The sequence below is a fragment of the Peribacillus sp. NPDC101481 genome, from assembly GCF_044767165.1.
In the GTDB taxonomy this organism is placed as follows: Bacteria; Bacillota; Bacilli; order Bacillales; family DSM-1321; genus Peribacillus.
The window spans coordinates 346,029-576,714 of record NZ_JBIWNJ010000001.1; the positions used below are offsets into that span (position 1 = coordinate 346,029).

Annotated in this window: 198 protein-coding genes, 19 pseudogenes and 3 riboswitches (1 of these 220 running past the window's edge); of the genes and pseudogenes, 52 read left to right on the forward strand and 165 right to left on the reverse strand. The window is 39.1% G+C overall.

The features are described from left to right. Positions 1–1,995, reverse strand: partial view of a PAS domain S-box protein gene (locus ACIROD_RS01585; protein ID WP_402937349.1) — the 5' portion only. The gene continues 138 nt to the left of window position 1, outside the view; 1,995 of the gene's 2,133 nt are visible here — the first part of the coding sequence; the start codon lies at positions 1,993–1,995; its stop codon lies beyond the left edge, outside the window. Between the two features lie 416 nt (positions 1,996–2,411). On the opposite strand from ACIROD_RS01585, the gene ACIROD_RS01590 reads away from it, so the two are divergent. Then, positions 2,412–3,284: a YitT family protein gene (locus ACIROD_RS01590; RefSeq protein WP_397315077.1), complete on the forward strand. Its 873-nt coding sequence runs from the start codon at positions 2,412–2,414 to the stop codon at positions 3,282–3,284. An 85-nt stretch (positions 3,285–3,369) separates the two neighbouring features. On the opposite strand, the gene ACIROD_RS01595 is transcribed toward ACIROD_RS01590, so the two are convergent. From ACIROD_RS01595 to ACIROD_RS01610, 4 genes are all read right to left on the reverse strand, one after another. Continuing rightward, positions 3,370–3,564, reverse strand: a complete 195-nt coding sequence (locus tag ACIROD_RS01595; protein WP_034307294.1) for a cold-shock protein — start codon at positions 3,562–3,564, stop codon at positions 3,370–3,372. Positions 3,565–4,407: 843 nt separating this feature from the next. Beyond that, on the reverse strand, positions 4,408–4,614 hold the full coding sequence (locus ACIROD_RS01600) for a cold-inducible protein YdjO-related protein (protein ID WP_061463486.1): 207 nt from the start codon (positions 4,612–4,614) through the stop codon (positions 4,408–4,410). Between the two features lie 126 nt (positions 4,615–4,740). Continuing rightward, positions 4,741–6,867, reverse strand: a complete 2,127-nt coding sequence (gene recQ, locus ACIROD_RS01605; RefSeq protein WP_402940061.1) for a DNA helicase RecQ — start codon at positions 6,865–6,867, stop codon at positions 4,741–4,743. 156 nt (positions 6,868–7,023) lie between these two features. After that, on the reverse strand, positions 7,024–7,857 hold the full coding sequence (locus ACIROD_RS01610; protein WP_402937351.1) for a LysM peptidoglycan-binding domain-containing protein: 834 nt from the start codon (positions 7,855–7,857) through the stop codon (positions 7,024–7,026). 257 nt (positions 7,858–8,114) lie between these two features. Here ACIROD_RS01610 and ACIROD_RS01615 point away from each other — a divergent pair, with 257 nt between their 5' ends. Genes ACIROD_RS01615 through cotJC form a run of 3 tightly spaced genes read left to right on the forward strand, consistent with a single transcriptional unit; the run spans position 8,115 to position 9,197 of the window. After that, positions 8,115–8,348 (forward strand): spore coat associated protein CotJA, encoded by a 234-nt coding sequence (locus ACIROD_RS01615; protein ID WP_063234475.1) that lies wholly within the window; start codon positions 8,115–8,117, stop codon positions 8,346–8,348. Further along, positions 8,349–8,615 (forward strand): spore coat protein CotJB, encoded by a 267-nt coding sequence (locus ACIROD_RS01620; protein WP_063234474.1) that lies wholly within the window; start codon positions 8,349–8,351, stop codon positions 8,613–8,615. Between the two features lie 12 nt (positions 8,616–8,627). After that, positions 8,628–9,197: a spore coat protein CotJC gene (cotJC, locus tag ACIROD_RS01625; RefSeq protein ID WP_101225121.1), complete on the forward strand. Its 570-nt coding sequence runs from the start codon at positions 8,628–8,630 to the stop codon at positions 9,195–9,197. A 45-nt stretch (positions 9,198–9,242) separates the two neighbouring features. On the opposite strand, the gene ACIROD_RS01630 is transcribed toward cotJC, so the two are convergent. The 4 genes and pseudogenes from ACIROD_RS01630 to ACIROD_RS01645 all read right to left on the reverse strand — a co-directional run bounded on the left by ACIROD_RS01630 (position 9,243) and on the right by ACIROD_RS01645 (position 11,091). Next, the gene (locus ACIROD_RS01630; RefSeq protein ID WP_402937353.1) at positions 9,243–10,115 is read right to left on the reverse strand and encodes a CvfB family protein; all 873 of its coding nucleotides are present in this window, start codon (positions 10,113–10,115) and stop codon (positions 9,243–9,245) included. A 121-nt stretch (positions 10,116–10,236) separates the two neighbouring features. Next, a pseudogene (locus ACIROD_RS01635) lies at positions 10,237–10,527 on the reverse strand (response regulator); the annotation flags it as partial. A 5-nt stretch (positions 10,528–10,532) separates the two neighbouring features. Continuing rightward, a pseudogene (locus tag ACIROD_RS01640) lies at positions 10,533–10,742 on the reverse strand (GGDEF domain-containing protein); the annotation flags it as partial. 145 nt (positions 10,743–10,887) lie between these two features. Further along, positions 10,888–11,091 carry a response regulator gene (locus ACIROD_RS01645; protein WP_101225124.1) on the reverse strand — a complete coding sequence of 68 codons (204 nt, stop codon included), beginning with the start codon at positions 11,089–11,091 and terminating at the stop codon, positions 10,888–10,890. A 146-nt stretch (positions 11,092–11,237) separates the two neighbouring features. Here ACIROD_RS01645 and ACIROD_RS01650 point away from each other — a divergent pair, with 146 nt between their 5' ends. After that, positions 11,238–12,428, forward strand: coding sequence for an alanyl-tRNA editing protein (locus ACIROD_RS01650; protein WP_402937355.1), 1,191 nt, complete (start codon positions 11,238–11,240; stop codon positions 12,426–12,428). Positions 12,429–12,784: 356 nt separating this feature from the next. Here the strand turns inward: ACIROD_RS01650 and ACIROD_RS01655 are convergent, their stop codons facing one another. Further along, positions 12,785–13,201 carry a hypothetical protein gene (locus tag ACIROD_RS01655; protein WP_402937357.1) on the reverse strand — a complete coding sequence of 139 codons (417 nt, stop codon included), beginning with the start codon at positions 13,199–13,201 and terminating at the stop codon, positions 12,785–12,787. A gap of 77 nt (positions 13,202–13,278) precedes the next feature. Further along, positions 13,279–13,470 (reverse strand): hypothetical protein, encoded by a 192-nt coding sequence (locus ACIROD_RS01660; RefSeq protein WP_034307314.1) that lies wholly within the window; start codon positions 13,468–13,470, stop codon positions 13,279–13,281. Positions 13,471–13,611: 141 nt separating this feature from the next. Between ACIROD_RS01660 and ACIROD_RS01665 the strand changes: the two genes are divergently transcribed. Beyond that, complete coding sequence (locus ACIROD_RS01665) at positions 13,612–14,133, forward strand: GNAT family N-acetyltransferase (protein ID WP_402937359.1); 522 nt, start codon at positions 13,612–13,614, stop codon at positions 14,131–14,133. Positions 14,134–14,173: 40 nt separating this feature from the next. Here ACIROD_RS01665 and ACIROD_RS01670 read toward each other — a convergent pair whose 3' ends face one another. Beyond that, positions 14,174–16,432, reverse strand: coding sequence for a HelD family protein (locus ACIROD_RS01670; RefSeq protein WP_402937361.1), 2,259 nt, complete (start codon positions 16,430–16,432; stop codon positions 14,174–14,176). 321 nt (positions 16,433–16,753) lie between these two features. Between ACIROD_RS01670 and ACIROD_RS01675 the strand changes: the two genes are divergently transcribed. Further along, positions 16,754–16,993: a hypothetical protein gene (locus tag ACIROD_RS01675; RefSeq protein ID WP_101225129.1), complete on the forward strand. Its 240-nt coding sequence runs from the start codon at positions 16,754–16,756 to the stop codon at positions 16,991–16,993. 184 nt (positions 16,994–17,177) lie between these two features. On the opposite strand, the gene ACIROD_RS01680 is transcribed toward ACIROD_RS01675, so the two are convergent. Beyond that, on the reverse strand, positions 17,178–17,579 hold the full coding sequence (locus ACIROD_RS01680; protein WP_402937363.1) for an RDD family protein: 402 nt from the start codon (positions 17,577–17,579) through the stop codon (positions 17,178–17,180). 343 nt (positions 17,580–17,922) lie between these two features. On the opposite strand from ACIROD_RS01680, the gene ACIROD_RS01685 reads away from it, so the two are divergent. Continuing rightward, positions 17,923–19,542 carry an ABC-F family ATP-binding cassette domain-containing protein gene (locus ACIROD_RS01685; protein WP_101225131.1) on the forward strand — a complete coding sequence of 540 codons (1,620 nt, stop codon included), beginning with the start codon at positions 17,923–17,925 and terminating at the stop codon, positions 19,540–19,542. Between the two features lie 198 nt (positions 19,543–19,740). After that, a complete protein-coding gene (locus tag ACIROD_RS01690; protein WP_034307327.1) occupies positions 19,741–20,013 on the forward strand; it encodes a hypothetical protein in 273 nt (90 codons plus the stop codon). A 428-nt stretch (positions 20,014–20,441) separates the two neighbouring features. Here ACIROD_RS01690 and ACIROD_RS01695 read toward each other — a convergent pair. The 5 genes and pseudogenes from ACIROD_RS01695 to ACIROD_RS01715 form a co-directional block, all read right to left on the reverse strand. Then, positions 20,442–20,660, reverse strand: a pseudogene (locus tag ACIROD_RS01695) (flotillin domain-containing protein); the annotation flags it as partial. A 133-nt stretch (positions 20,661–20,793) separates the two neighbouring features. Continuing rightward, entirely contained in the window at positions 20,794–21,927 is a 1,134-nt protein-coding gene (locus ACIROD_RS01700) for an NADH-dependent flavin oxidoreductase (RefSeq protein ID WP_402937366.1), read from the reverse strand. Positions 21,928–22,154: 227 nt separating this feature from the next. After that, entirely contained in the window at positions 22,155–22,523 is a 369-nt protein-coding gene (locus ACIROD_RS01705) for a MerR family transcriptional regulator (protein ID WP_402937367.1), read from the reverse strand. A gap of 426 nt (positions 22,524–22,949) precedes the next feature. Then, positions 22,950–23,588, reverse strand: a complete 639-nt coding sequence (locus ACIROD_RS01710) for a LysE family translocator (protein WP_402937369.1) — start codon at positions 23,586–23,588, stop codon at positions 22,950–22,952. 266 nt (positions 23,589–23,854) lie between these two features. After that, positions 23,855–24,487, reverse strand: coding sequence for an FMN-binding negative transcriptional regulator (locus tag ACIROD_RS01715; protein WP_232783009.1), 633 nt, complete (start codon positions 24,485–24,487; stop codon positions 23,855–23,857). 112 nt (positions 24,488–24,599) lie between these two features. Here ACIROD_RS01715 and pdxR point away from each other — a divergent pair, with 112 nt between their 5' ends. Next, a complete protein-coding gene (gene pdxR, locus ACIROD_RS01720; protein ID WP_402937372.1) occupies positions 24,600–25,985 on the forward strand; it encodes a MocR-like pyridoxine biosynthesis transcription factor PdxR in 1,386 nt (461 codons plus the stop codon). A gap of 43 nt (positions 25,986–26,028) precedes the next feature. Further along, positions 26,029–26,199: an SMR family transporter gene (locus ACIROD_RS01725; protein WP_402937373.1), complete on the forward strand. Its 171-nt coding sequence runs from the start codon at positions 26,029–26,031 to the stop codon at positions 26,197–26,199. 192 nt (positions 26,200–26,391) lie between these two features. Here ACIROD_RS01725 and ACIROD_RS01730 read toward each other — a convergent pair whose 3' ends face one another. After that, positions 26,392–27,003: an FMN-binding negative transcriptional regulator gene (locus ACIROD_RS01730; RefSeq protein ID WP_402937375.1), complete on the reverse strand. Its 612-nt coding sequence runs from the start codon at positions 27,001–27,003 to the stop codon at positions 26,392–26,394. A gap of 393 nt (positions 27,004–27,396) precedes the next feature. Here ACIROD_RS01730 and ACIROD_RS01735 point away from each other — a divergent pair, with 393 nt between their 5' ends. Both ACIROD_RS01735 and ACIROD_RS01740 read left to right on the forward strand, forming a co-directional pair. After that, positions 27,397–28,320, forward strand: a complete 924-nt coding sequence (locus ACIROD_RS01735) for a LysR family transcriptional regulator (protein WP_286141456.1) — start codon at positions 27,397–27,399, stop codon at positions 28,318–28,320. A 116-nt stretch (positions 28,321–28,436) separates the two neighbouring features. After that, entirely contained in the window at positions 28,437–29,075 is a 639-nt protein-coding gene (locus ACIROD_RS01740) for an HD domain-containing protein (protein WP_402937377.1), read from the forward strand. A 460-nt stretch (positions 29,076–29,535) separates the two neighbouring features. On the opposite strand, the gene ACIROD_RS01745 is transcribed toward ACIROD_RS01740, so the two are convergent. The 5 genes from ACIROD_RS01745 to ACIROD_RS01765 all read right to left on the reverse strand — a co-directional run bounded on the left by ACIROD_RS01745 (position 29,536) and on the right by ACIROD_RS01765 (position 36,380). Beyond that, positions 29,536–30,579 carry an aldose epimerase family protein gene (locus ACIROD_RS01745; protein WP_402937379.1) on the reverse strand — a complete coding sequence of 348 codons (1,044 nt, stop codon included), beginning with the start codon at positions 30,577–30,579 and terminating at the stop codon, positions 29,536–29,538. 284 nt (positions 30,580–30,863) lie between these two features. After that, positions 30,864–32,258, reverse strand: a complete 1,395-nt coding sequence (locus ACIROD_RS01750; protein WP_230175785.1) for a sugar porter family MFS transporter — start codon at positions 32,256–32,258, stop codon at positions 30,864–30,866. Positions 32,259–32,574: 316 nt separating this feature from the next. Next, positions 32,575–33,999 carry an L-arabinose isomerase gene (gene araA, locus ACIROD_RS01755; RefSeq protein ID WP_260357834.1) on the reverse strand — a complete coding sequence of 475 codons (1,425 nt, stop codon included), beginning with the start codon at positions 33,997–33,999 and terminating at the stop codon, positions 32,575–32,577. A 52-nt stretch (positions 34,000–34,051) separates the two neighbouring features. Then, positions 34,052–34,747 carry an L-ribulose-5-phosphate 4-epimerase gene (locus ACIROD_RS01760; RefSeq protein ID WP_054395601.1) on the reverse strand — a complete coding sequence of 232 codons (696 nt, stop codon included), beginning with the start codon at positions 34,745–34,747 and terminating at the stop codon, positions 34,052–34,054. A 22-nt stretch (positions 34,748–34,769) separates the two neighbouring features. Then, positions 34,770–36,380 (reverse strand): xylulokinase, encoded by a 1,611-nt coding sequence (locus tag ACIROD_RS01765; RefSeq protein WP_402937383.1) that lies wholly within the window; start codon positions 36,378–36,380, stop codon positions 34,770–34,772. Between the two features lie 336 nt (positions 36,381–36,716). Here ACIROD_RS01765 and ACIROD_RS01770 point away from each other — a divergent pair, with 336 nt between their 5' ends. Then, on the forward strand, positions 36,717–37,805 hold the full coding sequence (locus ACIROD_RS01770; RefSeq protein ID WP_402937385.1) for a GntR family transcriptional regulator: 1,089 nt from the start codon (positions 36,717–36,719) through the stop codon (positions 37,803–37,805). A gap of 14 nt (positions 37,806–37,819) precedes the next feature. On the opposite strand, the pseudogene ACIROD_RS01775 reads toward ACIROD_RS01770, so the two are convergent. After that, positions 37,820–38,029 (reverse strand): annotated as a pseudogene (locus ACIROD_RS01775) (IS110 family RNA-guided transposase); the annotation flags it as partial. A 269-nt stretch (positions 38,030–38,298) separates the two neighbouring features. Between ACIROD_RS01775 and ACIROD_RS01780 the strand changes: the two are divergent. After that, complete coding sequence (locus ACIROD_RS01780) at positions 38,299–38,484, forward strand: H-type small acid-soluble spore protein (protein ID WP_402937387.1); 186 nt, start codon at positions 38,299–38,301, stop codon at positions 38,482–38,484. Positions 38,485–38,603: 119 nt separating this feature from the next. On the opposite strand, the gene ACIROD_RS01785 is transcribed toward ACIROD_RS01780, so the two are convergent. Further along, the gene (locus ACIROD_RS01785; RefSeq protein WP_402937389.1) at positions 38,604–38,864 is read right to left on the reverse strand and encodes a hypothetical protein; all 261 of its coding nucleotides are present in this window, start codon (positions 38,862–38,864) and stop codon (positions 38,604–38,606) included. Positions 38,865–38,942: 78 nt separating this feature from the next. Beyond that, entirely contained in the window at positions 38,943–39,386 is a 444-nt protein-coding gene (locus ACIROD_RS01790; RefSeq protein ID WP_101225146.1) for an Lrp/AsnC family transcriptional regulator, read from the reverse strand. A gap of 119 nt (positions 39,387–39,505) precedes the next feature. Between ACIROD_RS01790 and ACIROD_RS01795 the strand changes: the two genes are divergently transcribed. Further along, positions 39,506–40,069 carry a cysteine hydrolase family protein gene (locus ACIROD_RS01795; protein ID WP_402937392.1) on the forward strand — a complete coding sequence of 188 codons (564 nt, stop codon included), beginning with the start codon at positions 39,506–39,508 and terminating at the stop codon, positions 40,067–40,069. 225 nt (positions 40,070–40,294) lie between these two features. Here ACIROD_RS01795 and ACIROD_RS01800 read toward each other — a convergent pair. The 11 genes and pseudogenes from ACIROD_RS01800 to ACIROD_RS01850 form a co-directional block, all read right to left on the reverse strand. Continuing rightward, positions 40,295–40,607 (reverse strand): annotated as a pseudogene (locus ACIROD_RS01800) (flotillin family protein); the annotation flags it as partial. A gap of 352 nt (positions 40,608–40,959) precedes the next feature. Beyond that, entirely contained in the window at positions 40,960–42,498 is a 1,539-nt protein-coding gene (locus ACIROD_RS01805; RefSeq protein ID WP_402940065.1) for a glycoside hydrolase family 32 protein, read from the reverse strand. 106 nt (positions 42,499–42,604) lie between these two features. Continuing rightward, entirely contained in the window at positions 42,605–44,068 is a 1,464-nt protein-coding gene (locus ACIROD_RS01810; protein WP_402937394.1) for a glycoside hydrolase family 68 protein, read from the reverse strand. A gap of 140 nt (positions 44,069–44,208) precedes the next feature. Next, a complete protein-coding gene (locus tag ACIROD_RS01815; RefSeq protein WP_402937396.1) occupies positions 44,209–45,483 on the reverse strand; it encodes an ABC transporter substrate-binding protein in 1,275 nt (424 codons plus the stop codon). Then, a complete protein-coding gene (locus tag ACIROD_RS01820; protein ID WP_402937398.1) occupies positions 45,483–46,649 on the reverse strand; it encodes a response regulator in 1,167 nt (388 codons plus the stop codon). The genes ACIROD_RS01815 and ACIROD_RS01820 overlap by 1 nt, the downstream gene beginning before the upstream one ends. 5 nt (positions 46,650–46,654) lie before the next feature. Beyond that, entirely contained in the window at positions 46,655–48,457 is a 1,803-nt protein-coding gene (locus ACIROD_RS01825) for a cache domain-containing sensor histidine kinase (protein WP_402937400.1), read from the reverse strand. 395 nt (positions 48,458–48,852) lie between these two features. Continuing rightward, positions 48,853–49,032, reverse strand: a pseudogene (locus tag ACIROD_RS01830) (SPFH domain-containing protein); the annotation flags it as partial. A gap of 624 nt (positions 49,033–49,656) precedes the next feature. Beyond that, positions 49,657–50,009 (reverse strand): annotated as a pseudogene (locus ACIROD_RS01835) (VOC family protein). 253 nt (positions 50,010–50,262) lie between these two features. Next, positions 50,263–51,360 carry an L-dopachrome tautomerase-related protein gene (locus ACIROD_RS01840; RefSeq protein WP_402937401.1) on the reverse strand — a complete coding sequence of 366 codons (1,098 nt, stop codon included), beginning with the start codon at positions 51,358–51,360 and terminating at the stop codon, positions 50,263–50,265. A gap of 409 nt (positions 51,361–51,769) precedes the next feature. Beyond that, a complete protein-coding gene (locus tag ACIROD_RS01845) occupies positions 51,770–52,153 on the reverse strand; it encodes a VOC family protein (RefSeq protein ID WP_402937403.1) in 384 nt (127 codons plus the stop codon). Positions 52,154–52,568: 415 nt separating this feature from the next. Further along, on the reverse strand, positions 52,569–55,028 hold the full coding sequence (locus ACIROD_RS01850; protein ID WP_402937405.1) for a SpoIID/LytB domain-containing protein: 2,460 nt from the start codon (positions 55,026–55,028) through the stop codon (positions 52,569–52,571). A 189-nt stretch (positions 55,029–55,217) separates the two neighbouring features. Between ACIROD_RS01850 and ACIROD_RS01855 the strand changes: the two are divergent. Further along, positions 55,218–56,643 (forward strand): annotated as a pseudogene (locus tag ACIROD_RS01855) (IS4 family transposase). Positions 56,644–56,807: 164 nt separating this feature from the next. Here the strand turns inward: ACIROD_RS01855 and ACIROD_RS01860 are convergent. From ACIROD_RS01860 to ACIROD_RS01870, 3 genes are all read right to left on the reverse strand, one after another. Continuing rightward, on the reverse strand, positions 56,808–57,380 hold the full coding sequence (locus ACIROD_RS01860) for a DJ-1/PfpI family protein (protein ID WP_048689580.1): 573 nt from the start codon (positions 57,378–57,380) through the stop codon (positions 56,808–56,810). A gap of 54 nt (positions 57,381–57,434) precedes the next feature. Then, positions 57,435–58,148, reverse strand: a complete 714-nt coding sequence (locus tag ACIROD_RS01865; protein WP_402937407.1) for an iron-sulfur cluster assembly protein — start codon at positions 58,146–58,148, stop codon at positions 57,435–57,437. Positions 58,149–58,223: 75 nt separating this feature from the next. Next, positions 58,224–59,249, reverse strand: coding sequence for an amidohydrolase family protein (locus tag ACIROD_RS01870; protein ID WP_048689574.1), 1,026 nt, complete (start codon positions 59,247–59,249; stop codon positions 58,224–58,226). A gap of 517 nt (positions 59,250–59,766) precedes the next feature. On the opposite strand from ACIROD_RS01870, the gene ACIROD_RS01875 reads away from it, so the two are divergent. Both ACIROD_RS01875 and ACIROD_RS01880 read left to right on the forward strand, forming a co-directional pair. After that, the gene (locus ACIROD_RS01875; RefSeq protein ID WP_402937410.1) at positions 59,767–61,782 is read left to right on the forward strand and encodes a sigma-54-dependent Fis family transcriptional regulator; all 2,016 of its coding nucleotides are present in this window, start codon (positions 59,767–59,769) and stop codon (positions 61,780–61,782) included. Between the two features lie 288 nt (positions 61,783–62,070). Continuing rightward, positions 62,071–62,559, forward strand: a pseudogene (locus ACIROD_RS01880) (IS3 family transposase); the annotation flags it as partial. 59 nt (positions 62,560–62,618) lie between these two features. Here ACIROD_RS01880 and ACIROD_RS01885 read toward each other — a convergent pair. The 7 genes and pseudogenes from ACIROD_RS01885 to ACIROD_RS01915 form a co-directional block, all read right to left on the reverse strand. Next, the gene (locus ACIROD_RS01885; RefSeq protein WP_402937412.1) at positions 62,619–62,744 is read right to left on the reverse strand and encodes an SDR family NAD(P)-dependent oxidoreductase; all 126 of its coding nucleotides are present in this window, start codon (positions 62,742–62,744) and stop codon (positions 62,619–62,621) included. A gap of 138 nt (positions 62,745–62,882) precedes the next feature. Then, positions 62,883–63,170, reverse strand: coding sequence for a beta/alpha barrel domain-containing protein (locus ACIROD_RS01890; protein WP_402937414.1), 288 nt, complete (start codon positions 63,168–63,170; stop codon positions 62,883–62,885). Positions 63,171–63,209: 39 nt separating this feature from the next. Further along, entirely contained in the window at positions 63,210–64,235 is a 1,026-nt protein-coding gene (locus ACIROD_RS01895) for an LLM class flavin-dependent oxidoreductase (RefSeq protein WP_402937416.1), read from the reverse strand. Between the two features lie 159 nt (positions 64,236–64,394). Beyond that, positions 64,395–65,398, reverse strand: a pseudogene (locus tag ACIROD_RS01900) (LLM class flavin-dependent oxidoreductase). Between the two features lie 31 nt (positions 65,399–65,429). Beyond that, positions 65,430–66,395 carry a TIGR03571 family LLM class oxidoreductase gene (locus ACIROD_RS01905; RefSeq protein WP_230175770.1) on the reverse strand — a complete coding sequence of 322 codons (966 nt, stop codon included), beginning with the start codon at positions 66,393–66,395 and terminating at the stop codon, positions 65,430–65,432. Positions 66,396–66,415: 20 nt separating this feature from the next. Continuing rightward, positions 66,416–66,739: an ArsR/SmtB family transcription factor gene (locus ACIROD_RS01910; protein ID WP_402940068.1), complete on the reverse strand. Its 324-nt coding sequence runs from the start codon at positions 66,737–66,739 to the stop codon at positions 66,416–66,418. A 1,358-nt stretch (positions 66,740–68,097) separates the two neighbouring features. Then, complete coding sequence (locus tag ACIROD_RS01915) at positions 68,098–68,463, reverse strand: winged helix-turn-helix transcriptional regulator (protein ID WP_057219136.1); 366 nt, start codon at positions 68,461–68,463, stop codon at positions 68,098–68,100. A 206-nt stretch (positions 68,464–68,669) separates the two neighbouring features. Between ACIROD_RS01915 and hxlA (ACIROD_RS01920) the strand changes: the two genes are divergently transcribed. Together hxlA (ACIROD_RS01920) and ACIROD_RS01925 are read left to right on the forward strand one after the other, a co-directional pair. Next, entirely contained in the window at positions 68,670–69,302 is a 633-nt protein-coding gene (gene hxlA, locus ACIROD_RS01920) for a 3-hexulose-6-phosphate synthase (RefSeq protein ID WP_098371994.1), read from the forward strand. A gap of 8 nt (positions 69,303–69,310) precedes the next feature. Then, positions 69,311–69,508 (forward strand): annotated as a pseudogene (locus ACIROD_RS01925) (6-phospho-3-hexuloisomerase); the annotation flags it as partial. Between the two features lie 254 nt (positions 69,509–69,762). Here ACIROD_RS01925 and ACIROD_RS01930 read toward each other — a convergent pair. Further along, entirely contained in the window at positions 69,763–70,197 is a 435-nt protein-coding gene (locus ACIROD_RS01930) for an OsmC family protein (RefSeq protein WP_402937418.1), read from the reverse strand. Between the two features lie 158 nt (positions 70,198–70,355). Here ACIROD_RS01930 and ACIROD_RS01935 point away from each other — a divergent pair. Beyond that, positions 70,356–70,588, forward strand: a pseudogene (locus tag ACIROD_RS01935) (recombinase family protein); the annotation flags it as partial. A 331-nt stretch (positions 70,589–70,919) separates the two neighbouring features. On the opposite strand, the gene ACIROD_RS01940 reads toward ACIROD_RS01935, so the two are convergent. The 5 genes and pseudogenes from ACIROD_RS01940 to ACIROD_RS01960 form a co-directional block, all read right to left on the reverse strand. Beyond that, positions 70,920–71,810, reverse strand: coding sequence for an aldo/keto reductase (locus tag ACIROD_RS01940; RefSeq protein WP_402937420.1), 891 nt, complete (start codon positions 71,808–71,810; stop codon positions 70,920–70,922). Positions 71,811–72,060: 250 nt separating this feature from the next. Further along, positions 72,061–72,777, reverse strand: a complete 717-nt coding sequence (locus tag ACIROD_RS01945; RefSeq protein WP_402937422.1) for an SDR family oxidoreductase — start codon at positions 72,775–72,777, stop codon at positions 72,061–72,063. 96 nt (positions 72,778–72,873) lie between these two features. After that, positions 72,874–73,372: pseudogene (locus ACIROD_RS01950) on the reverse strand (type 1 glutamine amidotransferase domain-containing protein). Positions 73,373–73,531: 159 nt separating this feature from the next. Then, positions 73,532–73,762 (reverse strand): annotated as a pseudogene (locus ACIROD_RS01955) (YitT family protein); the annotation flags it as partial. Between the two features lie 212 nt (positions 73,763–73,974). Further along, entirely contained in the window at positions 73,975–74,340 is a 366-nt protein-coding gene (locus tag ACIROD_RS01960) for a winged helix-turn-helix transcriptional regulator (RefSeq protein ID WP_056519732.1), read from the reverse strand. A 222-nt stretch (positions 74,341–74,562) separates the two neighbouring features. Here ACIROD_RS01960 and hxlA (ACIROD_RS01965) point away from each other — a divergent pair, with 222 nt between their 5' ends. The 3 genes from hxlA (ACIROD_RS01965) to ACIROD_RS01975 all read left to right on the forward strand — a co-directional run bounded on the left by hxlA (ACIROD_RS01965) (position 74,563) and on the right by ACIROD_RS01975 (position 76,629). After that, a complete protein-coding gene (hxlA, locus tag ACIROD_RS01965) occupies positions 74,563–75,210 on the forward strand; it encodes a 3-hexulose-6-phosphate synthase (RefSeq protein WP_048883203.1) in 648 nt (215 codons plus the stop codon). 7 nt (positions 75,211–75,217) lie between these two features. Further along, on the forward strand, positions 75,218–75,775 hold the full coding sequence (gene hxlB, locus ACIROD_RS01970) for a 6-phospho-3-hexuloisomerase (protein ID WP_402937425.1): 558 nt from the start codon (positions 75,218–75,220) through the stop codon (positions 75,773–75,775). A gap of 137 nt (positions 75,776–75,912) precedes the next feature. Further along, entirely contained in the window at positions 75,913–76,629 is a 717-nt protein-coding gene (locus ACIROD_RS01975; RefSeq protein WP_402937427.1) for a 3-ketoacyl-ACP reductase, read from the forward strand. A 207-nt stretch (positions 76,630–76,836) separates the two neighbouring features. Here ACIROD_RS01975 and ACIROD_RS01980 read toward each other — a convergent pair whose 3' ends face one another. The 5 genes and pseudogenes from ACIROD_RS01980 to fdhF form a co-directional block, all read right to left on the reverse strand. Then, on the reverse strand, positions 76,837–77,100 hold the full coding sequence (locus ACIROD_RS01980; protein ID WP_402937429.1) for an integrase core domain-containing protein: 264 nt from the start codon (positions 77,098–77,100) through the stop codon (positions 76,837–76,839). 263 nt (positions 77,101–77,363) lie between these two features. Further along, positions 77,364–77,426, reverse strand: a pseudogene (locus tag ACIROD_RS01985) (IS3 family transposase); the annotation flags it as partial. A gap of 922 nt (positions 77,427–78,348) precedes the next feature. After that, complete coding sequence (locus ACIROD_RS01990) at positions 78,349–78,609, reverse strand: heavy-metal-associated domain-containing protein (protein WP_402937431.1); 261 nt, start codon at positions 78,607–78,609, stop codon at positions 78,349–78,351. Further along, complete coding sequence (locus ACIROD_RS01995) at positions 78,609–79,127, reverse strand: helical membrane plugin domain-containing protein (RefSeq protein WP_063575957.1); 519 nt, start codon at positions 79,125–79,127, stop codon at positions 78,609–78,611. Before ACIROD_RS01995 ends, ACIROD_RS01990 begins: the two co-directional genes overlap by 1 nt. Beyond that, positions 79,102–82,083, reverse strand: coding sequence for a formate dehydrogenase subunit alpha (fdhF, locus tag ACIROD_RS02000; protein ID WP_402937433.1), 2,982 nt, complete (start codon positions 82,081–82,083; stop codon positions 79,102–79,104). Before fdhF ends, ACIROD_RS01995 begins: the two co-directional genes overlap by 26 nt. A gap of 260 nt (positions 82,084–82,343) precedes the next feature. Between fdhF and ACIROD_RS02005 the strand changes: the two genes are divergently transcribed. Both ACIROD_RS02005 and moaA read left to right on the forward strand, forming a co-directional pair. Beyond that, positions 82,344–82,562: a hypothetical protein gene (locus tag ACIROD_RS02005; RefSeq protein ID WP_048683094.1), complete on the forward strand. Its 219-nt coding sequence runs from the start codon at positions 82,344–82,346 to the stop codon at positions 82,560–82,562. A 411-nt stretch (positions 82,563–82,973) separates the two neighbouring features. Further along, positions 82,974–83,987, forward strand: coding sequence for a GTP 3',8-cyclase MoaA (gene moaA / locus ACIROD_RS02010; protein ID WP_402937436.1), 1,014 nt, complete (start codon positions 82,974–82,976; stop codon positions 83,985–83,987). A 184-nt stretch (positions 83,988–84,171) separates the two neighbouring features. On the opposite strand, the pseudogene ACIROD_RS02015 reads toward moaA, so the two are convergent. From ACIROD_RS02015 to ACIROD_RS02040, 6 genes and pseudogenes are all read right to left on the reverse strand, one after another. Next, positions 84,172–84,884 (reverse strand): annotated as a pseudogene (locus ACIROD_RS02015) (GntP family permease); the annotation flags it as partial. 524 nt (positions 84,885–85,408) lie between these two features. Beyond that, on the reverse strand, positions 85,409–86,872 hold the full coding sequence (locus tag ACIROD_RS02020; RefSeq protein ID WP_402937438.1) for an NAD-dependent succinate-semialdehyde dehydrogenase: 1,464 nt from the start codon (positions 86,870–86,872) through the stop codon (positions 85,409–85,411). Between the two features lie 57 nt (positions 86,873–86,929). Beyond that, the gene (locus ACIROD_RS02025; protein ID WP_402937441.1) at positions 86,930–88,225 is read right to left on the reverse strand and encodes an MFS transporter; all 1,296 of its coding nucleotides are present in this window, start codon (positions 88,223–88,225) and stop codon (positions 86,930–86,932) included. Positions 88,226–88,343: 118 nt separating this feature from the next. Further along, positions 88,344–89,588: an iron-containing alcohol dehydrogenase gene (locus ACIROD_RS02030; RefSeq protein WP_402937442.1), complete on the reverse strand. Its 1,245-nt coding sequence runs from the start codon at positions 89,586–89,588 to the stop codon at positions 88,344–88,346. Between the two features lie 117 nt (positions 89,589–89,705). Continuing rightward, positions 89,706–90,911, reverse strand: a complete 1,206-nt coding sequence (locus tag ACIROD_RS02035) for a hydroxyacid-oxoacid transhydrogenase (protein ID WP_402937445.1) — start codon at positions 90,909–90,911, stop codon at positions 89,706–89,708. Positions 90,912–90,929: 18 nt separating this feature from the next. Then, positions 90,930–92,372 carry an aldehyde dehydrogenase family protein gene (locus tag ACIROD_RS02040; RefSeq protein ID WP_402937448.1) on the reverse strand — a complete coding sequence of 481 codons (1,443 nt, stop codon included), beginning with the start codon at positions 92,370–92,372 and terminating at the stop codon, positions 90,930–90,932. Between the two features lie 588 nt (positions 92,373–92,960). Between ACIROD_RS02040 and ACIROD_RS02045 the strand changes: the two genes are divergently transcribed. Next, on the forward strand, positions 92,961–93,626 hold the full coding sequence (locus ACIROD_RS02045; RefSeq protein ID WP_057215460.1) for a GntR family transcriptional regulator: 666 nt from the start codon (positions 92,961–92,963) through the stop codon (positions 93,624–93,626). A gap of 79 nt (positions 93,627–93,705) precedes the next feature. After that, complete coding sequence (locus ACIROD_RS02050; RefSeq protein ID WP_402937451.1) at positions 93,706–93,906, forward strand: topoisomerase C-terminal repeat-containing protein; 201 nt, start codon at positions 93,706–93,708, stop codon at positions 93,904–93,906. A gap of 489 nt (positions 93,907–94,395) precedes the next feature. On the opposite strand, the gene ACIROD_RS02055 is transcribed toward ACIROD_RS02050, so the two are convergent. From ACIROD_RS02055 to ACIROD_RS02065, 3 genes are read right to left on the reverse strand one after another with little or no spacing between them, the layout of a single operon-like run. Then, complete coding sequence (locus tag ACIROD_RS02055; protein ID WP_402937454.1) at positions 94,396–95,532, reverse strand: zinc-dependent alcohol dehydrogenase; 1,137 nt, start codon at positions 95,530–95,532, stop codon at positions 94,396–94,398. Between the two features lie 15 nt (positions 95,533–95,547). Then, positions 95,548–95,910 carry a spore coat protein gene (locus tag ACIROD_RS02060; protein WP_048682441.1) on the reverse strand — a complete coding sequence of 121 codons (363 nt, stop codon included), beginning with the start codon at positions 95,908–95,910 and terminating at the stop codon, positions 95,548–95,550. Positions 95,911–95,922: 12 nt separating this feature from the next. Further along, a complete protein-coding gene (locus tag ACIROD_RS02065) occupies positions 95,923–96,138 on the reverse strand; it encodes a spore coat protein (RefSeq protein ID WP_402937458.1) in 216 nt (71 codons plus the stop codon). Between the two features lie 187 nt (positions 96,139–96,325). Here ACIROD_RS02065 and ACIROD_RS02070 point away from each other — a divergent pair, with 187 nt between their 5' ends. Both ACIROD_RS02070 and ACIROD_RS02075 read left to right on the forward strand, forming a co-directional pair. Next, a complete protein-coding gene (locus ACIROD_RS02070) occupies positions 96,326–96,532 on the forward strand; it encodes a hypothetical protein (protein ID WP_402937461.1) in 207 nt (68 codons plus the stop codon). Further along, positions 96,529–96,828, forward strand: coding sequence for a spore coat protein (locus tag ACIROD_RS02075; RefSeq protein ID WP_048682429.1), 300 nt, complete (start codon positions 96,529–96,531; stop codon positions 96,826–96,828). The genes ACIROD_RS02070 and ACIROD_RS02075 overlap by 4 nt, the downstream gene beginning before the upstream one ends. Positions 96,829–97,096: 268 nt before the next feature. On the opposite strand, the gene ACIROD_RS26195 is transcribed toward ACIROD_RS02075, so the two are convergent. From ACIROD_RS26195 to ACIROD_RS02180, 22 genes are all read right to left on the reverse strand, one after another. Further along, positions 97,097–97,252, reverse strand: a complete 156-nt coding sequence (locus ACIROD_RS26195) for a DUF8096 family protein (RefSeq protein WP_483878371.1) — start codon at positions 97,250–97,252, stop codon at positions 97,097–97,099. A 99-nt stretch (positions 97,253–97,351) separates the two neighbouring features. Next, on the reverse strand, positions 97,352–98,734 hold the full coding sequence (locus ACIROD_RS02080; protein ID WP_402937465.1) for a sigma-54 interaction domain-containing protein: 1,383 nt from the start codon (positions 98,732–98,734) through the stop codon (positions 97,352–97,354). Between the two features lie 195 nt (positions 98,735–98,929). Then, the gene (locus tag ACIROD_RS02085) at positions 98,930–100,705 is read right to left on the reverse strand and encodes a sigma 54-interacting transcriptional regulator (RefSeq protein ID WP_402937468.1); all 1,776 of its coding nucleotides are present in this window, start codon (positions 100,703–100,705) and stop codon (positions 98,930–98,932) included. Between the two features lie 408 nt (positions 100,706–101,113). Next, a complete protein-coding gene (locus ACIROD_RS02090) occupies positions 101,114–101,905 on the reverse strand; it encodes an enoyl-CoA hydratase/isomerase family protein (protein WP_101225175.1) in 792 nt (263 codons plus the stop codon). Between the two features lie 21 nt (positions 101,906–101,926). After that, positions 101,927–102,412: a (2Fe-2S)-binding protein gene (locus tag ACIROD_RS02095; protein WP_101225176.1), complete on the reverse strand. Its 486-nt coding sequence runs from the start codon at positions 102,410–102,412 to the stop codon at positions 101,927–101,929. A gap of 4 nt (positions 102,413–102,416) precedes the next feature. Continuing rightward, a complete protein-coding gene (locus tag ACIROD_RS02100) occupies positions 102,417–103,292 on the reverse strand; it encodes an FAD binding domain-containing protein (protein WP_101225177.1) in 876 nt (291 codons plus the stop codon). Between the two features lie 51 nt (positions 103,293–103,343). Then, entirely contained in the window at positions 103,344–105,764 is a 2,421-nt protein-coding gene (locus tag ACIROD_RS02105) for a xanthine dehydrogenase family protein molybdopterin-binding subunit (RefSeq protein ID WP_402937474.1), read from the reverse strand. Beyond that, the gene (locus ACIROD_RS02110) at positions 105,745–106,386 is read right to left on the reverse strand and encodes a nucleotidyltransferase family protein (RefSeq protein WP_260357853.1); all 642 of its coding nucleotides are present in this window, start codon (positions 106,384–106,386) and stop codon (positions 105,745–105,747) included. Before ACIROD_RS02110 ends, ACIROD_RS02105 begins: the two co-directional genes overlap by 20 nt. After that, a complete protein-coding gene (locus ACIROD_RS02115; RefSeq protein ID WP_402937478.1) occupies positions 106,373–107,431 on the reverse strand; it encodes an XdhC family protein in 1,059 nt (352 codons plus the stop codon). The genes ACIROD_RS02110 and ACIROD_RS02115 overlap by 14 nt, the downstream gene beginning before the upstream one ends. A gap of 33 nt (positions 107,432–107,464) precedes the next feature. Next, positions 107,465–108,232, reverse strand: a complete 768-nt coding sequence (locus ACIROD_RS02120; RefSeq protein ID WP_095395893.1) for a response regulator transcription factor — start codon at positions 108,230–108,232, stop codon at positions 107,465–107,467. A gap of 156 nt (positions 108,233–108,388) precedes the next feature. Continuing rightward, complete coding sequence (locus tag ACIROD_RS02125) at positions 108,389–110,092, reverse strand: AMP-binding protein (RefSeq protein WP_402937481.1); 1,704 nt, start codon at positions 110,090–110,092, stop codon at positions 108,389–108,391. Between the two features lie 817 nt (positions 110,093–110,909). Further along, a complete protein-coding gene (locus ACIROD_RS02130) occupies positions 110,910–112,307 on the reverse strand; it encodes a UbiD family decarboxylase (RefSeq protein ID WP_402937484.1) in 1,398 nt (465 codons plus the stop codon). Positions 112,308–112,324: 17 nt separating this feature from the next. Further along, the gene (locus ACIROD_RS02135; RefSeq protein WP_402937486.1) at positions 112,325–113,173 is read right to left on the reverse strand and encodes a R2-like ligand-binding oxidase; all 849 of its coding nucleotides are present in this window, start codon (positions 113,171–113,173) and stop codon (positions 112,325–112,327) included. 57 nt (positions 113,174–113,230) lie between these two features. After that, a complete protein-coding gene (locus ACIROD_RS02140; RefSeq protein ID WP_101225184.1) occupies positions 113,231–114,382 on the reverse strand; it encodes an iron-containing alcohol dehydrogenase in 1,152 nt (383 codons plus the stop codon). Between the two features lie 17 nt (positions 114,383–114,399). Continuing rightward, positions 114,400–115,857, reverse strand: a complete 1,458-nt coding sequence (locus tag ACIROD_RS02145) for an aldehyde dehydrogenase family protein (RefSeq protein WP_402937490.1) — start codon at positions 115,855–115,857, stop codon at positions 114,400–114,402. Between the two features lie 18 nt (positions 115,858–115,875). Beyond that, the gene (locus tag ACIROD_RS02150) at positions 115,876–117,210 is read right to left on the reverse strand and encodes an MFS transporter (RefSeq protein WP_402937493.1); all 1,335 of its coding nucleotides are present in this window, start codon (positions 117,208–117,210) and stop codon (positions 115,876–115,878) included. An 81-nt stretch (positions 117,211–117,291) separates the two neighbouring features. Further along, a complete protein-coding gene (locus ACIROD_RS02155) occupies positions 117,292–117,879 on the reverse strand; it encodes a UbiX family flavin prenyltransferase (RefSeq protein ID WP_144553671.1) in 588 nt (195 codons plus the stop codon). Between the two features lie 519 nt (positions 117,880–118,398). Further along, on the reverse strand, positions 118,399–119,655 hold the full coding sequence (locus ACIROD_RS02160) for a benzoate/H(+) symporter BenE family transporter (protein ID WP_402937498.1): 1,257 nt from the start codon (positions 119,653–119,655) through the stop codon (positions 118,399–118,401). 118 nt (positions 119,656–119,773) lie between these two features. Further along, positions 119,774–120,565 carry an enoyl-CoA hydratase/isomerase family protein gene (locus tag ACIROD_RS02165; RefSeq protein ID WP_336060116.1) on the reverse strand — a complete coding sequence of 264 codons (792 nt, stop codon included), beginning with the start codon at positions 120,563–120,565 and terminating at the stop codon, positions 119,774–119,776. A gap of 31 nt (positions 120,566–120,596) precedes the next feature. Beyond that, the gene (locus tag ACIROD_RS02170; protein WP_402937502.1) at positions 120,597–122,165 is read right to left on the reverse strand and encodes an AMP-binding protein; all 1,569 of its coding nucleotides are present in this window, start codon (positions 122,163–122,165) and stop codon (positions 120,597–120,599) included. Between the two features lie 41 nt (positions 122,166–122,206). Beyond that, on the reverse strand, positions 122,207–122,665 hold the full coding sequence (locus ACIROD_RS02175; protein ID WP_222619864.1) for an SRPBCC family protein: 459 nt from the start codon (positions 122,663–122,665) through the stop codon (positions 122,207–122,209). Between the two features lie 761 nt (positions 122,666–123,426). Then, on the reverse strand, positions 123,427–124,692 hold the full coding sequence (locus ACIROD_RS02180; RefSeq protein WP_402937505.1) for a benzoate/H(+) symporter BenE family transporter: 1,266 nt from the start codon (positions 124,690–124,692) through the stop codon (positions 123,427–123,429). A gap of 523 nt (positions 124,693–125,215) precedes the next feature. Here ACIROD_RS02180 and ACIROD_RS02185 point away from each other — a divergent pair. After that, entirely contained in the window at positions 125,216–126,037 is an 822-nt protein-coding gene (locus tag ACIROD_RS02185) for an STAS domain-containing protein (RefSeq protein WP_402937508.1), read from the forward strand. A 1,100-nt stretch (positions 126,038–127,137) separates the two neighbouring features. Here ACIROD_RS02185 and ACIROD_RS02190 read toward each other — a convergent pair. The 27 genes from ACIROD_RS02190 to ACIROD_RS02320 form a co-directional block, all read right to left on the reverse strand. Next, entirely contained in the window at positions 127,138–128,226 is a 1,089-nt protein-coding gene (locus tag ACIROD_RS02190; protein ID WP_402937511.1) for a GerAB/ArcD/ProY family transporter, read from the reverse strand. 26 nt (positions 128,227–128,252) lie between these two features. Next, positions 128,253–129,332: a Ger(x)C family spore germination protein gene (locus ACIROD_RS02195; protein WP_402937514.1), complete on the reverse strand. Its 1,080-nt coding sequence runs from the start codon at positions 129,330–129,332 to the stop codon at positions 128,253–128,255. A 28-nt stretch (positions 129,333–129,360) separates the two neighbouring features. After that, entirely contained in the window at positions 129,361–130,896 is a 1,536-nt protein-coding gene (locus ACIROD_RS02200) for a spore germination protein (RefSeq protein ID WP_402937517.1), read from the reverse strand. A 394-nt stretch (positions 130,897–131,290) separates the two neighbouring features. Further along, positions 131,291–131,455: a LacI family DNA-binding transcriptional regulator gene (locus tag ACIROD_RS02205; RefSeq protein ID WP_402937519.1), complete on the reverse strand. Its 165-nt coding sequence runs from the start codon at positions 131,453–131,455 to the stop codon at positions 131,291–131,293. A gap of 355 nt (positions 131,456–131,810) precedes the next feature. Continuing rightward, positions 131,811–132,656: a sugar phosphate isomerase/epimerase family protein gene (locus tag ACIROD_RS02210; protein ID WP_230175736.1), complete on the reverse strand. Its 846-nt coding sequence runs from the start codon at positions 132,654–132,656 to the stop codon at positions 131,811–131,813. Positions 132,657–132,758: 102 nt separating this feature from the next. After that, on the reverse strand, positions 132,759–133,784 hold the full coding sequence (locus tag ACIROD_RS02215; protein ID WP_230175735.1) for a zinc-dependent alcohol dehydrogenase family protein: 1,026 nt from the start codon (positions 133,782–133,784) through the stop codon (positions 132,759–132,761). Positions 133,785–133,853: 69 nt separating this feature from the next. Further along, on the reverse strand, positions 133,854–135,134 hold the full coding sequence (locus ACIROD_RS02220) for an MFS transporter (RefSeq protein WP_230175734.1): 1,281 nt from the start codon (positions 135,132–135,134) through the stop codon (positions 133,854–133,856). 41 nt (positions 135,135–135,175) lie between these two features. Next, entirely contained in the window at positions 135,176–136,147 is a 972-nt protein-coding gene (locus ACIROD_RS02225) for a sugar phosphate isomerase/epimerase family protein (protein ID WP_230175733.1), read from the reverse strand. Continuing rightward, positions 136,144–137,319 (reverse strand): Gfo/Idh/MocA family protein, encoded by a 1,176-nt coding sequence (locus ACIROD_RS02230; protein ID WP_201183707.1) that lies wholly within the window; start codon positions 137,317–137,319, stop codon positions 136,144–136,146. The genes ACIROD_RS02225 and ACIROD_RS02230 overlap by 4 nt, the downstream gene beginning before the upstream one ends. A gap of 561 nt (positions 137,320–137,880) precedes the next feature. Next, a complete protein-coding gene (locus ACIROD_RS02235; protein WP_098866254.1) occupies positions 137,881–139,065 on the reverse strand; it encodes a levoglucosan dehydrogenase in 1,185 nt (394 codons plus the stop codon). A gap of 41 nt (positions 139,066–139,106) precedes the next feature. Continuing rightward, positions 139,107–140,267: a substrate-binding domain-containing protein gene (locus tag ACIROD_RS02240; protein WP_402937527.1), complete on the reverse strand. Its 1,161-nt coding sequence runs from the start codon at positions 140,265–140,267 to the stop codon at positions 139,107–139,109. Positions 140,268–140,294: 27 nt separating this feature from the next. Beyond that, positions 140,295–141,116 (reverse strand): sugar phosphate isomerase/epimerase family protein, encoded by an 822-nt coding sequence (locus ACIROD_RS02245; RefSeq protein WP_402937530.1) that lies wholly within the window; start codon positions 141,114–141,116, stop codon positions 140,295–140,297. 539 nt (positions 141,117–141,655) lie between these two features. Further along, entirely contained in the window at positions 141,656–142,651 is a 996-nt protein-coding gene (locus tag ACIROD_RS02250) for an ABC transporter permease (RefSeq protein ID WP_201225245.1), read from the reverse strand. Beyond that, complete coding sequence (locus tag ACIROD_RS02255; RefSeq protein ID WP_402937534.1) at positions 142,632–144,131, reverse strand: sugar ABC transporter ATP-binding protein; 1,500 nt, start codon at positions 144,129–144,131, stop codon at positions 142,632–142,634. The genes ACIROD_RS02250 and ACIROD_RS02255 overlap by 20 nt, the downstream gene beginning before the upstream one ends. An 83-nt stretch (positions 144,132–144,214) precedes the next feature. Beyond that, entirely contained in the window at positions 144,215–145,381 is a 1,167-nt protein-coding gene (locus tag ACIROD_RS02260) for a substrate-binding domain-containing protein (RefSeq protein WP_402937537.1), read from the reverse strand. A gap of 262 nt (positions 145,382–145,643) precedes the next feature. Beyond that, positions 145,644–146,642 carry a LacI family DNA-binding transcriptional regulator gene (locus ACIROD_RS02265; RefSeq protein WP_230175727.1) on the reverse strand — a complete coding sequence of 333 codons (999 nt, stop codon included), beginning with the start codon at positions 146,640–146,642 and terminating at the stop codon, positions 145,644–145,646. A gap of 215 nt (positions 146,643–146,857) precedes the next feature. Further along, the gene (locus ACIROD_RS02270) at positions 146,858–147,838 is read right to left on the reverse strand and encodes an ROK family glucokinase (protein WP_402937541.1); all 981 of its coding nucleotides are present in this window, start codon (positions 147,836–147,838) and stop codon (positions 146,858–146,860) included. Between the two features lie 312 nt (positions 147,839–148,150). Then, entirely contained in the window at positions 148,151–149,329 is a 1,179-nt protein-coding gene (locus tag ACIROD_RS02275) for a glycerate kinase family protein (protein ID WP_402937544.1), read from the reverse strand. A gap of 96 nt (positions 149,330–149,425) precedes the next feature. Then, positions 149,426–150,286 carry an NAD(P)-dependent oxidoreductase gene (locus ACIROD_RS02280; protein ID WP_402937546.1) on the reverse strand — a complete coding sequence of 287 codons (861 nt, stop codon included), beginning with the start codon at positions 150,284–150,286 and terminating at the stop codon, positions 149,426–149,428. 211 nt (positions 150,287–150,497) lie between these two features. Next, the gene (locus ACIROD_RS02285) at positions 150,498–151,478 is read right to left on the reverse strand and encodes a 2-hydroxyacid dehydrogenase (protein ID WP_402937549.1); all 981 of its coding nucleotides are present in this window, start codon (positions 151,476–151,478) and stop codon (positions 150,498–150,500) included. Beyond that, a complete protein-coding gene (locus ACIROD_RS02290) occupies positions 151,479–152,189 on the reverse strand; it encodes an RraA family protein (RefSeq protein ID WP_098866264.1) in 711 nt (236 codons plus the stop codon). A gap of 116 nt (positions 152,190–152,305) precedes the next feature. Then, positions 152,306–154,048: an FAD-binding protein gene (locus ACIROD_RS02295; RefSeq protein ID WP_402937553.1), complete on the reverse strand. Its 1,743-nt coding sequence runs from the start codon at positions 154,046–154,048 to the stop codon at positions 152,306–152,308. A gap of 4 nt (positions 154,049–154,052) precedes the next feature. Next, positions 154,053–155,648 (reverse strand): acyl CoA:acetate/3-ketoacid CoA transferase, encoded by a 1,596-nt coding sequence (locus ACIROD_RS02300; RefSeq protein WP_402937556.1) that lies wholly within the window; start codon positions 155,646–155,648, stop codon positions 154,053–154,055. 69 nt (positions 155,649–155,717) lie between these two features. Beyond that, a complete protein-coding gene (locus ACIROD_RS02305; RefSeq protein WP_098866267.1) occupies positions 155,718–156,857 on the reverse strand; it encodes an acyl-CoA dehydrogenase family protein in 1,140 nt (379 codons plus the stop codon). A gap of 333 nt (positions 156,858–157,190) precedes the next feature. After that, positions 157,191–158,531, reverse strand: a complete 1,341-nt coding sequence (locus ACIROD_RS02310; RefSeq protein WP_402937560.1) for an MFS transporter — start codon at positions 158,529–158,531, stop codon at positions 157,191–157,193. 220 nt (positions 158,532–158,751) lie between these two features. Continuing rightward, positions 158,752–160,212, reverse strand: coding sequence for an aldehyde dehydrogenase family protein (locus ACIROD_RS02315; RefSeq protein ID WP_402937563.1), 1,461 nt, complete (start codon positions 160,210–160,212; stop codon positions 158,752–158,754). A gap of 11 nt (positions 160,213–160,223) precedes the next feature. Further along, positions 160,224–161,393: an iron-containing alcohol dehydrogenase gene (locus ACIROD_RS02320; RefSeq protein WP_402937566.1), complete on the reverse strand. Its 1,170-nt coding sequence runs from the start codon at positions 161,391–161,393 to the stop codon at positions 160,224–160,226. Positions 161,394–161,923: 530 nt separating this feature from the next. On the opposite strand from ACIROD_RS02320, the gene ACIROD_RS02325 reads away from it, so the two are divergent. The 3 genes from ACIROD_RS02325 to ACIROD_RS02335 all read left to right on the forward strand — a co-directional run bounded on the left by ACIROD_RS02325 (position 161,924) and on the right by ACIROD_RS02335 (position 164,453). Next, on the forward strand, positions 161,924–162,571 hold the full coding sequence (locus tag ACIROD_RS02325) for a GntR family transcriptional regulator (RefSeq protein ID WP_230163210.1): 648 nt from the start codon (positions 161,924–161,926) through the stop codon (positions 162,569–162,571). A 1,287-nt stretch (positions 162,572–163,858) separates the two neighbouring features. After that, complete coding sequence (locus tag ACIROD_RS02330; RefSeq protein ID WP_402937570.1) at positions 163,859–164,143, forward strand: hypothetical protein; 285 nt, start codon at positions 163,859–163,861, stop codon at positions 164,141–164,143. Next, positions 164,112–164,453 (forward strand): hypothetical protein, encoded by a 342-nt coding sequence (locus ACIROD_RS02335; RefSeq protein ID WP_402937573.1) that lies wholly within the window; start codon positions 164,112–164,114, stop codon positions 164,451–164,453. Before ACIROD_RS02330 ends, ACIROD_RS02335 begins: the two co-directional genes overlap by 32 nt. A gap of 279 nt (positions 164,454–164,732) precedes the next feature. Here the strand turns inward: ACIROD_RS02335 and ACIROD_RS02340 are convergent, their stop codons facing one another. The 3 genes from ACIROD_RS02340 to ACIROD_RS02350 form a co-directional block, all read right to left on the reverse strand. Beyond that, the gene (locus ACIROD_RS02340; RefSeq protein ID WP_402940071.1) at positions 164,733–164,852 is read right to left on the reverse strand and encodes a GmrSD restriction endonuclease domain-containing protein; all 120 of its coding nucleotides are present in this window, start codon (positions 164,850–164,852) and stop codon (positions 164,733–164,735) included. 658 nt (positions 164,853–165,510) lie between these two features. Beyond that, a complete protein-coding gene (locus ACIROD_RS02345) occupies positions 165,511–167,043 on the reverse strand; it encodes a flotillin lipid rafts scaffold protein FloT (RefSeq protein ID WP_402937576.1) in 1,533 nt (510 codons plus the stop codon). Between the two features lie 20 nt (positions 167,044–167,063). Continuing rightward, on the reverse strand, positions 167,064–167,582 hold the full coding sequence (locus ACIROD_RS02350; protein ID WP_101225196.1) for an NfeD family membrane protein: 519 nt from the start codon (positions 167,580–167,582) through the stop codon (positions 167,064–167,066). A gap of 275 nt (positions 167,583–167,857) precedes the next feature. Between ACIROD_RS02350 and ACIROD_RS02355 the strand changes: the two genes are divergently transcribed. Further along, positions 167,858–168,430: a biotin transporter BioY gene (locus ACIROD_RS02355; protein ID WP_230175713.1), complete on the forward strand. Its 573-nt coding sequence runs from the start codon at positions 167,858–167,860 to the stop codon at positions 168,428–168,430. Between the two features lie 282 nt (positions 168,431–168,712). Here ACIROD_RS02355 and ACIROD_RS02360 read toward each other — a convergent pair whose 3' ends face one another. After that, on the reverse strand, positions 168,713–169,198 hold the full coding sequence (locus ACIROD_RS02360; RefSeq protein WP_101225197.1) for a YusW family protein: 486 nt from the start codon (positions 169,196–169,198) through the stop codon (positions 168,713–168,715). Between the two features lie 99 nt (positions 169,199–169,297). Next, complete coding sequence (trhA, locus tag ACIROD_RS02365) at positions 169,298–169,942, reverse strand: PAQR family membrane homeostasis protein TrhA (RefSeq protein ID WP_402937580.1); 645 nt, start codon at positions 169,940–169,942, stop codon at positions 169,298–169,300. Between the two features lie 160 nt (positions 169,943–170,102). On the opposite strand from trhA, the gene ACIROD_RS02370 reads away from it, so the two are divergent. After that, the gene (locus ACIROD_RS02370; RefSeq protein WP_402937583.1) at positions 170,103–170,690 is read left to right on the forward strand and encodes a DUF2087 domain-containing protein; all 588 of its coding nucleotides are present in this window, start codon (positions 170,103–170,105) and stop codon (positions 170,688–170,690) included. A gap of 61 nt (positions 170,691–170,751) precedes the next feature. Here ACIROD_RS02370 and ACIROD_RS02375 read toward each other — a convergent pair whose 3' ends face one another. The 4 genes from ACIROD_RS02375 to ACIROD_RS02390 all read right to left on the reverse strand — a co-directional run bounded on the left by ACIROD_RS02375 (position 170,752) and on the right by ACIROD_RS02390 (position 173,249). Next, positions 170,752–171,351, reverse strand: a complete 600-nt coding sequence (locus tag ACIROD_RS02375) for a cell wall hydrolase (protein ID WP_402937586.1) — start codon at positions 171,349–171,351, stop codon at positions 170,752–170,754. A gap of 105 nt (positions 171,352–171,456) precedes the next feature. Continuing rightward, entirely contained in the window at positions 171,457–172,032 is a 576-nt protein-coding gene (locus ACIROD_RS02380; protein WP_402937589.1) for a GNAT family N-acetyltransferase, read from the reverse strand. A gap of 39 nt (positions 172,033–172,071) precedes the next feature. Then, positions 172,072–172,476, reverse strand: coding sequence for a secondary thiamine-phosphate synthase enzyme YjbQ (locus tag ACIROD_RS02385; protein WP_402937592.1), 405 nt, complete (start codon positions 172,474–172,476; stop codon positions 172,072–172,074). A gap of 536 nt (positions 172,477–173,012) precedes the next feature. Beyond that, the gene (locus ACIROD_RS02390) at positions 173,013–173,249 is read right to left on the reverse strand and encodes a hypothetical protein (protein WP_402937595.1); all 237 of its coding nucleotides are present in this window, start codon (positions 173,247–173,249) and stop codon (positions 173,013–173,015) included. A 128-nt stretch (positions 173,250–173,377) separates the two neighbouring features. Here ACIROD_RS02390 and ACIROD_RS02395 point away from each other — a divergent pair. Together ACIROD_RS02395 and ACIROD_RS02400 are read left to right on the forward strand one after the other, a co-directional pair. After that, positions 173,378–173,629 (forward strand): annotated as a pseudogene (locus ACIROD_RS02395) (IS1595 family transposase); the annotation flags it as partial. A gap of 57 nt (positions 173,630–173,686) precedes the next feature. Beyond that, positions 173,687–173,894: pseudogene (locus tag ACIROD_RS02400) on the forward strand (IS5/IS1182 family transposase); the annotation flags it as partial. 132 nt (positions 173,895–174,026) lie between these two features. Here the strand turns inward: ACIROD_RS02400 and ACIROD_RS02405 are convergent. The 11 genes from ACIROD_RS02405 to ku all read right to left on the reverse strand — a co-directional run bounded on the left by ACIROD_RS02405 (position 174,027) and on the right by ku (position 191,652). After that, positions 174,027–175,919, reverse strand: coding sequence for a PTS fructose transporter subunit IIABC (locus ACIROD_RS02405; RefSeq protein ID WP_402937598.1), 1,893 nt, complete (start codon positions 175,917–175,919; stop codon positions 174,027–174,029). Between the two features lie 4 nt (positions 175,920–175,923). Next, positions 175,924–176,844, reverse strand: a complete 921-nt coding sequence (gene pfkB, locus ACIROD_RS02410) for a 1-phosphofructokinase (RefSeq protein WP_230175707.1) — start codon at positions 176,842–176,844, stop codon at positions 175,924–175,926. Then, positions 176,844–177,596: a DeoR/GlpR family DNA-binding transcription regulator gene (locus ACIROD_RS02415; RefSeq protein ID WP_402937601.1), complete on the reverse strand. Its 753-nt coding sequence runs from the start codon at positions 177,594–177,596 to the stop codon at positions 176,844–176,846. The genes pfkB and ACIROD_RS02415 overlap by 1 nt, the downstream gene beginning before the upstream one ends. 230 nt (positions 177,597–177,826) lie before the next feature. Continuing rightward, positions 177,827–179,104, reverse strand: coding sequence for a 2-oxoglutarate dehydrogenase complex dihydrolipoyllysine-residue succinyltransferase (odhB, locus tag ACIROD_RS02420; RefSeq protein ID WP_402937603.1), 1,278 nt, complete (start codon positions 179,102–179,104; stop codon positions 177,827–177,829). Position 179,105: 1 nt separating this feature from the next. Further along, a complete protein-coding gene (locus tag ACIROD_RS02425) occupies positions 179,106–181,958 on the reverse strand; it encodes a 2-oxoglutarate dehydrogenase E1 component (protein WP_402937606.1) in 2,853 nt (950 codons plus the stop codon). Positions 181,959–182,334: 376 nt separating this feature from the next. Continuing rightward, positions 182,335–183,105: a dioxygenase family protein gene (locus ACIROD_RS02430; RefSeq protein ID WP_402937609.1), complete on the reverse strand. Its 771-nt coding sequence runs from the start codon at positions 183,103–183,105 to the stop codon at positions 182,335–182,337. Positions 183,106–183,180: 75 nt separating this feature from the next. Further along, positions 183,181–183,948 carry a polysaccharide deacetylase family protein gene (locus ACIROD_RS02435; protein ID WP_101225210.1) on the reverse strand — a complete coding sequence of 256 codons (768 nt, stop codon included), beginning with the start codon at positions 183,946–183,948 and terminating at the stop codon, positions 183,181–183,183. Positions 183,949–184,050: 102 nt separating this feature from the next. Continuing rightward, complete coding sequence (gene metH / locus ACIROD_RS02440; RefSeq protein ID WP_402937612.1) at positions 184,051–187,500, reverse strand: methionine synthase; 3,450 nt, start codon at positions 187,498–187,500, stop codon at positions 184,051–184,053. After that, positions 187,493–189,340, reverse strand: a complete 1,848-nt coding sequence (locus ACIROD_RS02445; protein ID WP_402937615.1) for a bifunctional homocysteine S-methyltransferase/methylenetetrahydrofolate reductase — start codon at positions 189,338–189,340, stop codon at positions 187,493–187,495. Before ACIROD_RS02445 ends, metH begins: the two co-directional genes overlap by 8 nt. Before the next feature lie 104 nt (positions 189,341–189,444). Further along, positions 189,445–189,543, reverse strand: a riboswitch (SAM riboswitch). 111 nt (positions 189,544–189,654) lie between these two features. After that, positions 189,655–190,305: an MOSC domain-containing protein gene (locus ACIROD_RS02450; protein ID WP_402937618.1), complete on the reverse strand. Its 651-nt coding sequence runs from the start codon at positions 190,303–190,305 to the stop codon at positions 189,655–189,657. 504 nt (positions 190,306–190,809) lie between these two features. Then, positions 190,810–191,652, reverse strand: a complete 843-nt coding sequence (gene ku / locus ACIROD_RS02455; protein WP_101225214.1) for a non-homologous end joining protein Ku — start codon at positions 191,650–191,652, stop codon at positions 190,810–190,812. Between the two features lie 150 nt (positions 191,653–191,802). Here ku and ligD point away from each other — a divergent pair, with 150 nt between their 5' ends. Next, positions 191,803–193,650, forward strand: a complete 1,848-nt coding sequence (ligD, locus tag ACIROD_RS02460) for a DNA ligase D (protein ID WP_402937621.1) — start codon at positions 191,803–191,805, stop codon at positions 193,648–193,650. A 414-nt stretch (positions 193,651–194,064) separates the two neighbouring features. Here ligD and dapF read toward each other — a convergent pair whose 3' ends face one another. The 4 genes from dapF to ACIROD_RS02480 all read right to left on the reverse strand — a co-directional run bounded on the left by dapF (position 194,065) and on the right by ACIROD_RS02480 (position 198,151). Then, positions 194,065–195,051, reverse strand: coding sequence for a diaminopimelate epimerase (gene dapF / locus ACIROD_RS02465; RefSeq protein ID WP_101225216.1), 987 nt, complete (start codon positions 195,049–195,051; stop codon positions 194,065–194,067). Between the two features lie 183 nt (positions 195,052–195,234). Further along, positions 195,235–196,536, reverse strand: a complete 1,302-nt coding sequence (locus ACIROD_RS02470; RefSeq protein WP_402937624.1) for an NCS2 family permease — start codon at positions 196,534–196,536, stop codon at positions 195,235–195,237. Between the two features lie 158 nt (positions 196,537–196,694). Further along, positions 196,695–197,267, reverse strand: a complete 573-nt coding sequence (locus ACIROD_RS02475) for a beta-class carbonic anhydrase (protein ID WP_101225218.1) — start codon at positions 197,265–197,267, stop codon at positions 196,695–196,697. An 89-nt stretch (positions 197,268–197,356) separates the two neighbouring features. After that, positions 197,357–198,151, reverse strand: coding sequence for a hypothetical protein (locus tag ACIROD_RS02480; protein WP_101225219.1), 795 nt, complete (start codon positions 198,149–198,151; stop codon positions 197,357–197,359). Positions 198,152–198,438: 287 nt separating this feature from the next. Here ACIROD_RS02480 and ACIROD_RS02485 point away from each other — a divergent pair, with 287 nt between their 5' ends. Further along, the gene (locus ACIROD_RS02485; RefSeq protein ID WP_402937629.1) at positions 198,439–198,567 is read left to right on the forward strand and encodes a hypothetical protein; all 129 of its coding nucleotides are present in this window, start codon (positions 198,439–198,441) and stop codon (positions 198,565–198,567) included. 48 nt (positions 198,568–198,615) lie between these two features. Here the strand turns inward: ACIROD_RS02485 and ACIROD_RS02490 are convergent, their stop codons facing one another. Continuing rightward, positions 198,616–198,936: a DUF4870 domain-containing protein gene (locus ACIROD_RS02490; protein WP_034311189.1), complete on the reverse strand. Its 321-nt coding sequence runs from the start codon at positions 198,934–198,936 to the stop codon at positions 198,616–198,618. A gap of 207 nt (positions 198,937–199,143) precedes the next feature. On the opposite strand from ACIROD_RS02490, the gene ACIROD_RS02495 reads away from it, so the two are divergent. The 4 genes from ACIROD_RS02495 (at position 199,144) to ACIROD_RS02510 (ending at position 202,066) form a co-directional block, all read left to right on the forward strand. After that, a complete protein-coding gene (locus ACIROD_RS02495; RefSeq protein ID WP_101225332.1) occupies positions 199,144–199,923 on the forward strand; it encodes an undecaprenyl-diphosphate phosphatase in 780 nt (259 codons plus the stop codon). Between the two features lie 332 nt (positions 199,924–200,255). Next, positions 200,256–200,810 carry a GNAT family N-acetyltransferase gene (locus ACIROD_RS02500; protein WP_101225221.1) on the forward strand — a complete coding sequence of 185 codons (555 nt, stop codon included), beginning with the start codon at positions 200,256–200,258 and terminating at the stop codon, positions 200,808–200,810. A 205-nt stretch (positions 200,811–201,015) separates the two neighbouring features. After that, complete coding sequence (locus tag ACIROD_RS02505; protein ID WP_402937634.1) at positions 201,016–201,408, forward strand: CidA/LrgA family protein; 393 nt, start codon at positions 201,016–201,018, stop codon at positions 201,406–201,408. Then, entirely contained in the window at positions 201,383–202,066 is a 684-nt protein-coding gene (locus ACIROD_RS02510; protein WP_101225223.1) for an LrgB family protein, read from the forward strand. Before ACIROD_RS02505 ends, ACIROD_RS02510 begins: the two co-directional genes overlap by 26 nt. A 43-nt stretch (positions 202,067–202,109) precedes the next feature. On the opposite strand, the gene ACIROD_RS02515 is transcribed toward ACIROD_RS02510, so the two are convergent. After that, the gene (locus ACIROD_RS02515) at positions 202,110–202,253 is read right to left on the reverse strand and encodes a DUF2639 domain-containing protein (protein WP_101225224.1); all 144 of its coding nucleotides are present in this window, start codon (positions 202,251–202,253) and stop codon (positions 202,110–202,112) included. A 52-nt stretch (positions 202,254–202,305) separates the two neighbouring features. Next, positions 202,306–203,394, reverse strand: a complete 1,089-nt coding sequence (locus ACIROD_RS02520) for an undecaprenyldiphospho-muramoylpentapeptide beta-N-acetylglucosaminyltransferase (RefSeq protein WP_232783016.1) — start codon at positions 203,392–203,394, stop codon at positions 202,306–202,308. Between the two features lie 193 nt (positions 203,395–203,587). On the opposite strand from ACIROD_RS02520, the gene ACIROD_RS02525 reads away from it, so the two are divergent. Both ACIROD_RS02525 and ACIROD_RS02530 read left to right on the forward strand, forming a co-directional pair. Then, the gene (locus tag ACIROD_RS02525; protein ID WP_230175694.1) at positions 203,588–204,700 is read left to right on the forward strand and encodes a mechanosensitive ion channel family protein; all 1,113 of its coding nucleotides are present in this window, start codon (positions 203,588–203,590) and stop codon (positions 204,698–204,700) included. A gap of 680 nt (positions 204,701–205,380) precedes the next feature. Further along, entirely contained in the window at positions 205,381–206,736 is a 1,356-nt protein-coding gene (locus tag ACIROD_RS02530) for an MATE family efflux transporter (protein ID WP_402937640.1), read from the forward strand. Positions 206,737–206,784: 48 nt separating this feature from the next. On the opposite strand, the gene ACIROD_RS02535 is transcribed toward ACIROD_RS02530, so the two are convergent. Then, on the reverse strand, positions 206,785–207,558 hold the full coding sequence (locus ACIROD_RS02535) for an SDR family oxidoreductase (RefSeq protein WP_260357879.1): 774 nt from the start codon (positions 207,556–207,558) through the stop codon (positions 206,785–206,787). A 158-nt stretch (positions 207,559–207,716) separates the two neighbouring features. On the opposite strand from ACIROD_RS02535, the gene ACIROD_RS02540 reads away from it, so the two are divergent. After that, the gene (locus ACIROD_RS02540) at positions 207,717–208,184 is read left to right on the forward strand and encodes an Hsp20/alpha crystallin family protein (protein ID WP_230175692.1); all 468 of its coding nucleotides are present in this window, start codon (positions 207,717–207,719) and stop codon (positions 208,182–208,184) included. A 192-nt stretch (positions 208,185–208,376) separates the two neighbouring features. On the opposite strand, the gene ACIROD_RS02545 is transcribed toward ACIROD_RS02540, so the two are convergent. The 6 genes from ACIROD_RS02545 to ACIROD_RS02570 form a co-directional block, all read right to left on the reverse strand. Continuing rightward, positions 208,377–209,120 (reverse strand): CAP domain-containing protein, encoded by a 744-nt coding sequence (locus ACIROD_RS02545; protein WP_402937645.1) that lies wholly within the window; start codon positions 209,118–209,120, stop codon positions 208,377–208,379. Positions 209,121–209,582: 462 nt separating this feature from the next. Then, positions 209,583–210,020 carry a FixH family protein gene (locus ACIROD_RS02550; protein WP_402937648.1) on the reverse strand — a complete coding sequence of 146 codons (438 nt, stop codon included), beginning with the start codon at positions 210,018–210,020 and terminating at the stop codon, positions 209,583–209,585. A 19-nt stretch (positions 210,021–210,039) separates the two neighbouring features. Then, positions 210,040–211,455 (reverse strand): sensor histidine kinase, encoded by a 1,416-nt coding sequence (locus tag ACIROD_RS02555; RefSeq protein WP_402937651.1) that lies wholly within the window; start codon positions 211,453–211,455, stop codon positions 210,040–210,042. After that, a complete protein-coding gene (locus ACIROD_RS02560; RefSeq protein ID WP_402937654.1) occupies positions 211,452–212,138 on the reverse strand; it encodes a response regulator transcription factor in 687 nt (228 codons plus the stop codon). The genes ACIROD_RS02555 and ACIROD_RS02560 overlap by 4 nt, the downstream gene beginning before the upstream one ends. 5 nt (positions 212,139–212,143) lie before the next feature. Then, complete coding sequence (locus ACIROD_RS02565) at positions 212,144–213,106, reverse strand: YncE family protein (RefSeq protein ID WP_402937657.1); 963 nt, start codon at positions 213,104–213,106, stop codon at positions 212,144–212,146. Between the two features lie 118 nt (positions 213,107–213,224). Next, positions 213,225–213,491, reverse strand: coding sequence for a hypothetical protein (locus tag ACIROD_RS02570; protein WP_402937660.1), 267 nt, complete (start codon positions 213,489–213,491; stop codon positions 213,225–213,227). Between the two features lie 109 nt (positions 213,492–213,600). On the opposite strand from ACIROD_RS02570, the gene ACIROD_RS02575 reads away from it, so the two are divergent. Continuing rightward, complete coding sequence (locus ACIROD_RS02575; protein WP_101225235.1) at positions 213,601–213,843, forward strand: DNA alkylation repair protein; 243 nt, start codon at positions 213,601–213,603, stop codon at positions 213,841–213,843. A gap of 57 nt (positions 213,844–213,900) precedes the next feature. Here ACIROD_RS02575 and ACIROD_RS02580 read toward each other — a convergent pair. The 7 genes and pseudogenes from ACIROD_RS02580 to ACIROD_RS02610 all read right to left on the reverse strand — a co-directional run. Next, a pseudogene (locus tag ACIROD_RS02580) lies at positions 213,901–214,047 on the reverse strand (DUF2188 domain-containing protein); the annotation flags it as partial. Positions 214,048–214,112: 65 nt separating this feature from the next. Further along, positions 214,113–215,039, reverse strand: coding sequence for a CobW family GTP-binding protein (locus ACIROD_RS02585; protein ID WP_402937663.1), 927 nt, complete (start codon positions 215,037–215,039; stop codon positions 214,113–214,115). A gap of 437 nt (positions 215,040–215,476) precedes the next feature. Further along, on the reverse strand, positions 215,477–216,010 hold the full coding sequence (locus ACIROD_RS02590; RefSeq protein WP_402937665.1) for a cupin domain-containing protein: 534 nt from the start codon (positions 216,008–216,010) through the stop codon (positions 215,477–215,479). A gap of 24 nt (positions 216,011–216,034) precedes the next feature. Further along, positions 216,035–216,664, reverse strand: a complete 630-nt coding sequence (locus tag ACIROD_RS02595) for a methylthioribulose 1-phosphate dehydratase (RefSeq protein WP_402937668.1) — start codon at positions 216,662–216,664, stop codon at positions 216,035–216,037. Between the two features lie 3 nt (positions 216,665–216,667). Next, positions 216,668–217,321: a 2-hydroxy-3-keto-5-methylthiopentenyl-1-phosphate phosphatase gene (locus ACIROD_RS02600; protein ID WP_402937671.1), complete on the reverse strand. Its 654-nt coding sequence runs from the start codon at positions 217,319–217,321 to the stop codon at positions 216,668–216,670. Between the two features lie 6 nt (positions 217,322–217,327). Next, complete coding sequence (mtnW, locus tag ACIROD_RS02605; protein WP_402937674.1) at positions 217,328–218,560, reverse strand: 2,3-diketo-5-methylthiopentyl-1-phosphate enolase; 1,233 nt, start codon at positions 218,558–218,560, stop codon at positions 217,328–217,330. A 105-nt stretch (positions 218,561–218,665) separates the two neighbouring features. Continuing rightward, a riboswitch (SAM riboswitch) is annotated at positions 218,666–218,819 on the reverse strand. 131 nt (positions 218,820–218,950) lie between these two features. After that, the gene (locus ACIROD_RS02610) at positions 218,951–220,123 is read right to left on the reverse strand and encodes a pyridoxal phosphate-dependent aminotransferase (protein WP_402937677.1); all 1,173 of its coding nucleotides are present in this window, start codon (positions 220,121–220,123) and stop codon (positions 218,951–218,953) included. A gap of 100 nt (positions 220,124–220,223) precedes the next feature. On the opposite strand from ACIROD_RS02610, the gene ACIROD_RS02615 reads away from it, so the two are divergent. The 3 genes from ACIROD_RS02615 to mtnA all read left to right on the forward strand — a co-directional run bounded on the left by ACIROD_RS02615 (position 220,224) and on the right by mtnA (position 223,573). Then, a complete protein-coding gene (locus ACIROD_RS02615) occupies positions 220,224–221,006 on the forward strand; it encodes a carbon-nitrogen family hydrolase (protein WP_402937680.1) in 783 nt (260 codons plus the stop codon). A 71-nt stretch (positions 221,007–221,077) separates the two neighbouring features. Then, positions 221,078–221,231, forward strand: a riboswitch (SAM riboswitch). A gap of 78 nt (positions 221,232–221,309) precedes the next feature. Further along, on the forward strand, positions 221,310–222,512 hold the full coding sequence (gene mtnK, locus ACIROD_RS02620; RefSeq protein WP_402937683.1) for an S-methyl-5-thioribose kinase: 1,203 nt from the start codon (positions 221,310–221,312) through the stop codon (positions 222,510–222,512). 14 nt (positions 222,513–222,526) lie between these two features. Next, positions 222,527–223,573 (forward strand): S-methyl-5-thioribose-1-phosphate isomerase, encoded by a 1,047-nt coding sequence (gene mtnA, locus ACIROD_RS02625; protein ID WP_402937686.1) that lies wholly within the window; start codon positions 222,527–222,529, stop codon positions 223,571–223,573. 91 nt (positions 223,574–223,664) lie between these two features. Here mtnA and ACIROD_RS02630 read toward each other — a convergent pair whose 3' ends face one another. The 7 genes from ACIROD_RS02630 to ACIROD_RS02660 form a co-directional block, all read right to left on the reverse strand. Continuing rightward, positions 223,665–224,555 carry an LCP family protein gene (locus ACIROD_RS02630; RefSeq protein ID WP_101225245.1) on the reverse strand — a complete coding sequence of 297 codons (891 nt, stop codon included), beginning with the start codon at positions 224,553–224,555 and terminating at the stop codon, positions 223,665–223,667. A 112-nt stretch (positions 224,556–224,667) separates the two neighbouring features. Further along, positions 224,668–226,158 carry a lmo1851 family serine protease gene (locus tag ACIROD_RS02635; RefSeq protein WP_402937689.1) on the reverse strand — a complete coding sequence of 497 codons (1,491 nt, stop codon included), beginning with the start codon at positions 226,156–226,158 and terminating at the stop codon, positions 224,668–224,670. A 260-nt stretch (positions 226,159–226,418) separates the two neighbouring features. After that, positions 226,419–227,123: a purine-nucleoside phosphorylase gene (gene deoD, locus ACIROD_RS02640; protein WP_402937692.1), complete on the reverse strand. Its 705-nt coding sequence runs from the start codon at positions 227,121–227,123 to the stop codon at positions 226,419–226,421. Between the two features lie 240 nt (positions 227,124–227,363). Then, the gene (locus ACIROD_RS02645; protein ID WP_064505166.1) at positions 227,364–227,534 is read right to left on the reverse strand and encodes a YozD family protein; all 171 of its coding nucleotides are present in this window, start codon (positions 227,532–227,534) and stop codon (positions 227,364–227,366) included. A gap of 179 nt (positions 227,535–227,713) precedes the next feature. Then, positions 227,714–228,421 (reverse strand): hypothetical protein, encoded by a 708-nt coding sequence (locus ACIROD_RS02650; RefSeq protein ID WP_137017690.1) that lies wholly within the window; start codon positions 228,419–228,421, stop codon positions 227,714–227,716. Between the two features lie 150 nt (positions 228,422–228,571). Next, positions 228,572–230,338 carry an ATP-binding protein gene (locus ACIROD_RS02655; protein ID WP_402937695.1) on the reverse strand — a complete coding sequence of 589 codons (1,767 nt, stop codon included), beginning with the start codon at positions 230,336–230,338 and terminating at the stop codon, positions 228,572–228,574. Between the two features lie 15 nt (positions 230,339–230,353). Then, positions 230,354–230,596 (reverse strand): YozE family protein, encoded by a 243-nt coding sequence (locus ACIROD_RS02660; protein WP_101225334.1) that lies wholly within the window; start codon positions 230,594–230,596, stop codon positions 230,354–230,356. Positions 230,597–230,686 lie beyond the last annotated feature (90 nt).

Consider the following 230,686-nt stretch of genomic DNA (forward strand, 5'->3'; position numbering starts at 1 on the left):
TGGTTCTCCCAGTCTCTTAAGCTGCTCTGGCGGCATCCCAATTCCTGTGTCGGTAATGGATATATGCACTTTATCCTCTTTAAGTTCAGTCATGACTTTTATGAACCCACCGTCAGGCATAGCCTCCATACCATTTTTAATGAAGTTCAAAATGACTTGTTTTAATCGATTCTCATCACAACGAACGAGGATCTCTTCTTCATTGAAATCCGAAATTAGCGTGATGTTCTTCTTCCTGGCTTCAAAATCCGTCAAAGATACGACGTTTTGAATGACCGGCACAAGATTCTTCGATTCTAATATCAAGGCCTGTGGTTTGGCCAATTGCAAGAACTCTTCAACTATCTCATTCACACGATTGATTTCGTCCATGATTATTTCCAGATATTCCAGTTTATTTTCGTCCGTTTCATCTAATTGCAAAAATTCCGTATACCCTTTCATGGAGGTCAGCGGATTTCGTATTTCATGTGCCACTCCAGCAGCAAGCTGACCGACAGCGGCTAATTTATCCTGCCGATGGAGCATCTCTTCCGATTGTTTACGCTCAGTTATATCATATCTAAGTGCCAGAAACTGAAATGGCTTTCCTTCTTCGCTGAAAAATGGAACAATTGTTGTATCGACCCAATAAAAACTGCCGTCTTTCGCCTTGTTTCTAATTTCACCATGCCAAACTTTCCGTTCATGGACGGTTTTCCACATATGTTCAAAGAATTCCTTTGAATGGTATCCAGAATTAACTATCTTATGTGTATGGCCTAGCAGTTCATCTCTTCCATAACCGGAAACCTCGGAGAACTTATCATTCACTTCGATAATGACTCCTTTATCATCGGTAATCGCCACAATCAAGGATTGGTTGATTGCATATTGCATATCCTCCAGTTCCTTGATTGACCCCTTTAGTGCATTTTCTGCTTTTTTACGACTGGAAATATCTGAACGGATCGAAATATATTGATATGGCTTACCTTTTTTCATAAAGGGAACGATAGTTGTATCCACCCAATAAACATTACCGTCTTTAGCCCGGTTGCATATTTCACCATGCCATGTTTTCCCTTGGCTGATCGTTAGCCATAGGTCAGCGAAAAATTCTTTTGTATGATAACCAGAATTGATGATGGAATGATTTTTCCCTACTAGTTCATGTTTTTCATATTGTGATATTTCCAGGAATTTTTCGTTAACATATGTAATGATTCCTTTTGCATCCGTGATGGCGACTATCGCCGATTGATCTAAAGCAGAACGGATATCGCTCACAGTATTGTCGCTTTTTGCCAACCGCCTGCCAACTATCGTACTTGAAGCGATCAAGCTGGCAAGGATGAATAATGAAACGAAGCATGTAAGATAAAGCATAAATGGGGTGAGTGGAACAAATTCACCCGTTTCATTTTTCGTGTTCATCGGTAACACTCTTAAAAAAAGATAATAGCCTTCAATGATTGCCCCGCTCATCAAGAGAGTACTGATTGGCTTTAGCGAGGATTGACTTAATTTATTAAAATAAAATAATATTGCAAGTGCTGCTACAAATAAACTAAAGATACTTAAAAGCGTACTGAAGACCGACAATGGGCTAAAGTGCAAAGAATGGTTTAAAGAAGATGTTCCCATTATATAATTGGATAAAATGGCCATCGTAAACATGAAGCCGCAAAAAACGATTTGCAACACTTGTGTCTTATACGATATGGCCAATAACCCAACTCCTGCGAGAGCTATCGCCAATGCTAACGAAAAAATTATTGTAGCAATGTTGTATGCTGCCATTCCTGAATTATCAAGGGTGAATATGACCACAAAATTAAGCGTCCAAATAGCCACTCCCATAGAGCAGCTGCTCCCAATATACACCAGGCGTTTATATTTCTCTATCGTCAGTAATGTTGTCAGTAAATCCAACGCCGTATAGCACGCCATTATTATCAAAAGTACTGCAATCATAAAGAGGACAGGATTTGATGCCACAATTGATTGTTCCATTTTTTTACTTGACCACCTCAAACGTTCTATTCTCCTATATTGTAATGGAAATCCATAGTACCTCAAAGGTTTTTTATTTCCTTACTCCTATATATTTACACACTGACTATTTCGGCGCTCCTTATATCTCAAGAAAATGCTGGATTCCATCATAAAATCATAAAAATTAGAAATACTATTGTTTTGTAAGGAGTAGAATAGGATTACATGGTATTGACAAGCATTTTCAACCCTGCTTCATCATTGCAGGACATTATCAATAACAAAAATAATTATTCGAGAATATATTAATCAAGAATGTTAATTTCTTTATTTAATTATACCTATAGGTTTATAATTAAATAGAACCTATATAGAGAGAAGGAGTGGGGGGCATGATTATGTCAGACCTGGCAGGTGCAAGTACAACAGAAATTATGCATAAGAAGACCCAGCATAAAAAATTAACACTGAGACAAGTTTTACAAAGAGGTCTACTAATTACAATTGGTGCAGTTTTAATGGCTGTCGGCCTCGAGATTTTTTTAGTGCCGAATAACGTAATCGACGGGGGCATAACGGGTATATCGATTATGTTATCTTACATTACTGGATGGAAGCTCGGAATCTTTCTATTCATTTTGAATCTTCCTTTCTTTTTTATCGGTTATAAACAAATCGGCAAAACCTTCGCATTATCTACCCTTTATGGAATTTTAGTCCTTTCCATTACCACTACATTGCTTCATCATGTACCAGCTTTCACTCAAGATATCCTCCTAGCGTCCGCTTTCGGCGGAATGATTCTTGGCATTGGTGTTGGAATGGTCATTCGATATGGCGGCTCATTGGATGGTACAGAAATACTTGCCATACTCGCTAGCAAGAAGCTCCCTTTTTCCGTTGGGGAGATCGTCATGTTTTTTAATTTATTCATCCTTGGCAGTGCGGGCTTCGTATTCTCGTGGGATCGTGCCATGTATTCGATCATTGCTTACTTCGTGGCATATAAAACGATGGATATCGTCATCGCAGGTTTGGACGAATCCAAATTTGTTTGGATTATCAGTGATGAATTTAATGATATCGGTGATGCCATAATGAATCGCCTTGGACGGGGCGTAACCTTTTTAGCTGGTGAAGGTGCATATTCTGGTGATGATAAAAAAGTCATCTTTTGTGTAATAAACAGGCTTGAGGAAGCTAAACTTAAAGAGATAGTCAAAAGTTTCGATCCATCTGCATTTCTTGCCGTTGGGGATATCGCGGAAGTTCGAGGCGGTCGATTCAAGAAAAAAGATATCCACTAATCATTCACCTGCTTTTTGCTTGATCCAATTGGCAAAAAGATAAAAAAAGCTGAAGGGAGAATCCCCTTCAGCTTTTTTTATGACCTTAATAGTTTCTTGGATTGTTGATTGCTTGAAGCATTCTGGTGCCGGGTTTCATCTCGCTGCTACATAACGGACAAACGTGTTCATCATTACTTGTAAAGTTATCGCGAATCCAACCTTTGCAATCTTCTGATGTACATTCCCACACCTTTGTTTCTTCAGGAATGATTTCTTCCGTATTATTTCTTCTATACATATATCTCACTCCTTAGAATTGAATTGACTCCGTCCTGCTTAACAGATCACAAGCCATAAAGATAAAAGAAGAATAGATGGCGTTTAATCTAAATTGTGAGTAAATACCCATTCGCAAATCTAAGTATGATCATTGTTCTTTCAACCAAACTTTTTGAATGGTAAGAACTTGAGATTACGACATGAATTTTTCATATCTCATATCCATTATAACATATATATGCTTTATATATTTGAGGAAAGATTCTAAAAAAGAAAGTAGTCCCCAAAATGAAACACAGTCCCTGACTTACCCTTCAAGATAATCGAGACTGCGCTGTTTAAGAATCCATTTCATATGGTTCTTCCTGCTCGTTCGATGGAACATCGAGCATGAGAGTAATTTTTAATGCCAAAACCTAAAACAATGAAAGCCCTGCCTCTCTCCCATCCATACGGTTCCTAGACCGTGCCTGCGAGAATCAGATAAAAGCTTGTAAGTACATGTTTATTAATTAAAACCGTCCGTAATTCCAATTGGGTAGATTAAATTCCAAAAGACAAATGGTACATAGAAGTAAGTTAATGAAGAACAGAAATGGATCGAGGAAAATACTTGGTGATTACATGTATTTCTTTTTTCTAGATATGTTTAACTTGATTCTACTTCATCATGAAAATGATGAAAAATTATTTTATTAATAAAAATGTTACTTTAAATTACCCTCCAGTGCTTCCTTTTCATAACACTGAAATTTAATGATACCACACATATTTTTATATGTAAAGCATTAATCCAGAATAAAACCACTCCGCCCTACTTCATTTTTAAAATAAAAAATAAAGAGGCTAAGATTCACCTCTTTTATTTAAACGCATTATATTCATTTTCAATTTTAGGAAGTTCCCTGACTTCCTCAACTAATTGACTTCCACACATTGGGCAATCATAGTTTTCCGAGGCAAAATCTTTTCTCATCCAACCATTACAATCTGCTGATCCGCACGCATATACTATCGTATCTTCCATAACGATTTCTGGTTCCTCTGAATTCTTTTTACCAAAATACATGAGCAACCTCCTCTTTTTTATATAAAGAATCTGATTAAAGGCGCGAAATTTCACCTTTTTATCATTCCTAGTATACGCATTAAACCATATTCTTATTTATTCAATGAAAAAATTATCCAAAAAACCTTAACACATTTCGTTTTCCAGTCCTGCTTTAACCAAGATTGCCTTAATCATAAAGTAGGAAATATGCTCAGGCAGCGCTTCTTTTAATGGTTTCAATTTGTCAGAATCCAATTGTTTCGCAGTTTCCAAAACAAGATTAAAATCTTTCTCCAAGAAAATCTCATCCCAATTGATATCCAAGTGTTCTTCTGCACACTTTAATAAATGATTTTCAATTGAAATGGCAGACAATCCTCTCAATGTCCCTATTTCCTTGATTGATTTACCTTCCTGATATAAGCGATAGCTTTCTAAGTGAGATGGTTTAGTTGCTCTTTTTACCGTTTCCTTTGTAACCATAGTATTCGTTTCTAATTCAGGATGTGCCTGTACATACTGGGAAATCACTTGTAAAAACGCAGCTCCGAAGCGTTCGAATTTCTGCACCCCCACCCCTTTCACTTCTAGGAATTCCTCTTCCGTCTTCGGCAGTTTGACGGCCATATCTTTCAGGGATGCATCGGAAAAAATAATGAATGGAGGTACATTTTCCGTACTTGCCAATTCTTTTCTTAACTGCCTCAACTCTTCAAACAGCCCATGATCAGCACTGATGCTGCTTACTTTTTTTATTTCTTTACGCAGTACTTTTTTCTGTCCCAAAAGCACTTCCCTGCCAGCATTGGTAACTTTAAGAACCGGAAACTGTCCGCCCGTCATTTCGATATACTGTTTTGCTGTCAGGAAATCAATGAAATCACCAACATCCTTCGCTGATTGATCATTGATGATTCCATAGGTTGAGAGCTTCTGGAATCCGAACTCTTCAATTTTCTTATTGCGTGATCCCGTAAGAACTTGGGAAATCATCGTTTTACCGAATCGCTCACCCATTCTCAACATGCATGAAAGGACCATCTGTGCCTGTATAGTTACTTCAACAGAGTCACGTTTATCTGTACAATTTTCGCAATGACCGCAATCTTCCGGGTTTTCTTCTCCAAAGTATCGCAGAATGAAGGCTTGCAAACACCCTTCGGTAAAACAATAATCCTTCATTCTGTTCAATTTCTTCAATTCCTGGGCTTGCCACTCCTGCGAGGGATTTGATTGATCAATCAAGAAACGCTGTATCTGCATATCTTGAGGGGAATATAAAAGGATACATTCACTATCCAAACCATCCCTCCCTGCACGGCCCGCTTCCTGGTAATAACTCTCCATGTTCTTTGGAGTCTGGTAATGGATGACGTATCTAACATTCGATTTATCGATCCCCATACCAAAGGCAGATGTCGCTACCATCAAGGGTATGTCATCACGAATGAATTGATCTTGCTGTTCCGAACGGTCTTTTTCATTCATTCCAGCATGGTATCGACCTGTTTTGAATCCCGCTTTGATAAGCTTCGCATACAAGGAATCGACTTCTTTCCTAGTGGCTGCATAGATGATACCCGATTCATTTTTGTTTTTCTCTAAATAGCGCATTAAAAACCGGCCGCGATTTTCTTCTTTCACTACGGAAAAGAACAGGTTATCTCTGGAAAATCCAGTTGATATTGTATGCTCCTCTGTTATTCCGAGCGACTGACATATATCTTCCGTCACATGCGGCGTGGCTGTTGCGGTTAATGCCAGTACTGTCGGAGCTGATGGCATGTTTTTCAATAAGGTTTTGATTTTTAAATAGCTTGGTCTGAAGTCATGACCCCATTGAGATATACAGTGGGCCTCATCGATGGCTACCAATGAAATATCCACATTAAATAAATCCTGTTGGAATGCAGGATTTTCCAATCGTTCCGGCGCCAAATAAACCAACTTATATCTTCCGTGTTTAATATCGTTCATTCTATTGGATGATTCCAACCCAGAAATGGAGCTATTAAGAAACGTGGCATCAATCCCAGTTTGTTCGAGGGCATCTACTTGATCCTTCATCAAGGAAATTAGTGGGGATATAACGAGTGTTACACCTGGTAACAGAAGGGCTGGAATTTGGTAACATATTGATTTACCTCCGCCGGTAGGCATGATTCCCGCCGTGTTTATTCCTCCCAATACCTGTTCGATAATCTGTTCCTGACCTTTTCGGAATGACTCATAACCAAAGTACTCTTGTAAATATTCACGTGCTTTTTCCATCAATTCACTATTCCTCCTATTTACCTTCTAAGGATTTATAAGGATCTACTTCTTCCATTGTACCTGCTTTTCCCGACAACCTAAAGGACAAAAAAAGCAGACACATTATGCCTGTGTCTGCTTTTTAAATATATAAACATGTTTTGCATGGTTAAATTAATTCAGGATTTGCACTTTAACGTTTTTAACGCCCCAATTCACTGCATCCTGTTGGTTTGGAACAAATATGTCCACTCTATTCCCTTTGATGGCACTGCCTGTATCGGCTGCCGTTGCATAGCCATAACCTTCAACATAAACCTTTGATCCTAGTGGAATGACTGAAGGGTCCACGGCAATTACCTTTGCATCAGGATTAGCTTTCAAGTCCACTCCTGTGGCTGTTGTTCCGCTGCAGCCTTGACAATCAGCCGTATAGGCTGTTGCACTAACAGTAATCTCTTTTCCAGCTTCTGCTTGATCTTGGGATTCATTGTTTGTGTCTGCTGGTTCCGATTGTTCAACTGGTTCCGATTGTTCAACCGGCTTCGTTTGTTCTGCTGGCTTGGATTGTTCTGCTGGTGCAGCTTGCTCTGATTGTGGAGCTTGCTCTGATTTCTGTGCAGGCTCTACACTTGCAGCTTCGACTTTGTTAGCTGCTGGTTTAATGACCAGCTCTTGATCAGGATGGATTGTATCTGAATTTAAACCGTTCCAAGATTTAATATCATTTACTGCTACATCATATTTGTGTGCAATTCCCGATAATGTGTCCCCTGACTTTACTTTATAATGCTTTTCTTGAGAAATATGTATGGTTTCTCCGGCATAAATAGCGTCAGAAGACAAATCGTTCCAAGACTTAATATCTTCTATTGATACTTTATATGTTTGAGATATCCCCCATAATGTGTCTCCATCTTTCACTTTGACATCCTCTGCTTGTACCGGAATTGTAAATGCACCGGATATTGCAGCGGCTGCCGCTAACGATAAGATTGATTTTTTCATATGTTGTTACCTCCTTGTGAGCTGCTTTATAAGCTACGAGTTAAATCTTAACATAGTTTTTTTCTATACAAAGAACAAACAGATAAAGAATAGATGACAAACATCACAGTAAGATAACGGGACCATAACAAGATTTTATAATATTCTGAAAAAACATCATTTTCCAGATAATTTCCTTTCCAGACCAGGGAAGTCATATTATGCATTACCCAGGCATAAAAATTTAAAGGCTATATCTTTACAAAGGAGGTATTTTTTTGACTCGCGAAAAGACTTTTACCTTAGTTAAATCATATAAACCTTTCCATAGTAAATTCGATCCGTGCCCGCCTATTGGGAGAAAGTACTACAGGACACCTCCTAATTTGTATATTAATTTCCAACCGCCGAATTTGGAGCAGTTCACACCGGAAGAAGCTTTGAAATACGGTACACTTTGGAAATTCTTTTATGATTTTTATGATAATCCATATCGGGAAAGGGAGACATAAATGAATAAGAAACTGGATGATGAATATTATCAGTTGCTTGAACAAATACAGGCTGCGGATTTCGTACTTGTCGAGTTGACTCTTTATTTGGATACACATCCTAATGATCAGCAAGCATTACAGCAATTCAATCAATTTCATGAATACTCCAAACAATTGAAATCGGTTTTTGAGCCTAAATATGGTCCATTATTGGGTTTTGGAAACAGTCCAGGCGGTGAAAATAAATGGGAATGGGGCCAAGGCCCTTGGCCATGGCAGGTATAAGGAGAGATATCTATGTGGGTTTATGAAAAGAAGCTGCAATATCCAGTTAAAGTAAGAGACTGTAATCCTCAATTGGCAAAATATTTAATAGAACAATACGGGGGTGCTGATGGCGAGTTGGCTGCAGCACTCCGATACTTAAATCAACGATATACAATTCCTGATAAAGTGATTGGCCTGCTTACGGATATCGGAACGGAAGAATTTGCCCATCTCGAAATGATCGCCACGATGATTTATAAGCTTACAAAAGACGCCACCCCTCAGCAGATGGCTGCAGCTGGCCTAGGTGACCATTATGCCAATCATGATAGTGCCCTTTTTTATCATGACGCAGCAGGAAATCCATTTACTGCCACATATATCCAAGCCAAAGGCGACCCCATTGCAGATTTATATGAAGACATCGCCGCTGAAGAGAAGGCCAGAGCAACCTACCAATGGTTGATCGATATCTCGGATGATCCTGATATCAATGATTCACTCAGGTTTTTGCGTGAGAGGGAAATTATCCATTCGATGAGGTTCAGAGAAGCTGTGGAGATTTTAAAAGAAGAAAAAGGTAAAAAGAAGTTTTTTTAATGAAATTCACATAAAAAAAGCAGCGGAGAAAATCCGCTGCCTTTTTCATTTACGATCTGAAGAATATGTCCAACCATCTTCCTGATAAATCTTTTCTTCTTTCATCAGTTTACCGAGAGCACGCTTGAACGCTCCCTTGCTTAAACCGAAGTGAAACTTGATATCATCAGGTGGCGTTTTGTCACCATAAGGCATTGCACCGCCGCGATTCATTAAATATTTGAAAATGACATCGGCATCTTCCCCCATTAAATCTTGTTTAAAGGGGATTAAAGAAACGTTAAGCGTTCCATCTTCTTTACTATCAATGACGCGCCCTTCAACTAATTCACCAAGACGGGGCTCTTCATTGCGTTCACTTTCGTGAATGAAACAGCGGTACCCTTCTTGTGAAATAAAGAAAGACCCAACCATAAGCAAACGATAGACATTTCCCTTAATACTGGTGTTTCGTACTCCTTTTAAAGGAGCTGGCACTGCAATCTCCTGAATTACATCTTCCGTTGCAAGTTTACCAAACAGGCGGTCATTACGATCTGTCTTCAGGGATACATATAGACGATCACCAACCTCGGGCCATAATCGATCTATATTCGGAAGGTCGTCCAGTGATACAAGAATATCTTTGGAAAGACCGATGTCAACAAAAACACCCAGTTTCCTTTTCACATTGACAACTTCCGCCCAGCCATACTGATCAATCTGGATTTCGGGTATCTTCATTGTCGCTGTTAGCCTTGCTTGTTTGTCATGGTAGATGAACACAGTTACTTCATCGCCAATCTCAAGTTCCGTTCCTTCATTCATTTCATTATGATGAAGTAAGACATCTTCTGAACCATCTGTTAAAAACCATCCGAAATCAGCCTTACGTTCCACTTCTAACTCTACAGCCATACCGGCCTGAATTTTTTGCATGTATAAAAATCCTCCTGTAACTTACCTTTACCTACAATTGTACCCAATTATTTATATTTCCAACATATTTGAATTTATCATTTTTTTGTTGTTCTGTATACCTATTACGGTTTTTTATTTTTTAACACTTGCTTTCTTCATGGAATGCCTGCGGAACCAGAATATGCCCTTGTTTACCGTTACTTAATAAAGTATGCATGATCACTTTGGATAATTGGCTCGGTTTATACGGTTTAACTAAATAATCCTTTGCTCCCAATGAAATTCCCTTCTCCCTTTCGTCAAGTGCGGTCGATACAAAAACGGGAATCTCATTCAAGTCAGCGGAACCTTTTAATTCCCTCAAGTTCGTCCAGCCGTCCATCTCTCCCTCTTCAAGAAGGATATCCAGTACAATGGCATCAGGAGGTGAGCTTTTTAGCTGATTACGTCAGAACTGCTGATATTGCTTTTATTGAATTGTGCAAACTCAACAAGTACAAGATCCCCCACCGAGTGTCCGTATTGATCATTCACCCTTTTAAAGTGTTCAAGATCAATGATGCTTATCGTAAAATGACGCCCTGACCGCTTCAGTGTATCTTCAAGAAATCTTCTATTATATACCTGTGTCAACTCATCAATAAGGACCGATTTATCAAGATTTTCTTCCGCTGTATATGCCTTACTATCTTTACAATAAACTCATCGATATCAATCGGCTTACCAATAAAATCATCCGCACCCATCCTGAATGCTTTTATCCGTTTATGTTTATCGTTCTGAATACTGTTCATGATCTTCGGTATGACATATTTTTCGTTATTAAGATGAATCTCCTGAAGATTTGAAAACCATCCTTTGCAGGCAACTGAATATCAAGAATAAGGCAATCCGGCTGCATTTCAGAATATTGATTTGACGCTTTGACGGGGTCGGCATTCATTATGACCATCCACCCCTTATCCTCCAATAAATCTTTCAATAAAATCAACATGGATAATTGCCATCTTGCACAATTTATTTAGGATTTGTCATAAAGTTTACTTATTTACTTAACTAATCTTCTAAACCCGCGATTTCAAACTCTGGTATTTCGGTGATATAATTTAAGGATCAACTGAAAGGAAAATGAAATCATACATGACAAAAAAATTGTATTACACGTCCACCAAGACTTCCCAATGGGATACCAAAATTCGGGAGACCATTGAAGAAAATGGCTTTTACTATATCACTCTTGAAGAAACCGCTTTTTATCCCGAAGGGGGCGGTCAGCCTGCAGATACTGGTAAAATAGAAGGAATCACCGTTCTTGACGTTATAAAAGACAATGATGGAAAGATTCTTCATAAGGTGGAGAGACGGCCAGAATCAGAGATCGTTCACTGTGAACTTGATTGGTCCCGCCGCTTTGATCATATGCAACAGCATAGCGGCCAGCATTTACTCTCTGCCGTCTGCAGGGAACTGTTCGACTCTAATACAGTCAGCTTTCACCTTGGGAAGGAATATATAACGATCGATATAATGACAGGATTTCAATGGACTGAAGTACATACGGCTGCTGCTGAAAAGCTAGTTAATCAATATATTATCGAGAATCGCGAAATACTTATCTATTACGTGACAAACGAGCAATTACAGACACTTCCTGTCGTCAAAATGCCTAAAGTTTCAGAGAATATCCGTATAGTTGAGATAGAAGGGATTGAATATAACCCTTGCGGCGGAACCCATGTAGGGCGTACTGGTGAGATTGGCTTAATAAAAATTTTCAAAGCTGAGAGGCAGAAAGAACATACCCGTCTCTATTTTAAGTGCGGCAACAGGGCATTGAACGATTATTCCGAAAGCCTAGGAATTCTTTCAGCATTATCGAATAAGTTCAATACCGGACGTACAGAGATACTGAATAGGGTGGAAAAATTGGAAAATGACTATAAGCAGCTGCTATTGGCAAACGAAAACTTAAAACTTGAAAATGCAAATTTTCTTGCTGACTCCCTGCTTGCAGAAAATGGAGGGGGATTCATCTCTCATATTTTCGAAGATAGCTCAATGAAAGAACTGCTTTACCTTGCAAGTACGATTGTAAAAAAGGAAAAGGTTACCGTATTATTAGCATCACGTAAGGAGCAAAAGGTCATCCTTTCACACAGTGGGGACATCCCCTTTCATTGCGGACAATATTTTAAAGCTGAACTCAGTTCGTATAATGGGAAAGGCGGAGGGAACGAACAGACTGCACAAGCAGGTTTTACATCACAAAATGACTTAATCGCATTTTTCCAATACACAGTTAAAAATTTAGGCCATAATCCTGGTGTATAAAACCGTTCCGTAATGATGGCATACGTGGTGAACACGGAAATCATGACTTCTCGGATTGAGAATAGAGAGGACAAATTAATTCCTCTCTCTTGTAGACAAAAGGGCTTCCATCTGAATTATTAAACAAAGTTGATTAGAACGGAAGGTACGAGACTCCTGCGGGAAAAGCGCGTCCAAGGGAGACCCCACAGGCGCCAAGAGCGCCGAGGAGGCTCCCGGACCGCCCGCGGAAAGCGAGTGCCTGGAGTGGAAATCAACGTTCATATTCTGACACTCCCTCAAAAAAATGTAGGCAATCATAATAATTATCCAATTTGTCTACAGTCTGAAGAGGGGACAAATAAAGTCCTCTCTTTTTATTCTTCCATTTTCAATTTCCCTAACCCGCGTTCTTCAATATGTAGATGGTATTTTTCCTCGAGCTCCATGATACGGATAAACGCTTCCTCCTGATTATATTCTTGGTTTTCCGACTCCTCGGCAAACTCTTTTCTAGCCAAATGATAGGCAAGCTTATCCCTGAACACTCCTTCTTCATACTCATTGATGACTGTTTGAAGTTGATCCTCCAATTCCCGAGTCAAATCATAAATTTCATATTCCTTCACAAACTGTACTCCTTCCACGCCGAAATCTTTGGCAAAGGAATTAATATACTGTTCCATCTCACTAAATTCTTCTTTATTATCTTCAATATCGGAAGCAACCCAATATCCGTACTGAACCATTTTGAATAATGTTTCATACTGTTTCTTGGTAAAATTGATTTTCATTATCGATACTCCTTTTCCTGTTTCCTTACAACAAAAAGAATAAACCGCAATGGAACAAAAGTCCAATGCGGTTTATCTCAATCCAATATTTCCGTTACAGAAAAATAAGCTGCTTTTTCCGTATCTACTACATAATGGCAATCGCCTTTAACTAGATTATAATAACGGTGCTTTTGAATGTTTGAAATCATTTGAGTTGAGTCATCGCCTTCTACCTCATGCTCTAGTTCTTTGCCTCCCGGAAAATAAAAGCCAACTTTCAATTTCATCTTTCTCATCCTTCCCTTCGTCTGGTTGAATCACTCTTTTATTTCATATCCTTTCTCATGCATTTATAAACATAAATAAAATGCTTATTCGCTTTTTCCATGATATTCTAGGGGAAAATACGAAATTCAGAAGGTGTTTTTATGAAGATAAGGAAAGCCATGGAACAAGATGTACGTGGAATAGCAAATGTACATATAAACAGCTGGAAAACGACTTATAAAGGAATCCTCCCGGATCAATATTTGTCTTCCATGAATCTGGAAGCCAAAAAGAAAAACTGGCTTAGAAATTTAAAGATGCTGCATAATGCCACCTTTGTAGCGGAAAACGCCAATGGGGAAATCATCGGTTTCGCTGCTGGCGGCCCTGAACAAACGAATGATCCGCATATTCAAGGTGAAGTATATGCCATTTATTTTTTACAAGAATATCAACGACAGGGACTCGGCCGAAAAATGATAAAAGCGGTCATACATGAGCTTATGAAAATGGAACATCAGAATTTAATAATATGGGCATTAAAGGATAATCCTTCTTGCGGTTTTTACAGAGCACTTGGCGGTCAAGTGATAGCTGAAAAAACCGTTAAAATGGCAGGCATCGAGCTTATCGAAGTCGGTTTCGGGTGGGAAGATATTCATGGTATCCTTATGCATTTGTAAGCATTCCCGAGGAGCGTGGTTACTCTCCACCCTCCCCCTCTCATGTCTCGATAAGGAAGGCTTTTTTCTCATTACCTAAAAAATAAAGCCGGTGCAATGGCCTTGTCATTGTTACGTACAGCAATTTGATATCAAGTTCATTTCCATGGCAATACATTTCTTCGAGGGATATTGCAAATACGACATCGAATTCGAGACCTTTGGCTTGATAGGATGGAACAATCAACGTTTTATCTTTTGGGATGTTTCCCGCTTCATCTATTAAATGAAAGCCTTGATGAAATCCACTTAGTTTCTCGTTTGCCAGTTTGCAATCTTTCATCGTTTTGGCAATAACGGCAAACGTTTTAAAACCTTCTCCTTTAAGGCTTGCGATAAGATCGATCAGATCTTCTTCCCAACCTTCCTTTTCAATGGAAATGAATTCTGGTTCCTTGCCATGACGAACTACAGGTTCAACTTCCGGGAAATCGTATGTTAACATCTGAAGTATTCCATTAGCTCTTTTCATTATTTCAACAGTTGTTCTGTAGCTTTTTTGTAATTCAGTATAAGTCGCCCGAGGGAAAATACGACTGTGAACCTCGTCCCACGTTTGAAGTCCGCGATACGAATGGATGCCTTGCGCAAGATCTCCTACTAGTGTGAACATATCGGTATCCACTGCCGTCTTTAATGCCTGTAACTGCATGAAGCTATAATCCTGTGCCTCATCAATGACGACATTTTTTGCTTTGTTTTCTTTATCGACACCAAAAAGCCGCTCATGAAGATATAATAATGCTCCTAAGTCCTCCATCTCATAACTTTTAGCAGAGAATAATTTATGATTATACTCACATAAAACACTGGCATCTTCAACAGTAAGTTTACCGTTACTGTACGAGGCGAGACGCTCGGGATCTTGGTATAATTCCTGATAGTAATCCAGGAGATCTTTACTTTTGAATTGCTTAAAATACCCTCTTACCGACGTACGTATCGCCTTTTGGACCTGCCCCATCCTTTCCTCTTTCTTATCGAGGCATTTTGTAACAAAGTCCTTGCGAATGACTGGATCGATATTCTTATAAAGAGCTTTCTCAATTTTGGCATCATAAAAATCAACTACACGTTCAAGGATTGTTTTCTTTTTCAATTTCACTTCATTTTGTAGTATGGCCTTCAGTTTGTCCAGCCTGCTGTATAACGGTAAATACCAATAATCCTCTTCCAATAATCTAATGAACTTCTTAGCGGAATAGAGGCGATATTTATCACAATAAAAATCAGCATCTGGATGAAAGCCCCTGAAAATATCCTTTACATATTCGTCCAATATATATTTAAAGGCAGGGGAACCCTTCAGTCCTGATATCCAGACGGCTGAATTAATTTCTTCATCATCATTTTCCAGCAATCGAGTTAATTTATCATCCGCGATAAGCTTCACTTGCTTTCCTATCGCTGCCTGAACATATTCCGAAAATGTAAATTGTTTTACCTTTTCGACTCCCAATTCAGGTAAAGCTTCAGATATGTAATCAATGAAAACCCGGCTCGGAGCAAGAATCATCAATTGACGCGGATCGAACAAGTCTTTATAGTGATAAATGAAATAGGAGATCCTATGTAAAGCAATTGTGGTTTTACCACTGCCCGCTGCGCCTTGAACAATGATAGGTTTATTCAAATCTGCCCGAATGATTTTATTTTGTTCTTCCTGGATCGTGGTAATGATATCTGTCAATCGATTGCTGGAACTTTTGGAAAGGGATTCCTGCAACAATTCATCGGTTGTTGTCAAATCAATGTCCCTAATCTCCTCCAGGATACCTTCTTCTATCATTAGCTGTCTTTTTAAAGTAATGTTCCCGCTGAATGTCTCCCCTTCCGCTTCATATTCTATTTCACCAATCCGTCCCTCATAATACAGGTTTGCAATCGGTGAACGCCAATCGACAATAATCTGTTCCTGGCTTTCCCTCTGATAAAGCGATGCTTTTCCGAAATAAAGGACTTCGCCTCTATCACCGTCATTCCTTTCAAAATCCACTCTAGCAAAGTAGGGTTTTTTACTTGCTTTGCGTAAACTTTCAAGTTCGGTTTTGGACATCTCAAAAAAGTTGGCCGTCGTCAGCAGCTGTGAATATAAGGCTGATTCAGACCAATCGGCATCGCCAAAAGCTTCTTGCATATTCCTCTGAAATTGATCTTTGCTTGTTTCTGATGTTTTGATGACTACATCGATATAACGTTTCGTAAAATCCAGCCGCTGTCGTTCCTTTTCAAAATCAGGGTGATTTCCCAATAAAATCATTCCCCTTCCTTGTGTATTTATCAAACTTAAAATGCCGATGCTAATACGAAATGGACATTTATACTATCAGAAAAGCCAATGGTTGACAAATCTGGAGACATAGAATTATATAGTTGAAATTTACCCCTTCCCTTATATTTCATATAATTCGAAGAATACACTATATATTACATTGATTTAGAAATAATACGTTGACTTATGAACTGCTGCTATTGTCATCAATTCTTAACATAAATAATGCTAATTTAATGTTTTATCCGAAACTCACATTATATACTTAAATTACAATTACATAATTTGCTTAAGAAAGTGGGTACTGTCATGGAAATAAATGAAAAACAACCAATGCTATCCCCTAAATTAATCCATGAACTTGAAATTTTATCATCCAAAACAAATATGCCTGTTTCTGAATTATTGGAAATATCTGTAGTATCATTGCTGGAAAAAGTGAATAATACCAAAGAACTCAATGTTGGACTTAATAATAAGGAAATGATCTTAAGAAATAAAATCATCATTAATCAAAATAAAGAGGTTCTGAATAACAAAAGCACTTGACCATAGAGGTTAAGTGCTTTTTGGTTCCTAACTGCCACTGTATTAATGGAATAGATATTCTAACGTGGTTTCCAATGTAATATTTGTATCTTAATTTGTAATTTCCCCGCCGAAAAATCATTTCTTATTCGGAATTGTAGATTTTCATAAAAAAAAAGCAGCTATTAAACTGCTTAACAATTAATCATGGTTTATTAGATGTCACGTACGTACCTGCTATGAAATCATGTATCGCTCTATGATCTTTCCTTATGCCAACCATGAACGCACTGACAATAAACCCTATCCCAAATGTAATGGCATAAACCAAAGCAGCAACTAAATACCTTAATAGCATTGTGCCTATGCCTAATTTCCTTCCGTCCACCCGTACAATGCGTATTCCCATAATCCTTTTACCCACTGTATAGCCATACCATAATATCGGGACAATCAGCATGTAAAGAAAGTTGAAAAACGTTGAAAAGTTTTCATTTTCCCAATCACCGGTAATCAACCCGAAAATAATCGCTAATGGAAAAGACACTATTATGCCATCCAAAAATGCTGCAAAAAGACGTTTCCAAAAACCTACTGAATCGCTCATTTAAAATCCTCCTGTTGTGTTAGTTACAGTTACCTATATTACCAATAATAAGGATGGTGCGTAATGAGTCTTTGTACCCGCCGAATTCTTTAACAAAAAAATAAAACTTACATAATTGGTGACAAATTATAAGCAAAATTAAATCTCTGTGTAATTTTTGCTTATAAACGTTTGTTTTTGCTAATCTGCCTTTAATTTTCCTAAGAAATAAGATACAATTTAAATGATGCACAGTTTAAAACATACAAGATTGTAAACTGCTGTTTGTATGAATCAGCGTAAAACTAATGAAACAAAGTGTTGGACACGTTGAAACAAAAGTATTTTGGAGGAATGTAAATAAATGATTACAGTAAATAATGTTGGTTTACGTTATGGCGATCGTAAACTGTTTGAAGATGTTAATATAAAATTCACTCCTGGTAACTGCTATGGCCTGATTGGTGCGAATGGTGCGGGTAAATCCACTTTCTTAAAAATCCTTTCAGGTGAAATTGAAGCGCAATCCGGTGATGTCCATATGGGTCCTGGCGAACGCCTTGCCGTTCTAAAGCAAGATCACTTCGCTTATGAAGAGGAAGAAGTCCTTAAAGTTGTCATTATGGGACATGAAAGATTATATGAAGTCATGCAAGAAAAAGATGCCATCTATATGAAGGAAAACTTCACCGACGAGGACGGAATGAAAGCGGCCGAACTTGAAGGAGAATTTGCCGAATTAAACGGCTGGGAAGCTGAACCTGAAGCTTCAATCCTCTTAAAAGGCCTTGGCATCACGGAAGACCTGCATACAAAGAAAATGGCTGAATTAAACGGTGGCGACAAAGTTAAAGTATTGCTTGCCCAGGCATTATTCGGTAAACCGGATGTTCTTTTATTGGATGAGCCTACCAACCACTTGGACTTAAAAGCGATCAAATGGCTGGAAGAATTCCTAATCAACTTTGAAAACACTGTTATCGTAGTTTCCCATGACCGTTACTTCCTTAACAAAGTTTGTACACATATCGCGGATCTTGATTTCGGTAAAATCAAAGTTTATATCGGTAACTATGACTTCTGGTATGAATCAAGCCAGCTTGCCCTTAAACTGACTCAAGATGCCAATAAGAAAAAAGAAGAAAAAATCAAAGAGCTTCAAAATTTCATCGCGCGTTTCAGTGCCAATGCATCCAAATCGAGCCAGGCGACATCCCGTAAGAAATTATTGGACAAAATCAGCTTGGATGACATCGAGCCTTCTTCACGCCGCTATCCATATGTCGGCTTTACCCCTGAACGTGAAATCGGGAACGACCTGCTTCGTGTAGATGGAATCTCGAAAACGGTCGATGGCGTAAAAATATTGGATAATGTCAGCTTCACGATGAATAAAGGCGACAAAATTGCATTTGTCGGTAAAGATGAGATTGCTAAAACAACAATGTTCAAAATCTTGGCAGGTGAAATTGAACCGGATAGCGGCTCATTCAAATGGGGCGTTACGACCTCTCAGGCATACTTCCCTAAGGATAATGCTGAATTCTTTGAAGGTGTCGATTTAAATCTTGTCGATTGGCTCCGTCAATATTCTCCTAATGACCAGAGCGAAAGCTTCCTGCGCGGTTTCTTGGGCAGAATGTTATTCTCTGGCGATGAAGTCACGAAAAAGGCAAGTGTACTTTCAGGGGGCGAAAAAGTCCGCTGTATGCTTTCCAAAATGATGTTAAGCGGTTCGAACGTCCTGATGCTTGATGAACCTACTAACCATCTGGACTTAGAGTCGATTACGGCATTAAACAACGGTTTAATCAGCTTTAAAGGATCTATGATCTTCTCTTCACATGATCATCAGTTCATCCAAACTATAGCGAACCGAATCATTGAACTTACTCCAAAAGGTACAGTCGATAAGCAAATGAGTTATGATGAGTACCTTGAAAATGGCGAATTGCAAAAACAAGTGGCTGAAATGTACAAATAATACCTTTATGAAAGCACATCCTTATTGGATGTGCTTTTTTCGTTCCCGATTCTTGCTGCCTGCATTTATTTCATACCTTTAATGTATTGAAGGTATAAAAAACACGCTGCAATAAATATAATAATATTCCCTGAAAGATGAGCACTGAATAATTTCATCGATAAAAAGGTATATTGGTAAGGAAGGAGTGAGTTAGAATTGGATGGTCATACTGTGAAAAATATTTTTGATGATACAGGATACCTTTTTTTATATGATAAATTCAGTTATCATTTTTATATATCCGGATTGTTCGATGTAGTGGAACAAGAAAAAGTAATCTCGGATTTTTTAAATTCTTATGGCTTCGATGATAAAAACCCTCTCTTTTTTGACGACTTTTCCTATTACTTTAATTGCTTTCATTATTCCCACCAAAAACAAAGGATGATGAATTACTTGAAAACCGAGTATGACGAACATATTTGTTAAGTATAAAAGTCCAGATAAACTGATCCTGCCTCTTATTAGCGAAAACCATTCAAAAAAGGTAAGAGCATACAAGTAGCTCTTACCTCGGACTGTAGGCAAACTCGATGAAAATCGAGTTTGCCTACAGTTTTTTTTGAGTTATAATTTAGACGTTGATTTCCGCTCCAGAAACTCGCTTTCCACGGGCTGCCCGCCCTCGGCGCCTATACGCCTGCGGGGTCACACACACCCGCTCCAATCAATTGGTTTAACTACTAGATAGAACCTTTTGACTAAAGTCTTTATTGTTTTAAAATAGAATTATTAAAACTTGTGTAATGAGGATGCTTTCTAAACATGATTCTATTCAGCGAGATCAACTTAAAATGATTACTTTAGATCAACTTGTGCCTGCGAACCAGTTGGTTCGTAAAATTGGGGCCATTAAAATCCGTTGCATACTCAGTCACTTTATTAGCCTCGCCATTCACACCTCTTCTGCCTGTATCCACTATAGTGATCTTGTCAATAATACTAAGCGGGCTTGCCACTTGTTTTGCATATTTTGGCAGCATTTTCAAAGTCTTATCCATTACAGCCGCATGCCCAAACTATTCAAAAGCTTCAGCAATCTTCTACTTGGCTTCTGCCTCTGCTATCCCTTTTAACAAGTCCGTCCATACGTGTAAGCCTTTGTCAAGTTGGGCCAAGGCTGCTTTTTTGACGAGAGATGCTGCAACTGAAGACATCTCCCTTGCAAACCTCCCTTGCCCCTTTAGTTAATCCACCGTTTGTTCTAGATTATTCCTCAATCTTAAACCATGTGCCTGAAGCTTGAATGACGCCCCAAAGTTTTTCTGGAAGGCCAAGCTCATTAACCTTTGAAGCCTTTAACACTGTTTGGATCTCAGACTCTTGTCCATTTTGAACCTTTTCAAGCCAGTCTGGATTCATGATTAACGCGTGGCCAATTGCAGCTAGGGTAAGTCCCTTATCTAATGCTTTAGCAACATCATCCGGAGTTACCATAGAACCAGCAGCCAGTACAGGAACTCGTCCGTTTACATGGTCAACAACCAACTCAAGATATGTCTTTTCATCTTGACTGTCGACTGGCTTTGAAGAAAGAGTATCAGCCAATGAAGCATGCACATAATCAACATCATCTTCAATCAGGCGTTCAATCAATACATAGGTATCCTTCATTCTCAAACCGCCTTCTTGGTGTTCGTCAGGAGATATCCTGTATCCTAAAATAAAAGGTTTTGTTGCATGCTTTTCAATCACCTTTTTCACTTCTTGAACGATTGCCAGTGGGAAACGCATGCGATTTTCCAATGATCCTCCCCATTGATCTTCTCGTCTGTTGAAGAAAGGTGAAAAGAAGTTTTGCATTAAAAAACCATGTGCACCATGAAGTTCCACGCCGTCAAAACCTGCTTCAATTGCTCTTCTAGTTGTTTCTCCAAATGCATGAATCACTTCCATTATTTCGACACGAGAAAGCTCTTTAGGTAGTACTGAAGGTGCAAATCCAGTAGCTTCAGTCACTAAAGCGCTGGAACTAACAACCTCTCCATTTGGTGTCAAATCCGGTAGTGCTTTGTTACCTGCATGGAAAATTTGAAGGATAGCAGCAGCTCCGCCACTTTTCGCGGTTTCAGCTAATTTACGTAAGCCCGGCGTAAATTTATCGTCATAAGCTGCAAATTCATTTGTAAAACCTATCCCGTTTCGAGTCACATGTGTACAACCTGTAATCACAAGTCCTACTCCGTTTACTCTTTTTTTGTAATAGGTTAATTCCTCATCTGAAACCGTGTAATCATCATTACTGGACCAAGTTGTCATTGGTGCCATAACCACTCTATTATTAAGGGTAATCCCGTTTTTAAATGTAAAAGATTTAAAAAAGTTGCTATATTTTTCGTTCATTCTTTAACCTCTTTCTCCAATAATATTAATCAAACATTGTTAGTTTGTCGTATTTTGTAGAGGGTTGATTAACCCTTCTTTTATTAAATGGTGCAAGAATAGGTTACTCCCTAGAGAGCACTCTAACGCAAGTGTTTTTTATTTTCGAGAAAAACACGATGTAGAAAGCTGTCTGTACGAGGGTTACCCAAAAGATGTAAAAGAAAAACCAACCAGATGCTTGATTTCTAAGAGAAACAGTCTCCTACTTCATTTTCATAAAAATGTATTTTATTATCCAAATGCTCTAAACTTTGATGGATTTTCTCCAATTCTTCCACTACTTTTTTTCGATGCTTTTTAAGCAGAGCTAATCTTTCTTCTATGGTTTTATCCCCCATATGCCCCCACATGGCAAATCGTTTCATGTCTTTTAGTGACATCCCTGTATTTTTTAGGTGGAGCAATGATTCAATCCATAATTTATTTTCATCCGAGTAAATTCTGACATTGTTATCGTCTCTATTTACTTTTATTAACCCTTCTTTTTCATAAAACCTCAATGTATGTTCGCTTAGCCCAACTATTTTAGAAAATTCTCCAATAGTATATGTCAATATAACCCCTCCATTAAAACTGATATGTCTATTTCTTCTTTTTTAACTTGTGTTATAAAGAAAGGATAATACTTAGAGTTTACTCTAAGTCAAGAAATTGTAATTCTTCTACATATAAAGATTAAAGATCTTTTAGATTTATTTCCTTAGAAAAATTTTAAAAAAGGAGACTTAATGAGTAGAATAAAAAAAGTCACTTATTTATAAAGGGTGCATTTTTGATGTGTTTTTTTGAAATTACGAACCCATATGAAAGATCGTTTTCAAATAAAAAAGCAAACTCGCTCAGTTTTGGCAAGTTTGCTTTTTTATAGCTATCTGGTTCCTTATGCAAATAAAACTCCCTCAATAAACTAAAAACTATCTCACGAATGCTCTAGAAGTCATAGGAGTTCATAGTCATATCATTAACCGTTATCTATACTCTTATGTTTTGGAGGGGCTCGCAAAGGCGGAGAATACCCCTAGAACAATATATAAATAACCAGTTATCCGATTCTGCAACTTAGAATTCACTTCACTACCCAGAATCCGCTTTCTAATACTTGCTGCAAGAACTGCATACAGACCATCACTAATAAAAGCTAGGATAATAAATATAATTCCTAAATGCAAAAATTGAATTGTGACTGATCCAGCAGAAGGTGATATGAATTGCGGAAAGAAGGCTAAAAAAAAGAGTGCTGTCTTAGGATTCATTACTTCTACGAGCGCTGATTCGTAAAATATCTTTAATAACCTTTTGCGAGGGGCTTTTAGAATTTCTGATGTCGTTCGATCGGATGTAGAAAGTAAAGTCTTACACCCCAGATAGATAAGATATGCAGCACCTAAGTATTTAACGATATTAAAGGCTGTTGCTGATGTCATAAGGATTGCCGAAACTCCTATTGCTCCAGCTAAAACGTGAACAGAACCACCAAGAGATACACCCAGAACTGATACTATGCCCGCTTTCTTCCCTTGATCAATGCTTCTTGCCATAATATACAACACAGCCGGTCCAGGTATTATTAACAATGTAGCAGCAGTAATTACAAATAGCCAAATATTTGAAAGCTCCATAAAAAGCAACTCCTTGTTGTATTTTTGCACACGCTTTATTGGGCTCCTCCTTGATTGGTGAAAGCTAGTTTACACTTTTTTTAAGGTTCGCTTTCATCAAGGAGGCAATTTGTTGCTCATTTAGAAAAGGAATCTGTTCAAACTGTTTTAAAATGAGCTCTTGTCTGTAAGGAATGGCTTTGACTTACCTTTGCTTTCCCTTAAAAAGTGATAAACACCATTTTTGCTTTTAGGGGTGCCACCAGCAAACCCTAGTAATATGCCAATCATTCAATTAACCCTTTCCGTTGCTCACGCATCCATTGCGCAACCTGAATTTCCCCTTGTTCATTTGATTTTTCAAGCTCTGTAATAATCGCTTTGTAATCAGTGTCATTACGATTTTGACTCATTTTGGCTGCAGCTTGAATAGATGTGATTTCAATTTCAAAGCCAACTATTCCTTTCATTTCACTCTTAAGCAATTCTGGATCAAACGTTTCCCAGGTCCGACCATTTTCTCGATGCGACTCATAGTGATTAAGCATAGTATCCAAGGAGGAAATCAGCTCGTCTTCAGTGATTACACGAGCTGATCCATACGCATGTACAGCTAGATAGTCCCATGTAGGAACCTCTTCGCACTTATACCAACTTGATGAAATGTAAGCGTGCTGCCCTTGAAAAATCAGTAACACATCACTATTATTGTCTAAAGTTTTTTTCTGCATGTTTCCGTATGCAATGTGGCCAGTCGCATAGATTTTCCCTCCATCTTCCCGAATTTCCAAAGGAATATGCGTAGCCATGGGACGATGTTCATCAACAGTAATCAATAAGGCAAACGGGTTAGACTTCATAATTTGAACAGCCTCTTCATTTTTCATACGATATTGCTTAGGAATGTACACATTAATCATCCTTTCAACTTGAGTTTTTAAAAATGAATATCCGATAAAAAAATAGTATTATACAAATTGACATGAAAAAAGGTACAATAATAAACAAATATACATGTCAGAGGGAATGCAAATGAATAATACCATTTTTACTTTTAATGATAACTCCCCAAAATACAAACAAATCTACGATAAATTCAAATCATATATTGAACAAGGAGACATTTTGGCGAATGAGCAATTACCCTCCATTCGTCAACTTGCAGATTCCTTACATGTAAGCCGTAATACAACTTTACTGGCATATGAACAACTTGTTGCTGAAGGGTATATTCGTGGAGAGGGCAGAAAAGGTTATTTTGCAAATGAGTTAGAACCCCTAATATTTCAGGAGCCATTAATCTCTTATAATAATAAGCAGTCTGAGTCCAAGAAACCTCCGGTAGTTAGTTTCAGGGCAGATGCCGTTGATCAAACACATTTCCCACTGAAAATTTGGAGGAGAATTGCTAACCAAGTATTAACATTACAGGATAGCTTTCGATACGGGGAACCATTTGGGGAAGAATGCCTGCGCGAACAAATCTCCACATATTTATTCCAATCACGCGGAGTGAAAACAAATGCAAATGCAATTATTATCGGAAGCAGTACCCAACAAATGCTTGTATACCTTGGGCATATACTGAAGGATGAATTCCAGAGTATTATAGTTGAAGACCCTGGTTACGACGGTGCTAGGGAAGCTTTTCAATTCCATCGATTTATGCTTGAAACTTTGCCGGTTTATGAAACAGGTGCTGAACTTTCCCAATTAGAACAAATGAAATCACGATTAATCTATGTAACCCCTTCCCATCAAAGTCCAATTGGAGTAAGCATGTCTATTCAACAACGGCAAATGCTTATTCATTGGGTTAACAAGATTCGTGGATATATTATTGAAGACGATTATGATAGTGAATTTCGCTATACACAAAAACCATTTCCTGCTCTTGCCTCAATTGATTTAGCAAGAGTCATTTATTTAGGGAATTTCTCGAAGTCCTTTCTTCCAGGAATTCGTTTAAGTTATATGGTCTTGCCACAGCCATTATTAAATCGTTTTAAAAATCAGTTTCTTCATTTTGAAGCTACCACCTCCCTGCTTAGCCAGCTTACAATGGCTAAACTTATGGAAGAGGGAGAATGGAGTCGACATATTAAACGAATGCGCCTTGTTTATAAAAGAAAAATGCAGCACTTAGTATCCGCATTAAAAGAGCAATTCGCTCAAAATATATCAATTATTGGTGAACAATCCGGTTTGTATGTATTAGTCAAGGTACATCTGAAGCATTCAGAAGAATGGTTAATTCAACAAGCTTCCTTTCATGGCGTTACTGTGTATCCTACGTCTCTCTACTTCATTAAAAATAACACCGACGGACCAATGGTTAAACTAGGTTTCAGTAATCTTTCTGACGATGAAATTGATGTGGGTGTGAAACTCTTAAAGAAGGCATGGATAAAAGAATAACTCGATAATTCTTTGAATAAACAATTGTAGCTATTTTATTTGAATGTTTGGTGTTGCAAAAATAATCTTCATAGGAACCTTTCTAGCATTATTAGTTATTGGATTTGAAGCGAGCTTCACATTTTTATCCTATGCAATGGACAAACTTCCTATGGGGACAGCTTATGAATATGGACGGGAATTGGTGCGGCAGGTAGAGCATCATTTGAAATGATTTTATACGGATAATCCGAATATTGGAATAGTTAGTTTTTATTAGGAAGACATTAAATGCTACTTTAGGTCTAAAACTTGTTTCTTAATAGATAAATTGAAGGATAATTTTAAGCCTAATTTCCATCTGAAATTAGGCTTAATTTTTTAACAAATCTACCACAGTATTTTATAAGACAAAGTCGGATATCTTTTAATTTTGTAGATTTTTCTTCATAAGAGATGCTACTTGTATATTATCTTGTTGAGAAGTGTTTTCTAGATGCTTAATAATTAATTCTTGGCGTTCCAAAGGGTGATTTTGACTTAATTTAGCTTTCGCTTCAATTTTTGTGATTTTTATTTTAAATGCTACAATCCCTTTACTCATTCCTTCGATAAATCTGGAATCTACATCGTTTAAATTGTATGGGCTATCTGGACTTTCATATTTGTTTACCATATCATTTAGAGAATCGAATATGACTTTTTGATCTTCGACAATCTCCATATTTCCATATAAATGGATAGACACATAATTCCAAGTAGGAACTGCCATCGTTGTTTCATACCAAGACGGAGATATATAACAGTGAGGACCTTGGAAAACCGCAATAACTTGTTGGTATTCCATATCCTTCCATTGTTCGTTTGGAAGGGCAAAATGACCATATAAAGCACTTTCACCTTTATTTAATATGAGTGGAAGATGGGTAGCGTACGGTTCTCCATTGTGTTGAGAAAATAAAGTCGCAAAGCTGTACTTTTCGATAAAATCATAAATTATTTCTTCATCCTTGAGGTGAAAATGTTTAGGTATATACATGATTTACCTCCTCCTTGATAAGGCCTTTGTAATTTGCGGCTATCTCCAATTTTTAAAAATCTTAGTATTATATGAGATATTTTATTATGTAAACTGACATCTTAAAAGGTACAATTATTAATAATTGTACATGTCATAGCTGAGGACCCTTTTGGACCTTCTCCGCGGATATAGCCTGTATAAGATACCGGGCCCGACAGGTTATCCAACATCATAGTGAGTTAATTATGAACCAAAATAACAGATAGCTAATGGTGTTTTTTAATTTTATCCAGCAATCAGTCCAAATTATGGAATAATCCCTTAAAATAAAGTAACTTAATAACTAGATTATAAAAATTGCAAGCATACAGATAACCAATAATTATTTTCATTAGAAAGGATTGAAATAGTATCGAATTAAGACATTTAGAATATTTTTTAATGGTCAGTAAAGAACTTCATTTTACAAAAGCAGCTGAAAAATTAGGAATTTCGCAACCAACTTTAAGCCATCAAATTAAAATGCTTGAACAAGATATAGGCTATGCACTTTTTAACCGTATTGGTAAAAAGATTGAACTTACTAAGGTGGGAGAAATTGTACAACAAGAAGCATTGAATATTCAAAATTCCTTACAAAGTATTTCTTCTCAAATTAAAGCACTTACAAAAGTAGAAATCGGGGAATTGAAAATTGCTGTGTTACCAGGAGAAATAACGGATTTGGTATCTACTTTATGTATTAAATTTAACCAATTGTATCCGAACATAAAAGTGTTTGTTCAAAGTACGGATGAAGTGGAAAAGGCTGTTTTAGAGAATCAAGCTGATTTTGGTATTGGTTTTGAATTCAATCGGAATGATATGTTGATGGTGACGAAGTTATATGATGAAGAATTTTACCTGATTAGTAATCAAAGTAATGGAGAGCAGAAGGTTTCATTTTCCGATGTTTTAGACAGTTCTCTTATTTTATTTCCAAATATCCATCAATGCAGAAAAATACTTGATAAAACGAGTCTTGAGGTTGGCAGGCAGATAGAACCTATTGTCGAAACGTCTAGCATTGAATCTATCTTGAAGCTTGTTCGAAATGGGGTTGGACGCAGTTTTGTTTCGCGTACATTATATGAATTTTATGATACAGAGGATTTATTTTTCCAGCGTATTGAAAAACCAACTTTGACTAGATCTGTTTATCTCGTGATGAAAAAGAATCGTTTTATCAATTATGCAGCACGTAAGTATATTAAGTTATTACTATGTGAAATCGAAAGGCTGCGTTTTCATACAGAAAAAGATGAGATAGCTTCTTTGAAAAGTTCTATATTATAGTTTTTATCTATTATTATCATAGAAATGAATGAATAGATAAATGATAAATTCCACTTTACAATGAATACAAGTTCATGAGAATGAGAACTATCAAATTGTAAAGGGGATTTTCAATTATGTTTCAAGAAGTAGCAGGTATTAAAATTCCAGATTCCCGATTGGCTAAAGAAGCAGCAGATCTTTTACGCGAGCATGGGGACGACTTGTTGTGGAATCATTCAAATCGTGTATTTTTATTTGGTGCAGTCAACGGAAAAAAAACGAATCATAATTATGATTTAGAGTTGCTATATGTTAGTGCATTATTCCATGATTTAGGCTTAACAAAAAAATTCAGCAGTCCAGATTTACGATTTGAAGTAGACGGTGCAAATGCAGCGAGAAGCTTTTTACAGCAGTATCAAATTCCAGATGAGTCGATTCGTCTTGTATGGGATGCTATTGCGTTACATACGACACCTGGCGTTGCAGAACATAAAGAGTCCGAAGTGGCACTACTCTTTTCAGGTGTTGGTTTAGATGTGATGGGAGATGGATTTGAACAATTCCCTGACGACTTGCGTGAAGAAATTATAAAAGCCTTCCCACGTAACAATTTCAAGAAGGTCATTATTCCAGCGTTTTATGAGGGCTTTAAGCATAAGCCAGAAACTACTTTTGGCAATATGAAGGAAGATATTATTGAATATTTTAGACCTGAATTTAAAAATAAAAATTTCTGTGATTGTATTTTGCATTCACCATGGAAAGAATAGGGTACAAAAACGCACAACGTAACAGCGAATCGTGGTAGGAAGTTAGTAGCAACAGGAGATTCAACGGTTATTAAATTCCTTCATATAATGTAACGGGGACAATCGTTAATTTTTGTTGCGGCATAGGATAAGCACCTCCTTTTATTGATACAAGTATCGTACCAGGAGGTGCTACGTATTTAATAGGCGCTGTTTAAATGGTGGCTTTCCTTTAACCATAGTTTGCGACCCACCATCCAAGTGTTTACGCTTAGATATAAGTTATCCTCTCTCCTCCAAAACTCAGTTCGAGTGAGTGGTTAACTCTTATTCGGCGGGAATCCCACCCTATATATGTAACAACCTATGCTCGAACGCTCTGACAGGCACCGGATGCCGACCCTAACTAGCAGCCGAATCGATGTGAAAATATCGAAACCAAATCCACCTATCCGACACTTTAACACACTAACTGGAAACTTCAGCTGAGTCGGGTCCTGACCTCAATTTTGTATTTTGTTTGGGAAGTATAATTTTCGCCTGCTAAAAGAAGAATATCTCCAAAATCCTCAAATTCAATTGCTCCTGGTGCAGCTTGGGTTTCAAACGTTATCCCGCCGTGTTGAATTAATTTTTCTCCGTGCATGAGTGGCACACCTTCCACAAAGTTTGCAGTGTAAATTACAACCGCAGGCTCTTCTGTGTATACCTCGACTGATATTTTCTGGTCAGGACTAATTAATTTTGCTGCAGTTTGATGAAGTCCTGAGCACGTTAGGAAAAATGGATGATCGATTCCTTGAACCTTTTTAACTTCTGCGTCAATTGCTTCAAAGGTTGATTTTAATTTCTTTGGGGTTCGAAAATCATAAGGCGTGCCAATTGTGCTTCGCTTTTCCCCAGTAACCGTGGTATCGTCATTTACTGGTGCAAATTCTTCAGAAAACATTTGTAAGAAATGATCATCGATTGGATTGCTGGGATGCCCTGTTAAGTTAAAATAGACGTGATTGGTCGGATTAAAAATTGTGTCTTTATCACTAGTTGCTTGATAGCTGACTGACCAAATATTTAAGTTGTCTAATGTGTAAGTCACACTTACTTTCAAATTCCCCGGAAAACCATTCTCGCCATCAGGTGAGTGGGTTGAAAAGATGATTGATGCACTTTCATCGTTCTCCTTCACTTCATAATCCCAGATTTTTTCATCGAATCCAGGGCTGCCACCGTGTAAGGTATTCCCTAATTGATTTACAGATGTTTGGTAACGTGATTCACCAATCGAAAATTGGCCATTTTTTATTCTTCCAGCGACTCTTCCTATTGTTGCTCCATAATATGTTTCTTTTTTGTAATCCTCAATCGAGTCAAATCCCAATACGATATTATTACGACCCGTTTCCGTTAGGACGAACAGATTGACGATTCTTGCACCAAAGTTTGTAACTTCCATTCTTACTCCATGTTCATTTTCTATTGTAAACAGCAAGACTTCATTTCCAAACGAGCTTTGTGATGTTTTCATTTTTCCGGCTCCTTCCCTATTAAATTCCTTCATATAAATAAAAGCTAAAACACCATGAATTGCACAAAAAGTTCAGCAAACATTTTAATGGTGAAAAGCCGAAGTAGCAACTTCGGCCTTAAGATAAGGGAATCATATGAGTAAATCAACATGTTCATGATGTGTGTGTAGATCATAATAACAGAAGTATTTTCCCTTATGACCCCCTGATTTAAAATGCATGCTTAACTATCCTATTTGCGAATAGCTTCTTTGAATTCTGCTCCAAATCTCATAGGTCTAATTTAAGCACTTTTTCCCTTAGCTTGTTTGCTTTCTCCAATTTTTTCAATTTCCTCCAAAGTATGACCTCGAGTTTCAGGAACGCATGTCCGGATAAATAAAACACCAAGTAAACAAATAGCACCAAAGATTGCAAAAACAGCTTCTTGAGACATCGAAGCGGTCATGATTGGAAATAGCAATCCAACCAAGAAAGAACCAATCCAGTTAAATGATGAAGCTATTCCTGATGCACGCCCGCGAATTACCAGCGGGAAAATTTCTCCAACTATGACCCAGGTTAAAGGAGCCCACGTGAATGAATAAAGTGCTACATAGATACTTAAAAAAACAACCATCATCATCGGATTTGCATTAGGAATTAATATATTCAATATTGCCGGCAAAATAAAGGATAGTCCCATAATAGTTCCGCCTATTGTTAATAAAGTACGGCGATTAAATTTATCAGCAATCATAAGGAATATTAATGAACCTAGTACGAGAATAACCCCTTGAATAATTGGCCACATCAATACTGAGCTGGCTTCATGCCCTGTTGCTTTTTCCACAATCATAGGTATATAATAAAAAATTGCGTTTGCGCCCTGGAATTGTTGAAACGCAGCAACACCCACACCAGCAATTACTAAATAACGGTATTTATTACTTAAAAGTGTACCCCAAGATGCTTTTTGATTTACCTTTGCTTCCTCTTTAACAGTTTCTTGAATTTGTATTATTTCAGAGTCAATTTGTTCTTTGTTAGAGCGAATAAAGCCCAACACCTTACGAGCTTCATCAATTTTATTGTTCTTAATTAAAAAACGTGGTGATTCGGGTAACCTTGACACTCCAATAAATAAGATCAAAGCAGGTACGGCAGCCAAACTAAGCATCAACCGCCATGCCATAGTTCCTGGTAAGTCTTTCAATAAATAAGCGACAATGTACGAAAGTAACATTCCAGAGACAATCATTGTTTGATTAATTCCTGACAGACGTCCACGTAAACGTGCCGGCGCCATTTCCGACATATAGGCTGGGACCAACGCAGAAGCAGCACCTACAGCCAACCCTAATAAAATCCGGGCAACAATCATAAAAAGGAGCCCTTTATGAGGGGATATTCCTGCCAAAATGGAGCCAACAGCAAAAATGATAGAAGATATTAAAATCATTTTGCGCCGTCCTAAACGATCGGAAAGTTGTCCGGCCAGGGCACCTCCAAAAATAGCTCCAAACATCAACGAAGAGGTAATCCAGCCAATGGCACCAGGGTTGTTTTGAAGGTTCCAATCATGTTGCAGAAAAGGTAAAGCACCCGTCATAACGCCGATATCATAACCGAAGAGAATGCCTCCAAAAGCCCCAAAAAAATAAATGAATCCACTTGAGATTTTCTTTTCATTAACCATTAAAATTCCCTCCTCAAGGTTTTAAAATTTTTTTTTAAAAATCCCACTACTAAAAATATTGATTGCTTTAAAGAAAATAATAATAGTGTTTTCAATCTACAAATATATGCTAGTAGAATCATCTTAAAAATTATTGATTAGGATGAATTCTGTGTCGTTATTGTGCTATTAAAACGCTTTCATCTTTTTCCGGAAAACTACGAACACGCTTACAAAAAAAGTGATCATACTAATGGTTACTATTTCCAGACTACAACCTCTGGAGTACCTATTTCTTCCCTCCAAGGAAGCAGAGCCTCCTTGGAGGGAAGAAACATTACTTAATAACTACGTATTCCAAGCCAACAAGTTTTGCATAGGTTATGATTTGGTCTGTTGTTAAGTTCAATGAAACAACTGTATGGTGACCGCCACCATTCTCAAGCCAAGCTTTCACTCCATCTTGGAAGTTTGGCTTCACTTCCCAAAGTACACGGGCCACTGGAAGGTTTGGTGCTGGAACAGTTGGCTCAAATGCAGAAACTTCATTAATCAAAAGTTTATAGTTTGTACCAAAGTCAGCCATGGAAACAACGACACCGTCTCCTGCTTTGCCGTCGAATACTAAACGTGCTGGATCTTCACGATCACCTATACCTAATGGAGATACGACAATTTTTGGTTTGTTACTTGCTAAAGATGGGTCGACTTCAAGCATATGTGATTGAAGGATTGATTCTTGTCCAGCAGCTAATTCATATGTGTAATCTTCCATAAAGCCAGTTGATTGGTTATGGCTCATCACTTTCAGTAAGCGATCGAGTGCTGCAGTCTTCCAATCTCCTTCACCCGCAAAGCCATATCCTTGTGCCATCAAACGTTGGACGGCAAGACCAGGAAGTTGTTTCATCCCATATAAATCTTCGAAGTTCGTTGTGAAGGCCGTGTAACCACCATCATCAAGGAAACGTTTAATCGCAATTTCATAGCTTACCTGTACCTTTACGCTTTTCTCCCAATCTTCCCTACTGTTTGTACCATAATCAAATTCATAAAGGCCTTCGTATTCTGAAAATAAAGCATCAATTTCTTCATCAGTAACCGCATTTACATATTGAACAAGGTCTCCGATTCCAAAATAGTCAACTGTCCACCCAAATTGGATTTGCGCTTCAACCTTATCCCCTTCGGTTACTCCAACGTTACGCATGTTGTCTCCAAAGCGAGCCACCTTAATGTTGAAGCTTTCGTTATAAGCAACCGCTACGTCCATCCATTGTGCAATTTGCTTTTGCACTTCAGGGCGCTCCCAATAACCTACAACAACTTTATTTTGTTTTTTCAAACGGGCATTGATAAAACCATATTCACGGTCACCATGAGCGGATTGGTTCAGGTTCATAAAGTCCATATCAATCGTTGCCCAAGGAATGCTTTCATTGAATTGTGTAGCTAAATGAAGCAATGGTTTTTGTAATAGTTTTGTTCCACGAATCCACATTTTTGCAGGTGAGAAAGTATGCATCCAAGTGATGACACCGGCAACTTCGTCACGATAATTGACTTCTTTCATGATGCTTGTGATTCTATCTGCACTAACAGCTAAATCTTGCAATACAAGTGGATAAGGTAAAATACCGCTTTCATTTAATGCGTCGGTTATCGTTTGTGCATGCGCCTTGACCTCTGCTAACGCTTCTTCCCCATATAGATGTTGTGATCCTACGACGAACCAAAATTCCTTTTTTTCTGTTGTTAACATAATAATCCTCTTTTCTTAATTCTAATGGTTTGATAATTTAATAGAGTTGATCTTACTTTTGACCGTAATAAGCATATTTTCCATGTTTTCGTAAATAGTGTTTATCCAAAATATTTTGTGGTAATTCTTTTGCAAAATGATTTAAATCCCGTGTAAATAAATTCATTTTCGAAACTTCATCCAACACCACACTATTCATTACGGCGGATTTTGCATCTTTGCCCCAAGTAAACGGACCATGACCATGAAGTAAGACACCAGGAACGGCTAAAATGTCTAACCCACGCTCTTCAAATGTTTCGATGATTAACTTCCCAGTCTCCACTTCGTACCCACGATCAATCTCCTCTTGTGTTAGGTAGCGGGCACATGGGACGGATCCGTAAAATGTGTCTGCATGAGTGGTCCCCATCGCTGGAACATCAAGGCCTGCTTGAGCCCAGATTGTCGCCCAAGTTGAATGAGTATGTACAATGCCCCCGATTTCTTGGTAATACTTATAAAGTACTGCGTGAGTCGCTGTATCTGATGAAGGCCTCAACTCTCCTTCAACAACATTGCCATCTAAATCAACAACGACCATATCACTGGCTTTCATCGTTTCGTAATCAACACCACTAGGTTTGATAACAAATAAACCGCTTTCACGATCAATGGCACTTGCATTTCCCCATGTATATTTCACAAGTCCATATTTAGGCAAGTCCAAATTTGCTTGAAATACCTCTTCTTTCAGTTGTTCTAACACGTCAATCCCTCCAGTTTTCCACTCATAACATCAAATTGTCTACAGCGGCCTGCTCAATCACTAAACCCTTCCTGTATCTTTCAATAAATGCTTCAAATCCTTTAACATCTACTTGATCAGGATAAATTTCTTGTCCATCAACCTCTTCGAATACTTTTTTGTCGAGGAAGTCTTCTAAACTTTCTTTTTGATCTTTATTCATCATGTAAGATGCAAGAATCGCCATTCCCCACGCGCCGCCTTCTCCTGCTGTTGACATAACTGATACTGGAGTATTCATTGCAGCCGCAACAATTTTTTGTCCAACAAGAGGGGTTTTAAATAAACCACCGTGAGCCAAAATACGATCAATTGCAACATTTTCTTCTTTTGTCAAAATACCCATTCCGATTTTCAAAGCACCGAAAGCAGTAAAAAGGTGAGTCCGCATAAAGTTTGCTAAATTGAATTGACTCTCAGGCGAGCGAACAAATAATGGTCGCCCTTTTTCTAATCCTGTGATATTTTCACCTGAGAAATAACCGTAGCTAAGCAAACCGCCACCATCTGGATCCGCTTCCAAAGCTTTATTCAACATTACTTCAAATAATTTATTTATATCAACCTTTTGTCCCATTGCCTCAGAAAATTCACGGAACAATCCCAGCCAAGCATTCAGATCACTTGAACAGTTATTCGCGTGAACCATTCCAACGAGACTTCCGTTTGGTGTAGTTACCAGATCAATTTCTGGATAAACTTTTGAAAGTTCTTTCTCTAGTACAATCATCGCAAAAACGGAAGTTCCTACTGAGATGTTTCCGGTACGTTTCCTCACACTATTCGTAGCAACCATTCCTGTCCCCGCATCGCCTTCCGGTGGACAAATTGGAGTGCCTGGTTGTAAATTTCTTGATCTATCCAGGATTTTCGCTCCAATTTCAGTTAATTCACCCGCCTGCTCGCCCGAAATGTAGACTTTAGGAAGAATCTCTTTTAGCTTCCAAGGATAACCTTTCGTCGCAATTAAATCGTCAAACTGCTTGACCATTGATTCATTGTAATCTTGCGTTGATTCATCAATTGGGAACATGCCTGAAGCATCTCCAATGCCAATTGCTTTATTACCAGTCAATAACCAGTGAATGTAACCAGCCAAAGTCGTAATACAATCAATGCGAGGCAAATGTTTCTCTTCATTTAATATTGCTTGATAAAGGTGAGCAATACTCCATCGTTCAGGAATATTAAATTGAAATTGATCAGTTAGTTCTTTTGCTGCAACACCTGTTGTTGAGTTACGCCAAGTTCGAAACGGAACCAGTAGCTCCCCTGTACTGTCAAAAGCCATATACCCGTGCATCATTGCAGAAAATCCAATAGAACCTATTTTTCGAATGGTAATTCCGTAATTCCGTTCAACTTCTTGCTTCATTTCACTATAAGCTGTTTGAAGACCTGTGATAATATCCACTAAGTTGTACGTCCAAATTCCATCTTCCAATAGGTTCTCCCACTCATAACTTCCAGATGCGATAGTTTCATGTTGATTATCAATCAACACCGCTTTAATACGAGTGGATCCAAATTCGATTCCAAGTGAAGTTTCTCCCCCGGTAATCGCTTGTTTAATTTTTAATATATTCGTTTGCACGTTAATCCCCCTTCTGTCAGCGCTTTCAATAAAAGGAGGCGCTTAAATGTATTAACAACCATATTATATTTTTTGTACGTACATTTGTCAACGGTTTATATTATTTATACTTACAACTTTAAGACGAAATACTCCATCCTCACCTTAAAGTCATCAATTTGTAATAAGGAAGTTATACGACATGAAATCTAAGGGTAAATAGGGGGAATTTATAACTTTATACAAAAAATAAGATGATTTGTTTTAATTCATTCAAAATTATGTTAAAATATGTCCGCACAAATATTTTAAGCGCATAAATTAGAATGCAAACAACTATGAAAGAAGTGAGGTTTAATGAAACCAAAGTATCAGGTAATCATTGATGATTTAAAAAATAAAATCCTTACAGGTGAATATAGTGTAGGCGAACAAATTCCTACTGAATCCGTCATGCAAGAAATGTACAACGTTAGCCGACACACAGTACGAAAGTCCATTTTAGAATTATCAAACGAGGGATTCTTGAGAAGTGAAAAAGGATCTGGCACATATGTTAGTAACCAATATCAATCATCTGGTGGCAATTCCAAAAATAAAACGATCGGTGTTATCACGACCTACATTTCTGATTACATTTTCCCTTCTATTATCCGCGGAATTGAAAGAAGATTGAATGAAGATAATTATTCGTTACTATTAGCCAGTACAAATAATGATGTCGAACAAGAAAAAAAAGCCTTGGAAATGATGTTGTCATTTGGCGTGGATGGTTTGATCATTGAACCTACAAAAAGCAATCTATACAATCCCAACATCGCTTACTACCTATTGTTTAAGGAACAAGAGGTTCCATTCATCATGATCAACGCCTATTATGAAGAATTAGAGGTTCCTTTCTTTTGCCTGGATGATGTGCAGTCAAGCTACCTCGCAACAAAAGAACTGATTTCGAAAGGACACACCCAAATTGGAATCATTTCGAAAATGGATGATTTACAAGGAAAGTATCGAATGAAGGGATATATAAAAGCACTTGGAGAAGCCAAATTACGCTTTCAACCAGAGCAATTGCTTTCGTATACTACAGAAACGAAGCTAGACCTATACACAAACTTGAAAGAGTTCCTAAATGAAAATAGAGAGGTGTTGACTGCCATTGTTTGCTATAACGACGAGGTAGGGTTGGAAGTAGCAAATGTATGCAGACAACTTGATATTTCTATTCCCGAACAATTATCGATTATTGGCCAGGACAATTCTTATATTGCGAAAAATGCTAATATCAAACTAACGACATTGACACACCCACAAGAACAAATGGGACATGATGCAGCTGATTGGGTCATTAAGAAATTACAAGGAAAGAAGGATTTACCAAACGAAACCTATTATCAACCAGTGTTAATTGAAGGCGAAACTGTCAAAGAGTTAGAAATACAATAACCTTAGTGTGCGATGCCTATAGGCTCCACTCCCACAATGGCTGCCTCCATCCATTTTATTAAACCAGCAAATCCATCTTCATTATTTTCAATTGCTAATGGGTCTACGATTACAATTCCACGGGAATTCACTGCCCTAGCCACATGTAATTGTTGGGCAATATCCACCCCAATGGAAATTCTATCGTTTAGTTGATTTTGTTTATCTTGCATTTTAAACTTCATATTAGGCTTCCTCCTAGGGTTTTGGGTTAGTGTGATGTCTTACTCATATCTTACTGAGGAGCCCTATTTTTTTCAAAGCTGAAAAATAACGAACTTCAGGAATGCTAGCCTGTTCCATAAGAAAAAGGCTGCCTCAGCAACCTCCCTTTTTGAAGTATGCACCCCTATTAGTTCAGTAAGGGTGTATGGGTTCTTGGAAGTATTTTAATAAAACAAGTATCATCTAAGGAAATTGGAACAAATATTATAACTGTTCCAAACCAAATGAGGTGGCTAAACGAACAGAAGAAATTGCTTCTTCGCCAATTATGGCTAATGTAACCTACAATGAGAAAAGTATCTACATTGAGCACGTAGATGAACAAAATGGAACAGCTACAACAGCTACAATCCATTCCGTTGATTATCCAAATAAAAAACAGAGTGTTTCTGTAACCAGCTTAAAAGAACAGTAATTTGTCAATATTTCCTCAATACATTAATAAACTTCCACCTTGGTTTGGTGGTTTCATGTTGTTAGATTAAGTTCATTGACCATCTTCTTTAACAATCTTTCCCCTTGTTTAAGTCTACACTATATCTCTTTGCCACCTCTTTGCTGGCGGATTTCTGGTTTTACCCGCATTCCTCGACATTTTGTGAATAATATGATAGCAGATCCTGCTACTACGGTAACTAACGTAAACAATTCATGTTGGCCTGTCATCATCAAAACAGGAGCTAAACTAACAATTACGATATCAACCATTCCAACACCAACATAAGCAAGCGCATAATCAACTAGCGTTTTACTTTTCCCTTCTGGATCTACGATACGTAAAAAGACAATTCCCATAGCTACTGTTCCAGCACCCTACTTGGAACGATTCAAGACGATTGGGATACATTATCCTCCTAAGAATAAAAAAATATATTATATTGTGGCAGTCAACGGATTATGTTGCTTAATCTCTTGTATTGATAGATATATAGAATAGTTCCCATAATCGAGAATTTTATTAAGAAAAAGATTCAATAGTTCTTGAGAGTTAACTTTTATTTTTAAATGGTAACAGCCTTCTCCCGATACTCGGTGAGCTTCAACTATCTCATTTCTATCATTAATAAAACGTATAAATGAATCATGGTTTGCTGTTTTCATATAAATAATGACAAATGCTGTATAAGAAAGTCCTAATTTCATTTCATCGACTATTAGAGAATAGGCTTTAATTACACCATTTTCCTCAAGTTTTTTAATACGATTTCCTACTGCTTGTCCCGTCATATGAATTTGTTCACCTAAGTCTTTCCATTGAATACGTGAATTTTCGGATAATAACCGAAGGATCTGAAAATCAATGTTATCAAGTTCCATAATAAACTCCTTTCACCATGAAATGCATTGATATAAAAGTATTTCATCAAAGTATCGATAGATTTCAATATATCATTTATCATTATATTGTACTAAAATTTTTTAAAGAGGTGGAAAAAATGAGCACAGCTTTAATCATTGTCGATATTCAAAATGACTATTTTCCAAATGGAAAGATGGAATTAAGCAACCCTGAAAAAGCAGCGGCTAATGCTGCTAAAGTTCTTGAATGGTTTAGACAGAATAACAAAGATAATATTTTTCATGTCCAGCATGTCGCAAGTGATCCAGGGTTAGGCTTCTTTCTTCCGAATACGGAGGGAGTTAAACTAAATGAAGCTGTTCTACCATTAGAACACGAAAGCATTATCATAAAACATTTCCCTAACAGTTTTTTACAGACTGAATTAGAAAGCAGATTAAAAGATAAAGGAGTAACAAAGCTAGTGATTGTAGGTATGATGACGCATATGTGTATTGATGCCACAGTCAGAGCTGCAGTGGAACTAGGCTTTGAAACTACACTTATTGAAGATGCATGTGCGACAAGAGACTTATCTTATCAAGATAAGGTCGTTCCAGCTGAACAGGTTCATTATTCGTTTGTCAGTGCACTTAACGGTATGTATGCCAATGTAATTTCGACCGAGGATTTCCTGCAAAAAAAACTAACACAACCTTGAAGCACCAATAATCTTTTATAAGTGGGAGTTTGTTTTAAAAACAAGCTCCCTTTTTTACTGATGTTGTACTTGTTATCCAAGTTATATCATGATGAATTACATGAAAACCGAGTTTTTCGTACATATTTGTTAGATATACTGATCATGCCTTTTATAAGCCAAACTATTCAAAAAAAGGTAAGAGCAAATATGTGCTCTTACCTTTCTTCACTTTATTATTCACTGTTATTCTTCCTTGCCTGCTCCCATATTCATATTCGCTTCGACATTCTCCTGGTTGATTGTGGTAAACGGTAAATTTTGCTTTCCTGAGAAATTCTCAAGCAGGTCTTTGACATAAAATTCCCGAGGATGCCTTTAATGACTCCTGCAATGATGCCATTAAATCCGTAGCATATCCAATCACTTTCGCGTCACCTGTATCCACTACAGTGATCTTGTCGATATTACTAAGCGGGCTTGCGACTTGTTTTGCATACTCCGGCATTTTCAAATTCATGTATATTACGGCCGCTTGCCCAAACTGTTCAAAAGCCTCTTTCTCTATTACATTCTTTTTGTTCCTAAATATCTTACTTCCAATAACTATCCACAGAGGAAATGCTTACACCATTTGATGAGGAGCTGTGTAGGAATTGATTACTCCTATATTAATACCAGCATGTGAGGCACCAGGTTTATAGGATGATTCAAGATGAACTGGACTCATAAAAACACTAGAATTTTATTCGAAACAAATAAAGAGTTTTTTTGTGGATCAATAATCAGTATCGTATAAACTAATGGTAGGTACTTTACCTATTCGGAAAATGTAGATTCTGAATAAAAGAGTCATTTCTTATAAAAGAATGTATGTGTAATCATATGAAAGGTATCTGCCAAGATGAGGTTCAATTAATCGAATCAAAATGTGTAACCTTCACATTCTTAAAGATCGCTTTGCCGCCCTCGGAGAAGAGAGTAATTCCTTTATCTTCAGCATGAGGGAATATTAAGTTTGAATAAGCAGCCTTTCCATCATCCACAAAAACTTCAATACTCGTTTTATCGACGAGAATCTTTAAATGAACCTTCTTCTTACTGACATCAAATGGTGCAGTACTTTCAACGAACTGATTGGTTTCGTCAGGTTGTTCTGTGAATAATCGATTGACATAAGAGTAATTTCCTTCTGCAGAAATGCCTACGTCAACGTGGCGTTTTTGATCATCTGACTCCCTGAGCCTAAATCCTGCATTCTTAAAATCCGACCATGAGAGATCTGCCTCTATTTGATAGGCATCTCCTTTAACATCAAGTGTTTCCGAGCCATCCACTTCGATTTTATCAAAAGAATTCGTTGAGCTTGTCAATTCTTTTAATGCTTCTGAAGGCTGTGAAGAAAGATAATACTTGTTCTCGCCTTCACGCTTTAGTTCAATTTGACGGACAATCGAATCCATTCCGTTAAACCCTTCTTTTAATGTCGGCGTATTGTCGGCGTAGGCCCAGTTATTCATCCAAGCGAGGGCATAGCGTTTGTCTAATTTGTCACTGGCCTTGCCATCTTCAAACGTTACTCCGCCATACCAATCGAAACCGTAGTCTAGCCATTGCGGTTCATTGTTAACTGAAAGAAATTCTGTTCCATTAAACGTTCCTGTCCAGTATGCATAGGTGTTGGGTTTCCCTGCTGCTTTTCCGTTTGCACTGACGCCCAACACCCACTTTACTGTCCCGTCATCAGCGCGGATCTGGTAAAGGTCAGGGCACTCTAAAACTCCAATGTTCTTAGTGGAAAAACTGCTCGTATAGCGCCAATCTTTCAGGTTATCAGACTCATAAAATCCTATTTTCGATCCTTCGGCCATGGTCATGACCCATTTTTGATTCGTGTTATCCCAGATGATTTTTGGATCTCTAAAATCCTTCGTTCCTGGATTTTTCATAATAGGCTCGTCACTGTAAGAGGTAAACGTCTTTCCTTTGTCCGTACTGTACCATAGAAATTGTTCTTGTTTCTGGCCATCCTTAGAGGGTTGTGTTGCGATCGCCACAAAAGCGTCTTTCCCGAACCCAGCTGTATTTTCCTTGTCTACAACGACTGACCCTGTCCATGGATCCCCATTTTGATTTGTATATTTTGGAATGGCAATTCCTTCATCCTTCCAGTGAATCAAATCTTTAGAGGTAACATGTCGCCATTCTGTACCATTGCCATCCGGGTAATCTCCATTATAGAGGTAAAAATAATGATAATTTCCTTCATAGTAAACGGGCTTCTGTGGATCGTTTTTCCAATGATCAGCAGAAGTAAAATGATAGGCAGCCCGATATGAGTGCTTTTCTACCTTATTTGGCGGATTAGCTTCTTTTGTTTTATAAAATGAATGAATCAAAATTCCTGTACTAATAACCATCCATAATCCAAGAACGAATAATCCAACCATCTTATATTTCTTTTTGTTCACTTAAACTCACCACTTTTTTTCTTTTAAAATAGAAAAAAGAAAATGCCAAGTTTTCCTGACATTTTCTTTTTCTTTTCACTGGTAACTACTTAACCGTAATCTGGCCTTGTTCAAGAATACTGTCTTTTACTACCGATGTTTTATTCCCTTTAATGTTAAGCTGGAAGCTTGGGGCAAAGGTAGATTTATTGTCTTCAAAATAACCTCTGTTTGTCATGTAGCTAGTCACTACAACATTATCACTGCCTGCCTGCGGGATTGCATAGTGTGCATAATTCCAAGTGATGTCATATGGATTTAGATCCTGATGCAGGACGATGCCCGTTTTATTTAATGGTTTATATGGGCCAGTTAAGGAATTTGACGTGTAACCTAACATGTAAATATCTTGATTATCGATTCCATCAATGGTCATTTTTGACCCTCTTGAACTTGTGAATAAATACCACTTGCCGTCCTTTTTAAAGATGTTTGGACGTTCGATTTCATCTGTGACCGTATTTGAAACAATCAATGGCTTCATTTCTTTTTTCAATGTATAATCGTCGTTTACTTCAATAATTCCAATTGCACCGTTTGCAAGTTCAGCTAACTCTTTTTTAGGGCTTTGCATAAGTTTGTTTTTTTCACTCTGGAAGAATTTATTGCTGTTGCCATAATAAGCTCTATTGTATAGCGATTCTTCGCCTTGGTAGCCATATTCTGTACCCGTATTTGCTTCAAATACAAGGTATTTGCGGCCGTTGTCTTCTACATAGTGAGGGTCTCTGAAGGTATGATTATCAGCGGAATTTCCGTCCTCTACAAATTTATCTACAGTTTGATAGTACTTGCTGTCTTTGCCTTCATAGATGGATTTGTAATCCTCAACACCATCCACTTTTAATGTTTCAGAATCTGGCTCTGAAACATTTACTTGAGCGGTTGTTAACGTTTGTTTCCCATAATTTCCTGACTCAGGTATATACGGTTCACGGTTTGTATAGAATAAGCGAACTTCCCCGTCCTCAGTGAAGGTTGCAGAACCTGACCACTCTTCTGCTTGCTCTTTTAGGTAAGGATCATTTGGAACGTTTTTATCATTGTCATCAAATACTCTTCCAGCATTCTTCCAAGCATCAAGGGAGTCGTCGCCCACTTTTTTGTAGAATATGTAGATGAACGTATCACTCGCGTTTTTAGGATCGCCTGCTAATCCAAAAACGATATGATATCCTTTGTACTCTGCAACAGTTCCATCAGCGTTTTGCAATGGCCATGTATCCCACACATCTAAATCAATGGTTTCGCCTGATTCTGTTACTTTTTTGGCAGAAGGGATGTTTTTAATTGTGGATTCGTCAAACTTAGGAACGGCATATCTAGTATCACCGTGCTGATTAATCATCTCTTTCATAGCTGATCGAGTGATTTGTGAAGTATCGTACGTTTCTTTGTAATCTGCCGGATCCTTTGGAGCTGCAAATGATTGGGTAACAGTACCGCCTAATAGAATGCCAGTACTGAGTATTCCTGCTGTTGCCTGTTTGGCAAGCCTGCTAAAGTTCATAAGTTCTTCCTCCTCGTTGTTTGCTAGTACAGTAGAATTATAGGCGATTCCTGAAAAGAGAGGTATGCCACATATTGATTGAAATTTAGTCGTATATTGATATCGCAATTGTGGAAGGCAAAAAAAGCCCCGGCAAGAGGCTATTCCTTCGAAAACCTCTCCCAGGACTTCTGATATTCATTGAGCAGCTGATTGCGGTTCAGCTGTTTCCCGACATAGAGCTGAGTCGCGGCTCCGAATTCTTCTCTAATTCCAACAGGGAAGTGAAACCAGTTAGATGGGATGGTGTTCCCATCTTTGTAATTTCGAAGAGTTTCTTCTGCGAGCGGCCCTATATCATCAGTTTTAATGTTCTTAAACGCAGGAATGAATTTGAATTCTTCCGTCATGAAGCGTTTTCCTTGTTCTGACAACACCATCCAATTTAAAAACTTCTTGGCTTCTTTTTTCTTTTCAGGAATGGACTGTTTATTTACGGCCCAATAATTTGGAACGCTGACGACAAGGGCTTCCTTTAAAGGTCGGTCATTAATCGGAATCGGCATAAAACCGATGTTCATGTCAGGCGAAGCTTGATCGATCATCGGCTGAATCCAGTTGCCTTGCTGAATGATGGCTGCTTTTTCGGAGGTAAACAGATTCACTTCCATTGTATAGTCCGTTGACAGTGGATTATCGTTTCCGTACTTTATGGTGAGATCCAGCAGGGCAAGGAGATCCTTAAATGTTTGATTGGTACTGATTTTTTCCGTTCCGTTATTTAAATTTCTTATAAAAGCATCAGTATCCTTTTGCTGGGCAAAAGCAACATTCATCAGATGGTCGCCCAATTTCCAGTCTTCATAGTAGCCTGTTGCAAAGGGAGTAATGCCTGCATTCTGCAGCTTTTCGGTAGCTGCTGTCAGTTCAGAAAGAGTGGCGGGCTGTTCAGTAATGCCTGCTTGTTTAAATAGATCCTTATTATAGATAAAGCCATACCCTTCAAGGTTAACCGGCATTCCGTAAATTTTCCCGTCCAATGTGACCGGCGTCAGTGCTTCTTTGTATGCTTGATTAATCCAGGGCTCCCCTGAGAGATCCTCCAGATAGTTCCGCCACAGCTTGGCATTTTCATAGCCGCTGTTGGTAAAGATATCCGGACCAGTGCCGGTCGCCATTTCGGCTTTTAGGTCGGCGAGGTCATCCATTGCGCCTCCAACTGTATGTACCCTGATATTGACGTGGGGATTTTCCCGTTCATAAGCACGCGTCATTTCTTCAAATTGAGTGGAGATTTCCACTTTCGGATTCCTTAAATCCAGCGTGATTTTCCGCTCTGTCTTTTCCGTTTTTTCTGGTGGGGCTTCGTCCTGACATGCAGAAAGAGGCAGGCTGACGGCTCCGATTAACAAAAGGGATAAAAACCTGTTTTTCATCATGTCACCCCTTTAGATTCATGTTGATCGTTCTTGTTCCTGAACTCAAAAGGCGTCATGCCGACGACCTTTTTAAATAGCTTTGAAAAGTAGATTTCATCTTGATAGCCAAGCATGGTCGAGATGGAGTAAATGCTTTTGTCTTTTTCTTTCAGCCACGATTTTGCCTGGCTGATTCTAAGCTCCGTGATGTATTTGGACAGGGTCATCCCGGTTTCTTGCTTATACTTTCTTGAGATATGCTCACGACTTAAAAAGAAGACATTCGACAGCTTTTCAAGACTCAAATCCTCCATATAATACATGTCAACATAGGAAACCATGTCTTCCATGCGGCGGGCGGCATCTATTTCATCCAGACGGTGGATGGATCGGAAGTTTTGTTCCTCGAGCTTTTTCTGCAGAGCCTGAAACGATGTCCTGATATCCGATAAAGTTTTGACCTGCTCTTCAGTTACAAGCCTTACAGGAATATCGAACTCCTGGCTGATCCATTCCTCAACGGAGAGCCATTGATCGCGAATGGTGATAACAAGGCAGAGGTTAAGGTCCGTCTGCAGGGAAAACGCATTTCCTAATTTGCGGTCCGTAAGCTCATCTGAAAGCTTTTGGATATAGTGATCCGGATTGTGCATCTGGTAAAAGGAGAGCAGGGTCAGCTTATAGCCCTCCGATTCAGGAAGAAACTCGGCAAGGCTGATTGGATCTGAACGGTCCCCCAGACATATCGCAGTGGCTAACTGGTTTCTCCGCAGTTTTTTCACATCTTCCAGCACTTCAGCATGTTCAAAGTCATCCTTCCAGGCCTGTACCGATTTTTCCAGTGTATGATTGAAAGCCTCATACTCAATCGGCTTCAGCAGGTAATCAAAGCTGCTGTGCTGAATGGCTTTACGCATATAGGAATAATCGTTATATCCAGTAATGAAAATAACTTTCCCTGGATAGGAAATGGAATCCAGCCACTCAATCAGTTCGATTCCGCCCATACCGGGCATTTTCACGTCTGTAAAGATAATCTCCGGGCGTTCTTCCTCAATCAGTGATTTTGCCTCATGGCCATTTTTGGCTTCCAATAGCTTGGTGAAACCGTAAGTTTCCCACTGGCCTAAATGGCGTATGACGTCCCGCACATTGAATTCATCATCGACAATCAGTGCTTTCACCGTATTCATCTCCTTTCCTGAAGTAAGTCTTTATCATTCCCAAGGGCGGTCTTTATCGGGATCCTCATACTGACGGAAACCCCCTCTCCGTCATTCGAATCTACTTTCATTTCTGCACTTGGTCCATACCCTAGAAGCAGCCTGTCACGAATATTCTTCAGGCCTATATGTTCATGCGAATAAGTCCCTTCGTAAGGGGGTGTATAGATATGTTCCCGTAGACTCTGAAGCTCTTCTTCCGTCAGACCCGGACCATCATTCTCTACAGTAAAGCACAGATCGTTTCCTTGTTTTTCCCCGTTAATGGACAAATGAGCGTTGCTGTAACCTTCCTCATACGTGTGTTTAAAGAAATTCTCTGCTAGGGGCTGCAGAATCATACTTGGAATAGTCATGTCCAAAATGGACTCATCGATATTGATCGAGTAACTTACATTTTCACCAAAACGCTCTGTTTGAAGGGAGAGGTACGCTTTTGTATACTCAGCTTCATCCCGAACCCGTACCCATTGATCTGCCTGCATTGAGTAGCGCATCATTTTGGACAGCGAAGTCAGCAATTGATAGACCTTTGGTGCATTCGACCTGAGGGCAACAGCACCGATGGATTGTAAAGCGTTAAACAGAAAATGAGGATTGACCTGTGATTTTAGCGCCCTGAACTGGTTCTTCCTGTTTTCAATTTCAAGCTTATATTCACGGTCAATGTGGGAATTGATCCGGTTCATCATGTCCTTCATGTGTGACTCCAAATGGCCAATTTCATCGCTTTTGGTATCATCAAAAGGGACATTCATATTTCCGCCTTCAATGGAGCGGACTTTGCTGCTCAGCCTCGTAATGGGACGGGTAATCCTATTTGAGATAATGCCTATCATCAGCAAACCCAGTATTCCTACGCCGATGCCGACCAGGATATTGGTATAGGCGGTTTTCCTGACATCTTCATATAAAGCCTGACTCGACATGATCTTAATCAATTTCCAGCCGTTCAGTGACCCTGATAACTCCTTTGATAAGAGAATATCGTCATCATGCCGGCTTCTATTCCCGTCAAGAAGTTGCTTTTGATCGGTAGGAAGAGGTTTTCCAATCAGGGCATGATCATTTGCATACATGACGCGATCTTTTGAATCAATAAGCAAAACAGAAGAAGCGTCTCCCTGGACAAGGTTATTGCAAATGCGGGCATACTCGCCCAAATCAATGTCGATTGTAATCATCCCAAGAAACTTTTTAGAAAGAACGTCTATAATCTTGTGGTGAAAAGTCATCACCATCGTTTTGTCCGATTTTGGAACAATGGCTGCATTATTGTAATTCTCAAGAGGGTGGGGCGGCTCAATCAAATATTGTGAGTCAGATGTATACAGCTGTTTGATCGGGTCCTGGTTCAGAAAATTCGGCTGATACCTGTGTGTGCTGATCATTGCATTATAGACAGTAAATGACTCATTGTTTTTAGCAATATAGAAACGGATCTGCCGGAATTCGTTTCTCATTAGATAAAAGGTTTCGAGACTCTTTTCCGTGGTCATGGGGCTGAAATAAATGGAGTCTTCGAAGCCGTTATTAAAAATCCGAAACAGATCAGGGTTGCGGTACAGAATATATGGAAAATCAATCATGTCGTCAAAATACTGCTCCAGTTCATCCGCATTCTTCTGAAGCTGCTCCCGACTGTTTTCAAGTTCATGCTGCTCCACACTGTTTTTTGTATAAGTGTAGATGAAAAAAACGGACAGGAAATAGGGCAGAACGATGAAAAACAGCAGCATGATCAATAAACGGCTTTGTATGCTTTTCACAGGAGGCACCCCCTTTCGCAGAAGGCTCTTTTTTTGTCTGATCTTATCTTCTCACTTTAGCATCCTAAAACTATATCAAATGAAAAAACCAAGTCAATCATGCTTAAGTAGGATTCGTGTAAGGGCATGTATCCTTATATTTTGCAGTTCGGGCTTTTATTATGTTCCAATCTGCCCTGCCCCAGAGATTTGAAGATGATAAGGCAAACAAAAAAGCTGAAGACATCTTCAGCTTTTACAAAAATTATGCTTTTTCTCCTACTTCTTCATCAACAAATACATAAAATAAGGAGCCCCTATTAAACGATCATAATTCCCGCAGGTATGCCTTCGGGTTCAAGGATGTTTCTTTCGATGGTATCTGCCAGAAGCAGCAGCCAGGCGCGGATCAGAATCGCTACCTTGATTCGCGTTTCTTTCTCTGCCTCGGCGGTCGCTATATCGGCATCCCTCTTCACCTGGGTAATCCTTGGCATTCCGAGCGATTCAAGATATCCATTTTTATCCCGAACATCTTTAATCGTGAACGATACGATGATGAGTCCCATTTTAGCTAGATCCTGCGAGGCTATCCGGAAACAATTTGAACATTATGTAAGATATAAAAAAGAACCACTAAAGAGATCTTAAATTATATTTTTAGTTGTTTAATTTTAAAAAAGTAATTATGCAAAATAATACGTCTAATTCTATTCACTGTAATTTTTTGCATATACTAATAATTAATTACGTCTAATCTGAGTCCGAAAAACGCTCCCGTAGAATTCTCCACAAACCTTGCTGCTAATTTAAATCATTTCAGGAATGCTATTCTGCATAAAGAAAGAGCTGCCTTAAAGACAGCTCCGATTTTAGCCTGTTAGTTCTATAAGAAAAGCGAACCTTATTCAAGAATCGCGCCCGAGAACGAATATAAAAACTTGGTGGGCAGGTTTTCCCAAATTAATACATGTCTACTTCTATGGGCGCAATGCACTGTCACTTTTTATTAATAAAGAAAGTTTCATCTCCATTTGGTGGTTAGAAGTTTCTCTTGTCTCCATTCTGGAAATTTGGGTGATTATCGTGGAATTTCTAAAAGAAGTGTGAAAGGGATTGTTTCCAGGCAATCTCATATCTCTTTCTCAGCAAAGAAAACCACCCCGCGTAGGAAACAAAAGGGTGGTTCCCGATCAATCTTTATTCACCAAACATGGATCCTATTTTGCATTCTCATCAGCTTGATGAATTCCGAATATATTCCCTTCGGTATCAATATAGTATCCTTGCCACGCCATTCCAGGCAGTGCATATTTGGGCAATGCGACCTTGCCGCCAATCTCAAGAATTTTGGCTTCCGCTTCGTAATAATTATCGACACCCATTGTACAAGCATCTCCATTAAGAGCTTGGCCAGCTTCCGGCGGAGGACTTTGACGCTGCATCAAAGCACCATTTCCCAGGTTCATTCTCATCGCCAGTCACGCTCCCAAGTAAGGCATTCCTGCGAAATCACTCCAATCTTGAAATGACCATCCAAATACCTCACCTTAAAATTCTTTGCCCGTTCCATGTCATCCACAAGAATTTCGAGGTGAACTAATTTTCCCTTGATTACCTCCTAGTTTTGTTCAAAATTTTTCCTCTTACCGTAAGTTGATACTTATGTAGCATCATGCCTATGGTGTTTATTTATTTTTTTAAGTCTAAGATGAAGCAGGCTTTCAATTTGAGTTAAGTCACTTCTTTATCATAGGACAGTTGCGGGAATATCTGACAAAAAAGGCAGCTCCCTGATGGGGGATAGCTACCTTCGTTTACGATTACTATGAAAAGGTAGGAGCAGGGAATTCATCAATTCTCATACGAAGTAAACTATATGGTTTTTCCCGCAGGTCTCTTCCATAATGAAATCTCGCCTGCCGATGTAATTGATTCACAATGACATATAAGTATTGATCGGGGCCAATCGAAAAAGTATCCGGCCATAAAATTCTGGGGTCATGTGCGATGGTTTCCATTGCGCCATTCGGCAATATCTTCCGGATACTATTGTTTTCATAGTCTCCCGCATAAACGGTTCCTTTTGCGCCGGTGATCATTCCATCAGACGCACCTTTTTCCCCCCAATACTGCACATATTGGGATAAATTCAGGTCCTGTATCCTTCTGTCTCTTAGGGCTTCTGTTGAGATCGAGAACAGCTGACGGCTGGTTAGCGGAGCATAAAATAAAACCTTTCCATCAGGAGAAATCGCTAAACTATCGGAAGCCAATCTAAATGGGAAAGTCGAGCCGTCCGGGTTTCGATTCATCAAAATTTCACCTTCTACTTTCGGTAAAAAATAGGGATCAGGTGAAGTTGATATTGCCCCATTTAACCGTCTAAACGCGTTCCCATTTTCTAAATCTACGACGATAATAGCCCCTGGCCCTCTGGAAGAAGAATCCGTTATATATGCATAGCCTGCTCTTCCAACCCGAAAATCCAAACGGACATCATTCAGATAAGTTGTTGGCAATACAACATCTTCTGTAAAGGTATATACTCTCCTTATTGTATTCGTGCTTAAATCAACAGCAACTAATTTTGCTCCCCCTTGAATAGGTTCAGAAAAATTTGGTGCCCCTGTATCTAGTACCCAAAGTGTCCCTCTTCCATCAGCAACGATACTTTGGACACTGACGAAAGACATCGTAATATTCCCAGTATTAACTAAATTGGTTTCTACACTGGGATAAGGCTGCAATTCACCCTCAACAATTTCCGCCACAGTAAATTGAACGTCGTCTCCCCATTTCGGAAAGCATACAAAAATACGACCGGTTTCGGAAACGCTGACACCTGTAGGCATAGCCCCATAAAAAGCATGCACCAGTTCAAACTGCCCAAAATATTTTTCCATAGGTAACATAGGTTGCATGATATCCTCCTCATCAAATCCTAACGGATATCACCTATATATGATGAAAATTTTTTGTAGTGCCTGGTTCTTGATAAATTTTTCAATCGTGATGGATGCTGTGGGTTTATTAGTCCAGGAGAAACATGGGAGTTTCGATAAAGTGATTCAAACTTCCACTGGCTCTTCAAAGACGGGGAATGAGAGCATCTGAATTTACGTTTGCAGTCAATTTTAGAACTAACATACATACTATTATGATTTGCTCCCGTCCAGCAGCCTGGTTAGAAAATAAATCTGTCTCCTGCCATAAGAAAAGGCAGCTTCAGCAACCTGCCTTATTGTAGAGTTGACACAAACTGTGAAGTTAAAAGGAAGTGCGAAAAAACTTAAGTAAAGGGAGTAGTGAGCCGGCTACTTCCTAAGAACATTAACCATTACAAATCATAAGTACATTACCATCTGGGTCTTGAAAGTTAAAATAAGCAAAATTTCCAATACGCTCTATTTCTTTAACAATGGCTATGTTATTACTCTTGATAAATTGGTAAGCTTCGTCTATATCTTTTGCGTAGAAATTAAATAAGACATTATTGGATGGCTTAAATATAAAATTAGGATCAAACGTATGGTCATCTAAAGATAATCCAGTTTCACTTGTTACAGGAATATTGTAAACAGGTGATTCTACAGAGTCATTATTTCGCGAGATGCCAAGGAGATTGCAATACCATTCAACTGATTTCTTTAAATCTCTAACATGGATAAAAACATTGTTTATTCTACTATTAATAGGAGAACTGGTTATTTTCATTGTTTTCCACCTTTCATTGAGCCTTACCTATAGAAATTCAACAAGTTTCAAAAAATTCCTTTAGAGGTTCATCATAGTTCGAAAACACTGTGCTTGTAGAACTATCCTGCCCCGTTAGTTCATTAAGGGTACCTCCACATTCCCATCAAGCTAAGATATATTTGTATCCCCATAACGAAAAAATTCTATTTTCTATTGATTGATTTTACAGAAAAAGTAGCTCTTTTTTCGTTTTGGAGTGTTTAATATTTTTTATCTTGATGGCGATGCGGTGGGGACCCCAATAAGAGGCTGTTTCAGACTGAATTTACTATCGGAAATGAAATATATAGAAAAAGACCATGACTTATAAGAATTCATGGTCTTTTTCAGTGCTCACCAAATTTTGATTACGGCTTTTCACTGATTGATTTCGTTATCGGACGTTCGTTAGGTATTTTGCGTGCACATAACCTGTTCCCTTACCGTACTGAATTTTGTACCAAGAGCTACTCTTATTAATTACGGTAACGATTTGGTTTTTCTTCAAAGAGCCAAGAACTTTCCCAGATGTGGTTGGTTTGGAACGGACATTCAACTTTGTAGCATTGACCATACCAGTCATATTCTTCACTGCCGGTTTGTTTAAAGTGTAGGAAGTCGTCGTTGTACGTTTGTTCTGGCTTGGATCAATTGCTGTAATGGTAAACGTATACTTTCCGTTCGAAACCTTTGATACATTCCATGATGCACTTTGGATACCGGCATTATTTGTAGCATTATTGGTTAGTGTCGCCACGATTTTGTCTTTTGCATCTTTTACTTGAACGGTTACCTTCGCCCTTTCATTAATCTCATACTTCAAAGCAACATTACTCGTTTTTGAATCATATGAGGTTTTTATATTATTAATGGAAGGTGCCGTTATATCGGGTTTCGTTAAAGTAAATGGAACCGTTGCTGAGCTTTTATTTTGATTGCTGTCGATCGTTGCAATTTCAAATGAGTATTTACCGTTCATAACCTTCGATACATTCCACGATGTCCATTGGACACCGGCATTTTTCTCTTCATTAATGATCGGAGTAGCTTCGATTTTTCCTTTTGCGTCTTTTACTTGCACGGTAACCTTTGATTTTTCATTGATCTCATACTTCAGGAAAACTTTATTTGTTTTTGAGTCATATGAGGTATTTGTATTTTTAATAACTGGAGCCACTGTGTCAGGCTTTGTTAATGAAAATGGAACAGATGCTGAACTTGCATTATTACTACTATCAATCGCTCTAATTTCAAAGGTGTATGAACCGTTACTTACCTCTGATGCATCCCAAATGGCTAATTGCGATCCTGACGGCTTTTGATCCCCTTTGACAAGAGAAGCGATGATTTGCTCTTTTTCATCCTTAACTTCCACTGTCACATTCGCTTGTTCACTTGTATCAAAGGTTATTTTGACTTGGTTTGTTTTAGAATCGTAATGGGTCTTTAAACTATTAATCATTGGTGCTGTTTCATCTTTAGGTGCGGGATCCGGAGCTGGTGTTGGAATTGGCGTTGGAATGATAGGTGCCGGTTCTGGCTTGACTGGTTCTACTTCTTCAGGCTCGGGCTTATAAGCTTGTTTTAAGCTTGTCCCTTCATAATAGAAAGCAAGAATCTCGCGATACGTATTTCCCTTTTCGCCAGCCTTTTTCGCGCCATACTGACTTAGTCCGACACCATGGCCGTATCCCTTGCCTGAAACGTTAATCACATCCCTTGCTGTATCCACTTTGTCTACTAAAAAGCTTTTCATGATGCTCAGACCGATAATGTCTCTAATTTTCGAAGCCGATACATCTTCTAATATTACACTTTGCTGTAACGCTTTCCCTTTTTCTTTCACCATAAATTCAATCTTTATACTTCCTTTACTCACCCTGCTGCCACTTGTTAGTGCGTGAAGGGATAGGTGAGGGACAGCCGTTATTTTAATGTCTTTGCCGGTATATCCATATTTCTGTAGCCATGCTCTTATATTAGAAATTACTGGTGTTTGTTCAACTTCCTTGGTATTAGCCCACCATGTATCTGCTTTTGTCAAATCTAAATTTGTAAGGTCTATTTGTTGCTTTTTTACACTAAAACTCCACACAGTTTGCGGATCATATGGATCGTCTTTGACCATTAAATATGGTAACTCTGTACCAATCCAAACATTATTGTTGGACTCGGTTTTCCCTCCATTGCTAGAGGAAAAAAGAGCATCTGAACCTATATGTTGTTTTTCACCATAACCGATGACCTGACCTTCTGTTGCTTTAACAGCTTTTGTTGAGTTTTCGTGCCAAGTGTAGCCACCGTATACCTGGTAACTCATTGTGTCGTCGGGCGTTCTGTTGATGTAGCTCATCGCATAGGTTCTTGCCGCAACAGCCTGTGCCTTTAAGGCTTCCTGATTCCATAAAGCCGGCATTTCAGCTGGAACAACCCCTTTTAAATAATCTTCAAGACCAATTGAGTTATATGGACGGATGAATTTTCCATCTTCCATAATAAAACGTAAATTACCTAAGTATGTACGCCCATTAATCGAAAGTGGACCGTTCCCTGTTTCAGGTTTCACTTCAATCTCAGAAGCTTTGCCTATCTCTTTTGAATCTGTCAGAACAACAATGTCCGTACCGCTGACCCTCAACGTATACTTCTTGTTCGATTCTAGTTTTACATTTGCTAGATTCGTAGTGTACGTGACTTCCGGTTCGACAGTAATCTCGGATTTATTACCAAGATAGCCTTTTAATTTAACCTTAATGATCGGATCGGCTGCCGCCTTAACAGACATTTCTGGAAGTAAAGATAGCATGAGAACGAGTGTAACAAACATCCATATTCCATTCCGTACCTTTTTCATTGAAAAACCTCCTCATAATTTGGAAGATTATTAAAATAATAGTATATCATCCATAATGAGACATTAGTCGATATTTTACTATTTTAGGGGTCCCACCGCATGGCCATTAAGCTAAAGTGAATTTGTATCATCATAACGAAAAAAACGCTATTCTATTTGTAGAAATTTACAGGAAGGATAGCGTTTTCTATGAGTTTTTCTGTTTTAGACGAAATGAATTTCTTTTCTCAAGAACTTCAAAACTACTTATCTCCGTCTTCTCTACAACAATTAGCTAAAGAAGTTGGTTTTGTTCCCGTAAAAGTAAATATCAAGCACAAGAATTAATTGCTTTATGTGTATGGCTTAGTCAACAGGTCGCGAGTACGCCACTCGCACAATTGTGTAGCCATCTCGTAGCATCTACAGGTGTCCTCATGAGCCCCGAAGGGCTTAATCAACGATTTAATGGTTCAGCCGTACAGTTTCTTCAACAAGTTCTAGCTAATCTTCTCACTCAAAGAATTCATTCAACACAAGAAATACTTCACCCCTACTCCACGACTTTTAAACGTATTCGTATCCTAGATTCTACAACATTTCAACTTCCAGATAAGTTTGCCTCACATTATCAAGTTTCTGACGGAAGCAGCCATACCGCAGGTGTTAAAATCCAACTTGAATATGAATTATTGAGTGGGAAGTTCCTTCAAGTTTATGTAGGAGAAGGGAGAGAAAATGATAAAACCTTCGGTTCAACGAGTCTACAAATCATTCAACCGAAAGACTTATACATAAGGGATTTAGGGTATTTCGACTTACATGACTTACAGAAAATAAATGATGAAGGTGCTTACTATGTCTCACGTTTGAAGTTAAATTCTCGTATCTATCGTAAGAACGATAAACCAGAGTTTTTTCGAAATGGGACTGTGAAGAAAGGTACTCTCTTTATTCAGTTAGACACGGAAGAGCTTATGAATCAATTACGACCTGGACAAACACTCGAAATTTCAGTAGCATACATTGGCCTGTATCAAAAACTACCCGCCCGAGTGGTTATTCATCGACTAACTGAGGCACAAAAAGAGAAAAGATTGAAAGAACAAGCAAAAAAAGAATAGAAGAAGGGCATTACCTATAAAGACCGAAGCAAACGATTAAGTGGAATGAACGTATATATTACAAATCTTCCTTTAGAAGACGTTCCAACGGAACATATCCATGACCTGTATTCGTTACGTTGGCAGATTGAAATTCTATTTAAGAACTGGAAATCTTTCTTTCAAATTGACAAGTGCAAAGAGATCAAAAGGGAACGCTTAGAGTGTCACTTATATGGGCAACTGATTAGCATTTTACTCTGTTCCTCTACCATGTTTAAAATGCGTCAGTTACTTTTAGACATAGAAGGAGTTAAGTGAATATAAATCTATCTATATGATAAAAGACTATTATTTATTGTTTTATCAAGGATTACTAAAGGACACCCAAGAACTATCAAAGACTTTTCTCCATCTGTTTTACCTTTTGGAGAAAAACGGACGGAAATGTCATCGTTATAACAAGAAAACGGTCTTTGATATCTTAGGTTGTCTATGATTATTCGATGTCACAAAAACTCAAAGTTGCCTAATACTTTTTAAGAAAACTATTTGGAAGCCGTTTTAATAAATTCAGCCATAAATATTGTCCAATTTAAAAAGGATTGCCAGTGGCAACCCTTTTTTCTCAATATTAGTAATATCACCCATATTAGCTTGAAAATAAGGAGGGAATGTTTCAGTCCTTTTGACTTATTTAAACAGAAGCTTCTTTTTTAACATTTAGCAATTTAAAGAATTCTTTCATAAAACCTGGGAGATCTGGCCAAGCATGCCCTGACACGATATTGCCATCAACATGAAGCATTTCTTCCACGTATGTAGCTCCTGCAGCTTCTATTTCGGGTCTACATGCGTTATAAGCTGTCATCTCCCTGCCCTTTATATATTCTCTTATCGTTGTTAATACCAGTTGTCCGTGACAGATAACTCCAAGTGGTTTATTTTCTTTTAAAAAATGGGCGGTTATATCTTGTACTTTTTTATTCATACGAATATATTCAGGAGCACGGCCCCCAGGAATAATAAGTGCGTCATAATCAGTAGGTTCAATCTCTTCAACCGAGGCATGAGATTCAATTTTATATCCCCATTTCTCTGTAAACGTTTCCATTTCAGGCAAAAAATCATGAACAACTGTCTGGAGACTTTTTTTCACAGGTGAGGCAATTGTGCAATTAATATTTTCTTCGATACATCTATAATATGGATAAAATACTTCCAATGCCTCTACAGCGTCACCAGTTATAATAAGAACGTTTTTACTCATTTTTCATCACATTCCTTTTCTGAAATTTTTAAAAATTCCTAAGCATACTTAAAATTATATTTCCGTCAATGTACTTTCATCAGCGGAAGGCAAATTATATCGAGCCTCTAATAAACCGCGACAATAATGAGCATTAAACTCCATATTCATTCGTGACCCTTTAGCACCTCGCAGATAATCAGCAAACCCTTCTTCAGTTATCTCTTTATCTTCAGGAGTGGTTATGGCTAATTGATTTAAGTAATTCGACGTTTTTTTCTTTTCCAGGTATTTTTCCCTAAGTAACTTCCCTTCTACAGATAAAGGCAGTTCATATAGCTCTTGGATAGATATATTGAGGATTTCTTTCTTTGACATCCCATTTTGAAGTAAATATCTTATAAGTTTCTCTTGCCTTGCATAGAAAGCTTTTATCTGGAAAGTCTTACGTAATTCATTAAGATCTCCATCAGATAAACTACTAAAGGATTCGCTAAAGGATTTACCTGAAGTTGCTCCTTGGTTGATTTCAACCGAAGCACAGTGATCTAATAAAGTTACTTTAACTTCATTTACCCAGTCTAATTCAGCCACATACTTCAGTATATCTTCGGCCATGATATATGCGAAGTTAGGTGAACACCAGTAAGTTGGTAATCGAAAAACTACTTCGACATCGTTTTCTTTTATTACCGTGTGATCGATAAATCCTAATTCAGTTAAAGGCTGGTCTAATTCTGGATCATAAACTTTATCAAGCATGCTATAAACCTGTTTTTCTTTGTTCATAAAGTTCGATGCACCTCTCTTTTTCAATGATTGATACAAAACTTTAACACGACTCAACTGGTCTATTGATTGAGATTAAACCATTATATGTGAAGCTAGTTCGCACTTTTGTAACTTCGCTTTTTGAGCCTCGATATCAATATTATAGAGTCTGGCTGCATTACCACCTAAAATTTTCTTTTTTACATTCAAATCAAAAGTTACGCCTGTTTCCTGTTGGATATCTTCAGGAAGCTCAAAATCTACGAATTTTTCGATAAGCCATTTTGGTTCCCATATTCCATAATCACTCCCGAAAAGGATGCGATCCTCATCCAGCCAGTACAATAACTCACTTATGATTTCTGCAAAATAACGAGGACGTTGATGGATAAGTGATATGGCTACAGCTAATCCCCCGTATACATTTTTCTCTTGTGTTGCAATCCAACAAAAATCTTCCAGTCTAGGCAACCCGACATGCTCTACGATAAAATTCAGTTCTGGAAAAGTACTTGCAGCATCATCAACGTCCGCTACATCAAAAGCGTCGCGATTAAGCGGTGTGACCGTTGGACCTTTATGGATATGAATATTTTTTATTCCCAGATCAAGGCATTTTTGCAGATAACGCTGAGACCACGGATCAGACAGCTTATACCCTTTAGAATCGCCATACCAATCAGCTGTATAAAGTTTTATACCTTGCCAACCGTATTTCAATTTCATCGCTTCTAGATTTTCTAACCCGCGCTCACCATGTCGAGGATCAAGCGTCCCATTACATATAAAACGATTTGGATATTTTTTTGAAAGGGCATCATTCACATCAAAATCTCCAAACCCGTTTTTGTAAAACTCCTTAAGGTATACCGGTTGAAAAATAGCCATATCAGCATATCCTTTTACAATGACATCCTGTACCAACGTTTCAGAGCCATATTTCTCGAATTTTTCCCTTGGCCAAAAATATTCTTCAGGACTCAAGTTCTTATGATAATCATAGAAACAACTAATAAACTGTTCACCATGTATGTTTAGCTGGTTTTCCTTGCTTCCATCCCAAATTGCCACATGAGAATCAATAACAAAAATTTCTTCCCCGCTTTTCGTTTTATACAACATTATCACCCCTTCAAGTTTTGCCTTTCTCTTTACTTCATTGCAAATACTGTGCCAAATCTTCCTTCTTTACTATCAAAAATTATTAAATGTTTCTTTAATACAAGCAAGAGTACCTCTATTCCGTTATTTATCAGGTTCTAAATAATTGGAAATTTGGAATGATAACTATAGATTTAAATAAAAATATTGAAAGTTCTGTATTTTTTTCTAATGATATATGGTGCATTAAGCGACACTGTATCTAAAAGTGACAATCGTAATTAAGCAAAGTGCGACACACCTAACTTATAAGTTTGATTAAGAATAGTAGATTATATTTGAGAGTGGGAAAGCATAGTGGAGACTAACAAGATTGATAATTTAGATAATTGGTATATAATATGTGTAACTATATTACCAACGTGATGGAGAACTTTTTATTATCAATCACTTAAAAATATTGTAAGCGTTTACTGAAAGGTCAGGGTGATTTCAGAAACATGGCACGTACTTACATTAAAAGGAAGGTACCGGTATGAAGAACCCATATATTTCGTTGGATATTTTCTCTTCACCGAAGACTGAAAAGGATAGAATCGAAAGAGCCTGGGAGAATTTTATATCAGGCCAAAATTTAGTATCTGAAGTGAGATCCTTAACTTATCAATCTTGGGAGCGCTCTATTCGTCATGGAGTACACCCCACCAAAGGGAGAGCCCCACTGGTTCTGTCACAAGATGAAATACAAGAATATCAAACAACCCACACGTTCTTTTCTATTTCAGAATCCCTTCTACCAAAACTTAAAGAATCAGCAATAGATTCAGGTCACTTAATTGTGATTTCTAATCATAAAGGCGAATTATTATATCTAGATGGAGATGCCTCTCTCAAAAAGAAAGCCGAAAATATAAATTTTGCAGCAGGGACTTCATGGTCAGAGAGCTATGTAGGGACAAATGCTATGGGCACTTCTTTGGCTACAGGAGTCCCCATGCAAGTCTTCGCGGGAGAACATTTCTGCCAACCTGTTCACAATTGGGTATGCTCAGCCTCGCCGATTAAAGATCCTGCAACACAAAAGGTTCTTGGAGCGGTCAACTTAACCGGTATTTGGGACGTGGTACATCCCCTCTCTCTATCCGCTGTTGTTTCTATCACTCAAACAATCGAAGAAAAGCTCCAAAGCCAGCTCAAATTTGAGCACTTTTTGCTACTTGAACATTATAATGAAACAACTCGTAAAAGCCCCAGTAAAATAGTGGCTGTGCTCGATCGTGGACATCAAGTCATTAAAGCCTCCACCCCATGGTATGACAAAGGTTGGATTGATTACAATAACCGATTAATAAATTCATTATCAGTTTGCAGTGGCACAGAAGGCATGAAAGACGGCTGGATTTTTGAGTCAGTCCCTTTATATCATCAAGGATTCCCTATTGGTTTTATGATACATGCGATTTCAAAAGTCAAACCTTTAAATAAAACGGGATTTAGTACAAAGTACTCCTTCACAAATATGATTGGGAAATCTCCGGAATTCCAATCTGTTATCGATGAGGCGCATACAATGGCCAATCTGGATTTACCCGTTTTAATTGAGGGAGAGAGCGGTACTGGCAAAGAGTTATTCGCCCAATCCATACACGCTTATAGTCATCGATCTGAAGCTGCTTTTGTAGCTGTTAATTGCGGGGCAATTCCAAAAGAACTCGCAGCAAGCGAATTATTCGGTTATGAGGAAGGCACCTTCACAGGAAGTATAAAAGGTGGCCGTTCCGGAAAATTCCAACAGGCTGAAGGAGGAACAATTTTTTTAGATGAAGTTGGCGAGATGCCACTAGATTTACAGGCCATGTTTTTACGCGTGCTTGAAGAAGGAGAAATTGTACGAATGGGTGGAAGAGAACCGATAAAATTAAATGTACGGGTAATTGCGGCAACAAATTGTAATTTAAAAAAAGCCTGCGAGGAAGGCACTTTTCGTAAAGACCTTTACTACAGACTTAATATCCTTTCCTTGGAAGTCCCCCCACTGCGCGAAAGAACAGGGGATGTCCCCTTATTATTAAATCATTTTTTGACAAAAACATGTGCAGAAATTAGGAGACCACCACTTAAAATAGGCGACCAAGACATGTTTGTCTTAGAGCAGTATGGATGGCCTGGGAATGTACGTGAATTAAGGAATTTTGCCTACAAAGTGGCCATAAAGGCAAATGGCAATATAATCACAAACAGTGATTTCCCAAAAGAAATCGGACTAACTAAAAGGATAATAAATTATTCAGCGACAGATCATACACATCAAAAATTGAATAATAAAGAACAGCCATTAATACTTACTAATCCTTCCTCATCCCACGAAGAATCAGTGAGTTATCCAATCTCTTTAAAGCAGCAAGAATTGCATATGATTCTTATGGTACTTAATGAGGCAAATGGCAATGTTACAGCGGCTGCAAAAAAACTTGGCATTCATAGAAGCACAATTTATAGAAAGCTCGGGCGGAATACTAAAAATGAAGGTTTATCTAATAACAATGGATAATGCAAAACCAGGATGTCCTTTCTTGATTTCATTGTGTTTATTGGGAAAATTATAAGTTCTGCCGTTTTTAATTCCTTATTTCACAAATGACCTGATAATTAAAAATCATCAGTATATTTAACACTATTTCTTAAAGGGAAAAAGTATATATATTTTCTGAAGTAAATGATGAACTGTAGAATTTCCACATCAAAGAGCACCATGATACTTAACTGCACCCCAATTGTTAGACAACATCGAACAATTGGAGGTGCAGTTTTTTTGACTAAATATACGATAGATTAAAAATCACGGAGTACGTACTATTATTGGGTAAACGCCATCGGGCGTGAGAATAAATACACAGAAATTAAATCCCTTATCAAAGAGATTTTCCATACGCATAAAGGGCATAATGGGTATCGGCTTATTACCCTAGAATTACGTACCGAGGTGCTCACATCAATCATAAAATAGTTCTCCGATTGATGAATGAACTAGGATTGAAGTCATTGGTTCGCATGAATAAATACCGTTCGTACAAAGGGAAAATCGGCAAGGTTGCGCCCAACATTCTAGCACGTGATTTCAAGGCGGCAAAGTCCAATGAAAAATGGGTTACCGACGTCACGGAATTCCATCTAGCTGGGGAAAGACTTAACTTATCGACTATTCTTGACCTGTTTAATGGAGAAATCATCGCCTATAATATCGAATCTCGGCCTGTTCATCCTCGTTTCCAAAATGCAGGATAAAGCCTTTGATAGCTTGGAATCGAAAGATTCACCCATTCTCCATATTAAAACCTATTGCCTCCCAGCTTTTCACTTTCTGCTGCTGCTTCTTTTAATGCTTCTTCACCACGTCCACAAATTACAACATTGGTTGGTGCCTTCCTTGGCAAACGCGACGGCAATTGCTTTTCCAATACCCTTACTGCCGCCTGTCACGACTGCCGTTTTATCTTTTAATCCCAGGTTCACTTTAGATCCAATCCTTTCTATGGGTGTCTATTGTTGATTACATATTAACAATAACATCTAGTCATAAACAAATAAACTATGGCTGATTTTCTGCTCTAATACTCAAAAAAGGAGGGAAACCAATAAGATGGTTTCCCTTTAAAATGTACCGTCTTGTTTAGTATAAGGTATATTCTTATACCACTGAGGTTCCATTATCAATTCCCTCCCTAAAGCGATTAAAGGTACACCTATTTCAAATGCTTTCATCACTTCATCGGGTGTCCGCAGCATTCCAACACCCATCACAGGAACACGACCGCCGACACGCTCATGGAACATAACAACTCGGGATGTCTGATTGTTATCTTCATGGATTAATCCGTTCCAAAAGCCGCCGACAGAAATATGGAGATAATCCAGGTCCTGGTCTGCTAACTTGTCCACTAATTGCAACGTTTCTTCTATGGTGATGCCAGTTTTGACCTATTTTAGCTGAGTAATTTCTGCCAATATTTCATAGGAATGGAGACGTGCCTTATGATCGTAAACCTGGGCGATTGCCATAATTTCATCGGCTTGACTTTCATCCAGAACCTTTTCCAGCTTTTCTTTTACGATTTGAGGACTGCCGACAATCGAAGTTCCTAATTGATTCTCAAGGGCAGCTATTTCATAGTCGCTAGCTATATCATTAATATTATCCACTGGCGGCTGCAATGGGACTTCCTTCCCGCGCATCAAATTCAAGAACTGCTGCTGCAATGTTGTAGCGAGCCGCTCAGCTTCTTGATCTGTATCGGCCGCAATGATGTTTAGCCCTACCATTGCATGCGGCTTGTCCAGTACTTTAGAAGGCTTAAACGAACGGCGGTACAGCTGGATAGCCGGCAGTGTGTTATGCGGCGAGAAATGGCTCGCAAATGCAAACGGCAGTCCAAGCTCTCCTGCCAGCTGGGCACTGTATCCGCTCGAACCTAACAGCCAAATAGGTATGTTTAATCCTTCACCTGGAATTGCTTTAACATGACTATATCCTTGTGCCAGGGAAGGGTCAAAGTAATTCCGGAGCTCAGCCAGCTGCTCAGGGAAATCTTCTCCTGAACTTCTCAAGTCACGTCTTAATGCACGTGCCGTAAGCTGATCAGTGCCTGGTGCACGGCCCAAGCCAAGATCAATACGTCCTGGATATAATGATTCCAGAGTACCAAATTGCTCAGCAATAACAAGAGGTGCATGATTCGGCAGCATAATGCCGCCTGAACCTACCCGGATTTTTGATGTACCTGCTGCAACATGGGAAATGACTACCGATGTTGCAGAGCTGGCGATAAATGGCATATTATGATGCTCAGCGAGCCAATATCGGTTATACCCCAGCTTTTCAGCGAGCCGGGCCAGCTCCAAAGTATTGCGAAAAGAATCAGCCGGCGTCCTTCCATCTGCAATTGGAGAGAGATCCAGGACCGAGAATGGAATATCCGTAATTTGTTTTTTATCATTTTCAGGCATATGCTCATCTTCTTTCTTTAAAAATTTCGTTTCAAACCTATAAAAGAATTTACAGGTTGTTTTCTTTGTCTTCTTATACTGCTTCAATCTAAATCACATTAATTTAACTGATTTAATATCTGCAGAAAATACATCCTTTATTAGACTAGACAATAATGTTTAATTTACTGCAGCCTGAGCCAAAATTTCATAAGAGCGCAGCCGTGCCTTACGATCAAAAATCTCTGTATGATTCATAATTTCATCAGCGTCAGTCTTTTCTATTAACTCATGGAGCTGCTGCTTCACACCTGCAGGGTCCCCGATGATGGAAGTGAAAAGCTGTTCTTCAACCGCCCTGCGTTCATTATCGTTCCAAAGTTTGACCATATTATCAACAGGTGCCAAAATGAGCGAAGGCTGTCCGCGGGTTAACAAAAGAAATTTTTGATACATCGAAGTGGCAAGCCTTTGTGCCTCCTGTTTCTCATCAGCAGCCACCACTTGAACGGCTAACAGTACATAAGGCTCCTCCAAAAATTGAGACGGACGAAAATAATCCCGCTACAGTTTTATGGCCTCCATCATGTTACCTGGAGCAAAATGTCCCGCAAAAGAGAATGGTAACCCAAGCATTCCAGACAATTGTGCACTATAAAACCCTGAACCTAACAGCCAAATTGGCACATTTTTTTTTCGCCGGGAATGGCGTGAATGCTAAATGAACCATTCTTAGTGGCTGTTCCTGTACCATAAAGATATGCGATAAGCTCCTCAAGTGGGGCATCAAATTCAGGTTCACCAGCAACCCTATGCCGCAATACATTTGCTGAATATTGGTCGGTGCCAGGTGCCCGCCCCAATCCAAGGTCGATTCGGCCAGGGAAGAAGGTTTCTAATGTTCCCAATTGCTCAGCCACGGAAAGAGGAGAATAATGGGAATGCAGCATTGCACCTGATCCAATACGCATTTTTTCCGTGACAGAGACTACTCGTCCAATTACGATCGGGGATGCTGAACTCGCCATTCCTGCCCAATTATGATGTTCAGCAACCCAAACCGTTTATATCCCCACTGCTCTGTTTTCTTTGCTAGATCAAGCGTGTTTGAAGGGAAAGTCGGCTGATCCTCCCTCGACAATTGGGGAGGGTTCTAGCACTGAAAGTTCTATTTTCTTTGTCATAATTCTTCCTCCTTTTATACAATTAAATTTTTTAAAACTGGCCTGTACCTCTATGGGTTGGAAAGTAGGGTAAAACAAATTCTCCAAGTTCCTGGATTACTTCCTCTGGAGGGCGCTTGGAAAAATACAGAACAAACGCCAAATGGTTGACACCAATCGCTTGAAATTGATGAAGTAGATCAACTAAACGGTTTCTTCCTACGGAATAGCCTAAGGGTATGGGGACAGGCATTTCATCGGGATTTTCCAATAAATTGATGAACAAGCTTTGAGAGAAGGGTTTAAAATCTCCTGGAGCATGAACTTCAGTTAAAGCACGATAATCCTGGATAAGCTGCGCCTGTTGAGTAATGCTTCTTGGGTATTGAAGCCACCCATCCCCATTCCTGGCTATCCAATTGATAGACTGATTGCTAAATCCAGTCACCATGGTCGGAATCGAAGATACAGGCTTTGGGATTAACCTCATATCTGTACCATCGATAAGTCCGGCGTGGCTGTGGATTGTCGGCTGATCTTCTTTTAACAGCCGGTCGAGAATTTCGAAATTTTCTTTAAATAACGGACCGCTTTCTTGCTTAGATATCCCTAAAGCTGTAAAGTCTTTTTCCCTGTCCCCTGATGCCACTCCCATAATCAATCGACCTGGAAACAATTGATCAATTGATGCAGCTTCCTTGGCTACCCTGACGGGGTGGCGCAAAGGTAGAACTACACTTCCTGTCACTAACGCAATGTGCTTCGTATAGGCAGCAAGATACGTCAAATAAATCCATAAATCGAACTTTTGGCCGTTATCATCAATATTCAAATCCTGCATCGTAATATCACGGAGCCATAATGAAGCAAAGCCATATTCCTCAATTTTACGGGCAAGCTCCAGCTGATTCTCCATAATCGGATTTTTAGACATCCTGGCAGTCGGGAGGATAAATCCGAGTGTCATTTTGTCTTTCTGGTACATGCTGTTATAGGCACGATGATTTTGAAAACTCACTCTTGGTCCTCCTTAAAAGGTTATATTTTTAAGCCTATATACTTTTCAAACTGTTTAATGGTTTCTTCATTCCGTCGATAATAAGTCCATTGACCGATTCGTTTCATTTCCACCAAACCGCTTTGCAATAGGATAGATAAATACTGGGAGGTAGTGGACTGTGATAGTCCTACTTTGCTGCGAATATCACTAACACAAACCCCGCCATCAAAGCCTTTTTCTTTGATGATATGGGCCTGCGGGGAAAAGTTATTATCAGGTTCTTTCAACATTTGCAGAATATTTACTCTTATTTGATTTGACAGAGCCTTGAAAATTTCAACTGCCTGTTCGTCATTTATCATATTTGATTCCCGATTCAACGTTGCCCGCCCCTTTCTGATCTTAAAATCTATTTTGCTTGGAATGAGTATAAACTAATCGAACAAAAGGAAATTGATAATTTGCGATATCTCTATATTATTTTCCTTTATACCCAAAATCAAATTTTATGCTTTAGACAGGGCTAGGAAACGGCTTTAAAGGAACTACACAAATCAGCTTAGAGAACAGGTGGCAAAGAAAGAAGGATTATTTTGGTTATTTAACATGTTTACACCTAATTGTTGAATGGAAAGATTCCCATTTTTTAAAGTTACTTGAAGAAATCGAAAAGTTTGGAATTGAATTTTTCCAGCAGAAGATAATACTATAGAAAAATGGAAACATCCTAATCGAATTATTTTAGGGTTTGGGCATCAAAAAATGAAGAAGTAAAAGAAGGCGTAACCAGATTATATCAAGCAATATATAACGGTAAATCCAAAAGTAACAGCCGAACTTCCTTAGAGTAGGAAAATCGGCTTTTTTGATGTCGAATTTTGCTTAGCGTATGTTTTCCGCGTTTTGCTACCGGAACCCCTTTATGCATTATCCTACTTTTGAATGTAAGACTAGTTTAATTCTCCCAGCTTGTAGGGTAAAGATGACAGCCTTAATTGAGCATGGCCACATTTTGGACATTTTTCATTAATCTGTAGTGATTGTTAAACATCTTTCACAAACCCTTCGTTGATTTGTTTTGAACATTTCCATGGGTACCTCCTCTCTTTATAAGTTTTGTTAACGCAACAGCATACAAAAGGCACTGTTACATGAAAATTAATCACTTCATGTAACAGTACCTTTTGTTCCAAGCCCTTTTATTAAGATTCATCTATTTTCATTTCATTATAGAAGTTAATTATGGAGATACTGATTTATTTAAAGATCTATCACCATTGACAGACTTTTGATGTTCTCATGAGTTTTTTTCATGCTTGTTATAGCCTTCCCTTAACTTACAATTGCTAAAATTAGTATATTACGTATATTTTTTGTGTAAGTACGCACTTTATAATTAAATAGTATCAGTAAAATTGTGTAATAAATATACCAATTACTGGGTCTTTGTATAATATTCCTAAAAACGAAAAGGTTTTCCCCTCTGAGTAGACACTCCTTCATTAAGCAAACCGTACACCACCATGGCTAGAGATTTGCACCAATGCCGGGTGCATGTGAAAAAGCCAAGGTCAGCGACTATAGAAAAATCGCTAACCTTGGCTTTTAATAACTGATTATTAAATGTTGTGCTTTTCTCTACCTTAATTTGATACGTGACCATATCAAGGTAAAGAAAAAGGAGAAAACATCTTTGAATAAGAAAGAGGGGATAGTTTTTCTACTTGATATCCTCTTTTCTTTTTACTTGGCCCCCAACGACATTCTCCATATAATTTTTACCCCAATTATACATCGAATCAAGAATCGGCATCAGGCTTTCTCCTTGTTCTGTCAGAGAATATTCCACTTTGGGAGGTACAATTGGATAGACTTCGCGATGAACAATAAGATCTTCTTCCAGCTCTCGAAGCTGGTTAACGAGCATTCTTTGAGTGATGCCCGGCATAAGAGCCTTCAGTTCACCAAAACGCTTGGTCCCCTGCTTGCCTAGGTGCCATAAAACAAGCATCTTCCATTTCCCCCCAATAACAGAAAGGGTCAATTCTTTCTCACAATTGAATGTTTTATTCTGTAGCCTTGTCATTCAAATCAACTCCAAATATAAATCCTAAATCACATAGTATACTTTTTAACACTATGTAAAATTAAAGTGCGTACTTACAAAAATATTATACTTAGTATACGATACATTGTACAGTCGATATGATTTCTTGCTGCGCAATGATTGATTGCCAGAGGACATACTTACTGTGCAACAAACTAAAACATACTATTAGGAGTGAAGTATAAATGGAATTACAATTGGCACTGGATTTAGTAAACATTCAAGAAGGTATTGAATTGGTTAAACAAGTGGAGGAATATGTTGATATCGTAGAAATCGGTACTCCTGTGGTTATTAATGAAGGGCTTAGGGCTGTTAAAGAAATGAAAGAAGCTTTCCCTTCTTTAAAAGTATTAGCTGACCTAAAAATTATGGATGCAGCCGGTTATGAAGTGATGAAGGCATCTGAAGCTGGCGCTGATATCATCACGATTCTTGGTGCAGCTGAAGATATGTCCATCAAAGGGGCTGTTGAAGAAGCTAGAAAACAAGGCAAAAAAATCCTTGTTGATATGATCGCTGTGAAAGATCTTGAAACTCGTGCTAAAGAAGTGGATGCATTTGGCGTCGACTACATCTGTGTGCACACTGGCTACGATCTTCAAGCTGTTGGAAAAAATTCTTTTGAGGACCTTCAAACCATTAAACGTGTTGTAAAAAATGCAAAAACTGCTGTAGCAGGCGGCATAAAATTAGATACACTTCCGGAAGTCATTAAAGCACAACCTGACCTTGTTATTGTTGGTGGAGGTATCACTGGACAAGCTGATATTAAAGGGACAGCTGCCCAAATACAAAAATTAGTAAAACAAGGCTAATATCCATCATGCAGACTTCTCAATATTTAGCTGAATTCATAAAAGAGCTAAATCGTTCAGTAGACTTAATAGCTGACGAAGAAGCTGAAAAACTGGTTAATAGGATTCTTGAATCAAAGAAAGTTTTTGTAGCGGGTGCAGGAAGATCCGGGCTTATGGGTAAATCCTTTCCCATGCGAATGATGCACATGGGGATAGTAGCTTGGTTTATGCCTAAAAAATTTTTAAAGTCTTCAGGTAACTGCATAACACTAGCTCCTTTTTATTTTTTTCAAAGGGGTACCACCAGCAAAACGCAAATTTACAACGTTAAGGAAATACCAATATTAAAAAGCCCAATTTCTCAGCATTAAATTGAGAAATAGGGCTTTTTTCCATACTGAAGATAATGCCTCCATTGTGGAAGATCGATAAATTTGAACAAAAAAGTGATTATTTCTACATCTTTGGGTGAATCATATCATTTCACAGAAACTTTACCTTGAACTTCAATTTTAACATCTGCTTTTTTCAATATATTTCCGACATCGCACCCTTTATCTGCTGCTTCTGTCGCTCTTTGTGCAGATTGAATTTGTTCTTCTGTCGCGCCAGCAGATAAAACGATGTGAGGATAATGGATAATTTTAAACTCATTATCAGATATACTTGCCTCAGAGTTCACTGTAAGTTCCGCTACAGGAAGTTTTCTGCTTTCAAGCACAAATGTCAGTGTTGCTGCATAACAAGTTGTTACAGAAGCAACGAGAACCTCTTTTGGATTTGCTCCGTTACCACTACCTCCTAATGATGTTGGAATAGCGATTTTTGTATCAAGATACTCCGCTTTAAGGGTTCCATTCCCTGTTACCCCACCATCCCAAATTGCATTCACATTTATTTTCATATCACCCATAATTAACACTCCTTCAATATATTAATTGCATATATATCTTGCCTATTCACGTATGTTTTTACTCGATGGGTATCGCAATCACTTCGTTAAAAGACAAGAAGAACATTTTTTTACGTTTTAATCAGTACCTACCAGTCGGTACAAAAAGTAGTTTAACGGATTATGATGGTATTATTCGAGAGTGGAAGTATATTACTCGAAAGTTAAACGCAGATATTGTGGTATTAGAGAATGAGACGCTTTTTGATAGCCGGAAATTCCGGGGAATGGTGATCTTGGGAAGTTAATGGAGGACCAATTTTTAGTCTACTTTCTTATGTCGCTGAGCAAGAACGTAAAAAAAATAGACAACGGCAGGCTGAAGGAATTGAAGTAGCAAAGAATAAGGGAGTGAAATTCGGGCGACGTAAGTACAAGATCAATGCTGATTTCATTCAGGTGTATGATGAGTGGAAATCTGGATTTATTACTTCGACAGAAGGAATGAAGCGTCTTGATTTAAAGCCAAATACCTTTTATCGACGATTCATTGTCATCGCGGGACTACAATCGATTAGGCTTTGCCGTCCAATTAGCACTACTACGTTATGCGGGAATAATTCGAAAAGGATATTAAACTTCCCCGATAAAAAAACTGTATGGAATAAATTCTACACAGTTTTTTTGAAATTCCTATTAGATTGTCAGCAACTCAAACAATATTCCCTCTTTAAAGTGAATTTTCAAATAATATCCAATGGCATTTTCCTAGTAGGTTTAGGAAATACTTGATCTATTCTACTGAGATCTTCTTCAGTAAACTCAATTGCTGCTGCTTCAGCATTTGCTAAAACATGTTCATCTTGAACCGCCTTTGGAATAGAGATGACGTTATTCGAACGGATGGTCCAAGCAAGAGCGATTTGTAATGGTTGGACATTGTATTTGTCAGCAATATCATGAATAGCTGGATCGTTTAAAAGCTGTCTTCTTAAAGAGCCTCCTTGAGCAAGGGGACTATAGGCCATGATTGGCATGTTATGTTCACGCTGCCATGGTAAGAGATCGAAGTCGATTCCTCTTGAACCTAAATGGTATAGCACTTGGTTCGTCACACAATTTTTTCCATGCTTAGTGTTCCATAGTTCTTCCATATCAACCGTGTCAAAATTAGAGACGCCCCATCTTAAAATTTTCCCTTCTTCACGTAGTTTTTCCATTCCTTCAATTGTATCCTCTAAAGGAACACGTCCTCTCCAGTGGAGAAGATATAAGTCCAAGTGGTCTGTTCCTAGTCGTTTTAAGCTGTTTTCACATGCTTTTGAAATCTTATCTAAACCTGCATGATGGGGATACACTTTTGAGACTAAAAAGACTTCATTTCTGCGCCCTTTAATGGCTTTGCCAACTAAGCGTTCAGAGTCTCCATTTCCGTACATTTCAGCAGTGTCAATAAGTTTCATACCCAATTCTAAGCCGAGCTGCAAGGCTTTTATTTCTTTGTCTCTCACTTGGGGATTTTCCCCCATGTACCATGTTCCTTGTCCTAGACTAGGTAAAGAAGTGCCGTCAGGCAGGGTTACCACGTGTTTGTCTAAAGCATTTTTAATTTCCGCTCTTTTCTTTTCTTCCATTAGGCTCGACCCTTTCTTTTATGTATTTGGGTATCATAGAAGTAGAATGTTAACGTCTCTTCGTATAAAGTACGCATATATTTAAAATTTCCGCAACCAAAAAAGCCCTTCTTTGTTGCATGATATGGCCATTTCTGCTTCCGTCTGTGCAAAAAACAAATAAGTGAGGATGGCCTATAAGTGTCTGACACTTTGAGTCATCCTCATCTATTCTAAATCAATTTATCAATCGACTTTGATATCAAATGGATTAGATCAGATGAGCTCCTCCATCAATAAGAACCGATGTGCCAGTTGTAAACCCATTTTTCACTAGGTAAACATAGGTTTCAGCAATATCTCTAGGTTGAGCAACACGTCCGACAGGTAATTGCTTAGCAATCCCATGGTACATATCTTGTCTTTGATCTTCTGGCATTCCGCCGTAAAGAGGAGTGTCAACGATACCAGGTGATACTACGTTTACTCTGATGGGTGCCAGATCTACTGAAAGTCCTCGTACTAATCCATCGATTGCTGAATTAATGGAAGCTAGCGTCGTTGCACCTTGAGGAGGACGCACACCATATACACCAGAAGTTAATGTAATAGAACTTTCATTATTCAAGTATGGAAGAGCAGCGCGAACCGAAATATACTGCCCCCAGAACTTACTATCAAAAGCCTCTCTCACGGTTGCAACAGGCAGTTCGCTAAAGTGACCCATGGCGCCTTCACCTGCAGTAACCACCAGGTGATCAAATTTCCCAACCTTCTTGAAAAAGTCTGCAACCTTTTCCTCGCTGCGAAAGTCGATTTCATAGCCCTCTACGTTACCACCAAGCTTCACTTTTGCGTCAGATAATTTTGAAGCAGAACGGCTAGCAATAATAACTTGAGCGGATTCATCGATAAACGCCCTAGCAGCGGCTAAACCAATACCAGATGTACCTCCTAAAACAACCACTCTTTTTCCTTTTAATGACAACGCAATTCCTCCTTTATTCATACGTTTGTTTAACCAACTTGTGGATTCTGATTAAAGAATCCGCAAGTCAGAAATATTTACGTTTTTACATCAGCATTATTTAGCTAAAAGTTTAAGTGATTCACGATTAAATGCTGGAATATCTTTTGGTTCTCGACCTGTTACAATATTTTTGCTGATGACAACTTCTTCGTCTTTAAAATTTGCACCAGCATTTTTCAAATCGTTTCGAATGGATTTATAGCCAGTGATGTCGACACCTTTTAAAAGGTCTGTATCGATTAACACTTGTGGTCCATGACAAATAGCAAAAACAGGTTTTCCATCTTGTATAAATGCTTTTGCAAATTCACCAAAACGATCGTCTTCACGCAATAAATCGGGAGAGAATCCACCAGGGATAAGCAACGCATCAAAGTCTGCAGGATGAACTTCATCAATGGATTTATCAATTTTTACGGTTGTGCCTTTTTTACCAGTTTTGGTTACCTGATTGTTTGTCAATCGTGATAACTTCATGACCAGCTTCTTTAAAGGCTTGTGCTGGTCCAATGTACTCCACATCTTCAAATAGGTTTGTTATAAGTGTAGCAATTTTTTACTCATGCTCATTCACCTCCTTTCAATGACAAAACAGAAGTAAAAATATTCATTTCTGTGCCATGCTGTGATTATCTTCATTAGAAGTTGATTTTATCTCCGTTGTAAGCCGCGATGTAGATTTTTTTCATATCCTCTACAGATACTTCTATAGAGTTCTAATGACAAAGGTTTTACCCACTTCTTTAGCTGTAAAAATTAAGATAGGAATATTTAAGCCGAAAAATACAACATAAATTGGGATTCCCCAAAAAGCATTGCCCATAATCGATAACGCTGTTACACCACCATCTACTAGCCCGTTTGGTGCTAACATCGTTTCTAATCCCATAGCAACGATTGACGCCCCCAAAGTAAAAAAAACATACTCAACAAATTTTTTCATCATCTCACCTGAAAATATGTATTATTCTTGATTCCTTACTATAAAATAGTTCAGCTAAAATCCTTTACAACACAGGAATATTATTTACCTTTTTCCAGAATGTACACCTTTATTTCCTTTATGAACTGGATCATTGCAAATAAAAAAACCACAAGTCTTGACTTATTAAAAGTCTACTTGTGGTTTTTAATCCCCTCTTTTTAGAATGATTGCTATTTAATAGACGCACTTTTATTGGCAGGAGTATCCATCACATTCTCCATATAGTTTTTACCCCATTCATACATGGAATCGAGTATTGGCATTAAGCTTTTTCCTTGTTCGGTCAATGAATATTCTACTTTTGGCGGAACAACAGGATAGACTTTTCGTTCAACAATGAGGTCTTCTTCTAGCTCGCGTAATTGGTTAACAAGCATTCGTTGAGTAATGCCCGGCATAAGAGCCTTCAACTCACCAAATCGCTTCGTTCCCTCTTTTCCTAAATGCCACAAAATCAGCATTTTCCATTTACCGCCAATAACATAAAGCGTTAATTCTTTTTCACAGTTAAACATTTTGTCCTGCATACGTGACATTTGTTTCACCTCCACTTCTATATAGAATAACTCATAGTATACTTTTTAACACTATGTAAAAAAAAAGTGCGTACTTTCACACTTTCAATATACACATTATACTAACACTGTACCATTGTTAAAAAGAGCATTAGTTACGGTTGCCAGGAGAAATGAAAGTGAACAATGGGCATTACTACTACTGTGCAACAAAATTAAAAAATTATGAGGAGTGAAGCATAGATGGAATTACAATTAGCATTAGATTTAGTCAACATTCCAGAAGCAATCGAATTGGTAAAAGAAGTAGAGGAGCATATTGATATCGTAGAAATCGGAACACCAGTTGTGATCAACGAAGGTCTCCATGCGGTAAAGGCAGTAAAAGAAGCATTCCCTAACTTAAAAGTATTAGCAGACCTGAAAATTATGGATGCTGCTGGTTATGAAGTGATGAAAGCTTCCGAAGCAGGTGCTGATATCATCACTATTCTTGGAACGGCTGAAGATATGTCGATTAAAGGTGCTGTAGAAGAAGCGAAAAAACAAGGTAAAAAAGTCCTTGTCGATATGATTGCGGTAAAAGACCTTGCTGGACGTGCTAAAGAAGTGGATACTATGGGCGTGGATTATATTTGTGTCCACACTGGCTACGATCTTCAAGCAGTCGGAAAAAATTCTTTTGAAGATCTACAAACTATCAAAAGTGTGGTTAAAAATGCTAAAACGGCCATCGCCGGCGGCATTAAATTAGAAACACTTCCAGAAGTCATTAAAGTAAATCCAGACCTTGTTATTGTAGGCGGCGGGATTACTGGACAAGCTGATAAAAAAGCAGCTGCTGCCAAAATGCAACAAATGATTAAAGAACAAACGGTTACAGCAGGTTAATCCTAAGATGCAGACTACTCAGTATTTAGCAGAAATCTTAAAAGAGCTTAATCATTCAGCTGACTTAATCGCAGATGAAGAAGCTGAAAAACTCGTCAACGGGATACTTGAATCGAAAAAGGTTTTTGTCGCCGGTGCAGGCAGATCAGGATTCATGGCCAAATCCTTCGCCATGCGGATGATGCATATGGGAATTGATTCTTATGTAATCGGTGATACTGTAACTCCCAACTTTGAAAAAGAGGATATCTTAATCATCGGATCCGGATCCGGGGAAACAAAAAGCTTAGTCTCCATGGCTGAAAAAGCAAAAAGCATTGGTGGTAAAATTGCAACTGTCACGATATTCCCTGATTCCACTATTGGACAGTTCGCAGATATCACCATTAAATTGCCTGGATCCCCGAAAGACCAATCAGAGGGCGATTATAAAACCATCCAACCAATGGGCTCACTATTTGAGCAGACCCTTTTACTTTTTTATGATGCCGTCATCTTGAGATTCATGGAGAAAAAGGGATTAGATACCAATAAGATGTATGGCAGACATGCCAATCTTGAATAAAACATGGTCCTAAGAATGTAATAACCAAAAGACCGCAGACATATTAAAGAAACTTTGCGGTCTTTTGGTTAGTCTTTAAAACATTATTTTGTTATTATTAACAATTATTCTAAAATATTTTTAAAAGGAATGATAGCATGATTTCATTAAAAGGAAAAACTGCTTTAATTACTGGGGCAGGCAGAGGAATCGGGCGTGCTACTGCGATTGCTTTAGCAAAAGAAGGAGTTCATTTAGGATTGATTGGATTAACGATGTCAAATCTTGAAAAGGTAACTGCGGAACTAGAGCAATATGATGTGAACGTTTCAGCAGCAACAGCAGATGTAGCCAATCTTGAAGCAGTTCATCAAGCTGTTGAACACATCAAATCAGACCTAGGTTCTATTGATATTTTAATCAACAATGCAGGTATAGCTAAATTTGGAGGTTTTCTTGATTTAACTCCTGAAGAATGGGAAAACATCATCCAAGTAAACTTGATGGGTGTATATAATGTAACAAGAGCCGTTTTACCTGAGATGATTGAAAGAAAATCAGGAGATATTGTGAATATCTCCTCAACTGCGGGCCAAAAAGGAGCACCTGTTACAAGTGCTTACAGCGCTTCTAAATTTGCTGTTTTAGGACTAACGGAATCACTCATGCTAGAGGTAAGAAAGCATAATATCCGTGTAACGGCTTTAACACCAAGTACAGTTGCAACTGATTTGGCCATTGAAACCAATCTTATTAGTGGAAATCCTGAAAATGTTATGCAATCAGAGGATTTAGCAGAGCTGCTTGTAGCCGGGTTAAAGCTTCATCCAAGAGTCCTAGTAAAGACTTCGGGATTATGGTCAACTAATCCTTAATTGAGAAGCGATCGCCTCTTCTTGTCTATTGGTTAAGAAGTAGGCTAGTTGTAAAGTGTACCCTTTGTAAAGGACATTTTAAAAAAAGGGATTAGGCAGCCTAAAGAAGATGATCTCTGTATTGTGGAGTGACCCCAGTCAAATAGACAGAAATAAAAAAGACCAATTAAACAACCTGAGTTCTATATTGATATGGACTCAGGTTGTTTAATTTTTCTGGAAGCGATGATGGTTATAGAATCGAATATACATACTTACAGCACCTCGAACCTCTTCAGAGGTACCGGAAGAGTTCATATAGAAACACTCCGATTTAAAGTGGCTGAAGAAATTCTCCATACAAGCGTTATCCCAGCAGTTTCCCTTTCTTGACATACTGGATTGCATTTTATATTTTTTTAAATAGGTTATTGTATTGGTGGGAAGTTTATTGGTACCCCTGGTCGCAATGCAGAAGAATTCCTTTAACATTCCGTTTTTTCTTTGCTTTTTTTTATTGTTATCTATTACAAGTTTTGTTTTAAGTCGTTTCTCCGGCTGACTTGATAAGAAATGATTTCATTGTTAAAGAGGTCTCATGGCGGATAGGAAAAGTCTCTGTGTATTAAAAATCAAATATGTAATGTCAGTCACCCATTTCTCCTTAGATCTGGATGCATGAAAATCCCTATTAAGAAGGTTTTTAGAAATGACATATGCTTCTCTCTTCCCGTAATAAGGTTTCCTTTTCCGAATCAAGACTTTAACCCTAGCTCCCGCATAAGACGCTGGACACGCTTGTGGTTCAGGTTTAAACCGTAGGTTTAATCCAGCCATACCTTTTCCCCTTCGATACCCATAGATTCCTTTGAGTTTATTTTAGCATCCTATAATTTTTTTCTTAATCTCTTCATCATCCAGTTGCTTTTCAGAAGCGGATATTTTACGTTTTAACCATTTGTAGAATCCGCTTCTTGCTACATGTGCAATTTCGCATAATAATTGAATAGGGCATAAATATAACATTCCTTTTTGTAAATTGAATTTTTATTTTAACAAATTCCTGCTTTTCAATTTCTTCATCAAGTAATACTTCGCTTTTCTTTGAAAGACAATCCAACCTACCCCCCCTAATTTTTTATGATTATAACTTTAAATGAACTGTTTCCTAGTTAAACTAACCTCCCTCTATAAACATTGACGTATCAACAGTTTGCACCACTCGGTGTATTAGGGGAATTATTTTTTCATTCTACTAGCTGCCTTAAAGACAGCTCAGATCTTCAGCAAAAGCACCCGTTAGTGGAATACCAAAACTACCTAACATATTGAAGAATTAACTGATATAAGGCTATGCAAGGTCCTAAAATACACGCTTTCATTTTAGATGGATGGTTTCTTTTACTGCGAAACAAGTAAAAGAAACCTAATATAAAACCCAACGGAATCCATAGCTGAAAGACACCTTCTTTTGTACTGCGAGAAAAAATTGGAGCGCTGTAAGTGCTTATCAGAAAGTAAAAGAAAGTCGTAAATCGTTGTGTTTCTAATTGCTGGCTCCGCCTTGCAAGCTATAAAAAAAGGGAATTCCATAATCGGATTCCCTTTTCTCACGTCTTCTTTTAATTGTCAAAATAGTTGAACGCTCTGTCGTTCTGGCAGTTTTCACAGATATGAAGAATTCTGGTTCTTTCTGATTCTGTTTCTTCGGTTTCCATTTCCTGCTCACTGCCGCATAATTCACAAATCTGCATAATCTTCCTCCTCTAAATGAGGTGATTTTTGGTTTTCCGTTTTTATATCATAGCCTGAGTCTCTGATGGCCTGTTGAAAATCCTGGAATGAAGCGGCATTTTTATCATAGCCAATTCTTGCTTCTCCGCTTTCTTTATTTACATCCGCCCGGAGAATGCCCCATACATCGTTTAATGACCGAATGATTTCGTCGGAATCTTTTTCCGATAGCGGTCCATGAATCTTGATAACACCTTGTTCTTCCATTACCCTTGTCCTCCTTCTGGATGAAGTTCCTGTGAAGGATGCTGTGTAAATGATTCACCCATGCCATGAAGGAATTCAACCATGGTTGTCATCGCCGCTTTGATTTCTGGATCTCTCAAGCTTTTACCTAATTTCCATAAGCTGTGTTTTTCATGGTTTTTGATGCTTTCGCCCATATGGTCAAGGCCTTTTGTAACACCGCCCAGCATAGATTGCAGCTGGTCCGGTTTTAAGGTGCCCATGAAATTGAAAAGGTAAATGGCATTTTTGATCGTGTTATGCATACCAGGCTGGTTAACTTGCTGCATGGCAATAACCCCGACGTCTGTACGATTTTCCAAAATGGCATGAAGCGCATCGAGAATCCCGATTTCCTGCAGATTCTTTAAAATAGCGAGTGCGGAAAGAATCCCTTCTTTGTTATCAGCAAGGGCTTTTAATATTTCCCCGATTGACTGAGCTTGTTCTTCCATCGTATTTGGCACATGTTTATTAATTTGCCTGATTGCTTTCGCCATTTGCTTCCCCCCCATTTCCAAATAACTCTTCTATCGCTTGAAAATCGTCACGCTGCCATTTTTCCTCTACTCGAACGCTGATCTGCGGATTCCTGTTGCCGAATCGGTGGTTATGCTTAGGCAATGGCGGTTCACCCGTTGCTTCTAAAATCTCCATTTTAACACCAATTTCCTTATATGCAGGAGTATGTGTAACTAGATCATGATAGCTGCTTGTCAGGTAATTGACTGCTTCATCGTCCTCAAAGCTGTTCATCGTGAGGTAAATTTCCTTGCCTTTCACCCGGTCCGTAACAAGCGTCCTTACTTTAACCTGTCCATATGGTGAACTTAATCTAACTAATGTACCGTCACTGAGATTGCGTTCCTCCGCCAATTCGTGCGATACTTCGAGCCATGTGCCAGGTACCTTATGGATAAGTCCTTCTGTCCGGTACGTCATATTTCCTTCATGGAAGTGCTCAAGTAAACGCCCATTGTTTAAATGGAGATCATATTCTTCTCCTGCCATATATGGAGGAGTCCAGTCAACAGCGAACAGCCTTGCCTTTCCATCCGCAAAGGCAAATTTGTCTTCATATAATAGAGGTGTGTCCGTTCCATCTTTATGAACCGGCCAAACCTGGCTGTTAAAGCCTTCAAGACGGTCATAGCTCACACCGGCAAATAGGACAGCAAGACTAGCTGCTTCATCCATAATTTCACTTGGATGCGAATAATTCCAATTGGCACCCATCCGGTTGGCCACTTCCTGGAAAATCTGCCAGTCAGGTTTCGATTCGCCCAGAGGATCAAACACTTTATAGAACCTTTGAATGCGACGTTCCGTATTTACAAATGTCCCATCTTTTTCTAGTGAAGGCGATGCCGGTAATACAACATCGGCAAATTGAGCAGTTTTTGAGAAGAAAATGTCCTGTACGACAAAGAAATCTAATTTTTCAAATGCACTCTGAACATGGTTCGAGTTTGCATCCACAAGCCCCATTTCTTCTCCAAATAGATACAGGGATTTTAATTTTCCTTTGTGGATGGCCTCTACCATGTGGTGGTTGTCCATTCCAGGATCTTTTGGAATTTCAACACCCCATGCTTTTTCATACTTTTCTCTAACCTCGGCATTTCCGACTGGCTCATAACCTGGAAACCATGATGGCATTGTACCGAAATCACAGGCTCCCTGTACGTTATTGTGGCCTCTTAACGGATAGGCACCTGTACCTGGACGGCCATAATTTCCCGTAATCAGCAATAAATTCGAAATGGCTGTGCTTGCGTCTGTAGCGCCGGAATGCTGGGTAATTCCCATAGCCCAGAGGATACAGGCTGAATTAGCTTCATGAATCATTGTAGCTGCCTTGATTAATTCCTCCTGCGAAAGTCCTGTCATCTCTTCTGCGTAGCTTAAGGTGAATTTATCCAGTGTTTTAATATACCCTTCTACGCCTGATACACGATTTGCCAGGAACTCTTTATCATGCCAACCTTGATCGATGATGTATTTCGTTACGGCAGAAATCCAGATTAAATCAGAACTAGGCTTAGGATGCATGAGGAAATCCGCACGCTGTGCTAGCTCATGCTCTCTTATATCAGCTACTATTAATTTTTGTCCAAATAGCTTATGAGCCCGTTTTACGCGTGTAGCGAGGACTGGATGTGATTCTGCTGGATTTGCTCCAATTACAATAACCAAGTCTGTAGTTTCAATATCCTGGATAGTTCCAGAATCGCCTCCCAACCCTACTGTCCTTAAGAGCCCTGCAGTAGCCGGAGATTGGCAGTATCTAGAGCAGTTGTCGATATTGTTTGTTCCGATAACCGCACGTGCAAATTTTTGCGCCAAGAAGTTTTCTTCATTGGAGCACTTGGAAGAAGCGATCACTCCAATGGACTCCGAGCCATGCTCTTCCTTTATTTCCGTAAGCTTACTTGAAATCAGATTTAACGCTTCATCCCAGGTTGCTTCTTCAAACTCTCCGTTTTTACGAATTAAAGGCTTGGTTAAGCGCTGGTCACTGTTAACAAAATCCCAGCCCCATTTTCCTTTAACACAGGTTGAAATGCCGTTAACGGGAGCTTCATGGGTAGGCTCGATTTTTAAAATCTGCCTGTCCTTTGTCCATACTTCAAAGCTGCAGCCAACACCGCAATATGTACAAACCGTCTTAGTCCTCTTAATCCGTGCTTTCCTCATGGCAGCTTCCACTTCTGATATCGCAAAAATTTCTTTATATCCAGGCTCCACTTCTTTAATTAAATCAACCATAGGCTCTAAAATTGGAGCCGGCAGCTTTGTTAAGAAGCCTGCTTCACCGAGCATGGATTTCTCCATTAAAGCGTTACAAGGACACACGTTCACACAGTGTCCACAGGATACACAAGAAGACTCATCGATTGGAACATCATTATCCCAGATAACCCTTGGTCTTTCTCTTCCCCAATCAATCGCTAAGGTTTCATTGACCTGTAAATCCTGACAGGCTTCAACACACCGGCCGCACAAAATACATTGATCCGGTTCATACCTATAGAATGGATGGGAATTATCCGGAGGGTAGGGTTTTTCTCTAAATTCATATTTCTGATGCTCAATCTCTAGGTATTCAGCAGTATTATGGACGGTACAATTGCCGTTATTATTATCACAAACAGTACAATACAGTTCATGATTTTCTAGGATCCGTGACATCGCTTCATACTGGGCATCCTTAACAGACTTTGACATTGTATCAACCGTCAAACCTGGAACAGCCTTTGTCGAGCAAGCACGGACTAATTCCCCACCCACCTGCACAAAACATGTATCACAGGTTTGGATTGTCCCCAGATCGGGATGATAACAAATGCTTGGAATGTACAATTCATGACTTTGGGCGACTTGCAATATCGTTTGACCTGGCTGTGCTGTTAATTCCTTTTCGTTGATTCGGATGGAAAAAGAATGGTCAGACATGTGATTCCTCCTATCTTGCTGCCGTTAAGCTGAATTATTTTATAAATTAAGCCATACACCAGCAAATGCTGTTGATTCATCCTAGTATTCCCAAAAAGGATATGAATAAAATAAATTATATTTTTACAGCCTTAAAAATTATTCTAAAGCCTCTGTGTATTAATCCTTTCTTTTTTGGCAAGTTTATAAGATGATTTGTTGATAGCGAATCGAGTCTACATATATAAAGAAATTTAACTGAAGGCAGGCGAACCGAAGCTATGGAAAAAGAAATTCTTTTACAACTAGTTCAATCAATGATCATGTCCTCATCAAAGAAACCAAAATACATGAGCATCTCTACGGTGAAAGTTGCAGACCTCCTAGAAACCTCCATCTCCCATATCGAAAAAGGATTGCAGGAACTTGTACAAGAAGGACGCCTCCGACAATCAAAACTGGAACAGCCACCGCACAACACCATTTACATGCTGCCATAATGGGGGACTGTCCCCACTTCTCTAATTATTTCCCAGAGTAAAGTGTTTTTTCTCCCTTTTTAAACGGTAAAATGGCCCCATCTTGATGGGGTCCTTCTGATGTATCTTTGATTACCTTAAGCTAGTCCATTAACTTCCAGTGGTCTGTCAGAAAACCTAAACAATTTAAGTTAATGAGTGTTTTAAAAGGGCTAAGAATAAGCAAAGAAGCAAAGAGTTTGAGGAATCTGTTAAAAATTTTACTGATACTCTTAATTATTTGATGTTAGATGCATATACATTAATAACCTTTTTGGAAGTAGAAAACTATTCATGGGCTCTTTAACTGAAAGTGAACGCCAAAAAGCTTTAGACCATGGCGCCACTTTTTATGATCTGTTTTTTCTAATACTTTGGGCTGGGAGTGGTTAAGTGAACCGTCATATAAAAGATTCATTGGACAGACCACTAAGGGATTTAAGGATTTCCGTCATAGATCGGTGTAACTTTCGCTGCCAGTATTGTATGCCTGCTGAAATTTTTCATGATAATTTTCAATTTTTGCCTAAAAGTGAGCTCTTGTCATTTAAGGAAATCGTAAGGCTTTCTAAAATATTTGCAAGCTTGGGAGTTATAAAACTAAGATTGACAGGCGGGGAACCTTTACTGCGGAAAGACCTTACAACTCTTATTTCAAAGCTCGTCAAAATTGAAGGTATAGAAGATATCGGTTTGACTACAAATGGTGTTTTTCTGAAAAAACAAGCCGGGAATTTGAAATCAGCGGGATTAAAGAGGGTGAATATCAGTTTAGATAGCCTGGATGATGAACTTTTTAAGCAGATGAACGGCAGGGGTATAGGGATAAAGCCTGTCATAGAAGGTATAGCTGCTGCCAAAGAAGCAGGCCTTGGAGTTAAAGTGAATATGGTAGTGAAAAAAGAAATCAATCAATCCCAAATACTTCCAATGGCACAATTTTGTAGAGAAGAAGGTATTCAATTACGCTATATAGAATTCATGGACGTCGGACATACAAATGGCTGGCAGATGAAGAATGTACTTACAAAAAAAGAGTTACTCGAGATTCTCCAAGCAAAATTCGATCTTGAACCAGTTGAAGAAGATTATTTTGGAGAAGTGGCAAAACGCTTCCGGTATAAGGGAACTACAACCGAATTGGGGTTTATAACATCCATGTCTGAGTCTTTTTGTTCCAGTTGCACTCGTGCTCGTCTTTCTGCTAACGGAAGTTTATATACATGCCTGTTTAATGGAAAGGGGCATGACTTAAAGTCATTGCTCCGTTCCAAGATGTCAGATGAAGAATTGACTTGCTTCATCATTTCACTTTGGAACCAGAGGGACGACCGCTATTCGGATGAGCGGTCAGCGGGAACAGTGAAAAAACAGGATAAAATCGAAATGTCATTCATAGGCGGGTGACAAACAGCAAGTTCTCCTCAATCATAAAGGGATGGCAACGTTTCCATTCCTAATTCAAAAATTTGATTATGGAGGGCTTATTTGTTTTCATACAAAAAAGAGCTGCTAATCAGCTTCTAGTATTGAAGTAAAATATCGTTACTTTAAGTACAATTTATCATGGTCTTCTAATTCCTTTTTATTATTAGACTAATCCAGTTGAGCTGTAGACTAAAATAATTACAAATGCTGCTAGTGTCTTAAAAATTGTAATCACAAAGATATCTCCATATGATTGTTTGTGTGTTAAGCCTGTAACCGCAAGTAAGGTAATAACAGCGCCGTTATGAGGTAACGAATCCATCCCGCTTGATGCTATCGCTATGACATGGTGCATTACATCGGGAGGAATATTATATTGATTAATAGCTTGTATATACTTATCTCCCATCGCACTAAGCGCAATTCCCATTCCACCAGACGAAGAACCAGTAATACCAGATAACTCGTTTGTTGTAACGGCCCCATTTACAAGTGGATTCGTAAAAGTGTGTGAAATACCATCACGTACAGTTGCGAATCCTGGTAATGAAGCAATGACCCCACCAAATTCAGAAGCAGTATTCATAGCTGCTAGTAACGCTCCACCAATACTGGCATTAATGCCTTGTTGAAACCCCGTTGTAACACGTCCCCAATCGTAAGCAACTGTTGCAATAATACCTAATACTAGAGCTAGTTCGACAGACCAAATACCTGTTACTGTCGCAAGATCTACTTTCCCAAACAAATCTAATCCTATCTTGGAAAAGTCAAATCCCTCTGGATACCATATCGAAATAGAAATAGTAAAAAGTTTATTCGCCAACCCACTAAAACTAGCGGTATAAATGCAAATATTTGTCGTACTGGACTTGTATTAACAACTAAAGGAACCGGTAATGGAATTACTGTTTCTGCAGCAACTGCCGTTAAGTGTACGTTTACGAACAGGGTAATTATAGCAAACAGGAAAGGCTTATCAAGTTAGGGATGATCGCATCCATATGGGTCTAATATTTTCTCTTCTTCTGCATCATAGTAAAATCCTCTTTCTCCGTTAATACATTTGAATCAAGTTCCGGTTCTGTTTCAATTATTTCCACAAAGTCTTTTCTAAATTACCTTTATCTATAAACTCTTCGGTAAACTTGTCAATTTTATATTTGAAACATTCATCTTTGCACCTTCCTTTGTCACAATTAAGCGAATTTGCACGTTACCAATTCAAAATTTCAGGATATTTTTTATTTGTCTTAGGATGTAAAGCAACCTAGCCTTAGGTTCTGTAACTGAGGTTTGTTAATCAACGGGGAGCGTGTGTTTGAATTTAGACTTTTTATGAGGTAAATAAGGAAAGGCTTAAGGATTCTACTTCACCTTAAGCCTTTTCTTGCCCTATTTTAAAAACCCATCGATATATATTTTTCTTCTAAATATTCTTCAAGGCCTTGATGGCCACCTTCCCTCCCCATGCCGCTTTCTTTCATGCCGCCAAATGGGGCTTGTGCAACGGTGGGAATGGCGTCGTTGTAGCCGATGATGCCAAACTCCAGAGCTTCGGATACCCTGACTCCCCTGCTTATATTCTGTGTGTAAAAATAAGCGGCCAGCCCGTACTCTGTATTGTTGGCATGCTCGATCACCTCTTCTTCTGTATCAAACGGAATGATTGGCGCGACCGGTCCAAATGTTTCCTGGTATGTGATGAGCATATCCTTGTTCACTCCACCTAGAACGGTCGGTTCATAGAATAATCCATCAGCCAATTCCCCTTCAACTCTTTTTCCGCCACAAAGAAGGCTGGCACCTTTTGCCAGGGCATCTTGTACATGTTCCTCTACCTTTTCCAGGCCATCACTGCTTACAAGAGGACCGACTTCAACCGTTGGATCGATGCTATTTCCGACTTTTAGAGCTTGTACCTTTTCAACAAAAAGTGCAGAGAATTTATCGATGACAGAACGGTGGACGTAAATGCGATTGGCGCATACGCACGTTTGTCCGGTGTTCCTGAATTTGCTTGCAACGGCACCAGCTGCTGCGGCTTCCAAATCAGCATCCTCAAAGACGATGAACGGCGCGTGCCCTCCAAGCTCAAGGGAAAGTCTCTTGAGCTGCGGGGCTGACTTGGTAACCAACAATTTGCCTACTTCAGTAGATCCGGTAAAAGAAATTTTCCTTACTACCGGGTTTTCAAAAATTTCATCCGAGATAGGTCCGGCACTCCCTGTTACGATACTTACCACTCCAGCAGGCACTCCCGCCATTTCCACCAATTTACCAAACGCTAACGCACTAATAGGAGATTGTTTTGCAGGCTTGACAATGACTGTACATCCAGCGGCCATGGCAGGTCCCACTTTCCGCGTCATCATGGCCAAAGGGAAATTCCAAGGGGTAATGGAAGCAACCACTCCAATCGGCTGGCGAATCACCGATAGCCGTTTATTTACAGCAGAAGCAGGGATCGTTTCCCCATAAATCCGGCGGCCTTCTTCAGCAAACCATTCCAGGTAGCTTGCAGCAAAATCCACTTCGCCCCGGGCTTCCGTTAAGGGCTTGCCCATTTCCATACTCATGATTTCTGCTAATTCATCTTTATATTCATGCATAAGGTCATGCAATTTCTTTAGATATTTACTGCGCTCCTGTGCCGTCAGTTTTGACCAGGATTTAAACGCTTCCTCAGCAGCTGCAATGGCCGCATGTGTTTCTTGGCGTCCCCCATTTGGAATCCTTGCCACCACTTTCCCTGTTGATGGATTTGTTACTGGTAAAGTTTCTCGGTTATGTGCTGCAGTCCATTCACCGTTTACATACATTTTCAGTTCAGATAAATTGACTAATCCACTAGTTTTCAGCATGAATATGTCTCCTTTTTTGTTGGATTTGCAAAGTGCTTCATTATATACACAAAAAGATTAGAGTCCTGAAACTTTAGTTCCTCCGTCAATGTCCGTGTTAATGGAAATCCTTTCATTTTTAAGAACGAAGGTATACCCCACAGCAGCAATTAGGCAAATGACTACAGGTATGATCAGAGCTATATTGAAATTATTGAACTTCGCTACTAAGACCCCTGTTGCGACTGGAGCAATCCAGCCAGCGAGGTTCCCCACGAAGTTTTGCAGCCCGGCAAGCTTTCCTTCCGCACCCTTTGGAGCAACATCCGAAACAGTGGCCCAGAGAATGCCCGCAGCCAATCCTTCACCGCCGATTGCTATGGAGATATACGTAAGTGCCATTATGGCGCTGTCTGTATAGATCGTCGGGATTATGGCTAATGGAAAAAGCATGCCTATGGTTAAAACAGTTTTTCTTGCTTTGATGGAATTCCAGCCTTTTTTAATCAAGAAATCCGACAACACCCCTCCTAGAATATTTCCCAGAAAGGACATGATCCAAGGCAGCATCGTGAAAAATCCGGCTTTTAAAAGAGTCATTTGCCTTTCGACTACAAGGTAAGTGGGAAGCCAGGTCATCATTAAATAAGTAAGATAGTTATGGGCAAACAAGCCATATAACATAGGGTAAACACTTTTGAATTTGAAGAATTTAAATGGCGAGATGCTTAGTGTCGCCGCTTTTTCGGTTTGAGTTTGCTCCTCTTTGATATAGGCTACTTCGGCCTCGTTTGCAATCTTACTTTGCTCTGGATGGTTTTTGAAAAAGAATAACCAGAATGCCAGCCATACAAAACCGATGGATCCAATGACCACAAAGGATGCTTGCCATCCCCAAGTCTGGATGATCCATGCTAAAATGGGTGTCGTTATCCCAATCCCGATAGCTGTACCTGAATTAAAGATCCCGTTCGCAATGCCCCGTTCGTGTGACGGCAGCCAGTCTGAAATAACGCGCGTATTGGTCGGAAACGCTGGTGCCTCTCCGATTCCCATTAAAACGCGGATACCGATCAGTCCGCCAAGTGAACGTCCCATTCCAGTAAACACCGTACAGAGCGACCACCATACGATGGCAATCGAATACGTTAAGCGTGCCCCCAATTTATCAACGATTACCCCGACCGGGATCTGCATTAAGGCATACGACCAAAAGAACGCTGACCCCAATATCCCGAATTCGACTGCCGAAAGCGAAAGATCCTTCATCATCGAGGGTCCTGCAATGCCAAGAATTGCTCTATCCATATAATTGATTGTTGTTGCGACGAAAAGGAGTACCACTACAAGCCATCTTCCATTGGTCTTTTTCATACGTCACCTCATTAGATAATTATATTCAGGTAGAAAAATGCTGCGGGAAATCCATATGTCCGAGTTGAAAAGGGGAAACTGATTCGAAATCCCAGGTGATTTTCAAATTGTATGGTTTTTATACATTCACTATGGCCGTTTCTGAATTTTTTGCACCGCTTGCACTTCGATTTCCATTATTAAAACCTTCAAAATCCCCCTCATAAGCCTTCTCTATAATCAGTTGGATATCCGATGCCTTCGTCAGCCTTGGATTAACGACCACGTTACCGCTTCGCATGGAATCTTCCACTAATTTCGGTAAAACGTCCAATGAGACTCCAAGCTCTTTAATATTTAGAGGAATATTCATGCTCCGATTCATTTCGATGATGGTTTCGATTGCTTTTTCGGCTGCTTGTGCATTGGATAAACCGCTTACATCCATTCCTAAAGCTATTGCAATTTCTCTATACTGATCCTCACATGCCGGCAAATTGAATCTCATGACGAATGGCAATAGTGCTGCATTTGCGATGCCATGCGGGATATTAAAGACTCCTCCAAATGTATGGGAAATGGCGTGTACATTACCCAGTCGGGATTGTGAAAAGGCTGCACCCGCTAACAGGGCGGCTACAAGCATGTTTTCCCTGCTTTCCATATCCGTTCCCACAAAGTACGATCGTGTTAAATTTTCACCGATCATCTTAATGGCCTGCATCGCGAAAGCCTTGCTGACAGGGTTGGCAGATTTGGAGGTGTAAGATTCAATTGCATGAGTAAGAGCATCCATACCAGTAGCTGCAGTAATCTCTTGAGGCAAATTCAATGTAAGGGCAGGATCCAATATAGCTAGCTTTGGAAACAGAAGTGAACTAAGTACACCTAATTTAAAAGAGGTTTCCTTATTCGTTACCACTGTCGAATTAGTAGCTTCACTGCCAGTTCCAGCCGTCGTCGGGATTGCTATGATCGGGAGCGGGGGATTGGAAATTTTTCCAACCCCTTCATAATCCAGGATATGGCCGGGATTAGTAGCCATTGCCGCGATGCCCTTGGCAGTGTCAATGCTGCTTCCTCCGCCTACAGCCAGAACCGCCTCCATCTTTTGTTGCCTAAGATACACTGTCCCCTGTTGGATTGTTTGAGCTGATGGATTAGGCTCCACCTCATCGTAAATCTCAAAATAAAGATTTGCCGAAGCAAGGGATTTTTCAATGCCTTGTAAGAGACCTGCTCCTCTAACCCCTTTATCTGTTACGATCAGCACACTCGATACACCTAAATCCCTAATTAGCTCCCCTGTTTTTCCAGATATTCCGTTACCGCACTCCACCCGTGTCGGCATACTATATGTAAAAGGCATAAGAGACATTTTCATCTTCCTCTCCATTTATATTCTATTAGATGGTGAAATCCTTTCAGCCCCGGTCTGCAGATCCATCATGAATGGTTATGATGCTTAACCTTCCAGGGACACCGTTCCTTTACAAGCAATCTATAAAGCCTTTCTAAGTAATTCTTCTAAACTGTGCTGGGTTGGCATTCTTGGGTTATTCCGAATCAGGCGATCGATTTGGAGGGTTTTCTCAGCAATTTCGGGAATATCCTCTTCTTTGATCCCAATCTCCGTCAGCTTTGTAGGCAGTCCAATTTCCCCAAGCAGGGTAAGCACAGCTTTTGAAGCAGCCAAAGCGGCTTCCTTATCGGAGAGGCCATCCGAGTTCACATTGAATGCCTGGGAAATCCTCACCATTTTTTCTGTTTCTACAGCTGCATTATATTCCATGACATATGGAAGCAAGAGCCCGGTCACCTCTCCATGCGGCGACTTCACAAGCCCTCCAATTGGGTAAGCCAATGCATGGGCTGCTGCTGTACCTGCATTTGAAAAGGACATTCCAGCAAGCAGGCTACCCATTAGCATATTGGAACGTGCCTCGAGATTGCTCCCTTGCTGCACCGCAAGCGGCAGGTTTTTTGCAATCAATTCAATAGCTCTGTAGGCGAGTGCATCGCTTATGGGGATTGAACCTTGGAATAAAATGCTTCCTTCTGCCTGGATATATGCAGAAGGTTTGGCTGTGTATGCCTCTATCGCATGTGACAGAGCATCAATTCCGGAACAAGCTGTTACATAAGCGGGAAGCCCTAACGTTAATTCTGGATCAAGCAGAGCAACGGTTGGTCTTAGGTAGTTATCCGAGATACCAACTTTCAGGTTATTTTCCACATCGGTCAATACCGCCACTGATGTCACTTCTGAACCGGTTCCAGCCGTCGTCGGAATCGCTACAAGAGGGGCGATTGGTCCAGGAACCTGGTTTTCTCCGCCATAATAGTCCAGGGGATGTCCGCCATGGGCGACCAGCAAAGCAGCAATCTTCGCCATATCAATGCTGCTTCCTCCTCCAAGGCCAATTACTGCATCAATATCCATTTGAGATTTAGCAAACTTATAACAGTCCATCGCCGAATCTACCGGAGGCTCCGGTACGACCTGGTCATAGATAACTGTTTCGTAATTTGCATGTTCCAACAACGATGAAATTCTGTCAACGATTCCTGCATTTTTGATCCCTGGGTCAGTAACGAGCAAGATGTTTTTCGCCTTTAATCTTTGCAGGATTGAATCCAATTGCCCGATTGCCCCGTTTCCAAATACGATTCTTTCGGTAGAATAAAAGTCCCATGTGTTTCTCATATTCCTTACCTCCAAAGTCTAAAGATTGATGACGACAAGTTTTTCGTCTGTCATTTCTTGCATGGCATAATGCGGTCCTTCTTTGCCAATTCCGCTGTCCTTCACGCCGCCATACGGCATGATGTCAGCACGGTATGTAGAAACATCATTGATGATCACACCGCCAAAATGAAGTTCCTGTGTTGCCCGCATGGCTAAAGTGATATCGGATGTAAATAAACCAACTTGTAAGCCGAACTTCGTATCATTGGCCTGACAGAAAGCCTCCTCGATGCTATCGAAAGGAATGATGCTGATCACCGGTGCGAACACTTCCTGGCAGACTACCTTCATTTCCGGTTTCACATCTATTAATATAGTAGGTTCCAGAATCGAATCCCGCCTTTTCCCTCCATATAGCACTTTGGCCCCAAGACGCCCAGCCTCCTGGATCCATTCTTCCGCACGCCTTGCTTCCTTCTCGGAAATCATAGGACCAATGTCCGTGGAAGGATCTGCAGGATTTCCGACCTTCAAGCCCTGTGCCACCTTAACTGCCTTCTCCACAAACACATCGCAAATATCTCTATGAACGTAGATGCGCTGCACAGAGATGCAGGCTTGCCCTGCATTCACATACCCCCGCGTGACACAGAGCTCAACTGCTCTGTCTAAATCAGGGACATCCTTGTGAATGATATTTGGGGAGTTATTCCCTAATTCCAAGGTAACCTTACGAATTCCCGTACTGCTCTTAATGTGTCGGCCTACGCCGGGACTCCCTGTAAAAGTGAACATCGCAATTCGTTCATCCTCCAAAAGGTATTGACCTGTTTCCTGCCCAAACCCGTTAACCACATTCAGAAAACCTGCAGGCAATCCAGCTTCAGAAAAAATTTCTGCAATCTTGCATGCAATGAGTGGCGTCATTTCAGCTGGCTTCAACACGATTGTATTTCCCGCCGCCAACGCAGGAGCTACCTTGTGGATGGTGAGATTGAACGGGAAGTTAAACGGGGTGATCGCACCGATAACCCCAACAGGAACCCTGATGGTGAAAGCCATCTTATTGTCGTTTCCAGACTGGCCCAAAGGAACGCCTGTACCGGCAATCCTTTTTGCTTCTTCCGCTGAAGCTATCATCGTTTGGATTCCTCTATCGATTTCCCCTCTGGCATCCTTCAATACTTTACCGACTTCCTGAACCAGAATCATCGCCAGTTCTTCTTTTCTCTCTTTCGCGATATCCGCTGCACGCATTAGAATCTCGTAGCGTTGATTGGAATCTAGCTTTCTCGTATTAAAGGTTTCCAATGCATTGGTCACCGCTTCAGAAACAATTTCGCGGGATGCCCTGCCAATCTGAGCAATTTCTTCTTTGTTATATTTGTTCATAACAGCGATAGTATGTTGATCGGATATCCATTGCCCATTTATGAAATGGCCATAAAATGCATTTTTTCTACTTAGCGATGTGCCCATTGAAGATTCCTCCTTTGAAAAATAACGATCACATTTTTTCACTTCACAGTTATTTCTGCTAATTCAACAAATTTCAATCAAGAAAAAGGCAAGCATAAAGCGCTTCCATTTTAAACTTAAGATTTTGACTGCCCATCAATACTCTTTAATTGTTGTCTATAGAATCCTGCTCAAAATAGTATGTAATCATTTCCGAAAATATATCACATAATATATGATTATGTAAATATTTAAAATTAAAAAGATTCTGTTTTTTTGAATAAAACCTTACTAATAAAGGATTTGTAGATTTAAATAATATCGATAGATTAATTAATTCATGTTAATTTGAATTATTTTATATATAATTTTTTACAAAACTCACAAATATAATATATAATTATCAGTAATGAGGATATTTTTTTGTAGCTATCCAGCAAACTATAGGTCTCCTTATAAGCTCTCTATTCTTGATATCAATATGGTTTCGCCTTATCTTATTGATAGGGGCAACAAGAAGAAAGCTACTTCAGTAATAATTTAAGTTGTTACATCTATATGAAATAACACTCGTTCTCATAGAAATTTTTTTAAGTTAGGGGCATCTCGATGATAAAGGAAAAAGAACGCGGGGAGACAACGGAATATGTCTATAATTTATTAAAGGAAAAGATTTTTGAATGGGATTTATCGCCGGGACAAAAAATCAATATCAGCCATTTAACCCGGGAAATCAACATTAGCGCCATACCTCTCAGAGAAGCATTATCTCGTCTGAACTCTGAGAACTTAGTCATCTTAGAACCAAATAAGGGGTATCGGGTCAGTGACATATTAGATACTGAAAATATGGCGAAAATGTTGGAGGCCCGGATATTACTGGAGACGCATGCGGTCAGGAATATTATCCGCTTAAATAATGTAAGCGTGACGGAAGAAATGGCCGCGCTTACAGATGAAATGTTTTCCACAAACACAGGTGCTTCCAACAAAAAAATACTAGATTTTACTCATTTAGATCAACAATTTCATCATGCCATCATGAACGCTGGAGGAAACCCGTTTTTATTTGAAGCATATAAAGGCATGCACTGTCATCTTCATATAGGCCGGTTTTATCATGTCAAAGGTGAGATCGACCAAAAAGACGCACCATCGGAACATATGGAAATCATTGAGGCCATCCGGACTAGGGATGTATACAGAGCCGAGATTGCGATCTCCAGCCACATACAGGATTCCATAGATCGTTTATTGGAAAGGACAAAAAGATAATACTTGGAAGCTATTGAGGATAACCTTCTTCGGATATCAGTCATCGTAATCGCTTTGATCAAATTTCCGGAATATGCAAGTGGGTGTAAACAACATTCCCATCTCAAATGCATTAAAGAAAGTGACAGAAAAACATGTGAAAGATTTATGCACCAAGAAGAAAACAAGTGTGATCAAAGGGATGAAACCAAAGGCAAAACAAGAGAAGCCTTTTGATGCTTCTCTTGTTTTGAAAGATGATGGATCGATTGGATTTGAATTTGCAAAAAATAATTGCTAAATCAAAATAACAAACTAAAATCCCTATTACAATTGATAGGGATTTTACTATGAAAGAGTATATGCCGAATGATTCGCTGAATGAATTCACTTACTGCTATAACCTTTTCTGATATTGTTCTCCAAAGAAAAGAAAAAGTATATGTGATAAATCCAAACGAAAAAAGTAAAAAATAACAAAAACCCTATAACTAATTTGCCCTTTATAGTTTTTGTAGGTCGTGGGTTTTACTTAATGAAAAAAAGAAAGCTTAGAGCACAAAAAAAACGATTTTCCCTTAACGTGGGCAAAATCGTCTTTTCTGGTGCTTAATTTGAATAAGGTAAATGTAGCTCTCAAGTTAGGGAGTTCACTTTTCTAAAATCTTCTTCTATTCGTATTTCATCCAAAAGTAAAAATTACTCCAAAAAGGGTTTGATATCTTCCCTTCTTACTCATAGTCCATTTCCATAATTGCAAATCTATTTTTCCAAATGAAAACAACCATCTTTATGGCTTAAGGACCACTTTAATACATCCATCTGTCCTTGTATCAAATACTTCATACCCATGCTTTGCTTGGTCAATTGGAAGTACATGGGTTACAACATCGCCAGGATCTACTTTTCCTTCTGATATTAGTTTATAAAGGTAGGGCATATAAGGAATAACAGGAGCCTGACCGGTTTTAATATCCACGTTTCTTTGGAAAATATCTCCTAGGGGGAATCCATTATAACGGCCGCCATAAACGCCTGTTATTTGTATGGTTCCCGCCTTACGCACGGCTTGGGACGCAATTACAATCCCTCCCATGGCTCCCCCATGTAATTTAAGACCCGATGCAAGATATTCCATCGGAGTCATTTTGCCACTCATCCCGGAACAGTCAATAACGATATCTGCACCACCTTTAGTGATTTCTTTAAGGTATTCGCCAGTGTTTTCATATTGTGCAAAATTTACGGTTTCGACTTTATTCGTCCTTTTTGCATGCTCTAAACGATAGTCGAGATGGTCGACAGCAATCACTCTTTTCGCCCCTTTAAACCAAGCGAATTTTTGAGTAAGTAGACCTACAGGACCGCAGCCTAAAACTATAACCGTATCGCCAGATTTAACACCTGCGTGATCAACACTCCAGAATGCTGTGGATGCTGCATCAGCGAGCAACACCAATTTTTCATCTTCTACCTCGCAGTCTTCTGGGATTTTGAAAGGGGTGAAGTTTCCATAAGGAACACGCATAAATTCAGCTTGCCCGCCCGCATACCCACCAGTTGTTTCTGAGTATCCAAAAAAACCACCCATTTCCCCATGAGGATTTGAATTATCGCACTGACTTGTAAGGTCGTGGTCGCAATACCAGCAGCTCCCGCAGCTAACGTTAAAGGGGATAATGACCCGGTCTCCCTTCTTTACCTTAGTTACCCCTGGTCCAACTTCCTCAACAACTCCCATCGGCTCATGACCAATGACATAATCTGTAGGCATATTGGGAATTAATTGATGAATTAAGTGCAAATCGGAGCCGCAAATCGCTGAAGTAGTGACTTTTACAATAATATCATCCGAATTTTTGATGTTAGGGTCTTTAACTTCTTTAACCTGTACATTTTTATTGCCCTGGTAAGTTACGGCTTTCATGATGCTTTTCCTCCTTTATTTATTCGGCGTTGCGAACATGCCGAGTCTGTCAGTATCATTCGGGAAAAGATTCATTCCAGCGATACTAACCGCCATATCGGCTGATTTCAAATCTAATTCCACCTGTTTACCTACATCGTTCGGATAAAGCCAACCCTTCCTGATCATTAAATCGGATAACTCACCATGTAAGTCAATAGATTGCTCCATTTGCTGGTACAATGCTTTTCTCAATGCAGGATTCGCTGTTTCAGATAATGCAATACCATAAGTATGAATCCCACTTTTGATCGAGAGTAGAAAATCTAGCGCGAAAGAGGAATCAGCCATTTCCGGCATATGTTCAGCACCTTGAGGATCTAAAAAATCCATTTCCATTTAAATTTCACCTCATTTTTCATAGTTTGTTCGGGCTTCTGTATAAAAATCCTTTAGCTCGTTTATAGCAGCTATAGATTGTTGTACGTCTTTTTCCATTAATGCTTTTAAGTCATTGTCAAAGCAAATGCCTTGCATTAATTTTGATCTCATTAAACCTATTGTTTTTAAATTCAAAATTTCATGCGTTTCCATGGTTTCATGAAATGCCAAGCTTTCATTTTCCATACGCTCACCTCCCTAATCTTTATAACAGACATACCTTTCCCAGTTCATCTGTTTGTTATACGGAATATTGACCGATAGGTAGTTTATTTCGCAAAGTACACGTTACCTTTGCAAATGATGATGTATAAAAACTTTTATATTACGAAAGATATTGAAGTAAATTCCCAAAGAAATGGAGTGAAAAATCATGACGAAAAATTTAGGACTGCATGAGACTTTAGAGGTGCACGAAATTTTAACTTTCAAGAGTCTTTGTCTAACAAAGTCCTCTACAATGAGCAGTTTAGTGCAGGATACAGAACTACAAAATATTCTATTAAAAGACTCGAGGACTGGGACACAAGATATTCAAATACTGCAGGAAATTCTGACGAATCGGGGGGAACAGCAATGACAAATTTTTTGCAAAATATGGCAGGTATGGGTGGCATGACTGATCAGGTGATTGCAACGGACTTCTTAATATCCGCAAAATCTGGAATTAGAAATCTTGCTTTTGCCATTACAGAAACAAAAACACCTGAATTGAAAGCAGCCTTAAGAGAACAGCTTCGTGTTGCTGTAGAAAGACACGGAGAGATAAGTAACTATATGATTTCAAAAGGTTACTATCATCCACATGATTTAAGTGAACAATTACAAGTTGATTTAAATACAGCAAATACAGCCCTAAACCTTCCTCAACAATAAAGTCAACTCATGGATGTGAAAACAGACAGATTACACAGAGGTACGGGCAAATGGAAAAAAAGCAATGAATTTCTCGAACTTGAGATACATTGCTTTTTTTAGGGGGATATTATAGAAAGTCCTTAGCAAAACAGGGGAATAATGGTAATGTAGATGATCCAATCTATAAGCTGTTGTGTTTTAACTAATTTTACTTCAATAGGGATTAAATCGATTTCTTCATGCCACACTCTCTGCATTTACGAATATATTTAACCGAACTTTCAAACTAAGTGTTACCGCAATTGTCATAGCGACCACTAACGAGGTCAGGATAATCTTCGTAGTCATAAATAATTATGGTGTCATATTCCTTTTTTTCCTCTAGAATTTCTTCAGATAGTAAAATCACCCTGTTCAATAGCCCTACGATGATACTCAACACTCAACACTTTAGGGACTTCATCTAGCTGAGAGTGTACAACGACTATCTTTTCCATCTTAGACCCTGGAGAAGATGAGACTTTCCCCCTATGAGTAGATGTTATAGACCATGTTTTTTCATTTTGCGGATTAAGGTCGTATGCGAAACGCCCAATACCTTGGCAGCCTTGCGAATACTCCCTTCCCGCTGAATCATGCTCTGGATTAGATTTTTCTCCACAGACTTAAATAAGTTACTTTTGGTATCCTCATTTCTTAAGAGTTTTGATAGACTGACTCCCGTATGTTGTTTTGCAATAGGCAAATCCTTCGGTTCTATTACATCGCTTTTAGTGGTTAGGACAAGTCGTTCAGTAATGTTTGACAATTCTCGGATGTTGCCTGGCCAGTGATATGCGCAAAGAATATCCATAGCATCCATCGTAAATGATTTATTCTTATTATATTCCTCATTAAAATTTTGGAGAAAATGGCCGATTAACAAGGGGATATCATCCTTTCGTTCCCTCAATGCTGGAGTCTGGATTGGGATGACATTCAATCGGTAATATAGGTCTTCCCGAAATTCCCCTCTCAGGACCATAGATTCTAAATCCCTATTTGTCGCTGCCACAATTCTTACATTGACCTGAATCACCTTCGTTCCACCGACCCGGGTAAACTGCTGGTCTTGTAGCACACTTAAAAGTTTTGCCTGAAGATATAAGGGGAACTCCCCGATTTCATCCAAAAATAAGGTTCCTTGATCAGCAAGTTCAAATAATCCTGGCTTCCCATCCTTCTTTGCACCGGTGAAGGCACCGGTATCATAGCCAAAGAACTCAGATTCCAAGAGATCCTTAGGGATGGCCCCACAGTTCACTTTGATGAAGGCTCCGGAATCTTTCCGCTTACTTGTTTCATGAATTTCCCTAGCCAAGACATCTTTTCCTACTCCAGATTCACCCAACAGAAGTACTGTTGAGTCAGTTGGACCGATATGGTGAATAAGGTCGATAATTTCCTTCATCATCCGGTTAGAGGTGATGATTCCCCTTTTGGAATGGTGCTGTCGAAGTGATAAAAGTTCCATATAATATTTTGCTGAAAGCCTCTCTATTTCTTCTACCTTTTTCTTCATAATTATCTGATCGGTTATATCATGGGTAATGGATAACACCCGAATCAAACGGTTTCCTCCATCAAAGATAGGAATTGCAGTAACCAAGACAGTCCTTCCGTTCTGATACTGTTGGAAATCGGTCACCGTTTGTTTTTCCTGAATAGCCCTCAATGTGACTGATTCTTTTTGGAAGATTCCACTTTCCACAATATCCCTTATATTCCGCCCAGCATAAGCTTCGCGAGGTAAACCACTTAATTTAAGCATGGACTGATTGACCAATAGAATTTTCCCTTCCTGATTCATCGCCAAAATTCCATCATGAAAATTCTCCACAATTGTCCGATATAATTCTAAATCAGGTATCCCCGTAAACTCCATGTGCTCCTCCTACGATCCAAATTGTATAGTTATAAACCATTTCCAGTTACGCTTATGTGTCACCTGTTAACCCTTTCTGAAACGGCTTCTCTATACAGTACAAAAGACATGTACTACAAGCAGAACAAATATGAATCTCAATATATAACCGGATCCAAAACGAACAATAATTAGAATAGTAATGTACATAGATCTTTAGCGTACCGCATTGAGGGTAACCCCAAACTCTTTCATCTTTTTGAGAACCATTGTATGAGTGACACCTATGGCCTTACCAGCTTTTCGCACTGATCCATATTTTTTCAGGGCTTGGATTAGCGCTTCCTTTTCCAGATCGACCAGGTTGCCTCCTTCTGCAGGACCGTAACAAGACAGCTTGAGGATTTGCAAGTCTACGTCAGGTTTACCTTCTTGAATCTTCAGTTTATTTTCTATCTCGTTACATCCACTTACTATATTTGGAAGATGCTTCAATTTAATGACCTTGGCACGGCAGGTAAGTACTAGTCGTTCCACTATATTGGATAACTCCCGAACATTCCCGGGAAATTTATACATTAACAATTGATCCACAACTTCTTTTGATAAGCGTTTTGAATATTGATGTTTCTCATTAAATTTCTTCAAAAAATAACCAAGTAGCGGAGTAATATCATCCTTTCTTTCCCTTAGTGGCGGAATTGTTATTGGTATGATATTCAACCTATAATAGAGATCTAGCCGAAATGTTCCTTCCTCCACCATTCTTTCCAAGTTTCGATTGGTTGCAGCAATAACCCTTACATTAATTTTGATCGTTTGTGTTCCTCCAACTCGGATAAGTTCCTGTTCCTGAAGAACCCGCAGGAATTTTACCTGCATGTCTAATGGCAACTCTCCGATTTCGTCAAGGAAAAGAGTTCCGTTATTGGCCAATTCAAAAATACCCTGCTTACCTGCCTTTTTTGCCCCTGTAAAAGCACCCTGTTCATATCCGAACAACTCTGCCTCTAATAGATTAGGAGGAATCGCTCCACAGTTTACTTTCACGAATAATCCTTTTTCAAAACGCAAGCTGTTTTCATGTAGCACTTTGCCAATGACCTCTTTCCCAACTCCAGATTCCCCCAGCAATAATATAGTAGAATCGGAAGATGCAACATGATAGACAAGATCAAGGACATCTAGCATTTCTTGGCTATAGGCTATCACTTCTCCTGAACTTTTTATATTTTGAATGCGCACCTGTTTGAGCTCGGTTTGGTAGCGCGAAGGTAAATTCTTGGATTCAGCAAGTTGCTCCTGAAGTCTAGTTAAGTCCGAGACGTCCCTGACGTTTGCCAGAACCCGGATCAATTCTCCTTTTTGGTTACAAACCGGCGTAGCTGTAACCAGAGTATATATTCCAGTATTTTTATACTTCTGAACGTTTGTATATGATCTTCCTGATTGTAGCGTCTTCATCACCACAGAATCATTCAGAAATAGGCCTTTATCCACCATATCGTTCATGTGCGCCCCGACCATTACCTCCTTGTTTAGTAAAGTGATCTGTTCAAACTCCTTATTGATATGCAGAATATAACCTGTCTCATCTGTTATCAATATTCCATCATAAGAATTGTCTATAACGAGCATCAACTGATTTAATTCATCCTGCAGGCAACGCTGAATCTCATTCCATTTGATACTGCCGTAATAAATTCCATCCTTTACAATAGGAATAATTTGGTGGGTGTTGGAACACGGTAAGCCGTAAATCGCTTCAGTCCCGTCGACTGAAACACAGTCTTTATCAATGTACTCTTCGACGATTCGGTTTGAATCAGTATTTAGTAAATCCCTTGCATGAATTATTCCTATGAAATTTTGACCCGACAAAACAGGGATCTCATTTAATTGTGAAGACTTCATGTATTCAGCCGCTTTCCAGATAGGATCTGCACTTTGAACGACAGGAACATTTTGTTCAATACGATCTAACCAGTTCATGTATATCACCTTTTTTCATTCTTTTCGAACAGATTAAGATATTTGGAATTGTTTCTTGTTAAACAGATGTGTAGAAATGAAGCTCTTATATATGAGGACGGATATGAAAATTAACCTAATAAACGCCATCGTGAATAATATAAGTAGAGTAAACAACCTCTTAAAACAATAATATTATTACTCTTCAAATAGGTATAACTGTATACCATTCGATAGTTCATTGGTCAACTAAGGATAGAAGATTTTTCTATTTGATTATTTTAAATATCCAAAGGTATAAGTCCTTGTAAGGAAGTCAAAAGGAACAAAAAAAGCTTGTAGAGAGAGTAATACCACGCTTTCTCTACAAGCTGGGAAAGAACGGATTCAGGGGTTTCTCAACACCTCAGTTGACTTACTATCCATTATTTACTTTCCTTTAAAAATAGGTTTTCTCTTTTCTACGAACGCATCTACGCCTTCTTTAAAGTCTTCTGTTGTGCGAAGGAGGCCGTAGGCTTTCCCTTCCATTTTCAATCCGACTCCCAGCGGACTTTCTTCAGAAGCGTTCAACACTTCTTTTGCAACACGCTGAGCAAGCGGAGAAAATTGAACAAGCTCCTCAACTAACGAATCCACTGTTTGTTGAAGGTCCCCTTTGGACACTACTTGTGTTAATAGACCCCATTGATATGCTTCATTTGCAGGAATTTTTCTGGCACGCATGATCATGTCCTTTGCTCTTGTTAAGCCCACAATCTTTGCAATTCTCTGTGTACCTCCACTACCAGGAATCATTCCTAGGTTCATTTCCGGAAGGGCAAGCAGGGTATCTTCCCGTGCAATCCTGAAATCACAGGCCATCGCAAGTTCTAGGCCTACACCGAACGTATATCCCTGCAGCTGAGCGATGACAGGTTTTGGAGAGCGTTCAGGAGCAGCCACGTTTTCGGCTAAATGGGAAAGCTTTTCTTGATGGGTCGCCATAAATTCCGGGATGCTTCCTCCTGCACTGAAGCATACATCTCCTGCTCCTTTGAGGATAATGACACGCACTTCATCATCTTGATTCAAACCATCAAAAATCTCTGTCAGCTGTTCTCTGCCGAGCATACTGATATAATTCATTTTCTCTGGACGATCAAACACGATTGTGGCCGTTTGTTTTTCTGCATTTTTCTCTACCCGAATATGGTCATACGTTTGTTCTGTTATAGTCATATGTTATTTCCCCTTTTCTATTTAAGATGAGATCGCTGTTTTTTTATTTACAATCGTTTTCTCGATGGCATTAATGATACCGTCATATCCCGTGCAGCGGCATAAGTGGCCAGAAAGCATTTCTTTGATTTCCTTGGTAGAGGGATCTGGCTTTTTTTCAAGATAATCTGTTGTAGACATTAAGATACCAGGTGTACAAAATCCACATTGAAGACCGTGGCATTCGACAAAGTTTTTCTGTAGATCTGTCAACTCACCATTATTTGCTAACCCTTCAACGGTTTTAATTTCGTCTCCATCTATTTGTACAGCAAACATGAGACAACTTCTCACAGCTGTGCCATTTACGTGTACGGTACAAGCACCACAAACACCGTGTTCACATCCAACATGTGTTCCAGTCAGTCCGCATACATCTCGGATAAAATCACTTAATAGCATTCGTGATTCCACTTCTTCTTGATAGACTTTGCCATTAATAGTTACTTCCACTTGATGACGTCCCATTTCTCTACCTCCTTGCCCTTTCAAAGGCTTGTGTTAACGTACGCTTCGTTAAAACTTTAGCAAGATGTGTTCGATACTCTGCTGAAGCATGAAGATCTGATTCGGGCTCAACTGCTAATTCTACACTTTCAACTATTTTTCCTAGCAAAGAATCGGACAGTGTTTCCCCTATCATGAAGTCTTCTGCATCCTCTATTAACAAAGGAATGGCCTCAACTCCGCCAAGGGCTAATCTTATGGATGAAATCTTGTCATGATCATCAACTGTCATATAGCAAGAAGCAGCAACTAACGCGAAGTCCCCATGCCTCCTGGCAATTTCCTGAAACGAATATCCTCGTCTACCTCCAATGATTGGAATATTAATCTCCGTTAAGATTTCTGTAGGCATAATATCTGTCGTCAAATAAGTAACAAAGAAATCTTCTGCACTAACGTTTCGAACCTCATCCTTTGATGCAATTTGCACTGAACCGTTCAGTGTTAGCAAGGCAAGCGGGAGCTCGGCACTTGGATCGGCATGAACAATGCTTCCGCCTATAGTTCCCCTATTCCTTGTTTGCACATGTCCAATTTGGGTAATTGCGTCGGTTAATAGACCGCAAGTATTGGCTACCATTTCAGATTCTTCTACTTTACTTTGTCTTGTTAAAGTGCCTATTTGAAGTAGATTTTGATTTTCATCATTTTTAATATAATCTAGTTCTGTTAAGCCATTAATATCAATTAAGCACTTGGGTGAGGCAAGTCGCATATTCATAATGGGAACTAAGCTTTGCCCACCGGCAATGATCTTTCCATCTTCACCGGCTTCTTCTAAAAGATTCAATGCTTCATTTAGTGTGGTAGGTTTATAGTAATCAAACTTTGGTGGTTTCATAATTCCCCTCCCCTTCGGTAATCCTATTTTTATGAGATTCAGAATATTTGTTTAAGGAGCTGTCACTTTTTCCTTTGCCTCACTGAGTAACTTCCAAATGCGATTAGGACTTAATGGTAGCTCATCGATCATAATATCTAAATGGGCTAAGGCATCACTTACGGCATTGGCAATCGCCACCGGTGCACTCATGGTATTCCCTTCACCCAGGCCTTTGGCTCCTAAAGGAGTAAGAGGGGACGGAGACTCCGTATGTTTAATCGTTACATTAGGGATTTCTGGAGCAGTTGGGCATAAATAATCCATAAATGACCCCGTTAAGAACTGTCCATTCTTGTCATAAGCTAATTCCTCGTATAAAGCGCCACCAACACCATGAGCCAGACCACCCATGATTTGTCCATCAGCAATCAACGGATTTAAAAGCTTTCCAGCATCATGAACGGTGAAATAATCTATTATTTTCACTTCTGCTGTATCCGGATCAATTTCCACGGTCACCATATCCGCAACAAATCCGTATGTGACAGAGGAATTGATCAGGTCGTTATCATCCGGTGGTTCTGCAGCCTGTGGTGTATAATAATGAGTTTCATAGATTCCTGGTTCCATTCCTTCAGGTAATGCAAGCGGATTCCAATGTGCTAGACCTGCAAGGCGCTTGATAGGAAACTTTTTAGCAGGATTATCCCTTACGTAAATGAAACCCTCTCCCAGCTCGAGTTCAGTGACCTCTACACCAAGTTGAGAGGCAGTAATGTTAAAAAGTTTTTTCCTTACCTTTTGGGCTGCATAATAAATAGCGCTTGAACCTAACGAGGCAAACCGACTTGAATAGCTTCCTGAAGCGATGGACCAAGGACTAGTCGCTGTATCAAGTTCAGCGATTATATTTATTTGTTCCCTTGGTATCCCTAAAACTTCAGATACAATTTGGGCTGCCACGGTTTCGTGTCCTTGACCTGTTGGTGCAGTGCTAATTCTCACGTTTACACTTCCTAAGGGATCCATTGAAACAGTAGCCGCTTCTGATGCACCTGACTTCGGTAAGGATTTCGCTCTTTCTTCTGGTGTTAAGGCAACCGTGATATATCCCATATTTGATCCGGATGGTTCGACGATACATGCAAGGCCGACGCCTAAAATTTTTCCGCTTTTACGCGCTTCTGCTTGTTTTTTTCTAAAGTTCTCATATTTCCCCGTTAAAAGGGCGAGTTCAAATGAATTCTCATAATCCCCACTGTCGTAAATTCCACCTGATGCTGTTGTGAATGGAAATTGTTGTTTTTTAATCAGGTTTTTTCTAATCACTTCAGAGTGGTCCAAAGAAAGTTCTTTTGCAATAAGCTGCATAATTCTTTCGAGGGCAAAGTACTGCTCCTGTCCCCCGTAACCACGGATTAACCCGGTAGGTGACTTGTTTGTCATGACTGCAAACGCTTCAATATTTAAATTTGGTATATCGTATGCCCCGGTTGAGTTGGCATGGTTACGGTATAAGCAGGCTGGTTCTGGTGCGCGAATATAAGCACCAACATTATCCATCAATTTCATTCTTAAACCGGTGACCTTGCCATCATTTTTGACGGCGGCTTCAATGTAGGTCACGCGATCTGTTCCGCTCGCACTTGATGAAAGATGTTCCTGTCGATCTTCTATCCATTTAACTGGACAGCCGAGAAGTTTACTTGTGATGGAACAAAGAACGATATATGGGAAAAGCCCTGCCTTTATTCCATAACTTCCCCCAATATCCTTTGGAATGATCAGTCTTAATTTATTGCTGGGGACTTGTAAGGATTGAGCCATGATTGCCTGAATAATAAAGGGTCCATGAAAATTAGCATGAACATTATACTGATTATGAGCAGAATCATAGTTTGCAACCACACCATATGTTTCAACAGGGGTAGCCGTATATTTCGGAAACTTATATTTATGCTTGACGATATGATCTGCTTCTTTAAAGGCTTTGTCTACATCTCCATAATGGAATTGACGATGATTGGCGATATTCGACCCAACATTTTCATGTAAGATCGGTGCATCCTCTTGTACCGTTTTCTCAATATCTACAATGGCTGGTAACTGTTTATAAGAAACTTTAATCTTTTCCATTGCGTCTTCGGCAGTATAACGATCCTTGGCAACTACAATGGCAACAGGTTCTCCAACATACCTCACCTTTTCGATGGCAAGAGGAAAATACTTAACTGGTGCCGTAACCCCAACACTAAATGGTTTTACATGGTCTTTTATGTCTTGACCGGTTACTACTCCCTTTACTCCCTGCATTTTTACCGCTTCGGTTGCGTCTATGGAAATTATATAAGCATGAGGATGTGGACTACGTAAAATTGCCGCATAGCCTGTATTTGTTGTGTTACCAAGATCATCAATATAAGTTCCTTGACCGGTTAGTAGCCGTTTGTCCTCCACCCTCGTAGCAGACTTACCTATTACCTTTGTCATGTACAACCCCCCTCTTTTTAATCAATCTTTGATAATCGTCTATTGTGTCAACATCCGGAATAATGTGCTGATTCATTGGTGCATATACAACTTCCCTGCTAAACTTTTGAATGACGGACTTTCCACCACTATCTCCTTCTACCTGTAAAAGATGATGAAACATATCTCGTTTGAATAAAACAGGATGCCCCTTCTCGTTGTTAAAAAAAACCGACTGAACGATGGATGGCCTATTCTTTACTTGGTAGGTTTCAACAATTCTGTTTATTGAGCCTTCATCCATTTCAGGCTGATCGCCTAAAAGAATAACCATGGCCTCTACTTGTTGGGGTAAAGCTTCCAGTCCGACTTTAATCGAAGTAGACATACCTAAATGTGAATCATGATTCTCTACCACATGTTTTATACCAGGAACAGATACCGCCTCTACCAACCCATTCACTTTTGGATTTATCACAACAACCACCCCATCAAGTACTGAGTGTAAACACGTTTCGATCACATGAAGAACTAGTGTTTTTTGTTGATAGGGCAAAAGCATTTTTGGAGTACCCATTCTGGTTGATAAGCCCGAAGCTAAAATGATCCCCCAGACTTCATGATTCTTATCATTGATAAGCAATCACTCTCCTATGATCTCTAGAGGTGTACAAAAGTTCCTTACCCTTCGTTTGTTTTAAATGAATCGAATTACCACCACGATGAACATTAACCAATTCTGCAGCAATACTGATAGCAATTTCCTCAGGAGTTTTTGCACCAATATCAAGGCCTATAGGACTATAAATACGGTTTAACTGTATTTCATCAATAGTGAAACCGTCCATTATCGGTTGGAGCAACTGGTTTGTTCTGGTTGTTGGTCCTAACACTCCGATATAGGGTACCGATGAATGTAACAACGATTTTAGAACCAATTGGTCTTGAGTAAAATTGTGGCTCATCACAATAGCATAACTATGTTCACTTAATGGAACGGAAGCGGGGTGGTCCCGTTCATAGCATATTAATTCATCGGCTAAGGGAAAATTTCTTTTATTTACAAAGCCCGGTCGGTGATCTAATACATTTACAGTCCAGCCTAAATTTTTAACCGTCTTCACCAATGGACCAGCGTCTGGTCCTGCACCAAATATGTATAGGGTAGGAACCGGCGTAATATGGTCATAGAAGACTTCACTGTTATCTTTCATCTTGAGATCCACTGGTTTCCCAATTTGTAAATTGGAGTGAACCCATCTCTCACCGATCTTAGATTCTTCTTCATCACGAGTTATGGTTGCTATGATAATGGGCTGACTTGTTGTAAAAGCCTCTCTCATTAACTTGCTTCTTTCATGGTGACCAACAGGATCAAATAGCTCTATAAAAATCTCAATGGCTCCATTACACCCTACACCCAAGCCCCAAATTTGGTCTTCTTCGCCCCTGAAATCGTAATGGATTATTTTGGGTTTTCCTGTCTGTAAAACTTCTTTTCCGTGCTCAAGGACATCACCTTCCACACATCCTCCACTTAACAAGCCTATTAACTCTCCATCTTCAGCAAAAAAACATTTTGCCCCTTCTTTCTGGTAGGTTGAACCTTCGACACGTATGACAGTGGCCAGAATTCCTCTTTTCTTTTCTCTGACACACCTGTCCATCTCATTTATTATGGTAATCATAACCACCCCTCCCAAAGTGAAAAAATATTTTTTTCAATTGATATCTTTTTTTCTTTCCCAGAAAAAATGCTCTCGATACTGAGTTGGAGTTTTTCCTTCTATTTTCTTGAATGTTGTTGCAAAGTAACTGGAATTTGCAAAACCGGTGTTATTAGCAATAACATCAATTGGTAGTGAAATCATTCTTAACATATTTTTTGCCTTCTGAACACGAATCCAAGATAAGTATTCTACAAATGTCATCCCTATTTCTTCCTTAAAGGATTTACTAAAGTAGGATGGGCTTAAATAAACCCTATCAGCAATATTTTTAAGAGTAAGACATTCATTGTAATGTAACTGAATGTATTGTACGGCACTTTGAATCGGTTTTCTTAAATCTAATTCGAATTCACCTTCATTTTTAACCGTCTGACTTATTTCCATTTTAATTATTGGTTTTAAAACACGATCGAATATGTTTAATAGCTGGTTTTTAGTAAGCGGTTTCAATAAATAAGCTGAAAAACCCGCATTAATGGCTGATTGGACGATTTCAAACATTTTTAACCCTGTAATTGCAATGATGGGTAAGTCTGGATAGATAAGTAGTACGTTTTTCCCAAAATCTATGCCATCCATGTTCGGAAGTGAAACATCCATTATAAGCGCACTTGGACGGGATTGTTTAAGCATCATCATAGCCCGTTGTGCGTTATTAGCTTCATAAATACGAAGAAAGTTATAGTCGCTATTTTCAACAATATGACGAATATTGCTTATACAGCTTTGGTCTGTATCAACAATTAGCAGCTCTGCCATAGGACACCTCTTTACTTCTATGTAAATTTATTATAAAAATATTCAGAAATAATTAGTTTTAATTTTTTAAGATGAGAGTTATAAAAATTTAACCACTTTCACTAGAGTTAGAAAATACATCTTTTCAACACTCTCAGCGGAGAGATTTATTTTATATCAGCCTACAGAATCGCTTTGATTTTGTAGTGCCTCAAAATCACCCTCACGTAATTTTCGGCGTAGGATTTTCCCAACGGGGCTTTTTGGCATTTCCTTAACAAATGTATACTTTCTTGGTCTTTTATAGTTCGACATGTTAGGATACCTTTTACAAAACTCATCTAACTCTTGTGCTGTTACCGTTTCGTTTTTAGAGACAATATAGGCGGATACAATTTGTCCCAATCGATCATCCTGCTCTCCAATAACGATAGCTTCCAAAACGTTTGGATGTTGTGACAGACAATCTTCAATTTCTAATGGATGAATATTTTCTCCCTCAGAGATAATCATATCGTCAAGCCTACCAACAACGAATAAATCGCCGTCTTCATCAAGAAAACCAATATCTCCTGTAAAATACCAACCATTGCGCATCGCTTTAACAGTAGCATCCGGGCGATTCCAATACCCCTTAAATGCTTCATCGGAATCTAAATTTGAAATTATTTCACCAATTTCTTCTTTCCCAACTATATCTTCGGGAGTAGAACGACCGTCGGGATCTGCCTTTACAACACGAAGATTTTGGTGAATACCTGGTTTACCTACACTGCCTGGCTTTTCAGATACATTAGGACAAATAGAAAACGTATATACTTCTGTACTGCCGTAATGATTTACAAATACCTTTGGTTTAAGTAACTTCACACATTGATTTACTAATGAAGTGGTCATTGCAGCACCTGCATATCCAACTTTTTCAAGCTTGGATAGGTCATATTTATTGAAGTCTGGATGTGTTAGCATATCATGATAAAGCGTAGGGATTAAATAAAGGGAAGAGATTCTTTCTCTGTAAATAATCTCAAGAGCATCTCCAGAATCAAAGTCTGGCAAAATAACAATTTTTCCATTTAATAGCGCCATGGTAAGCAGTGAACGAACGCCCATTGTATAATATAGCGGCATTACTCCTAGTGTACTTTCCCACAAGTGGTACTGGTTTTGGACGATATGTGCCATCGCTGAGGCATATTCATTCCTATGGGTACGTGGTACTCCCTTTGGACGTCCTGTTGTTCCTGACGTGTATAACATGATCGAAATATCATTTTCATCTAAAGTAGGCTTTTGATAGCTACCTGGGCTTCGGTCTACTAGTTCAGGATAAGAAATATCTACACCAATATAATTCTCATCACCTATCAAAATTGGCCTTTCAGAAAAGTTCGATCCTAATACGGCATTTTGACTGGCTGATTCATAGACGACAGCTTTCGCTTCAGCATCGTTTACACAATACTCGACCTCTTTAGTGGATAATCGGTCATTAAGCGGCGTATAGATCGCACCAAGTTTTTGTAATGCCCAATAAATGATTACATTTTCAACTCGGTTCTTTAAGATGACTACAACACGATCCTGCTTCTGAATGCCTAGACGCTGCAAAGAGGCTGCAATTTTTTCTATTTCCTGTTGTAATTGGACATAAGTATAGCGTTTTTGGTCTTGAACTAAAGCGATATGGTTTGGGTAGCGCCCAACTGCAAAATCGAATAATGTACCTAAATTCATTTTACATCTCTCCTTTTCCCCTTGAGTTATGCTTATCTTATCTAAATCACTTTTTGATTCGTTTTTTAATTCTAAGAAAGGCCAGTTGTGGTTTTTTAGCATGGAGGCTGTTGCGGGTATTATCCTTGAGTCAGTTGATTCCAAGGCCCCCCACACCCATTACGATTATTCGATAAGATATAGGTTTACAATCGAGCAGTCACCCTTCACTGCTACACAACTATAGAAATATCAGCTTAATACATATTTTCTATTTACTTTAACAAGCTCTATTTTTTTGCACCCCATGATGCATATTTTAAACACCTCTGAATCTACTCCCTAGACTGTTCAATTTCTGCTGACAATTTTAAACTCCCTATACCTTCCATCATGAATACCCCACGCTTTATTTTACTTTACTAAAATAACATATGATAGAAGAGTGATGTTTCAAAAAATGATTTTAAAATGAAGAATGCATGTTTAAATTTATTAATAGACATAATAATCGATAACTTACTTTTTGTATTCAATATTACACTTTCCTCATATCAATATTTTCTAGTACTAACAATGTACCTATATTGAATCTATTATAACTGCAAAAAACAAGCCAAGGTTCATTTATAAAAAAACCTAGGCTTCCAATTCCTTATAACCCCATCTGGAAAAGGTAGTTTAGTTGTTTTGATAGTGGTTTTAAAGGAAAAAAATAAAGCATGAAGCCATTTATTTTTCAAGAGACTTTGCAGGTCTTTTTTACCCAGTGAATCAAAGGCATACTGTTCAACATGAATTCAAAAGTTTGACTCATACTTTGTGTACAGGTTTGCTTACAATCACTTTGAATAGAGGAGATTATGAATGATAACTTGTAGGAAATGAGCGAGTTGTTTTTTTGATTACCCATGTTGAAAAGGCTGACACCAAAAGGTCTAGCACTAAGCCTTTTGAGTCAGCCACAATTTTTTCATATTTTTTAGAAGTCTATATCTCCTTCAAGATGAACTGATTGAATCAATTTATCAGGATTTATGTAATCATCTAGATTACATTCATTGTAGCCGGGAATTTGAACTCTCAAGTATTGCATTTCTTCACTGTCTAAGGGGATTGTACAGTCAAATCCCACCTTCGAGCCCACTCCATCGCGTGTTGACGGGTCAAGCTTCGAACTTTGTGCTTCATGAACTACCACTAAGTCCCTGTCTGCTTGAAAGCGGGTTGCGATTGCCCATTCCACCTCTTCCATATTAAAAATATCAACCTCTTCATCCGTTACGACGACATGCTTAATATCAAAACTGTTAGCAAGTGCTGCTAAAATTGCATTTTTGGCTTCACCCTCATTTCTTTTATTAATGGAAACAATGGCATGATACCGACATGTACCACCAGGGCTCATATGAACCGCTTTTACGGATGGAACGGTCTGTCGAATGCTCTGGAAGAGACTTGCCTCACGAGGGATGCCACCAAGCAAAAGATGTTCGTAACCCGCAGGGACAATGGTATAAAAAATCGGGTTGTTACGGTGAGTGACAGCCGTAATCTCAATCACCTCTTTATCACTGCGTGGTCCATAGTATTTTGGGAATTCTCCAAAAGGGCCTTCAGGCTCTCGAACATGTGGAAGAATTTTTCCTTCTAACACTATTTCCGCGTATGCCGGTACATCGATATCCACCGTCTCACAACGAACGACTTCCAACGGTTCCCCCCGAAGGGCGCTTGAGATTTCCAGTTCATCTACCCCGAACGGAGTACTTGCTTGTGACGCCAGTAACGTCACCGGATCGACCCCAATGACTATCGCACACTCCAGTGGTCTCCCCGCCTCTTCAGCCTGCTTATACAAATGAAAAGTATGGCGAGGCAAAATTAAGGCTCCTATCTTATTTTTCCCAGAAATTTGGAGACGATGAATTGAAACGTTCTGCTTCCGAGTAACTGGATCCCTAACAATAAACAATCCAGCGGTGATGTAATTACCTGAATCTTTCTCATGGTGTACCGGAATTGGTAACATCTTCATCAAATCGATATTATCCAGAATAATATTTTCTTTAATTGGCGCTTGTTGTTTGTTTAGTGCTCGACAAGGAACGGGAGATGCAACTGCTTCGGTAAATTTTGAAATAACGCCATATTGGTCTGTTTCCAACGCCTCTGCAAAATCTTCACGTGTTGAACAAATTCCTGATACAACCGGAACCTGATAATCTTCTACACTAGTAAAGTATGTTGCTTTTTTGCCATCTAATTTCTTAGCTATTTTTGCGATTTCATACTGTAAGCTAACTTTTCGGTCAATTACCGCCAACCGATGAGTTGCTTGCAGATGCTCAATCCAGGTGCGAAATGTCTTAGCTTTCATAAAAAAAGATCTCCTCCTTATATAGCAACTGAAGTTCCTAATATATCCTTTAGTCTGCGTTCTAACATTTTAGACACTCTTTCACGGCCTCGAACTTCAGGTGGAGTTGGGTATTCCCTACCATCTACAATGACAGGTTGATCATATCGAACCAAGATAAGAGGAAGGTATTCTTCGTATAACGCACGAATTCTCTTGGCATGTTCTGGTTTACGGGCAAACAGCTTTAGCATACGAAGTCCAAAGCCTACATGCCGTCCTTCGTCTTCCTTGATTCGGGCAAATCCTTCACTCAAACCAGGCAATAGGCCCTTACTTCCGTATACACCTCGAAACACATCATATCCAGTCATCGCTTGAACACCTTCTATTATTCCTTGGTAATGGGTTAACCCTTCTACAAGTGCAGCCTCACGTTCCTCTTCTCCTTGTTCAAGAGAATTCAGCATTACTTTTACACGATTATCAAGTTTCTGCTGAACCATATTTTTCACTGAAGGAATTCGCTCACGACCAATTACTTCTTTAAAATAGCGCATAAAAAACTCAGTATGTTTAAATTCCTCGAGCAATTGAGTACTAAGGAATGCCTGTTGTTCTGTAGAGGAGCCTAACATGATCCAGGGACAAAACTTTAAGGCAACATTTTCTTCAGCATCGAGAAATCCTGTACAAAAATGAATAAGATATCCTTTAAGGTCTTCATCAAGCGCTTCAAAATCCCTTTTATCCTGGCTAAGATCGATAGCAGCAGGATCCCAAGTCCCAAAACGAATCGCTTTTCGATATAAGTCCCACGCCACTTCATCCGTCGTCTTATCAATACTAGGGATTAGCTCTTCAGTTTTATCGATATTTTCTGTCATTACAATTACCTCCAATTTTATAATAGAATTAATAGTCTTTAATAAAAAAATCCAACTTTAAAACAGTTCTTTCAGTAGATCCAAAATCTCTTCTTCTGTTGCTAGCCAAGGATTAAATTTCCACATTCCACTTTTCACGGAGTCGTGTGCGATCCCCTTAAGGTGCTCTTCTTTAACCCCCACCTGCTGCAATTTCTGTGGAAGCCCGATATCGTTTCGTAATTTAGTCACATCTTCTATTAATTGATCTGTAATCTTCCAACCAGGTAACGATGGATCAGTTACTCGAAAAACGCTCGCCATTTCAACATGCTTATCGACCAGGGATATCGAATTACGGCGGATAACCTCCGGTAAAAGCAGACCTATTGCCACTCCGTGACTAACATAGGCATATCCGCTTAACGCACTACCAATGGCATGTGTCAATCCGAGAAATGATTGATTGAATGCCATACCGGCCAAGAGACTAGCTTCTGCCATTTTGATCCTTGCCTCTACATCATTTCCATTAAATACGGCCCGACGAAGGTATTTGCTAACAGTTCGCATGGCTGATAATGCAAGTGCGTCACTGGCAGGCTGGGATATCCGTGACACAAATGACTCTGCCCCATGTGCAAAGGCATCAAATCCTGAGGCTGCTGTAATTTTCGTTGGTGCAGTCATCGTCATTTTAGGGTCCACTATACTTATATCCGGTGCGATGAATGGGCTCGTTACCGTAACTTTTCGATTCTCCTCCCAATCCGAAAAAACAGCAAACATGGTCACTTCACTTCCGGTGCCGGATGTCGTAGGGATTGCAATGAGAGGAATATTGGATGATTGCTTGATAAGATTTACTCCAGTATAATCACGAATACTCCCTCCATTTCCAGCTATTACACGAACACCTTTGGCTGTATCGATCGGACTGCCCCCGCCAATGGCGATTAAAGCATCGCATTCTTCCTGTTGAAACCCGTGAGCTGCTTTGTCAACGGTTTCAACGCTCGGATCCGGTTCCACATCATCATAAATCACATAAGAAATGTGATTGTCCTCTAAGATTTTGGTTACATTTTCGATTAACCCTGATTTTAAGACACCGTTATCAGTAACGATAAAGGCACGTTTTACTTTAAAAGGTATATTGTTAAGTTCGTTTATTTTGTTATATCCAAAATAAATCTTTGTGGGAAGATGAAACTCAAATGATCGATACATAATAGATAGATTCCCCCCTATTCTTCTATTTCGATATTAATATGTTTTGTTTCGGTATATTCCATTAATCCTTCAATTCCCCTTGTACGCCCAATTCCGCTCTCTTTATAACCCCCAAATTCTGCCTGTGGGTAATTTTTGTTATAGGTATTAATCCAAACCGTTCCGGCCTCCACCTTTTTCGCAATTCTCACAGCTCTGTTGACATCCTTTGTCCAAACGCCAGCAGCTAAACCGAAAATTGTTCCATTAGCAAGTGAGATCGCTTCTTTCTCGTCCCTAAAAACTTGTATGGCCAGCACGGGCCCAAAAATCTCTTCTTGTGCTATTCTTGATTCAATTGGCACCTGATCAAAAATGGTTGGCTCAATATAATATCCTTTATCGTAATCTCCACCGGTCAACCTATTACCACCCGTAATAAGTTTTGCATCTTGTCTTCCAATCTCGCAATATTCCAAAATTTTATTAAGCTGTTCTTCCGAGATGACAGGTCCCATATCGGTTGTTTCATTTAACCCGTTACCAACTTTCAATTTTTCAGCCTGTTTACGCAATCCTTCCACCACTTCTTCATGAATCGACTCATGAACAATCACTCTTGATCCAGCAAAACACATTTGGCCGGCAGTAATAAAGGCTGATTTTGCAACGGCTTGAATCGCTTTGTTTAGGTTTGCATCAGGAAATATTATATTAGGAGATTTCCCCCCCAGTTCAAGAGCAAGTTTCTTCACCTTTTCTGCTGCTTTTTTCATTAAGTTTTTGCCAGTAGTCGTGTCACCTGTAAAGCTGATGGCATTAACATCGGGATTTGTAGTCATTTCATCTCCAATAACCTTTCCCGGACCAGACACGATATTCACAATTCCTGGTGGAAAGTCGCTATTATCCTCAATTAATTTGACAATGGCAGTGCTGATAAGTGGGGTCCGACTTGCCGGTTTTAAAACCACTGCGTTTCCTGCAGCAAGGGCTGGAGCAACCTCTCGAATCATTAGCATAGCCGGCCAGTTCCAAGGTGAAATAATCCCCACTACTCCAATCGGCTCTTTGTCAATGATGCCATATGACGTGGGGGAAAGATTTATCGACCTACCGAATATACTTCGAGCCATACCTGCAAAATATTTTAACGTATCAATACAGGCGTCCAATTCTATACGAGACTCCTTTATCGGCTTTCCGTTCTCTATGGTTAAAATTCTAGCAATTTCTTCTCTATTTTCCTTCAATTTATAAGCCCATTGCATTAAAGCATCAGAACGTCGCGAAGAATTTGAACGCCAGTCGGATGTATGAAATGCTGCCTTCGCCAATTTAATTGCCAATTTAATATCTTCTAATCCCGATTTCTGTGACTCTCCAACGATCTCACCTGTAGCAGGATTTACGGATGTCATCGTTTCCCCAGTTTTGGCTTCTTGCCAATCGCCATTAATATAATTTCTAGTAATCTCTAATTTTGTAATCACTATTTACCCTCCTAGTTTCTATTTGAGATTGCCTTTTGTTTCTGGAACGATGAGGCTTCCAATAATGTAGACAAGAAAAATCACAATCACAAAATACATAAGTGTGTACGGGATATTTTCAATCGAACCGCTTGCTAATGTTACGAAAGTTGGCATCATACCGCCAATTGCAAATCCCATATTCCATGACAGTCCTGTACCCGTAGACCGTATTGATGTAGGAAAGCGTTCATTAAGAAAAATTAACACAGGTGCATAAGCAGCATTTCCTAAAAACACCAGACCCATCGTATTCAAATAAATCGAAGTCGTTGTAACAGAATCGGCTAATGCTAGATAAAAATATGGAAGTCCGACGATATTTAAACATCCAATAACTAAAAAGGTCCTTTTTCTTCCAATAATTTCACTAAGTTGTCCGAACAGTAAAGCCGAAATTATCGTGACAATACTTGAGACAATGAGAACACCTGATAAAACTTCTGAAGATACATTGTTAACTACTTTTAGAAATGTGGGAATAAAACCAGCTGTAAGGTAATAACCTGAACCGCCACCAATAACAATCATTAGATTCACAGCTATAACTCGGAAATATTTTGTAAATAGGGTCTTAATAGGAGACTGCGGTATTACATCCTCTTGCCCTTTTTCTTCATTTTCTTTACGTAATTGTGCCCAAAGCGGAGACTCGTTAAGTGTTCTAAATACAAGTAGACCAGCTACTGCACCTAAAATCCCTGTAAAGAACATGACTCGCCAACCCCACTCATTAAACGCTTCACCAGGAAAAAAAGCAGAAACGATGGTAAACGTTAGTGAAGCGAATAATGCTCCTAACCCGGCTCCTCCCCCACCTATAAGACCAGACATCAATCCGCGCCATTTAGGCGACGCAGATTCTGTTCCAATTGTATGTGTAGATGCCACGACACCGCCGACAAAGACCCCTTGAACTAATCGTAGAATTAAAAAAAGGATTGCAGCCGTCACACCAATTTGCGGGACAGTAGGCAAAAGACCAAAGGCAGCTGTACTAACACCAACCCCTACCACAGAAACAATCATTGCTTTCTTTCGCCCGTTTTTATCTGCATAAGATCCAAATATTGCCGACCCAAGAGGCCGCATCAAAAGCGTTACCCCAAAAGAAGCATAAACAGCAGCTAAAGAAAGCGTAGGGCTGGTTGTAGGGAAAAATAGTACACTAATTGTGGGAGCCACAAAAAGTAGAAGAAAAAGATCATAAAGATCAAAAGACCACCCTAATAGTGATGCTGTCATTGCAGAGACAACCTGACGTCTGTTAACGATTACATTTTCTTGTTCAGAATGAGCGACTACATTAGACATTAGAGGACCTCCATTTTTTCATATCATGTTCTGAGTCATGTTAAACCGGAAAATAGTTTTTAATACCTAAAAAGATAATGATTATAGATTGGTTATTATTTCATCTTTCTTGAGTCCCGACCACCTGTCAAACAGTCGAGCATCAATACCAAACTGATCTAACGCCTTTCCGACACTTTGATTAACAATATCATCTAATGATGTTGGCTTATGATAAAAACTAGGAACAGGAGGGAGGATTACCGCACCATTCTCTGCAGCTGATTGCATTAGCCGCAAATGCCCTAAATGCAATGGTGTTTCACGGACCATTAGAACCAACTTCCTTTGTTCCTTCAAAGTTACATCAGCAGCTCTAGTGATTAAATTATCATTAAAACTGTTTGCGATAGATGATAGAGTTTTAATAGAACACGGAGCAATGATCATCCCGTCAACATGAAAGGAACCACTTGAGATGCTTGCACCTATATCATTTGAGTCATATACAAAACTGCACAGTGATTTTACTTGTTCCACCGAGTATTCTGTTTCATATTCGATGGTTTTTTCAGCAGAGGAACTAATAATTACATGACTTTCAATTTGAAGTTTGTTTAATGTCTCAAGACATCTAATACCGTAAATGGATCCACTTGCCCCTGATATACCTATAACAATTTTTTTCACTCTGTTTCCTCCTACATTTGAAAACGATTTTTTGGATCATGCACTTTGAAGCGGGTAATCAATCCACTTTTGTTAACTGCACGCTTTTCAAAGTTCCCCCCCTTTCAACTTTCAATATTCACCTTTTATATTTGCAAGTTTCATGCCATTAATAAACTGTTTAAAATTCACTCTTTCCTACCCATTAACCATCCAACTGGAACGAATGACGTTACAACTGGAACCCCTGCAGTTCCGCATTTCTTGAAGACTAGGGTAAGGCTCGAACCTTACTGGATGGCAAATTTCAAATAAACAAAAAAACGTTTGCTCTTCCTCTTTAAACGTCGACACAGATCTGAGTAGCATTCATTTTACTGTCACACCTTGTGAACTGCGTAATAGTACTTGATTCCAAGCCGGTACCAATAAAATAATGAAGTAAAAGGATAACCAACTATGATTGTTTAATGTAAAAAGCCAAAAGCCCTTCTCTTAATCGAGAGGGCTTTTATTAGAGGTGAATGTTTATTATTTATTTCAAACTCCTTGAGAAACGTTAGAATCTGTACTTTTTTTACTTTGTTGAACAATGATGGTTTTAAAATCAGGCTTTTCAATAATTAGAGAAACAGCAACACCACCCAATATCGCCCAGAATGGAGAGCTTATATCATAAAAATGGACTCCTGACATTGCAATGATAAGGGCAAAAAATGAACCAAATTGGAATTGGGGTTTAGAAAACGCTTCCTGTAATGAACTTAAAAGCACTCCCATCATTGCCAGTCCTGCAACAGTGCTGATTAATACTTTCGGCATTGCAGCTACAAAAGGCATGACTATACCTGCAAACAATCCAAAGGTAGAAAATAACACACCACATACAACCACTGCTGCATATCTCCCTTCCATTCGACCAGCTTCTTTTGATGCGCAGATTGCTGTCATTGACCCCGCAATATTCGCATTATGACCTCCAAAAAAAGACGTAATAACCCCGCCAATTCCGCTTAAAATCGTCATCTCGTTAACCGGTGGTTTATATCCTTGGGTGTTTAACACACCTGTAGCCTGGGCGTTTTCAGCACCAATTACTAAAAGTGCAAGTGGGATGCCCATTGAAATAATCGCGTCTATATTGAATGATGGAGTCACTAGTTGAGGAACGACAAAAACGGAACTCACATCTTTCACTTGGAATTCTCCCATCCAAACCGATAAAATGATAGCAACAGCAAATGATATTAAAATAGGTGGAAATTTTTTTATATAACGGAATGAGAGAAGATACACGAGGATGGATGAACCTGCAATTATTGGTGCTTTTTCGAGGGATGCAATCATCTCAGTCCCAAAACTAATCATTGTTCCAACGACCATCGACATAACAATTGGAACCGGAATCCAGTCCATAACTTTACCAATAACCCCTGCTATCCCTAACATAAAGACAATGAGACCTGCTGCCAAATAAGCACCAGCAGCTTCATTTAAAGAATAGTTTGACAGTGAACCTACAACAAGTACTGCACCTGGAATTGAATAAGCGCCAGCAATCGGCTGCTTATTTCTTACGGAGATGAGTATTCCTAATATCCCACCAAAAAAATATATGGCAAATAACCAAGAAATCACTTGTGTTTGAGTTAATTCGCCATTTGATGCTCCGTTTATTATAATTAGCGACGGGCCAGTACAGCCAAAAATTGCTGCCAGCGCTCCTGCACTAACCGTTCTTACATTTAAATGACTTAATAAACCTTTCTTGTTTTCAGAACCTTTTTTTAGCTGCATACCTTCAATCCTTCCCATATCGTTCTATTAACTTCCCTGAATCAAACATGATTTAAAGCGACTTTTCTTGATCTAAAATGAGAATCACCGGCAGAGGCTGCCGGTGACTCTCATTTTATTACTTCCCTGTAAAAACTGGTTTTCTCTTTTCTACGAACGCATCTACGCCTTCTTTAAAGTCTTCTGTTGTGCGAAGGAGGCCGTAGGCTTTCCCTTCCATTTTCAATCCGACTCCCAGCGGACTTTCTTCAGAAGCGTTCAACACTTCTTTTGCAACACGCTGAGCAAGCGGAGAAAATTGAACAAGCTCCTCAACTAACGAATCCACTGTTTGTTGAAGGTCCCCTTTAGGCACTACTTGTGTTAATAGACCCCATTGATATGCTTCATTTGCAGGGATTTTTCTGGCACGCATGATCATGTCCTTTGCTCTTGTTAAGCCCACAATCTTTGCAATTCTCTGTGTACCTCCACTACCAGGAATCATTCCTAGGTTCATTTCCGGAAGGGCAAGCAGGGTATCTTCCCGTGCAATCCTGAAATCACAGGCCATCGCAAGTTCTAGGCCTACACCGAACGTATATCCCTGCAGCTGAGCGATGACAGGTTTTGGAGAGCGTTCAGGAGCAGCCACGTTTTCGGCTAAATGGGAAAGCTTTTCTTGATGGGTCTCCATAAATTCCGGGATGCTTCCTCCTGCACTGAAGCATACATCTCCTGCTCCTTTGAGGATAATGACACGCACTTCATCATCTTGATTCAAACCATCAAAAATCTCTGTCAGCTGTTCTCTGCCGAGCATACTGATATAATTCATTTTCTCTGGACGATCAAACACGATTGTTGCCGTTTGTTTTTCTGCATTTTTCTCTACCCGAATATGGTCATACGTTTGCTCTGTTATAGTCATTTGTTATTTCCCCTTTTCTATTTTTAAATTTTTATTGGCTGATAGCTTCACTTTCATTGTGAGGTGCCTCAATATCACCCTCGCGCAATTTACGGCGAAGAATTTTCCCTACAGGACTTTTTGGAATCTCTTTTACAAACGTATACTTACGAGGCCTTTTGAAATTTGATAAACTGGGTATATTCTTGCAAAATTCATCCAGTTCCTGCTCTGTAACAGATTCGTCTTTAGCAACAATATAAGCGGTAACAATCTGCCCCCATCGCTCATCAAGCTCCCCAATTACGGTAGCTTCCCTAACTTTTGGATGTTGAGTCAGACAATCCTCGACTTCTAATGGATGAATGTTTTCTCCCCCAGAGATAATCATATCGTCAACCCGGCCAACAACGAATAAGTCACCGTCTTTATCAATAAAGCCAATATCTCCTGTAAAATACCAGCCATCTCGAATAGTTTTATCCGTCGCCTCCGGTCGATTCCAATACCCTTTAAAGGCTTCAACGGACTTCAGATTCGCAATAATTTCGCCGACTTCTCCTCTCCCAACAATATCATCAGGAGTAGAATGACCGTCTGGATCTGCTTTTACCAGGCGAATATTTTGATGAATCCCCGGTTTACCTGCACTGCCTGGCTTTTTATGTACATCAGGGCAGATGGTAAACGTATATACCTCCGTACTGCCGTAATGATTTACAAACAGTTTTGGTTTAAGTAACTCCACACATTGATTTACTAATGTAGTGGTCATTGCGGCACCAGCATAACCGATTTTTTCAAGCTTGGTAAGGTTATACCTGCCAAAATCCGGGTATGATAACATATCATGAAAAAGCGTCGGAACTAAATAAAGGGATGAAATTTTTTCTCTTTCTACAATTTCAAGCGCCTCACCTGCATCAAAGTCTAAGTTTGATAAAAGAGCAAACTTTCCATTTAAAAAAGTCATAGAGAGCAACGAACGAACACCCATTGTATGATAAAGTGGCATTACTCCTAATGTACTTTCCCACAACTGGTACTGGTTTTGGACGATATGTGCCATAGCCGAAGCATATTCATTCCTATGCGTTCGTGGTACTCCCTTTGGACGTCCTGTTGTACCGGATGTGTATAGCATTATCGATATATCATTCTCATCTAGAATTGGCCTTTGATAGCTTCCTGGGCTTCTGTTTACTAGTTCCGGATAAGAAATATCCACACCATTATCATTATCAACACCAATCAAGATTGGTCTTTCGAGAAAGTTCGCACCTGACACAGCACTTTGACTGGTTGATTCAAAGATGATAGCCTTCGCTTCAGAATCGTTTACACAATACTCGACCTCTTTGGCGGATAAGCGGTGGTTTATTGGAGTATAGATTGCACCAATCTGTTGTATTGCCCAGTAAACCATAACATTTTCCTGTCTGTTCTTTAAGATGACAACAACACGGTCCTGTTTTTGAATGCCTAAACGCTGCAGAGAGGCAGCAACTTTTTCTACTTCCTTTTGTAATTGGGCATAAGTATAAGATTTCAGGCCTTGAACGAGAGCGATTTGATTTGGATAGCGTTCCACCGCAAAATCCAATAATGTACCTAAATTCATAAAAAATCTCTCCTTTCTCCCCTTGATGGTTCATTACTTATTTAATTGGTAACTTCAGCGTTTTTTAATTCTTTCCCAAATTTTTTGAAGAAGTCTTTAATAACCAGTTTAGATACGCCTCCTAGCATTCGTTGACCGACCATCGCAACTTTTCCTCCCACTTCTGCTTCAAAGCTGTAAGAGAGAACAGTGTTGTTTTCATCTACTGATTCAAGAGTAATATCTGCGACGGCTTCAATGCTTCCAGGTCCCCCCTCACCTTTAACGATCATTTGATAAGATATCGGTTTATTAATATTCGCTAATTCAATTGTTGTAGAGTAATCACCTTTCACTGATGCAACACCCATTGATATATCAGCTTCATATTTATTTTCTTCAACTAACTCCAATTTTTTGCACCCCATGATGCATCTCTTAAGCACCTCTGAATCTAGTAACACATCCCAAGACTTTTCAATTCCTGCTGGCAAATTCAAACTCCCTTTACCTTCCATCATAAACTCCTCCTATCCTATCTTTAACAACATTTTCAAGAAAACGGTTTCAAATAATGATAAATAATAAATGAAAAAAAAGTATTGCATTAATAATATGGATTGTTTTAATTGTGATTTCACCTTCCATTACTAGCATAATAATCTATAAACTTACTTTCCATTTTCAAAATCTTGTTTAAATCACTTAAAATATTTCCTATTATTTTGAATATTCAATATTCACTTTCTGAAATTCTGCACAGGCTTTTAACTTTTTTTTGCTTAATATAACCTTGGAGAATACAATTTACGCCAAAGTTACTTACTATGCCAATATGTTCCCATTCCTTCAAATATGTTGACTGATAAATTAATATGGTCATCTATTAGGTAATTCCATTTTTTTACTCACTGTTTAAATGGAAAGATGCTTAGTATAACAATTTCACCCTAATATCATTTTCTATTTCTCCATTGGCTTCCATTACATCCTCCTCTTTTAAAAAACTAAAGGTAACATAATCAATGTCTCAAAAAAGAATATTAGGATAATTCAACTAGTAATTATTTTGTCATCTTAAAGAGATCATAAGTCACGTGAAAAGTTAATGAAATACATCGAAGGCAGACAATTTAAATACGATTATTATTTGAGAGAAACCAATGGTAATTAAAGAAAGACTCCAGTTCAATTATTCTGATAGAGTACCCCTTTTTAATTTGCCCCATATAAGGGATATAGTCCAAAGGGGAGTTTCATAAATCCCAAACCCTTTATATTACTATGCAATCTTTGCTCCATCTTTTTTTGAATCCATTTTACTTTTTGCTTTGCTGTAGTCCTCTCGATCAAGTAATAATGAAACGACAAATCCTACCAATAGAGCCCAGAAAGCGGAACCAACAGTAAATACTGTTACATTAGAAATGGCTATAAGAAATGCTACCATGGCTCCATTTTTAAATTTCCCGTTGAAAGCCCCGGCAAATGTACTTATAAACACGTTAAAAATAGCAAGACCACCGAGCACAGAAAGCAATTGACCAGGAACCACCGTCGAAACTGCAATAACCATCCCCGCTACTAAACCAAAACATATCCAAAGTAATCCATCAAAAGTTGCCGCTACATATCTCAAATTTTTATCCTCACCTGCTGCATCGCTAGAAACCATTGCAGTACTTGGTCCAGCTATAACAGTTGGGTGTCCTCCAAAAAGAGAGTTAACGATTGTACCAATACCTGGAATAGTAAACATAGCATTGATAGGAGGTTTATATCCTGTAGCAAATAGCACCCCGACAGCCTGCATATTCTGAACACCAATTATCAATATAATTAAGGGCAACGTTAGTTCTAATGTAGCTTGAATACTAAAATGAGGTACTACAAATATAGGATGAGCAAATGAAGGTTGTATCGACCCCCAGTTCGTTTGCCCAAGGGCTGTTGCGATTATCCCTCCTATTATTATTGCTCCTAGAATAGGCGGGAATTTTCTTGAGAATTTTTTCATCGCCATTAAGAGGAAGAAGACTGCAAAAGAACTCCCTGCAACTGCTGGTGCCTCTACCACAGCCTGTATTGCTTTGATACCAAAAGATAGAAGGACACCAGCAATCATTCCTAGCATAACCGGAAGAGGAATTAATTCTATTACCTTCTTGATTACCCCTGACAATCCAAGAATTGTAACTACTATTCCAGCAACAATAGATGCACCAATTGCCTCATTAAAGGGTATATGCTTTAACGCATTGCCTATTAATATTGCACCAGGTATGCTATAGGCCACCACAATGGGTATACGATAGCGGAGTGACAAGAAAATCGTAAATATACCTCCCGCCGTATAAATAATAAACAACCAAGAAATTGCCTGCTCAACAGAAAGGTTACCTTCTTTAGCTGAATTCATTACAATTAAACCTGGCCCCATAATGCTAAACAATGCAGCAACCAAACCAGTTCCAAGAGCAGCGGGAGTTAAATTACCGAAAAAATCCATAATGTTTTTCCTAACGTCTGTACCTCTTTCGATACTCATTTTGGAAACCTCCTTTTTTATCATCTCATTGGATAGAAAAAGATTCTGTCTCTGGCCAACTCCTAGGACGGAATCTAAAACGGAATACTATTACTTTTGGTATTAGCTAACGAAATAGTGGCCAGAGATTTACGTTTTCCTTTTATCGTCCACGTTGTCATCCCTCCTATTTTATGAATCAAATCCCCCTAAAAAAAGAAAGCGTTTACAAGTAAAGGTAAGGAAAATCTTATAAAGATTTGAAGTAGAGTTAACCTTCCCTAATAACAGAATAATCAATTAATATATATCAGTCTTTTAAAATCTTACTTTTCTTATTTCAAAATAAATCTGTCAAACAAAACTTTCCTCTTCTTTAGTACGCTATTACTGACAGTACTTAAGTGAAAATCTTAACAAGATTAATTAACATAAATACATCCATTTTCCCTTTAAAGTAGAAGCTTATAGTGTAAACGGGTTTAGGAATTATAATTACAGGGTAATTAAAGTTTTGGTATATAAAAAATAGGGGGATTATATTATGAAGGAGTCACTAGATACATATAAATTACTGGAATTCATCCAAGAAAATAAAACGGATTTTGAAAATTCATTATTAAACGAAGCATCTAATGTAAAAGAAAAAATTGAAGAAATTTTAACGGTCGGTAATATTGACCTGGTAAATAATGCCCATAGGCTGATTCAATACATTATTGAGGCTAAAGAACAGGAGCTTCAATCATTTGCTACACAAGAAGGTATAGCTTGGGCGACACACGCAATTCCATTAACTTTCAAATTAGAGTGGGTGCAAGCAATTCGAAGGACCTTGTGGAGGTTCCTACAAGAATATAACAAGGTAATTAATAAGGTTATTACTGAAGAATTTTTTTCGGTAGAAAAACAAGTTAATAATCAGGTAGACAGATTTTTAAATGTTTTTTTTATCACATATTCTCAGTACAAAGATTCGTTGATAATGGCTCAAAAAGAATTGGTTGAAAATCTTTCGGTGCCCATAATCCCAATAACACCTACTATATGTATTTTGCCTCTTATTGGTGCGGTTGATCTTTACCGAACGAATATCCTCGAGGAAAAAGTTTTAATGGAGATTGGAAAATTGCGTATTCAAACATTGATTATGGACTTATCTGGAATTATGGAAATCGAGGCCGAAGTAATTGATCATTTAATGAAGATTATAGACGGCACTTCATTAATGGGATGTACCACTGTGATTACCGGGTTAAGAGCTGAAGTGGTTAGAAGTATGATAAACTTAGGAATAAGATTAAATGAAAAAGCACAAACATTAGGAACTTTACAACAAGCATTGAATAAATTCTTATTAAGTTAAACACGGAGAATTTTAGAGGAGAGTCGCTTTGCCGACTCTTTTTTCTTATTCAATATATTCTGACCAACTGTCTAATTATTTGTTCCTGCCCGGCAGTTACGCCTTGGTATAAGCAATAATTAGGGTATTTAGTATTTAATTCAACACTAATTAATTCATTTTTTTCTTCAACCAAAATGCCCGGTATACAAAGAATGTGCTGCCTTAAAAACAGCTCCTGTTTTCAGCTAACGCACCCGTTACCATCTATAAAGCGCAAAAATCAGCGTTTCACCACAGAGAATGAAAATTGGTCTCTGTGTCGATAATGTTTTAATGGCTGGCGAAGAACGTCGTTGAACTATGGTGCCTTTGAGCCCATCCGTTAGTCTGACTCCGACGACTACGGTGTACTACCGACTGTCGCGCCCTTTATGGGTAGCACTCATGGGGAGATTAATCCTTTTTTGATCGTCGCGCTAGCCTTTACTTAATTTGCAATGATTGGAGGTTTTTATTTAACGGTTTACCAAACTCAATTAGATCACTCATAAGGCTCAGCCTATTTTTAAAAAGCATTTTTACTGTGTCTATTTTGCTGTGGTTTTTTCTGGATTTTGAGCTTTTTTAATTTTTATGGGAGCTCAATTAGAAAATACGATACCTCTTATTGAAGTATCGCACTCTTAGTTTAAGAAGTACACATCATTAATCAATCAAATTATTCTCTTCAATTTTCTTTTCTAATTTAAATCTGTAATTAATATTAAAACTAAGATTCTTCGGCTTATTCCAAATATAATTGCACCTACCCTACTTATTCCCATTCCTACAAACCCCCTAATTAACTTCAACCACCAAAATGCGTTATGATACCTAAATTTACAAAAACCAATGGAGAATTATATAATGGTAAGCTTGATTTGTGTTAGAACATCAGTGTGACAAAATCCCCGACGCAATAAGGCGAACTAAAACCTCACTTAGTTTAGGATTATCCATTTTAAAATCTGTGATTTGGAATGGTTCACCTTCTCAAATGTAACTACAGACCTTTTCTGTTGAATCCTTACAAAACGATCTGCCCAGTTTGTATTATAAGTTTCTAGAAGCTTTCTATCCTACTTAGTTATTTTATGCTTAATATGAATGTACAAAAAGAGAAAAGGGATATATAGATACACAAAGTAAAAAGCAATGTTTGAATACATTTCATTTAATCGCTCTATTTGACTCCTCTCTTTGAGCACATTAGCTATAATAAAGAATAGGATCAGTACAATGAACAGACTTATACGTTGTTTCACATTTATTACTTTCTTAATAGCACGACAACCTGCCCATATTTTCACACTGATATTGGGTAATATGAGAAGTAACCAAATCGAAACAACGATAAATTCGACTCTTTCTATTAGAGGGAATTTCGCAATTTTCATTTGAGCTAATGTTGGCCATATTGTATGGTTTAATTGTCCTTCACTAAAGAAGACAAATGTGATGAGTGCTATTATTAGATAAAGTAAGCTTGAGAACAAAAGTCCAAAATGGGCCCATTTTTGTGATTTGTCTGGATTTTTAATTAATGGGTAGAACATGAATAAGGTCTCAAAGCCAACATACTGAAACAACATAGCTTTAGAGGATGATACGATTTCCTTCACAGAGTGGTTAAAGACGGGTAATAAATTGTGAAAATTGGCAAATTCCAATGAAAAAAAATTAAGGGGAAACAGGATAATAAAGGGTATGATAGTTCCCCAGAAACACATTCCAGTAATAACGCGGAATCCACCGGATACAACGTAATAAATGAGGACTAGAAGAATGAGGCTTATTTGCCAGGTCTTCATTAAGGGAAACAGCCAAACTTGAACAACTTCAATATAAACACGGAAAACAATTAACGCTAATATAAGAAAGTAGAAAATCATAAAAATGTTGAACAGTCCGCCAATCCATTTTCCAAAGCAAAATTTGTGAACATGTATGACATCATTATTAGCAATTCCAAGAATACGATAGACCATCCAAACTAGTATATGAATGCTTATACTTGATAAAATGATGGAAATCCATGCATCATAACCTGCGTCCTTCGTTATACCTCGTTGAAAACTCATGATTCCTATGCCAATAATATTCGTGTAGATCAGAAAGAAAACGTAAAAAGAAGATACTAAATGTCGTTCGTCTAGTAATGATTTCACGTGGTTCCTCCTCTTATCATGCAGACTTAATCTTCAGTACCTGTATTTAGGATGTCAATATTTGTGTGTACAGTGGTTTTTACTTCTGGGTATATATCCATAAACCGTTGATAGTCCCAATTTCTTGAGGTGGCTCTAACCTTTTCTCCCAACCCAATGGGATCTACATTGTATCCTTGTACCAGTGAAATTAAACGTTGGACCTCTTCCTTAAAGTGTTCATTTAAAATTCGTTCCAATTTTACAATATCTTTATCTTTTTTCAAATCAAACCAGGATGATGCTTTTTCAATCTCTGCATGGATGGTTATATCGATGAATATACTGGGAATGCTTTCGCTTTTCTCAACCGTATATGTAGTTTTTGCATCCAGGTTTTTCAAGAGTATAAAACCTTCCTTTTTATTTTGCGTGATTTTGGTTTTATATTGTCCATTTTGAGACCCGTCAATTAATGTTTTTAGAATTAAGGACTGTCTTAAATTAATATGATTTATGTACTTCCCGTTTTTTAATAAAGCTAACCCGTCAATTTTAATTTGATTTTCCTCTAGGATAAAGTAAGGTAAAATTTGATCCCTCCCTTCTTGATGAAAATTTTTCAAAAACATGTGCAGATTCATTTTTGGCAAATTACCACTTTCAATGTTTTGATTGATTTTTTCACTTAAATGGAATGAAAGATTCACATGTTTACTGGATTGAAGTATATCTTCGGCTTTGTTTTCAGCAATGCCCAACTGCATTCGACTCGCCGTTCTTGGATTTCGGGCAAAATTAGTGATAACATCTTCGATCCCTTGTCTGGCATATTCCTTGCCGAACAATATAAAATCTAATTTTCCTGTCTCAATAGGATAGGCTGATTTTGCATTCATTCTCGGGAGTATGTCTTCATTTGAATCAGACACCGTTTTATAAATCTTCAATTTGATATTATCCTTTTCTGCGAAAGTAGGATAAAGAGCAATTCCTTTAACTTTGCCTTCTTCCCGATCATATCCTAGAGCTTCAATTATCTGAACTTCATCAATGATCCTCTCATGTATACCACACCCTGATAAAAAGAAAGTTAAGCTAAAAGTTATCAGAAAACATAATTTCATTTACTTCACCTTTATGATCCTTTCCTGATTATTCATCAAAATCACTTTTCTTTTTTTTGTGATTATGTGGGTGGTATCTCAAAATTGATTTAGGACGTAAATAATTTGGCCTTTTGGATGTTTTACTATAAGAGGAACGGATCAGGCTGTCCGTTAAATCCTCTGGCCTAAAAGGATAAAATGGAACGGTATAGGGTGTTCCTAAAGATTCTAACCGTGTAAGGTGAATGAGTAAAAAGGCAATCCCGATAACGATACCTAATCCCCCCCAAATAGATGCGAAGAGAATTAAAGGAAAACGCAAAAAACGTATAGTGTTCGACATTTTATAAATTGGGGTAGTAAAGGAAGCTAAGGCAGATAAGGCGACTATAATGAGTAAGACATTACTTGTAAGGGACGCCTCAACTGACGCTTGGCCGATAACAATACCGCCCACTATTCCTAATGTTTGTCCTACCTTTGTAGGTAACCGGACTCCCGCTTCACGTAATAGTTCAATCGTGAATTCCAGAAAAATCACCTCTAATACCGGCGGAAACGGGACATTATAACGAGAAATACTAAGTGAACCGAATAAATCGTTTGGAATCATCTCGTAATGGTAAGTGATAACGGCTATATAAATAGATGTTCCAAAAATGGAGAAAAGGACACTGCATACCCGTATTAAACGAAAAAAAGATCCAAGAATCCATGGGAGAAAGTAATCTTCAGGTGAAATAAAATAATCAATGATCGTAGAAGGACCTGTAATGACATATGGCGACCCACTACTTAAAACAGCTACTTGTCCGTTAATAAGAGCTTGAACCGTCCTATCCACACGTTCAGTTGGAAGAAGCAAAGGAAACGGTGTAAGGGAATTATCTTCTATAAATTGATGCAGCTGAGAAGTATCAAAAATGACATCAAAATCAATATCTTGAAGCCGTTGGGTCATGGTATTAACATGCTGCTCACTCGTAATCCCATCAATATGAGCAATAATAACTCGAGTATTTGAAGTTGAACCAATGTTTACTTCCTTCGTAATTAGATCAGTTGTATTTATTTGTTGTCTTAATAAATGTATATTTACATCAATATTCTCAAGAAACCCAATTTGTGGCCCCACCACACTAAACTCATTTTCAACGTTATTTTGTTCACGCAATCCAGCTTTATCATTAGATAAGAGAATTAAAGCAACCCTTTGATCATTTTCCTTCATTTGAAGTATCGCATACCCTTTAAGTAACTTTGATTCAGCTTCGTTCCGATTATCCGTTATTACAATATCTTCTATTGCGATGATTTTTTTTATGTCATCAATTTTCTCTAGCCTGTCTAGTTCAAAAGGGGTCTCTCGGAAAATCATTAAAATTTTCTGTTGGAGTTGTTGTTGATCGACCAGTGTATTGTAGTAAGAAATGATTAAATGTCCCGATTCATCTGTAAGTGGAAATTGTTTAAAATCACTGGATTTTTTAACCTTAGCAAACAGCTGGCCAATATCTTGTGAATTCTCAGTGACGGCCTGTTTGTCTTTATTATTTCTAATCTTTCGTTTTTTGAAGAACATCTAATCACCTCCCTATTACAATGGAATTCATATCCTTCTATATTATGTAAAGTCATCCCCAAATTTATGTAAATTCGTTTTATAATAATTGAAAACTTTATCCTCTCCAGTTTACATAATATAAATATAGCTTAGAGTAAGCAAAGGACCATGATCCTAATAGAAATAATTCCTGTAGGGATAGGGTAGGACAGCAAACACAAATTTACAAAGTTAAAACTTTTTCAAAATAAAAAGAGCCAAAAGGCTCTCTTAAATCATCGAATGGAGTTTAAACTCTAATGCTCCCCTCAATTTTATATTTAATTCAGGATACTCATTTAAACCGGTCCATACATTAACCCAACTCTCCTTTTGTTAAACAGTTTGCTTATTAGTGTATCATCATTTTCTGTCAAACCTTTTTAATGAAGTTAGGATGGTATCCTAACTTTTGCATTGCCTTACGAACACGAACCTTCGTTTTTTCACTTATTCGAGTATCATCTGCATTCAATTGAGAAATTATAAAAGTAGCAACATTCGCCAGTTTTTCCACATCTTTTATTGTAATTGCCATAGGTTATTTCTCTCTCCTCTCCTCTCTATAGCCTTTATTTTTAATAATTGGCTCTGTTAAAGAAAAATGTTGATATTGAATGACTGTTCAAGTGTTTTTATCCTTGTTAAATATTACAGGATGAATGTAAGATCACTTTGAATTACTAATAACCAAAAAGAATCCTAAAACAACAGTATTAGGTAGCTACTAGGTTTATATATATAAAGAATAGAGGCATAGCAATCGACTATGCCTCTATTCTTTATAATTTTTCTAATCAGTTTCCAAACCTTAGCAACTTTTTCTAGTATCCTTTTCTTCTCAGAAATCATAGGTATATAACTTCAAATATGATATTTCATAACAATACCTTTTATAAATAATCAATCTCACTTAATTTAGCTTTCAAGTATTCAATCGAAGTCCTTGCGTACCAATCTGGTTCTGCTTGTCTTGTATGAAATCCTACTTCCATTGATAAATACCCATCATAATTGATTTCTTTTAATGCTTTAAGTACGGCCGTAAAATCGCCTCTTCCTTGGCCAGGAGGGAGACGGTCATTGTCCGAAATATGCACATGGTGGAGTTTATTCTTCATTCGATATACATAATCACTTGGTACTTCGTTTCTGTACAAAGCATGGAATGTATCAAACATTACCTTGACATTGGATAAACCAGTTTGTTCGCTTAATAACAAAGCATCATCCGCCGTTTCAATCAGGTTGCTATCTGCAGGGGTTGGCTCAACAACCATAGTTACACCTAGCTCTTTGGCATAATTACCAACTTCCCCCAACCCCTCTAAGCTGTAATTCCAGGCATCCTGTTGAGACATGCCAAATGAGGCCCATCCTGCAATCCACATAACTGTCGGGCATTCCCACTCGTGTGCCAACCGGACAACCTCTTTATAGTGGTTGATCGTAAATTTTCGTTCCTCAGCAAGAAGTGAACTTGGGTTATTACCCGGTCCGCCTCCTGGTGCAGGAAGCATCGATGATACCTTTAAGTTTTTTTCTTTTAAAAGTTTTAAAATTTCCTTCCTTCTTTCCGGTGATAAATAGTCCGGCCAGGCATGAGGAGCTGCACATCCAATCTCAATCGCATCATAACCAAATGATGAAATCCTATTTATTACTTCCTCTAGCGGATAGGAAGGAACCCAAGATGGAAAACTGCTGTATGCCCAAGTATTAAACGAAATGCCCTTCATGATACATAACCTCTTTTCGAATGATATTATTTAACGATTGTTATTTTATCCCTATACTTCGGACCGGCAATGAGAGCTAATAAGTATTTGTATAGCTAAATATTATTCCCAAACAAATACTGCTTTTTCCGTTTTTCTTTCATCAAATAGTCGGAACGCTGTTTCTGCTTCTTCCAGTCTGAATTTATGGGTCACCAATCTTTCAACAGGGAGTTTTTTTCTCACAATGAATTCCGTAATTTCGTCAAATTCCTGGATTGGGAAATACCACGACCCTATGACAGAGATTTGTTTACGGATTAATTGTGCACTTGGTTTAATCGTAGTTTCCTTGCTTTCACCAACAAAGGCAACCCGTCCATGGGCTCTAACGCAATCCAGCGCATCATTCTGAGCAAAAGGGCTTCCTGAACAATCGATCGCCGCATCGGCACCAAGACCATTTGTAATGCGGGAAATTTCTTCTTGTACGTTTGCATTTTTCCCATTAATTACGTAGGCAGCGCCTAATTCTTTCGCCATTTCTAAGCGCTCATCGAGCATATCGACTGCAATTACAGTCGCACCCAGGGCATTTCCGATCATTACACCGGCGGCCCCCATAGGACCCATTCCGAAAATGACAAGTTTGTCTCTTCCAGAAATCGCTAGTCTTTTTTGGGCATGGAATAACGTTCCGACAGCATCAGTTGAAACGGCAGCTGTTAAAAAGCTCATATCATCGGGAAGCCTCATGCAGTTTTCAGCCGGAACAACCATGTAATCTGCGTCTCCACCGTGGGAATCAAATCCTATGCACTTGAATTCCTTACAGAACATTTTGTAACCACTCTTACAATGGGCACACTCCCCGCATCCTAGTGCTAAATAAACCGCAACACGGTCTCCTGTCTTAAAAGTGGTTACCCCTTCTCCTAATTCTGTTATGATTCCTGCAGGTTCATGACCTGGAACAATAGAACCAAGTTTTGTACCCTCAAAAACCGAAGTTCCATAATATAAACTCATATCACTGCGGCAAATCGCAGATGCTTTCATTTGGATTAAAACTTCTCCCATACCAGGTGTCGGGATTTCCATTTCTCTTATTTCTACTTTTTTGTCTCCAGGAAAAATAACTGCTTTCATGGTTTTCTCCTCCTATTAATAAAGGTCTTATTTTTCATAGTTTTTAATATATAATGTTTTTATTATCTTTTAACTTGCTTGATCTTTGTCAATAAAAGCATTTTCTTTCTGTTTTTGCTTTTCTTCATGCGGTAATTTCATGAATCTCATTAAGAATGCACTAATAAAATACAAGATGGCGAATACCCACATCACACCTTCCACACCGATGCTGCCGATGAATGCCCCAACGATTGCCGGTGCAATGAAGTAAGATAATCCTGCTCCGAAATTTACAACAGCCATTGCAGACCCTTTCTTATCCGGTGCAAGTGAAGTTACAATTGCAGTGATTGGTACGTAACCTGTGAGTGCAGCTCCAAGAAATACTCCTGCAAGAGTCATCATCCAAAAATTACCACCGAAAACCTGTGGCGTATAAAGCAAAACCAAAGTCATTACACCCGAACCAAAGCTTCCAATCCACATAACCGTATTTCTCCAGCCTAACCATTTATCGCTGACATAGGGGATAACAATATCAAAAACAATATTAGCTAACCACATCGTTCCCCATACTTGCAGCCATTGCTCTGTGCTAAATCCGTATTCGGAAGATAAATATAACGGGAAAAAGATTGGCAGTGCACCTATACCTGTCGTATTGATCGTACGAACAATACCACCGATTGCTACTTTTGGATTCTCGTAGCAAATGGTTAGTCCACTAATTAAGCTTTTGAACTTTTCCTTTGGATTGCCTTTCTTAGCTCCTGTATCGCGTCCGACAACATAAATTCCAATTAAACCACCGACTAAAACCCAAGCAACTGCACTCCATAGAAGACCTACATGCCCAATTTTAGGAAGCATAAATGCTGGGAAATAACTTCCGATTACATAAAGCCCCGCAATCCAAGCTGCCCAGAAAACTCCGATTGCTGTCGCAAGGACCTTACCAGGGCTGCGATACGTGACCCACACTAAGAAAGAGTAACAAAATAATGGATATCCGAATCCGCGTAAAGCATAGGTAGGCAACATGACTGAATAGTTAATACTTTGAAGAGCCTCTATAAAAGCAATGTGACCGATCAACCAGATGATCATTCCTAAAATCATCACTTTTCTTGCTCCCCAGGCTTCTGTCAGAACCCCGGAAAAGTAGGAGGCAATAGCCAATACTCCCCCATATGCCATAAATAAGGTAGCAGACTGTTGAACGGTAAAACCTTGTTCAATAAGATATGGAGACAGCCATCCATGCTCAAGTCCGTCCCCAACCATAAAAATCATTGTTGCTAAATATCCCCAAATCATGGTGATAGGAAGGCCGAAGAGACCGCGTTTCGTTCCTTTTATTGCTTTCACTATTAATCACCTCGAATTATAAAGTTAAGGAATGGTGAGCCTTATGCCCACCACATTTCAGTTAATTGCTCTTTAAACATGGTCCCTTTTAATAAGGAAATGGCCTTGCCTAAACCCTCATCTAGCGACGCAAGCATATCTTCATGCTCGATTGAAACAACGTAATCATATCCTACTGCGAGTAGAGCGCTTACAATATCTTTCCAAACTTTTTCGTCTTGTCCATAACCTACAGATCTAAATGTCCAGGAGCGATTTAAGATATCACTGTAATGCTTTGTATCCAGGACGCCATTTACACTAATATTTGCTTGGTCCAAATACGTATCTTTCGCGTGAAAATGATAGATGGCATTTTCTTTTCCAAGCCTTTTAATGGCTTCAACCGGATTTATTCCTTGCCAGATCAAATGGCTTGGATCAAAATTCGCTCCTATAATCGGTCCTACATGCTCCCTTAACTTCAGTAATGTTTCCGGGTTGTACACAACAAACCCTGGGTGCATTTCAAGTGCGATTTGATTGATGCCGTGTGACTTGGCAAATCGAGCTTCCTCTTTCCAATAGGGAATTACGGCTTCGTTCCATTGCCAATCTAGAACCTCGGTGTATTCAGGTGGCCAGGAGCATGTTACCCAGTTTGGAAACCTTGCTTCATGATGATCACCTGGACAGCCTGAAAACCCATTGATGACAGGAACTTCTAACCGTTCCGCTAATAAAACGGTTTTTCTCCAAGTTTCATGTGCTTCTTTCGCAGCCTTTTGATTCGGGTGAAGCGGATTCCCATGACAGCTTAGACCACTGATAGTCATTCCTCTACTATCAATCGCACGTTTAAATTCTTTAACTTTTTCAGGACTGCTTAATAACTCATCCGGGTTGCAATGGCAGTTCCCCGGATAATTTCCAGTACCCAGTTCAACCGCATCTACCCCCATTTCGGAAAGCTTATCCAACATCGCTTCAAAAGAAAGGTTTTGATAAAGAACGGTAAATACACCTAGTTTCATAGATACTCCTGCCTTCCCTGGACTTTCACCCATTTTTGTTGTTCATGGCTCTCTAAAATCGCATCAGTAATGCACATGGATATATGACCATCTTCAAATGTCGCAAAATTAACTTGTTCATTTAGTAGATCCTTGCCTTCACGAATGAAGGAATAATAATTCAGCATCATATTCTTCATTGCATCCGGCCAACCTTCATTATGTCCGCCTGGATGGTGGATTGCTTGTTTGGCTTCCGGTAAGAACAAAGCAGGATCTGCCTGAAGGATTTCATTCGGTCTTTCACGGTGGCCAATCCATAATTTCTCCGGTTCCTCCTGGTTCCAGAAGGCTGAATGTTGACTTCCATTGATCTCAAAGCTCAACCTATTTTTCCGGCCAGCGCTTACCTGAGATACCGTAAACACCCCTTTGGCTCCATCCTCAAAGCGTACAAGAACGGATGCGTAATCTTCTGTATTGATAGAAACATCTTCATAATTCTTATTTTCTTCTTTTTCCGTTCCAAAAGTGGATCCGTTGTGTTTTTGTTTCTTTCTTACTGGAATGACTGTTGCTAAATCAGCGAATACTTCCGTAATCCGTTTTCCGGTCACATATTGGACGGTATCGCACCAGTGGGAACCGATATCCGCGATGGCTCGTGATTTTCCGCCTACATCCGAAGCCAACCGCCAATTAAAATCTGTCTCATATAATAACCAATCTTGTAAGTAGCTTCCGTGCACAAGATTCACTTTGCCCAACTCGCCATTCTTTATCATTGCTGCCAATTGTTTCATGATCGGGTATTGCCTATAATTGAAGTTGACGCCATGCACGACTTTATTTTCTTTTGCGAGCGCTAACAATTCAGCTGATTCTTGGCTTGACATTGCTAGAGGCTTTTCTGAAACAACATGCTTTCCTGCTAACATAATCTCTTTATTGATCGTAAAGTGAAGATGGTTCGGTGTGCAGTTATGTACCACTTGGATTTCACTATCTTTTAGCATATCGCGATAATCGCCAAAGGCTTTTGAAATCCCGAGTTCAGCCGCCTTTTTTTCAGCGGCCTCCTGACCATTAGCTGCTAGCCCGATCACTTCCACAAAACCAAGCCTTCTGATAGCTTCAATATGAGTAGGTCCAATAAAACCATTTCCGATGACTCCCACTTTAATTTTTTCCATGGTGTGATCCTCCTTAACCAGTAACATATGATTATCTGTAATCGATTACAAAGTTTTATTCCTTTTTTCCTTTATTTCCTTGATTTCGTGTGAATTAGAGATAATTACATGTAATCGATTACATATTATAGAGATTAATGCTATCTATCTATTCTTATTAGGCTGTTTAAGTATTAAACTGTTTTACAAGAATAATTGTAATCGATTACATTAATAATTGCAACTTTTTTCACAAAATTTATAATCTTTATACTTATTGTATATAGACATTTTTTACCCATAAATTTATATTTTCTCAAAAATAGATGTACTTCTAAATTAGTTAACTCAGTCAGGTCAAAACTGTGTGAGTCTTAAGGTTTGTTAATGAGGGATGCAATAAAAAGGGGGTGACTTGTTTTAATAGTCACCCTTTTTTTATATATTAGAGATAAAAAACACAGAAGTATTATCAAATAACATAGCTCATATAATGAAACCTGCAGGTTTACCAATTTATTTCAGGACTGGCCTGTTTAAGTGTAAATGAAATAACCTTCTACTGATGGAGTTTCCCTTTATTTATTTTACATTTACAAGGTTTTGTTGCAGATTCACCCATGCACCTTTTTCAGCAGATTCAAGGATTGCATCAGAAATAACTGCAATCTGAAACCCATCATTAAAGTCTGGTGAAACAGCTGTGTTTTCTGCAATTGATTTAATAAAATCATAAGTTTCGATTATTTTTGTTTCACCATAGCCGATGCCTAACGCTGGAATTGGCCAGAGACTTTCTCCGTATGGATGGGCCGGACCAGTATAAACTGTTCTGAAGCCTTTGGCATCGCCTGGGTCGTCAGAGAAACAAACTTGGAGTTCATCACGGCGCTCGTAGTTGAAACAAATTGAACCTTTGTCACCATGAATTTCGAATGTTAAGAAGTTGTTACGACCCCAAGCATTGCGTGTAGCCTCAATACTTCCAATTGCTCCGTTCTCAAACTTTACCAATGTAGTAAACTCATCATCTACATCTACAGCACTCTTTGGTACACCTTCAGACCCTTTGATAGTACCTAATTTGTCGACACCACCTGTTTGAACTGGCCTCTCAGGAATCCATGTTCTTGCAAGTGCATTAACATCAGTGATTTCACCGACCAGGTAACGTGCAAAGTCGATTACATGAGTTCCTATATCTCCTAGAGCGCCAGAACCTGCGACTTTTTTCTGGAATCGCCATGATAAAGGTGAATTAGGGTCTGCAGACCAGTCTTGTAGATAAGTACCCCGGAAATTCAAAACCCTTCCAATTCTTCCTTCTTCAATATATTTTTTAGCCAATGCAACAGCTGGTGTTCTTCTATAATTGAAAGCAACCATATGCTTGACCCCTGCCTCACGTACAGCCTCTAACATGGTTTTTGCCTCTTTAGCATCTCTTGCTAAAGGTTTTTCTGAAATAATATGCTTTCCAGCCTTAGCAGCAGCAATCGCTATTTCTGCATGTGAATCATTAGGAGTAACAATATCAATAATATCAATGTCTGGATTTTCTACTACCGCTCTCCAATCGGAAGAATAATTCTCAAACCCTAGACGCAGCGCACCATCCTTAGCTAATTCATCTGTAATATCAACTAAAGTATGACGATGTGGGATTGCTGGTGACGGCCAAAAAAACATCGGCATCCCTGCATATGCAAGTGCATGCGCTTTCCCCATAAATCCTCCACCAATCATGCCTATATTCAATTTCTTCATTTTATTCTCCTCCTATTATTAAATTAGCGATCAATAATTATTTACTTTCCTGCATTCTGGATTGTATTAGGTGCCTCTGTATGGTAAACCAGTTCCCATGCATCCAGAATATTGTCTTTATTTACTGTTAAAGCTGGTACTGCTATATATGCAGGTGCTTCTTTTCCAAGTAAAGCATAACCAGCAAGGATAGCTTCAGCGATACCCTGGTCATAAGGCAGCTGTGCCCCTAGACCTTTTATTGGCCCACCTGATGCAATATCCAAAGCAACATTTGTGCCTAAATCAATTGTTGTTATGACCATATCCTCTCTACCTGCAGTTCTAACTGCCGCTAATGCTCCTTCAGCAGGTACATCCCAAACAACAAAGATTCCATCTAAAGTGGGGTTTTTTGTCAGCATACCTGATGCAACCTTCTCTCCCTGGTTCGGGTCAGTTATCCCTCCACGTGCAACAATTTTCATATCGGGATACTTTTCTTTAAGGGTTGCTTCAAATGCTTCTGTACGTTGTTTTGTTACAAAGAAGTCAGCATCATGAAAAACCATACCGACCTTCCCCTTTTCACCAAGTTTTTCAGCCATAATATCTGCTGCGGCCACGCCATTTCCATAGTTATCTGCAGAAACAATACTCACATAATCCTTGCCTGCTTCCAGACCGCTAGGTGTATTATCCATAAACACAAGCTTAACTCCAGCTTCAACTGCTTTCTTATATGCTGCAGCAGTCGAGACAGGGTCTACTGGAATACTTATGATAAGATCAGGATCCTTTGCTAGAACAGTTTCTATATCTGAAACCTGCTTCTCTGGTTTAAATTGTGCATCCGTAACGGCTACAACTTCTACGCCCATTCTTTTGAAGGATGATTTCAGACCGTCGATTTGTGCCTTTGCCCAATCGTTACCCGCGTAATGCATTACAATTGCTGCAGTATATTTCCCTTTTTTAATTTTTTCCATATCCTGTTCTGAAAGTTCTAATGTTGTTGCTGAAACTGCAGTTTCCCCATGAGGACCTTTACTAAGAATTTCCTGATCACTCGGTAATTCAGTGTTAATGGTAAGCGGACCCGATGAATTTGCTTCTGGGGCATTTTCAACTTCAGTGCTGTTCGAACTTTCCTGGCTGCAGCCAACTAGTCCAAAAGAGGTAATCAACAAAATCATAGGGAAAACCGACAAAAACTTCTTCATAATAACCCCACTTTCATATCCTTTAACCTATACGTTATTTATCTTCACAAACTTAGAAAGAAAATGACGGCTAATCTCTGCCCCTTTTTTTGGATTAGGGTAGCTATCTAATTCGACAGTAACCCATCCATCATAATTCACTTCATCCAAAACGGTCAGCATCTGGTCAAAATTTTGGTGACCCTCTCCCAAAGGTAAGAAATCCCCATTATGGTAGTCTTTTAAATGAACGTATTTAATACGATCCGAATACTTTTTTATAACATCTATCGGTTCTCCACCACCAGCTTCAATATGAGCAGTATCCGGGCAGAGATTTATCTTTGTTAATAGCATTAGTTTATCCAGTTGCTTAGGGGACTGTACATTTGTCCCTAAATGTGGATGGTAACTTGCTATAAGGTCATACTTTTCAGCAATGTCTGAGACAATATTAAGAGCATTCCCTAACGCTATGTAATCGCTATCCAGGATACCATTCGAACGGATTGCCCCTCCCCCGACTATAAGGTGTTTTGCGCCCGCTTTTGATGCCAAAGCAGCTACCGCCTCTATTTTTGATAATTCCTCTTCTAATATGTCAGGAAAGATAAAATTCCCACCTGTGTACACACCAATAAAATCTAAGGAATTCTCCCGTATCAAAGACTTAAATTCTTCCACTCGATCTTTGTATTCCATTAGGTTTCCATCGAAGATCTCAAAACCTTGATAGCCTGCTTCTGCTATATCTTTTAACGCTTCCTCTGTTGACCCATTTGCTAGATAGAATAAATCCTTCACTGAAGTGACTCCTGCAGGATGGCCAATTACTCCACCCCAGGTATTCGTATGATATCCCAATTTCATTATTTACCCTCCAATTCGAACTGATGAAAAGCCTTCTTTAAAACCCTAGAATAATAATCACCTCCTAAAAAGGAATAATGAGAAACTAACCCTGTATCATTTAGTTTTCTATACTCTCACTGATCGTAAGTGGTATCTAGTGTCCTAGAGGTGCTATCGATTTATAGGGTTGTGCTAGTATTCCTACAATTATCAAGTTTTATTGTTGCAGATTCCTATAAAGAGATACCCAATCCCAAGAACGATCCTTTAAATGCTTAAAGAAGTTGTTATTTCCAGGTATAAACATTAAATCAAATGTAATCGATTACATTTTGAATTGTTATATATATATTATCTATCAATCAAAATAAAAACTTAGCGTTTGAAAAATCTAAACCGTTCTCAGTCAAAGAAACCACCTCAAACAAAGCAAGTCTTCTAATTACTTCAATGTAAGTGGCCCGATAAAAACCCATTTCAATGTTTCCCACCTGATTTTTTGTTCACTGCTCATCCCTGCTCTAGTGGTTGAAACCAAGTGAGTATTGAATCGTTTACTATCTTTTCAAAGCTTTTTTACCGAACGCTACAGCCATGATAATGATCATTCCTTTAACAATCATCTGTTGGCTCACATCTAAGCCCATGATTATTAATCCGTTGTTAATAGTTCCAATCATCAACGATCCAACTACAGTCCCAACGATGGTTCCTACGCCGCCAAATAAGCTTGTTCCGCCAAGTATGACTGCTGCGATAACGGATAGCTCATCGCCCTGACCAAATGTATACCTCCCTGCATGCATACGTCCCGCATATAACAAACCTGCCAAACCCGCCATTAGGCCCGTCCCAAGAAAGACTATAAGTTTAATTTTCATGGTTTTTACACCTGAGAAACGAGCGGCACTCTCATTCCCGCCTGTGGCAAGGGTTTGTCTTCCAAAAGGTGTTTTTTTCAATAGAATATGAGCAATAATAGTCAGAATTAATGTCCACACTAATAAGATAGGAACTGCACCAATGTCACCGGATCCAAAGATAAAGTTAAAAGAAGCATCAACGATCGGCACCGGTGCAGTGTCTGTTATCCACATCGCTACCCCTGAAATAGCTCCCAACGTTCCAAGCGTAACCAAAAAGGAAGGGATTTGTACTCTTGTTACTAGCAATCCGTTAATTAATCCAACTAGTAACCCAGTCGCCAAGCCAACTGCTACACCACCTATCGCTCCATAACCAGCCTGGATGGCCAATGCACCTGTTAATGAAGATAAAGCGGCAATAGAGCCAACAGAAAGGTCAATTTCACCTGTACTGATAACAAATGTCATCGCTAGTGCCATGATTGTGATAGGAGCTGTTTGTCTAACTATATTCATAAAGTTATCTGAGCTCAAGAATCCTTGGTCAGAAAGGCTAACCGAGAAATAGAATAATACTCCTATAAAAGCTATATAAACGATATAGTTTCTCCATTCAAATCCTTTAAGTGATGTAGTTACATTGTTTCTAGGTTTGTTTTCAACTTTATTAGTGACCTTGTATTGCATATTGAAGATCCTCCTCTGTATCGATTTCTTTTCGATTGAGCTCCTTGATGATCGCTCCTTCGTGCATGATGACCACACGATCACTCATGGCCAGCAGTTCTTGAAGCTCCGAAGAGATAACAAGTATAGCCTTGCCGCTGTCAGCAAGTTCACGAATGACATCAATAATTTCTGATTTTGCACCAATGTCTACCCCTACTGTAGGTTCGTCGAGAATAAGCACCGTTGGATCATTCGCCAGCCACTTGGCCAAAACAATTTTTTGCTGGTTTCCACCTGAGAGCAAACCTGACTTTTTGAAGATACTGTCTGTCTTGATATTAAGTTTTTTAACAAACTTGTTCGTAATTTCATTGGACTTTTTATCATCAAGCAAAAAGCCTCTTTTAACCTTCGAAATGATTGGTAAGACCATGTTCTCTTTCACACTGTGCTCCAAGATTAATCCCTGTACCCTACGGTCTTCCGGAATAAGGGCTATACCCGCATTTATTGCGTCAGTTGGACTTTTTATGGTTACTTTTTGTCCATTTACAATGACTTCTCCACTATCTTTGGGGTCTACCCCAAATATGCCTCGGACCATTTCTGTTCTTCCGCTTCCCATCAGTCCGGCCACGCCAAGTATCTCACCAGGATAGATGCTTAAATTTACATTATTGACTTTTGGTCCTGACGATAAATTTTTTACCTGTAATACCGGCTGGGCAACTTTAGAATAACTTCTTTCTTTCCATTCAAAGGCCTTATTAAATTTCACCCCTACAATATGCTGAATAACAGATTCCATATCAGTATTTTCAATGTTATCTGTAGCTACATGCTTTCCGTCTCGTAAAATCGTAATACGGTCGCAAATCTTGAAGATTTCATCCATTCTATGTGAAATATAAATGATAGAATATCCTTTTGCTTTTAGTTGATTCATAAGCATAAATAGTATGTCTATCTCATTTTGAGTAAGCGAGGCAGTCGGTTCATCCATGACTAATATTTTGGCTTCCTGAGAAAGCGCTTTAGCAATTTCTGTCATTTGCCAGTACCCTACTCCAAGTTCCTGGACAATGTCATTAGGGTTGATATCGACACCTAATTCATTTATGATTTTTTCTGCTTTTAGAACAAGTTCTTTATCATTAATCAGCCCAACAGAAGTTTTGGCTTCTCTTGTGAGAAAGATATTTTGTGCAACTGTTAATGTAGGAATTAAACTAAACTCCTGAAAGATCATAGATATAAAGTTTTTTCTAGCATCCTCATAGCTATTGATTGTTACTTTTTCATTTTCAATTAAAACTTCTCCTGAGTCTGCTGTATAAACACCCGTTAAAATCTTCATTAAAGTAGATTTACCAGCACCATTTCCACCCATTAAGGCGTGTATCTCTCCCTTATTGATAGAGAAATCAACATTGTCAAGAACCTTGATACCGTTGAATGCTTTAGATATTTTCTTCATTTCAAGTATTGGCTGTCCCAAAGCTAATTCACCTTCTTTATTTGTAGAAGGTATTCATTTCAGAATAACTTCATATAATTTAATGATTTAATTAGTAGTACATATTATTCAGCTGCATTTCGAATGATCTCCGGGGCATCCACTCCGTAGATTAGCTTCCAGCTATCCAACACGTTTTCTTTGGTTACAGATAGTGCTGGTGTAGCGACATAAGCTGGTGCCTCTTTCCCAAGCAGTGCGTACCCTGCTAAAATAGATTCTGCTACGCCCTGGTCAAAAGGTAATTGACCGCCTAGGCCTTTTACAACACCTTCAGAGGCAATTTCCAATCCAACATTTGTGCCTAAGTCTGTTGTAGTGACTACTAAATCATCTTTCCCTGCTGTACGAGCAGCTGCGACGACACCTTCAGCAGGCACATCCCACACCACGAAGATACCATTAATATCTTTGTTTCTAGTTAACATTGCAGAAGCTACTTTTTCTCCATCATTTGGCCCCGTAATTCCCCCCCTTGCTACGATTTCTATATTTGGATACTTTTCTCTCATTGTTTCTTCAAAAGCATCCGTACGGTTTTTTGTTACAAAGAAATCAGCGTCATGGAAAACTATACCCACATTTCCTTTTTCACCAAGTTTTTCAGCCATAATATCAGCTGCTGCAGCACCGTTTCCGCGATTATCACCAGACACGGCACTGATATATTCCTTCCCTGGTTTTAAACCCTGTGCAACTCCATCCATAAATACTAGCTTAACCCCTTGTTGGGCTGCCTTTTTAAACGCCGGTGCTGTTGAAACTGGGTCTACTGGAACAGAAATCATTACATCTGGTTTTTTTGCTAATACTGTTTCAATATCTGAAACTTGTTTTTCTGCTTTGAATTGAGCGTCCGTCACTGCAACTACTTCGATTCCCATCCTCTTGAAGGATGCTTTCATTGCATTAACCTGGGCTGTCATATAGTCTGTTCCAGAATAGTGCATAACAATAGCAGCTTTATAATTGCCTGCTTTAATTTTTTCAATTTCTTTTTCAGTAAGCTTTAATGTTTTAGCCGAAACTGCTGCCTCACCATATGGCCCCTTATCCATAACTTTTTTATCCGAAACCTTAGGATTTATCATTAAATCACCAGTGCTTGCGATAGTTGCTGTTTTAGTAGTGTCTTTACCGCCTTCCTTTGTAGAAGCATCTTGGTTACCACAAGCTGCCAGAGCAAGTGCACCACTTATAATAATTGCAGAGATGTAAGATTTCTTTTTCATATTAATCCTCCCATTTGGTTCATTCGTTATTTTTTTAACGCTTTATTTAAGCTTAGTAAGTAATAAACCAAATTTCCTCTTGTATTAAAGAAATCAATCACCCCCTTCAATTTGTGTAATCGTTTACATTTCAAAGGACTCTTTTTTCTTAAAATCAGTCAAAGGTGATATACATAACCCCCTTAAGATATGTAATGAGGGTATGTATCATGTATTATCCATTTTATAGTTTGTAATCGATTACAAATTGCAGAAAAAATTTCTATTTTAACCTTTTGCATGATTCGCGAACAACCAGTTTATCATCTAAAATATATTGGCTTTTCTCTAGATTAACTTTACTTATAATTTTAATTAGTAATTCCATGGCTATCCTCCCAATGTCAAAGGATGGTTGAGCAACCGTAGTTAATGACGGCTCAAAAATGGAAGCAAATTTAATATCATCAAACCCAACGACTGATATGTCTCCTGGAACACTTAATCCTTTGGATTTTATCGCTTTTATCGCCCCAATTGCCATTTCATCATTAGCAGCAAAAATAGCAGTCGGGGGTACTTCATTCGCTAATAATTTAAGCGTTAAATTAAAACCACTTTCATAAGAAAAGTCCCCCTCCTGTACCATTGTTGAAAGTATAGGTAAGCTATGTTGAGCCATTGCCTGATTATATCCCTTTAAACGATCGCGACCTAACACGCTATTAAATGGCCCGGATAAAAAGCCAATTCGTTTGTGGTCTAAATTAATCAGATGTTCCGTTGCTTTTCTGGCACTGCTAATATTGTCAATCGATACAGTTGGAATTTCAAATCCTTCTGTATATTCACAAGCAAGGACAACAGGAAATTGTTTTGCAATGTCCTCTACTACTTGTCCATCAATTCTTGCAGTTAACAATATCATTCCGTCCGCCTTTTTTTGTTGAAGAATATTTAAGTATCCACTTTCACGATCCACATTATTGAGAGCATCTCCCAACAATACTTGATATCCACTTTCCATGGCTACGGATTCTATCCCCCGCAACACCTTGGAAAAAAAAGTATTCGTAATATCTGGAACAACAACAAGGATTGTTTTTGTTTCCATTCTTCGAAGCTGTCTTGCAAGAACATTAGGCTGATAGTTTAATAATTCTATCGCTTTCAGGACTCTTTCTTTTGTATCACTTTTTACGGTACCGGATTTACTTATCACCCTAGAAACTGTTGCTGTGGAAACATTCGCTTCCTTTGCAACATCAACAATTCTTATCATATTTTAAATTCCTTTCAAGATAAACTATCTTCCAATATTGTAATCGATTACATTTTAAAATGCAATAATATTTTAAATATTTAATTTTTCGTTACTATTATCAATAAAATCTTCGATTTTTATAATTATTCTTACTGTTTAACAAGCACAGATGAAATAATTATAACATCCTCCATGGACGCTATATATTGACAAATTCATAACCACCTAATGGATTATACATTTAATACTTTATTGTCGACCCCCTTATATAAATAGGCTCCACCCACAACACCTGCATCATTTCCTAATGACGCAAGTTCTAATGTTAAAGCATGGTAGGCCCGAGGTAACGTATATTGTTTTAAATACTTTTTCAATTGTTCTAGCAAGAATTCTCCTGCTTTCGAAACCCCTCCGCCAATAATCACCATTTCAGGATTATTTGTATGAACAATGGTACTAATTGCAATCCCTAAATGTTTCATTGCTTCATCAACTACATGAAGAGCATAAAAGTCCCCGCTTTCCGCAGCATTTAATACATCTTTGGCTTCAATTTTCCCGTTATCTTCTTTAATTACATATAAATCAGTAGAACCGGAGTAATTTTCAATCATTTCATTTCCCAACCTTACCATACCAGTTGCACTTGCGATTGTTTCCAGGCAACCCACTTTTCCACAACCACAAACAATTCCATTATCCTTTGAAAATATATGTCCGATCTCTCCACCCATCCCATTTATTCCTCTTACCACTTCTCCGTCTACAATGACTCCCCCACCTACTCCGGTACCGAGCGTCACCATTAAAATGTTTTTCTTTCCTATTCCAGCACCCATCCACATCTCACCTATAGCTGCTAAATTAGCATCATTTTCGATGGCCACTGGTAGTCTAAAACCCTCTTCTAATTCCTCTTTCAGTGGATAGTTTTCTTTCCAAGGTATATTAGGGGAATTTGTTACACATCCAGTAACTGAATCTACAAATCCTGGAACACCGACACCAACCCCATTAAAAGAATCCATCTCAAAATTAAGTTCAACTATTTTTTTGTTAACGGTTTCAATAATGTCACCAACGATTTTTACGCCGTTATACGAGATATCTGTCGGTATTTCCCACTTCGCTAACGTCATTCCATCTAATTTTATAAAAGCTAATTTTATGCTTGTTCCACCAATATCAATACCAATACACTTATCTTTCAAATAAAACACCCACCTAACTATTAATGAATTGCGGTTCCTTTCTCAGAAACAAAAAATGAAAAAGAAACGAGAAAAGGTACTATTCTTTTTTTGTAAATTCCTAAACAAGTATACAATGATTTGCTTTACTTTAACAGGTACCTTACTTTTGTTTTTGTAGCATGTCGTAAACTTCAAAAAAAAAAGGGACTTACACAGCGTTTTAAATGTTACAAACACACAATCTTTTAATTGATTGTAAATTCCTTTTTGATATGGACCAAGTAGCGCATACCAGCTTTTCTTTAGACTTCGAAAACGGGATTACTGTCTTTAAATTTTTGTGTTTATTTCAATTAAATTTTTCACTTTAATAACTTCATAAAACCTTATAATGCTCTCTGCCGTTTTCTCTAAGTTTTCTTTTCCATTAGCTAATGCTTCTTCTAAAGAAGATGCCCCTTGCAGTATACTAAATAAGGAATCAATCCCTTTTTCATATAGTATATCAATATCACCACTTACTCTTCCTGCCAGCGCTATTACCCGTTTATTATATTTCTTTGCCACAGTTGCAACTCCATATGGCGTTTTCCCGTATTGTGTTTGAAAATCAATACTTCCTTCACCAGTCCAGACCATGTCAGCGACTTTTATTTTTTCTTCTAAACCAGTATATTCTATTACCATATCAATGCCTTTTTTCAAAGCTCCATTTAAAAATACAATAAGTCCAGCTCCCAGTCCCCCAGCTGCTCCTGCACCGGGAATATCTAATACTTCCTTGTTCAATTGTTCTTTTATGACATTAGCATATTTTCTTAAGTTACTTTCTAGTATTTCAACCATTTCTGGATTGGCTCCCTTTTGAGGTCCAAAAATACGTGATGCTCCACTTTCTCCACAAAGAGGATTGGTCACATCACAGGCTATTTCGACAACTACATGTTTCAAACGAGGATCAAGTTCTGTTAAGTTTATTCTAGCTAACTTTCCTAACTCACTGCCACCAAACCTGAGTTCCTTTCCTTCTTTATCTAACAACTTCCCACCTAATGCCTGTACAACACCTGCTCCGCCATCATTAGTCGCACTTCCTCCTATGCCTATCAATAATTTTTTAACTCCGTGATCTAAACAGGCTTTTATAAGCTGTCCCGTTCCATATGTTGTTGTAATTAGCGGATTTCTTTTTTCTAAAGGGACTAATTGGATTCCACTAGCGCTAGCCATCTCTATTACTCCTGTTTCCCCATCTCTTAGAATCCCATAGTGTGCTTCCACTTCGTTTCCAAGTGGCCCAATTACATTTAACGAATGAAATTCTCCTCCAGTAGCATCGACCAAAGATTGCATTGTACCTTCGCCTCCATCTGCCATCGGTACATGAATGCAAGTAATCTTATCATTTACTTTTTTTATGCCTCTTTCCATTGCTTCACAAGCCTCTTTAGCTGTCATGCTTTCCTTAAATGAATCCGGTGCTAAGACTATGACTAAATCCTTTTCCATATTAATCACACCTTCCCATAATGATTATGAATGTAGCCACACTGAATAACAGTACCTTATGATATCCAATAGATCTTCGTTAACTTCCTTACACTTTTAAGATAGAATGTTTTTACCAATTGCTGAGAAGTCCTGTTCTCCAAACTCCTTCTCCGAAGTCTTATAAAGTTGAAGCGCGAAAGAAGAAAGCGGCAATTCCTTATTTTTCCCCTCGTCCACAGCAATCTGGATATCTTTTTTCATTAAGCTAAGTTTAAATCCTGGTGCAAAATCCCTTTTTAATAAGCTATCCAACTTGTTCACCAACATCCAAGAAGCCCCTGAACTGTTCCCTATCACTTGTTTCAACATATCCATATCAACATCTAGTTGTTCAGCTAAAGCCACAGCTTCGGCCGAAGCAATCATCTGAATACCTGCCAACATTTGATTAATTGCTTTAATTGCTTTTCCTGCACCAATAGAGCCTACCAAATAAATACTTTGTGCCATTGCCTCCAACACTGGTCTGGCTTTTTCCAGTACTTCTGAATCTCCTCCTGCTATTACAGTCAAATTTCCTTGTTCAGCCCCAAATGTTCCCCCGCTAACTGGTGCATCCAAAACACGAATCCTTTTTTCCTGATAAGCAGCATGAATCTTTTTCATCATTCCAGGAGAACCTGAAGTCATTTCAATTAATATCTTGTCAGAGTTGAAACTCTTCAGCACTTGATCAGAAAGCAGCACATTTTCCATTTCATTGTCCGTAGGTAGAATACTAATCAAAACCTGGCTATGTGAAATGATATCTGCTATCGATATGTGCTCAATCGCTCCATACTTTTTTAATTCTTCTATAGGTTTTCGATTTTTATGAGATGACACATGCAATTCATAGCCTTTTTTTAGAACATTCTTTGCCATAGGCATTCCCATTGCTCCAAGTCCGATAAAGCCTACACTTTTTAATTCCATTCAGCAAACTCCTCCAGTTATAATAGTTATTACCTAAATACAAGAAGCGAGGTGTGGAAGCACATAAGTAAGTGCCTACCCCACTTCTGTTTAAGTCGGAAGATTGATATAGTTAAAGCTCATGTGTTGTATTATCCGTATCATCATAAAAAACTGATTTTTATTATGAATCATGAAATTTCCCATTTCAAATGAGTAGCAATTTTTTTAACTAGTTATTAAAACAAATATCGTTTAACAAGTTTTGAGGTTTTTCATTTTGTAAAGCTGTCATTAAATTAGTCATGGCGAGATTAGCCATTTTCGTTCTAGTTGCAATACTCGCGCTACCTATATGCGGAAGAGTAACCACATTTGGTAATGTTAAAAGGGGGTGATCTAAAGAAACAGGTTCATTTTCAAACACATCAATACCTGCCCCCCAAATCTCTCTATTTTTTATAGCGTTATATAAAGCTATTTCATTTACAATTCCACCTCTAGCCGTATTAATAAGTACAGCATTCTCTTTCATTAATGAAAGTTGCTCCGATCCAATTAGATTTTTGGTTTCTGTAGTGTAAGGAACCATGACACATACAAAATCTGATTCTAGTAAAAGGTTTTCAAGTGAGGTATAGTTTATGCCTAATTCATACTCTTGTTCATATTTACGGCTTCTACTAGAATACAGGACCTTCATATCAAACCCTTTTGCTCTTCTTACTAATGCCTCTCCAATCCTACCTAAGCCAATTATCCCCAAAGTAGCTCCATGTATGTCCAGTCCAGTCAGTTGCATAGGAGACCATGTTTTCCATTCACCACTTTTCAAATAATCAGATGCCTCTATTAGACGGCGAGCTGTTGCCATTAAAAGACCAAACGTTAAATCTGCTGTGGTTTCTGTTAAAACATCTGGTGTATTCGTGACCATAATGCCATGTGTAGTCGCACTGTTAATATCAATATTGTTATAGCCAACTGCCATATTAGCGATGATTTTAAGGTTTTTTGCTTTTCTTATCAGTGCATCGTCTATTGTTTCTGTTAATAAACATAATAAACCATCAATCTCTCCAATTTCTTTTTCAAGAATCTCATAGGGTATGGGAATATCTTCGTGATCCCACATTCGTACCTCGCAAGTTTTGTTAATTCTCTTTACGATTTGTTCTGGGATTCGCCTTGTTATATAAACTTTTGGCTTCATTTAATGTCCCTCACTACTTATTAATGATTCAGAAGTACTAAAAATTTCACAGCCCTTTTCCTTCAAAGTACTATCAACCCAACTTCTATCTACTGTCCCTTGCTCAATTGATTGAAAAATCTCTTCTTCTCTTTGAGCTTGAATTTTTACTTTTTGAAGGATTTCTTCTACATTTTCTATAGGGACAACTATAAGACCATCTTCATCCCCTACAATAAGGTCACCTGGGTTGATAATCATACCACCAAGAGAGATGCGGACATTGATTTCACCTGGTCCATCTTTATATGGGCCACGATGAGTTACTCCTTTTGCATAGATAGGAAATGAATCATGTTTGAAAGCTAGTGAATCCCGAATAGCACCGTGAATCACAAATCCTGCTATACCATTTTTTTTGGCTATTCTTTGCATAATCTCCCCAACAATTGCGTTTGTTGTATCCCCGCCTGCATCAACTACAATAACATCACCAGGTTGTGCTAGATCAATTGCTTTATGGACCATTAAGTTATCCCCCGGTCTTGTTTTGACTGTTACAGCTGTACCTACAAGTTTTCCCCCTTTATGATAGGGTCTTAAGTCAGAAATCGCACCTTGCAGCCGGCTCATATTATCACTGATATGAGGAGTGACAACGTTTTGGAACTCCTCGACTATCCTTTTATCAACACGATTTTCAACTGGAAATACTCTAAAACCGATATTCATTTTCCTAATCTCCCCTTTATAATTAGCTTCCAATTATTTGTGAGTTTCCCTTGCCATCTTTTAAAAGGAATACTATCCGATTGATATGAAACTCCCCTACATTGAGGCTTTCACAATCATAGCTGTACTTCACTTTTTCGTGTCTTTGGCCATTGTCGAGTATTTATTTGCATTTCTCCATCTATTTGAGTTACATAAATACTGTTTATCCAATTTAAATCGTCTTTTTCAGGGTAATCCTCTCGATAATGGCAACTTCTACTTTCTGTACGTGTTTTTGCAGAGATAACAATTGCGCGGGAAGTGACGAGCATATGTTTAAGGTCAATGGCAGTAAAGAGATTATTCTCATCAATATTAAAATCTCCATTTACTATAGAACGCTCTAGTTCATCAATAAGTGTAAGCGCAACATTCAAGCGCTTATCGTTACGGATAACCAAACAATTTTTATACATAGTTTCCTTAAGTAAATGGATGGCATCATTAAGTTCTTTTTCGCCTTTGCTGATTGAAATTAATTCGCTTAAATCATCTAATACAGCTAGGGATTCTTTTTCAGGATTTTCAGTAATTTCTTTTTTGTCAGCATAAGCGGCTGCTGCTTTTCCAGTACGGTAGCCAAAAACTTGTCCCTCAGCCAGAGAGTTTCCACCAGGACGGTCCGGACCACGCACACCTCCTGCTGTTTCCCCTGCGATAAATAAACCGGATATATTTGTGGTACCATCTGGGCTTTCGATTAAGGCTCCTCCATTCATACACTGAGCTACAAGTGCTATCTCGAACTGATCTTTAAACACATCAATCCCTTTTGACTTCAGTACACCTTTTGTCTTAGGCATTTTTTGTTCTACAATGCCTTCAGAACCATCAGGCATCGTACACCAAACTCCCCCGTTAGGGGTGGGATTTAACTCCAATTCTTTCTGAATGGAAGTATCTAAGTAATACGCAGCTGTTGAAATGGTGAATGGAAATACTTTATGGTTATAAACATCCTCAATTTTGACATGTGGAGGTACATGCTTTTTGAGAATATTTTCTCCTTTGGTGTTTGTGAGTATAGGTTTCGGCTTCCACACCGGTCCAGATAATAATGTGATGGAAGGATTAATCACTCCTGGTCCGATTTGAATAAATTCCATATTGATGAGAGGGATACCTAGTTCATAGGCCATCGCATATCCATTTCCGGTCATATCTGGAGTCCCTACACCATATTTATAAACATGATGAGCCCCTCCACACGCAAGGATAATGGACGGTGTTTTGTAAAGAATGATCTCTTTTGTATCCCTATTTATACCAAGTGCTCCTGAAATGCTTTTGTTTTTATCGATTAATAATTTAAACACCATAATATTTTCATCAATAGGCACGTTATGTTTTTTAATTTGCTTTGCTAGCGCAACTAAAATGTGACGCGCTGTTACGCCATTTACTCGGCATGTTCTTGGATATGTGGCAAAATCACTCATACCTTGTACTAGCTTTCCGTTTTCTTCTTTATCAAAGTTTAACCCTATGTTCCTAAGATCTTGAATACGATCAGGAACTTCCGAGGCAAGTGTCCAAACAAGTTCAGGATCAATAAAGCCTCTTCCAGCATCTAACGTATCTTCATAGTGGATTTCAGGATGATCTCGTTCATCTGCATGGCCAATGGCTGCCGCAATCGCTAACAATTCCGAAAATGCTGTTGCAGTAGAGCCACTTCCAAGCCATTTTGATTTTACAGCGATTCGAACACTTACACCCGATTCGACCGAAGAAAGAGCAGCTCTTGCTGCAGCTCCACCACCTCCCACAACTAATACATCTGTTTCAATGATTCGACCAATTTTTAAGTAAGACACTCCGTTACACCCTTTCCATTAAAACTTCATTTTTAGATTCCATGAAAAGCGATGGCTCCATCAACTTTAGATTAGAAGAAATAGTAATTTCACAATCCACATTCGAAAGAATATCTTTTTTCACATCAATCCCGGGTGCATGTTCAATAAGGACCAAGCCTTTCTCCTCTAAACGGAAAACACAACGTTCCGTAATATACAGAATTTCTTGCCCTTTTTTCAAAGCTTGATTAGCGTTAAAGGTCATATGTTCGATGGATTGGATAAATTTTTTATATCGTCCCTCATTTTCGATTTTTATCTTACCTTCTTCCACAGATACCTTTAACCCTCCACTTGTTAATGTCCCACAAAAGATAATTTTTGGAGTTTTATGAGTAATATCGATGAATCCACCGGAACCCCGGTAGATACCATTAAACTTACTTACGTTTACATTTCCACTACCATCAATTTGGGCAAATCCTAGAAAGGTTGCAGATAATCCCCCGGCTTGATAAAAATCAAAGATTTGAGGTGAAGTTACAAAAGCCTCTGGGTTATTATGAGCTCCAAATACTTCTACCCCCATTGGAACACCACCAATAGCCCCATGCTCTAAAGAAAAGGTAATTTCCTTGAAGAAATCTCCTTCCAGAGCCAATTGAGGTAAATCTACAGGAATACCTACTCCTAAATTAACGATAGCTCCTGAAACAATTTCTTTTGCTGCTCTGCGAAGAATCACTTTTTTAGCATCTAATGGTAAGTGTTTTTTTAATTGACTAATAGGCTGTTTAATTTCTCCTGTCCAGCTAGGGTTATAATCTGGAAGTAGACTTTGCTTTTGTTCTTCGTCTATCACTATGGCATCTACTAAAATACCGGGAATTTCTACCGAACGAGGGTGAAGGGTATTTTTTCCGGTCACACGCTTAACTTGAACAATGACATATCCCCCATTAGCCTTTGCTGCCATGGCCATTTCCAGTCCACTTAACGTCGCCGGTTCTTCTTCTAAGGTAATATTTCCACTTTCATCGGCGGTAGTACCTCTTATGATTGCCACGTCTATTGGGAAAGACGGGTAGAATAAATGTTCATCTTCATCAATCTCAAGCAACCGAACAAGCTCATCTTTTGTATGCTCATTTAATTTGCCTCCATCATATCTAGGGTCCACATAGGTATGTAAACCAGCTTTTGTCAAGAGCCCTGGATGCCCTCCTGCAATTGATCTAATTAATTGAAATAAGGTCCCCATAGAAAAATTGTACGCCTCTATTTCATTGTTACGAATCATGCCTGCCACTTTTTGATTTTCTTTAATATGAAAGCTACCGCTTATTAGGCGTTTTAACATGCCTTTGTGAGCAAAATGCTCAAGTCCTGTCCTTCTTTTAGGGTCCCATCCTACTCTGACTGGTGTAATAACAGATAGATTTTTAGGTTCATCTTCAGTTAAAAAACGTTCCTCAAGCGCAGCTAGGACTTTTTCTGGACATAAGATCGAGATTAACCCACCAATCGTAATGGTCGCATTACTTGGTATATTTTTAACTGCTTCTTCAACAGAAACTACTTTGGAGTTACTAATTTGGTTGTAAGATGCTGTGCTCATCCCATTTACCTCCTAGTTTTCTTTATTGAAATCCCTCAACGACTTCAATATTTAAGTACTTTTACATTACTATTGTCGTTGGTTGAATTTTCTTTCAAGTACATCTGAAGCTAACATGGTCTTATGAACTTGTAACGTACCACCCGCAATTGAGGCAGAACGAACACATCGATAATACCATTCGAGCGGATATTGTTTAGAAAATCCATAGCCACCATGAAGTTGAATGCATGTATCAGTGATTTTTTGAGCAGCCTCAGCTACAAACAGTTTGGCAACACTAACTGCATTTTTATCAGGTTTATTGTCAGATGCCGCTTCACCTGCACGATAAAGTAAAGTACGAGCAGCTTCAAGCTGGACATACATATCGGATATCATCCATTGCAACCCTTGGAATTCACAAATTTCCTTACCAAATTGTTTACGTTGTTTTACATGTTCGATTGTGCGATCAAAAGCAGCTTGTGTAATCCCTATGGTTTGGGCTAAAAACCCTAAACGCACACCGTTGTAGACCCCCATTAACTTTTTGAAGGCGTTATCTGTTACAAGGACATTTTCTTTTGGTACAAGGGCATCTTCAAAATATAAAGCACATTGTATTTCACCGCTCATATTTTCTTCATTCGGTCCTACCGTAAAACCCGGAGTGCCACGTTCTACTAAGAGTGCGCCTATATCTGACGTACGTCCTGTATTACCGAATCGAGCATAGACAACAAATACATCAGCAAGATGAGCATCACTAATAAAAACTTTTGAACCATTTAAACGGAAGTAATCTCCTTCTTTAATGGCTGTTGTAGTTAAATCAGTTGCTGCACTGCCTGCTTCTGGTTCACTCATTCCCAGTGCAACAAACAATTTTCCGGATGTTACCATTGGTAAATATTTTTTCTTTTGTTCCTCATTACCTAAATGATTAATATATGAAGCAATACCCATACTTGCATGATAAGCATGACGCCCGCTAGTTGGACACACCCTGCATAATTCTTCGATGATCAGTAATGCGTCAAATAAATCCAAACCCATTCCTCCATATTTTTCCGGAAGAGTTAAGCCTAAAAATCCGTGATCGGCTAATTTTTTTGCATTATCCCAAAACTTCTTGCCTTCTAGCCATTCAGTGGCAGGTTCTAATTTACGTTTGGCAAAATCTCTTGCAAGATCTCTCCAATTTTGTTGAGTTTCTGTTATTTGCATATATATTCCCCTTTCTTGTTAGTAAAAAATGTTAAAACCATCAAATTATCCACTTTATCTATAATAGATTATCGATAATTTGAATTAATGAAATATCATCTATCCATCTATCCATCTATCCATCTATCAAAAATATAGATAAGAATAAAAAATAGATAGATGTTTTTATAAGGAGGTCCCTTTCGTAAAGCAAGCGACTCACCTGATTACATTTTTAACTTGTTATCTAAAAAAAAATAGTTACTACTCTTACAATCGCTAGGTTTACATAAACAAAGGGCTAAATAAAGGTCTCTCTCTTTCTATTCATAATAAAAGGAACTCATGATCTAGTTATATCGCTTCTACTTTCTTAGTAAAGTCAATAAAAAGGGATGCTCCAGCTAAGACTAAACCAAAGATACTAAATAGAACCAGTCCCATAAAATATGAACCTGTAAACGATACAATAAAACCGATTACAATAGGAGTGATGACACCAGCCATGTTCCCTGCAAAATTCATACATCCTCCTATCGTACCAACATGTTCACGCTGGGCAATTGTGGCTGGAATACTCCAATACAAGCCAGCCCACCGTAGGAAGAATAATGCGATACACAGTAAAGTAACAGCCATGGTAGGAGATGTTGAGAGCGTTAATAATAATATGCAAGAGGCACTAATTAACCCTGATATGACTAAGAGAGTATGCATAACCGTATTAAATTTACCGCCTTTTTCCCTCCATTTGTCTGCAATCCATCCCCCAGTCAATTCACCTACAACACCTCCACCAAAAATAAGCAATATCGCACCTCCAATGGTTGTTATATCTAAGCCTTGTGTTTTTGCCAAGTAATTAGGTCCCCAAGTCATGAGACCGAAAAAAATCGTGTTTAACGAATAAAAGCCTAGGCACATGCACCAAAAGTTTCGATTTTTAAAGTAATGTTTGATCTTAGTGGTTTGAGTTTTCCCTTGGGAATCCGAGTTGTATTCCTCTAAATGTGCTTTTTTTAGATATTCTCGTTCAGCTTTGTTCACCCTTGGATTAGTTTCTGGGGTTCCCTTTATAACTTTCCAACTGATTAAGCCAATCACGATTGTAAGAAGACCAACTCCGATTAAGGCACCACGCCATCCTCCGAGCCATGCCATGAAGGCTATTGTTAATGGTCCACCAAGGGCGGTTCCTAAGGATGCACCGCTATCAAGTAAAGTAGCACCACGTCCTCTTTCTTTGGAAGTTAGCCATACGGATTGCATTTTGGATCCACTTGGAAACATAGGTGATTCCGCTATTCCCAGTAACACCCGTAAGAAGATAAGCATTTTACTGGTACTAACAAACCCAGTTAAAGTTTGCGCCAATCCCCATGCAAGTGCTGAACCCACTATTAATTTATCAGGTCTATAACGGTCCGCAATTAAACCAACCGGAATTTGCATAAGTGCATATCCCCAGAAAAAGGAACTTAGTACAAGCCCTACAATGGCAGGGTCCAAAGCTAAGTCCTTTTGGAGTGCTGGCATGGCGACAGATAAAACAGCCCTATCAATATAATTGATTGTAGTGAGACCAAGTAGAGCAACAAACACTTGCCAACGTACATTGGTAGGTCTATCCAAATCATGTGACAATGGTTTACTGTTGGATAATTCCAGGTCTGAATCCTTACGTTGTAGTGACATTTTATCAATCCCCCACTAAGAGTAAATTTCGTGCCTTTTTTGAAAACGTAGGACCATTTATCTCTGTTAAAATTTTAGTTGTTACCTTTTCCAGCACTAGTCCGGATAATCATTTAAATACACTGCTTCTGGAGTAAAGAGAACCTTTTATTTCGAAATTAACCCTGCCTTTTATGTTCCTTAGTGCTTTGTTTGCTATGTTAATAACAAATATCTATCATTAATTAGCATCATAAATCACTTTCAAATCCGTAAAGAAATCTTTTGCTGTACTGCCAATAGAATAAGGTCCTATTGCTGAATGTTTTAAACCTCCAAATGGTACATGGGATTCACTGATAGTACCATTATTCAAATGAATCATACCTGCTTCTACCTGGTTAACAAATAGATCCTGATATGATTTATTTTGAGTAAAACAAGCTGCTGCAAGCCCATAATCACTGTCATTGCATATTTCTAGTGCTTCGTTGAAGCTATTTGCTGTCAATACGACAAGTACAGGTCCAAAAATTTCTTCTTTCGCTATTCTTGAATTAGGCTTAACATCAGCGAAAATGGTAGGTTCAAAGAAATATCCTTTTGTTCCCTGATCTGAGGCTTTTCCGCCGGCTATTAATGTGGCCCCTTCCCTCAAACCAATTTGAACATACTTTTGTGTAGTTTCTAATTGATCTTTAGATACTAAAGGTCCCAATGTAGTTTGTTTGTCTAAACCATCACCAATAATATATGCTTCAGTTTTTTCCTTTAAGGCTGCTACTACGCGATCTCTATCTTGCTTGTTAACGATTATTCGGCTAATAGAAGTACATCTTTGCCCTGTAGCAGCAAAAGCAGCGGGAACTATTTGATTAATGGCCTTTTCTATATCCGGGTACTCATAAATAATGGCTGCGTTTTTCCCACCCATTTCCAGTTGAACATGGATCAAACGTTTTGATGCTTGTTCATAGATGTTTGATCCCACCCCTGTTGAACCAGTAAATGTAACTCCTCGAACCTTTGGATGATTGACTAGTTGGTTTCCAACATTTCTTCCTGAACCAATTATTAAGTTTAATACACCCTCTGGCAGTCCTGCCTGTTCAAATAATTCAGCTATCTTATATCCCATTCCTACCGTTACACTTGCTGGCTTAAAGACAACCGTATTCCCAGCAACTAATGCCGGCGCAATTTTTCGTAAAGGTGTTACCAATGGGAAATTCCATGGTGAAATAGCAGCGATTACCCCCTTAGGAACCCTAATCGTACGAATGTTTACATTCTCACGCTCACTAGGTAAAGTCTCTCCTATTAACCTTGATGCTTCCCCAGCTGTGAAACGAACCTCGCTAATAGTTTTATTTACTTCTCCTAAAGATTCACTAAATGGTTTACCTTGTTCTTTTGTCAATAAATCTGCTACCTCATCTTTTTGTGATTCTAAAATTTCGGCAAAGCGATAAAGGTATTTACCACGATTAATAGGAGACATTTTAGACCAGGATTTGAATGCTTCTTGAGCAGCATCAACAGCATTGTTTGCATCCTCTTCCGTAGAATTTGGAGCTATCCAAATAATTTCCTTAATATTCGCTGGATTTTCCCTTTTGTAAGTCTGGTTATTTGAAGATGGAACCCATTTGCCGCCAATATAGTTTTTTACCGTAATAGGAGAACTCTTAACAACTACCATTTTTACACCCCTTATTTAATAGAATTGATGATGGAAACTAAATCTTTAACAGAAACTTTTTTAGGATTTGCATTTGTCATGCCACTATCAAACGCTTCCTGTGCTACCACTTGAATTTCTTCCTCTGATAATTCAATGTTGATATCTTTCAGTCTCGTAGGAATCTCTAAATCTGAAATTAACTCTTCTACAGCTTTCACTGATTTTTCAGCAGCACTTCGAAGGCTTAAGTCATGAACATTTTCTCCGAGCAAAGCAGCGATATTTTTAAACTTTTCAAAGTCAGAACTTAAATTATATTTCATAACTACTGGTAACATTATAGAATTGGCTAAACCGTGGGCGATTTTGTATCGGCCACCAAGTGGATGGGATAAAGCATGAACAGCCGCAATCCTCCCCCAAATAAAGGCAATCCCTGCAATGGTGCTTGCCAGCATCATATTAGATGCAGCTTCCAAATTGGATCGATCTGCAACAAATGGCCTTAACCATTTACCAATCAGCTCAATGGCATGTAAGCCTAAAGCTTCTGTAATTGGCTGCGCCTGATTAGATGTATAAGATTCAATGGCATGGCTTAATGCATCCATTCCCGTAATCGCGGAAGATCCTTTTGGCAAAGTGGTAAGTAAGCGAGGGTCCAATATTGCCACTTTTGGATGTAAATGTTCACTAACAATCCCCATTTTGTATTTCCTTTTTTCATCCTTTAATACAGTTGCGTGGGTAACTTCGGATCCAGTGCCCGCCGTTGTAGGGATGGCAATAATATCTGGTCCACGGTTTGGAATTTGATTCTTCCCTTCAAACAGACTTAAATCACCTGGATTTGCTACAGCTACAGAAACCCCTTTCGCTGTATCAATCGAGCTTCCACCACCTAATCCAATAAGGGCGTCACAATTTTTCATTATGAAGAGCTCTTCCACTTTTTTTACCACCCTTAAAGTCGGATCAGGTTCTACTTCAGTAAATAATTCATAATTAACTTCCCCACTCTTAAGAACGGATTCTAAACGATCAAGAGTACCTGAATCAACAATTCCTTTATCCGTACAAACAAGTATTTTTTGATAGTTATATTTTTTAATAATGCTAGGTAATTCCTGAATACGGTCAACCCCAAAATGGATCTGTGTATGCAACCCAAATTCAAACGAGTCTGTTAATAAATTCATAAGTATCCCCCTAGTAACTAAATTTTTTATGATCAATATTTTTCGACGGTTTGAGTTTATGACTTGCTATATGAGTATAAAGTAACCGTTTTCAAAATTAATTTTAGTTCTTATCCAATTTAATCTGAGAAGTGAAATCACCCATATTTGTATTTTCTTTAATATTAAAATTTACATGTGTGATGTGTTAAATACCCGAATCAATTATTTAATTTCTCTTACACGTATCCACTCCTTTAAGATATTTTCATTATTATAGATTATCGATAATCTATAATAAAGATAGCAATTTCCTTTTAAATTGTCAAAATAATTTAAAAATTATTTTAAATAAAAATTACCAAATGAAAAAACTTCACTTCGATACAATCAACTTTTTCCTTTACTTCCTCTAATTATTATTATAAATAGTTTACTGTTAATTATCGATAATATATAATCGCTATAATACATTTAAATGCGAATCCAAAACTTCCTCTAAATACTATAGATGATTAAAAATAATTAAAGAATAAAGGAGTGTTATTTCTATGGAAAAAAAAGTTACAAATTATTCGTTGCCTGATCAAGTATGTGATCTTTTAAAAGAATCAATTATTAAAGGAGAATTAAAACCTGGAGATCGAATTATAGAAATGGAAATAGCAAAATCTTATAATGTTAGTCAAGCTCCAGTTCGAGAAGCTCTTTCACGTCTTAGAAAAGAAGGTTTCGTCATTCACCATCGTCATAAAGGAACTTTTGTATCCAACTTCTCTAAAAAGAACATTGATGAAATTTATAGCTTCCGTGAAGCAATAGAGCCCTTAGCTATAGCAAGAGCTATACAAAAAATAAAAGAAGTAGATTTAAAAGAACTTAGTGATTTATATCAAGAAATGCTTAAAGCAGGTAAAAATGGTGACCTTGAGAAAGTTAGAGAAATAGATGTTGCTTTTCATAGCTATATTTATAAACTAGCGGATCATGATTATATGTACCAGGTATGGGAAGATTTAAGTGCGGTATCGAATCGAATCTGGTATATAACAAGCAAAATTTATTTTGATAATTTAGATGAAATTGCAAAACTTCATAAGCCTATATTAGATGCTTTATATAAACGTGACGTAGAAGGATGTATTAAAGCATTTAATATTCATACACATTATGTGTGGGAAAAAATAACTAATGAGTAAAATATTAGTCGGTTAAAGCGACATTGACACAATGATTTCTGTAGGTAAATATATGAATATGACTTCGGATAAAAACTAGTCAACAGTGTGTTTCGATATCATCGTTGCACACATTGACCTAGTTTTTTCTATATAATCATTACACTTTTTCTGGGGTGCACTAATAACTATTACCCGCTATTAGAGAAATTAAAAAAACGTTATTTACTGACTAAATATTTGCGATAACACGACCACGTATTTTACTTTTAAGTATCCGGTAATATGATAACCCTTCTAAAGTAACTTTTCTGTGTAAAAAACCAAAGACATTTGCAGTCTCAAGTCAGTAGCTAAGCTACCAACTAAATCAAAAAGACCTCCACCGTGAACGCTGCTAGAAAGTTTTCTTTTTAATTCTTTCTAGCAGGAGTTTCTTTATCTTCACTCATTTGAACACTCCCTGTATATTAAACAATTATTCCTATTAGATTTTACCAAAAAAACCATATTTCTTGTGGAGTTATCCTGCCCCTTTAGTTCCATAAGATAGTTTTTTCAGTTCTTTCTTTGTTCATCTTTAATGTTAGAAAAGAAGTCTTATTAGAATACTCACTTTAAATGATAGCAGTTAGCTTATATCCCTTTGAGTCGGTTACTAAGTAAAAAAATCGAGAAATTTATTCAATAATCCATAATTCTGAGTATAGTTAAAGCAGTAATCAATGAATCGTAATCATAAATTCTATTGCGTGTCTTACGCTTACAAAAATTCATCGCGAACTCAACATTCCCGTTTTCAAGAGCATTTCTTTGGGCATTGTTAGCTGTTTTTGGAACATTAAACTTCTCACTCTGTCATTAAAATTATGCTCTCTTTCTTTCATAGATTAGAGGTGTTGAAAAAAGTGGAGATAAAAAAATTAGTTGTTAAACAAATTAAGAAAGGCAAATTTTAAACGGTTAAATTTGAATTAAACCGAGATAATAACATCACTAAAAATTGGGCTACAATAGCAAGTGAAGGTAATAAATATATCTTTAATAGTGTGATTTACAAGATTGATCCGGAGAAAGCTGTGTTTTCTAATAAAACGGTAAAATCACTTGACCCAGAGTTCTATTACAATGCGTCTTTGACAGAAGAGGTATTTAATTTAATATTAAAATCTCAAGATTTTACACAGTACCGAGAAATATACAATATAAAATTCGATTTAAAGAAAGTATATGACAGTATGCAAATAACAGAGCGAGAGAAGAACCTTAAAAATCTTATTAAAGTAGCATTAGAAAGAGATGAATACATTGGTGCGATTTGCAATGCTGGGGAATATTATATCCCAAATGGATCCTGGTTGGCATATTGAATCCTTTCTACCTAATGGTGATGAGTATAATGATTATTTAAAATACATTGGTTTTGATAAAGAGACTGAAACCATAAAACATTTAAACTTGGCCATAGAGCGTTTAAATAAAGTTTCAAACAACGTTTACGCGGTAAAAATTGAAAGTTTTCTTGAAACTAAAGTTACCAATACAGGAGTAGAAGAAAAGTTTGGTTCTTTGTTCGGCTGGGGAATTACATGAAGACACAATCTTTTATGATGAAATTTTCTATACGGAAACGATAACTAGACTTGCAACAGAAATGTTGGAGAATAATGAAGAAGAAATTATTGAAGCTGCTTTACTGGGGAATCCAGATGTATTGAATGAAAATATAAGTGAATATTACATTGGTGTCATTTATGATGATGAATCTTATTTTGTAGATAAAATGTATGATTTTGCGCTCAACAAAGCATCCTATCTAGCAAAATTAAAACTAGATTTCTCCTCATATCTAGATCTTAACACGATAGCTAAGAAGGTTCGACCTAAAAAACCACGGCTTTAAATACGCAGGTACATTTAGGATTACCTGCTAGAAGAGCCGATGTTCATCTGCGCATAAATTACCTAACAACAGTAAAAAAAGCATTGCTAACAGCACAGCTTTTTTTAATACTTGATATTAAAGCCAACACCAACAACAAAGATTGATAATTCTAGACTCCCCTCTACTTCAAGTTATTGAAATTCCATATCTTCTTAGCTATGCCCGCAAGATACACGCTCCTTATATTTATTTCTTCGAAGGTCCATTTGTCTTCTTGGTAAATTTCTTTGGTTAACATTATGATGGATTGCTCTTATTTTTTTTCTTTTCAAGAAAAGGATAATTAGATGCAGTAATGTTTAATTCGCTTCCAAGCAGCGTAAGGTTCCCAATTCGATTCGAACATTGAATATTCAGAAGCTCTTGTTCCTATTTCTTTTTTTCAATAATTACTAATGACTTTATTTCTTTTCCTTAGTAATTCCCTTGGCATAATATGTATGTTCGATATGAACATCACTCCGACCACTTATCTTTTTTTCTCTGGTGTTGTTTGTTAGTGCATTTTCTATCATTTCTAGGATATATTTCTTTTGTGCTGACCTTGTAAAATCCCGGTTCTGGAAGTTTAAATAAAATTCAGTATCAGATGGGGTCCTCCTAAGATAATCAACTATATAAGAAACTTGCATTTCTTTATTAAACGATTTTAAAGCCAAATGATTGTAAATTTTATCTATGTCTCGTGTTTTTTTTAAATGATAACGACTTTGATTGCAACAAATAAGGTGACATTGTCAAAAAATAAGTAAAAAGCTTTTTTCTTTTAAAATTTATAACTCAGTGCAATTAAGTTCAGATGTTCAAATAGATAAAGTTTTAAGTGCATCCAAATATAGGTTTCAAACATTTAGTAATAGCGAAACTAAAAACCAATTTAGGCTTTATTAAAAAGCAAAAAATAAACAACCAATCATCCTTGGTTGTTTATTCTCTATACGTAAGTCCAATGACCTATCTGTGTTTTTTAATACATCAGCTTTAATTTCATGTGTTGAACAGTATGATTTACCTGTTATTCTTCCTTGCCTGCTGCCATATTCATGTTCGCTTCTACATTCTCCTGGCTGATGGTGGTAAATGGTAAATTTCGTTTTCCTGAGAAATTCTCAAGCAGGTCTTTGACATCAATTCCCGAGGATGCCTTTAATGACTCCTGCAAGGATGCCATTAAATCCGTTGCATATCCAGTCACTTTATTAGCTCCGCCATTTTTACCGCTTCCACCTGTATCCACTACAGTGATCTTGTCGATATTACTAAGCGGGCTTGCCACTTGTTTTGCATACTCCGGCAGCATTTTCAAAATCATGTCCATTACGGCCGCTTGCCCGAACTGTTCAAAAGCTTCAGCGATTTTCTGCTTGGCTTCTGCCTCTGCTACCCCTTTTAACCTGATGATTTCCGCTTCAGACGTACCTTGTGCCCTTTGTGCGTCCGCTTTAGCCAGACCGTCCATACGAACACGTTCCGCTTCCGCTTTCGCCATGGCTTCAATTTTATACTTATCGGCATCCGCTTCTGTAATCTGTTTCATCTTGTTGGCTGAGGCTGCCTGCTCTACCGCATAACGGTCGGCATCGGCCTTTTTCTTCACTTCTGAATCATATTGCTTTTCACGGCGTAGGATTTCTTTTTCCTCCAGCTCAATTTGCTTCTGACGTTCAATGATCCTGATTTGCATTTCCTGTTCTGTTACATCCTGTTTGGATCTGGCCGTTTCAAGATCGTAAGCTTGGTCAGCCCGTGCTTTGGCAATATCCTGCTCACGCCGGAATTCCGCAACCTTTAGCTTGTTGATTTTTTCGGCTTCTGCTATTTCGGTTGCCCTTTCAAGCTCGGCACGCTGGGCTTCCTTCGAAGCTTCGGCTCGCTTGATTCGCGTTTCTTTCTCTGCCTCGGCGGTCGCTATATCGGCATCCCTTTTCACCTGGGCAATCCTTGGCTTTCCGAGCGATTCAAGATATCCATTTTTATCCCGAACATCTTTAATCGTGAACGATACGATGATCAGTCCCATTTTAGCTAGATCCTGAGAGGCTACCCTCTGTACTTCCTGGGAAAACTTTTCACGGTTTTTATAAATTTCCTCGACTGTCATCGAACCAAGGATGGAACGAAGATGTCCCTCCAAGACTTCCCGCGCTTCCTGTTCACGGTCATCTTTTGATTTACCAAGAAATTGCTCTGCCGCTGTGGCGATATCGGTGATTGAACTGCCAATCTTGATTATCGATACACCATCTGCCATGACAGGAACTCCCTGTTCCGTATATACTTCAGGCGTTGAAACCTCAAGCTTGCTTGATAACAAGCTTAGTGGTTCCGCTTGCTGGAACACCGGGAGAACGAATGCACCACCGCCGCGGACGATTTTAATTTTATTTCCTGATTCGTCGATGTGAACATTTTTGCTTCCTAAATAGCTTCCGGTCACGATCAATGCTTCATCAGGACCAGCAGTACGGTATTTCGTAATAAAGACAGCAATAAGTGCGATAAGTAAAAATGCAACAATGGCGACAACAATCCAAATCAAATCAAACATAACTTACCTCCTACCCTTTTTTAATCCTGGTGGGGCATAACATAGACAACCCCATTTTTAACTTCGATGATCAAGACCTTTGAATCCGAAACAATACCTTCATTCTTATAACTTGCCGCAGTTTTCGCGATGCTTCCGCTGATGCTTTCAATCAGGACTTCCCCAAACCCGTCAACCGGGATTGATGTCAGAACCCTGCCGACCCTCCCTCTCAGGTCATTATCATGAAATGTCAAACTTTCTTCCGCTGATGAGATGGGAATCAAAACAAATACATTCAGTAAAGTGACGATAATTAATGAAATGATCAGGGAAATGCCGGCACTCAATCCAGCATTAAGTCCTGAAAGCGATTCAAACAAAAACCCACTCGCAAAAAACACGGTGAAAAAGCTAAAAATGAGAGTTGGATTAAATATATCCGGTAATTCAAGGCCGGAAAATATATCATTAAACAAAATAAATAAGAATGTTAGCCCCCCGAATATAATTAATCCATATAAATAGACTGTTTCTAACGGAACCCCAAATAACTCCATCTTTTTCATCCTTTAGTTTCGATTTTTCCAAGCCGCTTACTACTTTAAGGACCTGGGATAAGCGTTTTACCAACAATGATAATATCTGGTTATAATACCCTCCAATTACTTTGCTTACCATTCATACGAATGACGCATTCAAAAAGTTTCATTTATTTTAAAAGACCATTATTGAAATAAAATTCATAATACCATTGACAGTGTTTACTTAACATATTAAAATTCTTTATATGTTAACTCGTTACATAACTAGGTTTACATTAGGGGGAAGCACGATGAAGGAACGTCATGAGAAGTTAAGAATGATGATGGTTACAGCTTTATTTGCAGCACTTATAGGAATACTTGCCCAAATTACAATTCCACTGCCCATAGTACCGATTACAGGACAGACTCTAGCTGTTGGATTGGCAGCTACGATACTCGGTTCACGTTATGGAACCTCTTCCGTTTTATTATATTTGTTCATTGGAGCAGCGGGTGTTCCAGTATTCGCTGAAATGTCAGGAGGGCTAGCTAAAATATTCGGTCCGACTGGCGGTTATTTATTATCCTATATCCCGACAGTATATATAACGGGTTTGATATTGGAAAAAACGCGTTTCTCAGTTGCAATGGCTTTCCTTGCAAATACAATCGGGATGATAGTTACTTTGGTCATCGGTACGGTTTGGTTAAAATATATGAGTTCATTATCTTGGCCAGTGGCATTTGCCAGCGGTTTTGCTCCATTTATAATCGTAGGCGTTTTAAAGGCATTCCTTGCATCTTGGCTTGGCATTACAATCCGTTCAAGGTTAGCGTCGGCTAATATGCTGCCAAAAAAAAATGCACCACTTTCCCAATGATGGGTAAATGAAAGAGAGGGTACCGCTAGTGGTACCCTCTCTTTCATCTATATTCAAAATTCCGGAACTCTGCATAAAAAAAAGACTCTTAAAAAGAATCTTTTTTACAAGTATTTATTGCGGTCCTATCCCCATAAGTCCGAATATGAATAGCAAATGTATATTATCCCCTTTGCTAACCGTAATCATTTTACTATAGTAACAGTAATTTGACAACTATTGAGGACACAATGAACATGCTACCATTTTATTACACAAGGAAGAATATAGTAACGGATTTGGTTACTTATTATTCACTTTATATTCTTTTTTCGTACCATCTTCGAAAACGACCTCTAGATCGAATTCTTGATAGTCATCTTTCAAATTAAAAGCTTTTGTCACTTCTTGAATGACTTCCTCATCTGATGAATCTTTGGTGAATGTCAATTTTTCTAAAATCGGTGTCAATTCTTTCATTGCTTCATCACCGTGAACTTCATGTTTGTTAAGTTTGTCCTCGATCGAAGCTTCTGTTTGGGCTCCCATGGTATCATATTCAGCTTCGTATTCGTTATCATTGCCTGTATAATCCACTTCTAATTGAAAATCCTTATAAGTGAAAGGCAGTTTTTCATTATTATCCGTTCCTGTTTCAGGGTTATTTTCCGCTTGATTTTCATTTTCCTGAACTGGCGGGTTTTTCACTTCATCGTTTTCTTCGCCGCATCCAGCCAAAACAAGCATAGCCGCAAACGGGACCGATAATATTTTGATTGATCTTCTCATTAGTTTTTTCCTCCTTTAGTTTGTATACGTTATTAATTTCCTAATAGGGGGCATTTAAAACCTCAAGAATCTCTCAGATACATCATATCAACGAAGTTATCATAGTGGAAGGATATAAAACAATACCGCAAAAAAGTGTGTGACAGACCCCCCAAGCACGAATACATGCCAAACCGCATGATGAAACGGAAAACCGCGCCAAACATAAAAGATGGCTCCAAACGTATAAAGCAATCCCCCTGCAATCAATAACTGGATACCAGCTGAAGGCATCGTTGCTGTAAGTGGTCCCCAAACGATAACGATCATCCACCCCATCGCAATATAGAGAATCGTCGAAAGGAAGAGGAATCTTTTCACATAGAAAGCTTTGAAGACGACGCCTATGATTGCAACTCCCCAAATTATACCTAGCAGTGTCCAGCCGAGTGACCCTTGGATCACAAGAAGCATGATGGGCGTGTATGTCCCGGCAATGAATATATATATGGCTGAATGATCAAAGATTTCAAATATATCCTTCGTTTTGCCCTCTTGAAAACTATGCACTAAAGTGGAAGAAACATATAAAAGAAGCATGGAAACACCATAAATGACTGAAATGACTACATGCCAAGGCGATCCTGTTTGGGCTGAGAATATGATTAAAAACACAAGGGCGGCAATACTTAACAAAACGCCGATACCGTGGGTTATCGCATTGACCACTTCTTCTTTTTTTGTATAAACATGTGTATTAGCCATGTTACAGCTCCTTAATTCCGGCTTAATTTTTTTGTATTCACCTAAAGTATACACCAGTTCTTCCAAGCAATATAGAAAAGTGAATATTAACTTGATTAATACCCACTAATTAGATTATCATCTAATTAGATGATAATCTAATTAGAAAAGGGGGATAAAAGTGCAATTAGAAAAATTGGTCGCTTTCCACAAAACGATTGGTGATGTAACCAGGATCAGGATTATATCCATCCTTGCAAATGGCCCGAAACACGGACAGGCACTTGCGGGAATATTGAAATTGACGGCACCGACCATATCACACCATTTAACGAAATTGAAGGACATTAATTTAGTGAAGGATCGCAGGGAAAAAAATACGGTATATTATTTTTTGAATGAAGATGTACTGAAGCATTATTCGTCAGCATTACCTAAAATGGTTTCAAATAAGGGGGACTCTAATAATATGGATAATCAAAAGCTGAATTTAGAACATAAAAAGATCCTTGAAAACTTCTATACGCCAGATGGCCGACTAAAAACAATACCAGCACAAAGGAAAAAGAAAATGATCATCCTTCATCATATTGGCAGCCTTCTGGAAAAGGGACGTAAGTATCCAGAAAAAGAACTGAATGAATTCATACAGTCATTCCATGATGATTATGCAACGATAAGGCGTGAACTCATTATCGGAAGAATCATGTACCGTGAAAACAGCATTTATGAGCTGAATCCCCGCGAGATGTGGGCTGACATCGTTTAACGGAAGGATTCTAAATTAAAAACCGGCCTCCCATTTGGAAAGCCGGTTCTTGAGATGCAGTTTATATGGCAAAATGGTGACCGCCAATTATTTTGATTACATCTAATTGTTTCATCCATTCGCTGTCCGAAATGCTAGGATTCCAAAAATACAATGCATCATTTGTATAGCCATGAATCGCCAATGCTTCATTGACAGCTTTCTTGGCGTCATCTCCTGCTGGTTTATTTATACTGCCATCACCAACAGGCGAGAATTGGTTTTTTTGATATATGACTTCCCGTACCGTATCAGGAAATTCATCGCTATCAAGGCGATTCAAAACAACTCCTGCCACCTCGACCTTACCTCTGTATGGCTCCCCTTTAGCTTCTGCATGCACAAGCCTTGCTAATAATTCTTTATCTTTTTCATTCATTACATGTGGAATAATCAATGTTTTACCGGGCTCGGCAACATTATTTACATTATTATTGACTTCTTTCAACTTACCGATTGGAACACCGTGCTGCTTCGCAATATCCCATATCGATTCACCTTGTTTAATGACATGTTTGGTTGCTCCATCCGAAGCTTTACTGGTCGTTCCCTTAGGAAAAGCTATCCCAAGTATGATGACACTTAGAGTCATTATCACAGTTATTATAACTGATAATTTCATCCTGTAACCTCCTCGTTAAGCATCTTCCTAGGATAACAGACCATATGGGAGAAAACAGTGCTAAATTTTTTCCAAGGAAATGAAGGAAAAATTTTCACGGGTCTATTAACTTCGAAATTTTAATGATTTCCATTCTTCCCGTAGCATTCCCATTCTGATTGAATCGTAATAATAACCATCATGATAACGGCATTTTCTCATCCTTCCCTCTACTTGCATGCCCACCTTTTCTCCAACTGCGATCATACGTTCATTACCTGACCACGTCGTCAGACCAACCCGCTCAATCTCCATTTTTTCGAATAAATAGCCTATGTATAACATTAACGCTTCTGTTCCATAACCGCCGTTCCAATACTCGGGCTCAAAAATCGTAATTCCGATTTCAAGCCAGCGTGAAGGTTCATGTTCCCAGTAATATACAACAGAGCCTATTATTTGATCGTTTTTTTCCATTAATAACTCGGAGTAAGCCCCCATTTTCTCATCATAGGTTTTATGCTTCAGTTCTTTATCGATATACGTTTGGAAATCAATGAGTTCTAGAGGATAATAAGGTGCATCCCACTTTTTCCATACTGGATCGGCTTCTCCATATTTCAGGCTCCATAAACGTTTTAAATCGGCTTGTTTAACATTCCTCAATATTACTTTGCTTCCTTCAATCCAAACATCATCCAATCCGCTTCCTCCCACTTCATCCTTGCCATACCTTCCATTTTACCGGTCGACACATAATTTTATAAAATATTGCCTTTCTCTGGGACCATCGAATTCACAAAAATATACACCCTGCCATGTACCAAGGATTAAACTCCCTTTATGGATAATCACCTGCTGTGAAGAACCAACCGTACTTGATTTCAAATGGGCAGCCGTGTTTCCTTCCATATGTAAATCCAATGTATGGTTCCATGGGTATTGCTCATCCAGTCTTCTTAGCATATCCTTTTTGACATCGGGATCAGCATTTTCATTAATCGTGATTCCTGCTGTCGTATGTGGACAATATATAAGAGCTATCCCCTCTTGAACCCCATTTTCATTAATGAAGGCCTGTACTTCTGTCGTTACATCAATCATATCATCCCTTTTCGTCGTTTTTAAGGTATTTTTCTTCAGCATGTACGTTCACTCCCTTTTGTCAATTTAATACTCCTTTACCCATAAACATAACATTCATGCTTTAAAAAACCAGTCGATATTAAGATTAGCAAACCTTATTATAATTATTTTGTTTTAATATTGGATCTATAAGGAATGAGGGAGGTGAGAATGGTTTGAATCCGGATCGATCAATTGAGGACTGCGCGAAAAATCCCATCCAGCTCTTGTAGTTGAGAATAAGATAGGCTATAGGCTTCTAGCCACATTTAATAATTAATCATATATCTTTTAAAGTGACGGAAGGTTTCCTGAAGCGAACCGCATTTTTGTATCACCCTTTCGGCAACCGGATTGAAGTTTTGGATTGGATATAAGAAAAGCGGACCCGGTGTAAATGGGTGCGCTTTCAGACTGAAGACAAACTCGACGAAAATCAAGTTTGTCTTCAGTTTTTTTGTTTTAGGCTATGTTAATTTTCATTGTTAATTTACAATTGAAATAACAGCTAATCGAATAAAATGAATTTATCCTCTTGTGTAAGTTGCCGTATAGCATTAGTTCTCACCCAATTCTAACTCCTTTATGCTCATGCCTTCCGTGGTTAATCGGAATAGACCGAACATTACTGGATTAGCTTGCACCCACCCTTCTCGGACTAACTCTTTAAGAGTCTGTTTTATACATGATAGGGTTCCCCATTCTTTCGGAAGACGGCCAGAAATTTGAATCGGTGTCTGCCAATCAGTGGTTAATGATAGCAACAAGATTCGTTGTTTTGGGGTCAAGTCCATACATACTACCTCCCAGTTTTTAGGTCACCATTATTAATGGTACGTTCTTAATGACTGAAAAGTTTCGTTAATCGGTAATAAACAGCTATCTACAATGATTTTTCTTATAGATAAATTATCACTTCAATATTGTGAAACCCCAATTAGCCAAAGCTCGATCGGCACTAAATTGACATCGGACAATACGCTTGCTAGATGCTTGAATGGCTTTTTCTTCGTATGTAAAAAAGCAAAGGATTGGATCCTTGCCGTTTTAAATCAGATGGAACAGAACGTGTTAAAGGACTCTACCACATCCAGAATCCGAAAAATTATCACAGGCATATAAAAGGTTGTGATAATTTTTCAATGGTGTAGCAACAAAATTCATCGATAATTATTAGAGTTGGTTTTATTTTTTAGGTATAGTGAAACATCTATCCTAAGGAAGCACGTGCCATCAAGGACACATTCAAGAAGAAATAAATCAAGATCGTAAAAACAGTGTAAAGAAGTCCTTTCCACCAGATAAGTTTATCAAGAAAGAAGACAGGGAGATTAAAGAAAGTTCAACTGATCCTGAGAGTAGCTACTATGTGCAAGAGAACAAAAAAGTTTGCCTATTCGTTTCATGCGGCAGTAGAAAATACGCATGATAGTCATCTTAGATCCTCTATTAATAACTGCTTCCATCCAATAAAATTAAAAAAGGTTCCGGAATGATGCCATTCCGAAACCTTTTTGTCTACAAACTGAATGCGGATCCACTGTACTTGGACCCGCTTTCTTTCAGTTTTTTTATATCCGTTTCTTTTTCCAGAATCCCAATATTAAAGCGGTAATAAGGGCTCCTATTAAAATCGCCAGCAAATAGCGGAAAGGATGGTTGACTAGAGGGATGACAAATATTCCCCCATGTGGCGCTGGCAAAGTTACACCAAAAGCCATTGACAGGGCTCCTGCCGTCGCTGCCCCAATAACACTGCTGACGATAACGCGCAATGGATCCGCCGCCGCAAAAGGAATGGCACCCTCTGTGATGAATGAAGCACCCATGAAGTAATTAGTGAATCCGGACTTCCTTTCCATTTCACTGAATTTACTTTTAAAGAATGTTGTTGCAAATGCGATTCCCAGGGGAGGAACCATTCCGCCAGCCATTACTGCAGCATGCGGTCCGAAACTTGATGCCTCAATAGCTGCAATCCCAAAGGTGAATGCTGCTTTATTTAAAGGTCCGCCCATATCCACAGCCATCATACCCCCAAGAATCAGGCCCAGGAATATTGCGTTCGTTCCGGATAAGCCCTGAAGCCAATTGGTCAGGCCCGTGTTAATTGCTGTTACTGGTTCATTTATAAGAAATATCATGATAAACCCTGTAATTAACATTCCGAAAACAGGATAGAGTAAAACCGGTTTAATGCCATCGAGTGTTTGCGGTAACTTGGAAAACAATTTTCTTAAAAGTAATACGACATAACCTGCAAGGAAACCGGCGATCAGTCCTCCAAGAAAACCGGCATTGGCCTGTGCTGCCAATAATCCCCCTACCATACCAGGAGCAAAACCTGGACGGTCGGCAATACTTGAAGCAATGAATCCAGCCAGGACAGGGATAAGCAAGAAGAAAGCACCATTTCCACCGCCAATATCACTTAATGCTTTGGCAATCGGATTATACTCCGGATTTGCCGGATCGGCTGCCTCTATCCCGAAAAAGAAAGAAAGCGCAATCAGGATTCCGCCCCCGACGACAAATGGAAGCATATTACTTACGCCATTCATTAAGTGCTTGTAGATCCCCAATCCTCCTTTAGCTGAATCACCTTCATCAGTTTTATCATTTCCAGTTCCTTTGTAAACAGGTGCATCCTGATTCACGGCTCTGGTTAACAGCTCCTCGGTCTTCCGGATTCCATGGGCAACAGGCACAATAATGACATGTTTTCCATTAAAACGATCCATTTCCACCTGCTTATCCGCTGCGACGATAATTGCATCCGCCTCATCAATCTCGGCGGCGGTTAAACCATTTTTGATTCCTGTGGAACCATTTGTTTCCACTTTGAAATCGATTCCCATTTCCTTCGCTTTGGCCTTTAACGCATCGGCAGCCATATAAGTATGGGCAATTCCTGTTGGACATGCTGTAACGGCAAGGATTTTACCTCCTTTATCGTTACCACTGGCATCATTACTTGATTGCTCCTCTTCCCTTTCTTCTTCATAAGCCTCCATTTCTTTTTGATTGATTATCTCCAACACTTCCTCACCGGAAGAAGCAGAAATCAAGCGGGCTCTGAATTTATCATCCATCAGTAACGAAGAAAGCCGGGAAAGGGTTTCCAAGTGATCTGCATTCGCTCCTTCACTTGCTGCAATCATAAAGAACAAATGAGCTGGCTGCCCATCAAGCGATTCATAATCCACACCACTGACCGATTTGCCGAAACAGATGGCTGGTACCCTTACAGCATTTGTTTTTGCGTGCGGTATGGCTATCCCCTCACCAATCCCTGTTGTGCTTTGCTCTTCACGTTTTAAGATGGCAGCTTTGAAACCCTCCACATCGTTTAACCTGTTTGCCTCGGCCAACTTTCCTGATAGTTCATCAATGACTGCTTGCTTTGTAACACTTTGCAAATCTATTATGATTGTATCCAATTTTAACAAGTCTGTAATTTTCATAGAGTCAGCCTCCTGTTAGTTGATTGATGGCAATTTGCGGTAATAACTCTTCAATTTTATCCAGTGTACCGAGATCGGATGAAAAGGCTGTAGCACTTCCTGCGGCAAGACTGAAGCGGAAAGCGGATAAAATATCCCCAGTCCTTTCATATGTCCCGATGAAACCTGCGACCATGGAATCACCGGCACCCACTGAGTTGATGACGTTCCCTTTTGGTACATTTGCGGAATATGACTCTCCACCGGTGCAAAGCACGGCCCCCTGTCCCGCCATTGAAACAATAACATTTTGTGCTCCTGCTTCAACCAATTTAGTGCCATATTCTCTAGCATCATCAACAGTCCTTATTTCTGTGGAAAAAAGCTCACCCAGTTCATGGTGATTCGGCTTTATTAAAAATGGCCGGTGTGGAAGGACATTCAGTAATCCCTTGCCACTCGTATCCACCACCACTTTAATGCCGTTATCGGAACATGACCTTGCCATGGCTTCGTATACATCCGATGGAACGCTTGGAGGGATGCTTCCTGACAAAATGAGGATATCATTATTATTCAACTGTTCAATTTGGCTAAATAATTGTTGATAATTCCCTTTTGAAATGACTGGCCCTTGGCTATTAATTTCGGTCTCCAGCCCTGTCTTTAATTTGATGTTTATTCTTGTATCTCCAGCTATCTCTGTAAAGTCCGTGAAAATCTCTTCCTGTCTTAAAAACCTTTTTACAAATTCACCTGTTTGTCCACCGATGAATCCTAAAGCAGTCGTACTATTGCCCAGCCTTTTAAGCACTCGGGAAACATTGATCCCTTTCCCTCCAGGGAATTTTGCATCATAACTGGTTCGATTCACCTTGCCCATTTGAAAACTTTCCACCTCGACAAGGTAATCGATGGATGGGTTGAGTGTCACTGTATAAATCATTAAATGGTCACGACCTTTACCTTTGGATTTTTATCGAGTTGAGCAACAGCCTCTTCATCATTGCTGTCAGTAAGGATTATGGCATCGCTTACATCTGCCACCTTAGCGAAAGTAGCTTCATTCAGTTTTGAACTGTCAGCAAGCACATAAGTTTCGTTAGAGAGGCGTAACGCCATCTTCTTCAGTAGGGCTTCTTCCGGATCGGGTGTTGTGAAACCCAGATCTTGATGGATGCCGTTCATTCCCAAGAAACATTTATCAAAACGGTATTCATTCAAAAACTGTACAGCATTACTTCCTATAACCGCATTTGTCGAAAATTTAATCATTCCGCCAACTAACACTGTTTTGATTTCCAATTCGATGAGTTTTGGAATATGCATAAGACCATTTGTCAGCACCGTTATATTTTTATCCTTTAAATAAGGAATCATTTCCGCAGTTGTCGTGCCTGCATCAAGATATATACAATCATTTTTCTCTATGAATGAAGCCGCCAGCCTTGCTATAAGTTGTTTTTCAGCTCTTGCTTTGTTTTGTTTTTCAATAGTTGTTGGTTCAAGGCCTTTTCTTTGAAGTAAAGAGGCCCCGCCATGCACACGCTTCAAGAGCTTCATTTCTTCGAGTTGCACTAAATCTCTCCGAATGGTCGACTCCGAGGCTTGTAGCTGATCTACAAGCTCCTGCAGCTTTACCGTTCCATGTTCTTTAAGGATCGATAAGATGAACTGGTGCCTTTCAGTTGTCAACAATTCGCCCACCTCACTTTAATATCATCATCATATATGAAAACGAAGGAATAATCAATCACAAACGTTTAAAAATACTCAAATTCATTCAAAAATACCTTCAAAAACATTCAACTTCAATTGAGAAAACCTTTCTTGAACCCCATTATCTCTTTTTCTATGAAAATATCCTTTCAGTTCTTCAAACAAAAAACCCCCATGTCATGATGACAGGGGGGTTTCTTATTATTTTATTAGCCTTGAAGTAAAAGTTGTTCTGGATCTTCCAGCATATCTTTGATAGCCACTAAGAAACCAACAGCTTCTTTTCCGTCTACGATACGGTGATCATAAGATAATGCAAGGTACATCATTGGTCTGTTTTCGATTTGATCTCCAACAGCGATTGGACGAGTCTTTATTGTATGCATGCCCAAGATCCCAACTTGAGGGGCATTCAAGATTGGTGTTGATAATAGGGAACCGAAAGTCCCTCCATTTGTGATGGTAAAAGTACCACCTGATAAATCTGAAAGTCCCAGTTTGTTGTTACGCGCTTTAACAGCTAAATCGGAAATGTTCTTCTCGATTTCAGCAAAGCTTTTGCGGTCAGCATCCCTTACTACCGGAACAACAAGACCTTCATCTGTGGATACAGCTACACCGATATCATAAAAGTTCTTTTTCAGGATATGGTCGCCTTGGATTTCAGCATTCAATAGCGGATATTTTTTCAATGCGCCAATGACCGCTTTAGTGAAGAATGACATGAAACCAAGTTTAACGTCATTTGTTTTCACGAAAGAATCCTTATGGCGGTTACGCAATTCCATGACTGCAGAAAGATCGACTTCGTTAAAAGTAGTAAGCATGGCTGCTTCGGATTGTACTTGAACTAGACGTTTGGCAATGGTTTGACGACGGCGTGTCATCTTAACCACTTCAATGCGGTCATCATTCACTTCAACAGGAGCGGCTGCTTGTTTAGCTGCAGGAGCTTGTTTTGGAGCTGCCGCAGGTGCTGTAGGAGCTGCAGGAGCATTACTTGCTGCTTCTACGTCTTGTACACGTACACGACCTAGTGGGTCGGCTACAGGCACTTGAGTCAAGTCAATTCCTTTTTCACGAGCCAATTTCCTTGCAGCTGGTGAAGCAATAACTTGTTGAGTGGATGATGCTTCTTTCGCTTCTGCTTTAGGAGCCTCTTTAGCAGGAACCGCTTGTTCAGCCTTAGCTGGTTCTGCTTTAGCTTCTTCAACCTTAGGAGCTTCCGCTTTTGGAGCTGCTGCAGCTGATCCATTTTCATCAACGATGGCGATAGCCTGTCCGACTTGGACAGTATCGCCTTCTTCTGCTAAATGTTCCGAAAGTGTACCAGTATAATCTGAAATGATTTCCACGTTGACTTTATCCGTTTCAAGTTCAAGGACATATTCTCCTTTTTCAACGTGATCACCGGGTTGTTTTAACCATTGCGCAATAGATCCTTCAGAAATTGATTCTGCTAATTCAGGTACTTTTACTTCAGCCATTTTATTTCTCCCCCTCATTATTGCGTGTAATTGCTTGAGTCATAATCCGTTGTTGTTCATTTTTATGGACAAGTGGATCTCCCTCAGCCGGGCTTGATCTGCGCTTCCTTCCTATATATGTTACTGAAAGATTGCCAGGAGCCGCTGCATTTAGGCGAGGTTCAACAAATGTCCAAGCACCCATGTTTTTAGGTTCTTCTTGAGCCCAGAAGATTTCTTTAAGATTTGTATATTTTTTCAGGGCTTCTTGAACTCCAGTGAATGGGAATGGATAAATTTCTTCGATACTGATGATTTGCAACCAATCCGTATTTTTTTCAGTTGCCGCTTTTTCACGAAGTTCAACCGCCAATTTACCTGAAGCAAAAACAATGCGTTCAACCGATTTAGGTTTTTTGCCCAATGCTTTGGTTTCTACGAAGGATTCAAATGCGCCTTCACTGAATTCTTCTGCTGTAGAAGCCATCACTTGATTACGGAGCATACTCTTCGGTGTCATGATGACTAGCGGACGTACTTGCTCTTGATCCAAAATCTTAGCTTGTCTTCTAAGGATATGGAAGTATTGAGCTGCCGAACTTAAGTTGGCAACTGTCCAGTTGTTTTCAGCTGCTAATTGAAGGAAGCGTTCCAGTCGTGCACTTGAGTGCTCTGGTCCTTGTCCTTCATAACCGTGTGGAAGCAGCATGACAAGACCTGATTTTTGACCCCATTTTGCACGGCCTGCCGCGATGAATTGATCAAAGATCACTTGTGCTGTATTAGCGAAGTCACCGAATTGCCCTTCCCATAATACAAGTGTCTCAGGTGCAAATACATTATAACCATATTCATAAGCCAGAACTGCCGTTTCAGTAAGCGGGCTGTTATGAACAGCGAATGATGCTTTGGCAGTTTCAAGTGTGTGAAGTGGTGAATATGTTTTGCCATTAACACTATCATGTAACATGATATTACGTTGTGCGAATGTTCCACGCTCTGAATCTTGTCCTGTCAAACGGATTGGTGTGCCGTCACTCAATATGGATGCAAATGCCAATGTCTCGGCATGAGCCCAATCAATTTTTCCGTCAGCACCAAAGGAATCCAAGCGACGTGATAAAATCTTTCCTAATTTTTTATTAGGAGTGAATCCTTCCGGCCACTTAACAAGTTCTTCGTTAATTGTAACAAGTTCTTGTTTCGGAACTGCCGTTTCAATCGCTGGAAGTCCTTTTTCAATAATCCCAGGAGGATTACACTCTTTAGAAGCTTCCGGTTTATTTCCGGAAATTTTCGCATATGCATCTGCAAGCCTTGTATCCACTTGCTCAGCAATCGCTTTAACTTCGGCTTCAGTGAACTCGCCAGTTTCAATAAGTTTTTTCCCATAAAGCTCTTTAACGGTTGGGTGCTTATGAATTAATGCATACATTTCAGGTTGAGTCACCAATGGCTCATCCATTTCGTTATGGCCGAAACGTCTGTAACCGATCAGGTCGATCAAGAAATCCTTGTTGTATTTTTCACGGTATAGGTTAGCAAGGTTCACAGCAGCCATACATGCTTCTGGATCATCTGCATTCACATGCACGATCGGCACTTCAAAGCCTTTTGCCAAATCACTAGCATATAAAGTTGAACGTGAATCTTCACTTTCCGTTGTAAAACCGATCATGTTATTGGCAATGATATGGATGGCGCCGCCAACTTGATAACCGCGTAAACGGCTTAAGTTAAACGTTTCAGGTACAATTCCTTCACCTGGGAATGCTGCATCACCATGAATCAGGATTGCAAGGGATTTGGAAATGTCCTGAACAGGGAATCCTTTTTCTGAACGGTCTTCTTGAGCCGCACGAGAATACCCTTCCACGATTGGACCGACCACTTCCAAGTGACTTGGGTTATTGGCAAGTGTAATCCTTGCTTTTTGTATATTAGCTTTAGTAATCTGTTTATCCAGACCTAAATGGTATTTAACATCACCGGTCCATCCATTGTTAATGCCTGTTGAACCTTCGGAAGGAACCAAATCTTTATTAGGTGAATGTTGGAATTCAGAGAAAATGACCTCATATGGCTTTCCTAATACATGTGCAAGCACATTCAAACGTCCACGGTGAGCCATGGCAATATTCACATTCCCCGTTCCGTTTTGAACAGTTTGTGAAATCATTTCATCTAAGATCGGAACCAAAGCATCCAGGCCTTCAATAGAGAAACGTTTTTGCCCTACATATGTGCGGTGAAGGAATTTCTCGAAGCCTTCTACTTCATTCAATCGTTTAAGTAATAGTTCTCTTTTCTCTTTTCCCACTTCCGGGAACATGTTTCCGGATTCGACCATATCAGTAAGCCATTGCTTTTCATCCAAGTCATTAACATGATGAAATTCAAAGGCTATCGTTTTTGTATAGAGTTGTTTTAGGTATTGTACGGCTTCGTATCCGTCTTTAACGTCTTCAGGTGATTCCGGACAAATTAAGTCAGCCGGTATTTTCCTTAAATCATCTGCAGTCAAACCATATTTTTCAAAGTGAATTTGTTCAGTGTCCAGAGCTTCTTCTTTTAAAGGATAAATATTTGCAGCAAGATGTCCGTATGCACGGATATTTTCAGCTAAATTAACTGCAGACATAATTTTCTTCATTGGAAGAACTTCTCTAGTTTGTACAGTTGATGCACTTACAGTCGTTGTTTCTGCCGATACATCGAATGAAGGAGGACCTGCTACTTCAAAAAAGTTTTTCAGTTCCGGATCCACTTCTTCCGGGTTGGCTAGAAATAAATCGTATTGCTCCATGACATACCCAAGGTTTGGACCCGAAAAAGCTTTCCAGTGGTCTAATACCTTAGAATCATTGATGGTCATTTTGTAAACCCCCAAATTTTTCTCATAATTTTTTTCATTACGTTTTATCCATCCCCAAATTTCTTTCTTCTAAATTCTCCCCAAATATATGATATATATAAGATATATAATAAATAACTTTGGTTATTGAATAATAAAATTTTAAAGGATAAAACGTTTTCAGATGTTATATTAACATGTTTTTGTCGAAATATCCAAAGGTTAAACCACTTTATGCAACCTTTTTTCAACTATATTTCTGCTTAATTCGTCAAAAATCGCTTTTAACTGTCTTTTTTGCTCATTTAAGTCTTTTTTTCGCTAAAAAAAGAATTTTGTATTTTTGTATAATGATTATTTTTCAGGTAAATTTAACTAGTTTGAAAACCCTTTCACCTCAATCAAACTTCCAAGCTGTTAAACTTAGATTGCCATATTGAAAGCTTCTGTGCAGAAGAGCCGCTTTTTTATTGTCATCTCCTGAGCCCATTGCGATGACCAATGGAATGAAATGCTCTTTGGAAGGCACAGCCTCTGTACTGTAAGGGGCGATTTTTTCATAATTGAACAAAGATTGCAAATCCCATTTCATGATATTCTCTTCGACCCAGTTCTCAAACTCGATTGCCCATCCTTCTGCAACATGCATATCTTTCTGAATTTGGGTGAAATTATGGACAATTCCACCGCTTCCTATGATTAGGACATTACTTTCCTTTAATTCTCTCAATGCTTTCCCAATTTCATACTGCTTGTCCAATGGCAGCGCAGGACTGATGGACATGGATACGGTCGGGATGTCAGCTTCGGGATACATGATATGCAAAAGCCCCCATGCTCCATGATCCAGGGGGCGCCTTTCATCAAGTTCCCCCAATACACCTATCTTGGACAATAAGGTTAAAATTCGATCTGAAAGCTCAAGGCATCCCCTGGCAGGATAAGTTATTTGAAATATTTCTTCAGGATATCCTGCAAAATCATAAATGACTTCATGCTTCCCTACTGCAGAAATCATTTGATCTTCATTTTCCCAATGTGCTGACAAAATAACGATGGCAGCAGGTTTCTTCATAGCTTGCATATAATCCTTCAAAAAAGAAGTGTAGCTATTCTTTTCCAAAGCTAATAGCGGTGTTCCATGTGATAAAAACAATGATGGCATCATAGAAACGATAAATCCTTTCACAATGTAATCTCTATATCCTATACCTTAATTTACTATAGATAAACAATGTGTTCATCAATTAAATTGCATTTTTGGGGTTGTCTCATCAATAGTATCAAAGGTATACCCTTCTTTTTTTAGGAATTCAATTATATCAGGCAATGCTTTCACTGTATTTTTCATACTATTGATATCATGCAATAAGATATTAACATGCTTTTGATCTTTCGTCCCTTTTTGTACAGCAGTAATGATTTGTCGTTCACTTATTGACGGACTGAAGCCATCTGTCGAGTCAATGGACCAATCAAAGTATATATACCCTTTGTCCTTTAGTTGTTGAAGGATTCCATTGATGATGGGTTTAGTGGCAGCCTGATGCCGCAGACGATTATTCGAGCCGCCAGGAAGGCGCACAATTCTGCTTTTTAACCCATACTCCTTTTGCAGCATGGTTTCAAGTCTATTCAAGTCTTGAAAGAAACCCTCAGTCGATCGATAAATGATGGAATAATCATGTGTATATGAATGAAGGGCAATCGAATGACCGCGGGAAATCATTTCCTGATAGCATTCCTTTGCGTATGGCTCTTCGTTGCCTTTAACGAAAAATGTGGCTTTAACATGATAGCGGTCCAAAATATCCAATATCTTGATGGTATTCAAAGATGGTCCGTCATCGAAAGTCAAATAGGCGATTTTCTGATTTTCCTTACTTTTTAGGAGTGGTGTCATCTCTTCAGGTACCATTGCATGTACTTGAACGTTTTGCACAGCCATAAGGAACAAAATAATAATGAAAGAACCCGCCATGGAAAGAAATAAATTAAGCTTATTCTTCATAGGTGTTGCATCCCCTTCCTTTTGACCATTAAGATGTGCAAATATAGGGGATTCATGCGCAATAAGGCAGCGGTAAAAAATACCGCTGCCTTATAATATGAATTATCGATCGACATTAAAGTAACGAGCTTCAGGATGTGCAAAAACAATGGCGGAAACGGAAGCCTCTGGTTCCATCATGCATCCTTCAGTCAATTCCACGCCAATATCTTGAGGTTGTAACAGGCGGAAAAGCTTCTCCTGGTCTTCCAGATTAGGACAAGCAGGATAACCAAAAGAAAACCTTTGTCCGGTGTACTTAGCGGCAAATCGCTCTTTCATGGACATTTCAATCGGATCGCTTATGCCTAAATCATCACGCATTAATTGATGAATTCTTTCCGCAAACCCTTCTGCTGTTTCGAGAGCAAGTGATTGAAGGGCGTGATTTTTCAAGAAATCTCCTTCAAGCTTAAGTTTTTCTGCCCATTTTCTGATTCCTTTTCCGGCAGTGACCAGGAAGAAACCAACATAATCCATTTGCCCGGAGGAGACCGGTTTCGCGAAGTCCGCTAAACAAAGATGCGGACTCGTATCTTGCCTTGGGAAATCGAAAGTTTCCAAAACCTCTTGATGATTGTCCGGGTTGTATACCAATAGCCTATCTCCTTCGCTTTGAGCAGGGAAGAATTGATAAACTGCATGCAAGCCATAATCCGGTTCCTTCTTAAGGAATTCAATCAATTCATCAACGAGATCATTGAGCTGCACTGCTTTTTCATTCCCTTGCTTAAGCAGTTCGGAAACTTTACCTTTTAACCCCAAATGATGACCAATCAGCATTTGCCTATTTATATATGGCTGGATGACATCCAATGGATAGTTTTTCAGGACGTGACGTTTGATGTCACGCGGTATTTGAACAGGAACATCGCTTAAAGGAGCAGCTGTGGACTGCTTACGGACAGGTTTTTCCAGCGTGGCGGCAATGGCGGCATTCGCTTTCGACCTTTCTCGTTTCTCGACTAACTCTTCCAAGTACACCACTTTTTTGTCAGAGTCATGTAAAATATTCGTTACAGCCAAACCATCCATCGCATCTTTGGAATATAAAACCGGTCCTTCATATTCAGGTGATATTTTAAAATCGGTGAATTTACGTGATAATGCTGCCCCACCCACTAATATTGGGGTATCTATTCCAGCTTGCCTTAAATCCTGAGCGGTTAAAACCATTTGCTGTGCAGATTTGACAAGTAACCCAGAAAGGCCAATGATGGTTGGCTCATGTTTTCGAACCTCTTCAATGATTTGTTGCGGGGCGACCTTGATCCCTAAATCAATGACTTCATAGCCATTATTCGATAGGATGATATCCACTAGGTTTTTCCCGATATCATGTACATCTCCCTTGACAGTCGCCAAAAGGATTTTCCCTTTCTTAGCGCTATCTTCAGAGTTTTCCATAAGTGGTTCAAGGTGAGATACTGCCGCTTTCATCGCTTCAGCACTCTGAAGCACCTCTGCGACAATAAGTTGGTTGTCATTAAACAACCGACCCACTTCACTCATGCCATCCATCAATGGTCCATTGATGATTTCCAATGGGGTATCACCGCGCTCAATCGCTTCATTTAAATCATCAATTAATCCTTCTTTCGTTCCTTCGATAATATAGTTACCTAGACGTTCGTCCAATGGCAGGATCACACCATTATCCTTCTTCTCAGCTTTTTTTCCACGATAAAATTCGGTAAAAATCGCTAAAGTTTCAGTTGAAGTCTCAAACAGGAGTGCCTCAGCCAGTTTCACTTCCTCTTCCGGAATCAGAGCGAAACGTTCAAGTTTTTCTGTATTCACGATGGCATAATCGAGCCCCGCTTTTGTACAATGGTAAAGGAAAACTGCATTTAATATTTCCCTTCCCCTCGCTGGCAGACCGAAAGAAACGTTAGAAATGCCAAGTATCGTTAGACATTCTGGAAACTTTTCTTTAATCGCCCTTATTCCATTCACCGTCTCTAAAGCAGACCCGATATATTGTTCATCTCCTGTGCCTACAGGAAATACAAGCGGATCAAAGATGATGTCACTTTTGTTTAGACCGTACTTATTGACGAGCAGATCCACAGACCGTGTTGCCACTTCCAATTTCCGTTCAGCATCGACGGCCATCCCGATTTCATCAATGGTTCCTACGACAACTGCAGCACCATATTGATGGACTAAGGGTACTATTTTTTCAAAGCGCTCTTCACCATCTTCAAGGTTTATGGAATTAATGATCGATTTTCCTTGTGAATGTTTTAATGCTTGTTCAAGTACAACTTCATCCGTAGTATCGATGACCAAAGGGACCTTCACTTTTTTGACGACCTCTTCTACGAATTCCTTCATATCGCCAAGCTCATCCCCATCAGGATCAGCAAGACAAATATCAATGACATGGGCGCCTTTTTTCACCTGGTTACGTGCAATTTCGGCTGCTGGCTCGTAATGCTTGCCGCGTATCAGCTCCTTGAACTTTCGGGAACCGATAACATTCGTCCTTTCACCTACGAATAAAGGACGCATTGAATCATCATAAATGAGCGGCTCTATGCCTGATACGGCATGACCATGGGCAGTTTCCGTAATAGTACGGGGCTTCATGCCTTCGAGGACCCTGGAAAGTTCTTTAATATGCTCTGGTGTCGTACCACAACATCCGCCAATGATATTGACCCATCCCTTTTCGGCAAATTGCTTCATTTTCTCTGCCAGGGAAGTAGGTGACTCATGATAGTGGCCCTCTTCATCAGGGAGCCCGGCATTCGGATAACAGCTGATGGCGCTGTTTGATATATCTGCAAGTGTCCTGATATGGTCTATCATGAATTCCGGCCCTGTTGCACAATTAAGGCCGACAGCTACGGGCTTCATATGTTCAACCGATAAATAAAAAGCTTCTATGGACTGGCCAGCAAGTGTCGTGCCCATCGGTTCGATTGTTCCTGATATGATGACAGGCACATCTTTTCCTGTTTTTGCGAATGCTGCTTTGATTCCAGAAAAGGCAGCCTTGACATTAAGCATATCCTGACAGGTTTCCACCAACAGCAAGTCTACACCGCCATCCAAGAGACCCAGTGCCTGTTCTTCATAAGAATCGGTTAAAATATCAAAAGTCGTTCCGCCCGTTACGGAAAGCGTTTTTGTAGTGGGGCCCATCGAGCCAGCTACATACCTTGGCCATTCTTCATTGGAATACTTTTCACAAGCTTTAACGGCAAGCTCAGCTGAAATTTTATTTAGCTTGTAGGCGATCGTGCTTATTTGGTATTCCTCAAGAACGATGCTGGTCGCTCCAAAGGTATTTGTTTCAATGATATCTGCGCCCGCCGCTAAATATTTTTCATGAATGGATTGGATGATTTCCGGCTGCGTCAGTGATAAATATTCATTGCAGCCCTCGAATTGTTCCCCGCCAAAATCATCTGCTGTCAAATCCTCCGCTTGAAGCATGGTTCCCATCGCCCCATCAAGTAGGAGAATCTTGGAATTTAACTGAACTTGAATCGCTTTTTTATTCATGTACTGCCACCTCTGATGTCTGTTTACTATCGACTTTTCTAATATATTTCGTAAGTTCCGCCGTCATTTCATAGCGAAGGAACGGAGTGATTAAATATATGCCCTTGAATTTTTCCCTTGCCGCGTCCACCAGTTCCCGCGCGATATTAACCCCTTCAATCCTTGACTTTACAGGGTCATCCCCCGCTAAAGCCATTGCCCTTCTTACGTTATCAGGCAATTTGATGCCTGGGATCTCATTATGGATGAATTCTGCGTTCCGGGTGCTTGTCAAAGGCATGATACCGATGAAAATCGGGGTTTCTAAATGTTTTGTAGCTTCATGTACTTCTTCGATTTGCTCCACCGAATAAATTGGCTGTGTCAAAAAGGATTGAGCACCACAGGAAATCTTCTTTTCCATTCTCAGTACTGCTTTATCCAAATATTTCACATTCGGATTAAACGCTGCCGCAATTTTAAAATTTGCCCGTTGCCCCAGACTTTGACCGGAATAGGAAAGACCTTCATTAAATTGTTTGACCATGCTTATAAGGTCGAAGGAAGATAAATCATAAACCGAAGTGGCACCCGGGAAGTCCCCTATTTTTGAAGGATCTCCGGTGATGATCAATAATTCATTCAGCCCCACCGTCTGCAGACCCATTAAATGTGATTGCAGGCCAATCAAATTTCGATCACGGCATGTTATGTGCACCATCGGATTAATATTCAATTGGTTCTTCAGTAGGTTAGCCAGAGCATCATTCGATATCCTTGGTGAGGCAAGTGAATTATCCGCTAGTGTAATGGAATCGACCCCTGCTTTTTTCAAAACCTCTGCACCGGTCATGAAGCTCTCTATTCCCAGCTTTTTAGGTGGATCAAGTTCAACCAGGATCGTCCTTTCCGTCTTGGCCTTTTCGTACAGTGGAAGTTCCAATTCTCTTTCGTTCACTTCAATTATTTCTATTTCACGGGATTTCGTAACTTTCTCTTTTACGGGAGCAAAACTTCCGATCGCATTCTTTACAGCTTGAATATGCAGTGGCGTCGTTCCACAGCACCCGCCTATGATAGCGGCACCTTGCTCACGAAGTTCCACTGCACTTGAACCGAAATATTCCGGCACGGCTTTATAGACGAGCCTTCCATCCACATAATCAGGGAGGCTGGCATTAGGGTATATGGCAATCGATGCTTGCTTTGGCAAACTCACTTCTTCCAAGGCCCTGATCATATGATGTGGACCAAGACGGCAATTCACCCCAACAACATCGGCACCCAATTGCTCGAGTTTTTGAAAGGCTTCATTTAAATGGATTCCATTTTGGAGATTACCCAGTTCATGCATCGAGACATTTGCGATGATCGGCAGTCCAGTTTCATTTTTTACGATTTGCAGAACGGTTTCCAGCTCTTCCAGGTCATAAAATGTTTCCAAGAGAATCCCATCAGGATTTTCCATCAACAGACTGTATAGCTGTTCACGAAACCCCCGTTTAATCTCTTCCATGCTTAAATCCGATTTTCTGATACTCCGTTGTGCCCCTATGGTACCGAAGACATAAGCCTTTCCTTTTGCCGCTTTTTTAGCAAGAATGACTCCCTGGCGATTGATTCTGCTTACTTCATCTTCAAGTCCATACCGTTTCAATTTGTTGAAATTGGCTCCGTATGTATTCGATTGAAGGATATCTGCACCAGCTTCCAGATAGGCACGATGGATAGACTCTATTTGATCCGGATTCGTGCAGTTTAATTCCTCATAACATTGATCGATGCCATTTGAGTACAATAAGGTGCCCATTGCCCCTTCCCCAACCAGCATTCTTTCTTTCACTTCTTTACGAAAATTCATCATTACACCCTCTCTCAAAAACAGTCCTGTTTTTGTCGTATTTTATGAGTATGAGAGAAAAGGAAAAAAAACCTTCTCAAAGAAGAAGGTTTTTTGAAACATTCTCCTCATCTATCAAGCTCTGCTTGCTGGATTTAGCACCTTTGCCTAAGCTGGTTGCTGAGGTTTCTTCGGGCCAGTCCCTCCACCTCTCTCGATAAGATCCATTTATATAATTTTCACAAGATTTCAAAATTAGATTATATTTAATTTACATTAATAATCTGTCAATTTCAATACCTGATCGACATTTTTTTCACTTTTGCAAAAATGATTCAATCTTTTGCAGCCTGAACCCTCTTCAAGATTCTTTGTTTCCAGTCTTCCGCTAATGGGTCCAGAGTAAGTAAAGCCTTGGCGCCTTCCAGCCCATCTCGTTTATGAAGGATTACCTCTGCTGCATAATGAACTGAAATTTTTTCTTGCGAACGATCTATTAGCACGATCTCGTTTTGTTTATTTATCGTTCCTTCTTGAAGTACTCTTGCAAAATAACCAGTGAAACTCGTTTTCAGCACGAGTTCCAAAAACTTAGGTTCTTGATTGAAGTGGGAAATGGTCGAACAAGGTATCCTCCCCTGGTTAATTTGAACAATCACATCGCCTATTTGATAAATATCGCCGATAAACGTGGTTTCTTCCCTCATCCCCGCTACGGTTAAATTTTCACCGAATGCTGGGATATCCAGCTTTTTAGAGAATCTCTCATTCCATAATGAATAATGCTCAAAGGGGTAAAAGCACAAAGCCCGATCAGGACCTCCATGGAACTTTTCATTACCTACCCCATCACCAATTATGCCTGATTTAGTCACTTTCACATTATCCTGTGCTTGTTTATCCATGGCTGAAAAGATATCGACATTCGAAAAACTTTCATGTTTCGGCTTTCCGGCCTGAAGTGATTTGATTTTTCCATTTTCCATTTTGCATCTTCCATTCATATTTAATTTATATCATCCTATATGTATAAATTATACTAAAAATCCATTATATTAGTAGTTTTTAAAAATATATGAAGTGAAAAAGCCACATGAGCCGTTAAATGGGCGAAATATCATTGATTTCCTGAAAAATCCATAGGTTAGTTTCAGTAATTTTGTTGCTATTTCAGAATTAAATATGGTAGAATATGAACACAATATATAGTCGAAAACTACAACCGTTCGCCTATATGTTGATTTTCACGATTGAATTCCTCATTGTCGCTCTTTAGGGAGCGAATTTTTTTGCCTTCATTATCATCCATCATTTTCTTTTAGTTCCATTCTAATCCTTAAATCGTGATTCACTTACCTATTTTCACTTTCATTCCCTATTCAAATACCTCCCTGTAAAGTCACTTTCATTCCCTTATAAGAGGCCTGATTCCTTGCTAAAACAAGCAGAAAAGCCGAGCGACACCATATGTCTTCCGCTCAGCTTCCTGTTTAAGCTTGTTTCTTTTTTTTTGGTGCCGCTTTCTTTCGGGTCGTCTTTTTCTTTTCCGGTTCATCATGTTTCGTACGGTCAATGGATGCCTGTAATGCCTCCATTAAATCGGTTACATTGTTGGAAACTGGTTCTTTTGTTTTGGCTGTAATCGTCGTCTGTCCCGTTTTCTTTGATTCAATCAATTCAAGTAACGCGGTTCGATAGTCATCGGTGTATTTTGTCGGATCGAAAGTGGTCGTTAATTGATCTATTAATAATACGGCAGTATCGATTTCTTTTTTTGCAATGGTATCATTGGCGGGGATATTCGGAACATCCGCTGTGGAACGGACTTCATCCGGATAATGAATCGTTTCCATCACCAAGGTATTATCAACGACTCGGATTACCGCCATTTGTTCTTTAGAGCGAATGATGATTTTTGCTAATCCTACCTTATTCGATTCCTTGAGGGCCTGCCTCAATAGGGAATAAGCTTTTATCCCTCCATCATTAGGGGACATGTAGTAACTCCGATTGAAATAAATGGGATCTATTTCTTCAATTTTAACGAAATCCACAATTTCCACGGCTTTTTCTTCGTTTTGTTTTTTCAGTTGCTCTAGTTCATTGTCTTCCAATACAACAAATTTTCCCTTTGTATACTCAAAAGCGCGGACTATATCATCCTTACCCACTTCTTTCTGGCATACCGGACAAACTTTTTCGTATTTAATCGGTGAATGACATTCCTTATGCAACGTCCTTAAAGAAATATCCTTATCCTCCGTTGCAGCATGAAGTTTGATCGGAATGTTCACCAAACCGAATGATATGCTCCCCTTCCACATCGTATGCATATTCGTCACCTCATAACTTATTTTTAAAGAGAAGAACAATTTTATTATTCCCCTTTGTTCAAAAAAAACCGAAAAAACAATTGCCAACTCTAACACTTCGTTTTTTTGGCAAAATAATGTTAATCAATTATTTGCGGAGGTGATACAAAAATGAAACCGATGCTGCCAACATATTCCCCCGAAGCCCCCAGCTCCAAGGATTGGCGTTATGAAGTCAAATATGACGGCTTTAGGGCTATTTTAACGATAGACTCCGATACCATAAGCATTTCAAGTCGGAACGAGAAGGAATTATCACCACAATTCCCAGAAATCATTGCTTACATCAAAGAACTGGACCTGGAAGAATATCTCCCGCTTCAGTTGGATGGAGAATTGGTCTGGCTTACCAATGAAGCGAAAGCGGACTTTTTTCAAATACAGTGGCGAGGACGCCTTGGTAAACAATCCCTAATATCCGAAAAATCCCGCTTTTCCCCATGCCGGTTTATAGCGTTTGACCTGCTTCGCATCAACGGAAAAGACTTAGCAGCTAAACCTATGGAAGAACGTAGGGAATTGATGTTGAATATGGGGGCAAAACTTGGCTTTCCTATTCCGCCTGCTCCCAACGATAAGGCTTTGATACAATTAATAGAAAGTTTTGACGTTTTGGAAAGTGCCTTGAATAAGGTCACCCTATTAGATGGCGAAGGGGTTGTCGCCAAGGAAATTAGGGGTACTTGGCAAGAAGGAAAACGTACTACATCTTGGATTAAGGTGAAAAACTGGAAAACCGTTTCTTGTTTCATTACAGCATTGCACAAAGAAAATGGTTATGTTTCCCTCGCAGTTTTCAAGGAAGGTGCCGTAACGAAAATCGGAAGTGTTAAAAATGGACTGAGTGCTCAAGATAAAAGTATATTGCATCAACTGATAAAGCAAAATGCATCAAACGAAGACGCACAATTTTTTTATATCCATCCATCCATTTGCATAGAAGTTCAATTCTTACACGTATACGAGGAAAATGAATTGCGTGAGCCCCAGTTTTCGCAATGGCTTTTACAAACGACTCCCGATGAATGTACCTGGGAGAAATTTGTGCTAGGTCAATACACATTTCCAGATACGGTACAAATAACTTCCAGGGATAAACCGCTTTGGATAACTGAAGGTAAACAGGTGGTAAAAGTTGAATACCTTCATTATTTACGTGAGGTTTCAGCTTTCTTCTTACCCTTCTTGAAGGATAAACTGCTTACGACGATCCGCTATCCTCATGGCACTTTGGATAAAGAAAGATTTTTCCAGAAAAACAAACCTGATTATGCGCCGGCTTTTATTAAAACGTTCATGGATGAGGATATCGAATACATGCTGTGTAACGATATTGAAACGCTTCTTTGGTTTGGTAATCAGCTTGCATTGGAATTCCATGCCCCATTTCAGAAAGCGGGTAAAACAAGACCTGACGAAATCGTCTTGGACTTGGATCCCCCATCAATCGAATTTTTCTCCTTTGCAATAAAGGCCGCACAGGAAATTAAAAAAGTGATGGAATCATTAAGGATTAAAGCTTTTGTAAAAACTTCAGGTAATAAAGGACTGCAAATTCACATCCCACTGCCTGAAGACAGATTTACTTATCAGGAGACACGCATATTCACCGACTTTCTCGGTGACTACTTAACAAGTTCCAATCCAAATGATTTTACAACCGAAAGAATGAAAATAAATCGGCACAATCGACTTTACTTGGACTTTGTGCAGCATAGTGAAGGAAAAACCATCATCCAGCCTTATTCCCCACGGGGAAATTCTTTCGCAGGTGTGGCTACTCCTTTGTTTTGGGAAGAAGTGGACGAAAATCTCCAGTTAAAGGACTATACGATTGAAACCATCCCAAACAGAATAAAAAGGGATGGATGTGCTTTTGTGGATTACAGACTTGTCGATAATGGACCAGCCTTTTTGGAAGTTTTGTCGTTCCTAAAACAAAAAAAAACCAACAACTGAAATAAACCCAAAGAGTCAGAAGTCGCTTTATTTATTAGGCAACCTTGAGGGAATGTAAAATGTAGCGTTGGAACGTAGGGCACTCGCTTTTCTTCGGGTTTGTCAACCTAATGGGATTCGAAATGGTCTTATCCCGAAACCCTTTCTCAATTTAATATAGAGAATACAAGACTGGCTTTCACTACATGATTTTTTACTTTATATGAGATGAAAACTCACTGGATTGAAGAAATTTGCGACACTCCTGCCGAATAACTGGCTAGCCGAGACCCCACAGGAGCTTGAGCCTAGGAGGCTTGGCAGACACTCGGCGGAAAGGGAACCGATTTCTGAAATCAACTGCAACTTTTTAAAATAAGAAAACTGCAGGCAAACTCGCTTTTCTCCGAGTTTGCCTGCAGTTTGAAGATTTCTTTATAATTTTGTTTTCAAATAACTTTGCACTTCATCCTGAAGCTTGGCATATAAGCTTGTTTCCAATTCAAAATCCTCTTTTTCAAGCATTTCAAATTTTTCAGGCTGATCTAAATCTATTTCAATCGATACCTTGAATTCATAAGTTGCGTTCCCGATTAAATCAATTGAATACTTTTGGCTTTCTTCATCATGATGGACGACACATTTCACTTTTCCGCCGTTATTGTAGACAGATATTTCACTTTCCAACGCGTTTAAACCAACAGAGCATGTTACAAGGCTTGAAGCCGACATCGCCGTTCCACATGCATTCGTGAAGCCTACTCCCCGTTCGAATGTCCGCACATAAATGCTCCCTGGTTCCAGCTCTTTCACAAAGCTGACATTGACACCATCAGGGAAAAGTTCATTTGGTTGATTGACCTTTGTTGAAAGTTCTTCCTGCAAATCACTTTGTAAAACATCACTATCGACGAGTGTGATCAAATGTGGATTAGGAACCGCCAATGCCGAAAATAGCAGGGTATCATGAAGTTCCGGCAATGGTTCGTTTTGCAGCTGTTCTTTAGCCAATACAAGAGGTAGATCCTTCACATTGAAACTTACTGGTGAAATTTCCACCTTGAAAGTCGGAATGCCCTCATAAATATCTTCCGTTTTTTCCACGAGTAGATCTGCCTTCATGGTTTCCACGATCATTTTATCTAGCCCTAGAACGTCGTTCGCGTAACGTGCAACACATCGAAGTCCATTGCCGCACATCGAGGCTTCAGATCCATCCGCATTAAAGACACGCATCCGGCAATCGGCATGTTCACTTTTCATTACGAACAAAATACCATCCGCTCCAAGCTTCTCCCTATTGCATAGGGCCTTCGCGAAATTTTTCCGCTCTTCTTCAGTAAACGTCAGGGTTGTAGTCAATTCATCAATGATTAAGAAATCATTTCCTGAACCATGGCTTTTTAAACCTTCAATAATCATCCTGTCACATCCTCTAATATGCTGCTTTTCATTTATCATTTTTTAATATTCTATATCATAGCATTTTCAAGATGGATGTGTCATCGCGTAAATCACATTAAATCCATTTTTTCCAACGAAAAAACAAATAAGAAGAAGCGGTTGGAATAAGAATTAACTCATTCCAACCGCTCTTTTGAATAATTAACCGATCATACCGATGATGAAATAGACGATAAACATTCCGGCACTCACATACATCGGGGCTGACACTTCTTTTGCTTTTCCGGTTACAAGCTTCAAGAAAGGGTACAGGATGAAACCGAATGCCATTCCATCGGCAATACTGTATGTGAAAGGAATGATCGTGATGATCATGATTGCAGGTATGCTCTCGGTTAAATCACTGAAATTCAGCTTTTTTATGTTTCCGAGCATCAAAATGCCAATGATAATCAAGATGGGGGCAATGGCGCTGTCAGGGATTACTTTAATCACCGGTATAAATAACAGTGATAGAATGAATAGAACGCCTGTCACCACTGAAGTAAAACCAGTCCTGCCTCCTGATGCGATTCCAGCTGCCGTTTCTACTGTTGCAACGGTAGGACTCGAACCGAATAAGCCTGATAATAGAACGGACACACTTGTCGCCTGCAGCGACTTTTTATAGGCATCCTGGCGGTTGATACTGTCTACATGCCCGTGTACAAGACCAATATTTTCAAAAACAAGAACCATCGTCATCGCAAATACACTTATCCAGAATTCAATCCGGTTTGCTTCCAGGAACGATAATGAAAAGAAAAGATCGCCGTAGGAAGCTGTGTCTATGCCTGAAAAATGGATATCCGATAGTTGAACCGTTCCGAACCAATAGGCAATGAGGCTGCCTGCCAGGATGGTAATCATGAAATTACCGGGGACATTCTTGATGAACAGCGTGATTGCCAATAAAAAGGTCAACACCGTTGCACACACGGCTGGATCGCTTAAATCTCCGAGTGCGACGATTGATGATGAACCTCCTGTGATTATCCCGCCCTTTTCAAGACCGATTAGCATCAAGAATAAGCCAAGACCGACAGATATGGCTTCTTTTATCGAACTTGGAATCGAATCACTGATTAACTTAGAGTATTTTGTAAAAGCGATGATTACAAAAATTAACCCGGAGATAAACACAGCACCAAGAGCCGATTGCCAAGATAGACCCATTCCTTGAACCATGGTATAAGCAAATAGGGCATTTACGCCCATTCCTGGAACGAGAAGGATTGGGACATTCGCCCAAAGTCCAATCATGACACAGCTTAAAGCAGATAAAAGAATCGTGGCGATCACTGCACCATTAATCGGTATGCCCGCTTCCGATAAAATCAGGGAATTCACGATGAGAATATAGACTATCGTAAAATAGCCGACCACTCCAGCAAGGATTTCACGTTTTCCATTCGTTCCATAGTCGGAAAAATGAAAAAACGTTTCCAAGTTTAATTTCTTCATGTTGTATCCTTATTAAATTTATCCCTCGCCCACCCGTTTGTATTAGTGACAAACTACACTTGGCGATTTTAACAAAAAAAAGGATAAAAATAAATAGCAATGATAAAAATTTGAAAAAAAAACTGCCGGGAATGATCCCGACAGCCTCGATGAATATATTATTTTTGTTCTTGCGAATATCCATCTACTACCAATTCCAGCTTCCCTGTATCAGGCGAAATGATTAGACCATGCACAGGAATATTTTTAGGGATCAAAGGATGTCCTTTAATCACTTCGACGCTGTTCTTACAACTTTCATAAACATCATCAAATCCGCGAAGCCAATTGCGGATATCGATTCCTGCAGCTCCCAGTGTATCGATGGTGCTCTTTGGTATATCACGTTCGATCATCTTGTCCATTACAGAATCGGCATCGACTGATGCCATTCCGCAGTCATGGTGAGGTATGACCAATACTTCATCTGCCTTTAGCTCATAAATAGCAACAAGGATACTCCGCATCACACTTCCGAATGGGTGGGAGACGATTGCGCCGGCAGTCTTCAGGATTTTGACATCGCCATTTTTGACATTCAAGGATTTTGGCAATAGTTCAACGAGCCGAGTGTCCATACAGCTTATGATGACCATACGTTTCTCAGGAAACTTGTCCGTTCTATACTTAACATATTCACCTTTTTCTACAAACTGTTCATTATAATCAAGAATCTCATTAAGTAAACTCATAATTTACCACCTTTTCATTATGTATTTAATTTATGTATCTCCTATTATTATATCAAATATTTAAAAGATTTGCTAAAGGGTAACCATAGTCAATTTGAACGATGATTCAGAGTGGCTGCACAGAACCCAAAGACGATGATTTTAGGAATTTCAGCAACATTTGATGAAAAAGAAAGTATGGGTGTATTAGTCTTGAATCGTTTCCCCCACTCCAAAGGCATCCAGCCTTCTTGATATGAAACGATCTTTTCCCCGTCTTTTGTGACAATCTCGAATGAATTAACGCTCCCCGGCGTTTCAATGGGCATCCATTCCGTACCGTCTGCCTTATAGATCATTCCATTGATTTTCACGAATGACCTATTTTCTTGATACGATCCTATAATGCCGCCCTGGTCATCCATGATCGTCATTTTATTGAAAAGCCCCCTTTTGATATGGTACTTAGCCAGCAAACGCCCTTCATGGTCCACCAGTTCATAACGCTTGGTCATGAGCATCGACAAGAAATTGGGTATCATCCACATGAACCACTTCATATTCAAATCCCGTATCTCTCCCATTAGTGACCCATCAGGCGCAAATAGGAGCAGGCGCAAAGTCGGTGCTGGCATAAAAGTCAATAAAACATGTTCATTTTTTAATAACCCGGTATTCGTCCCGACGAGTTCATCAGGCAATTCCTTCATTCTATTTTCATATATCCGATGACTGATAAATTGGGCAATGCTAAAGAAAATAAAAGGAGACGTGATCAATAATATATTGCCCGGTATCATCGCAAAAATATGGCAAATGAAAAATACAAATGCCAAAAGAAGAGATATCCAAGATGCATGAAAATTTGAATTGCTCGTTTTCTGATAAAATTCACGTATATTCATATCCCGCTCTGCTCCTCACCCCTTACAAGAAAGATTGCCGCCTTAAGGGCGGCCATTTTAGCAGTACAACAATCCGCCCGGCATCCACTTCCTAAAAGTGCATGGAAGTAGTTTTCATAATACTTTATTCGCTTTAATGTGATCTATTCCCTTTTTAAGAAGGGCATTTCCCAACACGGTTCAAATAAAAAAGGACTCCGAATTGAACGGAATCCTATAGTAGACAAAATGGCTTCTACCCAATTTTAAAAACAAGACTAATGTCTTTTTAATGATTCCTTATTGGATTGAAGAAATTTGCGACACTCCTGCCGAATTACTGGCTAGCCGAGACACCGCAGCCGCTAGGCGAGGAGGCTTGGCAGGCAGTCGGCGGAAAGGGAGCGGATTTCTTCATTCCACTGGAACGTTTTTAAATAAAAAACTGCAGGCACTCCGAATGAACGGAATCCTTTTACATCATTCTATAATATCCTGAAAATCAACGGGAACCTGTAATCCGTTCCTTCATAAGCCCTAACAGCAGCTATGATGGTGAATACGACTAAAGCTATCCCGATAACCGGCAATAGCAAGAATCCAACCAATACTATAGTGAGTATCCCTGCGACTATTGAATATACGGTGTAGGAAATGAAAAAATTCAAGTATTCCCTTCCGTGATAATCCACAAATTGTGACGAGTCCTTCTTCAATAACCAAATCACCAAAGGACCGATAAATGCTGTAAAAAAGCTGATCACATAAATAAGGGCAGCAAACACTCTTTCATCTTTAGTAGGCATAGTGTCTTCTCCTCCTTTCTCATATGAATAATTACGAATCAAATGAAAAATAGTTTCATTTTCCTTTCATTTTATTCGAAAACAGGTAAAATTGGACTGCTTTTTCTTGATATAGCAAATAAAATCCGGACATGTTCATCATTCTTGTGCATACAGTTTAAATAATGGATTGTCCTATACCTTCTAGAATGGAGTGATGTTTTTTTGCTGAATGAATTTCAAGCCTTCATCCTTGGGATCATTCAAGGCTTGACTGAATTTTTACCTATTTCAAGTACTGGACATTTATATTTAGGACGGCATATTTTCCATCTTGACGAGGCCGGAATTTTTCTGGATACCATGCTCCACATCGGAACATTGCTGGCGTTATTGGTCGTCTATAAGAATGACATAATTGCCATTTTGAAAAATCCTTTCTCAAAAATGACTCTGCTTCTCATTGCTGGGACGATTCCTGCAGTAATTGCCGGCATTTTACTCGGGGATTGGTTTGATGGCCTTTCAAAAACAGGTGTCACCATTGGCTGGGAATTTTTAGCGACCGGACTGATTTTATGGGTAGCGGACGGAGTGAAAAAAGGGGCCAAATCCCTTAATGAAATTTCCATTAAAGATGCGCTGATTATCGGTACCTTCCAAGCTGCTGCCATCATGCCTGCTCTTTCGCGCTCCGGCCTAACGATAGCCGCCGGTCTCTTCTGCAGATTGGATAGGGCCACTGCAGCCTATTTTTCCTTTTTGCTTTCAATTCCTGCCATTACGGGGGGCATCGTATTTCAGATGAAACCGATTTTTACTGGAGATGTTGAACGGCTTCCACTCACTGCGCTTTTCGTCGGAACCCTGGCCGCAGCAATCTTTGGTTATATTGCAGTAGTATGGATGATCGATTTCTTAAAAAAGCGTTCACTGAAAATATTCTCCATTTATGTATGGGCCCTCGGCGCAATCATTTTATTCATGCAATTCACAGGTGAATTTTAAAGAAAAAGGCGGGCGAAAAACCAGTTTTTCAAGGAAAAATGCAGACGTTTGCCTACTGATTTCCCCCTTCAGGAAAAAGTTGAAATTTGACGAAAAAAAAAGGCAAAAAACCTATTCCCAAACCGTTTTTTTTTTAGTATTATACCTTCGTAAGGTACTTTAGATTTGCATATTTTCTGACAATAAAAATAGGGAAGGCAAATGGTGCGCCACCGGTTTCCGGTTCTAGTGGGTTCGATTCCCACCCCGAAATTTTTTGATGAACGACTTAAAAAATTTCGAGGGTGGGCAGCGACTACGCATAAGAACTGCCCTCAAACGGAGGGACGGAAATGTTAAAAAAGAGAGATTTCACAGATTGTTTTTCTCTTTATGAACAAATGACGCATCCAGATGTCTTCCCTTTCGTGCGCCATAAGGTAGATTCATATGAAGAATATGTTTTCATCACTAAGCAAACGATCGAAGCCGAAGATGCTGGGCAACTCATTTCACGAACAATCTTGGATGAATGGGAAAATCCCATCGGTTGTATTTCTTTATATGATATTGAAAATGGTGCAGGTTTCTTAGGCACATGGCTTGGCAAGCCTTATCATGGAAAAGGGTATAATGCCATTGCAAAAGACGCTTTCTTCAAAGAGCTTTTTTTCGAGCTCGGTTTGGAAACGGTCTTCATGCGTATTCGCAAAAAAAATATCCGCTCTATAAAAGCTGCAGAAAAGCTTCCCTATGCCGTCAATGCCAACGAAACAAGAAAATCCCTTTATGATCAGATCAATCATGAAGAAGATATCTACGATTTGTATGAAATCCCTAAAGATTTATACACCTTTCATATCCTTAGACAGCATGATGATGATGAACAGCAGTTACTTGAAGCATAAAGCGAAGAACATTTCAATTTGGATTTGTTTATCTTTTCATATAATGGCCGGAGCTTCCAAACCTGGAAAGCTCTTTTTTCCATTTACATAGGATGTTTAAGATAGATTGCTGCAAATCCCTATTCTTTTTAGGGATATTTTTTTATAATGAATACAATTGACCAATTCATCAATATATTCAAAGCGTCATTGAAAGGACTTAATCATGAAAAAAACATTTGCTTTTATCGTGCAGCTTATCTTCCTGCTCATCATTTGCAAGCTCGGCTATTATTTAGCCAATTTACTTCAATTACCCGTACCAGGCAACGTCATCGGCATGATTCTGTTATTCGGTTTATTACAGACGAAGGTTATAAAAGTCGAATGGATTGAACTTACTTCAGGATTTTTGGTAAAGCACCTAGCCTTTTTCTTCATCCCCATTTCAATCAGTTTAATGACAATGGGATGGCTTTTCATTAAATTCGGTTTGCCATTGGCACTTACATTGGGAGTCAGCCTGATATTTGGATTCATCGTTTCAGCTTTGACTGTTCAGAAGCTATCCCATAGAGGAGAGGTTAAGCAGCATGACAGCGCTCATCACAACATATAGCATCTTGATAACCATCCTTGCCTATTTCATTGGAAGGAAAATATATGCTAAACATCCATCACCTTTTACGACGCCCGTATTTTTCAGTACGGTTACGATAATTCTCGTATTGCTGATCAGCGGTTTGGACTTCGAAGATTATTCACCGGGAAAAGACATCATAACCTATTTCCTGGGACCGGCTACCGTTGCTTTGGCCGTACCACTTTATAAGAATAGAAAGATAATCGTTAAATATGCAATGCCGGCAATTAGCGGCATGATATTTGGCCTTATGGTCACATTGATCATTGCCTTCGCCATCGCTAAAGCATTTTCTCTTCCGCAATTCATACTCCAAGGATTGGCGGTTAAATCCATTACAGTGCCCATCGCTGTTGAAATCACTGAACTTTATGGCGGAAATTCCAATATATCAGCAGCCTTCGTCATTTTGACTGGGGTGCTGGGTACGATGATCGCTCCAAAAATGATGGATAAACTAAACATTACGATGCCCTTCGCTCGTGGTATCGCTTATGGTACGATCGCTCACGGTCTCGGAACTGCTCAAGCTGCCCAGGAAAGTGAGTTCACCGGGGCTGTCGCAGGTGCGGCAATGGCTATCGCGGGTATTCTTATTTCCTGTTTTTTTCCTTTTATAAGTAATTTCCTATAAAAAGAACCGCAACGTCAACGACGTTGCGGTTCTTTTTTATGATTTACCTTTTTTGCAAATCGTCGTATAAACGCCTAAGAATATAGGTTTTATACAGCTCCAGCTTTTTTTTCTCAATTGGATGATAGCTTATCCCTGCAGCTTTTAGCTGCTGAATGAACCATCCTTTGGAATATTCATAAGCCATTCTACCCCCTCCTCTGTTCGAAAAAGATATGCTGCATAGAGGGGATTGATACTTATTTTTTTGCAGCCATTACTTGTAGTAATAATTCATACATTTCAGCTGCCGTTTTGAATGGGCGTTTTTGACGCATTTTTTCCTGATATTCATTCGATTGTTCCAATAAATCCGCTAATGTATCATTAAAAATCCGGTCATTTAACTCTTCTTCTTGAATGACTTTACAAAAGCCCTGTTTTTCAAAGCTTGACGCATTCAGAATTTGATCTCCGCGGGATGCATTGGCACTTAGAGGGATAAGCAGCATCGGCTTTTGCAAACCAAGGAATTCAAAGATTGAATTCGAACCTGCCCTTGATACAACGACATCAGCAGCCGCCAAAAGATCGAATAATTCTTCATGTACGAATTCAAAAGGAGCATATCCCCTTTGTTTCAATTCCGTTTTCACATTTCCCTTCCCACAAATGTGTATAATCTGGTAATCCTTTAATAAAGCATCTAGGTTATCTGTAATCATATTATTGATTTTAACGGCCCCAAGGCTCCCGCCCATAACGAGTAACACCGGTTTGTTATTCGTGAATCCACAGAACGTCTTACCAGCTGAAGCGCTTCCCTTAAAAATCCCATCGCGCAATACAGCGCCTAGATACATGGCCTTATCTTTCGGAAGGTCTTTTTCCGTTTCCTGGAAAGTGGTGAAAATTTTCGATGCAAGTGGCATGGCAATCTTATTAGCCAGACCAGGCGTATAATCCGATTCATGTATCGCAATCGGTATTCTCAGCATCCTGCCTGCCAAAACGACTGGAACCGAAACGAATCCACCTTTAGAAAAAATGAAATCCGGCTTGGTCTTTTTTAATATTTTTCGTGCATCAAAAATCCCTTTTATGACCCGGAAAGGGTCTTTCATATTTTCAACTGATAGATAACGTCTGAATTTACCTACGGAAATCGTTTCATAACGGACCTCGGGAAATTCCGTTTCGATGATATTTTTTTCAATGCCTTTTTTTGAACCAATATAGGTAACATCCCAATCATGCTTTAAAAATTCCGGGATGATTGCTGCATTAACAGATACATGACCGGCAGAACCGCCTCCGGTAAATACTATTTTCTTAGTCAATATTTCCACCTTCCAAACTTAAAAAATCACTTTGCATCCATATTACCATATATCCCTGCCATTAATAACTTGAAAAAGTATTCAGTGAACCGCAAAATCCCCGTGAGGAATGTAATCATCGATTATTTTTCCTTTTTCAGCATGAATATATTATAATCTTAGTATTCTACAATACTACAAGATACATTGGAGGAGTAATACATTGCAAGAAGTTTCTGAATCACTAGATCAATTTGATGGAATCGAAGCCTGGACCAAATTAGGAATATCCATTGGTATTTTTCTAATCTTCCTTTTGCTTCGGAAAGTATTTACTACATATATATTCAAGTTCTTTCTACGAATTGCAGAAAAACGCAAAGTAGAATTTGCCGCCAACTTAATGCTCGCTTTAGAACAGCCGGTAAGATGGCTTATCGTTTTGATTGGTGTTATCATTTCACTGCACTATTTTCCGATTGACTCACCTTCGGTTGAATTAAGATCGAAAATATACAGATCATTTTTCGTCTTCTTAATAATTTGGACGATTTTCAATATCAGTTCGATCTTAACCATTTTATTTCCGAAATTAGTAAGTAAATTCGGGCTTGAAGTCGATCAAATCGTCATGCCGTTCTTTACGAAAATCATAAAATTAATCATCATTGCTTTTGGTGCCTCCATCATTGCTGAAGAATGGGGATTTAATGTCGATGGATTCGTTGCAGGGCTTGGATTGGGTGGATTGGCTTTCGCTCTTGCCGCTAAAGATACAGTCAGCAACTTCTTTGGAGGGATCGTCATCGTTACCGAAAAACCTTTTACCATAGGAGATTGGGTAAAAACTCCAAGTGTTGAGGGAACCATTGAAGACATTACATTCCGAAGCACCAAAGTTCGGACTTTTGCCCAAGCTCTAGTTACAGTCCCAAATGCGACCCTTTCGAATGAACCGATCATCAACTGGTCCAAGATGGGAAAAAGACAGATTGCCTTCCATTTAGGTGTGAATGTCACGACACCAAAAGAAAAATTGGAAAATGTCATTAAAGACATAGAAAGAATGCTGATTGATCATCCTGAAGTCCATCCGGAAACGATTTTGGTTAAATTTGATGAGTTCAGTCATTCCGGTTTCAATCTTTACCTTTATTTCTTCACGAAAGCGACGGACTTTGGAGGATATTTATCAATCAAAGAAGATGTGAACTTTAAAATAATGGAGATATTGGAACAGGAAGATGTTCAAATTGCCATTCCGTCCCAAGCCTTCATTCTTCAAAAAGACTCAAATATGGAAGCCATGAATGATTTTGAATCCATGCGCGACTGACAAAAGGACTTGCCCAAAAACGGAAAGTCTCAGAATGTAGACAACCTCGATGAAAATCGAGGTTGTCTACATTTTTTTATGGCTTGTACATATTTTGCCGTTGATTATAACGTAAGGCACTCGCTTTCCGCGGGCTGTCCGGGAGCCTCCTCGGCGCTCTTGGCGCCTGTGGGGTCTCCCCTTGGACGCGCTTTTCCCGCAGGAGTCTCGCACACCCGCTCCAATCAACTTTGTTTTAACTTTTAGATAGAACCCTTTTGCCTAAAGTCTTTATTGTTTTAAAATAGACTAATTAAAACTTGAGGTGATGAGGATGCTTTCTAAACATGATTCTATTCAGCGAGATCAACTTGAAATGGTTACTTTAGATCTTTAAAGTGTCGTTTAATTTTCCCCGAACATTGAGATATGAGGCACTTTTCATGGAAACCATATCGCACTTTTTCACATGTGTGGAATCCACGTATACTTGCTCTGCACTTATTAACTTAAATAAGCTAAAAATCAAAAGGGGTTCTGAATTTTTTAATTCCGAACCCCTTTTGTCTACAAACTGAGACTTGCCCAAAACGGCAAGTCTTTTTTAGCTTCAAATAAAAACTCTTAAAACATCACATGCTTATGTGATATAATTCTTTCATTGTGTTGAAAATTGCAAATATTGATATTGAGGTACTTTAATGAATCAGACTTATACTAAATCACAAAAGATCCGCCTATTATTTTATATATTGATACCTATCCTGATAACCCAAATCAGCATGTATGCCATGACCTTTTTTGATGTGATGATGTCAGGACAATACAGCACTCAGGACGTTGCTGGCGTCTCCATCGGCAGTTCGCTATGGACACCCGTATACACGGGGCTGAGCGGGATATTGATTGCCTTAACGCCGGTGGTTTCACAGCTGGTCGGTTCCAGGCAGTCTAAATCCGTTTCCTATTCCGTGATGCAGGCCATTTATTTAGCTGTCACTTTAGCCTTATTCATATTAATCATTGGGGCGTTTGCTTTGAACCCCGTATTGAATGCCATGGACCTTGAAGATAGTGTCCACATGGTTGCTCATGATTATTTGATTGCACTTTCACTCGGTATCATTCCTTTATTCGTTTATAATGCGTTAAGGGCCTTCATTGATGCTCTGGGGCAGACCAGGATATCCATGATAATCACCTTATGTGCACTCCCGGTAAACGTCCTTTTTAATTACCTATTAATCTACGGGAAGCTTGGATTCCCCGAACTTGGCGGTGTCGGTTCGGGGTACGCCACTGCCATTACTTATTGGTTAATTGCCTTGGTGGCCATCCTTGTTGTAATAAAAATAAACCCGTTTTCGACATATAAGGTTTTCAATGAATTTTTCCGGGTTTCCTGGAAAGAATGGCGTGCTTTATTATTGATTGGAGTACCCATCGGGCTGGCTATCTTTTTTGAAACAAGCATTTTCTCGGCCGTCACCCTCTTGATGAGTAAGTATGATACCGTCACAATAGCATCGCATCAGATTGCCATGAATTTTGCCTCCCTGCTTTATATGATACCGCTAAGTATATCCATGGCTTTGACGATCGTCATTGGATTTGAAATTGGGGCAAACCGTTATAAAGATGCAAAAGTGTATAGCTGGATTGGCATTTCGATGGCCTTGACAATGTCGCTCGTTTTGTCGACCATCCTATTCCTCTTCCGTGAACCTGTGGCTTCTTTATACACAAAAGATCATGAGGTAATGATGCTGACTTCACATTTTTTAATATATGCCATCTTCTTTCAGATATCGGATGCCCTCCAGGCACCTATTCAGGGTATATTGCGTGGATATAAAGATGTTAATGTCACATTTGCGATGTCACTGGTCTCCTACTGGATTCTCGGGCTTCCCATTGGCTATGTTTTCGCAAAGTATACCGATATGGGAGCCTTTGGGTATTGGATTGGCCTAATTACCGGCTTGGCTCTCGGAGCAATAGGCTTGGCGGCTCGCTTACGGTTCATACAGCAAGTGAAATATAAAAAAATGGCGTGAAAAAAGAGTGGGGCTGGATTACCGGCCTCACCCTTTTTCATTCTCACGCTAGGCTTTATATATTTTCCCGAGAACATCCTTTCCGCCTGTTACCGGAATGATGCTGCCGGTAATGAAATCTGACTCCTCATCACAAAGAAACGTGACGACCCTCGCTATATCTTCGCCTGTACCCGGTCTGCCGATTGGAACCGTACCATCCTTTTCTGCTCTCGCGCCCCTAATTTCCCCCTCTTTCCAATCACCTACTATATCACCAGGACAGACCATATTCACGGTGATGCCATGTGTAGCTTCTTCCGCAGCTAAAGTTCTTGTCAAGGAGGTCAAGCCGCTCTTTGCCGCAGCAAAAGCAGAACGATAAATCCAGCCTGGTGCAGTTTCACACCGTTCAAACCCTAATGTAATGACTCTGCCCCAGTTTCTACTTCGCATTTGCGGAATAAGTTCCTTCGCAAAATAGAAAAAACCGTTTAAATTCCCATCCATGATGTACTTCCATTCATCACTGCCATATTCAGTCATGTGTTTACGATCATGCATATATGGCCCTGCGTTATGAATGAAGATATCAACATGGCCAAAGACCTCCAAAATCTTTTGCAAAATATTCCGGCAATCTTCTTCACTTGACGAGTCACCTTGAATCGCAAGTGCCTTAACATGGTATTTTTCCTGTAATTCATCCACTAATGCTAAAGCTGCCTTTTTACTTTTTCGATAAGTAATGATAATGGCCATTCCATTATCCGCGAGTGAAAATGCCATCCTTTTGCCGATTCCCGTTGCTCCACCAGTAATAAAAGCTACTTTTTCATCCACAGGCCTACCCTCTTTATCTAATGGATTTTACTTAATTATACATAAGTTTATTCCGTTTTCTATAATTTAGTAATTATATAAAAGAACCTATGGGCTTTAGCTGCATAAAATATAACAAATAAACCTGTCAGACCATAAGCAGGAGAGAGGAATTCAATATGTTTCCTTGGAATTCACTTTTTTCTTTTAAGAATAACCCGAACCAAAAGGATTTCATGAAAAATATGCAGCAAAGTGATGTACAATCATTCATTGAAAAAGTATTTTCACAAGTCATACCTGAAAATATGCAAGGTATGATGAATCAAAATGATGGCCGCTCACAAAAAGAAAATGCCAGATCTGAACATCCTTTACATGCCGAAGTATTTGAAACGCATTTATATGTCTTCGTAAGAATTCCAATAGAAGATGAATCTTGGCTAAAGAAAATGAAACTTTACCATACATCTAACCAATCCATCATCGAGGGGATTCCTGAAGAGTCAGATCGGCATGTCATAACACTCCCCGCACCTGTAAAGAAAAAAGGGGCATCAGCCCAATATAAAGAATCAACATTGGAAATACGTCTTCAGAAAAGTTTCAATACACAGTATTCAGAAATCGATGTATCCGAGATTTAAGTGGCTTCACCGGGACCTCACTGATGTTAAGGTGCGGTTCCAGTTATTTCTTGGTTCAATTTTTTTAGATTTGGGTACATTATAGAGAACCAATCAATGTCAGAATTGATTTTTTCCATGGAATGGAATAATCTATTTCTCGCAAAAAAAAACGCACCCCATATTAATGGGATGCACTTTTCTATTAATCTATTATTTTCCGATGAATTGTTGAGTCCAGTAGTTACCAGATTCTACGTAACCTACTCCGATATGAGTAAAGCTAGAGTTCATGATGTTTTCACGGTGTCCTTGGCTATTCATCCAAGCTTGTACCACTTCTTCAGGTGTTTGTTGACCTTGTGCGATGTTTTCACCAGCTGATGTATAGCTGATTCCGAATTTTTTCATCATATCGAATGGTGAGCCGTAAGTTGGGCTATTGTGATCAAAGTAGTTATTATCTTTCATGTCTTGAGACTTGATACGTGCAACTTTGCTCAACTCAGTGTCGATTTTAAGAGCTGACAAACCTTGTTTTTCACGTTCTGCATTAGTTAATTTAACAACTTCTTGTTCAAAAGCACTTAATTCAGAGCTTGTCTCTTGTTTTTCATCAGTTGATTTATCAGGTGTCACTTCCGGTGCTGCAGGTTTTGCTTCAGGCTTTGCTTCAGGTTTTGCTTGGTTCGCTGTTCCAGCTTCTTGACCTGGTGTTTGAACTGGTGTTTGAACTGGTTTTTGAACCGGTTTTTGTTGTGCCTGCGCTGCAGGTAAAGTGATGTTGTATTTAGCTAGGTATTGGTTAAGGACATTTTGCATATCCTCTTTATTCATAGATTTATAAGTTACTTGTTTAACAGTATCACAGTTGGCTGCTTCAGCTTGGTTAGCTCCTACTCCTGTGAATATAATAGCTGCAGCCGCTGCTGCTGACATAAACATTTTCTTTTTCATTCGTATTTCCTCCTGTGATGTTCGTTTTGTGTTGTGCTTTGCTTCTGGAATTATCATAACATGCACTTTTTGTAATAAATGCACCAGAAATTTCCATCGAATTTAACAGGATACGAAAGAGAAAATATTATTACCCTAGTTTCAGAGAAAACTTGCAAGAATGCTTTACCTATCTATGTTTCTTTCGTTGGTATATATACTCATATTTTTCCAGCCCTTACTTGTCAATGGTAGTTACATAGAACCATTTCCATTGAATACTAATAACTTTTTGTTGACATATCGTATTTAACCAACTTAATATGACTTTCATTACTTTTATGTTACAAATTTTTCGATTTAACTTCGACGCTCCGTCTTTTGTCCCGATCATTTCTACCCTATTTCCTTGGTCCATTTTTCAAAAAAAAAAAAAACAATTCGGATTCACTTCCGAATTGTTTTGAGTTTGATGGTCATTCATCATTTCATTTCTTCATCATCCATTTCGTCCATTTCCTTTTTCCCACCATTTTGTTCAGGAGTGCTTGGCTTCCCTATGACGAATTCTTTCTTTGGCATGTTGTGCATATCCCTTGCCGTTACATGGGCATATACATAATAGGTTCCTTCTTCATCAAAAATCTTCTCCAATTCATATATGCCGTTTCTTTTATGTTTTACTGCAATCTTGTCATGGTCATCGCTATTCGCAAGCCAAATTTCAAAACTGACATCATCCGCATCTGTCACGGCTTCGTCCCCATAAGTCACTTTTGCCTGAAATTTTACAGGCTCATTCACTTTACCCTGAATTGGATCGACAGCTAAATCGACATTTAGCATTTTCGGAATTTCCTCTTCCTTGCCGCATCCGGCCAAAAAAATTAAAGTCATGCAAAATAATAAGATTTTTTTCATTTTTGAACGTATCCCCTTTTTATGAATTCCATTCTTCTTTTATAACCGGTAGGATGACCTTGACTTTTGTTCCCCTTTTTTCCTTGCTTTCTATTTCGATTTTACCATTTTGCAATTCCACCAATTTTTTGACAATGGACAGTCCAAGCCCTGAACCGCCATCAAAACGGCTGCGTGCTTTGTTCACTCGGTAAAAACGATTCATGATATGAGGCAGATCCGCTTCCGGAATCCCGTTACCCGTGTCAGTTATCAGCAGTTCGCAATCATCTTTATGCTGAATTAGGGTAATATGAATCGCCCCTCCAGAATCCGTGTACTGAATGGCATTATCAAAAATGTTATGCAGGATCTGTTCCATCCTTCCTTCATCCCCAAAAATAATCGGGTCTGGATCCAGATCCAACTGCAAGTCCAATTGCTTTTCCTTTATTATCGGTTCATATTTCACAAGTACGTCTTCTATGAATTGGGCATAGGCAATTGGGATTTTATTTAACAAGAATGGATCACTATCCATTTTTGTTAAGTCCATCAGATCACCCACAAGCCGCTGCAGCCTAAGGGCCTCCCTTGAAATGAGATGAAGGTATTTCCGTTGTTCTTCATCATTTTTCACGACACCATCCAATATGGCCTGCGTGTATCCCTTTACGTAACTAAGCGGGGTTCTGAGCTCGTGTGCTACATTTTCAAGAAACTCTTTTTTTCTTTCTTCTTCCAAATGGATGGAATTGGCCATATCATTAAAGGCTATTGCCAGTTTACCTATTTCATCATGGCTCCTTACATGGACCTGTATGTCATAATTCCCCTCTGAAACGAGATGGGCTGCAGTCTCGATTTCCTTAATCGGACTGATTAGCCTTTTCAACCATTTCGTAGTAAAAAATATCGCGACTATCAAGAATAATAGGATCGCTGCCAACCATTTTACAGCAAATTCCTTAAGTAAGACCGTAATGGAATCTACTGGAATATATGTATAGATGATACCTTCGAGGCGATCTTCGTCAATCAGGGGTATGATCGCCGCTACGATATTCTTTTCAAACCTTTTCTCATATCCCTCTTTTTCAACGGCTTTCCCATCTAAAAGCATTTGCCGTTCTTCTTCAGAAATAAGAGTATCATAATTGATTTCAAAAGGCAGACAGGCACTCAATTCCCTGGGATTGTTGACGACAAAGACCTCGCTGTCATTCTTACTGTTAAACCATTCAACTTTTCCCTTGAAGTCATCACTGATTTCACCGCCGGTATAATCCGCCCCTAGCAATGACGCTTCATTGACTAAATCTGTTTTAAGCTTCTCGACATATAGATTTTTATAATAATATTGAGAAAGTGAGTATGCGAACAGAACGGAAAGGATGATGGCGGTGATGATGGTGAGCCATAATTTAAATGAAAGGGTTCGCCATTTATTGATCATTTCTTTTCCTCTATCTTATAACCGATTCCCCAGACGGTTTGAATGTAATCGGCCGCTCTTAATTTCATTCGTAACGTTTTGATATGGGTATCCACAGTACGTAAAGATCCTCCATACTCCCCGCTCCATACATTTTCAAGCAGTTGTTCGCGGCTGAGTGCCTGGCTTTTATGACGCATGAGAAATAACAGCAATTCGAATTCTTTCAAGGTTAAATTGATTGCCTTCCCTTCAACCAAAACCGTTCTGGATTGTAAGTTCAAGCTAATTTTACCGAATCGGATATGGTTTTGATTCTCTTCATTCAATGATAATTTCCCTGTCCTTCGCAATACAGCTTCGACCCTTGCTACCAATTCTCCTGGATTGAACGGCTTGACGATATAATCGTCGCCGCCAAGCTTCAGCCCTTTCACCTTATCCCATTCTTCACCTTTCGCGCTGACAAATATCACAGGGATCTCCCAATTATCACGAATCTCTTCACAAACGGAGAAACCGTCCATACCTGGCATCATGATATCCAATAGGATTAAATCCACTTCCTCTGTTTCAACCATCCTTATAGCTTCTTTTCCATTCGCAGCTTGAAGGCATCGATAACCTGAGTTCAGCAAATACATTTCAACTAGATTTCGCATATCTTCTTCATCATCCACGACTAAAATGGTGTAAGCATGCATGTCATCTACTCCCTCAACATCAATTGGAACGGACCTTCGCCGACTTTTATCGTTTTTTTAACATCGACTGTTTCAGCATCCATTACATACACTTCATCACTATCATATCCCGCCACGACCACATCTTCATTGAAGTTCGCCATTTCAAAGGGGTTGACGCCGACCACTTTGCTTTTCACTTCCTGATATTGATCATTCAATTTATATAAGGAGCTTGTACCATGACTTAGGACAAATATGCCTTCAGCATTCTCCAGGAACTTTATCGGCATGGTGGGGGCCTTCAGTTTCTTCTTCAACTCTCCCGTTTTTGCCGAATAAATATATAGATCTTCTTCCACTTGGTCCCCATCACCATGTCCTCCGATCCATATTTCATCCTTTTCTTCCCTTAATAACGTGCCGGTGCTGGAACTATGTACGGGAAATTCGAAATCGACCTTTTTCGTTTCAAGGTTTATCACTGAACATTTGGTATCACCAAAATTAATAACATACAAGCGATTTGCTTGCTCTCCTTGAAGAACGGTCAAGGGGCTTTTACCAACCTTGACAATATCCTGTACCTCCCCATCAGCATTTAAAAAATAAATGGAGTGATTCGCTTGATTGACCGCCACGATGCTTTTTCCATCACGTAACAATTGCATATTGACGATTCCTTTCCCAATTTCCCAACTGTTTATCAGTTTTCCTGCTGATAAAGAGTAAACTTGGACTTTCTTCATCTCTTTTCCATAAAGCAGGATAGTATCTTTGTCTGCCAGGAGCAGGGCTCCGGTAAATGGTTCTGAAATATCCCATTTTGCAAATGGATGATAGTTTTCATCTATAAAAGTCAGAGAAGTATCCTTGATATTGACAGTCGCCAGGAAAGATTCACTTTTATTGATTTTAGTAAATGCATTACCGCTATTACACCCAGTAAGCAGTACGATGGCAAGAAAAACCCCAATGCCCCACTTCATATTTTAAGCTCCTTATTCATTAAATATCTATTTTTTTAAAATTTTAACAATGATTTGTGAAAAAAGTATGAAGCGGATAAGAATATTTGCTAACAAGCAACCGTATCACAATCTGGAATCATAATCTTTCCAATTCAGTGATATAGAGCATGACGATCGCATTTTTCATTTCTTCCGAAAGCGAAGATTCCAGCACGCGTTTAATGGAGAGGTAAAATTTCTCCAATACTGGTTTTCGGGCACGGGGATGGGCATTTTCATCCAAAAGCTCACGGCGGATGAGTTCCGGCAAAACTTCCCTTCCACCTACATCGGTCACCTTACGATTGTTCCATATGCTTAAATAAGCCACCAGTAATTCTTCTTGCCTGATATTTTCCTTCATAGTATCCCTTCCATCCATTACTAATTCATACATATTATTGATCAAGTTCGTAAAGACTATCTTAATAATACGATTACGCTTTTTAAAATTCAAAAAAGGAGTGAGTACAGTGTCTCAAGTATACCGCTGTCCGAATTGCCGGACAAATAAATCTCGCTTCAATCTCATTCAGCAAGTAGCAACCCCCGTTAAAAAGGATCCGCAATCCGGTGAGATTGTTGAACAATATTCGAACGATTCCCTTCAGCCGTTCCATCTAGCATATAATGGTCCTGAAGTTCGGGTGCAATGTGCTGCGTGTGGATTAATAGAAGACGAAAAGACATTTGCCGCCTTTGGAATGCAAGAATAAAAATGGTCAGACCCTCAAATGGGTCTGACCATTTTTTCAATCTTTTCCCACCGACATCTTAGCCCGGTCTATGGCAATTGGAATGGCTTTTCCATCCTCATATCCTTCATCCAATAATGCATTCGCGATCTCTATAGCCTTTTCCCTGACATCTTTATCTAGATTCTTCATCGAATTTGGGTAATCGTTCTTATTCCATGGCATTAATACCGCCTCCTTGATAAGAAAGTCTTCTTATATGTTTCCCTTCTTTTATGGGCGGTAAACGTTTATCGGACCGCTCTCGCTTCCAAAGCTTTCAACTGACCGATCAACATTTCCTCATCCAACTTTTCCCCGATGATGACGATATTCAATGGCATTTTCATCATTTCATTCATATACATCGGCATTCCGTATGAGTATTGAAATAAATGGGGGTATTGTGAATGTGTAAAAGAAATGTATCCTTTCATTCTATATACCGTTTCCGGCAGGGACCTAAGCCACTCTTCAAAGTCGGTTTGTGCCACCGCACCTTCAAAGGTATGAACGACTGCAGTTAAATGCAAATTGTCATGTACATCAAGCTTTTGATGGCTATTTTGCCGATTTCTTTGCATCCCTTGCAATGATTTCAAGGAAACGTCTGCATACTCCGTCAATAAACATACAGCATCCGTATTCAGTGCCTGTATCGTATATATCAGCTGTGCGGCCTCCATCTCACTTACTAAATCCGCTTTATTCAATAGTATGAAATCGGCATGGTGGATTTGCTCGGCAAGCAGCTGTCGAAGCTGCGGAGACAGTTCCTCGCGATCGCGCCACCTTAATAAATCGACCACGGTGATAATCCCTTTATACTCCAGCCTTTTGGCGAAGATCGGGGACATGATGCCATCCAATACTTCAACTGGATGAGCAGCGCCCGTCGTTTCAATATAAACCGCATCCAAGTCATTTTCGGTTAGCAATTCATGAAGCTGAACTTCCAGTTTATCTTGAATTGTGCAGCAGATGCACCCGTCAAACAACTCCTTCAGAGGCACTCCATCACCAATGAGTCCGCTGTCAACCGATACACTGCCGAGCTCATTTAAAAGCACGGCCACTTTTCTGCCCGCGTCACTTTCCTGCTTTAATATATTTCGAAGAAGCGTCGTTTTCCCGCTGCCGAGAAAGCCGCCCAATATGTACACTTCGGTTGTTTTCATTCTTATCTGCTCCTATGATCCGGTTAAATTCGATTCCGTTAAATTTTATCATAATTACCTTACTAAAGCACTTGCCGGATTCACATAAAAAAACCAGCCCGTAAGCTGGTTTCAGACTAGGCAAATTCGAAGAAAAGCGAGTTCGACTGCAGTTTTTTATTTAAAAACGTCCAGTCGATTTCAGAAATCCGCTCCCTTTCCGCCGACTGTCTCCCGAGCCTCCTCGACGCAAGCGTCTGTGGGGTCTCGGCTAGCCAGTTATTCGGCAGGAGTGTCGCAAATTTCTTCAATCTTGCGAGATTTCTTTCCTATAAATAGAAAAAACACAAAGGGATAAATCATGTTTTTTTATAAAATCAAGGTTAGGTGAGACCATTCCGACTTCCCTTTTTTCTACAAATAAAAACCAGCCCGGAAGCTGGTTTTTTAACATTGATTCATGCTTGAACTTCGTCTTTTTCGTAAATCGGCACCCATCCTGCCGCTGTAACGAAAATGCGGACAGCAACAGTTTTCCTATCTTCTGCAAGCGTGAAATAATGTCTTGTTGATTCTGGTACACTAATAAGATCACCTGGATTAAGGCGCACGTCAAACCACTGTTTATCTTTGCCTTCAATCGCAAAGATACTCGTACCGCCTGCTATGAAACGCACTTCATCATCTTCATGGTGATGTTCCTGCTTAAAGTTTTCAAGCATTTGATCCAAGTTTGGATTCGCATCGGATAATGTGATGATATCATGCGCTTTATAGCCTCTTCTTTCGGAGATTTCCGCTATCTCTGATTGGAATGCTACAAGGATTTCCTCCTTTTCAGCATCTGTTAGATCGTATTTTTCCACGAGATGGGCCGGTAATTTAGAAATGTCCCATTGCTCATAAATAACCCCTTGTGTTTCTAAAAATCCTTTTACCTGTTCACCGTTTTCAATAACCTCGTTTGTTTCCTGGAATCTTATCGTCGCCATCATTCATTCCTCCTTCATTAGTGTTTACCTTAAAGAAACTGCAAATGCCTTTTGTTGATTTAGCAACAGTTGATATTGAAATAAAAATTCGCAAGCTTCAAGTATTCTCTTTGCTTCGAGTCCGCTTTTACCCCAAACCGTAATACCATGATTGCGGATCAGCACGGCGCCAGAGTCTTCTTCGACATGTGGCTCGAACTTATCGGATAACAGCGGAATGTCAGCATGATTATATATGATTGGAATCCGAAGTTCCGAATCTTCATCCCACCGACCGGTCGCTTTAATGATTTCATGATTACGAAAAGAAACTTGGCCCTCATCCCCGTACAATTCGGATATCACATTATTTTCAACTGTATGGACATGGAGTACACAGTTCGCATTCGTTTTCCGGTAAATGACTGTATGAAGTAAAGTTTCGGCCGATGGTCTTAGGTTCGTTTCTTCAACTGGCTTTCCTTTTAAATCCACCAGTAAAAAGTCCGAATCCGATTGCTTCCTTTTATCCTTACCGCTTGCCGTAATATAAAAGAAAGGGCTTTTGGGTTCCCGAATGGACAAGTTCCCGCTAGTTCCCATAAACCAATCCCTTTCGGCCAGTTCAGCTTTAACATCTGCCAGCTCCTGCCATTCTTTAGAATGATTATTCACGCTTTACCCACCCATCTGCTGCTTAATAATATCAATTACATCAAAAAACGTTTCAAAACCTTGATGTGGAATCCCTTCGCTATCGCATTTTTCAAGCAGTATGTCACGGGCTATGACAATATCCGCCTGTTTTGCAGCTTCAAAATCCGTTACGGAATCTCCAATAACGAATTTAAAATCTTCCGCACCCGCAATTTCCCTCATAATGGATGGCTTGCAGCAACCGCATCCATTATTACATTGATCATCACAAGAATGCGGCCACTCAATATAAATCTTTTCCTTATCAAAAAATGCACGGTTGCAATAAACGGACTCTGTTGGCAAGATATCATTCAAAAGCGGTGCAATGAAAAAATCCATGCCCCCGCTTACAATATATAAAGGGATGTTGGCTTGTTTCGTATACTCAACGAATTCATAAAACCCTGGACGAATGCCTGCCGTCTTTCTTACATATTGGATGATGTCATCCTTCAAGCCGCTATCAAGCAGGGAAAACATATCCCCTACTCCCGAAGATATACTGATTTTTTGCTGAAGGACACCGTCTTTCAACGCTTCCCATTCCGGAGGCGCAAATTTCTTCATGATGGAAATGATATTATCCGAGTTGGTGATCGTTCCGTCAAAATCACAAAAGATGATCGGTTTCATTATTTCTTATAGGCCTCCCCATAACACAAGAGCTTTTTTTAGTGTTTCATCCTCAGCAGCCGCTTCAGATAGTTCCTTTCCTGCCAGTACGGCTTCCACAGCGGATCGGAAAGCCTTTGCCCCGCCATCTGCTCCATCAGGATGCCCGTGAATTCCACCTCCGGCATTAATCACACTATCGATTCCAAAATCCTTGATTAGATCCGGAACCATGCCCGGATGAATGCCAGCAGAAGGAACAGGGAAGGCTTTTTCCCATGAAAGTTCATCTTTTGTCAGAGCTTCAGCAATCGCCAAGGTCTCCTTTTTTTCAAGTGCGACACTTCCATAAGGGGACGGGAACAAGGATAAATCCGCACCTGATAACCTTACTAATTTACCAAGCAATAATGGATAGCCGACCCCATAAAATGATGAAGCTGACAATGCTCCGCTATATGCGGGGTGCGCCATGATCGGCAGCTTGATACGATCATGTTCACTCAAGGCCTGCATTACATCCAAACCATATGTATGAACGTTGAACAACAAGGCATCTGCCCCTGCATCAGCCGCTTGCTCTGCCTTATCCAATAATTCAAATGTTTTCCCTGATAGATTGACTGCATATAAAGTTCGGTGGCCAGTGGTTTCATAGACATCATTCAATATTCGTTTTCCCGTTTTTATTCTATCGAAAAATGGAGTCAGTTCCTGGTCAAAGAGGATCTCATCATCTTTAACTAGGTCGACACCTCCTAATGCTTGTTGCCTCAGTTGCTCATTATGGAATGTTAGGTCTCTTCCTAATACACCTTTAAAGATGCTCATCACCAGGGGCCGGTTAAATACGCCAATCTTTTTCCTAATGCCTTCAATGCCAAATTGCGGCCCGGGAAAGGCTTTTTGAATATCACCGACAAAATCCAAGTCGATAAGTTTTATTTCCCCGTCCAATGAAAGTTTGCCGAAGACCGTCGTTAGGATTGCAGGTAAATCATTGGAGAAATTCCTTGCCGGATAGGCAATTTTAATAAGCGAACGGTATACTTTACGATTAAAGTAGCTGTTTGCCCTCTCTTCTTCGGAAAGTGGTGTCACCGATACGACGCGTCCCTTATGTTTTTCCAGTTGTTTCTGGACTAAATGGGGCAGGTCCGTCCATGTCCCGACAGTCAAACCTAAGGCAATGCTCTCTGCTTTTTTCTCATGATTCCCCTTAGAATCATGAATTAAATAAGTAGCGACTATCTCGCTCATTTGATCACTCCTATATCACGTTAGTAAACTCTCGATGTCATTAACCTGAAATGGTCTCAAAATGGCAAAAGCCCCTTCATAAAGAAGAGGCTTTAATAAGCCATCTTCTTATCTCCCAGCCATTGGCTGCAAGAATTAGCACCGTGCCTTGTGGATTTCAAGAAAAATCCGGCGAAGAATTCCGCCCCATTTTACAATGGAATTACGGTCGGTTGCTGGGCTTCATAGGGCTAGTCCCTCCACCTGCTCAAAATAAGAAAACGCTGATATATAAATTTGCATCCAAGTATCGAAAGATTAAGAATTTATTTTGTATTCTGACAGGTAATCCCTACTTTGTCAATAAGTTTTAACTATTTAAGGGTGAATTAATCGGATATATCATTGTGGTTAAAATAATTTTAATTTACTTATCCGTTCCACAGCCTCTTTCAGCCGTTCTTCCGAAGTCAGCAGCCCTACCCTGACATAACCTTCGCCAAATTCACCAAATCCATTCCCTGCGGCAACAGCAACGTGGGCATGCGTTAATAAATAGTCTGCAAAACTCTCGGACGTAAAACCTTTAGGTACCTTGAGCCAGGCAAAAAATGATGCCGCAGGAGCTTTGACATCCCAGCCGATTGCCCTCAATCGCTCAATGAAAACATTCCTTCGTCCCTCGTACATCTGCACTAACTGCTCTACACAGCTCTGCGAGTCAAGCAAAGCGCTTGCAGCAGCTTCTTGTATCGCCGGGAACAGACTCACATAAAGATGGTCTTGTAATAGTTCAAGAGCTTCTATGACACTCTTATTCCCCACTGCGAAGCCGACTCTCCACCCTGCCATATTGTATGTTTTCGATAGTGTGTATATTTCTATTCCTATTTCCTTCGCTCCCTCTGACTGGAGAAAGCTTATCGGTTTTTTTCCGTCGAATCCTATCGCCCCATAAGCGAAGTCGTGGACCACACAAATTGAATGCTCTTTTGCAGTAGAGACGGTCTCATCAAAGAAACTTTCAGTTGCAGAAGCACCTGTGGGATTGTTCGGATAGTTCAAGAACATCATTTTGGCTTTATCAAGTACTTGTTTATGTATGTCACTGTATTTTGGAAGAAAATCATTTTCTTCTGTCAAGGGCATGAATTCGGTCTTTGCCTGGGCTAAAACAACACCGGAAAGATAATCCGGATAGCCGGGATCCGGAACAAGGATCGTATCACCCGGATTCAATAAACACTGCGGCAGTTCGACAAGGCCTGCCTTTCCCCCGAAGAGAATCGCCACTTCACTTTTCGGATCCAGCTTGACACCGAATTCACGTTCATAAAAGACGGCAGCAGCATCTTTTAAATATTGATGCCCCCGGAATGGCGAATATTTATGATTAACCGTTTTTTCAGCAGCAGACTGCAAGCTTTTCACGATATGGTCTGGTGTCGGCTGATCAGGGTTTCCCTGGCCTAAATTAATGACATCATGTCCTTGCTCCGTAATGGCATTGACTTTTGCTACTAGTGAGGCAAAAAATTGCTTGGGTAGGTCCTGAAGCTGTCTGGATTTTTCGAATTGCACCATTTATACACCTTCTCTGAAATTTCTTGAAATTCTAGACACAAATGATATATGTTTATCATAGTCTTGTAAAGCATTTTTTACATGTGGGGGGTTTTAAACGATGAAGTGGAAAATAGCTTGTATTCAAATGGATATAGCATTCGGGCAACCGGATATCAATTTTCAGGTTGCGGAACAATGGTTTGAAAAAGCAGCACGGTCAGAACCCGATATCGTCATTTTACCAGAGCTTTGGACAACCGGATACGACTTAAGCAGGTTAAATGAGATTGCTGATCAAGAGGCGGAAAAAACGATTGAATTTCTTAAAACACAGGCAAGGAAACACGAGATTCACATCGTAGGCGGTTCCATTGCGAAAAAAACGGGCAAGGGAATCTATAACACCATGATCATCATCGATAAACAGGGAAATCTCATAAAAGAATATGATAAGCTTCACTTATTTCAGTTAATGGATGAACATCATTTCCTGAAGCCAGGAGAAAAGGATGGTTTATTTACTCTTGATGAAAAAATATGTGCTGGTTTCATTTGTTATGACATCCGTTTCCCTGAATGGCAGCGAGCCCATACCGCTAAAGGCGCCGAAGTTCTATTCGTTACGGCTGAATGGCCAAAGCCGAGACTCGATCACTGGAGAGCCTTATTGATTAGCCGTGCCATCGAGAACCAAGCCTATGTAGTAGCCGTTAATCGCTCAGGCTCTGACGTCAATAATATATTTGCCGGTCATTCGTTGATTATTGATCCTTGGGGAAATATCATAAGTGAAGCCGGAGAAGGAAACGAACTCCTGACAGGCACCTTGGACTTCAATAAAGTTACGGAAGCACGTAACAAAATACCTGTATTCGAAGATCGCCGTCCTGATTTTTATTAAATTACCCATTGACAAACTATTTAAAAAGTTGATATTATTTTCCCGAAGATTAAAATTTCAGAAAACATTTACTCTTATCAAGAGCAGGCTGAGGGATAAAGGCCCTATGAAGCCCAGCAACCGACTGTAATACCATTGTGAAATGGGGCGGATTCACCGCCGGATTATAAAATCCACAGAGCACGGTGCTAATTCCACCAGAATTCATATTCTGGAAGATAAGAGGTCCGAAGCCAAAACTTCTGCCTCTTTCTATATGAAAGAGGCTTTTTTATTCTTATTTTGAATCCGGAGGGGAAAAGAATGACTCAAAACCATTCAAATTTTAAGAGATTGACAAACGAAACAGCTATAACCCTTGCAAAAAAACTTGGGTTGGTCAATGCGGATGCAAGTTTAACATGTAAAGAAATCGGCGATGGAAACTTAAATTATGTTTTTCATATTACAGACACAGTCACAAATAAAGGAATTATCATTAAACAAGCGGTTCCTTATGCCAAGGTACTTGGCGAAGGTTGGCCGCTGACATTGAAAAGAGCTGCAATTGAAGCGAATGCGCTGATTCATTTCAGAAGTTATTGCCCAGAATTCGTACCGCAAGTCTATTATTCTGATGAAAAGCTTGCCATCACGGTCATGGAGGATTTATCGCACTTGAAAATCGTTAGAACAGGATTGATCGAAGGCGATTCATATCCATTGCTTTCACAGCATATTGGTGAATATGTTGCGAAAACGGCATTTTATACATCCGATTATCATTTAGAACCCTCTGCCAAAAAGGAAGTTGCCCGACATTTCACGAATCCCGAACTCTGCAAAATCACTGAGGTCTTCATTTTCACAGATCCATTTTTTGAGGAACTCCCGGGAGATTTCGAGGTGGAATTGACTGATGCCGCCAAAAATATATGGAATGATAAAGCAGTGATCCTCGAGGTCGCTAAGCTGAAACAAAGCTTTGAAACCGAGCAGGAAGCCTTGCTTCATGGAGATTTACATACTGGAAGTATATTTGCAAGTGAAACTGAAACAAAGGTTATTGATCCAGAATTCGCTTTTTATGGTCCAGTTGGTTTTGACCTTGGTCAATACACCGCCAACCTTCTCTTTCAGGCAGTCACACGTAATAGCGTTGGAAAGGAAGAGATTTTCACACACCTTAATGAATTTTGGAATGCCTTTGAAGAAACTTATTCCGAATTATGGGAAGTCCAAAATAAAAGCCCATTTCGTCACGTGAAAGGTTATCTGCCTTATTTACTGACAAAATTCAAAAAAGATGCATTCGGCTTTGCCGGCTGTGAACTGATTCGGCGAACCATCGGACTTTCCCATGTTGCCGATTTAAATGTCATTGAAGATAAAGAAACAAGGATCGCTGCCAAAACGGCTACATTGGAAATTGGTGCTTTTTTAATTAAAAAACGGGAAGAATTGGATGTTCCAGCTGTCATTGAAGCCTTGAAGCAACGTACACTGCCATCTTATTCAACCATTTAAAAGGAGACCTGCACATGACAACACATGCACCATTACCTTATTCGGTACAATGGGCTGATACCCATATTACATTATTAAATCAACAAGCCCTTCCTTCCATAACAGAATTCATTGAACTTCATTCTGTTGATGATGTGTATGACAGCATTTTGACATTAAAAGTTCGCGGTGCCCCAGCAATTGGACTGACGGCAGCATTTGGTGTTGCACTTGGTGCGAAACAGGAAACAACCGCTGAATTAGCCGAATTCAAGAAAAATGTATCAAGGCATATTGAAAAACTCGCATCATCACGGCCAACTGCTGTCAACCTTTTTTGGGCGTTAAGGAGGATGGAAAATACTCTGGAAGCTGCGCAAAGCATTTCAACTGCCAAGGAAGCACTTGTATCGGAGGCTAAAGCCATCTTTGCTGAAGATGTAGAAATGTGCAGGAAAATCGGGGAACATGGTTTATCCTTATTCACTAGAGGAGATTCCATTCTAACGCATTGCAACGCTGGGGGAATTGCCACGGCTCGGTATGGCACAGCCTTGGCTCCCTTCCACCTGGCAAAGGAAAAGGACTTTCCGCTAAAAGTGTATGCATGTGAAACCAGGCCTGTCCTGCAAGGGGCGCGTTTGACTGCTTGGGAATTGATGCAAGCGGGGGTTGATGTCACATTAATTTCTGATAATATGGCTGCCCATACGATTCATCAGAAAGGAATAAATGGAATCATCGTCGGTGCCGACAGAATTGCGGCTAATGGAGATACAGCCAATAAAATCGGGACATTGGGATTGGCGATATTAGCCAAGCACTTTGGTATCCCTTTTTACGTGGCCGCTCCATCAACCACATTCGACCTCACTCTCGAGTCCGGCACTTCCATCCCGATCGAAGAAAGGAATGAAGCGGAAATCACCTTCATTCAAGGTGTTAGGATCGCTCCTGAAAACGTGAAAACTTTCAATCCAGCCTTTGATGTTACACCGAATCATCTAATTACAAGCATCATTACCGAAAATGGCATCATAACCCCGGATTTCATTAAAAACATTCCGCTTTTTGTTAAATGATCCAGGTTGCTTTATTGATGATAAAAAACGAGAAGGGTTACTTATCCCTCTCGTTTTTGTGATTATTCTTGCGAGGTCCATAATACAATTTTTATTTTTTTGAAAAGAATTCTTGAAGTGCCTTCTTATTTTTAGTGTAGTCCATTTCCAAAACGGCTCCGGACTGGGGATATATTTCATCTTTAAAGCTTCCTTCCACTGGAACCCTTAAGGTTTCGACGGTGTCCGGTGTATGGAAGACGGCTTTTGGCCCCATTTCCATTATTGTTTTCAGTCCAATATCCGTATCCAAGTACGAGAGTCCTTGTTCGATTATACTAGGAAGGGCTGCCATCCCTTCGAAGGACGAGATTTGATTTATAAAGGCTGTTTTTAATTGAACCATTACTTCTTGTTGTCGCTCAACCCTTCCAAAATCACTTTCATCGTCATGTCTAAAACGGACATATTTCAATATTTCCTCGCCATGTAAAACATTTTTACCGACGCTTGCTTGAATGCTCATATCATCAATGATTTCCTGGTCCACATTCACCGCTACCCCCTCAGGTGCAAGTAAATCGACCATCTTCACGAATCCCTGAAAGTCAATTACCGCCACATGATCGACCTTGACACCGAAGTTTTCCTGTATGGTTTTTTTGAGAAGTTCCCTTCCACCATAATAATAAGCTGCATTTATTTTGTTATATCCTGTTTTATTCCCAGGGATTTTCACATAACTATCACGCATAATCGAAGCCAGTTTCAATTTTTCCTGCTCAGGAAAGTATTTTGCCAGAATAATCGCATCTGATCGAGATTTTTCCTCTCCCCTTGTATCGACACCAATTAACAGAAATGTTTTCACACTTTCCTGGTTCTCTTCTTTGGTTAGTTTTTTTTCCGTACCTGCATTTCCATTTTGTTTGGGTAAAGGGGCATAAGTGCAGCCTGCCAGAATCAAGATCAATAGATATATGAACAATACCTTTTCTTTCATTACCTCACCTCATCGGAAAATTACCCCTTATTCTCTACCTAATATTGGAATCTATGCATTAAACGACAAAAAAGCCTGCCAACGATAATCGCTGACAGGCTTTTCGGGCAAATCACTTATTGATTTCTTTCTTTAATACTTCTACCGCCTTTTTCACTTGTGTGTCATTCTTAAGGATTTTCTCCTGGATGACCTGCATCAATTTCACGGTAGTATCATCTTTAATGGTGCCAGTTTCTTTAATTTTTTGTTCCCTTTGGAATGCTGTGACAGCATTCGTGGTTGCTTCATCAAAGAATCCATCTATCTTACCTGGATCATGGCCCGCTTCCTTCAGCATCTCTTCAGCTGCTTTCACTTCACTCGAAGAATCGGATGCTTTCAATTCCTTGTCAGGCGAAATGTACGGAAGGCTGGCATAATCAGGAAGCTTCACATTAATATCCGGCTTGATCCCTTTTTTATGAATCCAATTGCCTTCAGGAGTCAACCATTTAGCTGCCGTATATTTGAAGTTAGATCCATCTTTAAAGGGTTTTTCGGCAGTCTGCACTGTCCCTTTCCCAAATGACTTGACACCAATCAATGGAATGTCCGCAGACTCACTGACAGCCGCTGCAACGATTTCAGAAGCACTGGCACTTCCGTCATCAATCAACACGACTACCGGGATTTTCAGTTCTCCATCATTCTCCGATTTATAGACTTCTTTTTTCCCGCTGCGATCCTCAACTTGAAGGACCACTTTCCCATTAGGCACGAACAGGCTTGCCATTTCTATTGCTTGGTCAAGAAGTCCTCCTGGGTTTCCCCGTAAATCCAATACGAGACCCTTCATATCCTTCTTCGACATTTCTTCAAGCGCCGTTTTCAGCTCTTGGACTGTATGTTCGGAAAAACTGGTCACTTGAATTTTTGCAACTCCATCATCAAGCATTTCCGCATATACCGTTTCAATCGGAATTGTGTCCCGTTTAATGGTGAGCTCGATCGGTTCAGACTCACCAGCTCTTGAGATGGAAAGATCCACTTTGGTACCCTTCTCGCCCCTGATTTTCAGGACAGCTTCAGAAGAGGTTAGCCCTTCAACACTTTTACCATCCACACTTAAAATGATATCATTTGGTTTTACCCCTGCTTTTTCTGCCGGGGACCCTTTTATCGGTGAGACGACCATGATTTTTCCATCCTGCTCCTGAATCTCGGCACCGATTCCTTCAAAAGATGAAGAGATGCTCTCATGGAAACTCGATGCTTCCTTTTTATCCATATAAGCAGAGTAGGGATCATCCAAAGATTTGATCATTCCATTAATTGCGCCGTCAACCAGCTTTTCTTCATCAACCTCTTCATAATAGTTATCTTTTATCTTATCGTATGTAGTATACAGCTTTTCAAATTCCGCATGCTTATCCGGTGCTAATGACTCTACTTTTTCATCTCCAAAGGTCAAGGCTATTGTAGTAATCCCTGCAGTTAGAAATATGACTAAGAAAATCCCCATAATGAACGTAAACTTTTTTATTTTAATGAATTTCCCTGCCTCTTTTGGCTGTCCTTGATTTTCTTCTTCCACTGAAGCCTCACCACTTTCATTCTTCATGACGATATAAACGATTTCTATCTATTTTAACAGCTTTCATGACAATCGAAAAATAATTGTTATCAAAAATAACAACTTATGCCCATATGTATTTTTTTACGCCTTCGCAAACGTTAAAACAAAGAGAAAGCTCCATGGACTACAGGCATATATTGACATTACAAAAATGGGGCTACTAAGGAATAACTGAGCCTGTATCCAACTGTCATTATACAGCTTCACTTATTCCTGGTCACCCGCCTGTCATTTACATCCAATTATCAGTCCTGGATAGCTGCTTCCAAAGCCACTTCAACCATTTCGTTAAAGGTTGACTGGCGCTCATCCGCCGACGTTTCCTCACCGGTTAAAATGTGATCGGAAATGGTTAATACAGATAATGCTTGGCGGCCAAATTTAGCAGCAAGCGTGTAAAGCGCTGCTGATTCCATTTCTATCGCAAGGATTTGGTATCTTGCCCATTTTTCCAAATCACTATTATCATTATAAAACTGATCGGCCGTAAAAACATTACCGACCTTCAATTGCAAGCCCTTAGCTGTGCCGGCGTCATAAGCTTTTCTTAGTAATTCGAAATCCGCCGTTGGGGCAAAGTCCACCCCGCCGAAAGTCATGCGGTTCATTTGGGAATCGGTGGAAGCACTCATTGCAAGGATAACATCCCTGACTTTTACATCCTTCTGAATCGCTCCTGCAGTTCCCACACGAATCAGCTTCTGGACATTATAGCTATTCATCAATTCATTCACGTAAATCGAAATGGATGGGACACCCATGCCTGTACCTTGTACAGAAATTCGTTTCCCTTTATATGTCCCTGTATATCCAAACATGTTACGGACTTCATTATAAAGTTTAGCATCCTCTAAAAATGTTTCAGCAATATATTTTGCACGCAATGGGTCCCCAGGAAGTAAGACCGTTTCCGCAATTTCATTTTCTTTTGCACCAATATGTACGCTCATACGACTATGTCCTCCTTAACTTGTGGTTGAAATGATATTCAAAAACTACTATACCATATCAACCACAAGTTAGGAAAATCCAACCTTATCCTAGAACTTGAAAAAGATAATGAAACTGGAAGTCATGAAAAGACTTTGGCACCCTTCCTTTGAACCGCAACAAAACGGCGGAGGTCCGCCGTCTTTTTTTAAGTTTAATGAAATTAAGGGATAGGAAGCTGTTAACCGTCTTATGACAGGTTACTCATCGACTTCTTCATCAATTATGCACTTTTCAAGAAGATATTCGAATGTGATGTCAGCAAGATCTTCAACTTCAGCTTCTGTTGGAAGATAGCCCCGTCTTATCAATTCTTGAAAAAAGAATTCCGCTATCTCTTCTGTATCAATAAAAACCTCAATTTCTCGCAAATCATCGCCCCCTTATTTAAAGGTCTATGAATGTGTAGAGACAAATATACCAGTAAGGCATCCCATTATGGAAAATCATTTGAAGGGCCTATATTTATCATGATCCATCCGTGTTCAATTTGAATGGAAGCTTCTATAGGGAATTTGGAAATTGCCCCTTTAAAAATTCAGGATACCTTTCACTTCGTTTGCTTCTTTTTATGATCTGGATAAATTTCCTCTGCCGCCTTTTCAATTTTAGCAAGGGCGATCTTCATGATGTGGCGATATTCGTCATCGCCAAAATGTTCGTAGAGCTTACAATAATCATTATATAAATCCAACAGTCCATCAATCATTTCCTTTTTTTCATTTTTTGTCATTGTCATTTCTCGCTCACCTTTACCAGGGTTGTTTTGTTTAGCAATGATAGCAAGCTCATTTTTCTTTTTAGGAAGTAGCAGACCCAACTTTTTAATGATTCCATCTGCACGTTTAGCATCGGCTATCAAAGTCAGTTCTTCCTCATGCGCTTCAAGCCATTCACCATCAGAGATTCTGGATAACTCATAGATTACATCCTCCCAGGCATTTTCCTTATAGCGCCAAATTTCCGTTCGATAGCCGATAATCTTGAAATAATCCTGTTCATACCCATCCACCTGGACCAAGTCACCTAATAAAAATTTATATTCAATATCTATTTGTTCTTTTTGATAAAGGATTTCACCTTCATATTCATTTATCGATTGCAATGTTTTTTCGATATAAAGACCTTCACTATAGTTCACTTCATACACATAAGCACCATCGAGAAATTTTACATCGGTTATATTCCCGACTGTCCCATACATTGTTATTACGACTGTATCGCCTAATTTAAATTTCGGCTGTTTTTTTTTGCCCATAAGAGACATCCCCCAATATGGTCCTTATCGTTTGATTAGTAAATTATATGCACAAACAAACATGGAGGTTAATGGAAAAGAGAGGGCATTTTGCTCATTTAGCTAAGGAACCGGCCCATTTATTAAATGGCACTAAAGCCAAAAACCGCCTCATTTAATGAGACGGTTCGCAGTGGGAATGATGAGCGTCACTTTCGTTCCTTCGTCGCGGACGCTTTCAATTTGGAATTTCCCTTTTAATTCCTCCATTATCTGAATGCACGTCGCCACACCTAATCCGTTTCCATCCGGTTTAGTGGTATAAAAGGGCATGCCGATATTTTTTAAATTTTCGGGACTGATGCCTTTCCCATCATCGCTGATCACTAATCTTACATAATGGGACTCGGAAGTATGATGCAATTCAATCTGCCCCCTAGCTTCGATGGCTTCACAAGAATTATTCAAGACATTCAAGAGAACCTGCCTTAACCGGTTCCTGTCTGAATAAACAACGACAGAGTGTGTCACTTCATTAATTAGTCTTACATGAGAACTCGGAATTGAAGGGATATAGGTATCTATTATTTCTTCAAGGAAATCCTTTAAATCGATTTTCTCCCATTCCAGCTGATGCGGTTTTGCCAAATCAAGAAGTTGTGTCACGAATACATTAACCCGGTCCACTTCATGAAGCATGACATCACTATATTTTTCTATTAATGTTTTATCATGATCCTGGCTCTTCAATAATTGGAAAAAGCCCTTTATCGTCGTTAGTGGGTTCCTGATTTCATGTGCGACACCGGCAGCAAGCTGGCCGACATATTTCAATTTTTCAGTTCGGACGATTTCCTTCTCACGATCTTCTATCGTTTCCATCATTCTTAGAAAGGCAAGGTTCAATTTTTCCATTTCCTCGAAGCTTCTTTTATCGGAAATGATGAATTCCTTTCCTCCAATGAAATCCTCTGTCGCTTCGACAAGTTCTTGAACTGGCCGTACAAGGGTCTTTGTTAGTAAATAGACAGCCAGAATGATAGAAACAAAAACGATGCTGTAGATTGTCAGATACCGTGTTAAAAGGTCATTCAAAGGCTGAAACACTTGTTTCTTATCTGCCCCCACAACAACAAACCATTTATTCTCCGTTTTTGCAATCGTATGGACAGGCTGGATGGAATATATTTTTTCCCCGTTCTCTGCGCTGTACAATTCATCCGATAACGAAGCTTCCATCAGCTTACCTTTCGTTAATCCCATTTCTTTCAAGGCAGAAGCCTGCATGACTCCATGCGGGTCTTTTTTCGAAATCATGATGCCTTCTTGATTGATCATGAAAAAGTTCACTGGGTATTTATCGCTAATTTCGTTAGCCTTTTTCTCCATCAGCTCCCAAAGTCCTTCCAATCGGAAAGCTGGAGATACGACACCGATCATTTTCCCTGCATTATCATATACCGGCGCACTCAGAGCTATTATCGGTTCTGGGTATGCCCGGGTTTTATAAATGTCAGAAAGGAATTCATGACCTTCTATGGCCTCTTTGAACCATATCCTTTGCGCGAGGTTGTCCCCGATCATTTTATTGGATGTATCTGCAATGACATTGCCTTCCAAATCCAAATGCAAGACACCGTAATAATTTCCTTTTGCATCGATAAACTTTTTTAGTTCCTCTGACTTCTCTTCTTTTGAATGGCCAGGATTGTTGATTACCGAATTTGCGCTCATTAACTTCACATCACTGATCCGTTCGTTCAAATAGCTATATGTTTCATTTACAATATTCAGTGAACCCGCATTCAGGGCATTTTTTGCTTCCTTCTCAAGCAGGGACCGTTGTGATCCATAGGATATGATCCCCAATATCAGAAGAGGAACACTTGCAATAAGTAATGAATAAAGCAAAATTCGGGTTTGAAGGCTTTTAAGCATCCTTCCGATCCTCCCCTATTCCTGATCTCCTAATAAGAGCCCTTCTTCTATTTGGACATACTGTTCCCAAGCTTGATCGAATAGTGACATACTATCGAGATAGTCTGCATTCAATTCTAAATAACTGCTCAGTTCATTATAATCAGTCGATTGTTTTGGGAAGCCATGATCCTCATAGGCATGATTGGCAAATTTAGTGATTGCATCAATTTCCTTTGGTTGTCGAAATTTCATTAAATATAAATAAAATGGTCTCATGATGTTGAGCCCCCCTAAAATAACTATGATTTCTGCTTTAATATATCGGAAACTTCCGTTTCCGTCCACTTTTTTAAATAGAATTTGGTC

What these genes read in the sequence shown, in the direction of transcription:
- ACIROD_RS01590 (WP_397315077.1), top strand. Translation starts at nt 2,412, where the DNA reads ATGCATAAGAAGACCCAGCATAAAAAATTAACACTGAGACAAGTTTTA.
- ACIROD_RS01595 (WP_034307294.1), bottom strand. Translation starts at nt 3,564, where the DNA reads ATGTATAGAAGAAATAATACGGAAGAAATCATTCCTGAAGAAACAAAG.
- ACIROD_RS01600 (WP_061463486.1), bottom strand. Translation starts at nt 4,614, where the DNA reads ATGTATTTTGGTAAAAAGAATTCAGAGGAACCAGAAATCGTTATGGAA.
- recQ (WP_402940061.1), bottom strand. Translation starts at nt 6,867, where the DNA reads ATGGAAAAAGCACGTGAATATTTACAAGAGTACTTTGGTTATGAGTCA.
- ACIROD_RS01610 (WP_402937351.1), bottom strand. Translation starts at nt 7,857, where the DNA reads ATGAAAAAATCAATCTTATCGTTAGCGGCAGCCGCTGCAATATCCGGT.
- ACIROD_RS01620 (WP_063234474.1), top strand. Translation starts at nt 8,349, where the DNA reads ATGAATAAGAAACTGGATGATGAATATTATCAGTTGCTTGAACAAATA.
- cotJC (WP_101225121.1), top strand. Translation starts at nt 8,628, where the DNA reads ATGTGGGTTTATGAAAAGAAGCTGCAATATCCAGTTAAAGTAAGAGAC.
- ACIROD_RS01630 (WP_402937353.1), bottom strand. Translation starts at nt 10,115, where the DNA reads ATGCAAAAAATTCAGGCCGGTATGGCTGTAGAGTTAGAAGTGGAACGT.
- ACIROD_RS01645 (WP_101225124.1), bottom strand. Translation starts at nt 11,091, where the DNA reads ATGTTGATTTTATTGAAAGATTTATTGGAGGATAAGGGGTGGATGGTC.
- ACIROD_RS01650 (WP_402937355.1), top strand. Translation starts at nt 11,238, where the DNA reads ATGACAAAAAAATTGTATTACACGTCCACCAAGACTTCCCAATGGGAT.
- ACIROD_RS01655 (WP_402937357.1), bottom strand. Translation starts at nt 13,201, where the DNA reads ATGAAAATCAATTTTACCAAGAAACAGTATGAAACATTATTCAAAATG.
- ACIROD_RS01660 (WP_034307314.1), bottom strand. Translation starts at nt 13,470, where the DNA reads ATGAAATTGAAAGTTGGCTTTTATTTTCCGGGAGGCAAAGAACTAGAG.
- ACIROD_RS01665 (WP_402937359.1), top strand. Translation starts at nt 13,612, where the DNA reads ATGAAGATAAGGAAAGCCATGGAACAAGATGTACGTGGAATAGCAAAT.
- ACIROD_RS01670 (WP_402937361.1), bottom strand. Translation starts at nt 16,432, where the DNA reads ATGATTTTATTGGGAAATCACCCTGATTTTGAAAAGGAACGACAGCGG.
- ACIROD_RS01675 (WP_101225129.1), top strand. Translation starts at nt 16,754, where the DNA reads ATGGAAATAAATGAAAAACAACCAATGCTATCCCCTAAATTAATCCAT.
- ACIROD_RS01680 (WP_402937363.1), bottom strand. Translation starts at nt 17,579, where the DNA reads ATGAGCGATTCAGTAGGTTTTTGGAAACGTCTTTTTGCAGCATTTTTG.
- ACIROD_RS01685 (WP_101225131.1), top strand. Translation starts at nt 17,923, where the DNA reads ATGATTACAGTAAATAATGTTGGTTTACGTTATGGCGATCGTAAACTG.
- ACIROD_RS01700 (WP_402937366.1), bottom strand. Translation starts at nt 21,927, where the DNA reads ATGAACGAAAAATATAGCAACTTTTTTAAATCTTTTACATTTAAAAAC.
- ACIROD_RS01710 (WP_402937369.1), bottom strand. Translation starts at nt 23,588, where the DNA reads ATGGAGCTTTCAAATATTTGGCTATTTGTAATTACTGCTGCTACATTG.
- ACIROD_RS01715 (WP_232783009.1), bottom strand. Translation starts at nt 24,487, where the DNA reads ATGATTAATGTGTACATTCCTAAGCAATATCGTATGAAAAATGAAGAG.
- pdxR (WP_402937372.1), top strand. Translation starts at nt 24,600, where the DNA reads ATGAATAATACCATTTTTACTTTTAATGATAACTCCCCAAAATACAAA.
- ACIROD_RS01725 (WP_402937373.1), top strand. Translation starts at nt 26,029, where the DNA reads ATGTTTGGTGTTGCAAAAATAATCTTCATAGGAACCTTTCTAGCATTA.
- ACIROD_RS01730 (WP_402937375.1), bottom strand. Translation starts at nt 27,003, where the DNA reads ATGTATATACCTAAACATTTTCACCTCAAGGATGAAGAAATAATTTAT.
- ACIROD_RS01740 (WP_402937377.1), top strand. Translation starts at nt 28,437, where the DNA reads ATGTTTCAAGAAGTAGCAGGTATTAAAATTCCAGATTCCCGATTGGCT.
- ACIROD_RS01745 (WP_402937379.1), bottom strand. Translation starts at nt 30,579, where the DNA reads ATGAAAACATCACAAAGCTCGTTTGGAAATGAAGTCTTGCTGTTTACA.
- ACIROD_RS01750 (WP_230175785.1), bottom strand. Translation starts at nt 32,258, where the DNA reads ATGGTTAATGAAAAGAAAATCTCAAGTGGATTCATTTATTTTTTTGGG.
- araA (WP_260357834.1), bottom strand. Translation starts at nt 33,999, where the DNA reads ATGTTAACAACAGAAAAAAAGGAATTTTGGTTCGTCGTAGGATCACAA.
- ACIROD_RS01770 (WP_402937385.1), top strand. Translation starts at nt 36,717, where the DNA reads ATGAAACCAAAGTATCAGGTAATCATTGATGATTTAAAAAATAAAATC.
- ACIROD_RS01785 (WP_402937389.1), bottom strand. Translation starts at nt 38,864, where the DNA reads ATGGGAATTGTCTTTTTACGTATCGTAGATCCAGAAGGGAAAAGTAAA.
- ACIROD_RS01790 (WP_101225146.1), bottom strand. Translation starts at nt 39,386, where the DNA reads ATGGAACTTGATAACATTGATTTTCAGATCCTTCGGTTATTATCCGAA.
- ACIROD_RS01795 (WP_402937392.1), top strand. Translation starts at nt 39,506, where the DNA reads ATGAGCACAGCTTTAATCATTGTCGATATTCAAAATGACTATTTTCCA.
- ACIROD_RS01805 (WP_402940065.1), bottom strand. Translation starts at nt 42,498, where the DNA reads ATGGTTGGATTATTCGTTCTTGGATTATGGATGGTTATTAGTACAGGA.
- ACIROD_RS01810 (WP_402937394.1), bottom strand. Translation starts at nt 44,068, where the DNA reads ATGAACTTTAGCAGGCTTGCCAAACAGGCAACAGCAGGAATACTCAGT.
- ACIROD_RS01815 (WP_402937396.1), bottom strand. Translation starts at nt 45,483, where the DNA reads ATGAAAAACAGGTTTTTATCCCTTTTGTTAATCGGAGCCGTCAGCCTG.
- ACIROD_RS01840 (WP_402937401.1), bottom strand. Translation starts at nt 51,360, where the DNA reads ATGCAACCTATGTTACCTATGGAAAAATATTTTGGGCAGTTTGAACTG.
- ACIROD_RS01845 (WP_402937403.1), bottom strand. Translation starts at nt 52,153, where the DNA reads ATGAAAATAACCAGTTCTCCTATTAATAGTAGAATAAACAATGTTTTT.
- ACIROD_RS01850 (WP_402937405.1), bottom strand. Translation starts at nt 55,028, where the DNA reads ATGAAAAAGGTACGGAATGGAATATGGATGTTTGTTACACTCGTTCTC.
- ACIROD_RS01860 (WP_048689580.1), bottom strand. Translation starts at nt 57,380, where the DNA reads ATGAGTAAAAACGTTCTTATTATAACTGGTGACGCTGTAGAGGCATTG.
- ACIROD_RS01865 (WP_402937407.1), bottom strand. Translation starts at nt 58,148, where the DNA reads ATGAACAAAGAAAAACAGGTTTATAGCATGCTTGATAAAGTTTATGAT.
- ACIROD_RS01875 (WP_402937410.1), top strand. Translation starts at nt 59,767, where the DNA reads ATGAAGAACCCATATATTTCGTTGGATATTTTCTCTTCACCGAAGACT.
- ACIROD_RS01895 (WP_402937416.1), bottom strand. Translation starts at nt 64,235, where the DNA reads ATGCCTGAAAATGATAAAAAACAAATTACGGATATTCCATTCTCGGTC.
- ACIROD_RS01910 (WP_402940068.1), bottom strand. Translation starts at nt 66,739, where the DNA reads ATGATAAATGACGAACAGGCAGTTGAAATTTTCAAGGCTCTGTCAAAT.
- ACIROD_RS01915 (WP_057219136.1), bottom strand. Translation starts at nt 68,463, where the DNA reads ATGACAAGGCTACAGAATAAAACATTCAATTGTGAGAAAGAATTGACC.
- hxlA (WP_098371994.1), top strand. Translation starts at nt 68,670, where the DNA reads ATGGAATTACAATTGGCACTGGATTTAGTAAACATTCAAGAAGGTATT.
- ACIROD_RS01930 (WP_402937418.1), bottom strand. Translation starts at nt 70,197, where the DNA reads ATGGGTGATATGAAAATAAATGTGAATGCAATTTGGGATGGTGGGGTA.
- ACIROD_RS01940 (WP_402937420.1), bottom strand. Translation starts at nt 71,810, where the DNA reads ATGGAAGAAAAGAAAAGAGCGGAAATTAAAAATGCTTTAGACAAACAC.
- ACIROD_RS01960 (WP_056519732.1), bottom strand. Translation starts at nt 74,340, where the DNA reads ATGTCACGTATGCAGGACAAAATGTTTAACTGTGAAAAAGAATTAACG.
- hxlA (WP_048883203.1), top strand. Translation starts at nt 74,563, where the DNA reads ATGGAATTACAATTAGCATTAGATTTAGTCAACATTCCAGAAGCAATC.
- hxlB (WP_402937425.1), top strand. Translation starts at nt 75,218, where the DNA reads ATGCAGACTACTCAGTATTTAGCAGAAATCTTAAAAGAGCTTAATCAT.
- ACIROD_RS01975 (WP_402937427.1), top strand. Translation starts at nt 75,913, where the DNA reads ATGATTTCATTAAAAGGAAAAACTGCTTTAATTACTGGGGCAGGCAGA.
- ACIROD_RS01980 (WP_402937429.1), bottom strand. Translation starts at nt 77,100, where the DNA reads ATGTTAAAGGAATTCTTCTGCATTGCGACCAGGGGTACCAATAAACTT.
- ACIROD_RS01990 (WP_402937431.1), bottom strand. Translation starts at nt 78,609, where the DNA reads ATGGAAGAACAAGGTGTTATCAAGATTCATGGACCGCTATCGGAAAAA.
- ACIROD_RS01995 (WP_063575957.1), bottom strand. Translation starts at nt 79,127, where the DNA reads ATGGCGAAAGCAATCAGGCAAATTAATAAACATGTGCCAAATACGATG.
- fdhF (WP_402937433.1), bottom strand. Translation starts at nt 82,083, where the DNA reads ATGTCTGACCATTCTTTTTCCATCCGAATCAACGAAAAGGAATTAACA.
- ACIROD_RS02005 (WP_048683094.1), top strand. Translation starts at nt 82,344, where the DNA reads ATGGAAAAAGAAATTCTTTTACAACTAGTTCAATCAATGATCATGTCC.
- ACIROD_RS02020 (WP_402937438.1), bottom strand. Translation starts at nt 86,872, where the DNA reads ATGCTGAAAACTAGTGGATTAGTCAATTTATCTGAACTGAAAATGTAT.
- ACIROD_RS02025 (WP_402937441.1), bottom strand. Translation starts at nt 88,225, where the DNA reads ATGAAAAAGACCAATGGAAGATGGCTTGTAGTGGTACTCCTTTTCGTC.
- ACIROD_RS02030 (WP_402937442.1), bottom strand. Translation starts at nt 89,588, where the DNA reads ATGAAAATGTCTCTTATGCCTTTTACATATAGTATGCCGACACGGGTG.
- ACIROD_RS02035 (WP_402937445.1), bottom strand. Translation starts at nt 90,911, where the DNA reads ATGAGAAACACATGGGACTTTTATTCTACCGAAAGAATCGTATTTGGA.
- ACIROD_RS02040 (WP_402937448.1), bottom strand. Translation starts at nt 92,372, where the DNA reads ATGGGCACATCGCTAAGTAGAAAAAATGCATTTTATGGCCATTTCATA.
- ACIROD_RS02045 (WP_057215460.1), top strand. Translation starts at nt 92,961, where the DNA reads ATGATAAAGGAAAAAGAACGCGGGGAGACAACGGAATATGTCTATAAT.
- ACIROD_RS02055 (WP_402937454.1), bottom strand. Translation starts at nt 95,532, where the DNA reads ATGAAAGCCGTAACTTACCAGGGCAATAAAAATGTACAGGTTAAAGAA.
- ACIROD_RS02060 (WP_048682441.1), bottom strand. Translation starts at nt 95,910, where the DNA reads ATGGAAATGGATTTTTTAGATCCTCAAGGTGCTGAACATATGCCGGAA.
- ACIROD_RS02065 (WP_402937458.1), bottom strand. Translation starts at nt 96,138, where the DNA reads ATGGAAAATGAAAGCTTGGCATTTCATGAAACCATGGAAACGCATGAA.
- ACIROD_RS02070 (WP_402937461.1), top strand. Translation starts at nt 96,326, where the DNA reads ATGACGAAAAATTTAGGACTGCATGAGACTTTAGAGGTGCACGAAATT.
- ACIROD_RS02075 (WP_048682429.1), top strand. Translation starts at nt 96,529, where the DNA reads ATGACAAATTTTTTGCAAAATATGGCAGGTATGGGTGGCATGACTGAT.
- ACIROD_RS02080 (WP_402937465.1), bottom strand. Translation starts at nt 98,734, where the DNA reads ATGGAGTTTACGGGGATACCTGATTTAGAATTATATCGGACAATTGTG.
- ACIROD_RS02085 (WP_402937468.1), bottom strand. Translation starts at nt 100,705, where the DNA reads ATGAACTGGTTAGATCGTATTGAACAAAATGTTCCTGTCGTTCAAAGT.
- ACIROD_RS02090 (WP_101225175.1), bottom strand. Translation starts at nt 101,905, where the DNA reads ATGACTATAACAGAACAAACGTATGACCATATTCGGGTAGAGAAAAAT.
- ACIROD_RS02095 (WP_101225176.1), bottom strand. Translation starts at nt 102,412, where the DNA reads ATGGGACGTCATCAAGTGGAAGTAACTATTAATGGCAAAGTCTATCAA.
- ACIROD_RS02100 (WP_101225177.1), bottom strand. Translation starts at nt 103,292, where the DNA reads ATGAAACCACCAAAGTTTGATTACTATAAACCTACCACACTAAATGAA.
- ACIROD_RS02105 (WP_402937474.1), bottom strand. Translation starts at nt 105,764, where the DNA reads ATGACAAAGGTAATAGGTAAGTCTGCTACGAGGGTGGAGGACAAACGG.
- ACIROD_RS02115 (WP_402937478.1), bottom strand. Translation starts at nt 107,431, where the DNA reads ATGATTACCATAATAAATGAGATGGACAGGTGTGTCAGAGAAAAGAAA.
- ACIROD_RS02120 (WP_095395893.1), bottom strand. Translation starts at nt 108,232, where the DNA reads ATGGCAGAGCTGCTAATTGTTGATACAGACCAAAGCTGTATAAGCAAT.
- ACIROD_RS02130 (WP_402937484.1), bottom strand. Translation starts at nt 112,307, where the DNA reads ATGAAAGCTAAGACATTTCGCACCTGGATTGAGCATCTGCAAGCAACT.
- ACIROD_RS02135 (WP_402937486.1), bottom strand. Translation starts at nt 113,173, where the DNA reads ATGACAGAAAATATCGATAAAACTGAAGAGCTAATCCCTAGTATTGAT.
- ACIROD_RS02140 (WP_101225184.1), bottom strand. Translation starts at nt 114,382, where the DNA reads ATGTATCGATCATTTGAGTTTCATCTTCCCACAAAGATTTATTTTGGA.
- ACIROD_RS02150 (WP_402937493.1), bottom strand. Translation starts at nt 117,210, where the DNA reads ATGTCTAATGTAGTCGCTCATTCTGAACAAGAAAATGTAATCGTTAAC.
- ACIROD_RS02160 (WP_402937498.1), bottom strand. Translation starts at nt 119,655, where the DNA reads ATGCAGCTAAAAAAAGGTTCTGAAAACAAGAAAGGTTTATTAAGTCAT.
- ACIROD_RS02165 (WP_336060116.1), bottom strand. Translation starts at nt 120,565, where the DNA reads ATGACTATAACAGAGCAAACGTATGACCATATTCGGGTAGAGAAAAAT.
- ACIROD_RS02170 (WP_402937502.1), bottom strand. Translation starts at nt 122,165, where the DNA reads ATGAATTTAGGTACATTATTGGATTTTGCGGTGGAACGCTATCCAAAT.
- ACIROD_RS02175 (WP_222619864.1), bottom strand. Translation starts at nt 122,665, where the DNA reads ATGATGGAAGGTAAAGGGAGTTTGAATTTGCCAGCAGGAATTGAAAAG.
- ACIROD_RS02180 (WP_402937505.1), bottom strand. Translation starts at nt 124,692, where the DNA reads ATGAGTATCGAAAGAGGTACAGACGTTAGGAAAAACATTATGGATTTT.
- ACIROD_RS02185 (WP_402937508.1), top strand. Translation starts at nt 125,216, where the DNA reads ATGAAGGAGTCACTAGATACATATAAATTACTGGAATTCATCCAAGAA.
- ACIROD_RS02195 (WP_402937514.1), bottom strand. Translation starts at nt 129,332, where the DNA reads ATGAAATTATGTTTTCTGATAACTTTTAGCTTAACTTTCTTTTTATCA.
- ACIROD_RS02200 (WP_402937517.1), bottom strand. Translation starts at nt 130,896, where the DNA reads ATGTTCTTCAAAAAACGAAAGATTAGAAATAATAAAGACAAACAGGCC.
- ACIROD_RS02205 (WP_402937519.1), bottom strand. Translation starts at nt 131,455, where the DNA reads ATGGCAATTACAATAAAAGATGTGGAAAAACTGGCGAATGTTGCTACT.
- ACIROD_RS02210 (WP_230175736.1), bottom strand. Translation starts at nt 132,656, where the DNA reads ATGAAGGGCATTTCGTTTAATACTTGGGCATACAGCAGTTTTCCATCT.
- ACIROD_RS02215 (WP_230175735.1), bottom strand. Translation starts at nt 133,784, where the DNA reads ATGAAAGCAGTTATTTTTCCTGGAGACAAAAAAGTAGAAATAAGAGAA.
- ACIROD_RS02225 (WP_230175733.1), bottom strand. Translation starts at nt 136,147, where the DNA reads ATGAAACTAGGTGTATTTACCGTTCTTTATCAAAACCTTTCTTTTGAA.
- ACIROD_RS02230 (WP_201183707.1), bottom strand. Translation starts at nt 137,319, where the DNA reads ATGGAAAAAATTAAAGTGGGAGTCATCGGAAATGGTTTTATTGGACCT.
- ACIROD_RS02235 (WP_098866254.1), bottom strand. Translation starts at nt 139,065, where the DNA reads ATGAAGAAATTGAATATAGGCATGATTGGTGGAGGATTTATGGGGAAA.
- ACIROD_RS02240 (WP_402937527.1), bottom strand. Translation starts at nt 140,267, where the DNA reads ATGAAGAAGTTTTTGTCGGTTTTCCCTATGATTTTGTTGATTACCTCT.
- ACIROD_RS02245 (WP_402937530.1), bottom strand. Translation starts at nt 141,116, where the DNA reads ATGAAATTGGGATATCATACGAATACCTGGGGTGGAGTAATTGGCCAT.
- ACIROD_RS02250 (WP_201225245.1), bottom strand. Translation starts at nt 142,651, where the DNA reads ATGCAATACAAGGTCACTAATAAAGTTGAAAACAAACCTAGAAACAAT.
- ACIROD_RS02260 (WP_402937537.1), bottom strand. Translation starts at nt 145,381, where the DNA reads ATGAAAAAGAAATCTTACATCTCTGCAATTATTATAAGTGGTGCACTT.
- ACIROD_RS02265 (WP_230175727.1), bottom strand. Translation starts at nt 146,642, where the DNA reads ATGATAAGAATTGTTGATGTTGCAAAGGAAGCGAATGTTTCCACAGCA.
- ACIROD_RS02275 (WP_402937544.1), bottom strand. Translation starts at nt 149,329, where the DNA reads ATGGAAAAGGATTTAGTCATAGTCTTAGCACCGGATTCATTTAAGGAA.
- ACIROD_RS02280 (WP_402937546.1), bottom strand. Translation starts at nt 150,286, where the DNA reads ATGGAATTAAAAAGTGTAGGCTTTATCGGACTTGGAGCAATGGGAATG.
- ACIROD_RS02285 (WP_402937549.1), bottom strand. Translation starts at nt 151,478, where the DNA reads ATGAAGCCAAAAGTTTATATAACAAGGCGAATCCCAGAACAAATCGTA.
- ACIROD_RS02290 (WP_098866264.1), bottom strand. Translation starts at nt 152,189, where the DNA reads ATGAATATCGGTTTTAGAGTATTTCCAGTTGAAAATCGTGTTGATAAA.
- ACIROD_RS02300 (WP_402937556.1), bottom strand. Translation starts at nt 155,648, where the DNA reads ATGAGCACAGCATCTTACAACCAAATTAGTAACTCCAAAGTAGTTTCT.
- ACIROD_RS02305 (WP_098866267.1), bottom strand. Translation starts at nt 156,857, where the DNA reads ATGCAAATAACAGAAACTCAACAAAATTGGAGAGATCTTGCAAGAGAT.
- ACIROD_RS02310 (WP_402937560.1), bottom strand. Translation starts at nt 158,531, where the DNA reads ATGTCACTACAACGTAAGGATTCAGACCTGGAATTATCCAACAGTAAA.
- ACIROD_RS02315 (WP_402937563.1), bottom strand. Translation starts at nt 160,212, where the DNA reads ATGGTAGTTGTTAAGAGTTCTCCTATTACGGTAAAAAACTATATTGGC.
- ACIROD_RS02320 (WP_402937566.1), bottom strand. Translation starts at nt 161,393, where the DNA reads ATGAATTTATTAACAGACTCGTTTGAATTTGGGTTGCATACACAGATC.
- ACIROD_RS02325 (WP_230163210.1), top strand. Translation starts at nt 161,924, where the DNA reads ATGGAAAAAAAAGTTACAAATTATTCGTTGCCTGATCAAGTATGTGAT.
- ACIROD_RS02345 (WP_402937576.1), bottom strand. Translation starts at nt 167,043, where the DNA reads ATGTTTGATTTGATTTGGATTGTTGTCGCCATTGTTGCATTTTTACTT.
- ACIROD_RS02350 (WP_101225196.1), bottom strand. Translation starts at nt 167,582, where the DNA reads ATGGAGTTATTTGGGGTTCCGTTAGAAACAGTCTATTTATATGGATTA.
- ACIROD_RS02355 (WP_230175713.1), top strand. Translation starts at nt 167,858, where the DNA reads ATGAAGGAACGTCATGAGAAGTTAAGAATGATGATGGTTACAGCTTTA.
- ACIROD_RS02360 (WP_101225197.1), bottom strand. Translation starts at nt 169,198, where the DNA reads ATGAGAAGATCAATCAAAATATTATCGGTCCCGTTTGCGGCTATGCTT.
- trhA (WP_402937580.1), bottom strand. Translation starts at nt 169,942, where the DNA reads ATGGCTAATACACATGTTTATACAAAAAAAGAAGAAGTGGTCAATGCG.
- ACIROD_RS02375 (WP_402937586.1), bottom strand. Translation starts at nt 171,351, where the DNA reads ATGAAATTATCAGTTATAATAACTGTGATAATGACTCTAAGTGTCATC.
- ACIROD_RS02385 (WP_402937592.1), bottom strand. Translation starts at nt 172,476, where the DNA reads ATGCTGAAGAAAAATACCTTAAAAACGACGAAAAGGGATGATATGATT.
- ACIROD_RS02390 (WP_402937595.1), bottom strand. Translation starts at nt 173,249, where the DNA reads ATGGACTTGACCCCAAAACAACGAATCTTGTTGCTATCATTAACCACT.
- ACIROD_RS02405 (WP_402937598.1), bottom strand. Translation starts at nt 175,919, where the DNA reads ATGAAAATTACAGACTTGTTAAAATTGGATACAATCATAATAGATTTG.
- pfkB (WP_230175707.1), bottom strand. Translation starts at nt 176,844, where the DNA reads ATGATTTATACAGTGACACTCAACCCATCCATCGATTACCTTGTCGAG.
- odhB (WP_402937603.1), bottom strand. Translation starts at nt 179,104, where the DNA reads ATGGCTGAAGTAAAAGTACCTGAATTAGCAGAATCAATTTCTGAAGGA.
- ACIROD_RS02425 (WP_402937606.1), bottom strand. Translation starts at nt 181,958, where the DNA reads ATGACCATCAATGATTCTAAGGTATTAGACCACTGGAAAGCTTTTTCG.
- ACIROD_RS02430 (WP_402937609.1), bottom strand. Translation starts at nt 183,105, where the DNA reads ATGATGCCATCATTGTTTTTATCACATGGAACACCGCTATTAGCTTTG.
- ACIROD_RS02435 (WP_101225210.1), bottom strand. Translation starts at nt 183,948, where the DNA reads ATGAAGAATAAGCTTAATTTATTTCTTTCCATGGCGGGTTCTTTCATT.
- metH (WP_402937612.1), bottom strand. Translation starts at nt 187,500, where the DNA reads ATGAATAAAAAAGCGATTCAAGTTCAGTTAAATTCCAAGATTCTCCTA.
- ACIROD_RS02445 (WP_402937615.1), bottom strand. Translation starts at nt 189,340, where the DNA reads ATGAATTTTCGTAAAGAAGTGAAAGAAAGAATGCTGGTTGGGGAAGGG.
- ACIROD_RS02450 (WP_402937618.1), bottom strand. Translation starts at nt 190,305, where the DNA reads ATGGAAAATGGAAAAATCAAATCACTTCAGGCCGGAAAGCCGAAACAT.
- ku (WP_101225214.1), bottom strand. Translation starts at nt 191,652, where the DNA reads ATGCATACGATGTGGAAGGGGAGCATATCATTCGGTTTGGTGAACATT.
- ligD (WP_402937621.1), top strand. Translation starts at nt 191,803, where the DNA reads ATGAAACCGATGCTGCCAACATATTCCCCCGAAGCCCCCAGCTCCAAG.
- dapF (WP_101225216.1), bottom strand. Translation starts at nt 195,051, where the DNA reads ATGATTATTGAAGGTTTAAAAAGCCATGGTTCAGGAAATGATTTCTTA.
- ACIROD_RS02470 (WP_402937624.1), bottom strand. Translation starts at nt 196,536, where the DNA reads ATGAAGAAATTAAACTTGGAAACGTTTTTTCATTTTTCCGACTATGGA.
- ACIROD_RS02475 (WP_101225218.1), bottom strand. Translation starts at nt 197,267, where the DNA reads ATGAGTTTACTTAATGAGATTCTTGATTATAATGAACAGTTTGTAGAA.
- ACIROD_RS02480 (WP_101225219.1), bottom strand. Translation starts at nt 198,151, where the DNA reads ATGAATATACGTGAATTTTATCAGAAAACGAGCAATTCAAATTTTCAT.
- ACIROD_RS02490 (WP_034311189.1), bottom strand. Translation starts at nt 198,936, where the DNA reads ATGCCTACTAAAGATGAAAGAGTGTTTGCTGCCCTTATTTATGTGATC.
- ACIROD_RS02500 (WP_101225221.1), top strand. Translation starts at nt 200,256, where the DNA reads ATGTTAAAAAAGAGAGATTTCACAGATTGTTTTTCTCTTTATGAACAA.
- ACIROD_RS02505 (WP_402937634.1), top strand. Translation starts at nt 201,016, where the DNA reads ATGAAAAAAACATTTGCTTTTATCGTGCAGCTTATCTTCCTGCTCATC.
- ACIROD_RS02510 (WP_101225223.1), top strand. Translation starts at nt 201,383, where the DNA reads ATGACAGCGCTCATCACAACATATAGCATCTTGATAACCATCCTTGCC.
- ACIROD_RS02515 (WP_101225224.1), bottom strand. Translation starts at nt 202,253, where the DNA reads ATGGCTTATGAATATTCCAAAGGATGGTTCATTCAGCAGCTAAAAGCT.
- ACIROD_RS02530 (WP_402937640.1), top strand. Translation starts at nt 205,381, where the DNA reads ATGAATCAGACTTATACTAAATCACAAAAGATCCGCCTATTATTTTAT.
- ACIROD_RS02540 (WP_230175692.1), top strand. Translation starts at nt 207,717, where the DNA reads ATGTTTCCTTGGAATTCACTTTTTTCTTTTAAGAATAACCCGAACCAA.
- ACIROD_RS02545 (WP_402937645.1), bottom strand. Translation starts at nt 209,120, where the DNA reads ATGAAAAAGAAAATGTTTATGTCAGCAGCAGCGGCTGCAGCTATTATA.
- ACIROD_RS02550 (WP_402937648.1), bottom strand. Translation starts at nt 210,020, where the DNA reads ATGAAAAAAATCTTATTATTTTGCATGACTTTAATTTTTTTGGCCGGA.
- ACIROD_RS02555 (WP_402937651.1), bottom strand. Translation starts at nt 211,455, where the DNA reads ATGATCAATAAATGGCGAACCCTTTCATTTAAATTATGGCTCACCATC.
- ACIROD_RS02560 (WP_402937654.1), bottom strand. Translation starts at nt 212,138, where the DNA reads ATGCATGCTTACACCATTTTAGTCGTGGATGATGAAGAAGATATGCGA.
- ACIROD_RS02565 (WP_402937657.1), bottom strand. Translation starts at nt 213,106, where the DNA reads ATGAAGTGGGGCATTGGGGTTTTTCTTGCCATCGTACTGCTTACTGGG.
- ACIROD_RS02570 (WP_402937660.1), bottom strand. Translation starts at nt 213,491, where the DNA reads ATGAAGGAAAATATCAGGCAAGAAGAATTACTGGTGGCTTATTTAAGC.
- ACIROD_RS02585 (WP_402937663.1), bottom strand. Translation starts at nt 215,039, where the DNA reads ATGAAAACAACCGAAGTGTACATATTGGGCGGCTTTCTCGGCAGCGGG.
- ACIROD_RS02590 (WP_402937665.1), bottom strand. Translation starts at nt 216,010, where the DNA reads ATGGCGACGATAAGATTCCAGGAAACAAACGAGGTTATTGAAAACGGT.
- ACIROD_RS02600 (WP_402937671.1), bottom strand. Translation starts at nt 217,321, where the DNA reads ATGAAACCGATCATCTTTTGTGATTTTGACGGAACGATCACCAACTCG.
- mtnW (WP_402937674.1), bottom strand. Translation starts at nt 218,560, where the DNA reads ATGAGCGAGATAGTCGCTACTTATTTAATTCATGATTCTAAGGGGAAT.
- ACIROD_RS02610 (WP_402937677.1), bottom strand. Translation starts at nt 220,123, where the DNA reads ATGGTGCAATTCGAAAAATCCAGACAGCTTCAGGACCTACCCAAGCAA.
- ACIROD_RS02615 (WP_402937680.1), top strand. Translation starts at nt 220,224, where the DNA reads ATGAAGTGGAAAATAGCTTGTATTCAAATGGATATAGCATTCGGGCAA.
- mtnK (WP_402937683.1), top strand. Translation starts at nt 221,310, where the DNA reads ATGACTCAAAACCATTCAAATTTTAAGAGATTGACAAACGAAACAGCT.
- mtnA (WP_402937686.1), top strand. Translation starts at nt 222,527, where the DNA reads ATGACAACACATGCACCATTACCTTATTCGGTACAATGGGCTGATACC.
- ACIROD_RS02630 (WP_101225245.1), bottom strand. Translation starts at nt 224,555, where the DNA reads ATGAAAGAAAAGGTATTGTTCATATATCTATTGATCTTGATTCTGGCA.
- ACIROD_RS02635 (WP_402937689.1), bottom strand. Translation starts at nt 226,158, where the DNA reads ATGAAGAATGAAAGTGGTGAGGCTTCAGTGGAAGAAGAAAATCAAGGA.
- deoD (WP_402937692.1), bottom strand. Translation starts at nt 227,123, where the DNA reads ATGAGCGTACATATTGGTGCAAAAGAAAATGAAATTGCGGAAACGGTC.
- ACIROD_RS02650 (WP_137017690.1), bottom strand. Translation starts at nt 228,421, where the DNA reads ATGGGCAAAAAAAAACAGCCGAAATTTAAATTAGGCGATACAGTCGTA.
- ACIROD_RS02655 (WP_402937695.1), bottom strand. Translation starts at nt 230,338, where the DNA reads ATGCTTAAAAGCCTTCAAACCCGAATTTTGCTTTATTCATTACTTATT.
- ACIROD_RS02660 (WP_101225334.1), bottom strand. Translation starts at nt 230,596, where the DNA reads ATGAGACCATTTTATTTATATTTAATGAAATTTCGACAACCAAAGGAA.